The organism is Luteimonas sp. 9C (genome assembly GCF_902506295.1).
Classification (GTDB): Bacteria; Pseudomonadota; Gammaproteobacteria; order Xanthomonadales; family Xanthomonadaceae; genus Luteimonas.
The window spans coordinates 2109807-2337323 of record NZ_LR733312.1 but is presented as its reverse complement, the minus strand read 5'-3'; the positions used below and the strand labels follow the sequence as shown (position 1 = coordinate 2337323).

200 protein-coding genes, 4 pseudogenes and 1 riboswitch (2 of these 205 running past the window's edge) are annotated in these 227517 nt (G+C 69.5%); of the genes and pseudogenes, 107 read left to right on the top strand and 97 right to left on the bottom strand.

The annotated features are described in order from the left end of the window. Together recC and CURTO8I2_RS10655 are read right to left on the bottom strand one after the other, a co-directional pair. Positions 1 to 1400: the 5' end (the start) of an exodeoxyribonuclease V subunit gamma gene (recC, locus tag CURTO8I2_RS10660; protein WP_159681051.1), read on the bottom strand. 1981 nt of this gene lie to the left of the window's left edge; 1400 of the gene's 3381 nt are visible here — the first part of the coding sequence; its start codon is at positions 1398 to 1400; the stop codon falls past the left edge of the window. A gap of 98 nt (positions 1401 to 1498) precedes the next feature. Beyond that, a complete protein-coding gene (locus CURTO8I2_RS10655; RefSeq protein ID WP_159681050.1) occupies positions 1499 to 4036 on the bottom strand; it encodes a hypothetical protein in 2538 nt (845 codons plus the stop codon). An 86-nt stretch (positions 4037 to 4122) separates the two neighbouring features. Here CURTO8I2_RS10655 and CURTO8I2_RS10650 point away from each other — a divergent pair, with 86 nt between their 5' ends. The 4 genes from CURTO8I2_RS10650 (at position 4123) to CURTO8I2_RS10635 (ending at position 7942) form a co-directional block, all read left to right on the top strand. After that, the gene (locus tag CURTO8I2_RS10650; protein WP_159681049.1) at positions 4123 to 5208 is read left to right on the top strand and encodes an ATP-binding protein; all 1086 of its coding nucleotides are present in this window, start codon (positions 4123 to 4125) and stop codon (positions 5206 to 5208) included. Beyond that, entirely contained in the window at positions 5205 to 6620 is a 1416-nt protein-coding gene (gene ntrC, locus CURTO8I2_RS10645) for a nitrogen regulation protein NR(I) (RefSeq protein ID WP_159681048.1), read from the top strand. The genes CURTO8I2_RS10650 and ntrC overlap by 4 nt, the downstream gene beginning before the upstream one ends. Before the next feature lie 45 nt (positions 6621 to 6665). Then, a complete protein-coding gene (locus CURTO8I2_RS10640) occupies positions 6666 to 7217 on the top strand; it encodes a superoxide dismutase family protein (protein ID WP_236551078.1) in 552 nt (183 codons plus the stop codon). Positions 7218 to 7318: 101 nt separating this feature from the next. Further along, complete coding sequence (locus CURTO8I2_RS10635; RefSeq protein ID WP_236551077.1) at positions 7319 to 7942, top strand: superoxide dismutase family protein; 624 nt, start codon at positions 7319 to 7321, stop codon at positions 7940 to 7942. A gap of 362 nt (positions 7943 to 8304) precedes the next feature. Here the strand turns inward: CURTO8I2_RS10635 and CURTO8I2_RS10630 are convergent, their stop codons facing one another. Continuing rightward, entirely contained in the window at positions 8305 to 9204 is a 900-nt protein-coding gene (locus tag CURTO8I2_RS10630) for a hypothetical protein (RefSeq protein ID WP_159681047.1), read from the bottom strand. Positions 9205 to 9296: 92 nt separating this feature from the next. Here CURTO8I2_RS10630 and CURTO8I2_RS10625 point away from each other — a divergent pair, with 92 nt between their 5' ends. Beyond that, complete coding sequence (locus CURTO8I2_RS10625; protein ID WP_159681046.1) at positions 9297 to 10574, top strand: acetyl-CoA C-acetyltransferase; 1278 nt, start codon at positions 9297 to 9299, stop codon at positions 10572 to 10574. 17 nt (positions 10575 to 10591) lie between these two features. Then, complete coding sequence (locus CURTO8I2_RS10620) at positions 10592 to 11167, top strand: hypothetical protein (protein WP_159681045.1); 576 nt, start codon at positions 10592 to 10594, stop codon at positions 11165 to 11167. A gap of 266 nt (positions 11168 to 11433) precedes the next feature. Here the strand turns inward: CURTO8I2_RS10620 and CURTO8I2_RS10615 are convergent, their stop codons facing one another. Both CURTO8I2_RS10615 and CURTO8I2_RS10610 read right to left on the bottom strand, forming a co-directional pair. Next, the gene (locus CURTO8I2_RS10615; protein WP_159681044.1) at positions 11434 to 12717 is read right to left on the bottom strand and encodes a heme biosynthesis HemY N-terminal domain-containing protein; all 1284 of its coding nucleotides are present in this window, start codon (positions 12715 to 12717) and stop codon (positions 11434 to 11436) included. Positions 12718 to 12802: 85 nt separating this feature from the next. Next, the gene (locus CURTO8I2_RS10610) at positions 12803 to 13579 is read right to left on the bottom strand and encodes a uroporphyrinogen-III synthase (RefSeq protein WP_159681043.1); all 777 of its coding nucleotides are present in this window, start codon (positions 13577 to 13579) and stop codon (positions 12803 to 12805) included. Positions 13580 to 13645: 66 nt separating this feature from the next. Here CURTO8I2_RS10610 and CURTO8I2_RS10605 point away from each other — a divergent pair, with 66 nt between their 5' ends. Beyond that, the gene (locus tag CURTO8I2_RS10605) at positions 13646 to 14116 is read left to right on the top strand and encodes a YiiD C-terminal domain-containing protein (protein WP_159681042.1); all 471 of its coding nucleotides are present in this window, start codon (positions 13646 to 13648) and stop codon (positions 14114 to 14116) included. 266 nt (positions 14117 to 14382) lie between these two features. Beyond that, a complete protein-coding gene (locus tag CURTO8I2_RS10600) occupies positions 14383 to 14796 on the top strand; it encodes a YkgJ family cysteine cluster protein (protein ID WP_159681040.1) in 414 nt (137 codons plus the stop codon). Positions 14797 to 14826: 30 nt separating this feature from the next. Here CURTO8I2_RS10600 and CURTO8I2_RS10595 read toward each other — a convergent pair whose 3' ends face one another. After that, positions 14827 to 15729, bottom strand: a complete 903-nt coding sequence (locus tag CURTO8I2_RS10595) for an alpha/beta fold hydrolase (RefSeq protein WP_159681038.1) — start codon at positions 15727 to 15729, stop codon at positions 14827 to 14829. Between the two features lie 159 nt (positions 15730 to 15888). On the opposite strand from CURTO8I2_RS10595, the gene CURTO8I2_RS10590 reads away from it, so the two are divergent. Together CURTO8I2_RS10590 and CURTO8I2_RS10585 are read left to right on the top strand one after the other, a co-directional pair. After that, a complete protein-coding gene (locus CURTO8I2_RS10590; protein ID WP_159681036.1) occupies positions 15889 to 16476 on the top strand; it encodes a biliverdin-producing heme oxygenase in 588 nt (195 codons plus the stop codon). Beyond that, the gene (locus CURTO8I2_RS10585; RefSeq protein WP_159681035.1) at positions 16473 to 18197 is read left to right on the top strand and encodes a GAF domain-containing protein; all 1725 of its coding nucleotides are present in this window, start codon (positions 16473 to 16475) and stop codon (positions 18195 to 18197) included. The genes CURTO8I2_RS10590 and CURTO8I2_RS10585 overlap by 4 nt, the downstream gene beginning before the upstream one ends. 118 nt (positions 18198 to 18315) lie before the next feature. On the opposite strand, the gene CURTO8I2_RS10580 is transcribed toward CURTO8I2_RS10585, so the two are convergent. Continuing rightward, positions 18316 to 19332: a 3-oxoacyl-ACP synthase III gene (locus CURTO8I2_RS10580; protein ID WP_159681033.1), complete on the bottom strand. Its 1017-nt coding sequence runs from the start codon at positions 19330 to 19332 to the stop codon at positions 18316 to 18318. Positions 19333 to 19614: 282 nt separating this feature from the next. On the opposite strand from CURTO8I2_RS10580, the gene CURTO8I2_RS10575 reads away from it, so the two are divergent. The 12 genes from CURTO8I2_RS10575 (at position 19615) to CURTO8I2_RS10520 (ending at position 36327) form a co-directional block, all read left to right on the top strand. Continuing rightward, entirely contained in the window at positions 19615 to 20496 is an 882-nt protein-coding gene (locus tag CURTO8I2_RS10575; RefSeq protein WP_159681031.1) for a CoA ester lyase, read from the top strand. Between the two features lie 62 nt (positions 20497 to 20558). Next, the gene (locus CURTO8I2_RS10570; protein ID WP_159681029.1) at positions 20559 to 22970 is read left to right on the top strand and encodes a sodium:solute symporter; all 2412 of its coding nucleotides are present in this window, start codon (positions 20559 to 20561) and stop codon (positions 22968 to 22970) included. A gap of 145 nt (positions 22971 to 23115) precedes the next feature. After that, entirely contained in the window at positions 23116 to 24015 is a 900-nt protein-coding gene (locus tag CURTO8I2_RS10565) for a LysR family transcriptional regulator (RefSeq protein WP_159681027.1), read from the top strand. A gap of 258 nt (positions 24016 to 24273) precedes the next feature. Then, the gene (locus tag CURTO8I2_RS10560) at positions 24274 to 26499 is read left to right on the top strand and encodes a TonB-dependent receptor (protein ID WP_159681025.1); all 2226 of its coding nucleotides are present in this window, start codon (positions 24274 to 24276) and stop codon (positions 26497 to 26499) included. Between the two features lie 147 nt (positions 26500 to 26646). Continuing rightward, entirely contained in the window at positions 26647 to 27867 is a 1221-nt protein-coding gene (locus tag CURTO8I2_RS10555; RefSeq protein WP_159681024.1) for a serine hydrolase domain-containing protein, read from the top strand. Continuing rightward, complete coding sequence (locus CURTO8I2_RS10550) at positions 27864 to 28808, top strand: ribokinase (protein ID WP_159681022.1); 945 nt, start codon at positions 27864 to 27866, stop codon at positions 28806 to 28808. Before CURTO8I2_RS10555 ends, CURTO8I2_RS10550 begins: the two co-directional genes overlap by 4 nt. A gap of 25 nt (positions 28809 to 28833) precedes the next feature. After that, a complete protein-coding gene (locus CURTO8I2_RS10545) occupies positions 28834 to 31056 on the top strand; it encodes an SUMF1/EgtB/PvdO family nonheme iron enzyme (protein WP_159681021.1) in 2223 nt (740 codons plus the stop codon). Beyond that, positions 31053 to 32960 (top strand): beta-L-arabinofuranosidase domain-containing protein, encoded by a 1908-nt coding sequence (locus CURTO8I2_RS10540; RefSeq protein WP_236551076.1) that lies wholly within the window; start codon positions 31053 to 31055, stop codon positions 32958 to 32960. The genes CURTO8I2_RS10545 and CURTO8I2_RS10540 overlap by 4 nt, the downstream gene beginning before the upstream one ends. Before the next feature lie 126 nt (positions 32961 to 33086). Then, entirely contained in the window at positions 33087 to 34277 is a 1191-nt protein-coding gene (locus CURTO8I2_RS10535) for a CoA transferase (RefSeq protein ID WP_159681019.1), read from the top strand. A 31-nt stretch (positions 34278 to 34308) separates the two neighbouring features. After that, on the top strand, positions 34309 to 35289 hold the full coding sequence (locus tag CURTO8I2_RS10530) for a transaldolase (RefSeq protein ID WP_159681018.1): 981 nt from the start codon (positions 34309 to 34311) through the stop codon (positions 35287 to 35289). Position 35290: 1 nt separating this feature from the next. Continuing rightward, a complete protein-coding gene (locus CURTO8I2_RS10525; RefSeq protein WP_159681016.1) occupies positions 35291 to 36151 on the top strand; it encodes a phosphatase PAP2 family protein in 861 nt (286 codons plus the stop codon). Next, positions 36148 to 36327: an oxidoreductase-like domain-containing protein gene (locus CURTO8I2_RS10520; protein ID WP_201295549.1), complete on the top strand. Its 180-nt coding sequence runs from the start codon at positions 36148 to 36150 to the stop codon at positions 36325 to 36327. Before CURTO8I2_RS10525 ends, CURTO8I2_RS10520 begins: the two co-directional genes overlap by 4 nt. A gap of 166 nt (positions 36328 to 36493) precedes the next feature. On the opposite strand, the gene CURTO8I2_RS10515 is transcribed toward CURTO8I2_RS10520, so the two are convergent. The 7 genes from CURTO8I2_RS10515 to CURTO8I2_RS10485 all read right to left on the bottom strand — a co-directional run bounded on the left by CURTO8I2_RS10515 (position 36494) and on the right by CURTO8I2_RS10485 (position 44465). After that, complete coding sequence (locus CURTO8I2_RS10515; protein ID WP_159681013.1) at positions 36494 to 37210, bottom strand: superoxide dismutase; 717 nt, start codon at positions 37208 to 37210, stop codon at positions 36494 to 36496. Positions 37211 to 37372: 162 nt separating this feature from the next. Beyond that, positions 37373 to 38791: a PepSY domain-containing protein gene (locus tag CURTO8I2_RS10510; RefSeq protein ID WP_159681011.1), complete on the bottom strand. Its 1419-nt coding sequence runs from the start codon at positions 38789 to 38791 to the stop codon at positions 37373 to 37375. Positions 38792 to 38793: 2 nt separating this feature from the next. Next, positions 38794 to 41025, bottom strand: a complete 2232-nt coding sequence (locus CURTO8I2_RS10505; protein WP_236551075.1) for a TonB-dependent siderophore receptor — start codon at positions 41023 to 41025, stop codon at positions 38794 to 38796. A 118-nt stretch (positions 41026 to 41143) separates the two neighbouring features. Continuing rightward, positions 41144 to 41548 (bottom strand): DUF2946 family protein, encoded by a 405-nt coding sequence (locus CURTO8I2_RS10500; RefSeq protein WP_159681010.1) that lies wholly within the window; start codon positions 41546 to 41548, stop codon positions 41144 to 41146. Positions 41549 to 41722: 174 nt separating this feature from the next. Then, the gene (locus tag CURTO8I2_RS10495) at positions 41723 to 42526 is read right to left on the bottom strand and encodes a MetQ/NlpA family ABC transporter substrate-binding protein (protein WP_159681008.1); all 804 of its coding nucleotides are present in this window, start codon (positions 42524 to 42526) and stop codon (positions 41723 to 41725) included. Between the two features lie 260 nt (positions 42527 to 42786). Further along, positions 42787 to 43464: a methionine ABC transporter permease gene (locus tag CURTO8I2_RS10490; RefSeq protein WP_159681007.1), complete on the bottom strand. Its 678-nt coding sequence runs from the start codon at positions 43462 to 43464 to the stop codon at positions 42787 to 42789. Beyond that, complete coding sequence (locus tag CURTO8I2_RS10485; RefSeq protein ID WP_159681005.1) at positions 43461 to 44465, bottom strand: methionine ABC transporter ATP-binding protein; 1005 nt, start codon at positions 44463 to 44465, stop codon at positions 43461 to 43463. The genes CURTO8I2_RS10490 and CURTO8I2_RS10485 overlap by 4 nt, the downstream gene beginning before the upstream one ends. Before the next feature lie 181 nt (positions 44466 to 44646). Here CURTO8I2_RS10485 and CURTO8I2_RS10480 point away from each other — a divergent pair, with 181 nt between their 5' ends. From CURTO8I2_RS10480 to CURTO8I2_RS10470, 3 genes are all read left to right on the top strand, one after another. Further along, positions 44647 to 45534: a fructose bisphosphate aldolase gene (locus tag CURTO8I2_RS10480; protein WP_236551138.1), complete on the top strand. Its 888-nt coding sequence runs from the start codon at positions 44647 to 44649 to the stop codon at positions 45532 to 45534. A gap of 645 nt (positions 45535 to 46179) precedes the next feature. Beyond that, positions 46180 to 46971 (top strand): MipA/OmpV family protein, encoded by a 792-nt coding sequence (locus tag CURTO8I2_RS10475; RefSeq protein WP_159681001.1) that lies wholly within the window; start codon positions 46180 to 46182, stop codon positions 46969 to 46971. Between the two features lie 189 nt (positions 46972 to 47160). After that, complete coding sequence (locus tag CURTO8I2_RS10470; RefSeq protein ID WP_159680999.1) at positions 47161 to 47307, top strand: hypothetical protein; 147 nt, start codon at positions 47161 to 47163, stop codon at positions 47305 to 47307. A gap of 95 nt (positions 47308 to 47402) precedes the next feature. Here CURTO8I2_RS10470 and mntR read toward each other — a convergent pair whose 3' ends face one another. The 16 genes and pseudogenes from mntR to CURTO8I2_RS10400 all read right to left on the bottom strand — a co-directional run bounded on the left by mntR (position 47403) and on the right by CURTO8I2_RS10400 (position 62045). Continuing rightward, positions 47403 to 47870 (bottom strand): manganese-binding transcriptional regulator MntR, encoded by a 468-nt coding sequence (mntR, locus tag CURTO8I2_RS10465; protein ID WP_159680997.1) that lies wholly within the window; start codon positions 47868 to 47870, stop codon positions 47403 to 47405. A gap of 50 nt (positions 47871 to 47920) precedes the next feature. Continuing rightward, entirely contained in the window at positions 47921 to 48016 is a 96-nt protein-coding gene (locus CURTO8I2_RS15455; RefSeq protein WP_236551074.1) for an MICOS complex subunit MIC10, read from the bottom strand. Further along, positions 48013 to 48426 (bottom strand): acyl-CoA thioesterase, encoded by a 414-nt coding sequence (locus CURTO8I2_RS10460; RefSeq protein ID WP_201295500.1) that lies wholly within the window; start codon positions 48424 to 48426, stop codon positions 48013 to 48015. The genes CURTO8I2_RS15455 and CURTO8I2_RS10460 overlap by 4 nt, the downstream gene beginning before the upstream one ends. Next, positions 48426 to 48770 carry a thioredoxin family protein gene (locus tag CURTO8I2_RS10455; RefSeq protein WP_159680995.1) on the bottom strand — a complete coding sequence of 115 codons (345 nt, stop codon included), beginning with the start codon at positions 48768 to 48770 and terminating at the stop codon, positions 48426 to 48428. The genes CURTO8I2_RS10460 and CURTO8I2_RS10455 overlap by 1 nt, the downstream gene beginning before the upstream one ends. Next, a complete protein-coding gene (locus CURTO8I2_RS10450; protein WP_159680993.1) occupies positions 48742 to 49236 on the bottom strand; it encodes a flavodoxin in 495 nt (164 codons plus the stop codon). Before CURTO8I2_RS10450 ends, CURTO8I2_RS10455 begins: the two co-directional genes overlap by 29 nt. A gap of 13 nt (positions 49237 to 49249) precedes the next feature. After that, a complete protein-coding gene (locus CURTO8I2_RS10445; RefSeq protein WP_159680991.1) occupies positions 49250 to 50086 on the bottom strand; it encodes an ImmA/IrrE family metallo-endopeptidase in 837 nt (278 codons plus the stop codon). Between the two features lie 54 nt (positions 50087 to 50140). Then, a complete protein-coding gene (locus tag CURTO8I2_RS10440; protein ID WP_159680989.1) occupies positions 50141 to 51190 on the bottom strand; it encodes a ribonucleotide-diphosphate reductase subunit beta in 1050 nt (349 codons plus the stop codon). Between the two features lie 332 nt (positions 51191 to 51522). Next, positions 51523 to 54012, bottom strand: coding sequence for a ribonucleoside-diphosphate reductase subunit alpha (locus CURTO8I2_RS10435; RefSeq protein ID WP_159680987.1), 2490 nt, complete (start codon positions 54010 to 54012; stop codon positions 51523 to 51525). A gap of 185 nt (positions 54013 to 54197) precedes the next feature. Beyond that, a riboswitch (cobalamin riboswitch) is annotated at positions 54198 to 54413 on the bottom strand. 268 nt (positions 54414 to 54681) lie between these two features. After that, positions 54682 to 55521 (bottom strand): annotated as a pseudogene (gene zapE, locus CURTO8I2_RS10430) (cell division protein ZapE); the annotation flags it as partial. A gap of 159 nt (positions 55522 to 55680) precedes the next feature. Further along, a pseudogene (gene zapE / locus CURTO8I2_RS15560) lies at positions 55681 to 55950 on the bottom strand (AFG1/ZapE family ATPase); the annotation flags it as partial. 46 nt (positions 55951 to 55996) lie between these two features. Then, positions 55997 to 56665, bottom strand: coding sequence for an alpha/beta fold hydrolase (locus tag CURTO8I2_RS10425; protein WP_159680985.1), 669 nt, complete (start codon positions 56663 to 56665; stop codon positions 55997 to 55999). Between the two features lie 120 nt (positions 56666 to 56785). Beyond that, a complete protein-coding gene (locus CURTO8I2_RS10420) occupies positions 56786 to 58504 on the bottom strand; it encodes an ExeM/NucH family extracellular endonuclease (protein WP_159680983.1) in 1719 nt (572 codons plus the stop codon). An 88-nt stretch (positions 58505 to 58592) separates the two neighbouring features. After that, positions 58593 to 59108: a c-type cytochrome gene (locus tag CURTO8I2_RS10415; protein WP_159680981.1), complete on the bottom strand. Its 516-nt coding sequence runs from the start codon at positions 59106 to 59108 to the stop codon at positions 58593 to 58595. A 104-nt stretch (positions 59109 to 59212) separates the two neighbouring features. Continuing rightward, complete coding sequence (locus CURTO8I2_RS10410; protein ID WP_159680979.1) at positions 59213 to 60898, bottom strand: electron transfer flavoprotein-ubiquinone oxidoreductase; 1686 nt, start codon at positions 60896 to 60898, stop codon at positions 59213 to 59215. A gap of 97 nt (positions 60899 to 60995) precedes the next feature. Beyond that, a complete protein-coding gene (locus CURTO8I2_RS10405; RefSeq protein ID WP_159680977.1) occupies positions 60996 to 61319 on the bottom strand; it encodes a DUF1820 family protein in 324 nt (107 codons plus the stop codon). 27 nt (positions 61320 to 61346) lie between these two features. Continuing rightward, positions 61347 to 62045, bottom strand: a complete 699-nt coding sequence (locus CURTO8I2_RS10400; RefSeq protein WP_159680975.1) for a rhomboid family intramembrane serine protease — start codon at positions 62043 to 62045, stop codon at positions 61347 to 61349. Between the two features lie 224 nt (positions 62046 to 62269). Here CURTO8I2_RS10400 and CURTO8I2_RS10395 point away from each other — a divergent pair, with 224 nt between their 5' ends. Continuing rightward, positions 62270 to 63616, top strand: coding sequence for an outer membrane protein transport protein (locus CURTO8I2_RS10395; protein WP_159680973.1), 1347 nt, complete (start codon positions 62270 to 62272; stop codon positions 63614 to 63616). A 164-nt stretch (positions 63617 to 63780) separates the two neighbouring features. Here the strand turns inward: CURTO8I2_RS10395 and CURTO8I2_RS10390 are convergent, their stop codons facing one another. Then, complete coding sequence (locus CURTO8I2_RS10390; protein WP_159680971.1) at positions 63781 to 64695, bottom strand: AEC family transporter; 915 nt, start codon at positions 64693 to 64695, stop codon at positions 63781 to 63783. A 119-nt stretch (positions 64696 to 64814) separates the two neighbouring features. After that, positions 64815 to 67994, bottom strand: a complete 3180-nt coding sequence (gene putA / locus CURTO8I2_RS10385; protein WP_236551072.1) for a bifunctional proline dehydrogenase/L-glutamate gamma-semialdehyde dehydrogenase PutA — start codon at positions 67992 to 67994, stop codon at positions 64815 to 64817. A gap of 452 nt (positions 67995 to 68446) precedes the next feature. On the opposite strand from putA, the gene coxB reads away from it, so the two are divergent. Genes coxB through CURTO8I2_RS10365 form a run of 5 tightly spaced genes read left to right on the top strand, consistent with a single transcriptional unit; the run spans position 68447 to position 72720 of the window. Continuing rightward, positions 68447 to 69376: a cytochrome c oxidase subunit II gene (gene coxB / locus CURTO8I2_RS10380; protein WP_159680967.1), complete on the top strand. Its 930-nt coding sequence runs from the start codon at positions 68447 to 68449 to the stop codon at positions 69374 to 69376. A gap of 20 nt (positions 69377 to 69396) precedes the next feature. Beyond that, on the top strand, positions 69397 to 71022 hold the full coding sequence (ctaD, locus tag CURTO8I2_RS10375; RefSeq protein ID WP_159680965.1) for a cytochrome c oxidase subunit I: 1626 nt from the start codon (positions 69397 to 69399) through the stop codon (positions 71020 to 71022). Further along, positions 71022 to 71165, top strand: coding sequence for a hypothetical protein (locus tag CURTO8I2_RS15450; RefSeq protein ID WP_236551150.1), 144 nt, complete (start codon positions 71022 to 71024; stop codon positions 71163 to 71165). The genes ctaD and CURTO8I2_RS15450 overlap by 1 nt, the downstream gene beginning before the upstream one ends. Before the next feature lie 8 nt (positions 71166 to 71173). Further along, positions 71174 to 71788 (top strand): cytochrome c oxidase assembly protein, encoded by a 615-nt coding sequence (locus CURTO8I2_RS10370; protein WP_159681652.1) that lies wholly within the window; start codon positions 71174 to 71176, stop codon positions 71786 to 71788. Between the two features lie 50 nt (positions 71789 to 71838). After that, positions 71839 to 72720 carry a cytochrome c oxidase subunit 3 gene (locus tag CURTO8I2_RS10365; RefSeq protein WP_159680963.1) on the top strand — a complete coding sequence of 294 codons (882 nt, stop codon included), beginning with the start codon at positions 71839 to 71841 and terminating at the stop codon, positions 72718 to 72720. 54 nt (positions 72721 to 72774) lie between these two features. Here CURTO8I2_RS10365 and CURTO8I2_RS10360 read toward each other — a convergent pair whose 3' ends face one another. Next, positions 72775 to 72993 (bottom strand): twin transmembrane helix small protein, encoded by a 219-nt coding sequence (locus CURTO8I2_RS10360; RefSeq protein ID WP_159681651.1) that lies wholly within the window; start codon positions 72991 to 72993, stop codon positions 72775 to 72777. Positions 72994 to 73058: 65 nt separating this feature from the next. On the opposite strand from CURTO8I2_RS10360, the gene CURTO8I2_RS10355 reads away from it, so the two are divergent. Genes CURTO8I2_RS10355 through cyoE form a run of 4 tightly spaced genes read left to right on the top strand, consistent with a single transcriptional unit; the run spans position 73059 to position 76519 of the window. Then, the gene (locus tag CURTO8I2_RS10355) at positions 73059 to 73793 is read left to right on the top strand and encodes an SURF1 family protein (protein ID WP_159680961.1); all 735 of its coding nucleotides are present in this window, start codon (positions 73059 to 73061) and stop codon (positions 73791 to 73793) included. Then, positions 73790 to 74386: a hypothetical protein gene (locus CURTO8I2_RS10350; protein WP_159680959.1), complete on the top strand. Its 597-nt coding sequence runs from the start codon at positions 73790 to 73792 to the stop codon at positions 74384 to 74386. The genes CURTO8I2_RS10355 and CURTO8I2_RS10350 overlap by 4 nt, the downstream gene beginning before the upstream one ends. After that, the gene (locus CURTO8I2_RS10345) at positions 74386 to 75585 is read left to right on the top strand and encodes a COX15/CtaA family protein (RefSeq protein ID WP_159680957.1); all 1200 of its coding nucleotides are present in this window, start codon (positions 74386 to 74388) and stop codon (positions 75583 to 75585) included. The genes CURTO8I2_RS10350 and CURTO8I2_RS10345 overlap by 1 nt, the downstream gene beginning before the upstream one ends. Before the next feature lie 7 nt (positions 75586 to 75592). Continuing rightward, positions 75593 to 76519 carry a heme o synthase gene (gene cyoE / locus CURTO8I2_RS10340; RefSeq protein ID WP_159680956.1) on the top strand — a complete coding sequence of 309 codons (927 nt, stop codon included), beginning with the start codon at positions 75593 to 75595 and terminating at the stop codon, positions 76517 to 76519. Positions 76520 to 76873: 354 nt separating this feature from the next. On the opposite strand, the gene CURTO8I2_RS10335 is transcribed toward cyoE, so the two are convergent. The 6 genes and pseudogenes from CURTO8I2_RS10335 to rpsU all read right to left on the bottom strand — a co-directional run bounded on the left by CURTO8I2_RS10335 (position 76874) and on the right by rpsU (position 81971). Continuing rightward, on the bottom strand, positions 76874 to 77506 hold the full coding sequence (locus CURTO8I2_RS10335) for a hypothetical protein (protein ID WP_159680954.1): 633 nt from the start codon (positions 77504 to 77506) through the stop codon (positions 76874 to 76876). A gap of 218 nt (positions 77507 to 77724) precedes the next feature. After that, a complete protein-coding gene (dnaG, locus tag CURTO8I2_RS10330; protein ID WP_159680952.1) occupies positions 77725 to 79452 on the bottom strand; it encodes a DNA primase in 1728 nt (575 codons plus the stop codon). A gap of 216 nt (positions 79453 to 79668) precedes the next feature. Beyond that, positions 79669 to 80526, bottom strand: a pseudogene (locus CURTO8I2_RS10325) (YihY/virulence factor BrkB family protein); the annotation flags it as partial. A gap of 146 nt (positions 80527 to 80672) precedes the next feature. Further along, entirely contained in the window at positions 80673 to 81170 is a 498-nt protein-coding gene (locus tag CURTO8I2_RS10320; protein WP_159680947.1) for a GNAT family N-acetyltransferase, read from the bottom strand. Then, the gene (locus CURTO8I2_RS10315) at positions 81170 to 81613 is read right to left on the bottom strand and encodes a GatB/YqeY domain-containing protein (RefSeq protein ID WP_159680945.1); all 444 of its coding nucleotides are present in this window, start codon (positions 81611 to 81613) and stop codon (positions 81170 to 81172) included. The genes CURTO8I2_RS10320 and CURTO8I2_RS10315 overlap by 1 nt, the downstream gene beginning before the upstream one ends. 142 nt (positions 81614 to 81755) lie before the next feature. Then, complete coding sequence (rpsU, locus tag CURTO8I2_RS10310) at positions 81756 to 81971, bottom strand: 30S ribosomal protein S21 (protein ID WP_101926061.1); 216 nt, start codon at positions 81969 to 81971, stop codon at positions 81756 to 81758. Positions 81972 to 82153: 182 nt separating this feature from the next. Between rpsU and tsaD the strand changes: the two genes are divergently transcribed. The 11 genes from tsaD (at position 82154) to CURTO8I2_RS10255 (ending at position 92276) form a co-directional block, all read left to right on the top strand. Then, positions 82154 to 83188, top strand: a complete 1035-nt coding sequence (gene tsaD, locus CURTO8I2_RS10305) for a tRNA (adenosine(37)-N6)-threonylcarbamoyltransferase complex transferase subunit TsaD (protein ID WP_159680943.1) — start codon at positions 82154 to 82156, stop codon at positions 83186 to 83188. Between the two features lie 68 nt (positions 83189 to 83256). Further along, positions 83257 to 83613: a dihydroneopterin aldolase gene (gene folB / locus CURTO8I2_RS10300; protein ID WP_159680941.1), complete on the top strand. Its 357-nt coding sequence runs from the start codon at positions 83257 to 83259 to the stop codon at positions 83611 to 83613. A 56-nt stretch (positions 83614 to 83669) separates the two neighbouring features. Continuing rightward, complete coding sequence (locus CURTO8I2_RS10295; protein ID WP_159680939.1) at positions 83670 to 84992, top strand: mechanosensitive ion channel domain-containing protein; 1323 nt, start codon at positions 83670 to 83672, stop codon at positions 84990 to 84992. A 67-nt stretch (positions 84993 to 85059) separates the two neighbouring features. After that, a complete protein-coding gene (folK, locus tag CURTO8I2_RS10290) occupies positions 85060 to 85551 on the top strand; it encodes a 2-amino-4-hydroxy-6-hydroxymethyldihydropteridine diphosphokinase (protein ID WP_159680937.1) in 492 nt (163 codons plus the stop codon). Further along, on the top strand, positions 85551 to 86555 hold the full coding sequence (locus CURTO8I2_RS10285) for a 3-oxoacyl-[acyl-carrier-protein] synthase III C-terminal domain-containing protein (protein WP_159680935.1): 1005 nt from the start codon (positions 85551 to 85553) through the stop codon (positions 86553 to 86555). The genes folK and CURTO8I2_RS10285 overlap by 1 nt, the downstream gene beginning before the upstream one ends. A gap of 1 nt (position 86556) precedes the next feature. After that, positions 86557 to 87423, top strand: a complete 867-nt coding sequence (locus CURTO8I2_RS10280; RefSeq protein ID WP_159680933.1) for an MBL fold metallo-hydrolase — start codon at positions 86557 to 86559, stop codon at positions 87421 to 87423. Then, complete coding sequence (locus tag CURTO8I2_RS10275) at positions 87408 to 88364, top strand: NAD(P)-dependent oxidoreductase (RefSeq protein ID WP_159680931.1); 957 nt, start codon at positions 87408 to 87410, stop codon at positions 88362 to 88364. The genes CURTO8I2_RS10280 and CURTO8I2_RS10275 overlap by 16 nt, the downstream gene beginning before the upstream one ends. A gap of 116 nt (positions 88365 to 88480) precedes the next feature. Beyond that, on the top strand, positions 88481 to 89515 hold the full coding sequence (locus CURTO8I2_RS10270; RefSeq protein WP_236551071.1) for a glycosyltransferase: 1035 nt from the start codon (positions 88481 to 88483) through the stop codon (positions 89513 to 89515). Beyond that, positions 89493 to 90086, top strand: coding sequence for a hypothetical protein (locus CURTO8I2_RS10265; RefSeq protein WP_159680927.1), 594 nt, complete (start codon positions 89493 to 89495; stop codon positions 90084 to 90086). Before CURTO8I2_RS10270 ends, CURTO8I2_RS10265 begins: the two co-directional genes overlap by 23 nt. After that, a complete protein-coding gene (locus CURTO8I2_RS10260; protein WP_159680926.1) occupies positions 90071 to 91333 on the top strand; it encodes a glycosyltransferase in 1263 nt (420 codons plus the stop codon). The genes CURTO8I2_RS10265 and CURTO8I2_RS10260 overlap by 16 nt, the downstream gene beginning before the upstream one ends. A gap of 109 nt (positions 91334 to 91442) precedes the next feature. Next, positions 91443 to 92276: a DUF6159 family protein gene (locus CURTO8I2_RS10255; protein ID WP_159680924.1), complete on the top strand. Its 834-nt coding sequence runs from the start codon at positions 91443 to 91445 to the stop codon at positions 92274 to 92276. Positions 92277 to 92321: 45 nt separating this feature from the next. Here the strand turns inward: CURTO8I2_RS10255 and CURTO8I2_RS10250 are convergent, their stop codons facing one another. Then, on the bottom strand, positions 92322 to 93053 hold the full coding sequence (locus CURTO8I2_RS10250) for a pteridine reductase (RefSeq protein WP_159680923.1): 732 nt from the start codon (positions 93051 to 93053) through the stop codon (positions 92322 to 92324). Positions 93054 to 93272: 219 nt separating this feature from the next. On the opposite strand from CURTO8I2_RS10250, the gene CURTO8I2_RS10245 reads away from it, so the two are divergent. The 5 genes from CURTO8I2_RS10245 to CURTO8I2_RS10225 are packed head-to-tail and all read left to right on the top strand — an operon-like array spanning position 93273 to position 97209. Then, the gene (locus CURTO8I2_RS10245; RefSeq protein WP_159680921.1) at positions 93273 to 94457 is read left to right on the top strand and encodes an SAM-dependent methyltransferase; all 1185 of its coding nucleotides are present in this window, start codon (positions 93273 to 93275) and stop codon (positions 94455 to 94457) included. Positions 94458 to 94467: 10 nt separating this feature from the next. Further along, positions 94468 to 94893 (top strand): VanZ family protein, encoded by a 426-nt coding sequence (locus CURTO8I2_RS10240; RefSeq protein WP_236551070.1) that lies wholly within the window; start codon positions 94468 to 94470, stop codon positions 94891 to 94893. Positions 94894 to 94944: 51 nt separating this feature from the next. Continuing rightward, a complete protein-coding gene (locus tag CURTO8I2_RS10235; RefSeq protein ID WP_159680920.1) occupies positions 94945 to 95970 on the top strand; it encodes a phosphotransferase in 1026 nt (341 codons plus the stop codon). Between the two features lie 46 nt (positions 95971 to 96016). After that, positions 96017 to 96343: a glyoxalase superfamily protein gene (locus CURTO8I2_RS10230; RefSeq protein WP_236551137.1), complete on the top strand. Its 327-nt coding sequence runs from the start codon at positions 96017 to 96019 to the stop codon at positions 96341 to 96343. A gap of 26 nt (positions 96344 to 96369) precedes the next feature. Beyond that, on the top strand, positions 96370 to 97209 hold the full coding sequence (locus tag CURTO8I2_RS10225) for a DUF72 domain-containing protein (protein ID WP_159680916.1): 840 nt from the start codon (positions 96370 to 96372) through the stop codon (positions 97207 to 97209). Positions 97210 to 97226: 17 nt separating this feature from the next. Here the strand turns inward: CURTO8I2_RS10225 and bla are convergent, their stop codons facing one another. Together bla and CURTO8I2_RS10215 are read right to left on the bottom strand one after the other, a co-directional pair. Then, positions 97227 to 98111, bottom strand: a complete 885-nt coding sequence (gene bla / locus CURTO8I2_RS10220) for a class A beta-lactamase (RefSeq protein WP_159680914.1) — start codon at positions 98109 to 98111, stop codon at positions 97227 to 97229. Positions 98112 to 98201: 90 nt separating this feature from the next. Further along, positions 98202 to 99425 carry a multifunctional CCA addition/repair protein gene (locus tag CURTO8I2_RS10215; protein WP_159680912.1) on the bottom strand — a complete coding sequence of 408 codons (1224 nt, stop codon included), beginning with the start codon at positions 99423 to 99425 and terminating at the stop codon, positions 98202 to 98204. A 72-nt stretch (positions 99426 to 99497) separates the two neighbouring features. Here CURTO8I2_RS10215 and CURTO8I2_RS10210 point away from each other — a divergent pair, with 72 nt between their 5' ends. Further along, positions 99498 to 100703: a hemolysin family protein gene (locus CURTO8I2_RS10210; RefSeq protein WP_201295499.1), complete on the top strand. Its 1206-nt coding sequence runs from the start codon at positions 99498 to 99500 to the stop codon at positions 100701 to 100703. Between the two features lie 7 nt (positions 100704 to 100710). Here the strand turns inward: CURTO8I2_RS10210 and CURTO8I2_RS10205 are convergent, their stop codons facing one another. Then, complete coding sequence (locus CURTO8I2_RS10205; RefSeq protein ID WP_236551069.1) at positions 100711 to 102690, bottom strand: lytic transglycosylase domain-containing protein; 1980 nt, start codon at positions 102688 to 102690, stop codon at positions 100711 to 100713. Between the two features lie 131 nt (positions 102691 to 102821). On the opposite strand from CURTO8I2_RS10205, the gene purT reads away from it, so the two are divergent. From purT to CURTO8I2_RS10180, 5 genes are all read left to right on the top strand, one after another. Further along, a complete protein-coding gene (gene purT, locus CURTO8I2_RS10200; RefSeq protein WP_159680910.1) occupies positions 102822 to 104015 on the top strand; it encodes a formate-dependent phosphoribosylglycinamide formyltransferase in 1194 nt (397 codons plus the stop codon). A gap of 328 nt (positions 104016 to 104343) precedes the next feature. Beyond that, complete coding sequence (locus CURTO8I2_RS10195) at positions 104344 to 105141, top strand: sulfite exporter TauE/SafE family protein (protein ID WP_159680908.1); 798 nt, start codon at positions 104344 to 104346, stop codon at positions 105139 to 105141. A gap of 28 nt (positions 105142 to 105169) precedes the next feature. Beyond that, a complete protein-coding gene (locus tag CURTO8I2_RS10190; RefSeq protein WP_159680906.1) occupies positions 105170 to 106336 on the top strand; it encodes an amidohydrolase in 1167 nt (388 codons plus the stop codon). A gap of 99 nt (positions 106337 to 106435) precedes the next feature. Then, positions 106436 to 107551 (top strand): PLP-dependent cysteine synthase family protein, encoded by a 1116-nt coding sequence (locus tag CURTO8I2_RS10185; protein WP_159680904.1) that lies wholly within the window; start codon positions 106436 to 106438, stop codon positions 107549 to 107551. Positions 107552 to 107667: 116 nt separating this feature from the next. Further along, positions 107668 to 110544 carry a TonB-dependent receptor gene (locus tag CURTO8I2_RS10180; protein WP_159680902.1) on the top strand — a complete coding sequence of 959 codons (2877 nt, stop codon included), beginning with the start codon at positions 107668 to 107670 and terminating at the stop codon, positions 110542 to 110544. Between the two features lie 334 nt (positions 110545 to 110878). Here the strand turns inward: CURTO8I2_RS10180 and CURTO8I2_RS10175 are convergent, their stop codons facing one another. From CURTO8I2_RS10175 to CURTO8I2_RS10160, 4 genes and pseudogenes are all read right to left on the bottom strand, one after another. Beyond that, the gene (locus CURTO8I2_RS10175) at positions 110879 to 111664 is read right to left on the bottom strand and encodes an endonuclease/exonuclease/phosphatase family protein (RefSeq protein WP_236551068.1); all 786 of its coding nucleotides are present in this window, start codon (positions 111662 to 111664) and stop codon (positions 110879 to 110881) included. A 12-nt stretch (positions 111665 to 111676) separates the two neighbouring features. Beyond that, positions 111677 to 112471 carry a thiol:disulfide interchange protein DsbA/DsbL gene (locus CURTO8I2_RS10170; RefSeq protein ID WP_159680900.1) on the bottom strand — a complete coding sequence of 265 codons (795 nt, stop codon included), beginning with the start codon at positions 112469 to 112471 and terminating at the stop codon, positions 111677 to 111679. 40 nt (positions 112472 to 112511) lie between these two features. Beyond that, on the bottom strand, positions 112512 to 113165 hold the full coding sequence (locus tag CURTO8I2_RS10165; protein WP_159680898.1) for a thiol:disulfide interchange protein DsbA/DsbL: 654 nt from the start codon (positions 113163 to 113165) through the stop codon (positions 112512 to 112514). A 308-nt stretch (positions 113166 to 113473) separates the two neighbouring features. Then, a pseudogene (locus CURTO8I2_RS10160) lies at positions 113474 to 114238 on the bottom strand (c-type cytochrome); the annotation flags it as partial. Between the two features lie 130 nt (positions 114239 to 114368). On the opposite strand from CURTO8I2_RS10160, the gene yihA reads away from it, so the two are divergent. Continuing rightward, on the top strand, positions 114369 to 115001 hold the full coding sequence (gene yihA / locus CURTO8I2_RS10155) for a ribosome biogenesis GTP-binding protein YihA/YsxC (protein ID WP_159680895.1): 633 nt from the start codon (positions 114369 to 114371) through the stop codon (positions 114999 to 115001). A gap of 14 nt (positions 115002 to 115015) precedes the next feature. Here the strand turns inward: yihA and CURTO8I2_RS10150 are convergent, their stop codons facing one another. Beyond that, positions 115016 to 115732, bottom strand: coding sequence for a VIT family protein (locus CURTO8I2_RS10150; protein WP_159680893.1), 717 nt, complete (start codon positions 115730 to 115732; stop codon positions 115016 to 115018). Positions 115733 to 115849: 117 nt separating this feature from the next. Between CURTO8I2_RS10150 and CURTO8I2_RS10145 the strand changes: the two genes are divergently transcribed. The 9 genes from CURTO8I2_RS10145 to CURTO8I2_RS10105 all read left to right on the top strand — a co-directional run bounded on the left by CURTO8I2_RS10145 (position 115850) and on the right by CURTO8I2_RS10105 (position 125085). Continuing rightward, positions 115850 to 117214 carry a glutamate--cysteine ligase gene (locus tag CURTO8I2_RS10145; protein ID WP_159680892.1) on the top strand — a complete coding sequence of 455 codons (1365 nt, stop codon included), beginning with the start codon at positions 115850 to 115852 and terminating at the stop codon, positions 117212 to 117214. 47 nt (positions 117215 to 117261) lie between these two features. Beyond that, positions 117262 to 119985 (top strand): phosphoenolpyruvate carboxylase, encoded by a 2724-nt coding sequence (gene ppc, locus CURTO8I2_RS10140; protein ID WP_159680890.1) that lies wholly within the window; start codon positions 117262 to 117264, stop codon positions 119983 to 119985. A 55-nt stretch (positions 119986 to 120040) separates the two neighbouring features. Beyond that, complete coding sequence (locus CURTO8I2_RS10135; protein ID WP_159680888.1) at positions 120041 to 120592, top strand: NUDIX domain-containing protein; 552 nt, start codon at positions 120041 to 120043, stop codon at positions 120590 to 120592. A 61-nt stretch (positions 120593 to 120653) separates the two neighbouring features. Then, positions 120654 to 121286: a glutathione S-transferase family protein gene (locus CURTO8I2_RS10130; RefSeq protein ID WP_159680886.1), complete on the top strand. Its 633-nt coding sequence runs from the start codon at positions 120654 to 120656 to the stop codon at positions 121284 to 121286. 81 nt (positions 121287 to 121367) lie between these two features. Further along, positions 121368 to 121643: a formaldehyde-responsive transcriptional repressor FrmR gene (gene frmR, locus CURTO8I2_RS10125; protein WP_159680884.1), complete on the top strand. Its 276-nt coding sequence runs from the start codon at positions 121368 to 121370 to the stop codon at positions 121641 to 121643. Positions 121644 to 121665: 22 nt separating this feature from the next. Next, the gene (locus CURTO8I2_RS10120) at positions 121666 to 122775 is read left to right on the top strand and encodes an S-(hydroxymethyl)glutathione dehydrogenase/class III alcohol dehydrogenase (RefSeq protein WP_159680883.1); all 1110 of its coding nucleotides are present in this window, start codon (positions 121666 to 121668) and stop codon (positions 122773 to 122775) included. Beyond that, complete coding sequence (locus CURTO8I2_RS10115) at positions 122775 to 123113, top strand: DUF3658 domain-containing protein (RefSeq protein WP_159680881.1); 339 nt, start codon at positions 122775 to 122777, stop codon at positions 123111 to 123113. Before CURTO8I2_RS10120 ends, CURTO8I2_RS10115 begins: the two co-directional genes overlap by 1 nt. A 7-nt stretch (positions 123114 to 123120) precedes the next feature. Next, positions 123121 to 123951 carry an S-formylglutathione hydrolase gene (gene fghA, locus CURTO8I2_RS10110; RefSeq protein ID WP_159681646.1) on the top strand — a complete coding sequence of 277 codons (831 nt, stop codon included), beginning with the start codon at positions 123121 to 123123 and terminating at the stop codon, positions 123949 to 123951. Positions 123952 to 124041: 90 nt separating this feature from the next. Continuing rightward, positions 124042 to 125085 (top strand): L,D-transpeptidase, encoded by a 1044-nt coding sequence (locus tag CURTO8I2_RS10105; protein WP_159680880.1) that lies wholly within the window; start codon positions 124042 to 124044, stop codon positions 125083 to 125085. 11 nt (positions 125086 to 125096) lie between these two features. Here the strand turns inward: CURTO8I2_RS10105 and CURTO8I2_RS10100 are convergent, their stop codons facing one another. The 6 genes from CURTO8I2_RS10100 to grxD form a co-directional block, all read right to left on the bottom strand. Further along, entirely contained in the window at positions 125097 to 125783 is a 687-nt protein-coding gene (locus tag CURTO8I2_RS10100; RefSeq protein WP_159680878.1) for an ATP-binding protein, read from the bottom strand. A 1-nt stretch (position 125784) separates the two neighbouring features. Next, on the bottom strand, positions 125785 to 126126 hold the full coding sequence (locus CURTO8I2_RS10095) for a hypothetical protein (RefSeq protein WP_159680876.1): 342 nt from the start codon (positions 126124 to 126126) through the stop codon (positions 125785 to 125787). 174 nt (positions 126127 to 126300) lie between these two features. Next, positions 126301 to 127239: a DegV family protein gene (locus tag CURTO8I2_RS10090; RefSeq protein WP_159680875.1), complete on the bottom strand. Its 939-nt coding sequence runs from the start codon at positions 127237 to 127239 to the stop codon at positions 126301 to 126303. A gap of 251 nt (positions 127240 to 127490) precedes the next feature. After that, entirely contained in the window at positions 127491 to 127631 is a 141-nt protein-coding gene (locus tag CURTO8I2_RS10085) for a hypothetical protein (RefSeq protein ID WP_159680873.1), read from the bottom strand. A gap of 115 nt (positions 127632 to 127746) precedes the next feature. Continuing rightward, the gene (locus tag CURTO8I2_RS10080; protein WP_159680872.1) at positions 127747 to 131199 is read right to left on the bottom strand and encodes a PAS domain-containing hybrid sensor histidine kinase/response regulator; all 3453 of its coding nucleotides are present in this window, start codon (positions 131197 to 131199) and stop codon (positions 127747 to 127749) included. A 955-nt stretch (positions 131200 to 132154) separates the two neighbouring features. Beyond that, positions 132155 to 133084 carry a Grx4 family monothiol glutaredoxin gene (grxD, locus tag CURTO8I2_RS10075; protein WP_159680870.1) on the bottom strand — a complete coding sequence of 310 codons (930 nt, stop codon included), beginning with the start codon at positions 133082 to 133084 and terminating at the stop codon, positions 132155 to 132157. 117 nt (positions 133085 to 133201) lie between these two features. On the opposite strand from grxD, the gene CURTO8I2_RS10070 reads away from it, so the two are divergent. Then, positions 133202 to 133978 (top strand): polysaccharide deacetylase family protein, encoded by a 777-nt coding sequence (locus CURTO8I2_RS10070; protein WP_159680868.1) that lies wholly within the window; start codon positions 133202 to 133204, stop codon positions 133976 to 133978. A gap of 58 nt (positions 133979 to 134036) precedes the next feature. Here the strand turns inward: CURTO8I2_RS10070 and CURTO8I2_RS10065 are convergent, their stop codons facing one another. The 4 genes from CURTO8I2_RS10065 to CURTO8I2_RS10050 are packed head-to-tail and all read right to left on the bottom strand — an operon-like array spanning position 134037 to position 137180. After that, on the bottom strand, positions 134037 to 134573 hold the full coding sequence (locus tag CURTO8I2_RS10065) for a hypothetical protein (RefSeq protein ID WP_159680867.1): 537 nt from the start codon (positions 134571 to 134573) through the stop codon (positions 134037 to 134039). Beyond that, positions 134570 to 135286 (bottom strand): class I SAM-dependent methyltransferase, encoded by a 717-nt coding sequence (locus CURTO8I2_RS10060; protein ID WP_159680865.1) that lies wholly within the window; start codon positions 135284 to 135286, stop codon positions 134570 to 134572. Before CURTO8I2_RS10060 ends, CURTO8I2_RS10065 begins: the two co-directional genes overlap by 4 nt. Further along, positions 135283 to 135903, bottom strand: a complete 621-nt coding sequence (locus CURTO8I2_RS10055) for a GDSL-type esterase/lipase family protein (RefSeq protein WP_159680863.1) — start codon at positions 135901 to 135903, stop codon at positions 135283 to 135285. Before CURTO8I2_RS10055 ends, CURTO8I2_RS10060 begins: the two co-directional genes overlap by 4 nt. Then, positions 135900 to 137180, bottom strand: a complete 1281-nt coding sequence (locus CURTO8I2_RS10050) for an aminotransferase class I/II-fold pyridoxal phosphate-dependent enzyme (RefSeq protein WP_159680861.1) — start codon at positions 137178 to 137180, stop codon at positions 135900 to 135902. The genes CURTO8I2_RS10055 and CURTO8I2_RS10050 overlap by 4 nt, the downstream gene beginning before the upstream one ends. A 149-nt stretch (positions 137181 to 137329) precedes the next feature. Here CURTO8I2_RS10050 and rsgA point away from each other — a divergent pair, with 149 nt between their 5' ends. Then, positions 137330 to 138487, top strand: coding sequence for a ribosome small subunit-dependent GTPase A (rsgA, locus tag CURTO8I2_RS10045; protein WP_236551067.1), 1158 nt, complete (start codon positions 137330 to 137332; stop codon positions 138485 to 138487). Positions 138488 to 138858: 371 nt separating this feature from the next. After that, positions 138859 to 140085: a flavohemoglobin expression-modulating QEGLA motif protein gene (locus CURTO8I2_RS10040; protein ID WP_159680859.1), complete on the top strand. Its 1227-nt coding sequence runs from the start codon at positions 138859 to 138861 to the stop codon at positions 140083 to 140085. A 134-nt stretch (positions 140086 to 140219) separates the two neighbouring features. On the opposite strand, the gene CURTO8I2_RS10035 is transcribed toward CURTO8I2_RS10040, so the two are convergent. Further along, positions 140220 to 143330 carry a diguanylate cyclase gene (locus CURTO8I2_RS10035; protein ID WP_159680857.1) on the bottom strand — a complete coding sequence of 1037 codons (3111 nt, stop codon included), beginning with the start codon at positions 143328 to 143330 and terminating at the stop codon, positions 140220 to 140222. Between the two features lie 161 nt (positions 143331 to 143491). On the opposite strand from CURTO8I2_RS10035, the gene CURTO8I2_RS10030 reads away from it, so the two are divergent. Next, positions 143492 to 144133, top strand: a complete 642-nt coding sequence (locus CURTO8I2_RS10030; protein ID WP_159680854.1) for a response regulator transcription factor — start codon at positions 143492 to 143494, stop codon at positions 144131 to 144133. Positions 144134 to 144177: 44 nt separating this feature from the next. Here CURTO8I2_RS10030 and CURTO8I2_RS10025 read toward each other — a convergent pair whose 3' ends face one another. Both CURTO8I2_RS10025 and CURTO8I2_RS10020 read right to left on the bottom strand, forming a co-directional pair. Then, positions 144178 to 146823: a PAS-domain containing protein gene (locus CURTO8I2_RS10025; protein ID WP_159680852.1), complete on the bottom strand. Its 2646-nt coding sequence runs from the start codon at positions 146821 to 146823 to the stop codon at positions 144178 to 144180. Between the two features lie 58 nt (positions 146824 to 146881). Then, a complete protein-coding gene (locus CURTO8I2_RS10020) occupies positions 146882 to 148057 on the bottom strand; it encodes a porin (protein ID WP_159680850.1) in 1176 nt (391 codons plus the stop codon). Positions 148058 to 148297: 240 nt separating this feature from the next. Here CURTO8I2_RS10020 and CURTO8I2_RS10015 point away from each other — a divergent pair, with 240 nt between their 5' ends. The 4 genes from CURTO8I2_RS10015 (at position 148298) to CURTO8I2_RS10000 (ending at position 154682) form a co-directional block, all read left to right on the top strand. After that, positions 148298 to 149653, top strand: coding sequence for a dicarboxylate/amino acid:cation symporter (locus CURTO8I2_RS10015; protein WP_159680848.1), 1356 nt, complete (start codon positions 148298 to 148300; stop codon positions 149651 to 149653). Positions 149654 to 149704: 51 nt separating this feature from the next. Next, entirely contained in the window at positions 149705 to 150724 is a 1020-nt protein-coding gene (locus tag CURTO8I2_RS10010; RefSeq protein ID WP_159680846.1) for an alpha/beta hydrolase, read from the top strand. 42 nt (positions 150725 to 150766) lie between these two features. Beyond that, entirely contained in the window at positions 150767 to 152248 is a 1482-nt protein-coding gene (locus CURTO8I2_RS10005; protein ID WP_159680844.1) for a porin, read from the top strand. Positions 152249 to 152390: 142 nt separating this feature from the next. After that, on the top strand, positions 152391 to 154682 hold the full coding sequence (locus tag CURTO8I2_RS10000) for an NADP-dependent malic enzyme (protein ID WP_159680842.1): 2292 nt from the start codon (positions 152391 to 152393) through the stop codon (positions 154680 to 154682). A 344-nt stretch (positions 154683 to 155026) separates the two neighbouring features. Here CURTO8I2_RS10000 and CURTO8I2_RS09995 read toward each other — a convergent pair whose 3' ends face one another. The 3 genes from CURTO8I2_RS09995 to CURTO8I2_RS09985 are packed head-to-tail and all read right to left on the bottom strand — an operon-like array spanning position 155027 to position 157628. Further along, the gene (locus tag CURTO8I2_RS09995) at positions 155027 to 155398 is read right to left on the bottom strand and encodes a response regulator (protein ID WP_159680840.1); all 372 of its coding nucleotides are present in this window, start codon (positions 155396 to 155398) and stop codon (positions 155027 to 155029) included. Further along, complete coding sequence (locus tag CURTO8I2_RS09990) at positions 155398 to 155838, bottom strand: response regulator (protein ID WP_159680838.1); 441 nt, start codon at positions 155836 to 155838, stop codon at positions 155398 to 155400. The genes CURTO8I2_RS09995 and CURTO8I2_RS09990 overlap by 1 nt, the downstream gene beginning before the upstream one ends. Then, positions 155835 to 157628, bottom strand: a complete 1794-nt coding sequence (locus CURTO8I2_RS09985; RefSeq protein WP_236551066.1) for an ATP-binding protein — start codon at positions 157626 to 157628, stop codon at positions 155835 to 155837. Before CURTO8I2_RS09985 ends, CURTO8I2_RS09990 begins: the two co-directional genes overlap by 4 nt. A 232-nt stretch (positions 157629 to 157860) precedes the next feature. Here CURTO8I2_RS09985 and aceE point away from each other — a divergent pair, with 232 nt between their 5' ends. Next, a complete protein-coding gene (gene aceE / locus CURTO8I2_RS09980) occupies positions 157861 to 160551 on the top strand; it encodes a pyruvate dehydrogenase (acetyl-transferring), homodimeric type (RefSeq protein WP_159680834.1) in 2691 nt (896 codons plus the stop codon). 123 nt (positions 160552 to 160674) lie between these two features. Here the strand turns inward: aceE and CURTO8I2_RS09975 are convergent, their stop codons facing one another. After that, entirely contained in the window at positions 160675 to 161199 is a 525-nt protein-coding gene (locus CURTO8I2_RS09975; RefSeq protein WP_159680832.1) for a DUF4411 family protein, read from the bottom strand. After that, positions 161192 to 162304, bottom strand: coding sequence for an ImmA/IrrE family metallo-endopeptidase (locus CURTO8I2_RS09970; RefSeq protein WP_159680830.1), 1113 nt, complete (start codon positions 162302 to 162304; stop codon positions 161192 to 161194). The genes CURTO8I2_RS09975 and CURTO8I2_RS09970 overlap by 8 nt, the downstream gene beginning before the upstream one ends. 489 nt (positions 162305 to 162793) lie before the next feature. Here CURTO8I2_RS09970 and CURTO8I2_RS09965 point away from each other — a divergent pair, with 489 nt between their 5' ends. The 3 genes from CURTO8I2_RS09965 (at position 162794) to CURTO8I2_RS09955 (ending at position 165406) form a co-directional block, all read left to right on the top strand. Next, on the top strand, positions 162794 to 163111 hold the full coding sequence (locus CURTO8I2_RS09965) for a hypothetical protein (RefSeq protein ID WP_159680828.1): 318 nt from the start codon (positions 162794 to 162796) through the stop codon (positions 163109 to 163111). A 509-nt stretch (positions 163112 to 163620) separates the two neighbouring features. Next, entirely contained in the window at positions 163621 to 164985 is a 1365-nt protein-coding gene (locus tag CURTO8I2_RS09960; RefSeq protein WP_159680826.1) for a serine hydrolase domain-containing protein, read from the top strand. Between the two features lie 115 nt (positions 164986 to 165100). Next, the gene (locus tag CURTO8I2_RS09955) at positions 165101 to 165406 is read left to right on the top strand and encodes a hypothetical protein (RefSeq protein ID WP_159680824.1); all 306 of its coding nucleotides are present in this window, start codon (positions 165101 to 165103) and stop codon (positions 165404 to 165406) included. Between the two features lie 138 nt (positions 165407 to 165544). On the opposite strand, the gene CURTO8I2_RS09950 is transcribed toward CURTO8I2_RS09955, so the two are convergent. Beyond that, entirely contained in the window at positions 165545 to 165805 is a 261-nt protein-coding gene (locus CURTO8I2_RS09950) for a hypothetical protein (RefSeq protein ID WP_159680822.1), read from the bottom strand. Between the two features lie 505 nt (positions 165806 to 166310). Between CURTO8I2_RS09950 and CURTO8I2_RS09945 the strand changes: the two genes are divergently transcribed. The 4 genes from CURTO8I2_RS09945 to CURTO8I2_RS09930 all read left to right on the top strand — a co-directional run bounded on the left by CURTO8I2_RS09945 (position 166311) and on the right by CURTO8I2_RS09930 (position 168831). Then, positions 166311 to 166475, top strand: coding sequence for a hypothetical protein (locus CURTO8I2_RS09945; protein WP_236551065.1), 165 nt, complete (start codon positions 166311 to 166313; stop codon positions 166473 to 166475). A 179-nt stretch (positions 166476 to 166654) separates the two neighbouring features. Further along, on the top strand, positions 166655 to 167002 hold the full coding sequence (locus CURTO8I2_RS09940) for a hypothetical protein (protein WP_159680818.1): 348 nt from the start codon (positions 166655 to 166657) through the stop codon (positions 167000 to 167002). 339 nt (positions 167003 to 167341) lie between these two features. Next, a complete protein-coding gene (locus CURTO8I2_RS09935) occupies positions 167342 to 168322 on the top strand; it encodes an NAD(P)H-quinone oxidoreductase (RefSeq protein WP_159680816.1) in 981 nt (326 codons plus the stop codon). Beyond that, a complete protein-coding gene (locus CURTO8I2_RS09930) occupies positions 168319 to 168831 on the top strand; it encodes a CIA30 family protein (RefSeq protein WP_159680814.1) in 513 nt (170 codons plus the stop codon). Before CURTO8I2_RS09935 ends, CURTO8I2_RS09930 begins: the two co-directional genes overlap by 4 nt. Before the next feature lie 207 nt (positions 168832 to 169038). Here the strand turns inward: CURTO8I2_RS09930 and CURTO8I2_RS09925 are convergent, their stop codons facing one another. Further along, positions 169039 to 169356, bottom strand: coding sequence for a hypothetical protein (locus CURTO8I2_RS09925; protein ID WP_159680812.1), 318 nt, complete (start codon positions 169354 to 169356; stop codon positions 169039 to 169041). 221 nt (positions 169357 to 169577) lie between these two features. Between CURTO8I2_RS09925 and CURTO8I2_RS09920 the strand changes: the two genes are divergently transcribed. Beyond that, a complete protein-coding gene (locus CURTO8I2_RS09920) occupies positions 169578 to 170114 on the top strand; it encodes a hypothetical protein (RefSeq protein WP_236551064.1) in 537 nt (178 codons plus the stop codon). Positions 170115 to 170181: 67 nt separating this feature from the next. Here the strand turns inward: CURTO8I2_RS09920 and CURTO8I2_RS09915 are convergent, their stop codons facing one another. The 3 genes from CURTO8I2_RS09915 to CURTO8I2_RS09905 form a co-directional block, all read right to left on the bottom strand. Further along, positions 170182 to 171342, bottom strand: coding sequence for a PHB depolymerase family esterase (locus tag CURTO8I2_RS09915; RefSeq protein WP_159680808.1), 1161 nt, complete (start codon positions 171340 to 171342; stop codon positions 170182 to 170184). A gap of 185 nt (positions 171343 to 171527) precedes the next feature. Then, positions 171528 to 172067, bottom strand: coding sequence for a pyridoxamine 5'-phosphate oxidase family protein (locus tag CURTO8I2_RS09910; protein WP_159680806.1), 540 nt, complete (start codon positions 172065 to 172067; stop codon positions 171528 to 171530). Between the two features lie 73 nt (positions 172068 to 172140). Beyond that, on the bottom strand, positions 172141 to 172341 hold the full coding sequence (locus CURTO8I2_RS09905) for a hypothetical protein (RefSeq protein ID WP_159680805.1): 201 nt from the start codon (positions 172339 to 172341) through the stop codon (positions 172141 to 172143). Positions 172342 to 172695: 354 nt separating this feature from the next. Here CURTO8I2_RS09905 and CURTO8I2_RS09900 point away from each other — a divergent pair, with 354 nt between their 5' ends. Next, positions 172696 to 173196 (top strand): hypothetical protein, encoded by a 501-nt coding sequence (locus CURTO8I2_RS09900; RefSeq protein WP_159680803.1) that lies wholly within the window; start codon positions 172696 to 172698, stop codon positions 173194 to 173196. Between the two features lie 25 nt (positions 173197 to 173221). Here the strand turns inward: CURTO8I2_RS09900 and CURTO8I2_RS09895 are convergent, their stop codons facing one another. Further along, complete coding sequence (locus CURTO8I2_RS09895; RefSeq protein ID WP_236551063.1) at positions 173222 to 173509, bottom strand: hypothetical protein; 288 nt, start codon at positions 173507 to 173509, stop codon at positions 173222 to 173224. A gap of 158 nt (positions 173510 to 173667) precedes the next feature. On the opposite strand from CURTO8I2_RS09895, the gene CURTO8I2_RS09890 reads away from it, so the two are divergent. Next, positions 173668 to 173988, top strand: a complete 321-nt coding sequence (locus CURTO8I2_RS09890) for a DUF3817 domain-containing protein (protein ID WP_159680801.1) — start codon at positions 173668 to 173670, stop codon at positions 173986 to 173988. Positions 173989 to 174001: 13 nt separating this feature from the next. On the opposite strand, the gene CURTO8I2_RS09885 is transcribed toward CURTO8I2_RS09890, so the two are convergent. Continuing rightward, positions 174002 to 174844 (bottom strand): SAM-dependent methyltransferase, encoded by an 843-nt coding sequence (locus CURTO8I2_RS09885; protein ID WP_159680799.1) that lies wholly within the window; start codon positions 174842 to 174844, stop codon positions 174002 to 174004. Between the two features lie 123 nt (positions 174845 to 174967). On the opposite strand from CURTO8I2_RS09885, the gene CURTO8I2_RS09880 reads away from it, so the two are divergent. From CURTO8I2_RS09880 to CURTO8I2_RS09860, 5 genes are all read left to right on the top strand, one after another. After that, positions 174968 to 176062 carry an ABC transporter substrate-binding protein gene (locus CURTO8I2_RS09880; RefSeq protein ID WP_159680797.1) on the top strand — a complete coding sequence of 365 codons (1095 nt, stop codon included), beginning with the start codon at positions 174968 to 174970 and terminating at the stop codon, positions 176060 to 176062. A 264-nt stretch (positions 176063 to 176326) separates the two neighbouring features. Then, on the top strand, positions 176327 to 177037 hold the full coding sequence (locus tag CURTO8I2_RS09875) for an outer membrane beta-barrel protein (protein WP_159680795.1): 711 nt from the start codon (positions 176327 to 176329) through the stop codon (positions 177035 to 177037). A 214-nt stretch (positions 177038 to 177251) separates the two neighbouring features. Further along, on the top strand, positions 177252 to 178076 hold the full coding sequence (locus CURTO8I2_RS09870) for an alpha/beta hydrolase (RefSeq protein ID WP_159680793.1): 825 nt from the start codon (positions 177252 to 177254) through the stop codon (positions 178074 to 178076). Between the two features lie 168 nt (positions 178077 to 178244). After that, positions 178245 to 179354 (top strand): catalase family protein, encoded by a 1110-nt coding sequence (locus CURTO8I2_RS09865; RefSeq protein ID WP_159680791.1) that lies wholly within the window; start codon positions 178245 to 178247, stop codon positions 179352 to 179354. A 50-nt stretch (positions 179355 to 179404) separates the two neighbouring features. Beyond that, a complete protein-coding gene (locus CURTO8I2_RS09860; protein ID WP_236551062.1) occupies positions 179405 to 180535 on the top strand; it encodes a crosslink repair DNA glycosylase YcaQ family protein in 1131 nt (376 codons plus the stop codon). Between the two features lie 46 nt (positions 180536 to 180581). On the opposite strand, the gene CURTO8I2_RS09855 is transcribed toward CURTO8I2_RS09860, so the two are convergent. After that, complete coding sequence (locus CURTO8I2_RS09855; RefSeq protein ID WP_159680789.1) at positions 180582 to 181301, bottom strand: alpha/beta fold hydrolase; 720 nt, start codon at positions 181299 to 181301, stop codon at positions 180582 to 180584. Between the two features lie 166 nt (positions 181302 to 181467). Further along, the gene (locus tag CURTO8I2_RS09850) at positions 181468 to 182250 is read right to left on the bottom strand and encodes a transglutaminase family protein (protein WP_159680787.1); all 783 of its coding nucleotides are present in this window, start codon (positions 182248 to 182250) and stop codon (positions 181468 to 181470) included. 118 nt (positions 182251 to 182368) lie between these two features. On the opposite strand from CURTO8I2_RS09850, the gene CURTO8I2_RS09845 reads away from it, so the two are divergent. From CURTO8I2_RS09845 to CURTO8I2_RS09835, 3 genes are all read left to right on the top strand, one after another. After that, complete coding sequence (locus CURTO8I2_RS09845; protein WP_159680785.1) at positions 182369 to 183595, top strand: GAF domain-containing protein; 1227 nt, start codon at positions 182369 to 182371, stop codon at positions 183593 to 183595. Positions 183596 to 183743: 148 nt separating this feature from the next. Continuing rightward, a complete protein-coding gene (locus CURTO8I2_RS09840) occupies positions 183744 to 184583 on the top strand; it encodes an SDR family oxidoreductase (RefSeq protein WP_159680783.1) in 840 nt (279 codons plus the stop codon). A gap of 116 nt (positions 184584 to 184699) precedes the next feature. Further along, complete coding sequence (locus CURTO8I2_RS09835; RefSeq protein WP_159680781.1) at positions 184700 to 184876, top strand: CsbD family protein; 177 nt, start codon at positions 184700 to 184702, stop codon at positions 184874 to 184876. 176 nt (positions 184877 to 185052) lie between these two features. Here the strand turns inward: CURTO8I2_RS09835 and CURTO8I2_RS15445 are convergent, their stop codons facing one another. The 3 genes from CURTO8I2_RS15445 to aroE are packed head-to-tail and all read right to left on the bottom strand — an operon-like array spanning position 185053 to position 186503. Continuing rightward, complete coding sequence (locus tag CURTO8I2_RS15445; RefSeq protein ID WP_236551061.1) at positions 185053 to 185307, bottom strand: YkgJ family cysteine cluster protein; 255 nt, start codon at positions 185305 to 185307, stop codon at positions 185053 to 185055. Between the two features lie 5 nt (positions 185308 to 185312). Then, positions 185313 to 185648, bottom strand: coding sequence for a hypothetical protein (locus CURTO8I2_RS09830; RefSeq protein WP_159680779.1), 336 nt, complete (start codon positions 185646 to 185648; stop codon positions 185313 to 185315). 9 nt (positions 185649 to 185657) lie between these two features. Next, on the bottom strand, positions 185658 to 186503 hold the full coding sequence (gene aroE / locus CURTO8I2_RS09825; protein WP_159680777.1) for a shikimate dehydrogenase: 846 nt from the start codon (positions 186501 to 186503) through the stop codon (positions 185658 to 185660). A 287-nt stretch (positions 186504 to 186790) separates the two neighbouring features. On the opposite strand from aroE, the gene CURTO8I2_RS09820 reads away from it, so the two are divergent. Continuing rightward, a complete protein-coding gene (locus CURTO8I2_RS09820; protein ID WP_159680775.1) occupies positions 186791 to 190162 on the top strand; it encodes a S8 family serine peptidase in 3372 nt (1123 codons plus the stop codon). Positions 190163 to 190343: 181 nt separating this feature from the next. On the opposite strand, the gene hemB is transcribed toward CURTO8I2_RS09820, so the two are convergent. From hemB to CURTO8I2_RS09805, 3 genes are all read right to left on the bottom strand, one after another. Further along, positions 190344 to 191333, bottom strand: a complete 990-nt coding sequence (gene hemB / locus CURTO8I2_RS09815; RefSeq protein WP_159680773.1) for a porphobilinogen synthase — start codon at positions 191331 to 191333, stop codon at positions 190344 to 190346. Positions 191334 to 191397: 64 nt separating this feature from the next. Next, a complete protein-coding gene (locus CURTO8I2_RS09810; protein WP_159680771.1) occupies positions 191398 to 192429 on the bottom strand; it encodes a pteridine-dependent deoxygenase in 1032 nt (343 codons plus the stop codon). Beyond that, positions 192426 to 193808 (bottom strand): NAD(P)/FAD-dependent oxidoreductase, encoded by a 1383-nt coding sequence (locus tag CURTO8I2_RS09805; protein WP_159680769.1) that lies wholly within the window; start codon positions 193806 to 193808, stop codon positions 192426 to 192428. The genes CURTO8I2_RS09810 and CURTO8I2_RS09805 overlap by 4 nt, the downstream gene beginning before the upstream one ends. Before the next feature lie 124 nt (positions 193809 to 193932). Here CURTO8I2_RS09805 and CURTO8I2_RS09800 point away from each other — a divergent pair, with 124 nt between their 5' ends. The 10 genes from CURTO8I2_RS09800 (at position 193933) to CURTO8I2_RS09755 (ending at position 201929) form a co-directional block, all read left to right on the top strand. Beyond that, entirely contained in the window at positions 193933 to 194202 is a 270-nt protein-coding gene (locus CURTO8I2_RS09800; protein ID WP_159680767.1) for a phosphopantetheine-binding protein, read from the top strand. Continuing rightward, complete coding sequence (locus tag CURTO8I2_RS09795) at positions 194202 to 194885, top strand: ketosynthase (protein ID WP_159681642.1); 684 nt, start codon at positions 194202 to 194204, stop codon at positions 194883 to 194885. Before CURTO8I2_RS09800 ends, CURTO8I2_RS09795 begins: the two co-directional genes overlap by 1 nt. Positions 194886 to 194950: 65 nt before the next feature. Continuing rightward, the gene (locus CURTO8I2_RS09790; RefSeq protein WP_159680764.1) at positions 194951 to 195721 is read left to right on the top strand and encodes a lysophospholipid acyltransferase family protein; all 771 of its coding nucleotides are present in this window, start codon (positions 194951 to 194953) and stop codon (positions 195719 to 195721) included. A gap of 3 nt (positions 195722 to 195724) precedes the next feature. Continuing rightward, the gene (locus CURTO8I2_RS09785; protein ID WP_159680763.1) at positions 195725 to 196039 is read left to right on the top strand and encodes a hypothetical protein; all 315 of its coding nucleotides are present in this window, start codon (positions 195725 to 195727) and stop codon (positions 196037 to 196039) included. Further along, complete coding sequence (locus CURTO8I2_RS09780; protein ID WP_159680761.1) at positions 196036 to 197031, top strand: acyltransferase; 996 nt, start codon at positions 196036 to 196038, stop codon at positions 197029 to 197031. Before CURTO8I2_RS09785 ends, CURTO8I2_RS09780 begins: the two co-directional genes overlap by 4 nt. Continuing rightward, a complete protein-coding gene (locus CURTO8I2_RS09775; protein WP_236551059.1) occupies positions 196934 to 197665 on the top strand; it encodes a LolA-related protein in 732 nt (243 codons plus the stop codon). The genes CURTO8I2_RS09780 and CURTO8I2_RS09775 overlap by 98 nt, the downstream gene beginning before the upstream one ends. Beyond that, positions 197662 to 200067, top strand: coding sequence for an MMPL family transporter (locus CURTO8I2_RS09770; protein WP_236551058.1), 2406 nt, complete (start codon positions 197662 to 197664; stop codon positions 200065 to 200067). Before CURTO8I2_RS09775 ends, CURTO8I2_RS09770 begins: the two co-directional genes overlap by 4 nt. Next, complete coding sequence (locus CURTO8I2_RS09765) at positions 200064 to 200513, top strand: phosphotransferase (RefSeq protein ID WP_159680759.1); 450 nt, start codon at positions 200064 to 200066, stop codon at positions 200511 to 200513. Before CURTO8I2_RS09770 ends, CURTO8I2_RS09765 begins: the two co-directional genes overlap by 4 nt. A gap of 89 nt (positions 200514 to 200602) precedes the next feature. After that, entirely contained in the window at positions 200603 to 201349 is a 747-nt protein-coding gene (gene fabG / locus CURTO8I2_RS09760) for a 3-oxoacyl-ACP reductase FabG (protein WP_159680757.1), read from the top strand. 97 nt (positions 201350 to 201446) lie between these two features. Further along, entirely contained in the window at positions 201447 to 201929 is a 483-nt protein-coding gene (locus CURTO8I2_RS09755) for a hypothetical protein (RefSeq protein ID WP_159680755.1), read from the top strand. A 74-nt stretch (positions 201930 to 202003) separates the two neighbouring features. Here CURTO8I2_RS09755 and CURTO8I2_RS09750 read toward each other — a convergent pair whose 3' ends face one another. The 4 genes from CURTO8I2_RS09750 to CURTO8I2_RS09735 are packed head-to-tail and all read right to left on the bottom strand — an operon-like array spanning position 202004 to position 206493. Next, positions 202004 to 203659: an FAD-dependent monooxygenase gene (locus tag CURTO8I2_RS09750; RefSeq protein ID WP_159680753.1), complete on the bottom strand. Its 1656-nt coding sequence runs from the start codon at positions 203657 to 203659 to the stop codon at positions 202004 to 202006. Continuing rightward, positions 203659 to 204486, bottom strand: coding sequence for a glycosyltransferase family 2 protein (locus tag CURTO8I2_RS09745; RefSeq protein WP_159680751.1), 828 nt, complete (start codon positions 204484 to 204486; stop codon positions 203659 to 203661). The genes CURTO8I2_RS09750 and CURTO8I2_RS09745 overlap by 1 nt, the downstream gene beginning before the upstream one ends. Further along, entirely contained in the window at positions 204479 to 205297 is an 819-nt protein-coding gene (locus CURTO8I2_RS09740; RefSeq protein ID WP_159680749.1) for a beta-ketoacyl synthase chain length factor, read from the bottom strand. The genes CURTO8I2_RS09745 and CURTO8I2_RS09740 overlap by 8 nt, the downstream gene beginning before the upstream one ends. Then, entirely contained in the window at positions 205294 to 206493 is a 1200-nt protein-coding gene (locus tag CURTO8I2_RS09735) for a beta-ketoacyl-[acyl-carrier-protein] synthase family protein (protein WP_159681639.1), read from the bottom strand. Before CURTO8I2_RS09735 ends, CURTO8I2_RS09740 begins: the two co-directional genes overlap by 4 nt. 131 nt (positions 206494 to 206624) lie before the next feature. Between CURTO8I2_RS09735 and CURTO8I2_RS09730 the strand changes: the two genes are divergently transcribed. Then, a complete protein-coding gene (locus CURTO8I2_RS09730) occupies positions 206625 to 207329 on the top strand; it encodes a YdcF family protein (protein WP_159680747.1) in 705 nt (234 codons plus the stop codon). Between the two features lie 58 nt (positions 207330 to 207387). Here CURTO8I2_RS09730 and CURTO8I2_RS09725 read toward each other — a convergent pair whose 3' ends face one another. From CURTO8I2_RS09725 to CURTO8I2_RS09705, 5 genes are all read right to left on the bottom strand, one after another. Further along, positions 207388 to 209184, bottom strand: a complete 1797-nt coding sequence (locus CURTO8I2_RS09725) for a DUF885 domain-containing protein (protein ID WP_159680745.1) — start codon at positions 209182 to 209184, stop codon at positions 207388 to 207390. Between the two features lie 68 nt (positions 209185 to 209252). Next, entirely contained in the window at positions 209253 to 209756 is a 504-nt protein-coding gene (locus CURTO8I2_RS09720; protein ID WP_159680744.1) for a cytochrome c oxidase assembly factor Coa1 family protein, read from the bottom strand. A 23-nt stretch (positions 209757 to 209779) separates the two neighbouring features. Then, a complete protein-coding gene (locus CURTO8I2_RS09715; protein ID WP_159680742.1) occupies positions 209780 to 212050 on the bottom strand; it encodes a S9 family peptidase in 2271 nt (756 codons plus the stop codon). Positions 212051 to 212542: 492 nt separating this feature from the next. Then, the gene (locus tag CURTO8I2_RS09710) at positions 212543 to 213238 is read right to left on the bottom strand and encodes a glutathione binding-like protein (RefSeq protein ID WP_159680740.1); all 696 of its coding nucleotides are present in this window, start codon (positions 213236 to 213238) and stop codon (positions 212543 to 212545) included. Positions 213239 to 213452: 214 nt separating this feature from the next. Continuing rightward, positions 213453 to 216056, bottom strand: a complete 2604-nt coding sequence (locus tag CURTO8I2_RS09705; RefSeq protein ID WP_159680738.1) for a glycoside hydrolase family 3 protein — start codon at positions 216054 to 216056, stop codon at positions 213453 to 213455. A gap of 226 nt (positions 216057 to 216282) precedes the next feature. Here CURTO8I2_RS09705 and CURTO8I2_RS09700 point away from each other — a divergent pair, with 226 nt between their 5' ends. Then, positions 216283 to 217290 carry a LacI family DNA-binding transcriptional regulator gene (locus CURTO8I2_RS09700; protein ID WP_159680736.1) on the top strand — a complete coding sequence of 336 codons (1008 nt, stop codon included), beginning with the start codon at positions 216283 to 216285 and terminating at the stop codon, positions 217288 to 217290. A gap of 49 nt (positions 217291 to 217339) precedes the next feature. On the opposite strand, the gene CURTO8I2_RS09695 is transcribed toward CURTO8I2_RS09700, so the two are convergent. From CURTO8I2_RS09695 to CURTO8I2_RS09665, 7 genes are all read right to left on the bottom strand, one after another. Beyond that, the gene (locus CURTO8I2_RS09695) at positions 217340 to 218845 is read right to left on the bottom strand and encodes a tryptophan halogenase family protein (RefSeq protein ID WP_159680734.1); all 1506 of its coding nucleotides are present in this window, start codon (positions 218843 to 218845) and stop codon (positions 217340 to 217342) included. Between the two features lie 10 nt (positions 218846 to 218855). After that, positions 218856 to 219875, bottom strand: a complete 1020-nt coding sequence (locus tag CURTO8I2_RS09690) for a cupin-like domain-containing protein (RefSeq protein WP_159681638.1) — start codon at positions 219873 to 219875, stop codon at positions 218856 to 218858. Next, entirely contained in the window at positions 219862 to 220569 is a 708-nt protein-coding gene (locus CURTO8I2_RS09685; protein ID WP_159680732.1) for a SapC family protein, read from the bottom strand. Before CURTO8I2_RS09685 ends, CURTO8I2_RS09690 begins: the two co-directional genes overlap by 14 nt. Before the next feature lie 9 nt (positions 220570 to 220578). Continuing rightward, complete coding sequence (locus CURTO8I2_RS09680) at positions 220579 to 222132, bottom strand: tryptophan halogenase family protein (protein WP_159680730.1); 1554 nt, start codon at positions 222130 to 222132, stop codon at positions 220579 to 220581. Positions 222133 to 222229: 97 nt separating this feature from the next. Next, on the bottom strand, positions 222230 to 225250 hold the full coding sequence (locus CURTO8I2_RS09675) for a TonB-dependent receptor (RefSeq protein ID WP_159680728.1): 3021 nt from the start codon (positions 225248 to 225250) through the stop codon (positions 222230 to 222232). 183 nt (positions 225251 to 225433) lie between these two features. Further along, on the bottom strand, positions 225434 to 226900 hold the full coding sequence (locus tag CURTO8I2_RS09670; protein WP_236551057.1) for a glycoside hydrolase family 47 protein: 1467 nt from the start codon (positions 226898 to 226900) through the stop codon (positions 225434 to 225436). Continuing rightward, a protein-coding gene (locus CURTO8I2_RS09665) for an AGE family epimerase/isomerase (RefSeq protein WP_236551056.1) crosses the window boundary here: on the bottom strand, positions 226897 to 227517 show its final stretch. Its footprint extends 678 nt past the window's final position; 621 of the gene's 1299 nt are visible here — the last part of the coding sequence; the start codon falls outside the window, past its right edge — the gene reads right to left on this strand; its stop codon occupies positions 226897 to 226899. Before CURTO8I2_RS09665 ends, CURTO8I2_RS09670 begins: the two co-directional genes overlap by 4 nt.

The following is a 227517-nucleotide window of genomic DNA, read 5'->3' as shown; positions in this document are numbered from 1 at the left end:
TGCAACCGCGCGAACGCACCGGCATCGAGCCCGGCGGATTCGGCCAGCGGCGGACTCGCCAGCAGGTCCAGCGTTTCCTCCAGTCCGAAACGTGCGACCGGCAGCGCCAGCAGGCGCAGGAAGACATCGGCCAGCGGTTCGCCGGCGAGCGGGCTGGCATCGGCCAACGCATACGGAATCGAGTCTTCTCTACCGCGACCGCCGAACACCGCATCCAGATACGGGATGTAGGGATCGATGTCGGGCGCCAGCACCGCGATGTCGCGCGGCTGCAGCGGCGGATCGAAACGCGGATCCTCGAACAAGGCGCGCAGCTGGTCGTGCAGCACCTGCAGTTCGCGCAGGCGCGTGTGGCAGGCGTGGACCTGCAGGCTGGGATCGTCGCGTCGCAAGGCGGGCAAACGCGTGCGCGGATCGTCGGCGGCCGGCGTCAGCGGCGGTGACGGCAGCCGCTGGAACAGATCCGACTGCAGGCGCCGCAGCAGGCTGCCGTGCAGTTCGCCGCCGCCTTCACCGGGATCGGCATCGCTGCGCAGTTCGACATCCGGATGTACGACTTCGTAGCTGCCGAGCACGGCCATGAAATCGCGACCGGCGTGGCCCCAGGCCTGCAGCAATGGATTCTCGGTACGCGCGGCCTCGGCGCCACCGGCGCGCACGCGCTGCAGATCGCCCCAGTAATCGCGACTCGGCGAGGGCACATAGAAATGCAGCGTGCCGACGCGCGCCTGCGTGGCCAGCACGCGCAGCACGTCGGGCGAAACGTTGAGCGTGGCGAACGCGAACAGCCGTGGCGGCAGGCCGACGGGCAGCGGGGCGTCGGCGCTTTCGAAGCGGTCGAGATATTGCTGGATGCGCCGCGCGCGATGCTGGCGACCGCGCGCGATGCGCCGCCACAGGATCGCCTGCGGATCGTCGGCATCCGCGCCCGCTTCCCAACGCAGCAGCCAGTCGCGGCGCCAGGCCTGATACTTCTCGAACACCGAGGCGAGCTCGCCGGCCAGCGCCCATGGCCGCAGCGGATCGACGCTGTCGACATGCGCGCGCAACGCGGCCAGCGCGGGCTGGGCGAGGAAGGCCGGATCGATCAGCGCGGCATACAGATGCCAGCGCAGCGCGGCGGCGTCGGGTTCGTCGGTCGGTGGACCGAGATTCGCCGACAGCGCCTTGCCGACGAATTCGCCGGGCGTCACGAACTCCAGATTCGCGGCGACGCCGTGTTCCGCGGCGAGCGCGGCCTGCAGCCAGCGCCGCATCGCGACCTGCGGAATCAGCACCACGTCCGGCGCCAGCAACGACTGCCCCGGCGCCGGCGTGCGCAGCGCATGCGCCATCAGGCCCGCCAGCACTTCCAGTGCATTGGAATGGTAGAGACGGAAGTCGGGTGCGGCGTCGGGCATCGCACCATGATGCAGGAGCGCGCTCTCGCTGCGTGAGATCGCGCGCGGGTCGACGTCCCTCGACGTCGCCCGCGTCTACGCGCGCCGGCGCGTCGGAATCAGAAGTAGCCCAGCACCAGGTCGGCCTGCGACTGGGACAGCGTGCCGGCTTCGACCGCATCGGCGACCGAATCGCGCACCGCGCCGGACCAGGTGTCGCCGTAACCGCCGGTCATCTGCGCGAACATCTCCAGTCGCTGGTCGCCGTCCGCGGCAAGCAGGCGCAGCACCTCGGCGCGATAGGCCGGATCGTCGTTGTTCTTCAGCAGGTTGCCGAGGTCCATTTCCCAGGTGGACGAACTGCCGCTGCGGTTGTAATCGGCCAGCGCCAGTTCGCGCGCCTGCGCGGCATCGCCGAACAGATCCGGCGACAGCGATTCCGCCAGCGTGGTCGCTTGCGGATAGCTGCTTTCGAGGTAGTCGCGATAGAACGTCGCGGCCTCGCCCGGATGGCTGGGTGCGTAGGAGGCAATGCCCATCAGGTCCCAGGCGAAGTTCGGATTGTCGGCGGCGAGCGCGGCGGCGAAGTCCTGCACATCGCTGCCGCTGATGCCGGCGGCCGCGGCCACGTCGGTGAACTTGCCGGCCAGACCCGGCGCGCCGCCGATATCGGGATGCGCCACCAGCAGCGATTGCACCTGCTCGGGGGTGAGATCGAGTGTCTCGGCCATGTCGAACAGCTGCGACGAGGCGCTGATCATCTCGTCGATGATCTCCGGATCCACGCCCGCGGCGGTCAGGTACTTCTCCAGCGTCTCGCGGCGCTCGTGGCCGTTGATGATCTCGCCGGCGAACGAACCCGCGGCCGAGATCACCGCACCGATGCCCGACAGCAGGAAGCCGGCAGGCGCGGCCGGGGTGAATTCCAGCGCGCTGCCCAGCACCCCGATCACATCGCCGACCATCGCGATCGCATAGCCGGCATTGCCATCGGCGGCATGGCTGAAGCTGTTGGCCAGCGACGCGGAATTGGCGATCAGGCCCAGGCCCGGCGCGAGCTTGGCGGCGAAGCCGGCCGCGCCCGCGAAGCGTCCGGCGGCCTGCGCGGCCTCGCCGACCGCGGCCATGCCGCCCATGGTGCCGGCGACCAGACGGGCCGCGTTCTCGCCCGACTGGGCGAAGCCGGCGACCATGTTGACGTAGTCCTCGTGGGTACCGGCATTGACCGCGCCGACGGCGCCCAGCACCACGCCCGCACCGGCGACGGCGCGCATGATCGGCGAGACGGTCTGGTACTGGTTGAGATAGCCCTGCATCGCGCTGACATCGCCGCCGGCGGCGGCGTTGAGCAGCTGCGAGCCGATGCGGAAATCGTCGACGCCGGCCTTCGCCGGCCACGCCTGCACGAGGCTCTGGAATGCGGTCTGGAACTGCGCCGAAGCCGCCGACACGTCGCCGTTGTTGCGCTCGAGCAGTTGTGCCATCGCCGAGGACGCCGCGTCCTCGAGCACCGGGCCCGAGAGTTCCTCGAAACCGGCGAAGGCTTCCGCCAGCGCCGAGGTCGGCCCGCCGGCGTTGATTTGGGTCAGCAGGGCGATGACTTCCTCGCCGCGGCCGTCCTGCGCCAGCCCGGTCATCGCCTCGACGACCTGCTGGGCGACGGCGGGATCGCGCACGGCGGCGTCGAGCACGGCGTCGGTGTTCTGCGAGACGTGGTCGGCCAGCGCGGCCGTGGCCTCGGTCAGACGCGTATAGGTGCCGACGTTCTCCGGATCGGTGCGGAAGGCGGTGACGAAGGCCGCCTGCTGCTCGGGCGTCATCGGGCCAGCCTGGGCCAGCAGTCCGCCGAGCTGCTCGTCGAGCTTGGCGACGTCGTCGGCCGCGTCGGTATAGGTGTCGAGTACGTTGCCCAGATCGCTCGCCGTGGCGCGGGTCGCGTCGGTGGCGCCGACCTGGCCGATGCCGGCGCGGCCGGCCACGTCGGTCCAGCCGGCCTGCTGGTTGCCGAGCGCGCGCACGTCGGTCTCCGACAGTACGCCGCGGTCGACCGCCGCGCCGATCGCCAGCGCGAATCCCTCGCGGCGCGCATCGGCATCGAAGGAGGCGTTGGCGTTGGTCACGACGTAGCCGCTGTCGTCGCGTTCGAACAGCCCGCCGTACATCGGGCTGACCACCTGTGCGAGCACGCCGTCGTCCTTGGCCAGGCGCACCAGTTCGGCGAGATAGGCCGGGTCGCCGGCGTTGGCGGCCATCAGATCGCCCAGCGCGTGCTGCGCCATGATGCCCTGGCCTTCGACACGCCCGGCGTAGTCGTTGGCGGCGTCGGCCACCTGCTGGGTCGATGTGCGGCCCGACGGCTCGGCGGTCGTGACGGCGGGGCCGGCGCCGGCCTGTTGCTCGTAGGTCTCGCGCACCGCGGCCGGACTGCGGGTCTGCACCGCGGACAGCACCGCATCGGCGCCGAACACCGGCTCCAGCCGCTGCATCTGGCCGGCGTCGAGCTGCGACGCGAGTCCGTTCAACAGATCGGTGCGGTCGGTGACGCTCAGGCCCGCCACGTCCTCGGTCAACGCGGCCTGCTGCTCGGGCGTCATCGCATCGAGCGCACGGCCGGTCGTCGTCGGATCGACCTGCCGCAGCACCTCGAGGGTGGGCACCCAACCCTCCCCCGTGAACGGGGGAGGGCCCGAAAGCAGGCGCCGTGCATCTGTCGGCGCCGGTGTCCGATGCACTACATTGGTGCATGGCCGACGAAACCCCACCGCCGCAGCCCTTCGATGCACTGACCACGCCGCTGCTCTGGGCCGGCGCGGACGGGCGCATCCGCACCTGCAACGTGGCGTTCGCGCGCTGGCTGGGGGTGGGGCGCAAGCGCCTGATCGACCAGCCGCTGGCAGCGCTGGAAGTGGACGGCGACGTCCTGCGCCTCGCCCTGCGTACGCCCGGCGATCCCGCCGATGGCCCGATGCGCGTGCGCCGGCTGGTGCTGGCCTTCCTCGGCGGCGAGCCGCGTTTCGCCGATGCCTGGCTGTCGCGCGAGGCCGACGGCGGGTTGCTGCTCGAAGCGCATCCGGTCGACGAATTCCCCGGCGCCGATCCGACACTCGCGATGCCGCTCGCGCTGTCGGCGGCGCTGCGCGGGCTGGCGCACGAACTGCGCAATCCGCTGGCCGGCCTCAAGGGCGCGGCGCAGCTGCTGGCGCGCCGGGTCAGCGACGGCGAATCGCGCGAGCTGGTGGCCCTGGTCGATACCGAAGTCGCGCGTCTGGGTGCGCTGGTCGACCAGCTGCTCTCGCCGCGCGCGCCCACGCCGCATCGCGCGCTCAACATCCATGGCGTGCTGGAACAGGTGCTGCGTCTGGCCGAGGCCGATGCCGGCTGGGCGGTGCGCATGATCCGCGATTACGACCCCAGTCTGCCGGAACTCTCGGGCGATCCCGACCGCCTCACCCAGACCGTCTGGAACCTCGTCCGCAACGCGATCCAGGCCGGCGCCGCCAACATCACCCTGCGCACCCGTGCCGCGCTCGGCGTGCGGATCGGCGACGAGGTGCACGCGATGGTGCTGCGGCTGGAGGTCATCGACGACGGCCGCGGCGTGCCCGAGGACATGGTCGAGCAGATCTTCCTGCCGCTGGTGTCGGGACGTCCCGACGGCAGCGGTCTTGGACTGGCGATGGCGCAGCAGGTCGCCCGCGAACACCGTGGCGCGCTGGTCTACCGCTCGCGCCCCGGGCACACCGTGTTCACCCTGCAGCTGCCGTTTCCCGTCGAGGAGACGCCGACCGCCCCCGTCACTGCCGATGCGCCGGAGGCGCCTGCCGCATGAGTTCGCCCGCCCCGCGCGTCTGGGTCGTCGATGACGACCGCTCCGTCCGCTTCGTGCTCGCCACGGCGCTCAGCGAGGCCGGCTACGACGTGTCCGGCTTCGACAGCGCCCAGGCCGTGCGTGATGCACTGGCCCAGCGACCGCCGCCGGACATGCTGTTCACCGATGTGCGCATGCCCGGCGATTCGGGCCTGCAACTGCTTGATGGCCTGAAACAGCAGCATCCGCAGCTGCCGGTCGTGGTGATGTCGGCCTATACCGATGTCGCCAGCACCGCCGGTGCGTTCCGCGGCGGCGCGCACGAATTCCTGTCCAAGCCCTTCGATCTCGACGAGGCGGTCGCGCTTGCCGCGCGTGTGCTCGGCGACCACGACACCGCGCCCGACGACGCCCCGCAGCCGACCGGCGACAGCGACGCGCTGGTCGGCGACGCGCCCGAAATGCGTCAGCTGTTCCGCGCGATCGGCCGCCTGGCGCAGGCGCCGGTCTCGGTGCTGGTCACCGGCGAGACCGGGACCGGCAAGGAGCTCGTCGCGCGCGCGCTGCACCGCGAATCGCCGCGCGCGCGCAAGCCCTTCGTCGCGCTCAACACCGCGGCCATTCCGGCCGAACTGCTGGAGAGCGAGCTGTTCGGCCACGAAGCAGGCGCGTTCACCGGCGCGTCGCGGCGCTACATCGGCCGCTTCGAGCAGGCCGACGGCGGCACGCTGTTCCTCGACGAGATCGGCGACATGCCGGCCTCGCTGCAGACGCGCCTGTTGCGCGTGCTGGCCGAGGACGAATTCTTCCGCGTCGGTGGCCGTGAACTCATCCGCGTCGACGTGCGCGTGATCGCCGCGACCCACCAGGACCTCGAGCGGCTGGTGGCCGAAGGCCGGTTCCGCGCCGACCTGCTGCATCGCCTGGATGTCGTGCGCCTGCGGCTGCCGCCGCTGCGTGACCGCCGCGACGATGTCGGCCAGCTCGCCGAGCGTTTCCTGCAGGCCGCTGCCGAGAAACTCGACGCGCCGCCCAAGCGCCTGGGCCGCGCCGCGCTGCAGCGGCTGCGCGACCACGCCTGGCCGGGCAACGTGCGCGAACTGCAGAACCTGTGCTGGCGCCTGGCGGCGCTGGCGCCGGCCGATCTGGTCACGCCGCAGGATCTCGACGGCCTGCTGGGCGCGGGCGCGCCGGCCGCCGACCACACCGACGCCGCGGTCGACTGGGACGACGTCCTGCGCACCTGGGCCGATGGGCGGCTGCGCGCCGGCGACGACGACATCCATGCGCAGGCGCGCGAACGGCTGGATCGCGCGCTGCTGGAAACCGCGCTGGTGCATACCGGGGGGCGCCGCGCCGAGGCCGCCCTGCGTCTGGGCGTCGGCCGCAACACGCTGACCCGCAAACTCGGCGCGCGACGGCGTCGCAGTTGAATCCCCTTCATCGACGCGCCGCGTGCGCGCACTAGAGTGGCCGCCATGAATCGCATGACCCGACTCCCGATCCTCGCGGCCGCGGCCGCGTCCCTGCTCGCCGGCTGCGCCAGCGCGCCCCGTCCCACCGCGCAGACCGCGCCGCCTGCCGTGACGGCGATTGCCAGCACCGGCACCGCGCAAGGCGCGATCGCCAATCTCGCGTCCGCGTCCGGGTCGCTGGTCAGCGGCCGGCTGGTGCTGTCGCCCGATGTCGGCGGCGTGCGCGTGCGCGGCGAAGTCGGCGGCCTGGTCCGCAACGGCACCCACAACCTGCGCCTGCACACGCGCGGCGATTGCAGCGCGGTCGACGCCACCAGCGCCGGCCCCGAATTCGACGCCCAGCACGGCATGCCCTACCGGCAGCCGGACACCGGCGAGCGCGGCCGCATCGTCGCCGATGGCGGCGGCGTCGCGACGCTCGATCTGCTGTTGCCCGGTGCGGTGCTGGGCGGCGGCGCGGCCAACGACATCGTCGGTCGCGCGCTGCTGATCCTGGGCGCGACGCCCGGCGCGATCGGTGCCCGCGTGGCCTGCGGCACCGTCCAGATCCCGTAGGTTCCGCGCGCCACTCACGCGACCGAGACCCGGCCGCGGGGATGCTGATGGGCGAAACACCGCGCGCCAGACGCGCCCCATTCGATTCCGAGGAGAGCCCCATGCGCACCCGTACCTTCCTGATGCCGATCCCCGCCGCGCTTGCGCTGGCACTGGCTGCCTGTGGCGGTGCGACCGACACCGGCGACAACGCCGCCGCCGAAGCCGACCGTGCCGCCCAGACCGGTACCGCGACGTCGCCCGCGATGACCCAGGCACCCGCGACGGCTGCCGCCGCGACCGCCATGGCCACCCTGGCGCCGACCGAAGGCAACGAGACCGCGGGCGAACTGCGCTTCGCCATGGTCGACGGCCGCATCGAGGTCAGCGGCACCGTGACCGGACTGCCGGCCGGCGGCGCGCACGGCTTCCATGTGCACGAGACCGGCGACTGCAGCGCCCCGGACGGCACCAGCGCGGGCGGTCATTTCAACCCGGGCAGCACCGATCACGGCCGCGTCGGCCAGGGCGCGCACCACGCGGGCGACAGCGACAACATCACCGCCGGCGCCGACGGCACCGCCCAGGTCAGTGGCTGGCTCGACGGCGCGACGATCGGCGACGGCGCTGCGACCGACATCGTGGGCAAGGGCGTGATCGTCCACCAGGACGCGGATGACTATGCGACGCAGCCCACCGGCAATGCCGGCGACCGTCTGGCCTGCGGCGTGATCCAGGCGGGCTGAGCGCCCGCCGCGCTCGCGCAGCAACTCGGTATCCGGCGCCCGTCTCCTGATGCAGGAGGCGGGCGTTTTTCATGGGCGATCTGCAGATGCATGCGCAAGTGATCGCACGAGACAACTCGCTTCAATCCTGCAGCGTCGGCAGCGGACGGCCAGACGCCCTCCCCCGCACGCGGGGGAGGGTTGGGTGGGGGCAATTCGTCAGGTGTCGTGAGCGCGTATCCCGTGCGATATCCCTGTGTTCGGGACCCTTCGCAGTCGGATGATTCGCCCCCATCCCAGCCTTCCCCCACGCGCGGGGGAAGGGGCGGCGATTCGAGCACCGGAAATTGCCCAGAACGTTCGTGGCGACGGCCGGCCGTGTCTCAGCGCAAAGCCGCAGTCGGTTCCTGCCCCGGCGCCACATGCACGAGCACCACCGGCACGCCGTGCGCCTGCAGCACCGCCGACAGCTGACGCTGCCGCGCTTCGTACATCGCGAAGCCCTGCGCCAGTCGGCCGTCGTCCGATTCGCCCGGCGCGCAGCGCAAGCGCCAGTCGTCGGGCGACAGCATTGCGATGCGCACCTCGCCGTCCACGTGCCGCAGCAGCGGTTCCGGCGGCGCGTCCAGCCAGGCCTCCGCCTCGGGCGCGAGCAGCGCGGTTTCCAGCACATCCCACAACGGGTCGAGGCCCTGGTTGCGGTACTGCAGCGCGGTCATCGCCAGCAGGTCGTGCAGGGTGAGATAGCGCGCGTGTTCGATCCGCGCACCGAAGGCATCCTGCGCGCACAGCGCGGTATCGGCTTGGGCCATGCCCAGATCGAGCAGCGCCGACTCCATCTGCGCCGCGACCGTCTCGGTGGCCTCGGCGGCGCCGGTGAACAGATACGGCAGCACGCGCAGGCGACCGCCGGCGAGTTGCGGATCGGACTGGAACGGCAGCGGCACCGCGCCGCTGGCATCGGCGCCGAAGGCGATGATGCGTGGCCCCTGTCCGCCTTGCGGTGCGCGGGCGCGCAGTTCGTCGAGGCGGCGATGCACCGGCCAGCCGGGGCGCAGCAGTTCGGCGGGGTCGAAATGCGCCGCGGCGAGGGTCAGGTCGAGCGCGCGTGCGCCGGGCACCAGGGCACCGAGGTCGCGGCCCAGCAGACGGGCGAGTTCACCGGCGGTCTGCGGGTCGAGCGCGTCGCGCGCAGGCGTGGAATCGTCACTGAGTTCCAGCGCGAAGACGCCGAGCACCTGGGGGGCGGGAATTTGTCGGGAAATGTCGGGATCTGCGGTCATTGGCCGTGCACATGGTCAGCGATAGACTCATTCACATTATGCCCGTCCCGTATCCGGGACATTGCCACGCCCCCCATTTCGAGGTCATTCCGATGCTGCTAGGTCGTCCCGTCGCCGTGCTCGGTGGTGTGCGCATTCCGTTCTGCCGCCAGAACACCGCCTACGCGGACGTCGGCAATCTCGGGATGTCGGTGCGCACGCTCGGTGCACTGGTCGAGAAGTTCGGCCTGCATGGCCAGCAGCTCGGCGAAGTCGCGATGGGCGCGGTGATCAAGCATTCCAGCGACTGGAACCTCGGCCGCGAGGCTGCGCTGTCGTCGGGCCTGTCGGCGTTGACGCCGGGCATCACCCTGCAGCGCGCCTGTGGGACGTCGCTGGATTCGATCATCACCATCGGCAACAAGATCGCCGCCGGCCAGATCGAATCGGGCATCGGCGGCGGCTCGGACACCACGTCCGACGTGCCGATCGTCTACGGTCGCGCGCTGCGCCGTCGCCTGCTGGCGGCGAATGCCGCCAAGACGCCGAAGGACAAGCTGGCCGCGTTCAAGGGCTTCCGACTGCGCGAGCTCAAGCCGGACTTCCCGGGCGTGGCCGAGCCGCGCACCGGCAAGTCGATGGGCGAGCACTGCGAGGACATGGCGAAGGAATGGAACATCGCCCGCGATTCGCAGGACGAACTCGCCGTCGCCTCGCACCACAAGCTGGCCGCCGCCTACGAGCGCGGCTTCTTCGACGATCTGGTGGTGAGTTTCCGCGGCGTCTCGCGCGACAACATCCTGCGCCCCGACACCTCGCTGGCGAAGCTGGCGACGCTCAAGCCGGCGTTCGACAAGGTGTCGGGCCGCGGCACCCTGACCGCGGCCAATTCCACGCCGCTGACCGACGGCGCCTCCGCGTGCCTGCTGGCCAGCGACGAATGGGCCGCGGCGCACGGGCACGAGGTGCTGTGCCACATCCGCGATGCGCACGTGTCGGCGGTCGATTTCGTGCACGGCGAAGGCCTGCTGATGGCGCCGACCGTCGCCGTGGCCGAAATGCTCGCGCGCAACAATCTCACGCTGCAGGACTTCGACCTCTACGAGATCCACGAAGCCTTCGCCGCGCAGGTGCTGTGCACGCTGCGGGCGTGGGAGAGCGAGGACTACTGCCGCACGCGCCTCGGTCTGGACGCGCCGCTCGGCCGCATCGATGCGGCGAAGCTCAATCCGGTCGGCTCCTCGCTGGCCGCGGGTCATCCGTTCGCGGCGACCGGTGCGCGCGTCGTCGCCACCGCGGCCAAGCAGCTCCAGGAACGCGGCGGTGGCCGCGCGCTGATCTCGATCTGCACCGCCGGCGGCATGGGCGTCGTCGCGATTCTCGAACGCTGATCGCAGGGCGTACCCTCATGTCCAGCCTCCCTATTCCGGGCCGTCTCGGCCTGCTCGCCGTCGCCGTGTGCGCGTTCGCCGCATGCGGCAAGGACGACGCGGCCGCGACGCCGCAGCCGACGGCGTCCGGTCCGCAACTGGTTTCGGCACCACCGCCGCGCGATGCGCTGCCGGATTGCCCGCGCCTGGCGTCGGCACTTGGCGACCTGGTCGAGGGGCTCGATGTCGTCGATGCCGCCGGTACCCGGCAGGACAGCCCCGAGAGCTACGGCATCAGCTGCGCCTGGCGTGCGCAGGAAGACGGCGCTGCAGTCGGGGCGATCGTCATCGTCGACACCGCACCGCTGACCGCAGCCGAGATGCAGCGCGCGGGCATGTATGTCGAGGATCCGCGGGTCGCCGCGCTGGGCGGCTTCGTCGCGATCCCGGATGCAGTGCTCGACGGCAATGCGCCGCTCGGTCCGGTCGGCCCGCAGGTCATCGTCGGGCCGGTCACGGTCACGCTGGCGGGCAATGGGCGCGGGCGCGCGGCGGAGATCACGCTGGACCAGGCCGTCGATGGCGCGGTGTCGGTGCACCGGTCGATGCGTTGAAGGTGGGCGGCGCTTCCCGGAGCGCGGTCAGTGCCGTGCGCAGCGTCCATTTTCAAGGTCAGCTTGCCGACCTGTGCGAACGCACCCGAATTGACTAGCGTCGCCTCGGGCACCCGAGGTGGCGCGTCACGCTCAGCGGCTGACGATCGCGTCCTTGCTTGATGCGCCGCGCGCATCCGTCCCGGATCAGGTCCGGGGCAGGCTTGCTTTCCAGGTGAGAGCCGTGATCCGCGCTCGCTGCTGCAGCGAGCGCCGGACACTGCAGATCAGAACCGGTCGGTCGGATGCGACGGTGCCTCGCCGTGCACGTACGGCAGGCCGTGCGCGTCCCGTGTGTCGGGCTCGATCAGGTCGTCGCGCTGCGCCACCGGCGACGGTGCGAGCGCGACGACCGGTTCGTTGCGTGCCGCGCGCAGGGCATTCGCGTAACACAGGCGTGCATTGCGATCATCGCCATCGGCCGCGTAGCCGTCGCCCAGCTGCACCCACGCCTCGCTGCCCGCCCCCTGGTCGATCGCGCGCTGCAGGTAATCGCGGGCGTTCGGCCAGTCACGCTGCATCAGGTGCAGACGCGCCAGACCGAGCATGACGCCCGGGCTCGACGGATGCGCATTGAGCCAACGCTCCATGCGCGACTGGCGGTGCGCCGGATCGCCGACTTCCAGCGATGCGTAACGCGCCGCGACACGCTCGTCCCAACGCGCATCGAGCGCGGTTTCCAGACTCTTCAGCGCGGCGTCGTGCCAGCCCAGCGCGACCGCACGGTCGGCGTAGGCCAGCACCACCGGGGTCTCGGTGCGGATGTGCTTGGGCAGCGCTTCCCAGCGCTCGGCGAGCACGTTGGCATCGGCCGCCTCGTGCAGCGACGCGGCGGCCCAGCGGATCTCGCGCAGTTCGAGCTGCGCCTCGGGTAATGCGTTCTGGCGACGCAGGGCGCCCAGCAGTCCATAGGCTTCGGCGGCATGACCGGTCATCGCCCAGGCATCGGCGCGCAGCGCGAGCCCGCGCGGCGGCAGCGGCTGCGCGGCGGGTGCGTCGAGCGCGGTCAACGCGTCGATCGGGCGCTCGTCGAGCAGGGCGAGTTCCGCGAGCGCGATCGCACGCGTGGCCGGATGGCGCTCGCCGAACTTGTCGAGATGCGTCCGGGCACCAGCACCGTCGCCCCGTCCGATCGCGGCCTGGGTTGCGGCAATGCGCGCGGCAGGCTCGTAATGCGGGTTCTCGTCGGCGGACTGCGCCAGCAGCTTCTCGGCGCGGGCGTAGTGGCCCTGGTGCAGGGCGTCGAGGCCCTCGCCGATGCGGCTCTGCGCCTTGGTCTCGCGATAGCGGCCCCAGCTGCGGAACGGCAGCAGGAGCAGCGTGATCACCAGCCACACCACCACCATCGCGCCGAGCAGCATCGCGATCGCATTGATGACCGTCGTCGTGTAATCCACGCCACCGCGACGCACCAGGACATAGCCGGGGTCGCCCGACATCAGGAGTTGCGCGGCCAGCGCGCCCAGGAGGGCGATGACGGTCCAGACCAGCAGGGCACGGAGCAGGGACATGGCGGATTTTCCGGATGGCGCGGGAGAAGAGCGTTACGGTGCCAGAGGCCGTCGTGACGGTTCCGTCGCGGGTCCGGGCATCCATTCAGCTGACAGCGGACGCCTCCAGCGCGGCCGCCAGCAACGATGCGGGACGCGCATCCGCGGCCTGCGCGATCTGCGCGAACCCCAGCGTCCGGGCGACTCCGGCGAGTCGCGCGCTGGCGGCGGAGACCTGCGCCTCGCGCAGACGTGCCGCTGCCTCGGGCGGCAGTGCATCCACGGTGCGCTGCAGGGCGTCGCCACTGCTCAGCGGCAGCACCCAGGGCGCCGGCAAGGCCATCAGCCGGGCGATACGTCCCGGCGCTGGTGGCGTCGGCAGCCTGTCGTAGACGTCGGCGCGGCGGAGTCCAGCGCCTGCATCGGTGAGCGCCTGCGCGATCACGCCGCGCCCGCCCGGCGCGGTCACCAGGCCGACACTGCGACCGTGGACCGTATCCAGTTCCGGCAGCGCCAGCATGCCTTCACTGTCCATGCGCGTGGGCGCGCGCACCCCGACGATCCCGGCCCGCCCGAGCGCGCGGGCGGTGCCCGCGCCGACCGCGAGCCATGCCTGTGCGTCGCGTGCGACGAGGGGCGTCAGCGCAGAGGCGGCGGCGACCGCCGATGGACTGGTGAAGAGCACGATGTCGGCGGCCAGTGCGTGGCGCAGCGCCGCGCGGGCGGCGTCGTCGTCGCGGCAGGCGATGCGCCAGGGCGAGAGCGCGAACGTGCGTGCGCCGAGGCGCGCGGCTTCGCGGCGCAGGCCCCCATGTGCACCGGCCGGCCGTAGCGAGATGACGTAGTATCCCGCCAGATGCGGGAAAGCCGGCGCGGCATGCATGCGCCAAGCTTGGTGGCTGCGGTGGTGCGGCGCAAGCCGGACGACCGCACCCCCACAGGATCCCGCATGACGCTCGATGATTCGCTCCGCGCCCTCGAGGCGTATTACGGCTCGATGCCGCCGGTCGCCGCGATGGACGTCTCCGTTGCCGGTTACGACGGCGACTCCCTGCGCCTGCACGCGCCGCTGTCCTCGCACGTCAACGACAAGGGCTCCGCATTCGGCGGCAGTCTGGTCTCGGTGATGACGCTCGCCGCCTGGGGTCTGGTGACCCTGCGCGTGGAGCAGGCCGGTCTGGACGCCGAGGTCTACGTCGCCGACTCGACGGTCCGCTATCGCGCGCCGTTGCTCGGCGATCTGGAAGCCGAGGCCACGCTCGACGACGCCGGTGACTGGTCGACGTTCGCGCGCACGCTGCGCGAGCGCGGCCGCGCGCGTGTCGCGCTCACCGCGCGGATCGCCTTGCCCGACGGCAGCACCGCCACCGAGATGCAGGCGCGATACGTGGCCATCCGGCGCTCGGCGGCCGACGCCTAGGCGATCGCCCGGGCGCGGCCATGCGCCGCGCGCCGTTTCCTGGGTGCCCGGGGTTTTGCGCAGAACGTCCGCATCCTGTCCTTCGGGCCCGTGCCGGCACACCTGCGCTCGCCGCGTGTCGGCGCTGCGCGTCCCACGCGTTCGCCCGGGGAAGCGCCGGCCGTCGGCCGGAACCGGACCGTGGCGCGCCAGGCACTTGCGCGCGACACCGTCGATGCCAAGAATCCGCGCTCCTCTCCCACCGCCGCGATCCCCGGGGTCGTCCCATGCGCCATCCGTGTATGACCTGTGGGGCCTGCTGCAGCCAGTACCGGGTGTCCATGCACTGGATGGACACCGATGCGTCGGGCGGTGTCGTGCCGCAGACGCTGACCGAGGCCTTCGGGCCGCATCAGGTGGTGATGCGCGGGACCTGGGAATCGCGGCCGCGCTGCATCGCGCTCGATGCCGAGATCGGCACGTTCTCCCGATGCACGATCCATGCGGTCCGGCCGCAGGCCTGCCGTGATGTGCAGGCGTCCTGGGAGTCGGGCGAGGCGAGCCCGCAGTGCGACCGGGCGCGCGCCGCACACGGGCTGCCGGCCTTGCGTGCATCGGACTGGATACCGGCGATCGCGATGGTGCTGGTCGATGCGCACGCCGCCGCGTTGCCGGCCGGCGACGCCGCGCCGGTGCCCTGAGCCCGGCCGCGGCGGGCCGGCGCCCGACGCTCAGAGTGGATGCGCGTCCAGGAACCTGCGGATGGCCGGCACCAGCACGGCGTGCTTGTCCTCGAGCACGTAATGCCCCGCATCCTCGAACGCCATGACCTCGGCCTGCGGCAGCGCCGCGCGGAAGCCGGCGAGGAAGTGGTGGTCGAACACGAAGTCCCGGAGACCCCAGCCGATGAACGCCGGACGATCGGCGTAGTCGGGCAGACGCTGTCCAGCGGCTTCGAGCAAGGGCCATGCGCGGTCCTTCGGACCGAGCGGAATGTCCTGCATGAACCGCACGGTGCTGATGCGGTTGGCCCAGGTGTCGTAGGGCGCGACGTAGGCACGGCGCACCGCGGCGGGCATGCGCGTCTCGACGCCCAGCCACGACGCGCCACCGGAAAACGCGTTGAAGCCGCGGATGATCCACTCGCCGACGGTGTAGTCGCGACCGAGCGCGATCTGCCACGGCATCGGCTTGTCGGTGGGCAGCGGGAACGCGGCGGTGTTGGTGATCACCAGGCGCTGGACCTGCGGCATGTGCGCGAGCGCCCAGCCGAAGCCGATCATGCCGCCCCAGTCGTGCACCGCCAGCGTCACCGGCCCGTCGATCTGCAGGTGCGCGAGCAGCGCGCCGATGTCCGCCACACGCGAGGACAGGGTGTAGTCGTAGCGCGGAGACGCGCCGGGCGCGTCGTCGGGCTTGTCGGAGAATCCCATGCCGACGTGGTCGGGCACGATGCAGCGATACCGGTCGCGCAGGCCGAGCACGAGGTGCCGCCAGTAGTAGCTCCACGAGGGATTCCCGTGCAGCATGAGTACGACCTCGCCGTCGCGCGGACCCTCGTCGAGATAATGCATCCGCACGCCGGGTCGCGCTTCGAACTGGTGGCCGCTGAATGGATAGTCAGGAAGCTGCACGGCTGGGCATACCGAAGGTTGCGATGAATGCGTCACATTGTAAGCGGCGCACCGGCAGCCGCCTGAAATCGTGAATTCCCGTCTTCACAGTGCTGAAGCGCGTACGCCTATGTGCGGCGAAAGACGGTGGTCGAAAAGGCATCGGCGTATGCTGGAAATATGAATACGCAACTGCGCAACCGGGTGCCAGACACCCAGGATCTGCGTCACTTCCTGCGTGCCGGGACCTCGGACCTGCATGCGCGCGTCGACGCCTGTTTCCTCGAAGGACTGGGCACGCCGCTCGCCTATGGGCGTTACGTCGTCGGCATGCACCGGTTCGCTTCCGATTTCGAGATCGTGATCGGTGCGGTGCCGCGTGCGTCCTATTGGCTGGCCGGCGATCTGCACGATCTGGCGTTGGCGCCGTTGCCGCCCAGCGGTGTGCGTGGATTCGCCGACGACGCGGATGAGCGTCTGGGCTGGGAATACGTGATGGCGGGCAGCAGTCTGGGCGCGCGGCACCTGTTGCGGGGCGTGCAGACGCTGGGCCACGACGCGCAGACCGGTGCACGGTTCCTCGCCCGACATGCCGGCGGCGAAACCTGGCGCAATGTGCTCGAACGCCTCACGGCGCGCGCAGCGCAGGTCGATCGGCCGCGTACACATCTGTTGCAGGGCGCACGCGATGCGTTCCTGCTGGTCGAGTCCTGTTTCCAGCGGAGCTTCGATGCGATGCCCGCCCCCCGAAAGGAGCCCGTTGCATGAATCCAGCGCTTGATCGCGCATTGCAGGACTGCGCCAACGAACCCATCCATCTGTCGGGCGCGATCCAGCCCCACGGGTATCTCATCAGCTGTCAGTTGCCCGACTGGACGATCCGTCACGTCTCGGCGAATGTCGAAACGCTGACCGGCGCCGCCCCGGAACACATGTTGCGGCACTCGCTGCGCGAGTTCCTGACCGACGATCTGATCCAGGCGATCGCCGAGACGATCGGGTTCGGTGAACCCGGCGCCCCGCCGCAGCGCGCCGCCGTTGGCAACATCGGACCGATGGCCGATCTTTGCGACATCAGCGTGCACGTCGCCGATGGCCTGGTGCACATCGAAGTCGAGCCGCAGCCGCGCAGCACCGGCGAGCGCTCGCCCACCGTGGTCGCGCAGACGATGATCGCGCGCGTCGCCGGCAGCGACGACATCGACGATTTCAACCAGCGCGTCGCCGAGCAGGTCCGCCTGTTGACCGGCTACGACCGCGTGATGGTCTACCGTTTCCGTCCGGACGACTCGGGCGAGGTGGTGGCCGAATCCCGCGACGCGGCGTTGCCGGCGTATCTGGGCCTGCGCTATCCGCAGTCCGACATTCCGGTGCAGGCCCGCATGCTGTATCTGCGCAACCGCATCCGCGTGATTCCCGACGCGACCTACGTGCCGGTGCCGATCCTGCCCGATCGCGACAGCCACGGCGGCCCGCTCGATCTCGCCCAGATGGCCCTGCGCAGCGTGTCGCCGGTGCATCTGGAATATCTCGCCAACATGGGCGTGGTCGCATCGATGTCGATCTCGATCGTGTCGGGCGGACGGCTGTGGGGCCTGATCGCCTGTCACCACCGCACGCCGCGTCGCGTGCCGCCGGGCGTGCGCGCTGCGGCCGACATGTTCGGCCTGTTCGTGTCGATGCGCATCGCCTCGCGCGAGCAGCAGGACGCCGTGCTGCTCGAAGATCGCGCGCGCAGCGCCCGCGACACCCTTGCGCTGCGCCTCGACAACGCCTCCGATCCCCGCCTCGCGTTGCAGGGCGAACTGGACCTGCTGCACCGCGCGGTCGAAAGCGACGGTGTGGGTCTGGTGCAGGCCGGCCACTGGTACAGCGCCGGCCGCGCACCCGACGCCGCAAGCCTGCCGCTGCTGATCGACTGGCTGCGGCGTGCCAATACGGGCGCCGGCGCGGTCAGCACGAATCGCACCGCCGACTGGAATACCCGCGACCCGGAACATGCCGACGGGATCGCCGGCGTGCTCGCGCTTCCGCTGGATCTGGCGCGCGACGAGTGGCTGTTCTTCTTCCGCTGCGAACAGGTGGAGGAAGTGCGCTGGGCGGGACGTCCGGACGAGCCGTTCCTGATCGACCATGACGGCAGCAAGATTGGCCCGCGCGCGAGCTTCTCCGCCTGGCATGAGACCGTGCGGGGCAGTGGCTCGCCCTGGAGCGATGCCGACCACCGCGTCGCCGGGCGCCTGCACGTCATGCTGCGTGAGCGCTATCGTCGCGGCGCGCTGCACGCCGAGCTCGGCGACCTGCGGGCCAGGCGCGTCCGCCTGGATGTCCGCGAGCAGAAGACGCGATTGCTGCAGCTGTCGGAACTGCTCGAAGGGCTGGTGCACGTCAGCCCGCAGGAAGCCACGCAGCTGTCGGATCGGATCAACAAGCTCGAACGTGACCTGCAGTCGATGATCGGCATCTCGAACGTGGCGAACGCCGACTAGCCGGGGCGGAGTGCGCACCAACAAAAAAAAAGCGCCCTCGGGCGCTTTTTTCTTGCGGTACACCAGCACGCCCAGGCGGGCGGCAGGCCGTCGGCGACGGCTCAGCGAAACAGGCCGCTTACCACTCCACCTCGGCCATCGTGCAGTTCAGGCCGGAACCGATGCCCAGCAGCGCGATGCGGTCGCCCTTCTTCAGGCGGCCGAGTTCCTTGAGCTTGCTCAGCACGATCGGCACCGACGCCGGGCCGATGTTGCCGTGCTCGCCGAAGATCGTGTGGACCTTGCTCGGATCGATGCCGAACGACTGCACGAACGCGCCGGTGTGCACCTTGCTGACCTGGTGGATCACGAACTGGTCCAGCTCGTCGACCACCCAGCCCATCGCCTCGCGCGCTGCGCCGAAGGTCTTCTGCGCCAGCTTCATGCCTTCCATCAGCAGCATGCGCGTGTCGGTGACCATGCGGTCGAGGTTGCCGCGGCACAGGGTGTTCCATTCGGTCGCCGAACGCGTCACGCCGCCCTTGTAGCGCGGGGCGTCGGGCAGCAGGTCGGCGCGTGCGAGCACCATCGCTGCCGAGCCGCAGCCGAGCGTCAGCGTGGCCAGCTCGTTGCGGAAATCCTCTTCCGTCGTTTCGGGGCGCAGCAGACGCTCGATGGTCTTCTCGTAGGCGAGGTTCGCGGTCTCGCCGTCGACGATCAGCGCGTAGTCGATCTCGCCCAGCTCGATCATGCGGCTGGCGACATCCATGCCGTTGACGAACGCGAGGCAGGCATTGGCCAGATCGTAGTTCTGGCAGGTGTCCGGAATGCCGAGGTTGCCGCCGACGATGCTGGCGGTGGACGGTTCGAGGAAATCACGGCTCACCGAGGTGTTGACCAGCAAGCCGAGCCTGCCGACGTCGATGCCGGCATCGTCGAGCGCCTTGCGGCCGGCCATCGTCGCCGCGTCCGAGGCCTGGACCTCATCGTCCCACAGGCGCCGGGCGTGGATGCCGGCGATGTCCTTGAGCACGTCGGTCTTGATGCCGAGGCGGTCGATGGTGGGCTTCAGCCTTGCGTTGATGTCGTCGCTGGTCACGCGGTTCGGCGCATCGACATGGGCGAGGCCGGCGATGGCGACGTTCTTGAAGAGCATGGGCTGGGCGCCGGATCTGGCAAAGGAGCCGCATAGATTACCCGCTTCGCCGGGGGGGCGCATGACGGGGGACTCACCGAAAAGCCGTTGCCGCCGGGATGGGGCCGTGTCGCAGCGGGTGCTCGACCACCGCGCCGCGCAGGGGCCGGTAGCAGTCCGTGCGCCGGATGCGCGGCGGGAAGCCGTTTCGGACCGCAGGAAAACTATCGTCTGAAACCCGAGGCGGCGACTTTTTCCGCAGGGTCCATCCCGCACACTGCTTCCCGCCACTCGGGAGGGCCGATGCGCAGCAAACTGTTCGTGCCGGGCGTGCGCCCGGACCTGTTCGACAAGGCCTGGAACGGCCAGGCCGACGCGGTCTCGTTCGATCTCGAGGACGCCGTCGCCGACGCGCGCAAGGCCGAAGCGCGCGTCAATGTCGCCGCCTTCCTGCAGGCGCAGACGCGCGGCGCGGGGGCGCCATTGGCGATCGTGCGGACCAATGCACCGGACTCGCCCGAATACGAAGCCGACCTCGTGGCGGTGTTGCCGGCTGCGCCTGACCTGATCAACCTGCCCAAGACCGACAGCGCCGATGTCGTACGCGCCGCGATCGCGCGGATCGAAGCGCAGGAAGCCGCGCTCGGCCTCGCACCATCGGCCGGACTGCTGCTCAACATCGAGACCCCGCGTGCGCTGCGCAATGCAGCCGACATCGCAGCCGCGCATCCACGTGTCGCAGGGCTGCAGCTGGGACTCGGCGACCTGTTCGAACCCTGCGGCATCCGCCGCGATGTGCCGGCGCACGTGCAGGCGGTGATGCTGCAGGTCGCGCTGGCCGCGGCCGAAGCCGGTGTGTTCGCCTGCGATGGCGCGTGGGCCCATCTCGGCGACGACGCCGGCTTCGAGCGCGAAGCGCGCCTCGCACGGCAGCTCGGCTTCGTCGGCAAGAGCTGCATCCATCCGCGACAGGTGCCCCTGGCGCACGCCGTGTTCGCCGTCGATTCCGAAGAGCTGGCCCGCGCCCAGCGCATCGTCGATGGCGCAGCCCAGGCGCGTGGCGACGGGCGCGCGGTCTGCGTCGTCGATGGCCGGATGATCGATGCCCCCTATCTGCGTCGCGCCGAACGCCTGCTGGACCACGCAAGCCGTGATGCGTCTGCCCGTGGTGCACCGCAGTCATGAATCTGCGCCCACAGATCCCAAGCCCGGGTGCAACGCGTATATGCGCGGCCAGCGAGGCGCGGATGCGCAGTCGGTGGTTGCGCCGCCTGCTGCATGCCGCGGCCCTGCTGTGCCTGGCGCTGTTCGCGCCAGTGGCGGCGCAGGCCGATGGTCTCACCACCGTCGACACCCGCGCGCTGCCTGCCCTGCCAACGGCGGCGAACGTGCGGACGCTGCTCGTACTGGACGATCGGCCGCTGGTGCTCGCCACGGATCGTGCCTGGGTTCTCGCGGACGACGAGCGCGCTTGGCGCATGGTCGCGCTGCCCGACGCGCTCGCAGGTGCTTCGATCGTGTCGAGCACCAACGGCGCGGGCCGGGCATTCCTGATGGTCGCGGCAGATGGACGCATCGCGCGTCCATTCGCGCTGGCGTGGCGCGGGGACATGCTCGTCGCGCAGCCTCTCGCCGAGATGCCCGAAACGTTGCGACAACCGCAGGCTGCGGTCCTGGGCGACACGCTCTATGTTGCCGGTCTTGTCGCCGACGGCAGTGCGCGCATCGTGTCCCTGGCGCAGGCCGGGGCTTCGGACACCACGCGTTGGCAGGCGATGGACGTGTGGCCGGGCGGCGCGGCGCCGCTGAGCCTCACTGCGCAGCGGGCAGGTCTCTATCTCGCCAGCGCGGACGGACATATGCGCCGCTGGCTGGCCGACGGGGGCTGGAGCGATCGCGGCCGGACGCCGGGCGCCGTCCAGGCAGGCGTGAGTCGATCCATCGGCCAGGCGCACATCCTCTATCTCGTGCGCGGCGCGCCGGGCGCGGCGGCAGACCTGCGGCTGTTCCATACCATCACCGATTCGTGGGCCTCGCTGCCAACCACGCTCGCAGGCAATCCACGCGTGGCCGCGGGCTGGCGGAATGGCCTCGTGTGGGCGGACGGCGATGGCGCGGCATTGCGCCTGCACAGCGAGACGCTGCGATCGGGCCAGCATCTTCTGCACTGGCTCGACTGGCTGGTGATCGTGGTGTACCTGGCCGCGATGCTCGGCATCGGCGGCTATTTCTATCTGCGCGACCAGAAAGGGTCGGAGGCCGAGTTCTTCATGGGTGGGCGCAGCATCCCGTTCTGGGCCGCCGGCGTCAGCCTGTATGCCACCAACACCAGTTCGATCAGCTTCATCGCCATTCCCGCGAAGGCGTACGAGACCAACTGGCAATATCTGACCAACAACCTGGTCGCGGTGCTGGGCCTGATGTTCGTCGCGGTGTGGATCGTACCGCTGTTGCGCAGGCTCGACCTGATGTCGGTGTTCTCGTATCTGGAAACCCGGTTCCACCCGGCAATCCGCATGCTCGCCAGTGCACTCGCCATCCTGATGCAGATCGGCAGCCGGCTCAGCGTCATCCTGTTCTTGCCGGCGCTCGCGATTGCGACGATTACCGGCATCGATGTGGTGTGGAGCATCCTCATCATGGGCGTGTTCACCATCATCTACACGGTGATGGGCGGCATGCGCGCAGTGGTGTGGACCGATTTCGTGCAGGTCTTCGTCAAGATGGGTGGCGCGATCTTTGCGATCGGTTTCATCTTCTATTCGCTGGGCAGCGATTTCGACGCCGTGCGTGAAGCGGTCGTGCTGGACGAGAAGACCAAGCTGCTCGATTTCAGCTTCGACCTGACCAAAGCCACCGTCTGGGGTTTCATCTTCCTCGTGGTCTTCGACGTGGTGCTGACCTTCCCCAAGGACCAGGTGCTCATGCAGCGCACGCTGGCCACCAAATCCGACAAGGAAGCCGGCCGTTCGATCTGGGTGTTCGCCGCCATCATGATCCCCGGTGGCTTCGTGTTCTATTCCATCGGTACCGCGTTGTGGATGTACTACCGGCAGAATCCCGAACGACTCGATCCGCTGTTGCCTATCGATGCGACGTTCCCGCTCTTCATCGCCGCCGAGCTGCCGGTGGGCGTGACCGGCCTCATCATCGCCGGCATTTTCGCCGCCGCCATGTCGACGCTGTCGAGCATCATCAACAGCGTGGCGACGCTGCTGTCGGTCGATTTCTACGACCGTCTCGCGAAAGCGCCGACCGAGCGCGGCAGCGTGCGCTTCGCGGAATGGATGACGGTGGTGGTCGGCCTGGTCGGCATCGGTCTGGCACTGCTGCTGTCGCGCTTCGACATCCATTCGCTGTTCGACGTGTCGATCGAACTGGCCGGGCTGCTTGGTGGCGGCTTCGCCGGTGCCTATACGCTGGGCATGTTCACCCGGCGGGCAAACTCGCCGGGGGTGGCGATCGGCGTGGCGTCCGCCATCGTGCTGACCACGCTCGCGTGGTGGTTCGATCTGGTGCATCCCTACTTCTATCTGGGCATCTCGATCATGTTGTGCATCGTGATCGGCTATTGCGCCAGCCTGCTGTTCCCGGCCACGCAGCGTTCGCTCGAGGGCCTGACGATCCACGACCGCAAGGCGCCGCAGGACGCCGCATAGCCGGTGCCCCTGCCGTCCGGCAGGGGCGCGGCGTCACCGCCCGGGCTACTGTGCGTCACGCCCGGTCGGGGTCGTCCACGGACGGCCCGCCGCGCACCGCCATTTGCTGCGAGGGCGCGCGGCCTGCCCCGCACGGAGACGCTCTTTGGACACCCAGTTCCTCTACACCTTCGTCAACGTCGTCGACCGGGGCTCGATGGCCGCCGCGGCACGCTTTCTCAACATCACCCCGGCAGCGGTGGCCCAGCAGATCCGCACCCTGGAGCGCGAACTCGGCGTCGCGTTGATCGCGCGCGCCGGGCGCACCGTCTGCGTGACCGAAGAGGGCGCCCGCATCCTGCAGCGCACCCGCGATCTGCTGCGCGACGTCTCGGACCTGCGCAGCGTCGCCAACGATCGCGCGGTCGCCGGCGAACTGCGGCTCGGCGCGTGTCCGACGGCGCTGGCGGGCATGCTGCCCGATGTGCTCGCGCGCATGGTCACCACGCTGCCGCAGATCAACGTCTTCATCAAACCCGGTTATTCGGCCGAGCTCTACACCGAAGTGGAGCAGGGCAATCTCGATGCGGCGATCGTGCTGCAGGCGCCGTTCGCCCTGCCCAAGACCTGCAACTGGGAGGTGCTGCGCGAAGAGCCGCTGGTGGTCCTGGCACCGCAGCACATGGCGCATCGCGATCCGCACGAACTGCTCGCCAGCGAACCGCTGATCCGCTACGACCGTCACCAGTGGGGCGGCCGCCAGGCCGACGACTACCTGCGCCGCGTCGGCATCGCGCCGCGCGAGCGCTTCGAGCTCAACGCGCTCAACGCGATCGCGGTCATGGTCGATCGCGGGCTCGGCGTGTCACTGGTACCCGACTGGGCGCAGCCCTGGCCGGCAGGCGTGCGGCTTGCACGCATCCCGTTGCCCGAGCCGGCAGAGCCGCGCCGCATCGGCATCGTCTGGTCGAATGCCAGCGTGCGCAGTCGACTCGTGGCGGCTCTGCGCGAGGAGTGCCGCGCCACCGCGCGCCGGCATGTCGACGAGGCCGCGATGCGCGAGTGACCGATGCTGCATCGCAGCAAACATTTTGTGTGATCGCAGGCAATAAAAACTGTCGTTTGAACATAGGTGCAGGCGGTTCATCCGCACTCCGCGCGCACCTAATCTTCGGCGCAACGTACCGGACACGCGCGTGGGGAGGCGCCGTTCCATGCGAACCCGTCCTGCCGCTCACCAGCGCGATCACATCGCCACGCCTGCCGGCCGTCCGCACCCCGTCACCGGGGGCCCACGCATCGCACCGCCCGAAGAGAACACACCATGATCAAGCCGCTTTCCGCCGCGATCGGTTGCATCCTGCTGGCCGCCGCCGGCGCCGGACACGCGCAGCAGGCCGACAGCGAGACCGACGCCGCCGCGCGCCGCGATGCCAAGACCCTCGACCGCATGGTCGTCACCGGCACGCGCGTGGCGACGTCGATCGACAAGATTCCCGGCGCCATCAGTCTCGTGTCGCAGGAGCAGGTCGCGCACACGCTGGCGTTGACCGAGGACGCGACCGCCGTGCTGGCGCGTACCGTGCCCGGCTATGCGGAGTCCTCGCAGGCGATGAGCAACACCGGTGAGACCTTGCGTGGTCGCATCGCGCTCCGCCTGTTCGACGGCATCCCGCAGGGCTCGCCGCTGCGCGAGGGTGGGCGCAACGGCACGTTCACCGACATGGGTCTGGTCGGCCGCATCGAGGTGATCAACGGACCGTCGGCATCGGAGGGCATCGGTGCCGCCGGCGGCATCATCAACTACATCTCCAAGGTGCCGACGGTCGAAGGCCACGAAACCCAGCTGACCACGCGCTACTCGACGCAATTCGGCACCGACAGCAGCGGCTGGAAGGTCGGCGTGAACCATGCCTACAAGGGCGACACCTTCGACATGCTGGCCAGCGCGTCCTACATCGACCGCGGCATCTCCTACGACGGCAACGGGCGACGGGTCGGCATGAACACCAGCGGTTCGGTGTCCGACTCCGAAGCGCGGAATCTGTACTTCAAGGGCGGCATGAACTTCGGCGAGAGTCTGGAGCAACGCCTGCAGTTCAGTTACAGCGACTTCAAGATCGAAGGCAAGGCGAACTACATCCAGGTGGAAGGCTGCCGTTTCGATCCGGTCGAATGTCCGGTGCCGAGCACGAACACGTCCGAGCGTGGTTCGATCGCCGGCGCATTGGCCGAGATCAACGATTTCCGCCAGGCCGCATTGAACTACAGCCACGGCGACCTGTTCGGAGGCACCTTCACCGCCGACATCTACTGGGCGGACCAGGCGATGCGCTACCTGCCCGAGGACGGCGACGACCGCCAGCTGGTCAAGGTGGACGACGACTTCGACGAGGCCGACCGTATCTTCGACCAGTCCGAGATCGTGTCCAAGAAGCGCGGCCTGCGTACCTCGTGGACGCGTGGTGACCTGTTCGCGGTCGAAGGGCTGCAGTTGCGCACGGGTATCGACCTGGTGGAGGACGAAGCCGCGCAGCGGCTCGCGATCACCAACCGCCTGTGGGTGCCGCCGATGCAGTACTCGAGCGTCGCACCGTACGCGCAGTTGAGCTGGGATGTGGGACCGGTCACCGTCAGCGGCGGTGTGCGTCACGAGGACGGCAAGCTCGACGTCGACAGCTACACCACTACGCCGTTCCGCAACAGCGTGTTCGTGCAGGGCGGCGGCCTCGAATACTCGGAGACGATGAAGAACATCGGCGCGATCTGGCGCATCACCGACGGGTTCTCCACCTTCGTCAGCTACGGCGAAGGTTTCGGCCTCGCGAACATCGGCATTCCACTGCGCAACATCAGCGTGCCGAACCAGTCGGTCGATCGCATCGCCGATCTCGACCCGATCATCGTCACCAACCGTGAAGTGGGCTTCAACTGGGCCGGCGCCGATGCGTCCTTCGGCGCGTCGTACTACGACTCGCGCTCCCCGTTCGGTACCTCGCTGTCGATCGACCCGGTGACCAACGACTTCGTGCTGGCGCGCGCGCCGGTACGCATCAAGGGCTTCGAGGCCAACGGCGAGTTCCGTTTCAACGAGCAGTGGAAGGTGTCGGGCATCTACTCGCGGATCCGCGGCAAGACCGCGTTCTGGTCGTCGGCGCCGAACGGCGACTACGAGGCCGGCGAACTGAACAAGCCGCTGGGCGTGCTCGACGTCAATCCGGACAAGATCGCCGTGTCGGTCACCTGGAATTTCATGCCGACCGCCAACGTCACGCTCGGTGCGACGACGCTCCTCGATCGTGACCTCTCGGGCAGCGACGTGCGCGAATTCGACGACCGCAGCTTCAGCTACGTCGAGAATACCGAGGGCTACACGCTGTTCGATCTGGGCGTGAACTATGACACCGGCCGCTACGGCAAGCTGACGGTCGGCATCGAGAACCTGCTCGACAAGCAGTACATCCTCAGCTGGTCGCAGGTGCCCGGTTTCCAGAATTACTGGGCCGGCCGCGGGCGGATGGTGTCGTTGACGCACACGATCACGTTCTGATCGATGCGATCGGATGAGATGGCCCCGCATGGTGCGGGGCCTGCGTGCGGGGTGCGGGAGATGCAGGTGCAGGCAGCAGACAGGACGCGACCGCGTCGCGCGAACGGTGACGGGCGACGGCTGCGCGCGTCTCTGCCACTTGTCGCGTTGTTCGCCTGCGCCTGGCTGGCGCCGGCGATCCCTGCGCACGCCATCGAATCCACAGCAACGGCTGTACCGGCAGCGCGCTGGCAGGCACTCGACGCGTTCGTCGACGGCGCGGTGGGTCCCGGCGGCTACACCGGCGCCGTGGCGTCGGTCTGGCAGGACGGTCAGGCGCCGCACATGCACGTCGCCGGCACGCGCGACCTCGCCGGCACCGCGCCGATGACCGACGACGCGATCTTCCGCGTCTACTCGATGACGAAACCGATCGTGTCAGTCGCGGTGCTCATGCTGGTCGAGCGCGGTCGCATCGGACTCGACGACGACATCGCGACGCACCTGCCGGCGTTCGCGCAGTTGCGTGTCCTCGACGAGGACGGGCGGCTGCGCGCACCGGCGCGTGCGCTGACGGTCCGCCATCTGCTCACCCACACCTCCGGCATCGCCAACGGCGCGGGCGCGGCCCTGCAACTGCGCGAGGCCGCGGGTCTCGACGCGGCGTCCGATCTGGACGTCTACGTGCGACGCCTCGCCACGGTGCCGCTGCAGCACGATCCCGGCACGGTGTTCGCCTACGACGGCGCGGCGACCAACGTGCTCTCGCGGCTCGTCGAGGTGGCATCCGGCGAATCGCTGTACGCGTTCCTGCGCGCGCGCCTGTTCGAGCCGCTGGGCATGGTCGATACCGGGTTCTCGGTGCCGCCGGCGCAGCGGGGACGCGTGGTCGACATCACCACGACCGGCGACGACGGCCGCCTGCGCATCGCCGACGGTCCCAGCGCGACGACGCCGGGCACGGCGCTCAATCCCTACGCGAGCGGCGCGGGTGGGCTGTACTCGACCGCGGCGGACTATCTGCGGTTCGCGCGCATGTTGCTCGGGCGCGGCACGCTCGACGGCGCGCGGTACCTGCGCGAGGACACCGTTGCGATGATGCTGCGCAACCAGCTCGATTTTCTGGACGCGCCGCATACGAGTTTCAGTCCGTTCGAGGGCTTCGGTCTGGGAGTGTCGGTGCAGCTCGATCCCGCCGCACGCGGACGTCTCGGCGCGCCGGGGCAGGTGGGCTGGTCGGGCGCGGCGTCGACGTATTTCACGATCGATCCGGCGCGCGGCCTCGTCGCGATCCTGCTCGCCCAGCATCTGCCGCGCGACGTGGCCGGCGATCCATCGCGGCTGGCGACGCCGTTCTACAACCTCGTCCAGCAAGGCGCTGCGCCATGAGGGCCGGTCGCGTGCTCGTCGCCGGTTCGGCGAATCTGGATTTCGTCGTGCGCGCGGCGCACATCCCCGCGCCCGGCGAAACCGTGCTGGGCCGCGAGTTCCAGACGTTCCCGGGCGGCAAGGGTGCCAACCAGGCCGTTGCCGCCGCGCGCGCGGGCGGCGCAGACACCCGGATGCTGCTCGCCCTTGGCGATGACGCATACGCCGTACCGGTCGAAGCCTCGCTGCGCGAGGCGGGCGTGGCGCTCGACATCCGCCGGCAGCCCACGCATGCGACGGGTGTCGCCTTCATCTGCCTGGCCGATGGCGCGGAGAACGCCATCACCGTCGCGCCGGGCGCCAACGCCGGCCTGGTCGTGGACGACCTGCCCGATCTCGCCGGTATCGATACCCTGCTGCTGCAGCTGGAAACCCCGATCGACGCGGTCACCGCCTGGGCCACGCGTGCGCGCGAGACCGGCGTGCGCGTCGTGCTCAATGCCGCGCCGGCGCGCGTACTGCCCGATGCGTTGCTGCGCCAGGTCGACGTGCTGATCGTCAACGAGGGCGAGCTGGCGACGCTCATCCGCAAAGCCGACGATCTGATCAATGCCCTGAAACGCGTGCCGGTGCCAACCGTCGTCGTCACCCTCGGTGCGGCGGGCTGCATCGCCCGCGAGGGCACGGCGCTGCATCTGCAGCCCGCATTCCCGGTCGTGGCGTTGGACACCACCGCCGCGGGCGATACTTTCTGCGGCGTGCTGGTGGCCGCGCTCGCCCGCGGCGAGACGCTGGTGGCCGGGCTACGCGCTGCCGCGGCGGCTTCGGCGCTCGCGTGCACCGCGCTCGGTGCACAGTCGAGCGTGCCTGCGCGCGCCGACGTCGACGCGCTGCTGCGTGGCGATACCGACCGCGCAGGCCTCGATGCACTCGCTGCGCGGTGTGCCTCGTCGGCCGCCTGATCCGTTCTTCTTCGAGAGTCCCCCCATGAGTCCGTCCCCCTACCGCACGCTCGATGAGGACCAGCCCGGCGACGGCGCGTCCGTCGACGCCGACTACGGCCCGGCGCCGCGCCGCACCGAATACAAGTTCTCCCACGTCACGACCGGGCGGTATCTGCCGACGCCGGGCAAGGCGCCCGGCTGGCCGTTCGCCGACATCGGCGACTGGATGATCGATGCCAACGACAGCGCGCAGGACTGGCTGGCCGAACTGCGCGACTGGCGCCGCGAGCATCTCGTGCGCATCGGCTACGACGATACGAACTACCGGCACCCGGACCTGCAGTGGGCGCAGCGCAACTTCGTGCACGCGCAGATGATGGTCGAGGACCGCTATTTCTTCGATCCCGACACCGGCAGCTACACCGTCGACCGCTATCTCGACGATCTGGTCGCGCGCTTCGGCGGGGTCGATTCGGTGCTGATCTGGTACGTGTATCCGAACATCGGCGTCGACGACCGCAACCAGTTCGATCTCGCCCACGACATGCCCGGCGGTCTCGACGGCCTGCGCGCGGCCGTGCAGGCCTTCCAGGCGCGCGGCGTGCGCGTGTTCCTGCCGGCCAAGCCGTGGGACCACGGCACGCGCGATCCGGGCGTCAGCCACTGGGAAGGCCTCGCGGAGATCGTCGCCGCGGTCGGCGCGGACGGCATCAACGGCGACACCTTCAACGGCGTGCCACGCGCGTTCTTCGATGCCTGCCAGCGTCTGGGCCGCACCGTGGTGCTGCAGCCCGAGTCGACGATCAGTTCGGAAGAACAGCTGATCTGGAACGTGCAGAGCTGGGGCAAGAAGGCGCCCGACGGGCCGGTGCCGCCGGTGTCGAAGTGGAAGTGGCTCGAACCGCGGCACATGGTGAACTACGAGAACCGCTGGGGCCGCGACCGCACGCACGACCTGCAGTACTGCTTCTTCAACGGTATCGGCTACAACGCCTGGGAAAACATCTGGGGGATCTGGAACCAGTTCACGCCGCGCGATGCCGAAGTGCTGCGCCGCATCGCGACGATCTATCGCCAGCTCCCCGATCTCGTCGTATCGATGGACTGGGCGCCGTACCAGACAAGCCTGCAGCGCGGCGTTTTCATCAGCCGCTTCCCCGGTGCCGGCCGCACGCTGTGGACGCTGGTCAACCGCAATGCGTATGCGGTCGATGGCGAGCAGCTTGCGCAGCCGCACGTCGAGGGCACGCGCTATTACGACGCCTGGAATGGCTGCGCGCTGTCGCCGCGCATCGTCGATGGCCAGGCGCTGTTCGAGCTGTCGCTGGAAGCGCGCGGGTTCGGCGCGGTGCTCGCGGTCGACGCAGGCACGCACGTCGAGGGCTTCGACGATTTCCTGGCAACGGTGGCCGCGCAGGCCGCGAAGCCCCTCGGTGCGCATTCGGCAGCGTGGCGTGCGCTGCCGCAGACGCTGGACGATGTGGCGCCAACCACGCCGCAGGCCGACGCGCCGGAAGGCATGGTCACCGTGCAGGCCGGCAGCTTCCTGTTCCAGGTCGGCGGTATCGAGATCGAAGGCTTCAACTGGTCCGGCGTCGACGTGCAGTACCCGTGGGAAGACAGCCCGCGTCGCCACCACCGGCGGCGCATGGATCTGGCGGCGTTCCACATCGATCGGCATCCGGTCACCAACGCGCAGTTCAAGCGGTTCATCGATGCGAGCGGTTACGCGCCGCGTGATGCACACAACTTCCTGCGGCACTGGGTCGACGGCGCGCCGCGCGCCGGCTGGGACCGCAAGCCGGTGACCTGGGTGTCACTCGAAGATGCCCGTGCCTACGCCGCGTGGGCCGGCAAGCGCCTGCCGCGCGAATGGGAGTGGCAATACGCCGCGCAGGGCCACGACGGCCGCCGCTATCCCTGGGGCGACGACTGGCACGACAGCTGTGCGCCGCGGGTCAACCGCGGACGCCGCCTGCAGCCGCCAGCCGATGTCGACGCGCATCCGCAGGGTGCATCGCCGTTCGGCGTCGAAGATCTGGTCGGCAACGTCTGGCAGTGGACCGACGCGTTCGCCGACGACCACACGCGCGCGGCGATCCTGCGCGGCGGCAGCAGCTACCAGCCGCAGACCTCGCACTGGTATTTCCCGCAGGCCTATCGCCTCGACCAGCACGGCAAATACCTGCTGATGGCGCCGTGCAAGGACCGTTCGGGCACGATCGGTTTCCGCTGCGTGGTGGATGCCGGAGGGGACGCGCGATGAGCGATCCGATGCCGACGACCGCACGCGACGTACAACGCGCGCCGGCGCCCGCGCAGGTGCGTTTGCGAGGTCTGCTCGGCGATGCGCTCGAGGCCAACCGTCGCGGCCGGCTGTCGACCTTCGTCACCGGGCCGGACAGTCCGGCGATCGCGATCTTCGATCCCGCGCATCGCGCGCACAACGACGAAGGCGACTGGTACGGCGAACACGCCGGCAAGTGGCTCTCGGCGGCGGCGAAGGCGGCGGCACGCAGCGGCGATCCGGCACTGGAAGCCCATCTGCGCGCAGTGGTGTCGTATCTCCACGCGGTGCAGGACACCGACGGCTATCTCGGGACCTATGCACCGCAACGGCGTTTCATGGTGCCGCAGCCGCCGAAGCCCGAAAGCTGGAACGGCGAGCCGGCATTGCGGACCTGGGACGTGTGGACGCACGCCTATCTGCTGCTCGGCCTGCTCGACGTGCACCGCGCGTTTCCGGATTCGGGCGCGCTCGATGCCGCGCGGCGGATCGGCGCGCTGTGCTGGCGTACGTTCTGCGTCGACGGCATCGACATCACCAGTGTCGGCAACCACCACGGCATGTCGGCGACGGTGCTGCTCGATCCGGTCATGGATCTGCATGCGCTGACCGGCGATGTGGACCTGCTGGCGCTGGCGCACCGCATCGTCGAGCAGATGGACGCCAATCCGCGTCTGGCGCTGATCGAACGCGCGCTCGACGGCGCCGATCCGTCGGAGATCGCGACCGGCAAGGCCTACCAGCTGTGCTGGAATCTGGTCGGCCTGGCCAAGCTCGCGCGCGTCAGCGGCGATCCGCGTCATCGTGCGGTGCTCGACGCGCAGTGGCAGGCGATCGCCGACCATCACCTGAGTCTCGGCGGCGGGCCGTTCGGCGGCATCGGGCACCGCTCGCGCGAAGTGTTCAATCCGGCCTTCGTGTTCGACCCGCAGGCGTACGTGGAGACCTGCTCGATCCTGGCGTGGCTGCAGCTCAATCGCGAACTGTTGGCGATCACCGGCGACGCGCGCCACGCCGAGGCGATCGAATGCACCGCTTACAACGATCTGCTCGGCGCGCAGGCGCCCAACGGCGAGGACTGGTGCTACTACTCCTACGCCAACGGTCAGCGCATCCACACGAACTACTGGCGTTGCTGCAAATCCAGCGGCGCGATGGCGATCGAGGAACTGCAGGGCATCGCCTACGCCGAGCGCGACGATGGCCCGGTGGTGAACCTGCTCGGACCGGGCGAGGCGACTTTCGATCGCATCGACGCCGGGCGCGTGCGCATCGTGCAGGACACGGGTTATCCATTCGATGGCGCCGTGCAATTCACGCTGGATGTGGAACGCGAAGCGGACTTCGCGCTGCGCATCCGGATTCCGGCCTGGGCTCAGGGCGCAACGCTGATGATCAACGGTGCGCCGTTCGAGGGAGCGCTCGTGCCGGGCGATTACGTCAGCCTCGCGCGCATCTGGCGCGATGGCGACGAGGTGACGCTCGATCTGCCGATGCCGCCGCGCGTGCATCGCCGGAGCTACCGCAACGTCCAGATCTCGCGTGCCCCCGACGGCAGCCCGGTGCGCCAGCAGGTGCTGCATTACGCCTGGATCGCGTTCGGTCGTGGCCCGCTGGCGTATGCGACTGGACTGATCGACGGCTACAAGACCTCGGAAATCGTGCGTCTGCCGGACGACGATGCGCAGATCCGGTTGGAGGCGCTGCCGCTGCGGGGCGATGAACCGGCCGTCGGCCTGCGCCTGCATCTCGACGATCGTGCGCCGATCGACTTCGCGCCGTACTACGGGCTTGGCGCGCGTGCCGACCGCATCTGGCGGCTGACCTGGCTGGGCCTGGCGCCGCAGGGCGGCGTGGACAGCGGAGATTGCGGAGCGCTTTGAGATGATGCCCGTGCGCAAGCAAGTTTCTGTGGCGCGAGAACATAGACAGGACGGATGGGTTGCGGTGCCGGGCTTGCGCAGACTGCGCGCGGGCACCGCCGCAGCCACGAAAGGATGTCGGACGACATGACGGGTTCCATTTTCGACAACGGTCGCAGCGGGCCGCCGGGGCCACTGAGCGGCGTACGCGTGCTCGATCTGAGCGCGTACATCGCCGGACCCTACGGCTGCGCGCTGCTTGCCGACCAGGGCGCCGACGTGATCAAGGTCGAGCCGCCGGACGGCGACAACCTGCGCAACTACCCGTCCACGCTGGCCGACGAGAGTCGCGCGTTCCTCGGTGTGAACCGCAGCAAGCGCGGCGTCACCCTGAACCTGAAGGACGACGACGACCGCGCCGTGCTCTATCGTCTGGTGCGCGAGGCCGACGTGCTGGTGCACAACTTCCGGCCGGGTGTGCCGGAACGCCTGGCCATCGATTTCCCCACGCTGTCGGCGCTGAATCCCCGGCTGATCTATTGCGCGGTCACCGGTTACGGCGAGACCGGCCCGCTGAAGGACAAGGCCGGCTACGACCAGGTGCTGCAGACCATGACCGGCATGTGCACGCTGCAGGGCAAGCGGGGCGGCGCGCCGGAAATCATCTACGGCTCGGTGGTCGACTACTACGCCGCCGCATTGCTCGCCGCCGGCGTGTCGTCCGCGCTGTTCGAGCGCGAGCGCAGCGGCGAGGGCCAGTTCGTCGGCGTGTCGCTGCTGCGCAGCGCATTGACGATGCAGTCGGCCCGAATGGTGTGGTCCGATGGCGAGGCGCTCGACATCGGCCGTGACATGCGCTCGGGTGGCGTGACCGGCCTGCATCCCACGCGGGACGGCTGGCTGTACGTGTCGGCGAACACGCCCAGGTTCTGGCAGGCGCTGTGCGCACTGACGGGTCTCGATGCGCTGGCCGCCGATCCGCGTTACGACAGCGTGCGCAAGCGCGCCGAACATGCCGACGAGATCCTGCCGCAGCTGCATGCGGCGCTGGCCACGCGCGACGCGCTGGACTGGGAAGCACGGTTCGGTGACGCGGTGCCGTGCGCGGCCGCGCGCGCGGTCGAGGACATGTTCGAACACCCGCAGGTGCTTGCCGAGGAGATCGTCGCGACCATCGCGCACCCGCAGCTGGGGAGCTACCGGGGTATCTCGCGGCCGATCCGCTTCGGCCGCACGCCGGGGCCGGCGCCGTTCGCCGCGCCGGGGCTCGGTGAGCATTCCAATGCGGTCAGGGTGGCTCTCGACGACGCCGGGCGCGACAATGACGGGCCCGCCTAGTGCGGCGCGCGTCCCGAACCCAGAGGTGTCCATGTCCGCTGCAACATCCGCGTCCAAACTCCAGCAGCTGCGCGAGCTTTCCGTGGTCGTCGCCGATACCGGCGATGCCGAGGCCATCGCGCGCCTGAAGCCGGTCGACTGCACCACCAATCCGACGCTGGTGCGCAAGGCGCTGGATCTGCCGGTCTATGCCGATCTCGTCGAGCGCGAGCTCGAGCGCGCCCGGGATCTCGACGGCGACATCGACGCCCGCGCGCGCCATGTCGTGGATCGCCTGACGATCGGCGTCGGCCGCAAGCTCGCCGGCCTGGTGCCGGGCCGCGTGTCGACCGAGGTCGATGCCGACCTGTCGTTCGACACCGAGGCCACGATCGCCAAGGCGCGCCAGTTCATCGACATGTACCAGGACGCGGGCGTGTCGCGCGAGCGCGTGCTGATCAAGATCGCTGCGACCTGGGAAGGCATCCGCGCGGCGTGCGAACTGCAGCGCGAGGACATCGACTGCAACCTGACGCTGATCTTCAACCGCACTCAGGCGATCGCCTGCGCCGAAGCCGGCGTGTTCCTGATCTCGCCGTTCGTCGGCCGCATCCTCGACTGGCACGTCGCCCGCGGCGACACGCCGGCGACCATCGACGACGATCCGGGCGTGCGCTTCGTGCGCGACGTCTATGCCGAGTTCAAGCGCCGCGGCTCGCCGACCGTGGTCATGGGCGCCTCGTTCCGCTCGACCGCGCAGATCGAAGCGCTGGCCGGCTGCGACCGCCTGACGATCGCGCCGGACCTGCTGGAAAAACTCGACGCCGAGCACGGCACGCTGCCGCGCAAGCTCGCGGCCGGCAGCGGTGATGGCGACGGCGGCATCGCGCCACCGGTCGACGCCGCACGCTACGCCGCCGATCTCGCCGCCGATCCGATGGCGACCGAAAAGCTGCAGGGCGGCATCGCCGCGTTCGCCCAGGATCTGGACGCATTGCGGGCGACCATCGCCCAGCGCCTGCAGGCCGGCTGACATGCGACCGCGTGGGGCCGGCGGCGCGCGCGTCACCGCGTGCATCGCACTGGCGTCGATATTGGCCGGCTGCACGCTGCCGGCGCGCGACGCGTCCACGCCGGCAGCGCCCGTGCCGGAGAGCCGCCCCGGCGTGACGATCGGCTATCTCGACGCGCCCGCGTTCGACAGCCGCGCGCTGCTGCCGGCGCCGCCCGCGCCGGGCTCGGCCGCCCAGGCACACGACGATGCGATCGCCGCACGCAGCCTCGCCCTGCACGACACCGCGCGCTGGCGCCAGGCCGCGGTGGATGCGGATCTGACGTTCCCCGCCGCCGAGCCGCTGTTCGCCTGCGCGCTCGGCGTCGAGATCAGCGCCGCGTCCACGCCGCATCTCGTCCGCCTGCTGCGCCGCAGCCTGGCGGATGCGTCGAATGCCGGTCGCGCGGCCAAGGACCACTGGCAGCGCGGGCGTCCGTTCGTGCGCAATGCCGCGCCGGTGTGTACGCCCGAGGACGTCCCGCGACTGATGACCAGCGCCTCGTATCCGTCCGGCCATGCGGCGATCGGCTGGGCCTGGACGCTGGCCCTGGTCGAACTGGCGCCCGAGCGCAGCGATGCGCTGCTCCAGCGCGGTCGTGACTTCGGCGAGAGCCGGCTGGTCTGCAACCTGCACTGGTACAGCGACATCGGCGAAGGCGAGCGCGTCGGCGCGGCGACCTACGCACGCCTGCAGACGTCGGCGGCGTTCCGCGCCGATCTTGCGGCCGCACGCGACGAGATCGCCGCGCAGCGCGCCGCCGGCGCCACGCCCACGCACTGCGATGCGGAGGCGATCGGTCTGCGCCAGTCGCCGTTGCCGGCCGCGGACGACCGCGACTGAACGTGTCGCGCGTGGCCGACCCCGATCCGCGTCCGCAGCCGCCCGAGGCGCCGCTGCCCAGCGACTGCTGCGACAGCGGCTGTGCGGTCTGTGTGCACGACAGCTACGCCGAGGCGCTGCAGTACTACCGCGAACAGCTGGCGGCCTGGCGCGCGCGGCATCCGGATGCCGACTGAGCCACGCGCCTGACCTGCGGCATGCGCGGGGCGGGCAGGGGATCGTCGGCCTGCTTTGCAGCGGACCGGCACACGTCGCCGACGCCACAATTCCCCAACGAAAAACGCACGGTGCGAAGCCCGCACCGTGCGCCTGTTGCGCGATCCGCCAGTGGACCGCGCGCGGTCAGTCGGCCTTGGCCTGCATCGCCGCTTCGTAGCGCGTGTTCACCGCCTTCCAGTCGACGACATCCCACCAGGCCTTGGCGTAGTCGGCGCGCTTGTTCTGGTACTGCAGGTAGTAGGCGTGCTCCCAGACGTCGATGCCGAGCAGCGGCGTGCCGCGGGTCTCGACGACGTCCATCAGCGGGTTGTCCTGGTTCGGCGTCGAGGTGACCGCGAGGCTGCCATCAGGCCTGGCGATCAGCCACGCCCAACCCGAGCCGAACTGCTTGGCCGCCGCGTCGGCGAAGGCCTTGCGGAAGTCGGCGTCGGAGCCGAAGTCCTGGGTGATGCGCGCGGCCAGTGCGGCCGACGGTGCCCCGCCCTGGCCCGGCGCGGCCATGACGCTCCAGAACAGGCTGTGGTTGTAATGGCCGCCGCCGTTGTTGCGCACAGCGGTGTCGTAGTCGGAGATGTTCGCCATGACGTCTTCGATCGACGCATCCGCCAGCGCGGGAAACTCGGCGACCTTCGCATTGAGATTGTCGACGTAGGCCTTGTGGTGGCGACCGTGATGGATCTCCATCGTGCGCGCGTCGATCACCGGCGCCAGCGCATCGACCGCATACGGCAGGGCGGGCAGGGTGAACGGCGTGGCGGCGGGTTCGGCGGCGCGTGCTCCCGAAGGCGCGACGGCGACGAGGGCGGCACAGGCGAGGGACAGCAGCGAAGCACGGAGCATGTTCGAACCTCCAGCAGATGCCGCGGGGATGCGGCAGGTGTCGTGGGCATACGTCGAGCCCGGCTCGAGCGGATGCAGGCGGAATGCGACCGGGGCCGCAGCGTTCGAGCCTAGCCGGGCCCGTGTCACGGCGGCATGCGGACGCGGCGACGCACCGGGCGGCTACGCCAGCCAGCGCAGCGCGGGGATGCGCGGGCGCACGCAGCGGTCGAAGACCAGGACGCACAGCAGCGAGACGGCGAGCATCGGCAGCAGCAGCGCGGTGACCGCCAGCAGGGCGACCAGGGCACGCGCCGGCGCAGGGCGTGCGGTGCGGGGCGCACCGATGCGTCCGGACGGACGCCGTCGCCACCACATCACCGTGCCCGACACGCACAGCAGCACCACGCCGAGACATGCGGCCAGCATCACCAGCTGGTTCGCGCGCCCGAAGTAGCGGCCCATGTGCAGCTGCACGCCCAGTTCGATGCCCTGGGCCAGTGCGCCGTAGTCCTCGAAGCCCACCCGCAGCAACGGCCTGCCGGCGGCATCGAAATGCCAGGTGATCTGGCCCTGCGGCTGCGCCGGATAGGTGTAGGCGGTGACCGGCGCGCCGGCCTGTTTGGGCAAGAACACGCGCAGATCGTCCGCGACGCCCTGCCCACGCACGTGGGCGAGCGCGGCGTGCAGTCCCTCGTCGGTCCAGTGCCGCCCGGCGGGCGCCGTCCCCGAATCGCCGTGATGGCCCGCGTGCGCGGTGTCGGCCGGCGCGGCCGCCGGCAGCGGTGCACCCTGCAGCGTCCAGGGCACGTCGATGTGCCCCGCGCCGAGCACGCCCGCGTCGTCGGCCACGTAGCGCCGGTACGCGGCCGGATAGCCCGCGCCGATCGCGTCCGCGCCGCTGCGGACCCATTGGCCCCAGAACACCGACCACGGCAGTCCGGTCAGGATCAGGAACAGCACCAGCAGCGCCACCCACAGCCCGGCGGCGCCGTGCAGCCCGCGCCAGAACACGCGTCCGCGCGCGCGCAGATTCGGCCGCAGCGCCGCCGCCCACGCACGCAGGCCGCCACGCGGCCACGCCAGATACAGCCCCGTGACGATCAGCAGCACCGCCCAGGACGCCGCGAGTTCGATCAGGTAGCTGCCGGCGTCGCCGACCATCAGCGTGCCGTGCAGACGCTCGGCGATGCCGGTGAGCGTGCGCGTGGGCACCAGCGTGCCTTGCACCGCGCCGGTGCCGGGATCGACGTAGGCGATCTGCGGCGGTGCGCCGTCGATCGCCAGGTAGACGCGCGCGGCGCGCGCCGTATCCTCCATCACGTCGATCCGCGTCGCCGCCGCGCCGGGCACCGCGGCCTCGGCCGCGGCGAGCATCGTGCCCGGCGACACGGATGCTGGCGCCGGTGCCGATGCGGCGAAGCGCAGCTCGGGATAGATCGCGTCGTTGAGTGCGTCGTTGAACAGGTAGATCGCGCCGGTCACCGCCAGCATCAGCAGGAACGGCGCGACGAACAGGCCGGCGTAGAGATGCCAGCGCCAGAACAGGCGATGGCGCTCGCCGGCGGCGGCCTGCGCCGGACGTGTCGGAGCATGTGTCATGGTCAGAACCGCGTGCGCAGGGTCAGCTCGACGCTGCGCGGCGCACCGAGATAGACGTGGGTGGCGGGATAGCCCGAGTACTCGCCGTAGAGCGCGTCGGTGAGATTGCGCACGCGCAGAGCCACCGACGCGCGGCTGAAGTCGTAGCTCGCCCAGGCGTCGAACGTCGTGCGGCCGCGCACGTAATAGGTGTTGGCGGTGTCGGTGTAGAAACCGCCGACGTGTCGCCCACTCGCACCGATGCTGACGGGCGGGCCGTCGAAGCGGTAGCTGGCGCCGAGCGTCGCGGTCCCGTTGGGCACATTGCCGGGCCGGTTGCCGCGCCGGTCCACGCCGCCCGCCTCCAGCAGCCGGTCGTAGCGGGCGCGGCCCCAGGTCGCCGAGGCGTCGACGCGCAGGCCGCGCGTGGCCTGCAGATCGGCGGTCAGTTCCACGCCCTCCGACGACTGCACGCCGCCCTGCACGGTCAGCAGCGGGTTGGCCGGATCGCGGGTGAGGATGTTGTCGCGTTCGATCCTGTAGACCGCCGCCGTGGTGGCCAGACGCCCCTGCAGCGCCTCGGCCTTGAGTCCGATCTCGGCGGCCCGCGCATCGCTCAGGTCGAAACCGCCCGACGCGGTCTGGATCGTCAGCAGGCTCGAGACCGGCGAGACCGCGGTCGAGACCTGACCGTAGAGCTGCAGGTCCTCGCGCAGATCGAACACGCTGCCCAGGCGCCACGAGAACGGCGTGTAGCGCGGCGCGAACGTGGTGCGTGCGCCGGTGATGCGGTTGTCGATCGAACGGTCCACGTCGATCCGCTCATAACGCAGCCCGCCGACCAGCAACCAGCGCGGCGTGAGATTCAGCGCGTCCTCGACGAACAACGCGCGCGTGCGGATGCCGGTCTCGAAGCGCTGATTGCTGGTGAACGCCGGCGAGTCGCCATCGGGAAACGTGCCGACATCGGGATCGCGTGGCGTCACCGGTGTCGTGCTGCCGCTCTGGCGCGGATTGCGGAAATCGGTGTCGTTGCGTTCCACGCCCACCGTGAACCGGTTGCGGCGCGCGCCCCACGGGCCGTCGTAGGACAGCGCCAGCCGCTCGTTCCAGAACCGGTGGTCGTGGAACACGCGCTGCACGCCACGCGCGTACAGACCCGTGTCGCGGCTGTAGACCCAGTCGTCGGAGTAGACGAAGTCGCGATCGGCCTGGTACCAGGCCAGGTCGTTTTGCAGCGTCCAGTTGCGACCGAGCGAGAGCGTGGTGTTCCATCTGAGCAGATCGCTGCGCGCGCCGGTGAAGCTGCCATCAGGGTTGTAATTGACGTGGCGCGTCGCCGCATCGATCACCAACCCGTTCGCACTACGCACCACGCGCGAAGGCGCGAGTGCATCCTCGGCCGCGATCATCGGCGCGCCCTGGTAGGTGCCGCGGCTCTCGTCCTCGGCGTGCTGCCACGCGAACAGCATCGAGAGCGTGTCGCTGGGCGTATACGCCAGGGTGGCCGACAGCGTCGAGGTGTCGACACGGTTGTCCTCGATGTCGTAGAGGCTGTCCGAGCGCAGGCCGCTCGCGTCCAGGCGCACTGCGACCGTGTCCGACAGCGGCTGGTTGACGCCGATGCCCGCGCGGCGGGTGTTGGAGCTGCCGACGCCCAGCATTGCATCGACCACACGTGCGTCGGTGCTCGGCCGGCGCGTGACCAGATTGATCGCACCGCCCAGCGCGCCTTCGCCGTAGAGCAGCGACGCCGGACCGCGCAGCACCTCCACGCGTTCCAGCGACCAGGTGTCGACATCGCGGGTGACGAACGTCGACGCACCGAGGCGCACGCCGTCGTGCAGCACCGAGATCGTGTTGCCGCTGAACCCGCGCAGCGTGACCACGGCCGGATTGCCCGGCACGTTGCCGACCATCGCGCCGGTCGCCAGGTCGAAGACCTCGCGCGTGGTGCGCGCGCCTTGGCGCGCGATCGCATCGCGGTCGATGACCTGCAGCGATGCGGGAGTCTCGCGTTGCGACAGGCCGAGACGGCTGCCGGTGGTCTGCGGCGCGTCGAGCGTGCGCAGGCGCTGGCCCTGCACCTGCAGCGTGTCGAGCGTGGTGGCCTGGCGGGCCGCGTCCGGCGCGGACTGGGCGACGGCCGGTGCGGCGAGTGCGACGGCGATCAAACCGGCCAGCAGCGCGGTGGCCGGCGGGGTGTGGACAACGGGTCGGGTCGGCGCGGGCCGGGACATTGCGGAACGGAACATGTGGGCATCCAATGCAAGTGCGGCGCGGGGTGGACACGCGCGCACGGACGACACCGCGCACGGGCGCGGGCATCGCGGAAAAAAGGGGTGCGACCCGACGGGGTCGCGGCGGCGCAACTCAGGCCGCGAGCGGTGGGCCGCGCGAGCCGAGTCCGCAGGGATGACGTTCCGCAAGACGGCACACGCGCGCGACGGGCGCCTGGTGCCGGGCATGCAGCAGGCGCGCGATCGCGCACCAGATCACCGCGAGCAGCGCGGTGGCGAGCAGCGGGCAGTAGCCGCAGTCCTGCATGTCGAGATGTTTCGACGGCGCCGGGCGCGGCGCATCGTCAAGCAGGCTGTGGGGGTCGACGATGCTGACGAGCGTGTCGCTGCCCATCGTGCACATCTCCATCAGAATCATCCGCGGCGACGCGTCCTGCGCGTGCGCAAGCCGGCCGATCGACGGCAGCAACGCGAGCAGCAGCACGGCCGTCAGCGACAGCCAGGCGAATGCGTTGTGATAGTTGATGCCCCGGTGCACGGCGGGAGTGTACCCGCGCCGCGCGCGCAGCTGCAGCGTGGCAGGCGGCATGCGACAACGTGTCGCATGCGTGCGCGGTGCGCCCGGCCGATCAGGTTCCGCGGGGCGCTGCCCGTCAGTCGCATGCCGCCGCGCGTCCGACCTCGGGCTTGTCGCATCAATCGGCCGCGGACCTCAGAACGCCGGAATCACCGCATCCCGGTAGGTGCTCTGGATGAAGCTGCGGACCTCGTCGCGGGTCAGCGCGGCAATCAGCTTCTGTACGCGCGGGTCGTCGCGCGTGTCGGGGCGGCCGACGAGGAAGTTCACGTAGGGCGAGTCCTGGCCTTCGATGGCCAGTGCGTCCTTGCCGGGATCGAGGCCGGCGTCGAGTGCGTAATTGGTGTTGATCAGCGCCAGGTCCACCTGGTCGAGCACGCGCGGCAGCATCGCCGAATCGAGCTCGCGGAACTTGAGGTTCTTCGGATTCGCGGTGATGTCGCGCAGCGTCGCCATCGCGTCGGTCGGATCACGCAGCGTGATCACCCCACTCTTGTGCAGCAGGATCAACGCGCGGCTGTTGTTGCTCGGGTCGTTCGGAATCACCACGTCGGCGCCTTCGGGCACCGCGTCGAGCGAATCGAAGCGGCGCGAGTACGCGCCGAAGGGTTCGATGTGCACGCCGACGAGGGTGGTCAGGTCGGTGCCGCGGTCGCGGTTGTAGGCGTCGAGGTAGGGCTCGGTCTGGAAGTAGTTGACGTCGATCTGGCCCTGCGCGACCTGGTCGTTGGGCTGCACGTAATCGTTGAAGATGCGCACCTGCAGGTCGACGCCCTGCGCGGCGAGCAGCGGCTTCACCACTTCGAGGATTTCCGCATGCGGCACCGCGGTCGCAGCGACGGTCAGGCGTTCGCCGTCCGCGCCGGACCCGGAACCGCCGCAACCGGCGAGGGCGGACAGCAGCAGGGCGGCAGTGGCGAGTCGGGGCAGCAGGGCCATGTCGGATCCGGTCAAGCGAGGGGCCGACCAGTATCGGGCTCCGCGTGCGCGGATCGAGTGCGGATGTGGAAATCAGTGTGTGGTGGGGCGGCAACCCGCTCCTTCCCACGCGCGCGGGGGAAGGCCGAGATAGGGGCAAACCCTGCGGTCTCGAAGACGTCGTCCCGCGCAATAAAGCTTGCGTGGATCGAATGCCACGAAGGTCTGGCCGTTCGCCCCCACCCAACCCGCCCCGCATCGCGGGGGCGGGCTTCAGCGCCCTACCGCCGCGAGAACCGCGCCACCAGCCGGTCGCCGACCATCTGCAGCACCTGCACCATCACCAGCAGCGCGACGACGGTGACCACGGCCACGTCCGTACGCGAGCGCAGGTAGCCGTCGCGGTACGCCAGATCGCCCAGGCCGCCGGAGCCGATCGCGCCGCCCATCGCGGTGAAGCCGATCAGCGCGATCGTCGTCACCGTGGCACCGGCGATCAGGCCGGGCAGCGCTTCGGGCAGCAGCACGCGCGTGACCAGCTGGCGCGTGGTCGCGCCCATCGCGAGGCTCGCCTCGACGACGCCGCGATCGATCTCGCGCAGCGCGGTTTCGACCAGTCGCGCGTAGAACGGCGCCGCGCCGACGACCAGCGGCAGGATCGCGCCGCGCACGCCCAGCGAGGTGCCCATGGCTTTGAGCGTGACCGGAATCAGCACGATCATCAGGATGATGAAGGGCACCGAGCGCAGCAGGTTCACCACCAGCGACAGGCCGCCGTACAACGCCGGGCGCGCGTGCAGCTGGCGCGGCGCGGTGAGGTAGAGCAGCACGCCGAGCGGCAGGCCGATCAGCAGCGTCAGCGGCAGCGAACCGGCCAGCATCAGCAGCGTGTCGACCGTGGCCTGGCCGATCTCGAGCCACTTGCCGGCATCCACGTTGGGCAGCAATGGCGTGCTCATCGCGGCAGCGCCTGCACGTGCACGCCGGCGGCGGCGAAGCTGCGCGCGGCCTCGTCGACGCGGTCGCCGGTCACCGCCAGCGTCAGCTGGCCGTAGGGCAGGCGCTTGATGCGGTCGATGCGGCCCGAGAGGATGGTGTAGTCGATGCCGGTCTCGCGCGCGACGCGGCCGAGCAGCGGCTGCCAGGTCGCGTCGCCGGTGAAGGTTAGCCGCAGCAGGCGACCTTCGACATGGGCGATGTCGTCGTGCTGCGCGCCGTCGTCGTCTTCGGATTCGGCGACGAACCGCCGCGTCGTCGGATGCTGCGGATGCAGGAACACGTCGGTCACCGGGCCGCTTTCGACCAGGTGCCCGGCATCGAGCACCGCGACGCGGTCGCAGACGCGGCGCACGACATCCATCTCGTGGGTGATCAGCACGATGGTCAGGCCCAGCTCGCGGTTGATGCCGTCGAGCAGCTGCAGCACCGACGCCGTGGTCTGCGGGTCGAGCGCGCTGGTGGCCTCGTCGCACAGCAGGATCTTGGGTTCCGTCGCGAGCGCACGCGCCACACCCACGCGTTGCTTCTGGCCGCCCGAGAGCTGCGCGGGATACTTGTCGCGATGCGCCTCCAGGCCCACGCGCACCAGCAATTCCTGCGCGCGCGCATGGGCCTGGCTCTTCGATACGCCGGCCAGGCGCAGCGGAAATGCGATGTTGTCGAGGACGGTCTTGGCCGACAGCAGATTGAAGTGCTGGAAGATCATGCCCACGCGCCGGCGCAGGGTGCGCAGGCCGGCGCCGTCGAGCGTGTCGAGGCGTTGGCCATCGACGGTCAGGCGGCCGCCGCTCGGCGTTTCCAGCCCGTTGATCAGCCGCAGCAGCGTGGATTTGCCCGCGCCGGAATGGCCGACGATGCCGAACACCTCGCCGGCCTCGATCGTGAGATCGAGCAGATGCAGCGCGACGGTCTCGCGCCCGGCGGCGGAATACGACTTGTGGATGCCTTCGAAATGGATCACGGCGACGGGCGTTCAGGCGGCCGGGCAGCCTAGCAGGGCGCCGTGGCGGCAGCGTTGCGTCCGCATGGACGCAGCGTCCCGGAACCGGGCGGGCACCCGTGCGGGCGGCCCCGCACGGCGCGTGGCGGTATCATCGCGGGCCCGGGTCTCCACCGATCGCATAGGACGTACGCACGTGGCCGTGAATCAGGAACAGCTGGACAGGATCAAGTCGGGTCAGGGCTTCATCGCCGCACTCGACCAGAGCGGCGGCAGTACGCCCAAGGCGCTCAAGCTCTACGGCATCGAGGAAACCGAGTACGCGAACGACGCGGAAATGTTCGGCCTCGTCCACGCGATGCGCACGCGCATCGTCACCAGCCCCGCCTTCAGCGGCGAGCGCGTGTTCGGCGCGATCCTGTTCGAGCGCACGCTCGACGACGCGTTCGAAGGCCAGGGCGCCGCCGAATACCTGTGGCAGACCAAGGGCGTCGTGCCGTTCCTGAAGATCGACAAGGGTCTGGAAGACGAAGCCAACGGCGTGCAGATGCTGAAGCCGATTCCGGGCCTGTCGGATCTGCTCGCGCGCGCCAAGGCCAAGGGCGTGTTCGGCACCAAGGAACGCTCGGTCATCAAGCAGAACAATGCCGCCGGCATCGCCGCGGTGCTCGACCAGCAGTTCGAACTCGGCCAGCAGGTGCTCGACGCCGGCCTGGTGCCGATCATCGAACCGGAAGTCGACATCAATGCCGCCGACAAGGCCGACATCGAGACCACGCTGAAGCAGGGCCTGCTCGAGCGCCTCGACAAGGTGGCCCCGTCGACGCCGGTGATCCTCAAGCTCACCCTGCCCGAGGTCGATGGTTTCTTCCGCGAACTGGTCGAACACCCGAGCGTGCTGAAGGTGGTCGCCCTGTCGGGTGGCTACGCACGCGACGACGCGAACGCCCGCCTGGCGAAGAACCCGGGCGTGGTCGCGAGCTTCAGCCGCGCGCTGACCGAAGGCCTGAGCGCGAAGCAGAGCGACGACGATTTCAACGCGTCGCTCGACACGGCGATCGAGTCGATCTATCGCGCGTCGGTCGCCTGACACCCAGCGGACCCGCATCGAAGGCCGGCGCATCTGCGCCGGTCTTTTTTTTGTCGCGCGGCGTGCGCAGGCGGTGCGATCAGCGCTGCGTGAAGCCCGCGGCGCGATCGCGTGAACATATCTGTCGCGATTGTTAGGAACTGGTGTGTTCGCGCGTCGCTGTTCGCGACAACGCCGACGCGCGGATAAACGCCGGCGGCGTCGGACTGTGGATTACACCGCGGGTTGCGCGACACGGTCCTAGGGTTCGATCCATCGAGGCACAGGCCTGGAGGATCTGCAGATGTCACAGCCGACATTCGTCACCCATTACATGGTCCGCCGCCCGAAGGCGGGCAATCAGGGCGATTCGCGTCCGTTCGAAGATCGTGTCCGCCACGGCGCGAATGCCGCTGTCGATACGCGGTCATCGTCGCCATCCCGGCTCCGCTATCCGTCTACGGTGCGTCGGGCGAGCTGACGGCTCGCGGTATGCGGGACAGCGTCTGGCGTCCCGCTCGCCACATGTGTTGAATCGGGCGTCTCCCGATCCGGCGCACGGCGCGTCGGATCGGATCGCGCGTCGCAGATCGCCACGCAGCGCACAGGCGATGGCATCGGCGCTTGCTATCGTGCGGGCATCTTCGCTGCCGCACGGACCGTTCGATGAAAACCGCGCTCGCTCTGTTCGCCCTGGTTCCCGGACTCGCATTCGCACAGACGCGCGACGAACGCCCCGGCCCGCCCGCGCAACCGCCCGGCTGGTCGCTCGGTGTCGCCGTCGCCGCCTCCGACAGCCCCTATGTCGGCGAAGGCGCGCGCATTCTGCCGTTCCCGACTTTTTCGTATGAAGGTGAGCGCCTGTTCCTGCGCGGCATTGCCGGTGGCATCCATCTGGTCGACACCGGCGCGTTCCAGCTCGATGGTCTCGTATCCGCACGTCTCGACGGTTTCGACATCGACGATCTCAGCGCGTCGGGCCTTGCCGACAACGGACTCGATGCGCGTCTGCTCGACGATCGCGACCATGGTCTGGACGCCGGCATCGGCGCGTCGTGGTCGGGCACGCTCGGCCGCGTGCGCGTGCATGCACTCGCCGACGTCACCGACACCAGCGGCGGTCACGAGTTCGGCGTCGAATACACCTACATGCTGCGCTCCGGCGCGTGGACCATCCTGCCCAGCGCCGGCGTGCGCTGGATGTCGGACGACCTGACCCGTTACTACTTCGGCACGCTGGATTCCGAAGTCGCGCGCGGCGTGACGCGCTACACGCCGGGTGCGGCGGTGGTGCCATCGATCAGCGTCGCCGCGACGCGTCCCCTCGGCGAGCGCTGGAGTTTCATCGGCGGATTCACCTATCGCGTCCTGCCGGACGAACTGTCCGACAGCCCGTTGCTCGAACGCGATGCCGACGGCATTCCCTCGCTGTTCGGTGGCGTCAGCTACCGCTTCTGAGCCAGCGCCGGCGCCGGCGCCGGCACGGCGCTGTGTTCGAACGACCCGTGGGCGCGTTACTCACCTGACTGCGCGGTCGGCATGCTGTCTTCGACCGCTGCGCACCCTGAATGCCCGGACCACGCGCCGACTTCACGTCGGGGCGATTACGGTCGCGCGCACTGGCCGCAACGCGCACAGGAGGCCGTCATGACCGAGTACACATTGTCGACGGAGACCTCCGCTCTTCGCGACGAATTCCAGACCGTGCCGCCGCCCGAGCCCATGCATGTCTGGCAGCCGCGAGAGATGCAGGACGAATGCTTTCCTGCGCCGGGCCAGCACCTCGTCGGCTGAGCGGATGCCGCGGATCGGGTGGCCGATACCGGCGGATGTGGATTGCGTATCGCGGGCGCGCATCGTGCGACGCGCAGCATTCGCGCGGCCGATCCTCAGTCGCGCGTCTTCAGCACGAAGGCCTCGAACACCGCCAGCGTTTCCGGGCTGACGTGATGCTCGATGCCCTCCGCATCGCGGCGTGCGATGTCGGGCGGTACGCCCAATGCGACGAGAAAGGATTCGACCGTCTGGTGCCGCGCGCGGCTGGCATGCGCCAGCGTTTCGCCGGCCTCGGTGAGAAATGCGCCGCGGTAGGGCTTCTGCAGCACCAGTCCGTCGCGCACCAGGCGTTGCAGCGTGCGGGCGACCGTGGGCTGGGCGACACCGAGGCGTTCGGCGATGTCGACCTGGCGCGCGCGGCCGGTGGTGGCGAGCAGGTCGGAGATCAGTTCGACATAGTCCTCGACCAGCTCGGCGCGGCGCGCCTCGCGCACCTGGCGGAAATTCTCCACGTGCACCTGCGCATCCGGCAGTCCCGCATCGCGCGCGGCCTGAGCGGCGATCTGCTTGCGTTTCGACATGGGCGCGGTTCCGGCGGCAACCTGCGTAGTGTCGCCGATCATGCGGCGCGTCAGTCCTTGCGCCGGAACACCGCACGGATCGCCGCGTAGGCGATGCCGATGCCGAGTCCCAGGCCGATCCACTGCAGCAGCGTGATGTCGCTCATGCCGGATCGCCGGCCTGGCCCGGCAGCGCGGCGACCGGTGCCGGCCGGCCGCGCGCATCGAGCGCGATCATCACGAACCGGCCGCGCGTGCACAGCTCGCGGTCGCCGCTGAGCAGATCCTCGGCGATCAGTTCCACTTCCACCTGCATCGACGTGCGTCCCACTTCCACCACGCGCGCGATCGTCTCGACCAGCTGGCCCTGCCGGATCGGCAGCTTGAAGTCGACCTGCTCCGAACGCGCGGTCACCACCGTGCGGCGCGAGTAGCGCGATGCGGCGATGAAGGCGGCCTTGTCCATCCACGCCAGCGCGGTGCCGCCGAACAGCGTGCCCAGATGGTTGGTGTGATCGGGGAACACGATCTCCAGCATCCGGGCTTCGGTCTTGGGCGTGTCGGCCAGCGGCGCCATCAAGACGCGTCCGCCGTGGCGAGATGCAGGCCCACGGCCTGCGCAATCTGACCGGGTGCCTGGAAGCCCGGCAGGCGCGCCGCCTCTGCGCCGTCCTTGAACAGCGCCAGCGTCGGCGTCTGGCGCAGGCCGAGATCGCGGAAGAAGTCCTCGCCGATCACTTCCATCTTCACCTTCAGCAGTGCGACGCCGGCGGCATCTTCGCTCGCGGCGAACTTCGCCAGCGACATGTCGAGCATCTTGCAGCCCGGACAATCGTCCTTGTAGTAATCCACAAGCAGGCGCGGATGCGCGGCAAGGGCGGCGGCGTAGTCGTCAGGCGTGGTGGCGTGGAGCGTCTGCATGGGGGGTGTTCTCGAACGGTGTTTCGGTGATGGCAAGAATGGTGTCGGTCCAGCGTTGGATCTTGTTGGCGTCGTGTTCGCCGTGGGGCATCTGTTCGATCTCCAGCCGCGGATACCGCGTGCCGAAGAACGCGGCCATGCGCCGGGCCGCACCGCAGTAGTGCTCCTCGCCCCACTGCGTCTCGCCGGTGCCGAACACCGCGAGGCGTTCCGGCTTGCCGACCGCGGCGACGAGCTCTTCGATGAAACGCTTCATCTCCGGCGGCGTGCGCCCGGCGTTGATGCTCCAGCTGCCGAGCACGTAGAGATCGTGTTCGGCGCTGTCGGGGCAGACCTTGGCGAGTGTCTGGATGTCCGCATCGATCCAGGTGACAGCGTGGCCCAGTTCCTCGCACCGCGCGCAGATCGCACGCGCGACATCGCGTGTGTTGCCGCTCAGCGAGGTGTGGGCGAGGAGGATGCGCATGTCAGAGAAGAAATCATTCAATAACGAGTTTCAGTTCTTCAAGGCGAATGGCCATTGCTTCGATGCTGACTCCAAAAGACTCGGACAACGATACGAAATGGCGGCCGTTGTAATAAGTCGCGCCAGCGAGCTTCCTCGCGACGTGGCGACGAGTCGGAAGAGCTTCGATCACTTCGTAAATGGGCTTGCTGAGCAGAGCAAATGCGGTCTGCTCATTGAGAGCAAAAGGCCCCAAGAAGCGAGACCTGAATTCTTCGGCGAGAAGTTTTTCTGGCAGCAGGAAATATGTCGCGAACTTGTCCGCTTCGAGTTCAGTGCGATTACGCGACTGTCGAACACCGTCGAGCGGCTGATCTCGATGTAGCCCTGTCTGATCTGGATGAAGAATTGCGTGTCCGATCTCATGAGCCGCAGTGAAACGCATTACCCTCGGATCAGCATCGGTTGCAATCTGAATCGATCGATTGGTTTGATCAATCAACCCTGCAACGGAAACTCGACGACGGCCATTAACCATCCATCCAAGGCTGGGATGCAAGGTGAACTCGAAGCCGAGCAGTTCCGCGGCAAGCTGCGGATCCAGGACATTAATCGGGTGGACGTTCTGGCTCAGCCCGAGATCTGTCCTTTTCTTCCAGATCGCGCGTTGCAACTCTTTGGCCTGTGCCTCGATCGACTCGAAGCTATGGTTCTTTTTTGCAGAGACTGATTTCTCGTCCGAAGTCACAAAGCGATACGGATTCTGATAATCAGCCGCCTCCCAGCACTCCGCAATCTCTTCCATGTGGGCGTACGGGTTCTCCAGTCGCATGCGACTAGACGAGATGCGCGGATCCAATCGCTTGCTCATGGTGCCCCCGTACTTGAAGAGTGGAATGACAGAGAAGCTCTGGTAGTTCCCGAATCAGAGATCGTCGAACCCGTTATCCGAATTCGTTTTCTTGTACGACGCGTTCCGCATCTCGAAGAAGTCGGTCTTGGTCTCGGTGAAGTTGTCGGCGTAGGCCTTGATCCACGGCATCACGTTGTCGGTGGTGTCGGAATACAGCTTCTCGATACCCAGCATGCCGGCCATCTTGTTGGCGCGGTACTTCACGTAGCGGACCATCTCGTCGACGTCGATGCCGTCGATGCCGTCGAGCACCTCACTCGTCCAGCGGGTTTCGAGTTCGATGGCGTGTTCGAAGGCGTCGTGCACGTACTGGGTGAGCTGGTCGCCCTGCAGCGACTGGTTTTCGCCGACGATGGCGCGGATCAGTTCGCTGATGAACTTGCTGTGCGCCAGTTCATCGCGGTTGATGAAGCTGATGATCTTGCCGGTGCCGGTCATCCGGTTCTGGCGGACCAGGTTGTAGAAGTACGCGAAGCCGGAATAGAAGTTGATGCCTTCGAGGATCGACGACTGCACCAGCGAGCGGATCAGCGTTTCGGCCGAGCGCTCGCGCATGAAGTCGTTGTACGAATCCATGATCGGCTGGTTGCGCGCGATGATCGTGGGATGCGTGCGCGCGAGTTCGAACACGCGGTTCTGGTCGGCCAGGCCCGCGATCGAGGCCAGCACGTAGCTGTAGCTCTCGTTGTGGATCACTTCCTGCTGGCCGATGATCGCGGCGTTGGCGTGCGCGGCCGGGTCGGTGATGTATTCGGCGACGTTGTAGATGAAGCGCGTCTGCGGCGAATCCAGTGTGGCCAGCAGGCCGATGATCGAATCGTAGGCGTTCTTCTCACGCGCCGAGAGCTCGCCGTACTGCTTGGCGTCGCCCTTCATGTCGACCTCGTCCGGAATCCAGAAGTTGGTCGAGAGTTCCTTGTAGGCGCGGTAGAACGACGGATACGGAATGTCGTTCCAGTTGAGGATGCCGCTGGTCTGGCCGTTGATGATGCCGGTCGAGCGGTTGGGATGACGCGGCTCGAGGATCTTGATGCGGTCGAGCGGTGTGGACGTAACGGCCATGTGCGGTTTCTCGTGTCTGAAGTCTCGCGCGACGTCGAATCGCGCGACGGAAAAGTCTCGCGCGGTGAGGGATCGCGCGACGGTGTCGGAGTCACTTTCCGGCTCGTGGACGTTCCGTCAGCCGATGCGGCGCGTCCGGAAAGTGACTCTGACACCTTGCTGTTTCTTGAAGCTCGCGCGATGCGGGGATCGCGCGAGTGCAGGCTTTCAAAGCGTCGCGCGGTGGGGCACCGCGCGAACGGGGTCGGAGTCGTGTTTTCGGGGGTCGACCGCGCGCGTACTCAACGCGATCGGCCGAAAAACGACTCCGAGCCCTGTCGGGTGGCGCTACCTCAGCTGGAACACCACTCGCACTCGGCGATGTCGATGTCGTTCGAACGCACGTAGTACGTGGTCTTCATGCCGAGGTTCCACGCGGTCATGTGCAGGTCGAGCAGGGTGCGCGCGGGGATGGTGCTGGGCACGTAGAAGTTGAAGCTGATTGCCTGGTCGACGTGACGCTGGCGACGCGCGTTCTGGCGCACCGAGGCGAACTGGTCGACCTTGTAGGCGCCCTTCTCGTAGTAGGGCCAGGTCTCGAGCGACAGGCCGGGCGCGGCCACCGGGCGACGGTAGTCCTTCTTCTCTTCGTAATAGAACGCGGAGTAGATCGGGTCGATCGACGCCGTGCTGCCTGCGATCTGCGCGGTGGACATGTTCGGGGCGACCGCCATCAGCCAGCCGTTGCGCATGCCGTTGACGCCGACCTGCGCGGCGAGGTCCATCCACTCGGGCGAGTTGTAGCTGCGGTCACTGAAGTACGCGCCGGTGTGCCAGTCGCTGCCGGCGAACACCGGGTAGGCGCCCTTTTCCTTGGCGAGTTCCATGCTGGCCTGCACGGTGAGGAAGTTGATGCGCTCGTAGAGCGAATCACTGAAGTCCTCGGCCTGCGCGTCGTTCCACTGGATACCCTTCTGCGCCAGCAGGTGATGCCAGCCGAAGGTGCCCAGACCGATCGCCCGGTACTTCTGGTTGGTGATCGTGGCCTGCGGCACGGGCAGCATGTTGAGATCGATCACGTTGTCGAGCATGCGCACCTGGATCGGGATCAGACGCTCGAGCACGTCGGTGATCAGATCGCTCTGGCCGGCCTGCGGCACGACCGCGCGGCCCAGGTTCACCGACGACAGGTTGCAGACGACGAAGTCGCCGGCCTGCTTGGTGGTGACGATCTGGTTGCCGGAGATGATCTCCTGCATCATTTTCGTCGGGCTCATGTTCTGCAGAATCTCGGTGCAGAGATTCGACGAGTACACACGGCCGACGTGCTTGTTCGGGTTCTTCCGGTTCACTTCGTCGCGGTAGAACATGAAGGGGTTGCCGGTCTCGAGCTGGCTCACCATTACGCGCTTGAAGATGTCGATCGCCTTGACGGTCTTGCGCGAGATGCGCTCGTCGGCGACGACTTCTTCGTAACGACGGCGGAAGCTGCCATTCGGATCACCCTTCTTCTCGTCGAAGAAGTCCTGCAGGTGCCAGCCCTTGATCTTGTGGACCTCGTGCGGGTCGAACAGGTACCAGTCGCCGCGACGGTCGACGGCTTCCATGAAGATGTCGGGGATGCAGATCGAGGTGAACACGTCGTGCGCGCGCAGGCGCTGGTCGCCGTTGTTGAGCCGCAGGTCGAGGAAGTTCTCGATGTCGCGGTGCCAGATGTCGAGGTAGACCGCGACCGCGCCCTTGCGCTGGCCCAGCTGGTCCACCGACACGGCGGTGTTGTTGAGCTGCTTGATCCACGGCACCACGCCGCCGGAGGAATTCGGCACGCCGCGGATCGCCGAACCGGACGAGCGCACGTAACCCATGTACGCGCCCACGCCGCCGCCGCCCTTGGAGACGCGGGCGATGTCGGTGTTGGAGTCGTAGATGCCCTGCAGCGAATCGTCGACGGTGTCGATGAAGCACGACGATAGCTGGCCGCCGACCTTGCCGGCGTTCTGCAGCGTGGGCGTGGCGACGGTCATGTACAGGTTCGACAGCGCCCAGTAGGCCTCGCCGACGAGCTGCATGCGGCGCTCGCGGCCGCCCTTGGTCTCGTTCTGCATCAGGTACAGGGCGATGGTCAGCCAGCGCTCCTGCGGCAGCTCGAACACGGCGCGCGAGGTGTCGGTGGCGAGGTAGCGCGTGGCCAGCAGGTACAGGCCGTTGTAGGCGAACAACTTGTCGCGCTCGGCCTCGATCATGCGGCCGGCTTCCTGCAGCTCTTCCTTGGAGTAGGCGCGCAGGATGTCGTTCGAGTAGATGTTGCGATCGGCCAGCGACTCCTGCAGGCCGACGTAGGAGCCGTACTTCTGCTCGGCATCGTAGAAGCGGTTGCGGCTGGCGCGCTTGTACAGGCGGTGCAGGTACAGGCGGGCGGCGAAGAACTCCCACTCCGGCGCGGTGACATCGACGCGGGCCTCGGCCTCGCGGATCAGATGGTCGGTGAGGTCGTCGGCGTTGACGGCGTCCTTGCGCTCGACGAAGCCGAACACGCTGCGCTTGTAGTCGGCGATGTCGAGCTGCGGGAACTCGGCATGGGTACGGTCGATGCTGCGCTCCAGGCGCGCACGGTCGTAGGGAATGCGGCGGTTGCCGGCTTCCTTGGTGATCCAGTTGGACACGCCGGCATCGGGGTCGGCGACTTCTGCAATTGCGGTGTTCATGGCGGCACTCGGGGGAGGCGGCACCGCGTCGTCGGGTTCGACGGCGGGCGGCGCAGCGGCAATGGGGGTGGCGGCGGTGTCGGGTGTGGCGTCTGCGGCGTCCGGGGTGCCGGTCGCGACGGTCTCGTGGCTGGTCATGCGTCCTCTCTCTTCCAGTGCATTCGCGCACACGACCGGCCCGCCCACGTCGGGTCCGGCGGCTGTGGCGTGATCCAAGGGTCGGTGGGCGGCGTCGCAGGACTCGCGATTCGGGCGCACGGCGCCATCGCTCCCACTCCGCAAACCCGCCCCCCACGGGACGTCCGCAGCCGGCACCGCGTGGTGTGCGCCACGCGGCTGTCGGCAGGTCTTCGGACTCATGGGCACGAAGGCAGCGCCTTCTCCTCTCCCGCCGCTTCCCGGATCGCTCCAGTGCTGGTGGCGGGTTCGTTCCCAATTACCGCTGCGGGGCAGTGCCGGAGTGGCGCGAGGCGTCACCGGCTTCCCGTTTTAATCCACAGCCCCTTGGGGTCCGCGGAACCGACGGGACCCAAGATAGTGGGGTGCCCCGACAGCGTCAACGCTAAATGTAGTGAACAGGCGCCAAGCCGCATCGGGACGGGCATCGGCGTTCGTCAAGCCCCGCCGGCGGGGCCGGCGATGCAGATCGGGGTGCGAAGGGCAAGCCCGGCCGCGACTTTTTTTCACCGATTCCGGACCCCGGCGCGGCGGGCGGCGGCCGGGATGCCGGCCCAGCGCGAGGCCTGCGCGGGGCAGGGCGCGGGGCAGGGCGCAGGGCAGGGCGGTAGGCCGCGGGCGGCCGGGACCTCAGCCGCGGTGTTCGCGCTGCAGGTACTCGGCGCTGCGCATCTCGATCAGACGCGAGGCGGTGCGCTCGAACGCGCCGGTCAGGCGCTCGCCGTCGTAGAGCGCCGGCGGCTCGGCGGCGGCGGTGCAGACCAGGTTGACGTTGCGGTCGTAGAGCTCGTCGATCAGCGTCACGAAGCGGCGCGCGGCATCGTCGCGGGTGGCGTCCATCCGCGGGATGCTGCCCAGCAGTACGGTGTGGAACTCGGTGGCGACCTGGATGTAGTCGCTGGCGCCGCGCGGGCCTTCGCACAGCGCGTCGAAATCGAACCAGGCCATGCCCGGCGTGCGGGCGCGGACGCAGATGCGGCGGCCGTCGATCTCGACGCCGGCGTCGCGGTGGTCGTCGTCGCCGCCCAGCTCGTGCCAGCGCGTGTCGAGCCAGACGTCGGCGTCGGCATCGAGCGGCGTGCGGTACACCGGCGAACGGGTCAGGGCGCGCATGCGGTAGTCGGTGTCGCTGCGCAGGTGCACGACCCGGCAATGCTGCTGCAAAAGCGCGATGGCGGGCAGGAAGCGCGCGCGCTGCAGGCCGTCGCGGTAGAGATCCTGCGGATCGACGTTGGAGCTGGTGACCAGCACGATGCCGTCGGCGAACATGCGGTCGAGCAGGCGCGCGAGCAGCATCGCATCGCCGATGTCGCTGACGAAGAATTCGTCGAGCACCAGCACGCGCAGGCCGGCATCGCGCCAGCCGCGCACGATCGCCGCGAGCGGGTCGCGCTCGCCGGCGTGCACGCGCAGCGCCGCATGGACCTCCCGCATGAAGCGGTGGAAATGCGTGCGGCGCTTGCGGCCGAGTTTCGGATCGGGGGCGGCCTGGGGTCTGCGTTTGCCAGGCGGCGCTGCGTCGGCCGGGGCGACTGGCGCGTCGCCCTCGCCACGCCCATCGCTCTGCGAACGGTCCGCCCCGCTCCCGGTGGGGCGAGGGGCGTCAGTCGGACTTTCGCTCCGAAGGACTTCCAGGGGCAGGCCGTCGTGGAACAGGTCGATCATGAAGGTCTTGCCGCGCCCCACGCCGCCCCACAGGTACAGGCCGGCCGGCACGTCGGGCGCGTCGTCCCGGCCGAACAGGCGGCCGAGCATGCCGCGTCGCGCCGGCGGCTGGATCAGCGCGGCATGCAGGCGGTCGAGTTCGACCAGCGCGGGCTGCTGCGCGGGGTCGGCCTGCCAGTCGCCGCGCGCGACGCCGGCGGCGTAGCGTTCGGTCGGGGTCGGCAGGGCGCTCATGCGCAAGGCGTCCGGGGCGCGTGCGCCCGGATCGGCACCGCGCGCATCAACCCGCGGCCTGCGGCAGGTGCGGTTCGGCCCAGTGCCGGACCACGCCGCGCAGATCGATCATGCGGCGATGGAAGAAGTGGCTGGTCTCGGGCATGCGGACCAGTTCGGCCTGCGCCTCGCTGTCCTCGAGCCAGTCGTAGACGGCCTGCGGATCGACGATCTCGTCGGCCTCACCCTGGATCACCAGCCACGGACAGGTCGGCAGCACGATCGACTCGAAATCCCAGCGGCCGGCCGGCGGCGCCACCGAGATCAGCGCGTCGGGTTGCAGCGCATCGCTCGCGCGCAGGGAGACGTAGGCGCCGAAGCTGAAACCGGCGAGCCACAGCGCGTGGCCGGGCCGCTCGCGGCGCACCCACTCGACCACGGCGGCCAGGTCATCGGTCTCGCCGGTGCCGTTGTCGTAGGTGCCGCCGGACGCGCCGGTGCCGCGGAAGTTGAAGCGCACCGCGGCCGCGCCGAGTTCGCGCAGCGTGCGCGCGACCATCGTGACGACCTTGTTGTGCATCGTGCCGCCCTCGGTGGGCAGCGGATGGCAGACCACGACGAGGAGCGGCAGGGCCGCCACGTCCGCGTCGGGCAGGTCGATGGCGGCTTCGAGGTCGCCGGCGGGACCGGGCAGCACCAGCGGGCCGGATTGCGTGGGGAACGTGGGGGACGTCATGCCCGCATGATACCGGGGCGCCTGCGACGGGACTGTCGCCGTCTCACGACCCGCCCGCAGCACCCGCCGCGCCGCGCCGCGCCGTCGGGCGGGCGCATGGCACGCGCCGGCCCGCGTCGCTCAGCGGGCGCGCAGGCGCAGTCCCACCACCAGCGGGTCGTGGTCCGAACTGCGCCAGGGACCGGCGGCCTCGCGTTCGCGCATGTCCGCCGGTTCGTCGGCATTGGTGTGCCACTTCGCCGCGCCGGCCACGCGCGCGGCCAGTGCGGGGCTCAGCAGTGCATGGTCCAGGCGCCCGGCCTGCCCGTCGAACACGAAGCTGTGCGGCGGCGCCTTCGACGCGTCGGCGAAGGGATCGCGCCAGCCCGCGTCGTAGAACAGGCGCAGCGGATCTTCGCGCGCATAGGCGTTGAAGTCGCCGACCACCGCGACGCGTTCGCTGCGCCCGGTGGGCATGCGCGCCAGCCAGTCGAGCACGCGGCGCGCCGATTCGGTACGCGTCGCATTCCAGCAGGCCTGGCCGTCGCCGCGGTCCGCGTCGGCGCCATCGGCGCTGCCGCAGCCCTTGGACTTGAAGTGCACGGCGACCACGCTGAAATCCGCACCGTCGGGCCGGCCGCCGCGCACCGGCATGAAAGTCTGGGCCAGCGGCACCCGGCTCGACCGTTCGAACGGGCCGCCGCCGAGCGTGGCCGGCGCGCCCTGCGGACGCACGCGCGTGTCCCGGTAGATCAGGCCGACACGGATCGAGTCGCTGCCCGGCCCCTCGCCAGCGCCGACGAAGCGCCAGTCGCGCGCCGGACCGGCGGCGTTGAGCGCGTCGACCAGCTGGGCGATGCTCGAATCCGGGCCGTAGCCGTCGTTCTCCAGTTCCATCAACGCGGCCACGTCGACGTCGAGCGCGGTGATGGTCGCCACCAGGCCTTCGAGCTGGCGCGCGTAGGCCGCCGGCGTCTCGGCGCCCCGCGCGGTCGGAAATCCGCCGCCACGGCCGTCGCCGTTGAACAGGTTTTCCAGATTGAACGCGGCGATGCGCACGTCGCCGTCCACCTGCGGCGGTGCAGGCCGCGGCGCCGGCGCCACCGCGACCGGCGCGGTCAGCTGCAGGCGCCAGTCGCCGTGGCGGTGATCGACGATGCCTTCGACGCCGGTCAGCACACTGCCGCTGCGCAACGCGCGCGCGGTCTCGGGCAGGTACCAGGGCGCACCGTCAGCGGGCGCGTCGTCGCGGCCGTCGTCGAGCAGGATGCGTCGGTCGGCATTGGCGGCCTCGACCATCGCGGCCTGCGCGCCCGGCCAGCCGATTTCGCTCGGCACGTAGAGGCGGCCGTCGAAGCTGGCGACCAGGGTGCCGCGACGCGCGCGGTCGTGCTGGCCGCTGACGGTCAGCGGCGCGTCGATCCGCACCCACTGGCCGGCCAGCCTGGACCAGTCGTCGGGCGCGCCGGCCAGCCGCAGCGGCGTCAGCGCCGGCGTGGCGAGTGTGTCGACACGGGCTGGCTGCAGGGTCGGCAGGCCGTCGAGGCTGCGCAGCGTGCCGCGCACCCGGACGTGGGCGCCGGCCGCAGGGACGGCCATGCCGTCGAGCGCCTCGACGAAGACCGCGGCCGGCCCGTCGCGCGCCGGCGTGGCGGCCTGCAGGAACCAGCCGCCCAGGCCCTCGGCGAACGCGCCGGTCACGCGGCCGTCGACGACCACGTCGCGCACCGTGACCGCAGCCCCGGGCGCATCGACGACCGGCGAGGTCGCCGGGGCAGGCGCCGTCGCGCGACAGGCGGCGAGCAGGGCGCAGGCCAGCAGGCCTGGCAACAGGCGGGCGGGTCGGTTCGGCAGCGGCATCGGGAACATCTCCATCGGCCTCGGCGGCCTGACACGACGACGCCGCCCGGAAGGCGGCGTCTGGGGCGGGCACTGCACCCGGCGAACGTTACTTAAGGTTGTCGACCATCCAGTCGACCGCGGCGTGCATCTGCTCGTCGCTGAGCGCCGGGTTGCCGCCGCGCGCGGGCATCACGCCGGCCGCGCCGGTGAAGCCCTCGATCGAGTGGCGGTACAGCGTTTCGGTGCCTTGGGCGACGCGGGCGTCCCAGTGCTGGTGGTCGAGCGTCGGCGCGCCACCGGCGCCCGAGGTGTGGCAGCCCGCGCACAGGTTCTGGTAGATCACCGAACCGTCGAGCGTGCCGCCGTAGGCGACCTGCGCGGCGGCGGCCGCCGCGGCTGCGGCCGTGGCCGCTGCCTGCGAAGCCGCACCGGTCGCACCGGCATAGACCGCGCCGACCGGCGCGATCCGCGCTTCGGTGCGCTTGGCGACGTTCGGCGGCACATCCGTCGGCAGCGACTTGTGCAGATACCACGCGCCGAGCATCAGTCCGAGCGTCACGATGGTCAGGAAACCCAACACCATCGAGAAACGCTTGAGGAATTCGAGATCGTAATTACGCACGAAACACCCTTGGCGACATGGCATGCAGCCACAGCTGCGCCCGAGTATACGGGCAGGTTTTCAAGAATGCTGCTGCGGCGGCCGGCCGGAAAGCCGACGGCCGCTCACATCCCGGCGTAGTTCGGTCCGCCGCCGCCCTGCGGCGCGACCCAGACGATGTTCTGGGTCGGATCCTTGATGTCGCAGGTCTTGCAGTGCACGCAGTTCTGCGCGTTGATCCGCAGGAACGGGCCGTCGGGACCGTCGAGGTATTCGTAGACCGCGGCCGGACAGTAGCGCGCCTCGGGACCGGCGTATGTCGCCAGGTTCACGTCGACAGGCACCGAGGCATCCTTGAGCGTCAGGTGCGCGGGCTGGTCCTCATCGTGGTTGGTGCTCGACAGGTACACCGAACTCAGACGGTCGAAGGTCAGCGCGCCGTCGGGCTTCGGGTAGGCGATCTTCGTGTGCTGCGCGGCGGGTTCCAGGCAGGCGTGGTCGGGCTTGTCGCGATGGATCGTCCACGGCGGCACGCGCATGCCGAGCTTCGGCAGCAGCCACTGTTCGATGCCGGTCATCAGCGTGGCGGTGGTGCGGCCCTTCTTGAACCACTGCTTGAAGTTCTTCGACTGCGACAGCTCGGCGTGCAGCCAGCTGGCCTCGAACGCGACCGGATACGCGGCCAGCTCGTCGCCGCTGCGGTCCTCGCCGAGCGCGGCGAACGCGGCCTCGGCGGCGAGCATGCCGGTCTTGATCGCCGCGTGGCTGCCCTTGATGCGGCTGGCGTTGAGCGTGCCGGCCTCGCAGCCGACGAACGCGCCGCCCGGGAACACCAGCTTCGGGATCGACAGCAGGCCGCCGGCGGTGATCGAGCGCGCGCCGTAGCCGATGCGCTTGCCGCCTTCGAAGTACTTGCGGATCGCCGGATGCGTCTTGAAACGCTGGAACTCCTCGAACGGGCTCAGCCACGGATTCCTGTAGTCGAGCCCGACCACCAGGCCGATCGCGACCTTGCCGTCTTCGGCGTGATACAGGAACGAGCCGCCGTAGGTGTCGTCGGTCAGCGGCCAGCCGGCGGTGTGCACCACCAGGCCCGGCTCGTGCTTCGCCGGATCGACCTGCCACAGCTCCTTGATGCCGAGGCCGTAGCTCTGCGGATCGCGGCCCGCGTCCAGCGCGAACTTCGTGATCAGTTCGCGGCCGAGCTGGCCGCGCGAACCTTCGGCGAAGATCGTGTACTTCGCGAGCAGCTCCATGCCGAGCTGGAACTCGGCCGTCGGCTGTCCGTCCTTGCCGATGCCGAGGTTGCCGGTCGCGACGCCGCGCACGTGGCCGTCGTCGGCGTAGAGCACCTCGGCGGCGGCGAAGCCGGGGAAGATCTCCACGCCCAGCGATTCGGCCTGCGTGGCCAGCCAGCGCACCAGGGCGCCGAGGCTGATGATGTAGTTGCCGTGGTTCTTGAAGCAGTCGGGCAGGAAAAAGTCCGGCGTGGACTTGGCGCCGGTCTCGTCGAGGAACAGGAATTCGTCGCGGGTGACCGCCTGCTTCAGCGGCGCGCCTTTCTCTTTCCAGTCCGGGATCAGTTCGGTCAGCGCACGCGGATCGATGATCGCGCCCGACAGGATGTGTGCGCCCGGCTCGGACCCCTTCTCCAGCACGCACACCGACACCTCGCGGCCCGCTTCGGCGGCCAGCTGCTTGAGCCGGATCGCGGTCGCCAGTCCGCCGGGGCCTGCGCCCACGACGACGACGTCGTACTCCATCGATTCGCGTGGGCCGTGGGTGTCGAGCAGTGCCTGGGGAGTGGTCATCGTTGCCTTGGGCCGTGGGCCCGGGTGACGGAAAGTGGGGCCAGCATCGCAGTCCGCGCGCGATGGCCGCGTGGGCCGACGAGTGTAACGCGGCGTCTCAGCGCGGCCGGGCGGGCACCGGGAACGGCGTGACCACGGCCTCGCCGGTGGTCGCGTCGCGGATCGCCGACGGTCCCTTCTTCTCGACCTCTTCCACCCGCAACACGCTCTGCATCGGCAGGTGCAGGGTGCGGGTACCGGCGAACTCGTCGCGCAGGCGTTCTTCGGTGGGATCGACGACCAGGCCGTCGTGGATGTCGAACACCAGGTCCGAGACTTCGACGAAGCCCCACAGCCGTCCGCTCTCGACCTGGCGCGCGTACAGCGCGTAGACCTTGCCGTGGCTGAGGAAGGTGACCCGGTAGAGCGTCTTGCCTGTCATGCGTCGATTATGATTATAGAGCGCGGCTCAATAGCCCTTGAGCCGGCGCAACCGCTGGCCGATCGCATGACGCGAGACCAGCGCGAACACCACGCCGAACAGGAAGCCGGCCAGATGCGCGGTCCACGCGACCGCACCGTAGGCCGGGCCGATGTAGGCGAAGAACACCTGCAGCACCGCCCAGATGCCGATCAGCAGCGAGGCCGGCGCGCGGACGAATTCGAGGAACAGGCCCAGCGGCACCACCACGCCGAGCCGCGCCCGCGGAAACAACGCCAGGTACGCGCCGATCAGCGCCGACACCGCGCCGCTCGCGCCGATGATCAGCCGGTCGGGCGCACCGATCGCCAGCACCGCCGACAGGTTGGCCAGCGCGCCGCCCACGACGAAGAGCACCAGCAGCCGCCACGCCCCCATCAGCCGCTCGGCCGGCAGGCCGAAGATCAGCAGGAACACCAGGTTGCCGAGCAGGTGCGCCCAGTCGGCATGCAGGAACAGCGCGGTCACCAGGCGCAGCCAGGGACCGGCATCCACCCAGTTCGCGTGCGTGCCGTCGGTGCCGACCGGCCCGCCGTAGAGCGCGCCCCAGTCGAGCAGCAGCGTGTAGTGCTCGTTCGCCGAGCGCGTACTGGCCCACAGGAACGTCAGCCAGAGCAACGCGCACAGCATCGGCACCGCCCAGCGGAACGGGGTGCGGGCATGGCGGTTGGGGATGGAGACGAACATCGGGCGGCCATTGTCGAGGGCCGTCGCAGGGCCGGTAAAGCGCGTGGGATGCGGTGCCGCGAATGCCGCATCGCAGCAAGTTTTCCACACGCAATCGTACGGTATAGTGCGCCCCGCTACGCGCGTTCGGGAGGGGAATTCCGACAGGTGGTGGCGGACGGAGGGGACCCGTCCACGCCAGGCGCAGCATCACAACAACACCTGTTTGGGAGAGAACGCGACACATGGCTACCACCCCCCGCTACATGCAGAGCACCGTTCTGGCCGTCGGCATCGCCGCCGCGCTGGCATTCGCAGGCCAGGCCCAGGCGGCCGGCTTCCAGCTCAAGGAAAACAGCGTCAAGTCGATGGGCAGCGCCTTCGCCGGCACCGCCGCGAAGACCGGCGACAGCTCGGTCGTGACCAACAACCCGGCCGTGATGACCCAGTTCGAAGGCACCACGGTGCAGGCCGACCTGACCGTCATCGACCTCAACTATGAATTCCAGGGCAGCGGCACCGACGCCCTCGGCCGTCCGCTCACCGGCAGCAACGGCGGCAACGCCGGCGACGTGACCCCGATCCCCGCGTTCTCGGTCGTGCACAAGTTCGACAACGGCACCGCGGTCGGCGCCATGGTCAGCGCGCCGTTCGGTCTGAAGACTGAATACGACGCCGGCTGGGTCGGCCGCTACGCCGCGCAGACGTCGGACGTGAAGGTCATCGATCTGACCCTGTCCGGCGCGATCGACATCACCGACCGCTTCTCGGTGGGCCTGGGCGTGATCGCCTCGCGCGCCGACGTCACCCTGTCGAAGGCCGTCGACTTCGGTTCGCTGCTGTTCGCGAACCCGGCGACCCGTCCGCTGCCGTTCGCGCGTCCGCAGGCCGCCGACGGTCTGGCGGTCGTGCAGGGCGACGACAACGGCTTCGGCTACGTCCTCGGCGCGAACCTGCGTCCGACCGACAACGTGTCGATCGGCGTCAGCTACCGCTCCGAGATCGATTACGAGCTGACCGGCACCGCCGACTGGACCGTGCCGGGCAACGTCGAAGCCGTGTTCGGCTCGAGCGCCGCCACCTCGGCGCTGTTCAAGGACGGCACCGTGTTCGCCGAACTGACCACGCCGTCGATCCTCAACATCGGTGGCGCCTGGCAGGTCACCGACGCGCTGCAGCTGTCGGCCACCTACGCCCGGACCGACTGGTCCTCGCTGCGCGAAGTCCGTATCCAGTTCGACAACCCGGATCCGGATTCGGTCGAGCCCTTCGAGTGGAAGGACACGTACTTCGCCGCCGTCGGCGCCGAGTTCAAGCTCAACGACAGCTGGAAGCTGCGTGGCGGCGCCGCGTACGACGAAACCCCGACCAGCCTCGAGCACCGCACCCCGCGCCTGCCCGACGCGAACCGCATCTTCTACTCGGTCGGCGCGACCTGGATGCTCAGCGATGCGTTCGACGTGAACTTCGCGTACACGCACATCGCACCGCGCGATCCGAAGATCGACACCACCAGCGGCGGCAGCCGCGTGGCCGGCAACTTCGACGGCGACGCCAACCTGTTCGGCGTGTCGGCGCAGTATCGCTTCTGATCCACGCGACATCGCGACACGAAAAAGCCCCGCTCCGGCGGGGCTTTTTTGTGGGCGTTCCGGCGTCTTCGTCGAAGCGCATCCAGCGACGTGTCGAACGCGCAGGCTCTCGTAGGATGGGTAGGGCACAGCGAACCCATCCCCGCGGATCGGCGTCGTCGCCGTTACACGAACCGCCCCAGCACCCACGCCCATGCCGGCAGGGTCACCAGCGACAGCAGGATCCCGTAGCCGACCAGGGCCGCCGCCAGCCGCGGCGCGAGACCCGCGGCGATCGCCAGCGCAGCGGCGGTGATCATGCTCGGCATCGCCGACTCCAGCACGTTCGCCTGCAGCATCGTCCCCGACATGCCGAACAGCAGCGACAGCGGCAGCGCGATCGCCGGCATCACCAGCAGCTTCAGCACCAGGCCCGTCGCCAGCGGGCGGAGTTCGTCGCGGGGCATGCGCAGCTGGATCGACAGCCCGACCGCCAGCATCACCAGCGGCAGCAGCGCGCCGGCGAGATTCTCCAGCGCAGAGGCGATCCACGCCGGCGGCGCGGCCGGCATCAGCGTCAGGCCCAGCAGCAGTGCCCACACCGGTGGAAACCGCACGATGCGCCGCGCGATGTCGCGCCAGCCCGGCGGCGTGTCGCCGCTGTAGCGCGCGAGAATCGTCAGGCCGAACGTCGACAGCAGGACGAACGTGCCGAACTGGTCGTAGACCACGGCGTAGGCGACCGCGTCCGCGCCGAGCAGCGCCGCGATCATCGGATAGCCGATGAAGCTGCTGTTGCACAGCGCCACGCACAGCAGCAACACCGCGGTTTCGTCGCGCCGGAACCGCAGCCAGCGCGCCAGCGGCAGCACCAGTGCGAGCGTCGCGACCGCGAGCAGCCAGGGCGTCGCGGCGACGCCCAGCAAGGTCGCGTCGAACGTGAGCTTCGGCACGTGCACCAGCACCGCGGCCGGCAGGCAGACGTAGAGCACGACGAGGTTGAGCACCTCGGCGGCATTGGCGGGCATCACCCGCAGCCGGGCGAACAGCATGCCCAGCGCGAGCATCGCCAGGATCAGGGCAAAGGCGTCGAAGGCCATCGGGGCCGGCGGCTACGAAGGAAGCGGACGATGCTAGCGGACGCACGCGCAGATCGCGGCGCCACGGGAAGAACACTGCGTCGGATGCGGCCGGCGCATGCCGGCCACATCGCGGGCGCTTACTCGCCGAGCGTCAGCAGCGACGCGTTGCCGCCGGCCGCCGTGGTGTTGATGGTCACGGTCTTCTCGGTGGTGAAACGCGGCAGGTAATGCGAGCCGCCGGCCTTGGGGCCGGTGCCCGACAGGCGCTGGCCGCCGAAGGGCTGCACGCCGACGACGGCGCCGATCTGGTTGCGGTTGACGTAGACGTTGCCGACGCGCGCGCGCGACGTAATCGTCTCGACCGTCTCGTCGATGCGCGAGTGGATGCCCAGCGTGAGGCCGTAGCCGGTGTTGTTGATCGCGTCGATCACCGCGTCGAGCTCGCTGGCCTTCCAGCGGATCACGTGCAGCGCCGGGCCGAAGTTCTCGCGCTGCAGCTGCGACAGCGACTGCAGTTCCCACGCACGCGGCGCGAAGAACGTGCCGTGCGCGGAGGCCTCGCCGACCGGCGTGGTCGCGATCAGGCGCGCTTCGCTGGCCATGCGCTCGGCGTGCGCGTCGAGCATGCGCAGCGCGTCGGCGTCGATCACCGGGCCGACGTCGGTCGACAGCAGCGCCGGGTCGCCGACGCTGAGCTCCTGCATCGCGCCGGCCAGCATCTCCAGCACCTTGTCGGCGATGTCGTCCTGCACGAACAGCACGCGCGCGGCCGAGCAGCGCTGCCCGGCCGAGGTGAACGCCGAACCCAGCGCGTCCTTGACCAGCTGCTCGGGCAGCGCGGAGGAGTCGGCGATCAGCGCGTTCTGGCCGCCGGTCTCGGCGATCAGCGTGCCGATCGCGCCGTCGCGCGCGGCGAGCGCGCGGTTGATCGCCAGCGCGGTCGCGTTCGAGCCGGTGAACACCACGCCGGCCACGCGCGCATCCGAGGTCAGCGCGGCGCCGACGCTCGCGCCATCGCCCGGCACGTACTGCAGCACGGCTTCCGGCACGCCGGCTTCGTGCAGCAGCTTGACCGCGGCGTGGCCGACCAGCGTGGTCTGCTCGGCGGCCTTGGCGATGACGGTGTTGCCCGCGGCGAGCGCGGCGGCGATCTGGCCGGCGAAGATCGCCAGCGGGAAGTTCCACGGGCTGATGCACACGAACACGCCGCGGCCCGAAAGCTGCAGGCTGTTGGACTCGCCCGTCGGGCCGGGCAGCGCCTCGACGATGAACAGACGACGCGCCTCGCCGGCGTAGTAGCGCAGGAAATCCACGGCCTCGCGCACTTCGGCCACGCCGTCGGGGATGGTCTTGCCGGCTTCGCGCGTGCACATCGCGATGTATTCGGGCGTGCGCGCTTCCAGCAGGTCGGCGGCGTGCTCGAGGATCGCCGCGCGCGAAGCGGCGGGCATCGCGTTCCAGTCGGCATGTGCGTCGGTCGCGTTGCGCAGCGCCTGCTCGACGGTGGCGGTGTCGGCGGCCTGCCACTGGCCCACGCGCACGCGGCGGTCGGCGGGGCTGGCAACGTCGATGGTGTCGCCACCCGTGCTCGCCCCCGGCACCAGCGGGCCGGCGGTCCATGGGCCGGCATGGGCCTGGATCTGCTCGGCGAGTGCGGCGAGCTGCGCGTCGTTGGCGAGATTGACGCCCATGGAATTGCTCCTGTCGTGCGACTGGCTGCGGTAGAGATCGACCGGCAGCGGAATGCGGGGGTGGGGGATCGATTCGAAACCGGACACGACCTCGACCGGATCGCGGATCAGGTCGTCGATCGCGACGTCCTCGTCGCTGATGCGGTTGACGAAGCTGGAGTTGGCGCCGTTCTCGAGCAGGCGCCGCACCAGGTACGGCAGCAGGTCCTCGTGCGAGCCGACCGGTGCGTAGACGCGGCAGGCCACGTCGAGGCGATTGGCCGGGATGACCTCGGCGTAGAGGTCGTCGCCCATGCCGTGCAGCTTCTGGAACTCGTAGGGCTTGGCGCCGCCGGCAGCCGGCAGCAGCGTCGTCGCCATGCGGTGCACGGCGGCGATGGTGTGCGCGTTGTGGGTCGCGAACATCGGATAGATCGCATCGGTCGCCGACAGCAGGCGGCGCGCATTGGCGAGATAGCTGACGTCGGTGTTGGGCTTGCGGGTGAACACCGGATAGCCCGGGTGGCCTTCCACCTGGGCGCGCTTGACCTCGCTGTCCCAGTACGCGCCCTTGACCAGGCGCACCGGGATGCGGCGGCCATGCGCGCGGGCGAGGGCGGCGATCCAGTCGATCACGAACGGCGCACGCTTCTGGTAGGCCTGCACGACGATGCCGAAGCCGTCCCAGCCGGCCAGCGAGGCATCGGACCAGGCGGCCTCGATGACGTCGAGCGAGAGTTCTAGGCGATCGGCTTCCTCGGCATCGACGGTCAGGCCGATGCGGTAGCCCTTCGCGCGCTGGGCCAGGTCGCGCAGGCGCGGCGCGAGTTCGGCCAGCACGCGGTCGCGCTTGGCGTGTTCGTAGCGCGGGTGCAGCGCCGAGAGCTTGACCGAGATCGACGGCGCGGTGATCGCGTCCTCGAACGGCCCCGTGCGGCCGATCGCATCGATCGCATCGCGGTAGGCCTTCAGATAGCGGTCGGCGTCGGCCTGGGTCAGCGCGGCCTCGCCGAGCATGTCGAACGAATAGCGGTAGGCGGCATTGGCGCCCTTGCGCGAGCGCGTCAGCGCTTCGCCGATCGTGCGACCCATGACGAACTGGTGGCCCATGATCCGCATCGCCTGGCGCACCGCGAGCCGGATCACCGGCTCGCCGACGCGGCCGATCAGGCGCTGGAACGCGTTGTGGACGTTGCGCTTGGTGTCGTCGGCCAGATCGACCAGATGCCCGGTCAGCATCAGGCCCCAGGTGGACGCATTGACCAGGACCGAATCCGACTGGCCCATGTGCTTGCGCCAGTTGGCCTCGCCGAGCTTGTCGCGGATCAGCGCATCGGCCGTGTCCTGGTCCGGAATGCGCAGCAGCGCCTCGGCCACGCACATCAGCAGCACGCCTTCCTCGCTGCCGAGGTCGTACTGCTGCATGAAGGCCTCGATCGCACCCTGGTCCTGCGCGCGGGCGCGGACCCGGCGCACCAGGTCGGCGGCGGTGGCCTGGATGGCGGCGCGGTCGGCGTCGGGCTGGCGCGCCTGCGCCAGCAACGCGTGGACGCGCTCGGTTTCATCGGCGGTCCAGGCGGCGGTGATCGCCTCGCGCTGCGGCTGGAGGGAGGTCGCGGGAGCGGCGGGCGACGGACTGGCGTTCAAGGCGGGGACGACCGGCTGGGGCAGAAGCGGAATTCTAGCCTGCCGCCCCCGTTGCCCACTGTGCGCAACCCGCCTGAAGGCGCGTGCGGCGATGGCGCCTCGCGCGAATGCGGGCGGCACCGATGCGACCGGCACGGGTGGAAACGGGAGAACCGCGACACATGCGGGTATCCTCGACGGCGTCCGACGGGCTTTTGTCCGCTGCAGCGCCCTCCGATGCCGGTTCGAGACCGGCGGATCACCGGGGTGCGGCAGCGCGGCTTGCTCCTGTCGAACGCCGACAGCTACCATTCATGCGTTATTCGCAGTACGCCGCCGCTCCTGCATGTGTCGCCCGGTCGTCATCGCCGGGCGAGGACGGACGCGTTCCCGCCAGCACCAAGGCCAGCTCAGGTATGGGGTCCGATGTGAAGCAAGGCGCTTGTTCCAAGAGGTACGCGTCCAGACTGTGGATGGGGGGCGCTGCGGCGCTTCTGGCATCGACGCAGGTCATGGCGCAGTCCGCGGATCCCAAGCCGTGGCAGCTCAACATGGGCCGCGGTGTCACCACCTCCGCCCAGCACGCCTACGACGCGCACATGCTCGCGCTGTGGGTGTGCGTGGTGATCGGCGTGCTGGTGTTCGGCGCGATGGCGGTGGCGATGTTCCGCTTCCGCAAGTCGCGCGGTGTCACCGCGGCGCAGTTCAGCCACAACACCACGGCCGAGATCATCTGGACCGTCGTCCCGATCGTCATCCTGGTGCTGATGGCGGTGCCGGCCACGCAGAAGCTGATCGCGATGTACGACACCCGCGACTCCGAGATGACCGTCAAGGTCACCGGCGTGCAGTGGATGTGGAAGTACGAGTACCTCGGCGAGAACGTGGTGCTGACCAGCCGCCTGGACCGCGAGAGCGACCGCCTGCGCCAGAGCCGCGACACCACGCGCGCCGAGCTCGACGCCCACGGCCATTACCTGCTCGACGTCGACAACCAGCTGGTGCTGCCCACCAACACCAAGATCCGCTTCGTCGTGACCGCCGACGACGTGATCCATTCCTGGTGGGTGCCGGCCTTCGGCTGGAAGCAGGATGCGATTCCCGGCCTGGTCAACGAGGCCTGGACCGAGATCCTCGAGCCCGGCGTCTACCGGGGCCAGTGCGCGGAACTGTGCGGCAAGGACCACGGCTTCATGCCGATCGTCGTGCGCGCCGTCCCGCCGGCCGAATTCCAGACCTGGCTCGCCGCCGAAAAGGCGAAGAGCGCGCCGGCCATCCCCGCGCCGGGCGAGCCCGGACCTGCCGACGCCGCACCTGCACCGTCGCCTGACGCCGCGCCTGCCGAGGCGGCCGCCTCGGCCACGCAGACCCCGTCCGCCCCTGCCGCATCCGCGGCCGGCTGATCGATCGAGGCACATCGCACATGTCGACGACGCACCCCGCCACCGCTGACGCGCACCACGACGATCACCATGCCCACACGCAGGGGTTCGTCCAGCGCTGGTTCTTTTCCACGAACCACAAGGACATCGGCACGCTCTACCTGCTGTTCTCCTTCATGATGTTCGTCGTCGGCGCGGCGATGAGCGTGGTCATCCGCACCGAGCTCGCCGTGCCGGGCCTGCAGCACGTCAGCCCGCAGTTCTTCAACCAGATGACCACCATGCACGCGCTGGTGATGATCTTCGGTGGCGTGATGCCGGCCTTCGTGGGCCTCGCCAACTGGATGATCCCGCTGCAGATCGGCGCACCGGACATGGCGCTGCCGCGCATGAACAACTGGTCGTTCTGGATCCTGCCGTTCGCGTTCACGCTGCTGCTGATGACGCTGCTGCTGCCGGGCGGTGGCCCGGCCGGTGGCTGGACGCTGTACCCGCCGCTGTCGCTGCAGGGTGGCAGCAGCGTGTCGCTGACGATCTTCGCCATCCACATGATGGGCATCAGCTCGATCATGGGCGCGATCAACGTCATCGCGACGATCCTCAACATGCGCGCCCCGGGCGTGGACCTGCTGAAGATGCCGATCTTCTGCTGGACCTGGCTGATCACCGCATTCCTGCTGATCGCGGTGATGCCGGTGCTCGCCGGCGCGGTCACGATGCTGCTGACCGACAAGTTCTTCATGACGTCGTTCTTCAACGCGGCCGGCGGCGGCGACCCGGTGATGTACCAGCACATCTTCTGGTTCTTCGGGCATCCCGAGGTCTACATCATGATCCTGCCGGCGTTCGGCGTGGTCTCGGAGATCCTGCCGACGTTCTCGCGCAAGCCGCTGTTCGGCTACCAGGCCATGGTCTACGCGACCGCGTCGATCGCCTTCCTGTCGTTCATCGTGTGGGCCCACCACATGTTCACCGTCGGCATGCCGCTCGGTGGCGAAATCTACTTCATGTTCGCGACGATGCTGATCGCGATTCCGACCGGCGTGAAGGTGTTCAACTGGGTGTCGACGATGTGGCGCGGTGCGATGACGTTCGAGTCGCCGATGCTGTGGTCGATCGCGTTCGTGATCCTGTTCACCATCGGCGGGTTCTCCGGCCTGATGCTCGCGATCGTGCCGGCCGACTTCCAGTACCACGACACCTATTTCGTCGTCGCCCACTTTCACTACGTCCTGGTGACCGGCGCGCTGTTCTCGATCATCGCGGCCACCTACTACTGGTGGCCGAAGTGGACGGGCCGGATGTACAGCGAGTTCTGGGCGAAGGTGCATTTCTGGTGGACGATCGTCTTCGTCAACCTGCTGTTCTTCCCGCAGCACTTCCTCGGCCTGGCCGGCATGCCGCGCCGCATTCCCGACTACAACGTCGTGTTCGCGGACTGGAACCTGATCAGCTCGATCGGCGCGTTCGGCATGTTCGTCACGCCCTTCATGATGTTCGCGATCCTGCTGCACTCGAAGCTGCGCGGTGCGCCCGCCGCGGCGCGTGCATGGGAAGGCGCCCGCGGTCTGGAGTGGACGGTCCCGTCGCCGGCGCCGCACCACACCTTCGCCAAGCCGCCGGTGATCCGGCCGGGCGATCTGGCCCACGACGACATCAGTCACTGATGCCGAGCGCGATGACCACGCCCGATCCCGGTACCGACCTTGCTGCCCGCCGCCGACGCGCGCGGCGCACGGCAGTGGTGGTCGCGGCGATCGCAGCGCTGGTGTACATCGGCTTCATCGCACGCGGGGTGCTGCTGTCGTGAGTGACGCGGTGCGCCCGCCCGAAGCGCGGACCGACACCCGACCGGCATCCAAGACGGTCGGGATCGGCAAGCTCGTCGGCGTGTCGATCGTCGCGTTCGCCTTCACCTTCTCGCTGGTGCCGCTCTACCGCATCGCCTGCGAGAAGGTGTTCGGGATCCGCCTGGAGAACAGCGCGGTCGCGGCGCCGGCAACCGCCGCCACCCCGGCCGAGCGCTGGGTCACGGTGGAGTTCGACGCGACGGTGAATTCGCGTCTGCCCTGGTCGTTCCATCCCAACGAAACCCGCATGCGCGTGCGCGTGGGCGAGCAGTACGAGACCACGTACTACGCGCACAACGACAGCACCGCGCCGGTCGTCGGCAGCGCCACGCCATCGGTGGCGCCCGCGCGCGCGTCGGGCTTCTTCCAGAAGACCGAATGTTTCTGCTTCACCGCGCAGACGCTGGAGGCGGGCGAGACCCGCGACATGCCGGTGCGTTTCATCATCGATCCGTCGTTGCCGAAGGACGTCAACACGGTCACGCTGAGCTATACCTTCTTCAAGAACGACGTACTGACCTCGCGTCTGGCCGCCCACGTGGCGCCGGCACGCGGTATTCCGGGCGTGGTCGCGGCGCCCTGAGCCCGCACCGCGCCTTTCCGCCCCACGCATCGACGATCCCGGACACCGCCATGGCCCACGCCAAGCTCGAGCAGGACCCCGACCTCTACTTCGTGCCGCACGACAGCAAGTGGCCGGTGTTCGCATCCGTCGCGCTGTTCGTCACGATGCTGGGCCTGGCCAGCTGGTTCAACGAGGCCAGCTGGGGGCGCCCGACGTTCTTCGTCGGCATCGCGGTGCTGGCGCTGATCCTGTTCAAGTGGTTCGCCGACGTGGTGCTCGAGTCGGTGTCGGGCTACTACAACAAGCAGGTCGACCTGTCGTTCCGCATGGGGATGGTGTGGTTCATCTTCTCGGAGATCATGTTCTTCGCCGCGTTCTTCGGCGCGCTGTTCTACGCCCGCACGCTGTCGCTGCCGTGGCTGGGCGGCGAAGGCTCGGGCGCGATGACCAATGCGGTGCTGTGGGACGGCTACAGCGCGGCGTGGCCGTCGGCCGGCCCTGGTGATATCGGCGGCGCGTTCCAGACGATTCCGGCCTGGGGTCTGCCGCTGCTCAATACGCTGATCCTGCTGGCGTCGGGCATCACCATCACCATCGCGCACCACGCGCTGCGCGCCGCGCACCGCACCCAGCTGCTGGTGTTCCTCGGCGCGACGATCCTGCTCGGCTGCGTGTTCCTGTTCTTCCAGATCGAGGAATACGTCCACGCCTACCGCGATCTCAATCTCACGATGGGATCGGGCATCTACGGCTCGACGTTCTTCATGCTCACCGGCTTCCACGGCGCGCACGTGACGCTGGGCACGATCATGCTGATCGTGATCTGGCTGCGCTGCTACCGCGGCCACTTCACCAAGGAAAACCACTTCGCGTTCGAGGCGGTCGCCTGGTACTGGCACTTCGTGGACGTGGTGTGGCTGATCCTGTTCCTGTTCGTCTACGTCGTCTGACGACGCGTCGACGCCGGGCGGCGCATCGTCGCCGCCCGCATCCCACTTCCGGCCTCAGCCGTAGACGCCATGCGGCTTGATCCAGCCCATCCAGATCGCCAGCAGCACCAGCAGGATCAGTCCGACCGACAGGCCGATGCGGCGCGTGAGCGCTTTCACCGTGCGGTCGGTCGTGCCCTTGTCGGTCATCATGTAGTAGAGCGCGCTGCCCAGATTCCACAGGATCAGCAGCACGAAGGCGATGATCAGCAGCAACTTCAGCGAATCGTTCATCACCATCGCGGGCTCCGGAACACAGGGTGTGTGGGCCGATTATTGCAGTCCGCGGAGGGTCGCGCGTGAGTCTGCGCCGGACCCGCATCATCGGCTGGACACTGGCCGTGCTGGCGATTGCGGCCTTCGTGTCGCTGGGCCAGTGGCAGCTGTCGCGGATGAGCCAGAAGCAGACGATGCTCGACGCGGTCGCGGCCACGCTCGCCGCCCGTACGCCGGTGCCGCTGGCCGCGGCCGGCGATGCCGGACGGGCGCGTGACTACGACTGGAGCGCGGGTCGCGGCCGTTTCGTCGACCGTCCGGCCTTCGTGCTCGACAACCAGATCCAGGCCGGGATGCCCGGTCTGCGCGTCTACCGGCTGTTCGCGCCCGACGACGCGCCGCCGCTGCTGGTCGATCTGGGCTGGACCCCGCTCGTCGACCGGGTCACGCGTCTGCCCGATGCCGCCATCGTGCGCGGCGACGGGCTGCTCGGACGCGAGCTCGCGCTGCGCGGCCTGCTTGCGCCGCCGCCGTCGCCCGGCCTCGCGCTCGGACCGGCGCTCGCGCCCGGCGATGCGGTGCTGATGACCCGCATCGATCTCGCCGCGCTCGCCGCCGACACCGGTCTGCCAGCGCTGCCGCCACGCGTGCTGCGGCTCGATCCGGCGCTCGACATCGGCTACCTGCGCGATCTCGACGTGCTCCCCAACACGCTCACGCCCGACAAGCACCTCGGTTACGCGGTGCAATGGTTCGGGCTCGCCCTCGCGGTGCTCGTCATCGCCCTCGTGCTCACGTTCCGGACCCGCCGCCGATGAATCCATCTCCCGCGTCGACGCTGCCGCCCGCGCAGCGCAACCGCAATCGAATGCTGCTGGTGCTGATCCTGGTGCTGTTCCTCGGCAGCGCGCTGGTCGCCGGTGCATTGCGGTTCTCGGGCTGGCGTCCGTCGGGCATGCAGAACAAGGGCGAGCTGCTCGATCCGCCCGGCGACCTGCGCACGCATCCGCTGCATCTGATCGAAGGCGGCACCTACGACTGGCGCCCGGCCGAGCGGCGCTGGCGCATCCTCGTCGCGCCGCCGCGCGATTGCGCGCAGGCCTGCGTCGAAGTGTCGCGGCAGCTCGATCTGGTGTGGCAGCTGTTCGGCCGCAATGCCGACCACGTCGACATCCTCTGGGCGGGCGCGGTGCCCGAGGGCGCGGTCCGCAATCCGGCATGGCGTGTGGTCGAAGCTGACCCGGCGCTGCGTGCGACATTACCGCGCATCGACGGCGGCCCCGGCGAAGCGGACAATGGCGTCCCGGCCTACGTCGTAGATCCGAACGGGTTCGTGATCCTGCGCTACGCCCCGGGGTTCGATCCGGGCGACCTGCGCAGCGACATGGCCAAGCTGCTGAAGCTCAAGTGATGACCCAGACGCCCCCCGCGCGCGCCACGCCGTTCCGTCCGGCGACCCACAAGCATTTCCACCGCATCGCCTGGCTCGCCGCCGCGCTCACGCTGTGCGTGATCGTGTTCGGCGCGTTCGTGCGTCTTTCCGACGCCGGGCTGAGCTGTCCCGACTGGCCCACCTGCTACGGCCGTGCGGCGTGGCCGCAGGCCGCGTCCGAGGTCGTCGACCACGCCGCGAGCGCGATCCGCGAGTTCGAGTGGCACAAGGCCTGGCGCGAACAGGTGCACCGCCATCTGGCGGCGACGCTGGGTGTGCTGGTGCTGGGCCTGGCGCTGCTGGCGGCACGTCGACGCCGCTTCGGGGTGCTGCAGATCCTGGGCGCCTCGGCGCTGGTGGCGCTCGCGATCCCGCTCTACATGCAGGGCCACGTCATGGCCGCACTCGGCATCGCCGCGCTCGGCGAGGCCTTGCTGCTGATCGCCGCGCTGCGCTGGTCGAACGTCGATCTGGCGCGCGCAGCGGCGCTGACGCTGGCGGTGGTGGTCTTCCAGGCGCTGCTCGGCAAGTGGACGGTGACGATGCTGCTCAAGCCGGTCATCGTCATGGGCCATCTGCTCGGCGGCATGCTGACGTTCTCGCTGCTGCTGTGGATGGCGTGGCGGGCAACGGTGCAGCCGATCGTGCTGGTCGATGCACCGGCGCTGCGACGCTGGACGCTCGGCGCACTGGCGCTGGTCGGCGTGCAGATCGCGCTCGGCGGCTGGGTCAGCGCGAACTACGCCGCGCTCGCGTGCGGCGCCGGCGGCTGGGTCACCGACGCGCACCACTACGTCGACTTCCCGAAGTGCGTCGGGCAATGGTGGCCGCAGGCCGATTTCCGCGAAGGCTTCGTGCTGTGGCGCGGCGTCGGCGTGGATTACGAAGGCGGCGTGCTCGACGGCGCGGCGCGTGTGGCGATCCAGCTCGCGCACCGGGTCATGGCGATCGCGGTGTTCGCCTATCTGATCGCATTCGCAGTGCGCCTGCTGCGCACGCCCGGCCTGCGGGGCTGGGCGGTCGCGCTCGCGTTGCTGACTTGCGCGCAGGTTGCGCTCGGCATTCTCAACGTCAAGCTCGCCTTGCCGCTGTCCGTGGCGGTCATGCACAACGGCGGTGCCGCGCTACTGCTGTTCGTGCTGGTCTCGCTGCTCGCGCGCCTGAAGCGGCCGGACTGAGGTGGCGATGCAGGCACGCGACTACTGGACGCTGACCAAGCCGCGCGTGGTGGCGCTGATCGTGTTCACCGCGCTGGTCGGCATGTTCCTCGCCGTGCCGGGCCTGCCGCCGTGGAAGGAGACCGTGTTCGGTCTGCTGGGCATCTGGCTGGCGGCGGCCTCGGCGGCAGCGATCAACCATCTGATCGACCAGCGCATCGACAAGGTCATGGCACGCACCGCGCACCGGCCGCTGGCGACCGGTGCGCTGCGTCCGGTGCAGGTGCTGGTGTTCGCGCTGGCACTGGGCGCGGCGTCGATGGCGATCCTGGTGCTGCTGGTCAACGTGCTGACCGCCGCGCTGACGTTCGCCTCGCTGATCGGCTACGCGGTGATCTACACCGGCTGGCTGAAGCGCGCGACGCCGCAGAACATCGTCATCGGCGGCGTGGCGGGCGCGGCGCCGCCGCTTCTGGGCTGGGCCGCGGTGACCAACATGCAGGGCCAGTGGGACTGGGCCCATGCGCTGCTGCTGGTGCTGATCATCTTCGTGTGGACGCCGCCGCATTTCTGGGCGCTGGCGATCTTCCGCCGCGAGGACTACGCGCGCGCGCTGGTGCCGATGCTGCCGGTGACCCACGGCGTGGCGTATACGCGCTGGCAGATCCTGATCTACACGGTGCTGCTGGTGGTGATCACCCTGCTGCCGGTCGCGATCGGCATGAGTGGCGTGTTCTATCTCGGCGGCGCGGTGGTGCTGGGCCTGGTGTTCCTCTGGTACGCGTGGCGCCTGCTCGATCCGCCGGACGAGTTCTTCGCGATGCGGATGTTCAATTATTCGGTCGTGTATCTGATGGCGCTGTTCGCGTTCCTGCTCATCGACCACTGGCTGCTGCCGTGGTTGCCGGGCGCGGGCGCGGCGGCCGGTGGACTGGAGTTCCAGCGCCTCGGCTGATGCGGGACGCGTCCGCTCCGGCGGGCGCGGGGCCCGCCGGCGCAGTCCGGGTCAGGACTTCTTCGCGGCCTTGTCGGCCCGCTTTTCCTTCAGGGTCTTGACCGGCTTCTTCTTGGTCTCTTTCTTCTTGTCGAGGCTCTTGGCCATCGTCGCGCTCCGCTGGGTCTGACGGGCGGCGGCGGAGCGCAGGCTCCGCGCCGGATCTGATCGGGCGTCCAAGCGCCGGATCACGACGCATCCTACGCTGACTCGCGCGCAGCGCCCACGGCGGACGCCGCAATCGCGTGTCCCGCGTGGCGCCGGTGCCTCGCCGCCGTCCGTGCGGACGCGCGGCGCTGCGTCCCGGGTGCTCGATCAGCCGCCCGCGACCACGGTCGAGGTCGGCGTCGCCTGCAGGCAGGCGTCCGGATCGCCGTCCAGGCCGGCCGGCATCTCGCAGGTGCGCGGCTCGAAATCGAGCGTGGCCTGCCAGCCCGTCCGGGTGTCGGGGGTCAGTGCCACCTGGACGTCCACATCGCGGATCGTCACGCGCGCGGTCTGCTGCGTGGCATCGCGCGCGTTCCAGCCGGCGAGCGTGTGGGCGAGCGCCGGGTCGAGCAGGCGGTTCGATTCGAGCAGCTGACGGGTCTGCGCCAGCGCATCGGGATGATCGAGTGCGCCGCCGACCGGCTGGATGTGGACGCCGACCAGCAGGCCACCCTGTTGCGTGAACGCGATCCGGTCGGCGGGCACGACGACCTGCTGGCCATCGGGCAGGCGCAGGGTGACGTCGCGCGATTCGGTGATCGTGTGCTCGGCCGCGAGCGCGCGCCCCTGTCGCGGCCAGGCCAGGTCGACCTGCTCGGCAACCGGCGCGGCGAGATCGATGTGCAGCGGCTTGGCCAGCGGTGGCGGGGTGTCGATCTTGGCGCAGGCGCCCAGGAAGACTGCGGCGCAGACGAGACCGGCGCCGAGGCGCGCGGACGGGAAGGGGATGGATCGGATCATGTGGCGACCTGTCGGGGAAAGGAAAAAGGGCGGGGGCACCGCGCCGGACCCGTCTACGCGGACTCGGCGGACACGTGGTGCTGGACGGACAGGTCGACCTGACGCTGCTGCGCCACCCCGTACCGGTCGATCCCCCGCGGGGATCAAACCAGCGCGAAGGTTAAGGAATCGTCAGCAGAACGTAAGCGCCAAGTGGTTGAAAGCGCTTACATTTCGGATCAGCGGGCGCGCTGGATCAGCAGTTCCCGCAGGGCCTGCTTGCCGTCGGCGTCCAGCGTGCCCTCGCGCTGCTGTCCCAGCAGGTCGTCGATGCGTTGCTGCAGCACCTGGCGGTCGAGCTGCGCGATGGCGTCCTGCAGCTCCTGGGCCCACGACGCCTCGTCGCCGGCGAACGCCTGGACCGCGAGCTTGCGCAGCGCCGGCGCTTCCTCGCGTTCTTCGAACTGTGACAGCAGTCCACCGGTGGTGATGTCCGGACGTACGCTGCCGATGGCGATCAGCTCGGTCAGCAGTTCGATGCCGGGCTGACGGAGGGCGACGAAGGGATACGGGGGCGGCAGCTGCGCCGCGAGTCCCGGCTTCTGCAGCAGCAGGGCGATGGCGTGCCGCACGACACTGCGCTTGGGCGGCGGTGCGCCGCGACCGCCGCGCAGCATGCGACCGGGGGCGGCCTGGGGCGCTGGCGTGACGCCGCCCAGGCCGGTGAGCTCCGCCAGGCGCTGGCGCATCAGGTCGGCGAAGGCGCCGTCAGGAATCTGCCCCAGCATCGGCTTGGCGCGTTCGGCCAGCCGCGCCTTGCCGTCCAGCGTCGACAGGTTGATGCCCTCGCCCAGGGTGTCGAAGAAGAACGTCGACAGCGGCGTGGCCTGGGCCAGGCGGGCCTCGAAGCCGGGCGCGCCTTCGGTGCGCACGATGGTGTCGGGGTCCTCGCCGTCGGGCAGGAACAGGAAGAAGGCCTGGCGTCCGTCGCGCATGCGCGGCAGCACCGATTCCATCGCCCGCGTCGCCGCGCGTCGGCCGGCGGCGTCGCCGTCGAAGCAGAAGAACACGTCGGGCGCATTGCGGAACAGCAGCTCGGCGTGGTCGGGCGTGGTCGCCGTGCCCAGGGTGGCCACCGCCTGCGGTACGCCGAACTGGAACAGCGAGACCACGTCCATGTAGCCCTCGACCACGACCAGCCGCTCGATCTTCTGGTTCGCCTGCCGGACCTGCCACAGACCGTAGAGCTCGCGGCCCTTGTGGAACAGCGGCGTCTCGGGCGAGTTGAGGTACTTGGGCGAATCCTCGGGCTTGAGCACGCGGCCGCCGAACGCGATCACGCGGCCGCGGCGGTCGTGGATCGGAAAGATCACCCGGTCGCGGAATTTGTCGTAGCTGTGGCCGCGGTCGTTCTTCGACAGCAGGCCGACCTTCTCCAGCACCGCGATGCGGCGCGCATCGTCCTTGCCCAGCGCATCCTTGAGCGCGGAAAAGCCATCGGGCGCATAGCCGATCGCGAACTGCTCGCGGATGCCGGCATCGACGCCGCGGCCGTCGAGATAGGCGCGCGCCGTCTCGTTGCCGGCGAGTTCGCGGACGAAGAAGCGCGACGCGGCCTCGAGCGCGTCGTACATCGGTGCACTGTCGGGCCGCGCCTCGCGCTGCTGGGTGTCGCGCGGGATCTCCATGCCGGCGCGCTTGGCCAGCTCGTCGACCGCATCGAGGAATTCGAGGCGGTCGTAATTCATCAGGAAGCTGATCGCGGTGCCATGCGCCCCGCAGCCGAAGCAGTGATAGAACTGCTTGGTCGGCGACACGGTGAAGCTCGCCGAACGCTCGTCGTGGAACGGACAGCGCGATGCGTATTCCTTGCCCTGCCGCTTCAGCGGCACGCGCGCGTTGATGACCTCGACGATGTCGGTGCGCGCCAGCAGGTCGTCGATGAAGGCGTCGGGGATGCGTGCCATCAGCGTGCTCCGCGCAGGCGCGCAGCAGCGACCGGGCGACGGACGCGGGGCAGGCAGGGCAGGGTGGGGACGGCGCGGATCATGCGGACGCTAGGATGCCACGCGCCGCGCGTATTGCCGCGCCCGGATGCCTCAGGCCGCCGGCGGTGGCGCGTTCGCGATCGCGGCCGCCTGGCGTTCGGCGCGCTTGCGCAGCGCACGTTCGACCGATGCGCGGCGCAGGCGTTCGTCGATGACCGCGGTGATCAATGCGCCGACGAAGAAGATCGTCGCGGCGTAGTACATCCAGATCAGCAGGATCACCAGCGTGCCGAACGAGCCATAGGCGCTGCCGGGCGCGGCGTGGGTGATGTAGATGCCGATCGCCCAGCGACCGAACACGAACAGCACCGACGTGATCAGGCCGCCGAAGAAGGCCTGGCGCCAGCGCACGCGACGGTCGGGCAGGTAGTGGTAGAGCAGGGCGAAGGCCAGCGAATACAGCACCAGCATCAGCGCGTTGCCGACCAGCGGCAGGATCGAAGGCACGTTGGCGAAGATCACTTCCACGGCGGTGGTCATCAGCGTCGACACCAGCACCAGGAAGCCGAGCGCGAACACCACGCCCGCCGAGAAGACACGCTTGCGCAGGAACGCCATCAGGCCGCCGGGCAGACGGTCGCCGTCGGTCCGGAAGATCAGGTTCAGCGTGCCCTGCAGCTGCGCGAACACGACCGTCGCGCCGACGAACAGCAGCAGCGTGCTCCACAGGCCGGCGAGCGAGCCGACATCGGGCTGTTCGTTCGCGTTCTGGATGACGGTGGTGGCGACCGTCTGCGCCCCTTCGCCGGCAAACGCGCCGATCTGCGCGAGCAGCGCTTCCTGCGCGGAGGGATACAGCGATGCGGTGATCCACAGCACCAGGATCAGCAGCGGCGCCAGCGAGATCAGCGTGTAGAACGACAGCGAAGCGGCCTGGGTCAGCAGGTCCGCATCGACGAAACGCTTGACCAGCGCCGCGGGCAGGCTGTCCTCGAGCCGGGTGACGCCCTTGTCCACGCGCGTGCGCAGGCGGCCCCAGCGCGTGTGGCGCACGGGTGCATCGGATTCGAAGGTGTCCTGCGGCGAGCTGCTCATGCGGTGCGGTTCGAAAAAGCCGATGTGCGGCGCGCGTGCGGCCCCTGCGGCGTTGCCGTCACCTTATGCACCGTGTCGTAGCAGCGCGTGAAGCGCAGGGCCTGTCAGCGCGTGGCGGCGGCGAGTGCGTGCAGGGCGTCGCCTTCGACGCGCTGCACGGTCCAGCCGTCCTGCGGCGCGGCGCCGAGTGCGCGATAGAAGCCGATTGCCGGCGCGTTCCAGTCGAGCACCGTCCACTCGAAACGGCCGCAGCCGCGCGCAAGGGCGAGTGCCGCCAGATGGCGCATCAGCTGCGTGCCGATCCCGCGCCCGCGATGCGCGGGGCGCACGAACAGGTCTTCCAGATACAGGCCGCGACGGCCGAGGAAGGTCGAGAACGTATGGAAGAACAGCGCGAAGCCGGCGGGCGCGCCGTCGACTTCGGCAATCACGACCTCGGCGGCGGGCGCATCGCCGAACAACGCATCGGCGAGCAGGGCCTCGGTGGCGACGACGGCGCCGGACAGGCGCTCGTAATCGGCCAGCTCGCGGATCAGGGCGAGCACCTGCGGCACGTCCTCGGGACGCGCCGCGCGCAGTACGACGTCCGCGACGGCCGGCATCAGCCCAGCGACTGCTTCACCAGGCGCGAGACCACGCCCATGTCGGCCTTGCCGGCGAGCTGCGGCTTGAGCACCGCCATCAGCTTGCCGATGTCGGCCGGGCCTGCGGCGCCGGTCTCGGCCTTGGCGCTGGCGATCGCAGCCAGGATCGCATCCTCGCCGAGCTTCTCGGGCAGATAGCGCTCGATGACGACGATCTCGTCGCGCTCCACCTGGGCCAGGTCTTCGCGGTTGGCGGCCTCGTACTGGCTCACCGAATCGCGGCGCTGCTTGACCATCTTCTCGAGCACGGCCAGCACCGCGGCGTCATCGAGTTCGATGCGCTCGTCGACTTCGCGCTGCTTGATCGCGGCCAGCATGAGGCGGATCACGCCGAGCGCGTGCTTGTCGCCGCCCTTCATCGCGGCCTTCATGTCTTCGGTGAGTTGCGGCTTCAGGGGCATGGCGGGCTCCGGGGCGGACAGATGCGGGGGCGCCGGAACCGGACATGGTCCACGGCGGAGACGACAAAAAGCCGGCGGCGCAGGGCGCTGCCGGCTTTCGCGTCATCGATGGATCGAACCGGGAACTCCCGGTCCGGGCCGATCAATACAGGCGCTGGCGCTTGGTGACGTCGCGCGAAACGCGGCGCGACTGGCGCTTCACGGCAGCAGCGGCCTTGCGCTTGCGCTCCTGGGTCGGCTTCTCGTAAAACTCGCGCTTGCGGGTTTCGGCGAGCACACCGGCCTTCTCGCAGGTGCGCTTGAAACGACGCAGCGCAAACTCGAAGGGCTCGTTTTCGCGGACTTTGACGCTTGGCATGGAATCTCCGGGGATCTGATCGTCCGGTCCTGATGACCGGCTCGAATCGAATTTCGAATGCGATACCACCGGGCTCGGGCCCGGCGAGCCGCGTATCATAGCGGTCTCCCGCGGCGGTGTGCAAGCTGCGGGCTGCCGTGCCCCGCGCGGCGCTCCCGTTCCGCTTCGAAGGCAGTCCCGCGATGAAAGTCCTCGGCATCGAAACCTCCTGCGACGAAACCGGCGTGGCCGTCTACGACACGGCGCTCGGCGGCGCCGAAGGACTGCGCGCCCACGCGGTGTACAGCCAGATCGCGCTGCACGCCGAATACGGCGGCGTGGTGCCCGAACTCGCCAGCCGCGACCATGTGCGCAAGCTGCTGCCGCTGGTGCGGCAGACGCTGGCCGAGGCGGGCCTGTCGACCGCCGACATCGACGGCGTGGCCTATACCGCCGGCCCCGGTCTCGTCGGAGCGTTGCTGGTGGGCGCCGGTGTCGCCCGGTCGCTGGCCTGGGGGCTGGATGTGCCCGCGATCGGCGTGCATCACATGGAAGGCCATCTGCTGGCGCCCTTGATGGAGGACGACCCACCGGCCGCGCCGTTCGTCGCATTGCTGGTGTCGGGCGGACATACCCAGCTGGTCGCCGTCGATGCGATCGGCCGCTACCGCCTGCTCGGCGAGACGCTCGACGATGCCGCCGGCGAGGCCTTCGACAAGACCGCGAAGATGATGGGTCTGCCGTATCCCGGCGGACCGCAGCTGGCCGCGCTCGCCGCGCACGGCACGCCCGGCGTTTTCAGGTTCCCGAGGCCGATGACCACGCGGCCGGGCCTGGATTTCAGTTTCAGCGGGCTCAAGACCCAGGTGCTGCTGGCCTGGCAGGGCAGCGACCAGTCCGACACCACGAAAGCCGACATCGCGCGCGGCTTCGAGGATGCCGTGGTCGACACGCTGGCGATCAAATGCGCGCGTGCGCTCGATGCCACGGGTTTCGACACGCTGATCGTCGCCGGCGGCGTCGGCGCCAACACGCGCCTGCGCGAGACACTCCGGGCCGACGCGCAGCGACGCGGCGGTCGCGTGTGTTTCCCGCGCCCGGCGCTGTGCACCGACAACGGCGCGATGATCGCCTTCGCCGGTGCGCTGCGTCTCGAAGCCGGCCAGCACGGCGATGCCGCGGTGCATGTGGTGCCGCGCTGGGACATGGCGTCGCTGCCGCCGCTCACAGCCGCGTGACCCGTCGGGCGACGCCGTCGCATCGCTGCCGCTAAGCTGCGGACTTTCCGCCGCATGCAATCGCCGCCATGGACAAAGTCTTCATCGAAGGTCTCGAGATCGAGGCGCTGATCGGCATCTACGACTGGGAGCGGCGCATCCGCCAGCCGCTGGTGTTCGATGTCGAGATGGCGTTCGACAACCGCGTGCCCGCCGCCAGCGACGACATCGAGGACACGCTGAACTACAAGGCGGTCAGCAAGCGCCTGATCGACTACGTCGCGGCGTCGGACTTCGGTCTCGTCGAGACGCTGGCCGAGCGCTGCGCGGCGATCGTGATCGAGGAGTTCAAGGTCGATTGGGTACGATTGAAGCTCAGCAAGCCGGGTGCGGTGCGTGGTGCGCGCGCAGTCGGCGTCCAGATCGAACGTACGCGCCAGACCTGAGGGCCGCGGGCTGGCGTGGCGCCCCGCGTGGCGCATGACCAGGAGATTCCCGCACGATGCAGCTGCAACTCGAACGCCTCCGCGACGTCCTCGCGCCCTATCCCTGGGCCTATACCGTCACCGTGCTGTGCGCGGTGGTGCTGCTGGCGTGGATCGCGAACTTCATCACCAAGCGCGTCCTGCTGCGCGGACTGCGCAAGCTGATCATGAAGACGCCGCTCGGCGGCGCGGAGCACGACCACGAGGTGCGGCTGCAGGTGATTCCGCGGCTGGCCAACGTGGTGCCGGCGCTGGTGGTCGCGTGGGGCATCACGTTCGTGCCCGACCTGCCGCCGCGGCTGGTGATGCTGGTCGAGCGGTTCTGCCAGGTGTTCGTGGTGTTGACGATCGCACTGGCGGTGTCGAAGGCGCTCGATGCGATCAATCGCGGTTACGAACGCCGGCCGGAGGCGCAGAACAAGCCCATCAAGGGCTACTTCCAGGTCGTCAAGATCATCATGTTCGTGCTGGTCGGCATCTCGGTGGTGGCGACGCTGATCGGCGCGGAGTTCCTGCACATCGTCACCGGCCTGGGCGCGATGACCGCGGTGCTGATGCTGATCTTCCAGGACACCATCCTGTCCCTGGTCGCCAGCGTGCAGATCAGCAACGACGGCCGGGTACGCGTGGGCGACTGGATCGAGATGCCCAGCCAGAACGCCGACGGTGACGTCATCGACATCGCACTGCATACCGTCACGGTGCAGAACTTCGACCGCACCGTGACCACGGTGCCGACCAAGAAGCTAGTCAGCGACGCGTTCAAGAACTGGCGCCAGATGTCGGAAGGCGGCGGCCGCCGGATCAAGCGCGCGCTGCACCTCGACCAGCACAGCGTGCGCTTCCTCGAGCCGGACGAGATCGCCAGATTCCGTCGCTTCACCGTGCTCGACGCCTATCTCGACCGCAAGGACCAGGAACTCGGCGCCTGGAACGCCCGGCTCGCCGAAACGGGCGCCGAGGCGGTGAACCGTCGCCGGGTCACGAATCTCGGGACGTTCCGCGCATACGTCGAGCACTACCTGCGGCACCATTCCGGCATCCACCAGGACTTCACCCTGCTGGTGCGCCAGCTCCAGCCCACCGAGTCGGGGCTGCCGCTGGAGATCTACGCGTTCACCAACGACACCGCGTGGGCCGTCTACGAAGGCATCCAGTCCGACATCTTCGACCACCTGCTGGCGATCCTGCCGGAGTTCGGGCTGCGGGTGTTCCAGGGCCACAGCGATGCACCGGTGGACGTCAATCTGCGGCGTCTCGACGCGGGCGGTCCTGCGCCGGCGCAGGGCGCATCGCCGGTGCGCGCCGCGCCGCCGCTGCCGGCGCCCGACGCGGTCTGAAGCGCACGCCGCGCCTCGCGCGGACCGCGGGCAATGGGCGATCATGGCGCCCCCACCGGAGCGCGCCATGTCCATCGCCCTGCTCAGCCTCGGCAGCAACGTCGATCCCGAGACCCATCTGCGCGCGGCGATCGCCGCGCTGCGGGCGCGCTTCGAGGACGTGGTGGTATCGGCGGTGTACCGCTTTCCGGCGGTCGGCTACACGGGCCCGGATTTCCTCAATGCCGCGGCGACGCTGCGCACGGACCTCGCGCCCGCGGCATTGAACGACTGGCTGCATGCGCTCGAGGACGCGCAGGGACGCGACCGCAGCGGTCCGCGCTACAGCGACCGCACGCTCGACATCGACATCGTGCTGTTCGACGACGCGGTGCTGACCGGCGACGGCAATCTCCGCATCCCGCGCGACGAACTGCGCCACGCTTTCGTGTTGCGACCGGCGGCGGAGATCGCACCGGACTGGCGGCACCCGGTCGACGGCACGCCGCTGGCGCAGCTGTGGGACGCGCATGCGGATCGCGAAACGCCGTTCGCGCGCGTGGACGGACTCGACGGCTGATGGACGCACCAGCGGCTCTGCGCGTGCTCGGCACCGGGTGTCATCATCCGGCGCGACGCGTGGCCTCGACGGTGTTCGACGCGCAGCTGGGGCTGGCCGCGGGCAGCAGCGAGGCCGCGACCGGTGTGGCGATGCGCGGGATCGCCGGCGAGGACGAGACCGCCTCGTGGATGGCGGCGCGCGCCGCGAAATCCGCGCTGCACGCGGCCGGCCTCGACGGCAGCGCGCTGGATGCGATCGTCTCGACCTGCGCGGTCATGGAGCAACCGATTCCCTGCCAGGCCGCGCTGGTGCAACGTGCACTGGGGCTCGGCACCTCCGGCATTCCGGCATTCGACATCAACGCGACCTGCCTGGGGTTCCTGGTCGCGCTGGATCTGATCGCGGCCTCGATCGCGGCGGGCCGGTATCGCCGCGTGCTGGTGGTCGCCAGCGAAGTGCCGTCGCGCGGGCTGCGCGCCGACGATCCGGTGACCGCGCCGCTGTTCGGCGACGGCGCCGCCGCGGTGGTGCTTGGCGCCGCGACGTCCGGTGAGGATTCGGCCTTGCTGGCCTGGCGCATGGAAACCTTCGCCGACGGCGCCGACGCCTGCCGCATCCGCGGTGGCGGCACGCGTATCGCGCCCGGCGATCCGCGCAACGACGACCGCGATGCCTACCGCTTCGAGATGGACGGCCCGGCGACGTTCCGCATGGCCGGCCGGCGCCTGCCGCGTCTGCTGACGCGCCTGCTCGACGCGGCCGGCCTGGCGCTCGACGACATCGATTGCGTCGTGCCGCACCAGGCCTCGGGCGGCGGCCTCGACCGCATCGTGCAGGCGCTGCGTCTGCCCGAGGCGCGCACGGTGCGCATCCTCGGCGACCACGGCAACCAGGTGGCCGCCTCGCTGCCGCACGCGCTGCACCACGCGATCGACACCGGTCGCCTGCAGCGCGGCCACGCCTGCCTGCTGCTCGGCACCGGCGCCGGCCTGTCGGTCGGCGGCGCGGTGCTGCGGTACTAACGTGCGCGTCGAACTGACCCTGTTCGACGTCGGCCAGTGTCGCCACTGCGAGCGCGTCACGCTGGCCGGAGGGCGCTGGGGCAACGTGACATTTCCGTCGATGGTCGCGTTGATCGTGCATCCGACCGAAGGCGCCATCCTCTACGACACCGGCTACGCGCCGCATTTCATGGACGCGACCGCGGGATTCCCCGAGCGCCTCTACCGCTGGGCGACGCCGGTCGACCTGCCGCAGGCGCAGCGGCTTGAGGTCCAGCTCGCCGCGCACGGCCTGCGACCGGCCGACATCCGCTGGTGCCTGGTCTCGCATTTCCACGCCGACCACATCGCCGGCCTGCGCGATCTGCCGAACGCGCGCTTCATCTGCATGCGCGAGGACCTGGAATCGATGCGTGCGATGTCGCGCGTGCGCGGCCTGCGCAACGGCTGGCTGCCTGCGCTGCTGCCGACCGATTTCGATGCGCGCGTGCGCTACGCCGGCGATGGCGTCGCGCGTGCACTGCCTGCGCCCTGGCAGAGCCTGGGCGAGGGCGTCGACCTGTTCGGCGACGGCCGCCTGTTCGCGGTGCCGATGCCGGGCCACGCGCCGCGGCAGCTGGGGCTATGCCTGCGCGACGCACAGGACCGCGCGGTGCTGCTGTGCGCCGACGCCTGCTGGTCGCATCTGACGTTCCGCGAGCGGCGCCTGCCGACCTGGCCGGCGCGGCTCGTGACCCACGACTGGGCGGCCTACGTGGGCACCGTCGAGCGGCTGCACACACTTGCGCACGCCGCGCCGGACGTCGCGATCCTGCCGTCGCATTGCCGGGCCAGTCTCGATGCGTATCGCGCCGCGACACACGGGGGGTCCGCATGCGCATCCTCGTGACCGGCGCATCCGGCTTCGTCGGCGGCGCCTTCCTGCGCCGCCATGCCGCGCGCGCCGATCTGCAGCTCGCCGGCACCGGTCGACGCGAAACCGGCCTGCCGGATTACATCCGCTGCGATCTCAGCCGGCCCTTCGATCTGCCGGTGCGGCCCGATGTCGTCATCCATGCCGCCGCGCGCTCGTCGCCCTGGGGCACGCGCGCCGAGTACCTCGCGCAGAACGTCGACGCGACCCGGCACGTCATCGACTTCTGCAGGCGCAACGGCCATCCGCGGCTGGTGTACCTGTCGTCGAGTTCGGTGTTCTATCGCGAGGCGCACCAGTACGACCTGCGCGAGAACAGTCCGGTCGGCCCGACGTTCGTCAACACCTATGCCGAAACCAAGTACGCCGGCGAACAGCTGGTGCGCGACTATCCCGGCGAACACGTCATCGTGCGGCCGCGCGCGGTATTCGGCGTCGGCGACACCGTGCTGTTTCCGCGCATCCTCGAGGCAGCGCGCCGCGGCGCCTTGCCGCTGTTCACCGGACAGGACCGGCCGGTGGTCGGCGATCTGATCCAGATCGACACGCTCTCGGATTACCTGCTGCGCGTCGCGACGATGGACCGCCCCGTCGACAGCTACAACCTGACCAACGCGCAGCCGGTCGACATCCAGGCGCTGCTGCTCGACGTGCTGGCGCGGCTGGATCTGCCGTCGCCGACGCGGCGTGTGCCCATCGGCACCGCATTGCGACTGGCGACCGTCGCCGAGTGGCTGTGGCGCGGGCTGCGGCTGCGCGGCGAACCGCCGCTGACGCGCTTCGGCGTCGGCGTGTTCGCGTATTCCAAGACCTTCGATCCTGCGCGGATGCTGGCCGATCTCGGTCCGCCGAGCGTGTCGATCGCCACCGGCATCGACGACTTCATCGCCTGGCAGCGGGCGCAGTGGGCGGCCTGAGCCTCGCGGCGATATTCGCCTGCGCGTACGGCGCCTTGCTGGCGGTGCGCGCGACCCGCGCATCCCGGGAGGTCCACCGGCAGGCCGCATTGCCGAGTGCGGATGCTGCTTTTGCGATGCACGAGGTCGCGGTGCTGCAACCGATCCTCGGTGGGGATCCGCGTCTGATCGATGTACTGGGCGGCACGCTCGACGCACTGCCCGGTGCGCGCTTCCACTGGCTCGTCGACGCCGGCGACACGCACGCACGGCAGGTCGTCGCAGCGCTGCAGGCGGCGCGGCCGCGCGCCGTCATCGCGGTGCACGTCAACCCGCCCGCGCCCGACGGCGTGAATCCCAAGAGCTTCAAGCTCGACCGCGTGCTGGCCACCGTCGACGCGCCGGTCTGCCTGGTGCTCGACGACGACGCGACGCTGACCGCCGATGCACTCGCGCGTCTGGTCACAGCGCTCGATGCCGCCGACATCGCAACCGCGCTGCCGGGCTACGTCGACGACGGCGAGCGTCTGCCGGGCCGGCTGCTGGCGCAGTTCGTCAACGACAACGCGGCGCTGACCTATCTCGCGCCGCTGGCGTGGGCGCCGCCGGTCTCGATCAACGGCATGTGCTACGCGCTGCGCACCGCACGCCTGCGTGCGTTCGGCGGGTTCGCGCCGCTGCTGTACGCGCTGGCCGACGACCTGGCGATGGCCGATCAGGTCCGTGCGCACGGCGGCCGCATCGCCCAGACCGTCGCGCCGGTGCAGGTGCGCACCAGCATCGACGGCCCGGCGCACTACCTGCGCCAGATGCATCGCTGGATGCTGTTCGCGACCCTGCTGCTGCGGCGCCAGCCGTTGCGCATGCGCGTACTGATCACGCTGCTGCATGGTCTACCGCCGCTGCTGCTGTGGGCGACGGGCATCGCGCTGGCGATGCAGCCCACGGTGACGGGCGCCCTCTGCGTGACCGGCGTGCTCGTGCTGCGTGCGGCCGTGCCCGCATGGCTGCAGCGCAGGCTGGGCGTGTCCGCGCCGCAGCGCCCGCTGCTGTCGCTGCTGGCCGAACTGCTGCAGCCGTTGCATCTGCTGCACGCGAGCGTCGTGCGCACGGTGCGCTGGCGCAGCCGGCGCTTTCGCGTGCATGCCGATGGCAGCTTCCGTGTCGCCTGAAGCCGCCACGCCGATCCGCATCGCGTTCCTGACCGGGCGCAGCGATCGCGCGCGCTGTGGTCTGAGTCCCGAGCAACTGGCGTTTCTCGATACGCTCCGCGCACCCGGACGCGAAGCGGTGGACTGCAACTTTCCGTATGCCGCACCCGACACCGGGCACGTCGCTGTCCCGTTGCCGCTGGCGGCGTTGCGCAATCTCGGCGACTACATCGGCGCGCGACGCCCTGCATTTGCAGCGCGTCACCGCGCATCGGTGGTGGCGATGCTCGAAGGCGCCGATCACATCGTGCTGCTCGCCGGCAGTTGCGGCCTCGAACTGCTGGCGAATCTGCAGTTGGACGCCGACCTGCACGCACGCCTGCATGTCTTCGCGTACGGCCCGGTCGCACGTCGGGCGCCGGACGTCGCCCGCCTGCTGTGCGTGCAGGGCCGCAGCGACTGGATCTCGCGCGTCGGCTGGCGCGGTCCGGTGCACCGCGTCGAAAGCGGTCACATGGACTACCTGCGCCAGCCCGAGGTGCGTCGGCTGTGCGAAGACTTCATCGCGGCGACGCCATGCGCATCGACCTGATCGCGCCGCCCTACAGCGGGCATCTGCACCCGGTGCTCGCGATGGCGCGCACACTCGCCGCGCATCACGTGGTGCGCGTGCTGTCGACGCCGTCGGCGATGGCGCAGATCGCACGCGCCGGTCTGGTCGGTGTGCCGCTGCTCGATGCCGATGCCGAGCGTGACCTCGATGCGATTTCCGATCCGCGGCATGCCGTGCGTAATCGTCCACTGCGCATGCACCGGCAACTGCGCGCCGCGCTCGCTGTGATGGCGCGCTTCGCGCAGGCCCTGCGCGATACCTATACGGATGCGGCCACGCGCCCCGCGCTGGTCATCGCCGACTTCACCGTGCCGGCGGCCGGTGCGGTCGCGCAGTCGCTCGGCATCCGCTGGTGGACCAGCCTGCCGTCGCCGTGCGTGCTGGAAGCACCGGACGGGCCGCCGGCCTACATGGGCGGTCTGGTGCCCGCCACACATGCCGGCGCGCGCCTGCAGCACGCACTGGCGCGATTGGCGGTACGCGGTTTCAAGCGCGGCGTGCATCGTGCGTATCGCCGACGCATGAGCGCGCTGGGCCTGCCGCGGCTGTACCGCGACGACGGCAGCGAGGCGGTCTACTCGCCGCAGCGCATCCTCGCGCTCGGTGTCGAGGCACTGGAATTTCCGCGCACCTGGCCGGCCGCGCTGCGGTTCATCGGCCCGCAGCTGCCCGCGCCCGGCCGCGATACGCCCTGGCTGGCGCCGCGTCCGGCGCCGCGCTTCGTCGCCGGACGCCGGCATGTGCTGGTCACGCTGGGCACGCATCTGCGCTGGGCCAAGGACGGCTTCGACGCAGCCCTGCGTGCGCTGGCGTCGGCGATGCCGGATGTGGAATTCCATTTCACCGATGGCGACGGCGCCGCCGGTCATCACGACCACGTGGCCAACTACCAGCGCCTGGCCTATGTCGACTACGCGCGCTGGATCCATCACTACGATCTCGTCGTGCACCACGGCGGCGCCGGCATCCTCTACCGGTGCCTTGCCGCGGGGCGTCCGGCGATCGTCTGCCCGCAGGACTACGACCAGTTCGACCATGCCGCGCGCCTGCAGCACGCGCGCGCCGCCCTGTGGCTGCGCAATCCCGCGGAGATCGAGGCCGCCGTGCGCCGTGCCTTCGCCGAGCCGGCGCTGTTCGACGGACTGCCCGACCTGCAGGCGGCGGTGCGCGCGACCAGCGATGCGCATCCGCTGGTCACATGGGTCGCCGACGACACGTCGTGGTAGTGCCCGACCGTCGAAGGTGACGTCTGTCACTGGGCAACGCGCCTGCCGGGCGCCACCATCGCATCGACGCCTGCGTGCCGGCGTCGCGGACACACAGGGGAGACCGATCATGTTCGACAAGCTGTCGCGGAGCTGGGATCTGGTGAAGGCGAGCGCGGCCGTGCTGCGCTCGGACAAGGAACTGATGCTGTTCCCGGTGCTGTCGGGACTGGCCACACTGGCGGTGCTGGCGACCTTCGTGCTGCCGCTGTTCGCGCTGCGCGTGTTCGAGCACGGGATCGGCCTGGCCGGGCTGCTGCTCGCGTTCGTCTTCTACTTCTGCCAGTACACGGTGATCGTGTTCTTCAACTGCGCGCTGGTCGGCGCGGCGATGATCCGCCTCGAAGGCGGGGACCCGACACTCTCCGACGGCCTCGCCGCGGCGCGGCGCCGACTCCCGGCGATCCTCGGCTATGCGGCGATCGCGGCGACCGTCGGCGTGGTGCTGCAGTCGCTCAAGCACAGCGAGAACAACGTGCTGGTGCGCCTGCTCGGCAGCGGACTCGGTGTGGCGTGGACGCTGGCGACCTTCCTGGTGGTGCCGGTGCTGGTCAGCCGCGACATCGGGCCGATCGATGCGCTCAAGCAGAGCGTGACCCTGCTCAAGCGCACCTGGGGCGAGAACGCGATCGGCAACGTCGGTATCGGCGCGGCCTTCGGCCTGCTGACCACGCTGGTCGCGATGATCGGCATCGGCCTGACCTTCATCGCGCTGCAGACGTCCGTCGCGCTGGGCATCACGGTGGGCATCGTCTGCGCGCTGGGCGTGCTGCTGCTGGGCGTCTACCAGGCGGCGCTGACCGGCATCTATTCGGCCGCGCTCTACCGCTACGCGGTGTCGCACGAAGTGCCGGACGGATTCTCGGGTGCGCAGCTGGCGCATGCCTTCGAGCCGAAGCGCTAGGCGCAGCGCCTGCAACAGATGCCCGTGACGCGGATCGGGCGGAGGCTACAGCGAACGCCCGCCGTCGAGCCGCAGCACTTCGCCGGTGGTGAAGCCGCCGCGCAGCAGCCAGGCCACGGCGTCGGCGATTTCTTCCGCGCTGCCGAGCCGGGCCAGCGGCGTCGCCTCGAGGATGCGTGACTGCTGGGCGGCGTTCGCGCCGTCCTCCGGCCACAGGATCGCCCCGGGCGAGACGGCGTTGACCCGCACCTCCGGCGCCAGTGCGACCGCGAGCCCGCGGGTCAGGCCGAGCAGCGCGGCCTTCGACGCCGCGTAGGCGACCAGGTCCGCACGCGGGCGTTCGGCGTAGAGGTCCCCGATGCTGACGATCGCGCCCCGTGCCGCGCGCAGATGCGGCGCCGCGGCCTGCGCCAGCAAGAACGGCGCCCGCGCATTCGTCGCCATCAGCGCATCGAACGCGGCGGCGTCCGTGTCCTGGAACGCCGTCGGCGCGAACGCGGCCGCGTTGTTCACCAGTGCATCGAGCCGGCCGAAGTGCGCGACGGTGCTCTCGACGAGCGTCGGCACCGCCGCGGCATCGGCCAGGTCGCCCTGCAGCACCCGCGTGCTGCCCGATCGCCGTGCGTCCAGCTCGGCAGCCAGCGCATCGGCGTCGTCGCGCGAGCGGTGGCAGTGCAGGGCGACCGCGTACCCGTCGGCATGCAGGCGACGTGCGATCGCCGCGCCGATGCGACGGGCGGCGCCGGTGACGAGAACGACGGGAGCGGATGCGGACATGCCGGCAGGGACGTGGCGACGGGCCGGTCACCTTACGCCACCCGCCGATCCCGGTCCCGGGCGCCGCGCACCGCCATCGTCCCGCGACCGTCGGCAGCGGGCCCGGGGTGCGAGCGCGATGCCAGCGCGCATCGAAGCGTGCGCGATGCAGGCGCGTGTGACGGCAGGCCCTCAGGTGCGCTCGCGTATCCTGATGCGCGCCTGTTCCGGAAGTCCTGCATGTCCAGCCAGCCCCCCGCGCCATCCGACGACGCCCTCGCGCACAGCGACCGCCTGCGCGCCCTGATCCACTCCCAGATCGCCGAGGCCGGCGGCGCGATTCCGTTCTGGAAATTCATGGAACTCGCGCTGTATGCGCCGGGCCTGGGCTACTACAGCGCGGGCGCGGCGAAGTTCGGCGCTGCAGGCGATTTCGTCACCGCGCCCGAACTGGGCGCGCTGTTCGCCGAGTGCATCGCCGAGGCCTTCGCGCCGGTGCTGCGGGAGATCGGCAGCGAAGCGCAGTTCCTCGAGATCGGCGGCGGCAGCGGCGCGTTCGCCGGCGATGCGCTGGCGCATCTGGCGGCGCTCGAGGCCACACCCGCGCGCTACGCGATCCTCGAGCCCAGCGCCGATCTGCGCGAACGCCAGCGCGACCATCTGCAGCGGCGTCTGCCGGCGGACCTGTTCGCGCGCGTCGAGTGGGTCGACGGTCCGATGCCCGGCGACTGGCAGGGCGTGCTGTTCGCCAACGAGGTCGTCGACGCTTTGCCGACGCCGCGCTTCGTCATCGGCGAGGGCGAAGTGTTCGAGGAATACGTGACCCGCGATGGCGACGGTTTCGGCCGCACCGTGCATCCGGCCGATGCGCTGCTCGGTTCGGCGGTGCGCCACGTGGAGCGCCAGCGCGGCGGGCCGCTGCCCGATGGCTACCGTTCCGAGCTGCTGCCGCAGCTGCCGTACTGGGTGCAGGCCGTCGCCGGTGGCCTGACCCGCGGCGCGATGCTGTTCGTCGATTACGGCTACGCGCGGCGCGAGTTCTATCGCGATGATCGCGACGCCGGCACCCTGCGCGCCTTCCATCGCCACCAGGTGACCGGCGACGTGTTCGCGCTGCCGGGCCTGCAGGATCTGACCGCCTCGGTCGATTTCACCGCACTGGCCGAGGCCGGCACGCATGCCGGCTTCGCGTTCGCCGGCTACTGCAACCAGACCTCGCTGCTGCTCGGCAACCGACTCGAACAACGCCTGGCCGCGCACGAGGCACTGGCGACGGACGAGGCCGGCCGATACGCACTGCGCCAGCAGGCCAAGCGGCTCACGCTGCCGGGCGAAATGGGCGAGGCCTTCCAGGCGATCGGCTTCGCGAAGGATGTCGACTTCGACCACGCCTTCCTGATCGGCGACATGAGCCACCGTCTGTGAGTCCGATCGCGTGAGCCGGCGCCTGCGCTTCGGCCGTTCGTTCAAGCCGCTGCGGCGTCCCGTGCTGTGGGGCGGGCTGTGGATCGCGGCGATCGCGGGCGTCGTGGTGCTGTCGCTGGCGCCGTCGGTGCCGATGCCGGACGTCCCCGATGGCGACAAGCTCGGCCATTTCCTGGCCTATTTCGCGCTGGCCGCGGCCGCGGTGCAGCTCTACGCGCGCTGGCCATCGTTGCTGGGCGCGGGCGTCGGACTGGTGCTGCTCGGCATCGGTCTCGAATACGCGCAGGGCGCGTTGACCGACACGCGGATGCAGGACGGCGCCGACGCTTTCGCCAATACGCTCGGCGTGATCGTCGGTCTGTCCACGCGGCTCACTCCGTTCCGCGACGTGCTGCTGCAGTTCGACACGCGCGGGCTCGACGGGGTCGGGCGCTGAGCGCCGCACCGATTCCCCGATAATCCCCCCACTTCCGACCTGGCCCACCGCATGTCCGCTGTCCTGCCTCCCAACGCGTCCGCGCCCGCCGACGATGCCGCACGCGCCGATGCCCGCCTCGCCTGGGCCCGCGAGGCCAGCGGTGACGCGACGCTGACGCTCGTGCGCGCGTCGATGGATGCGGGCTTCCGCAGCTACTGGCGCGGCGAGGCGAACGGGCTGTCGCGCATCGTCATGGATTCGCCACCGGCTCTGGAGGATGTGCGCCCGTGGCTGCGCATCCGCGATCTGCTGGAACTGCATGGCGTGCGCGTGCCGCACGTGCGGGCGCGCGAGGTCGAGGCGGGCTTCCTGCTGCTCGAGGATCTCGGCGGCGAGACCTGTCTGCAGGCGCTGGCCTCGCTGGATGCCGACGCGCTGATGGAGGCGGCTTTCGAACAGCTGCTGCGTCTGCAGGCGATCGCGCCACCGGACGATCTCCCGGCCTTCGACGCAGCGATGCTGCGCCGCGAACTCGCACTGTTCGAGGACTGGTTCCTTGGCCGGCATCTCGGCGTCACGCTCTCCGATGACGAGCGCGCCGGCTGGGAATCGGTGCAGACGCATCTGGTCGGCGCGATGCTCGCGCAGCCGCAGGTGCTTGTGCATCGCGACTACATGCTGCGCAATCTGATGCCGGTCGAAGGCGGTGTCGCCGTGCTGGATTTCCAGGACGCGGTCACCGGTCCGATCGCCTACGACGTGGCCTGCCTGCTGCGCGACGCCTTCCACAGCTGGCCGGAGGCGCAGGCCGATGCCTGGCTGGCGCGCTATCACGCACGCGCGCGGGACGCCGGGTTGCCGGTGCCGATGCAGGCGCAGTTCGTGCGCGATGTCGCGCTGACCGGCGCGCAGCGGCATCTCAAGGTCATGGGCATCTTCGCGCGCCTGCATCACCGCGACGGCAAGCCGAAATACCTCGCCGATGCACCGCGGTTCCTCGCGTATCTCGATGCGGTGGTGCCGACCGATCCGGCGCTCGCGCCGCTGGGCGTGCTGCTCGACCGCCACGTGCGTCCGCGGCTGGCGGCGGGCTGATCCGGACGACTGCTGCGCCGTGCAGACCGTGATCCCGCAGCTGCGCATGACCGACGCCGGGCGCAGTCTGGCGTTCTACGCCGCACTCGGTTTCAGCGTCGACTGGGAACACCGCTTCGATGCGGACCTGCCGCTGTTCGCGCAGCTCACCCGCGACGGACAGACGATCTTTCTCAGCGGGCATGCCGGCGATTGCGCCGTCGGCGGCGCGGTGTACTTCAAGGTGGCCGACGTCGACGCCTGTGCGCATGCATTTGCCGCGGCCGGCGTGCCGATCGTGACCGCGCCCTGGAACACGGACTGGGGCACGCGCGAAATGGTGCTCGTCGATCCCGACCACAATCGCCTGCGGTTCGCGCAGCACCCCGACTGATCGCGCCGCGGCGCGAGGAGATTCCGATGGACGACCTGTTCGCAGACGCCCCCAAGCCCGTCCACGGCATCCGCACCGGCATCGGCGGCTGGACGTATCCGGAGTGGCGCGACAACTTCTATCCCAAGGGGCTCGTGCAGAAGCGCGAGCTGGAATACGCCAGCCGCCGGCTGACTGCGATCGAGATCAACGGCACCTTCTACGGCGCGCAGAAACCGGCGACCTATGCGAAGTGGGGCAGTGAGACGCCGCCGGGCTTCGTGTTCTCGTTGAAGGCGCCGCGTCACATCGTCGGTGCCCGCGCGCTGGCCGGCACCGCGAAACAGATCGCGGACTTCGTCGAAGGCGGCATCGCCGAGCTCGGCGATCGCCTCGGCCCGTTGCTGTGGCAGTTCGCGCCGCAGCGCCGGTTCGATGCCGACGACGTCGAAGCCTTTCTCGATCTGCTGCCCGATGCCGTCGACGGCCTGCCGCTGCGCCATGCGGTCGAAGTGCGGCATCCCGCGTTCCAGAGCGCGGCCTGGCTGCGTCTGGCACGTGCGCGCGGCGTGGCGACGGTGTTCACCGATTCCAGCGAGTACCCGTCCTTCGCCGATATCACCGGCGACTTCGTCTACGCCCGGCTGATGGCCAGCCGGGCCTCCAGCGCGACCGGCTATCCCGGCCTGCAGCTCGACGCCTGGGCGCGCCGCGCGCTGGACTGGGCCCGGGGCGACGCGCCGTCGGATCTGCCCTATGCCGGCGCGCGCGACGCGGCGCCGGTCACCCCGCGCGACACCTTCGTGTTCTTCATCTCGGCGGCGAAGGCACGTAACCCCGCCGCGGCGATGGCGCTGCAGCAGCGGCTGGCCGCGGCGACGCGCTGACCGGCCGCCGCGCGCGCTCAGGCCTGTCCGGGCGCCGCGACGAGCAGGCGGGTCACATCCGCATGCAGGGCGTTGATCGCCGGCCCGTCCAGCTGCGCGCCGTGGACGTAGATCGCCAGCAGCAGCGGCGCGCGTCCCGGCGGATACAGCACGGCCACATCGGCCGCCGTGCCCGCGCCGCAGGTCCCGGTCTTGTCGCCGACGCGCCAGTCGCCCGGCACACCGGCGCGGATGCGCGCATCGCCCGTGCGGTTCTCGATCAGCCACGCGGCCAGCACCGCCTGCGACGGCGGGCGCAGGGCATCGCCGAACAGCAGCCGCTGCAGGCTGTCGATCATCGCGCGCGGGCTGGTGGTATCGCGCGGGTCACCCGCAGCGGCTTCGTTGAGTTCGGGTTCCCGGCGGTCCAGCCGCGTGACCGGATCGCCAAGTTCGCGCAGCAGCGCGGTCAGGCCCGGCGGTCCGCCGACCAGCGGCAGCAGCAGGTTGGCGGCCGCGTTGTCGCTCAGCGTGACCGTCGCGCGGCACAGATCATCGACGCGGGCATGGCCGTCGGCCACGCGCGTTTCCACGTAGGGCGAATACGTGACGAGATCGCCGGCGCCGATGTCGACGCGCTGGTCGAGGCGGACACGGCCACGATCGACCGCATGCAGCACGGCGCCTGCGAGCAGCGCCTTGAACGTGCTGCACATCGGAAAGCGGGCGTCGTCGCGCCGTCCGAACCGGCGGCCGGTGCCGGTATCGAGCAGGGCGATGCCGAGCCGGCCACCGGCGGCATGTTCCAGCGCAGCGAGCGCGTCGTCGAGTGATGCATCGCCGGTGGCGGCGCGCAGCGGGGATGCGGCGGCGGCCAGCAACAGGCTGCCGGTGCCGAGCAGAAGATCACGACGTGTGGGCATGGGCGTCGGTGTCCTGGGGATGTCGCAGTCTAAGCAATGCGCGCGATCGGCCCGGCCTGCGGTCTGCGTGCGCATTGCAGTGGACAACCCTCAGCGCGGCCCGCGCGCCTGCGCGATCGCCGCGATCCGCGCCTTGCGCAGCGCCGCGCCGACCGCCGGCCCGGTGATGCCATCGGCGAGGTCGCGCGCATGGACGGCACTGGCCGCGGCGTGTGCGCGGCGCAGCAGGTCGCCTTGCGGGTACGCGGCCTCGGCGCTGCCCAGGCGCCCGCGCTTGTCGCATTCGCAGACCAGCGCCAGCTGCGCGATGCGCTCGGGCTTGCGGAAGCCGTCGCAGCGCGCGATCAGATCGTGCAGGGTCTCGTCGCGCAGTTCGGCGATGCGGTGCACGTTGAGATGCTCGCGGCAGGCGACGACCGCGAGCTCGCGGCAGGCCGCGGGCACCTTCAGGCGCGTGCACAGCGCCTCCAGCGGTTTCAGCCCGGCGTGCTCGTGTCCGATGTGGCGCGGCCATGCGTCCTGCGGCGTCAGCGCCTTGCCCAGATCGTGGGTCAGCGCGGCGAAGCCGATCACCGCATCGCCGGGCGCCAGCCGCGCGGCCATGTCGCTGACCAGTTCCTGGTGCACGCCGGTGTCGACTTCGGGGTGGAACTCGGCACGCTGCGGCACGCCGTAGAGCGCGTCGACTTCCGGCAGCACCACGGCGAGCGCGCCGCAGTCGTGCAACGTGCGCAGGAACGCCGACGGCTGCTTCGAAGCCAAAGCACGCGACAGCTCCTGCCACACCCGCTCGGGTGTCAGCGTCTCGAGTTCGCCGGCCTCGACCATGCCGCGCATCAAGGCCATGGTTTCGTCGGCGATCGTGAAGCCGAGCGGCGCGAAGCGGGCCATGAAGCGCGCGGCGCGCAGCACGCGCAGCGGATCCTCGGAGAATGCGTCGCCGACATGACGCAGCACGCGCGCCTCGATGTCACGCGCGCCGCCGTAGGGATCGACGAGGCCGCCGTCGGGCGCTTCGGCGATCGCGTTGATGGTGAAGTCGCGGCGGCCGAGATCCTGTTCCAGCGTCACCGACGGATCGGCATCGACGACGAAGCCGCGATAGCCGCGGCCGGACTTGCGCTCGGTGCGGGCCAGCGCGTGCTCGGCCTGCGTCTGCGGATGCAGGAACACCGGAAAGTCGCGGCCGATGGCGCGGAAGCCGGCGGCTTCCATCGAGGCCTGGGTCTCGCCGACGACGACGTAATCGCGGTCGCCGGGCGTGATGCCGAGCAGGCGGTCGCGGACCGCGCCGCCGACGAGGTAGATCTTCATGCGGCGATGATGCCATGGGGCCTGCACACAGCCCGCCTATACTGGCCCGCCGCTGCTCAGGTCCCCGCCGTGATGGCCGCCCGCGTCCGCTGCACCTTCGCCATCCTCGTCATGGCGCTCGCGCCGTGGCCGCTGTTCGCCGCCGTGACCGGCACCGCGCCGTCCGGCGACGCGATGGACCTGATCCTGATGCTGGTCTATCTGGGCGCGGCGATCGTGCTGTCGTTCCTGTGTTCGGTCGCCGAATCGGTGCTGCTGAGCATCACGCCCTCCTTCATCGCCGGCCTCAAGGCCGAGCGCCCCGGACTGGCCGCGCGGCTGCAGCGGCTGCGCCACGACAACATCGACCAGTCGCTGGCCGGCATCCTGACGCTGAACACCATCGCCCACACCGCCGGCGCGGTCGGCGCGGGCGCGAAGGCGTCCGATGTGTTCGGCAGCGCCTGGGTCGGCGTGTTCTCGGCGGTGGCGACGCTGCTGATCCTGTTCCTGTCGGAGATCGTGCCCAAGACGCTCGGTGCCCAGTACTGGCGCCAGCTCGCCGCGCCGGTCGCGGTCTTCGTGCGCGTGCTGATCTTGGTGCTGTATCCCCTGATCCGGCTGTCGGAACTGCTGACCCGTCTGCTGTCGGGCGGGCGCCAGGCGCATGTGTTCAACCGCGAGGAGTTCATCGCGATGGCCGGCGTCGGCGAGCAGAGCGGGGACATCCTGCCGCGCGAATCGCACATCCTGCGCAACCTGTTCCGCATGGCCGAACTGCGCGCGCACGACGTCATGACGCCGCGCACCGTCGTGGCCGCGCTGCGCGACACCACGCCGGTCACCGAGGCCCTGCAGGACGCGCGCACGGCGCCGTTCTCGCGGGTGCCGGTCTACACCGACGACATTGACGATGCGACCACGTTCGTGCTGCGTTCGGAGATGCTGCAGGCCGAAGCACGCGGTGATGGCGCCGTGGCCCTGCGCACGCTGGGTCGCGCGATGCGCAGCGTGCCCGAAAGCATGCCGCTGACCGGACTGCTGGAGTTCCTGCTAGACCGCCGTCAGCAGATCGCGCTGGTGGTCGACGAGTACGGCGCCACCAGCGGCGTGGTGACGATGGAAGACGTCGTCGAGACCCTGCTGGGGCAGGAGATCATCGACGAGAGCGACCGCGTGTCCGACATGCAGCGCCTGGCGCGGCGCCGCTGGGAACAGCGCGCCGCCGCGCACGGGTTGTCCCATCACGACGCGGGCGCGAAGACGCCTGCGCCGGACGCGTCCGCGAGGCCGGACTGAAACCGGCTCAGGCGCCCGGGCAGGCGAACCGCTTGGTGCGCTGGGCCTCGGCGCCGCGCATCCGCGGTTCCAGCGGCGCGGCCTGGCCGTACATGCGCCAGTCGTAGAGCACGCTGAAGGCCAGCACGCGCGCGACGTATTCGCGCGTCTCGCGATAGCTGATCGTCTCGATCCAGATGTCCGGGTCCATGTCCGGGCGCTGCGCCAGCCAGCGGCCGGTCGGCGTCGGGCCGGCGTTGTATGCGGCGATCGCGACGTAGGGCAGCGTGTACATGTCCTTCTTCTCGCGCAGGTACGCGGTGCCGATGGCGACGTTGGTCGCCGGATCGAACAGGCTGTCCGCGCCGCCGTAGGCGATGCCCAGACGCCGCGCGACGGCGGCGCCGGTTGCCGGCATCACCTGCATCAGACCGCGCGCATCGGCCGGCGAGCGCGCATTCGGATTGAACGTGCTCTCGGCGCGGATCTCGGCCGCCACCCACGCCGGATCGAGCCCGTGGCGCTGCGATTCGCGTTCGATCAGCGCCTGCTGGGTCAGCGGGAAGCGCAGCGTGTACAGACGTGTCTCTTCCGGCTGGCGGCCGAGGCCGAACACGCCGCGGTCGTACCAGCCGTTCTCCTGCGCGACCTGCACCGCGATGCGGCGCTGGGTGTCGTCGAAATTGCGCAGCGCGGCGGTCCACTCGCGCGTGGCCCAGCCGGCGCGGTCGATGCGGTACAGCGCCAGTGCCCGCGTCAGGCCCGGATCGGCGGCGACCTTCGCGCGGGCATCGGTCGACGGCGAGAAATCGAGCGGGCACAGCGCATACGGTTGATCGACGCGGTCGGCGGCGAGGAAGCCGTGGAAATCGGGGCTCTTCGCCGCTGCGCGGAACAGCGGCGTCGCGCCGGCGCGGTCGCCGGTGAGTTCGGTCGTGCGTGCCTGGAACCAGGTCCAGCGCGACTGGCTGCGCTGGGTGGCGCCCATCCTGTTGATCGCGGCCAGCGCGGCGGTCCAGTCCTTGCGGGCGAGTGCTTCGCGCACGCGCCATTCGTGCAGGCGGTCGTCGTAGGCGCTTTCGGGCACGCGATTGAGCAGGCGCGCCGAATCGGGCAGATAGGACGCCACCGTCCACAGCGCGGCCTGGTACAGCACGCGGCCGTTCTCGGTTTCGCCGAAGCCGAGCGCATCGGCCAGCGCCGGCAGCTGGCGTTCGGCGGCCAGCGGATCGGCCTTGGCGAACTTCGCCAGGCCGTGCGAGGCGACGAGGCGGCTGCGCGCGGTCTTCGGCCACTGCAGCGCGCGCGCATGCGGCGCGGCCATGTAGGCGGCGTAGTCCTCGGCGAGTGCCTGCTGGCCGCTGGTCAGGCCGCGCGCGACGCTGCGCATGACGCCGACGTCCTGTTCGGCGACGGCCAGATCGAACCGTTCCCAGCGCAGGTCGTCGCCAAGACCGCCGCGTGCGGCGAGCGTCGCGAACGGTGCATCGCATTCGTTCGGCAGCGAACTGCCGCTGCTGCGCCACAGCGCCTGTGCGTCGCGGGTCCACTGCGCATCGGTGGCGCCGGTGCGGGCGCGCGCGTCGAGCTCGATGCAGCGCAGCGTCGCGTTGGTCGTGCCGGGCGCCCAGGCCTCGCGCACCGCGGCCCATTCCTGGCGCTTGGCCAGTGCGCGCAGCCAGCCTTCTCGGAACACCTCGGCGACCGGCTGGCCCTGGTGACGGGTCATGAAGTCCCGGCCCTGCGCGATCGGCAACGTGTCGAGATTGCGGCGCAACGCGGCCAGTTCCAGCCACGCGCCCGCGGGATGCGACTGCATCGCCGGGGCGACCGGCTGGCCACGTTCGGCGGCCTGCATCGCCACCCGGAACGCCGAATCGTCGAGCGCCTGGGCGAAGACCGCGGCGGGCAGTGCGAACGCGAGTGCGGGCAGCAGGACGCGCAGGGCGCGGGCGCGCAGCGGGCGGGCGGTGGACGGGGTGTCGCGGCGGATCTGCGGCATCGGCATGGGCATGTCGAGAGCGGCGGTCGACTATAGCGGAGGCGGGCTGAAGCGCCCTTCGCAGGCGCGCAGCGCCGGAGCCGCGGGCGCCGAGGCTTTAGAATCGTCGTCCCCAACCGCTTCCCCGGCCCGCGCACATGATCACTCTCGGCACGCCGCTGTCTCCCTCCGCCACCCGCGTGCTGCTGCTCGGCTCGGGCGAACTGGGCAAGGAAGTGGCGATCGAGCTGCAACGCTTCGGCGTCGAGGTGATCGCCGCCGACCGCTATGCCGACGCGCCGGCGATGCAGGTCGCGCATCGCAGCCACGTGCTCGACATGCTCGACCCGGCCGCGCTGCGCGCGCTGATCGCCCGGGAACAGCCGCATCTGGTCGTGCCCGAGATCGAGGCGATCCACACCGACACGCTGGTTGCGCTGGAACTTGAAGGCCTCAAGGTCGTGCCGACCGCACGCGCGACGCGCCTGACGATGGACCGCGAAGGCATCCGCCGGCTCGCCGCCGAGACGCTGGGGCTGCCGACGTCGCCGTACCGCTTCGTCGACACGCGCGAGGCATACCGCGAAGCGATCACGGCCGTCGGCCTGCCCTGCGTGGTCAAGCCGGTGATGTCGTCGTCGGGCAAGGGCCAGAGCACGGTGCGCTCGGATGCCGACATCGATGCCGCCTGGGACTACGCGCAGACCGGTGGCCGCGCCGGTGCGGGCCGCTGCATCGTCGAGGGTTTCATCGATTTCGATTACGAGATCACCCTGCTGACCGTGCGCCATGCCGGCGGCACCGCATTCTGCGCGCCGATCGGCCACGTGCAGATCGCCGGCGATTACCGCGAGAGCTGGCAGCCGCAGCCGATGTCGCCGGTCGCGCTGCAGCGCGCGCGCGACGTGGCGCGTGCGGTGACCGACGATCTCGGCGGCCGCGGCGTGTTCGGCGTCGAACTGTTCGTCAAGGGCGACGTGGTGTGGTTCTCGGAAGTCTCGCCGCGCCCGCACGACACCGGTCTGGTGACGCTGGCCTCGCAGGACCTGAGCGAGTTCGCCCTGCATGCGCGCGCGATCCTCGGCCTGCCGATTCCGGTCGACGCGGACGATGTCGTGCAGCACGGCGTCGCTGCGTCCTGCGCACTGCTGGCCCAGGGCACGGGCGTGCCGGTGTTCTCGAACATCGAGGCCGCGCTGCAATCGCCCGACAGCGCGCTGCGCCTGTTCGGCAAGCCGCGCGTCGAAGGCCAGCGACGTGTGGGCGTGACGCTGGCGCGCGGGGCCGACGTGACGTCGGCACGTGCGACGGCGCGCGAGGCGGCGGCTGCGATCACGATCGAGTGGACCTGATCGGGCGCGTGATTCGGTCAGAGATCCCTACGCTCGCGAATTCCTGCTCCTTCCCCCGCGTGCGGGGGGTGAGGGCGATCCGCCTGCGCGGCACTGCCGCGCGGATCGGACAAACGACCGGCGCGCTGCGCCGGGCCGGACTGGCTGGGATGGGGGCAAACGATCCGTTTGCTGTTTTGCGTGATCACAGCTCCGGCGTGTCGCTCGTCCCTGATTTCAGAGACGAGCTGATCGTTCGCCCCCACCCAACCCTCCCCCGCAAACGGGGGAGGGCTTCAGGCGCGCACGTCCATGCATCGCGCCACGGCGATCACGCGCCGAGCCACGCATGCTGACCTGGACCATGCTGCTGTTCCCGCTGCTCGGCGCCGTGGCCGGCGTGCTCGCCGGCCTGCTCGGTATCGGCGGCGGGCTGGTGCTGGTCACCGCACTGGTGTGGCTGCTGCCGCTCTACGGCGTGCCGCAGGACGCGGCGATGCACACCGCGCTCGCGACCGCGCTGGCGAGCATCATCCTGACCGGGCTGTCGTCGGCCCGCGCGCATCATCGGCGCGGCAGCGTGCTGTGGCGCACCGTCGCCTGGATGGTGCCCGGCGTGATGCTCGGCGGCTGGATCGGTAGCTGGCTGGCGGTGCTGCTCGACGGCGACGTGCTGCGCTATTGCGTCATCGCGTACTGCGGCGTTGTCGGTACGCAGTTGCTGCTGTCGCGCACGCCGCCGCCCGGTGGCGATGCGGTGGTGCCGACCGGCATCGGACTGTCGGGCGCGGGTGTCGGTATCGGCGCGCTGTCGTCGATCGTCGGCATCGGGGGTGGTGGCATGACCGTGCCGCTGCTGGTGTGGCGGGGCGTGTCGCCGGTACGCGCGGTCGGCACGTCGTCGGCCTGCGGCGTCTTCGTCGCGCTCGCCGCAGCCGCGGGCTATGCGCTGCAGGCCCCGGCCGACGTGCTGCCGGGCGTGTCCTGGGGCTATGTGTACCTGCCGGGCGCGATCGGCATCGCACTCGCCTCGGTGCTGGCGGCGCCGTACGGCACGCGGCTGGCGCATGCGATCAGCGGCGCCGCGCTCAAGCGCGTGTTCGCGGTGTTCCTGTACTGCATCGGCGCGAGCCTGCTGTTCCTGTGATTCCTTTCCCTTTTCCGTTGGACCGTCCATGACCACTCCCGCCCCCACCGTCCCCGACTCGATCGCCGCGCTGGCCCCGCAGATGACCGCCTGGCGCCGCGAGATCCACGCCTGGCCGGAACTCGGCTTCGAAGAGGAGAAGACCTCGGCGCTGGTCATCCGCGAACTGCGCGCGCTGGGCCTCGAGGTGCATACGGGCCTCGGCGGCACCGGTGTAGTCGCGGTGGTCGACAGCGGCCAGCCGGGTCCGTCGATCGGCCTGCGCGCCGACATGGACGCGCTGCCGATGGACGAACAGAGCGACCTGCCGTACCGCTCGCAGCGCCCGGGCGTGGCGCATACCTGCGGGCACGACGGCCACACGTCCGCACTGCTCGGCACCGCGCGGCACCTAGTCGCGCATCCGCCGGCCACTGGCCGCGTGGTGCTGATCTTCCAGCCGGCCGAAGAAGGCGGACGCGGCGCGATCCGGATGATCGAGGACGGCCTGTTCGCGCGCTGGCCTTGCGACGAGGTCTATGCCTTCCACAACATGCCGGCGCTCAAGACCGGCGAGGCCAGTGTGCGCAGCGGCGCCACGCTGCAGTCGCTGGCGGTGTTCGAGATCGCAATCGAGGGCGTCGGCGGCCACGCCGCCGCGCCGCATCGCGCGAACGATCCGCTGCAGGTCGCGGCGCGCCTGGCCGTGGACATCGGCGCGATCGTCGGCCGCCACATCGATCCGATGGAAGCGGCGCTGATCAACGTCGGCTCGCTGCAGGCCGGCACCACGCACAACATCATTCCCGCGACCGCCACGCTCAGCGGCACGCTCCGTTCGCTGTCGACGGACGTGCACGACGAACTGCTCAAGCGCCTGCGTGCGCTGTGCGAAGGCCACGCGCAGATCTCCGGTTGCAGCATCGCGCTCGAAATCCCGCATTCGTGCCCGCCCTGCGTCAACGCGCCCGAGCAGGCGGCGCTGGCGGCCGAGGCGATCGCCGACGTGCTCGGCGCGGACCACGTGAAGACCGATCTGCGCGCGTATCCGTTCTCCGACGATTTCTCGTACATGCTCCAGCAGTGGCCCGGCGCCTATCTGTTCCTCGGCATGGACAGCGCGATGTGCCACCACCCCACGTTCCGCTTCGACGACGGCCTGCTGCCGGTCGCCGCCGCGGTGTTCGACCGCATCGTGCGGCGCCGTCTGGGCTGACGGGCGCCTTCGAATCCGTGCGCCCGGTGCTCGCGCGCCGGCGCGCACGTCCATAAGCTATGCATGCGCTGCGGCGCCCGTGTCCTACGCGAGTGCCCCATGTCCCAGCGCGACTGGGTGGCCCAGGCCATCCGCAAGATCGAAGCCGATTTCAACCGCTCGGCCGACACCCATCTGATTCCGCTGGCGCTGCCGGGCTTCCCCGGCATCGACGTCTATCTCAAGGACGAATCCAGCCATCCGACCGGCAGCCTCAAGCACCGCCTCGCGCGTTCGCTGTTCCTCTATGCGCTGGCCAACGGCTGGCTGCATGCAGGCAGCACGGTGGTCGAGGCGTCGAGCGGTTCGACCGCGGTGTCGGAGGCGTACTTCGCGCGCCTGCTGGGCCTGCCGTTCGTCGCGGTGATGCCGGCCTCGACCTCGCCGGAGAAGATCGCCGCGATCGAATTCCACGGCGGCCGCTGCCATCTGGTGCCCAGCGCCTGCGGCATCGGCGAGGCGTCGGCGCGGCTGGCGCGCGAGGCCGGCGGCCACTTCATGGACCAGTTCACCTACGCCGAGCGGGCGACCGACTGGCGCGCGAACAACAACATCGCCGAATCGATCTTCAAGCAGATGGCGCAGGAAGCGCATCCCATCCCGCGCTGGATCGTCTGCAGCGCCGGTACCGGCGGCACCAGCGCGACGATCGGCCGCTACGCCAGCTACCGCGGCTACGACACGCGCGTGCTGTGCGCCGATCCCGAACACTCCGCGTTCTTCGCCCACTACGCGCGCTGCATCGACGGTGACACCTCCGGCGATGCCGACGCCGTCGCGCCGTCGTCGCGCATCGAAGGCATCGGTCGACCGCGCGCGGAAGCGAGCTTCATTCCCGGCTGCGTCGACGCGATGCTGAAGGTGCCGGATGCGCTGAGCCTGGCGGCGATGCGCTGGACCAACACGCGCCTGGGCCGGCGCGTCGGTGGCTCCACGGGCACAAACATCATCGGCGTCCTGCACGTCGCCCACGCGATGCGCGCCGCGGGTCGCAGCGGTTCGATCGTCAGCATCCTGTGCGATGGCGGCGAGCGCTACGCGCACAGCTACTACAACCCGGACTGGTACGTGGCGCACGGCTTCGACATGGACGCGGCGGATACGCTGGTCCGCGCGGTGGCCGAGCAGGCTGCGGCGCTGCCGCCTCTGGCGACTGCAGGGGACACGCCGGACTGAAAGTCCGCAGTCAATCTGGGGTTGACCCCAGGTGCGGCCAGGTTAACGATTCGTTACAAAGAATTGCCGGCGGCACAGGGGCACCGGCTGACCATCCGCACCACTGGAGTTCCGACATGACATCGATGCCCCGCCACCGGCTGGCCGCTGCCGTCCAGCTGTCCTTGCTGCTGCTCCTGCCTGCCGCCGTCGCCGCGCAGACGCCCGACCCGCAGCCCGAGGCACGCACGCTCGACACCGTCCAGGTCACCGGCTCGCGTATCCGCAAGGCCGAACTGGAAACCGCCGTGCCGGTGCAGGTGCTCACCCGCGAAGACATCGACCGCAGCGGCTTCACCTCGGTCGCCGACATCGTGCAGAACCTCACCGCCAGCGGCGCGGCGCTCAACACCAAGTTCAATTCCAGCGGCAACTTCGGCTTCCCGCCCGATGGCGGCGGCGTAGGCGCGGGTGCGGCGACGGTCGACCTGCGGCATCTGGGCGCCAAGCGCGTACTGGTACTGGTCGACGGCATCCGCTGGGTCAACGAGTCCTCGGCCTCCGGTGTCGGCTCGGCGGTCGATCTCAATACGATTCCGCTCGCGCTGATCGACCGCATCGAAGTGCTGGAGGACGGCGCCTCGTCGATCTACGGCTCCGACGCGATCGCCGGCGTGGTCAACATCATCACCAAGCGCGATGCCGAAGGCGGCACGCTCGACCTGCACTATGGCGAATATGACGATCTCGGCGGCGCGACCTGGGGCGCGGACCTCGGCTGGGGCGGCAGCAGCGAACGCGCGCAGTGGTTCCTCGGTGCCTCGTACTACAAGCAGCGCGAGATCGCCTCGTCCAAGTTCGCCAATGCCAGCGTGCCGGTGCCGGGCACCGGGCTGTCGAACGGCAGCTCGGCGACGCCGCAGGGCCGCTTCATTTTCCAGGATCCGAACACCGGCGAGACCGTCGACCTGACCCCCAACGACGGCGCCACGTCGCCGGTCTACGATCCGACCCTGGTCGACTGCGCGCGCACCGACGATTTCCACTGCTTCGGCACCGCGGACCGCTACAACTTCGCGCCGAACAACCTGCTGCTGACGCCGTCGGAGCGCAAGTCGGTCTTCGGCCAGGTGCGCTTCGAATTCACACCGCAGGTCTCGGCCTATGCGCGCGTGCTCTACAACGAGCGCACCTCGGCCAACCAGGCCGCGCCCGAGCCGATCTTCCTCGGCACCGATGCCGGCGTGTACAACCCGTTCGCCGAAAGCACGCTCACCATCTCCGCACTCAACCCGTTCAATCCGTTCGGCTTCGACCTCACCACCGAGGGCGACAACCCGAACCTGTTCCTGCTCGCGCGCCGGCCGGTCGAAGGCGGCCCGCGCCGCTACCGCCAGGACGTCGAGACCTGGTACGCGGCCGGCGGTTTCGAAGGCACCTTCGGTGTCGGCGTGCGCACCTGGAACTGGGACGTGAACCTGGTGCGCAGCCAGAGCCGCGCCGAACAGACCAATACCGGCAGCTACAACATCCGCCGCATCAACGAGGCGCTGGGCGATCCGGCCGCGTGCGCGGCGATCGCCGGCTGCACGCCGCTCGATCTGTTCGGTGGCCCGGGCACGATCACGCCGCAGATGCTCGCCTTCATCCAGCCCGTGGTCCGCGACGAGAGCAGCAACACGCTGACCCTGGCCTCGGCCAACGTCACCGGCGACCTGTTCGAGATGTGGGCCGGTCCGCTGGCCTTCGCGGCCGGCGTCGAATACCGCAAGTACGAAGGCAGCTACACGCCCGATCCGATCACCGTCGCCGGCGAATACAACGGCGTGCCGTCGGGCATCACCCGCGGCGACTACGACGTCAACGAGGCCTATGCCGAGTTCAGCGTGCCGCTGATGCGCGACACCGTGTTCGGCGAGACGCTGGATCTCAGCATCGCCGGTCGCTATTCCGACTATTCGACCTTCGGTGGCGAGACCACCGGCAAGGTCGGCCTGCGCTGGCAGCCGGTCGACGAACTGCTGTTCCGCATGAGTTACGCCGAAGGCTTCCGCGCGCCGTCGATCGGCGAGCTCTACGGCACGCTGAGCCGCTTCGACGCGACCCTGGTCGATCCCTGTTCCGGCGCCGCGGTGCTGTCGCCGGCATGCGCCGCAGACGGCGTGCCGGCCGGCTACGAGCAGACCAATTCGCAGATCTCGGTCGTGACCTCGGGCAATGCGGCGCTCGAACCCGAGCGCAGCCGCAGCCTGATGGTCGGCTCGGTGTGGAGCCCGTCGTTCGCGGATGAAGTGTGGTGGTCGGACCGCGTCGATCTGGGCGTGACCTTCTACCGTCACCACATCGACGATGCGATCCAGGCGCCGGACGCGCAGGCGATCCTCGAGCGCTGCATCGCCACGCGCGATCCGTTCTCCTGCGATTCCTACGACCGCAGCGACCGCGGCCAGATCATCCGCTTCGACGACATCCTCGCCAATCTCGGCACCATCAAGACCGACGGCTGGGATTTCACCGCGGCCTGGACGCTGCCCGAACGCGATTGGGGCCGTCTGCGCTTCGATGCCAAGACCACCTGGGTCACGCGCTACGAACTGGCGAACGAGACCGGCGAACTCGAGCCGCGCCGTCCGGGCGTCGAGGTCAACAACAGCGCGATTCCCGAGTGGAGCGGCACCCTGGTCACCGACTGGACCCGCGGCCCATGGTCGCTGGCGTGGACGGTGCGCTATGTCGACAGCCTCGTGGAATCCTGCGGCGGCGCCAACGGCTTCCCGATCTGCGACGACAGCGACAACGACGTCAACGGCCTGGGTTCGACCACGTACCACGACCTGCAGCTGTCCTGGCGCAACACCGCCTGGCTCAAGGGCACGCGTCTGGCGCTGGGCGTCAACAACGTCACCGGCAAGGAACCGCCGGTGTGCCTGAGCTGCAGCCTCAACGGCTACGACGCCTCGACCTACGACCTGCCGGGCCGCTTCATCTACGCGCGGCTGGGTATCGATTTCTGATCGGGTTCGAACGTCGCTGAAGCCGGCAGATCTGCGCGAAGCGCTCTGGCGGAGTGCGCCATCAAGCCCTCTTCCGGTCATCGGGGGAGGGTGTTCTGCGTTTGTAGGATGGGTCGAGCGCAGCGACACCCATCATCGCCACGCCACTGCCGTCGCGCTCTGGTCGCGCGCTACAAATCCAGAAGCCCCTCTCCCGGTGGGAGGGGGGTGAGGGCAGCAGATCGCGAGGTTTTCGATCAGGGCGTGCTCGATTCCGCTTTCTGTCATCCAGAGCGGAACGATGGCAATGATGGGTTTCGCTGCGCTCTACCCATCCTACGGAACGCGACGAACCCTAACGGCGAAGCGCGCTCTCGGGCACGTGCAGCTCGGTCGACAGCGCCAGATGGTCCGAGAACGCGGCCGGCAGCGCCTTCATGTCGGCGCACCTGAGATTGCCGGTGACCAGGATGTGGTCAATCGCGCGCTGCGGGCGCCAGCTGGGGAAGGTGTGCACCGCGCAGGCCGGCGGCTGCAGGCCGGTCTGGCGGTAGAGGACCGACATTTCCGGCCGGTCGGACGTGCAGTTGAAATCGCCCATCAGCACCGCATGCGGGTGATCGGCCAGCACTTCGGCGATGAACGACAGTTGCGACAGCCGCGACTGCGCGCCCAGCGACAGGTGCGCCACCGCGACCACCAGCCCGTCGTCGCCTTCGCCGAACCGGCTCAGCAGCACGCCGCGGCCGGAGATCCGGCCGGGCAGGGCGTGATTGACGACTTCGATCGGCTCCAGACGACTCAGCAGGCCGTTCGCGCTCGAGGCGACCGCCCCCACGCGCCGGTTCGGCTGGTGGGTCCAGTACTCGAAGCCGCCGCGCTCGGCGAGGTAATGCGTCTGGTTGGTGAACCCGGAGCGCCAGCTGCCCGGGTCGGCTTCCTGCAGGCCCACGATGTCGTGCGTGCCGGCCAGCGTGGCGATGGCGTCGAGCGCCGTGCGCTTGCCGGCCGGCAGCACGTGGGACCAGCTGCGCGTCGCGTAGTCGCTGTAGCGGCGCGTGCTGGAGCCCGCCTGGATGTTCGCGCTCAGCAGCTTGAGTCTGCGCGATCCGTCGGCGGCCTGGATGTCGGGGCTTTCCACAACGTCGGACGCTTACTGCGCCGCACGCTCCATCGCGACCAGGTGGTCGGTGATGCGCAGGATGTCTTCCAGCGACTTGCCGCCGATCACGCGGTACTTGCCGTTGACGATGATCGTCGGCGTCGCGTTGACGCCGCTGCGCACCGCGAACTGGCGGGCGCGGCCGAGGTTGGCGTTGACCGCGAAGCTCTGCATCGTGCTGGTGAAGCGGGCCTGGTCGATGCCCAGCGTGCCGTAGAACGCGGCGATCGCCGCGGCATCGGCGTTCGGACGCAGCTTCTTTTCGATGTGGATCGCATTGAACGTGGCGTCGTGGGTGCGTGCCAGCGTGCCCATCGTCTCGGACGCGAAGAACGCACGCGGGAAGCTGTCGCTCTCGTCGAACACGGCCGGCAGCGCGACGAAGTTCACGTCGCCCGGCAGGCGCGCCTTCCACGCGTTGACCAGCGGCTCGAACGCGGCGCAATGGCCGCACCAGTAGGCGAACACCTCGGCGACTTCGATCTGGCCCGATGCATTGGCGAACGGCTGGCCGCCCTGGATCTCGACGAAGTCGGTGCCGGCGACCGGGGCCGGACCCTGCGGCGCGACGACCGGATTGCTGTTCGCGGCCGGGGACTCGGCCTGCGGGTCGGTCGGCGCGGCGGCATCGCCAACGGGCGCGGCATCGGCGGCGGGCGCTGCGGGCGCGGTCTGCGCCGGGGTCGCGGCCGTGGCATCCGGCGCGGCCGCGGGATCGGGCTGCTGGCTGCAGGCCATGAGCAGGACGGGCGCGAGCATCAGAAGCAGGGTGTGGCGGATCTTCATGGGTACTCTCTCGAAGGAAATCGGTCGATGGCGGCGCGCGTCAGCGCTGGGCGCGTTCGCGTGCGATCAGCTGGTCGGCAATCACGAGGATGTCCTCCAGCCGCCGGCCCATCACCCGGTAACGGCCGTTGATGATGAGCGTGGGCGTGCCTTCCACGCCACTGCGCACCGCGAAGGCCCGTGCGGCGTTCAGCTTTTCGTCGGTCGCCGGGCTCGCCATCGCCTCAGCGAAACGCGCCTGCGACCGTGCGCCCTGGGTGGCGTAGAAGGCCGCGATGGCGTCGATGCCCGCCCCGCTGCGCGGCAGCACGGCGCTTTCGTGCACGGCCGAGAACACCGCGTGGTGGCTGCGTGCGTCGAGGCGCTGGGCCTGGGCGACGAAGAAGCCGCGGGCGAAGTTGTCGCCGGCCGAGAAGGCCGCCGGCAGATAGGTGAACCGCACGTCGCGCGGTACCTTCGCACGCCAGGTGTCGACCAGCCTCTGGAAGTGGAAGCAATGCACGCAGCCGTAGGAGAAGACTTCGACGACTTCGATCTTGCCGTCGAGCGGCTGCCAGGGCTGGCCGTCGGGGATCACCGCGTAGTCGACGCCCTCGACGGGCGCCGGCGTCTGCGCGGCCGCGGGCACCCAGACGGATGCAGCGAGCAGGGCAGCGGCGAACAGGTGGCGCCAGGCGCGGGGCAGGGTCGACATCGTCGGGTCACTCCGGAATGCGGACGCCGCGCGTGCGGACCCCCGCCCGGACAGGCGCGGGCGCCGTCATCGGCACGGCGAGGAAGGGGATGTGCGGGGTCACGTCGACAAGGTGCCGCAAGCCGGCACCGGGCAGGGCATCACGGCGTTTCGGGCGCCGGGGCCGGTGCGGGCTCGGCAGCAGGCGCGGGCGCCGCTTCGTCGAGGGCTTCGTCGGCAGTCGCGTCGGTTGCGGGCACGGCCTGCTCGGCGGCCGGCACCGCCGGCGCGGGCATCGACGCGGCCTGGGCCTCGATCGCAGCGAGCATGGCCGGGTCGGGGCGCGCATGCAGGCCCTGCATGTAGCTCGAGACCGCCTCGATCTCTTCGTCGGTCAGCGACTTGGCGACCGCGGCCATGACGTTGAACAGGTGCTTGTCGGCTTCGGTGGTCTGGCCTTCGCGGTAGGCGTAGAGCCGGCTCGAGCTGTACCAGGCCTGCTGGCCGCCGACATGCGGATACGCCGGGCCCGGATTGCCGCTGCCCGCCGGACCGTGGCAGGCCATGCAGGCCGGGATGCCGCGCTCGGTGTCGCCGCTGCGGAACAGCTTCTGGCCGACTTCGAAGAACTTCATGCCCTTGTAGGGACCGGCCTCGACCACCGCGTCGTCGGCGATGCCGGCGCCGCTGGTCTGCTGGGCGAAGTGCGCGCCGAGATCGCGCATGTCCTGCGCGCTGAGCGGCATCGCGAAGGGCTGCATGATCGCGTTGACGCGCTCGCCGCTCTTGAACAGCGCCAGCTGGCGGGCCAGGTAGCGCTCGCTCTGGCCGGCGATGCGCGGATACAGGCTGGGGTCGGCTTCGGCGTTGCCGTCGAGGCCGTGGCAGGCGGCGCAGGCGCCGGCGAGCTGGGCGCCCTTCTGCGGATCCCCGTGCGTCGTCTTGGTGAGTTCGGCGACGGCGTTGTCGTCGATGTTCCGTGTCTCCACCGCCGGCGCATCCGGCAACGGCTGCACGGTGGACTGCGCGAACGCGACGGCGCCCACGGCGATGACAACAAGACCGGCGATACCAATGACGCGAGCGTGGCGCATTGCTGGGCTCCGAGATCCTTGAAAGCCGGTCCGACAGGTGTCGGCCGCAAGTCCGTCGGATTATGTTGGCCCGCACCGGGTGGGTCAAACCGCGCGGGCAGTCGGGCGCCGGTCGTGCCAAGCTATTGCGATGTCCAATCCCTTCGCACGCGCCAAATATCTGTTGGCCGCCCACACCCCGCAGCAGCTTCCGGCCGATGGCGGGTACGAGGTCGCGTTCGCCGGCCGATCCAATGCCGGCAAGTCCAGTGCGCTCAATGCGCTGTGCCAGCAGAACGCGCTCGCCCGCGTGTCCAAGACACCCGGACGCACCCAGCAGCTGGTGTTCTTCGACTTCCCGCCGCACGACAACCGCTTCCTCGTCGATCTGCCCGGCTACGGCTACGCCAAGGTGCCGCGCGACCTGAAGGCGCACTGGCAGGCGTTCCTGGCGCAGTACTTCCGGGAACGCCAGGCGCTGAAGGGCCTGGTCGTGGTGATGGACATCCGCCACCCGCTCAAGGACTACGACCGCCAGATGATCGCGTTCGCGGTCGAGCACGGCATGCCGGCGCACGCGCTGCTGACCAAGGCCGACAAGCTGGGGCGCGGCGCGGCGGGCAATACGCTGCAGGCGGTCCGCAAGGAACTGCTGGCGCTGCACGGCGACAAGGTCAGCGTGCAGACGTTCTCGGGCGAGACCAACATCGGCATCGACGAGGCGCGCGGCGTGATCGCACGCTGGATGGAGATCGGCCCGCGCGCGCCCGTGCGCGCGTCCTGAGCAACCGGTTCCGCTCAGATCGCGACATTGAAGAGCCGGCCGATCAGGCTGGCGGCGGCCATCGCCAGTGCGCCCCAGAACGCGACGCGGATCGCGCCCCGCATGACCGGCGCGCCGCCGGCCCAAGCGGCCAGCGCGCCCGAGACCAGTAGAGCAGCCAGAGTGGTTGCGATGATCACCGGTTCGGCACGGCCCGCCGGGGTCAACACCGCGGCCAGCATCGGCAGCGCGGCGCCGACGCAGAAGGCTGCGGCCGATGCGCCCGCGGCCTGCAGCGGACGCGCCGTCAGCGTGTGGCTGAAGCCCAGTTCGTCGCGCGCGTGGGCGCCGAGCGCGTCGTGCGCGGTCAGCTGCACCGCGACCTCCCGGGCGAGCGCCGCGTCGAGACCGCGGGCGCGGTAGATCCCGGCGAGTTCCTCGAGCTCCTCGTCGGGCGTGTCGCGCAGCTCGACGCGCTCGGCCGCCAGGTCGGCGCGTTCGGTGTCGAGCTGGGAGCGGACGGACACGTATTCGCCGGCCGCCATCGACATCGCGCCTGCCACCGTGCCGGCCACGCCGGTCAGCAGGACGGTCGCATGCGGGCTGCCGGCGGCGGCCACACCGACGATCAGGCCCGAGATCGACACGATGCCGTCGTTGGCGCCGAGCACCGCCGCGCGCAGCCAGCCGACCCGCTCGCCCCGATGACGCTCGGGGCGCGGGTGACGCTGCGTGGACGGGACGTCGAGCATCGCCCGAGCATACGCCGCGGCTGCGGGACACTGCGGCACCACCGGCGAGGCCGACAGCGCGGCACCGGACGCTTATAGTGCCGGCCTGCGGGCATCGCCCGATCGCGAGTTGCAGCCTTGTCCAGTCCCAGTCACGTCGCCGACACCCCGATCACCGACCGCGCGCAGCTGGTCGAGGTGCTCGCCTCCGGCGAGAAACCGATCCAGGACTGGCGCATCGGGACCGAGCACGAGAAGTTCGGCTTCCGCCTCGACGACCTGCGCGCGCCCACGTTCGACGGCGATCGTGGCATCGAAGCCCTGCTGCGCGGTCTGACGCGGTTCGGCTGGGACGCCGTCGACGAGGGCGGCCGCACGATCGCCCTGCTCAAGGACGGCGCGTCGGTGACGCTGGAACCGGCCGGCCAGCTGGAGCTTTCCGGCGCGCCGCTGCAGACGATCCACGACACCTGCAGCGAAGTCGGTTCGCATCTGTTCGAGGTCAAGAGCGTCGCCGACGAGCTGCGCCTGGGCTTTCTCGGCATGGGCTTCCAGCCCAAGTGGCGCCGCGACGAGATGCCCTGGATGCCCAAGGGCCGCTACAAGATCATGCGTGACTACATGCCCAAGGTCGGCGATCTGGGCCTGGACATGATGACGCGGACCTGCACGGTGCAGGTCAACCTCGATTACGCGTCCGAAGCCGACATGGTGAAGAAGTTCCGCGTGTCGCTGGCGCTGCAGCCGATCGCGACCGCGCTGTTCGCCGATTCGCCGTTCACCGAAGGCAAGCCCAACGGATATCTGAGCTACCGCTCGCACATCTGGACCGATACCGATGCCGACCGCACCGGCATGCTCGACTTCGTGTTCGAGGACGGCTTCGGCTACGAGCGCTACGTCGACTACCTGCTCGACGTGCCGATGTACTTCTCCTACCGCGACGGCCGCTATCACGACGCCAGCGGCCAGAGCTTCCGCGATTTCATGCGCGGCGCACTGCCGGTGCTGCCGGGCCAGCTGCCGACACTGCGCGACTGGAACGACCACATGACCACCGCCTTCCCCGAAGTGCGGCTGAAGAAATACCTGGAAATGCGCGGCGCCGACGGCGGCCCGTGGAACCGGTTGTGCGCGCTGCCCGCGTTCTGGACCGGGCTGCTGTACGACGACGCCGCGCTGGACGCGGCCTGGGATCTGGTCCGCGACTTCACGATGGCCGAGCGCAATGCCTTGCGCGACGATGTACCGCGGCACGCGCTCAAGACGCCGTTCCGCGACGGCACCCTGCGCGACCTGGCGGTCGAGGCGTTGAAGATCGCCGCGGCCGGCCTGCAGCGCCGCGCCTGCCTCAATCCGCGCGGCCAGGACGAGCGCGTGTTCCTCGATACGCTGATCGAGATCGCGGAGTCCGGCGAGACGCCCGCCGAGCGCAAGCTCGCGCTGTATCACGGACCCTGGCAGGGGGACATCGACCGCGTGTTCCGCGAGTTCGCGTACTGACCCGGGCGTTGCACGACAGTCACACGGGGCTTGTGTAACGTGTTCGGATGAACGCTCACGACGATCTGCCCCTGCCCCTGCGCGAAGTCGGTTTCGTGAAAACCGACGCCCTGCTCCGCGACGACGTCCGACGCCTCGGCGCGATGGTCGGCGACATGCTGTCCGAGCAGGTCTCGCCTGCGCTGCTCGACCAGGTGGAGGCGGTGCGGCGTGCGGCGATCGCACGTCGCGAGACCGGCGCTCCGGTCGACGCGCTCGCCGACGGGCTGGCGCGGGTGTCGCTCGACGATGCGGACGCCCTGGTCCGTGCATTCGCCGCGTATTTCGGGGCGATCAACCTCGCCGAGCGCGTGCACCGCATCCGGCGTCGCCGCGATTACCAGCGCACCGGTGATGCGCCGCAGCCCGGCGGGCTGGAATCGACGCTGCACGAACTGAAGGCTGCCGGCGTCGACCTGCCGCAGCTCGAATCGACGCTGGCGCGGCTGCACATCGAGCCGGTGTTCACCGCGCATCCGACCGAGGCCGTGCGCCGCGTGCTGCTGGAGAAGGAACGCACGATCGTCGAACGCCTGATCGCCGACATCGACCGCGAACGCACGCCCACCGAGCGCCGCGCCGACGACGCGCGCATCGTGCTGGCGCTGACCTCGGGCTGGCAGACGGCCGAAGCCGCGGCGCACAAGCCGACCGTCGCCGACGAGGTGGAGCACGTCGGCTATTACCTGTCGAACGTGCTCTATCGCGTGCTGCCGGTGTTCTACGAGGCGCTCGGCGACGCGATCGAGTCGGTCTACGGCGCGCGCCCGTCGCTGCCGCAGGTGCTGCGTTTCGGCACCTGGGTCGGCGGCGACATGGACGGCAACCCGAACGTCAACGCCGACACCATGCGCGCCGCCCTCGGCGCCCAGCGCAGCCAGGCGCTGGCGCAGTACCGGCGCGATCTGCGCGCGCTGGGCAACGTGCTGACCCAGACGCTGGGACGGGCGACGCTCGACGAAGCCGTCACCGCGCGCGTCGACGACTACCGGCGCCGCCTGCCCGACGCGGAGGCCGCGCTCAACCCGCGCCACGCCGACATGCCTTACCGGCGCCTGCTCGACCTGATGCAGCTGCGCCTGCGCCTGACCGACGCCGATCACCGGGCCGGCTACGCGGACGCCGATGCCTTCCTCGCCGACATCGAATTGATGGATGCGAGCCTGCGTCGGCATCGCGGCGCGCATGCCGGCCTGTTCGCACTCGAACGCCTGCTGTGGCGCGCGCGCACCTTCGGTTTCCATCTCGCCGCGCTGGACCTGCGCCAGGATTCGGCGGTGCACGACGAGGTGCTCGGCCGGATCGACGACAGCGACTGGGCCGCCCTCGAGGTCGAGGCGCGCGTCGAGCGACTGCACGCGATGCTCGATGCACCGCCCAGGGCCAACGGCGCGATGGCGCACGACGCCGTCGCCTCGACGCTGGGCGTGTTCGACGCGGTGACCGACCTGCGTCGCAGCCACGGCGCGTCCGCGACCGGGCTATACATCATCTCGATGGCGCGCAGCGCCGCCGACGCGCTGGCGGTGCTGGCGCTCGCGCGCATCGCCGGCTGCATCGAGGACGGCCAGGTGCCGCTCGACGTGTCCCCGCTGTTCGAGACGGTCGACGACCTGCAGGCCGCGCCGGCGGTGATGCGCGCGTTGTTCGACGACCCGCGCTACCGCGCGCACCTCGCCTCGCGCGGGGAACGCCAGACGGTGATGCTCGGTTACTCCGACAGCGCGAAGGATGGCGGCCTGCTGGCCTCGCGTTGGGCGCTGCAGCGCACCCAGGTCGAACTCACCGCGCTCGCCCGGGATGCCGGCGTACGCATCGTGTTCTTCCACGGCCGCGGCGGGTCGGTGAGCCGCGGCGGCGGCAAGACCGGTCGCGCGATCATGGCCGCGCCGCGCGGCTCGGTCGACGGCAGCCTGCGCGTGACCGAGCAGGGCGAAGTGATCCATCGCAAGTACGGCATCCGCGCGCTGGCCCTGCGCAACCTCGAGCAGTCGACCGCCGCCGTGCTGCAGGCGACGCTGCGCCCGCGCGCGCCCGATCCCCGCGAGGACACCTGGCGTGCGATGGCGACCGATCTGGCCGACGTCTCGCGTGCGCACTATCGCGCGCTGGTGCACGAGCGCGCCGATTTCCCCGACTACTTCCGCGCCGCGACGCCGATCGACGTCATCGAGCGCCTGCAGATCGGCTCGCGGCCATCGCGGCGTCGCGATGGCGGCATCTCCAACCTGCGCGCGATTCCCTGGGTGTTCGCCTGGGCGCAGAACCGCTCCGGCCTCACCGGCTGGTATGGGCTGGGCACCGCCCTGCAGCACGGTATCCGCACCTATGGCCAGCAGGCGATGACGGAGATGGCGCGCGACTGGCCCTTCTTCAGCGCCGCACTCGACGACGTCGAAATGCTGCTGGCCAAGACCGACATCGCGATCTTCGAGCGCTATTCGCGCCTCGCCGGTAACGCGCACGATGCCTTCTTCCCCGGCATCCTCGACGAGTGCCTGCGCACGCGCGATGCGATCCTGCTGCTGAAGGAGCAGGACGTGTTGCTCGCCGACGACTACCGCCTGCAGCTGTCGATCCGTCTGCGCAATCCCTACGTCGATCCGATCAGCCTGCTGCAGGTCGAACTGCTGCGCCGCTGGCGCGACAGCGGTCGCGAGGACGAAGCGCTGCTCAGCGCCCTCGTGTCGACCGTCAACGGCATCGCGGCGGGCATCCAGAACACCGGATGAGTGTGCGGCGTCTGCCCGCGCGGGGGCGCCCCCGTCGTTGCCGGACCGCGCGCCGATGCGTCTGATCGCGGAACTCATCCACCCCGCGCTCGCCACGCGCGAGGGGCGCGTGCTGCGTCGCCACGCCGCGCGCGCCATCGTCCGGCGCGGCCCGTCGATCCTGCTGCTCTACACCGAGCGTTACGACGATTTCAGCTTCCCCGGCGGTGGCGTGGCCGATGGCGAGACGCCGATCGCGGCGCTGCACCGGGAGCTGGCGGAAGAAACCGGTGCCGCGCGCATCCGCGTCCTGCGCGCATACGGCGTGGTGGAGGAATACCGGCCCGACCGCTCGCCGGACCACGATCTCATGCACATGACCTCGTACTTCTACGTCTGCGCCATCGACCCCGCGTTGGGCGATGCCCGGATGGAGCCCTACGAACGCGCCAACGGCATGCGCCCGGTGTGGGTCGACCCCCAGGTCGCGCTCGCGCACAACCGGGCGGTCGTGCAGCGCGGCGATCCGCGAATGGGGCTGTCGATCCACCGCGAGACCTGCGTGCTCGCGCATGTCGCCGCCGCAGACGACGATGCGACGCCGCCGGCCGGACCCGGCCTCGCGTGAGTGCTGCCAGGGCAGGCGGGAGAGGCGCACACTCGGCCCACGTTCCCCGCCCGAGTACGCCATGACCACCGACGCGCCCGTCCTGTACACCAACCCGATGTCGCGTGGCCGGATCGCGCGCTGGATGCTCGAAGAAACGGGCTGTCGCTACCGCGTGGAACTGCTGGCGTACGGCGCGGGCATGAAGGCGCCCGCGTTCCTGGCGCTCAATCCGATGGGCAAGGTCCCGACCCTGGTGCACGGTGATGCGGTGGTGACCGAGACCGCGGCGATCTGCGCCTATCTGGCCCAGGCCTTTCCCGACGCCGGCCTGCTGCCCGAGGACGCCGCATCGGCGCGTGCGGCCTATTTCCGCTGGCTGTTCTTCGCCGCGGGGCCGGTCGAAGCGGCCGTCACCGCGAAATCGCTGGGCCTGCTGGCGCCCGCCGAGCGGGCGCAGATGGCCGGCTACGGCAGCTTCGAGCAGATGGTCGACACGCTCGAGCGCGCGGTCTCCGATGCCGCGCCGTGGATCACCGGCGCGCGTTTCACCGCCGCCGACGTCTACGTCGGCAGCCAGGTCGCCTGGGGCCAGATGTTCAAATCGTTGCCGGCCCGCCCGGCGTTCGCGGCCTATGTCGAGCGCCTGCAGGCGCGACCCGCATGGCAACGGGCCAACGCGGCCGACGATGCGGCGATGCCGTCGCCGGCCTGACGCCGCCTGCGACCGCGCCGCGCACACATCGCGCAGACGTCGGGGCGTTATACTCCCCCAGAGTATCCAGACGACAGCGCCATGCCGCATTCGCCCGAAGAAAAGAAGCGTGTCCTGCTGCGCGTGCGCCGCATGCGCGGGCAGCTCGACGCGTTGGAACGGGCGCTCGAAGCCGGCGCCGACTGCGGCCCCGTGCTGCAGCAGCTCGCCGCCCTGCGCGGCGCGGTCAACGGCCTGATGTCCGGCGTGCTCGAAAGCCATCTGCGCGAGGAACTCGGCCAGCCGAGCGACTCGCCCGAACACCGCCGCGCCAGCGTCGACGATGCCGTCGCGCTCGTGCGCACCTATCTCAAATGACCATCGTTTCCGGGAGTTTCCTATGAAGTCACGTGCCGCAGTCGCGTTCGCCGCTGGCGAACCGCTGAAGATCGTCGAGATCGACGTCGCGCCGCCGCAGGCCGGCGAAGTGCTGGTGAAGATCACCCACACCGGCGTCTGTCACACCGATGCGTTCACGCTGTCGGGCGACGATCCCGAAGGCATCTTCCCCAGCGTGCTGGGCCACGAAGGCGCGGGCGTCGTCGTCGAAGTGGGCGAGGGCGTGACCTCGCTCGCGCCCGGCGACCACGTCATCCCGCTGTACACGGCGGAATGCCGCGAGTGCAAGTTCTGCCTGTCGGGCAAGACCAACCTGTGCCAGAAGGTGCGCGCCACCCAAGGCAAGGGCCTGATGCCCGATGGCACCACGCGTTTCTCCTACAACGGCGAGCCGATCTACCACTACATGGGCTGCAGCACCTTCAGCGAATACACGGTGGTCAACGAGATCTCGCTGGCGAAGATCAATCCGGAATCGAATCCCGAGCAGGTCTGCCTGCTCGGCTGCGGCGTCACCACCGGCATCGGCGCGGTGCACAACACCGCCAAGGTCAAGGCGGGCGACACGGTGGCGGTGTTCGGGCTCGGCGGCATCGGCCTCGCGGTGATCCAGGGCGCGGTGCAGGCCGGCGCGAGTCGCATCCTCGCGATCGACACCAACGCCGGCAAGTTCGAACTCGCGACCTCGATGGGCGCGACCGACTGCATCAACCCGAAGGATCACGACAAGTCGATCCAGAACGTCATCGTCGAACTCACCGACGGCGGCGTCGATTTCTCGTTCGAGTGCATCGGCAACGTCAACGTGATGCGCGCCGCGCTCGAGTGCTGCCACAAGGGCTGGGGCGAGAGCGTCATCATCGGCGTCGCCGGCGCCGGCCAGGAGATCAGCACGCGGCCGTTCCAGCTGGTGACCGGGCGCGTGTGGCGCGGCTCGGCCTTCGGCGGGGTCAAGGGCCGCACGCAGTTGCCGGGCATGGTGGAGGACGCGATGGCGGGCCGCATCGACCTGGAGCCCTTCGTCACCCACACGATGGGGCTGGAGCAGATCAACGACGCCTTCGACCTGATGCACGCCGGCAAGTCGATCCGCACCGTGGTGCACTTCTGATGGCCGCCTTCATGGGCAAGACCGCGCTCGAAGCCGCACTCGCCGATCTCGACCTCGAACAGGAACAGCGCGACGCGGTGGCGACGCTGGATGACCGCGACCTGATGCAGATCGACCAGGCGATCCTCTCCGCACTCGACCGCAGCTGGCAGAAGGCCGGTTTCATCGCGTCCGGCGTGATGATCGCGGCGCCCGACGCCTACGAGGAACTGCCGGAAGTGGTCTACGAGCTGCGCATCCGCGCGCTTGCGCAGGCCGGACGCATCGAGGGCAAGGGCGATCCGCAGGTGCTCAAGACCTACGAGATCCGCCTCGCCGACGATCCGCGGGTGCACTGACGTGGCCCTGACGCGCGTTGAACGCCGCGCCTGCTTCGGCGGCTGGCAGGACGTCTACGAACACGCTTCGACCACGCTCGGCTGCACGATGCGCGTCGCGGTGTACCTGCCGCCGCAGGCCGAGCACGCGAAGCTGCCGGTGCTGTACTGGCTGTCGGGCCTGACCTGCAACGAGCAGAACTTCATCACCAAGGCCGGTGCGCAGCGCTACGCGGCCGAGCACGCGGTGATCCTGGTCGCGCCCGACACCAGCCCACGCGGCGACGATGTCCCCGATGCCGACGGCTATGACCTCGGCAAGGGCGCGGGCTTCTATGTCGACGCGACGCAGGCGCCGTGGTCCACGCACTACCGCATGTACGACTACGTGGTGCACGAACTGCCGGCGCTGGTCGAGGCCCAACTGCCGGCGAATGGCGCGCGCGCGATCAGTGGTCATTCGATGGGTGGCCACGGCGCGCTGGTGATCGCGCTGAAGAATCCGGGCCGCTACCGCAGCGTGTCGGCGTTCTCGCCGATCGTCGCACCGAGCCAGGTGCCGTGGGGCGAGAAGGCCTTCGGCGCGTATCTCGGCGACGACCGCGATGCATGGCGTGCCTACGACGCGACGGCGCTGGTGCAAGATGCGAGCGAGCGCCTGCCGCTGCTGATCGACCAGGGCGATGCCGACGAGTTTCTCGACGGACAGCTCAGGCCGCAGCTGCTCGAGGCGGCGTGCGAGGCGGCCGGTCACCCGATCGAACTGCGCCTGCGGCCCGGCTACGACCACAGCTACTACTTCATCGCCAGCTTCATCGGTGCGCACATCGCGCATCACGCGAAAGCACTGCACGACTGACGGCCCGTCCGGACATGCGGTGCGGGGTGCGTGTATCGGCCCCGCACGGCGTGCGTGCTAGCGTCGCCCGACCTGCCCGGGAGATCGACCATGACGCTGCAAAGGATGCTGCTGACGTGTTGTCTGGCCCTGTCGGCGCTGCCCGGACTGGCGGCAACACCGCACTGGGGCGCGGACGCGTCCAGCGCGGTCGACACGGCACCCGGCCAGCTGAAGCCCGGCGACTGGATCTGGGCGGGCGACGATCCCGCACTGGGGCCGATGGTGATGGTCGTCAGCCTCGACGAGCAGCGCGGTTACGTCTATCGCAACGGCCTGCGGATCGCGGTGACCACGGTCAGCACCGGCAAACCCGGGCACGCGACGCCGACCGGTGTGTTCACCATCCTGCAGAAGGATCGGAACCACCACTCGAGCACGTACAACAACGCCCCGATGCCCTACCAGGAGCGGCTGACCTGGGACGGCGTCGCCCTGCATGCGGGCGGACTGCCGGGCTATCCGGAATCGCACGGCTGCGTCCACCTGCCGACCGAGTTCGCGCGGCGCCTGTTCGCCGCGACGACGCTGGGCATGACCGTGGTCATCGCCGAGGACGGTCATGCGTCTGCCGACGCCGTGCATCCGGGCCTGCTCGCGCCTGTCGATCCGGCCAGCGGTGCTGCGATCGCAGCACTGCCGCTCGACGACGGCCAGCCCTGGCGCTGGACCGGCGACGACGCGGCGACCGGCGCACTGTCGCTGGTGCTCAGCCGCAGCGACCAGCGGCTGATCGCACTCGCCGACGGACGCGAAGTCGGACGCGCGCGTGTCGTCGTGCCGACGCGGGACGCCGCGCGCGGCACCCACGTCTACGTGATGGGGACCGGCACACTGCCGGTGCACGTGGACGGCGTGCCGGACGGGCGGCTGCCACAGTGGCAGGCGATCGCCGTGCCCGGACGCGAGGCCGACGCCGGCCAGGCGCTCGATCCGGCGCTGCTCGCCGGCGTGCAGGTGCCGCCCGGGTTCGTCGAACGCGTGCTGCCCCGGTTGCGCGCAGGGACCGTGCTGGTGGCCACCGATGCGCATGTGCTGCCCGAGACCACCGGGCGCGGCCAGCGTGTGCTCGACGCACTGCCGCCCGAACGCTGACCGGACGCCACTCAGACGCGCAGACGGAAGTCCGTGTAGGCGAATCGCGCGTCGCGCAGCACGGTCTCGCCCTGCGCGAGGTGTAGCGGCGCGGCGAACATCGGTCCGTCGTAGACGCAGGTATGGAATTCGCCGTGTTCGCCGCAGGGATCGATCTGCGGCGGCAGCGCGTCGAGCAGCGCCGCGTCGAAGACGCGACCGGCGAAGCGGGCATCGAGTTGCGTGGTGTCGACGCAGCACAGCGCCGCGCACAACCCCTCGACCTGCATCTCGCGCGCGAGCGTGGCGGTGTCGCGTCCGAACAGCGGGAACAGCGCATCCCAGTCCAGCGCTGCGCACTGCGCCTCACGCCAGGCGCGGATGTCGTCGAGGAACAGGTCGCCGAAGGCCACCGTGCGCAGCATGGGCCAGCGGCCGCGCGCCGTCGCCAGGGCGTCGGCGAACGCAGCGACATAACGCGCGTTGTCGGCGGATTGCGGTATCCGCGCTTCGATCACCGGCAGGCCGGCTGCCTGCGCCTGGGCGTGCAGGATCTCGACGCGGATGCCCTGCATCGAGATGCGCTCGACACCCGACGTGATCGTCGTGACCAGCCCGACCACTTCGATGTCCGGGCGTTGACGCAGGACGTGCAGCGCCCAGGCCGCGTCCTTGCCGCCGCTCCAGGACAGCAGCACCGGCAGGGCCGGTGCGGTCACGTCAGCCGGCGCGGACGTCGCGCAGCTCCCAGGCGCTGCCCGCGAGCAGCCGCAGACGGTGCTTGAGCACGGTGCTGGAGATCGAGGTGTTCACCACCAGGTCCACGCCGAGATCGCGATCCTCACCGCTGACCTGCGCGCCGGGATCGGTGATGCCCAGCGCCGGATCGACCTCGTCGGGATCCGGTTGTCCGTCGCGCCAGCGTGCGAACAGCGCGTCGCCGCGCAGGGCCTCCTGCACTTCGGCCGCGATGCCGGCCGCGCCCTGTGCGCGAATCGCGTGTTCGCCGGAGACGCGGGCCTGCTCGGGTTCGGGCAGTCGGATCAGGTAACGGGTACTCATGCGGCGTCCATTCGGTGATGCGAAGGCCGCCAGCCTAGCAACCGGGCGCGTTAGAAATCCGTCACGCGGCTGCGCGGGTCAGCCTCCAGTCCGGCCGCACCCCGGACGCCGCACGGTCCGTCGGGACGTGCGGGCCGCGTGGCGTCAGGCCTTGCGCAGCGTGCGGGGGGCCGCTCAGGCGAATGCGTGCGGCGGCGCCGCGAAGCCGAGGGTCAGCGAGCCGGCGCCCACGTTGATCATGCCGGTCAGGCTCATCACCGTCTCGAACCGCTCGACATGGTGCTCGGTACACGCGGCCACCAGCGCGGCGTAGCCGGGCAGGGCGCGCAGCTGTTCGAGCTCGCCGCCATAACTCAGGCACAGCGTCGGCGTCAGCAGGCCGGCGCGCACGCGCTCGACCGCGAACGCGAACAGTTTTTCCGCCGCCGGCTCGAAGCCGCGGATCTTGCCCACCGGGCCGGTGTCGCCGCGGTGGCAATGCAGGACCGGCTTGATGTCGAGCGCGCCGCCGATCAATGCCGAGAGCAGGCTCACGCTCTTGTCGCCGCGATGCTTGATGCGGGCGCGCAGATAGGCGAGATCGCGCGGCACCATGTAGGCGTAGCTGCGCTCGGCGAGGAATTCGAGCCGGCTGCGGATCTCCGGCGCCGTCGCGCCCGCGTCGCGCAGGCGCACCGCTTCGACCGGCAGGATGCCCTGGCCGGCGAACACCTGTTGCGAATCCACGATGCGCAGTGCGAACGGCGTGGTGTGGCCGGCCTGCAGGCGGATCGGCTTGTACTCGTTGAGGATGGCGAAGCTGGCGTGCGTGGCGTTGTCGTGGATCTGGCTGCGGTGCCGCGTCAGCGTCAGGCAGAACACGTAGTCGTAGTCGATGACCAGCTGCTCGAGGAACAGCGCCTTGATCTTCTCGGCCGGAAACGCGGCGGTCTCGGCGGTGTGGCGGCCGGTGACGTGGCTTTCGATGAAGTCCAGTGTCGCGCGTTCGTCGCGCAGGTCCACGAATTGCGACTGGCCGATCTTCACCGTCACCGGCAGCAGATGGATGCCGTGGGCGGCCAACCACTCGGGCGGCAGATCACAGGCCGAGTCGACGACGATTCCGATGCGCATGCGTCCTCCCCTTGGTGCGTGGCCGGCGCCCCTCTGTGCCGAGGGGTCGCAGGTGCGGCGCGCGTCGCGCCCGCTGGCACTCTACGCGATCGGCGCCGTGGCCCGCATCCCGGCCCCGTGGGGTGGCGACGGGCAGCTGCGCGGGACGCTGCGGCGATGGAACATCGAGCGGCTCGGGATCGGCGGTGCAGGTTCCCGTCCGGGCGTGCGCCCCGACCTCGAGGCACCCGGTGTCGCCGGTCTACGGGTGCCTACTCCACGCCGCCGCCGATCCCGATCGCCACCATGTAGATGACGAGCGGCAGCACCACGATCGCAACCACGGCGCCGAACAGGAACACGCGGCGGCGCCTGGTCATGGGCGGCTTGGAGGTCTTGTCGTCGGCAGGCATGGCGGTATCCGGGCAGGCAGGAGCGGCCGATCCTAGGCTGCGCCATGTGACGCGGATGGGGTGCCGGTCCGCGCCGCGCGGCGTGCCGCCGTGCGCAGCCATCACGGCCGGGCCGTCAGGCGCCTGCGCGCCTGTTCGCCGCCATCCGCTGGGCACCGAGGAAGGCGCGCATCGAAGCCGGCTTCACCGGTTTGGTCAGCACGCGATAACCGCGGATGCGCGCGGTCTGCTTGAGCGTGTCGCTGCCATCGGCGGTGAGCAGCGCACCCGGCACGTCGGGTGCGATGCCGCGCAGCGCATCCAGCGTGTCGAGCCCGTCGAGGCGATCGTGCAGGTGGTAGTCGACCAGCAGCACGTCGGGCGATTCGTCCATGCACGCGATCGCCTCGTCGATGGTCTTCGCGCACAGCGGCTCCACGCCCCAGCGCCGCAACAGGGCGCGCATGCCGGCGAGGATGTCGTCGTCGTTGTCCACGCACAGCACGCGCAGGCCCTGCAGCGATTCGTCGTGCAGCGGCGCGGGTGTCGCGGTGGGCGGCAGCGTGGCCACGATGCTGCGCGGCACGGTGATGGAGAACATGCTGCCGCGGCCGACGCTGGAACGCGCATCGAGGGTGTGGCCGAGCAGGCGCGAGATGCGCTGGCAGATCGACAGCCCCAGGCCCAGGCCGCGGCCGTCCCAGTCGAAGTTCTGTTCGTAGCGGTGGAACTCGTCGTAGATCTGGCTCATGTGGTGCTCGGGGATGCCCGGGCCGGAATCCCACACCTGCAGCGCGACCTGGTCGCCGCGTCGCCGCGCCGCCAGCACGATGCGTCCGCTGCGGGTGTAGCGCAGCGCATTGGCGAGGAAGTTCTGCAGCACGCGGCGCAGCAGCCGGCGGTCGCTGCGCACCGCGATCGGCAGCGCGTGCAGGCGGATGTCGAGCTTGCGCGCCTTGGCCATCGGCGCGTACTGGCCGGCGAGCTGGCGCAGCAGTTCGGACACGTCGAGATCGACGATCTGCGGCTTGAGTGCGCCGGCATCGAGGCGTGAGACGTCCAGCAGGCCGTCGAGCAGTTCCTCGGCCGCGCGCAGCGAGGTGTCGACGCGCTCGGCGAGATGCTTCTGTTCCGCGCCGTCCTGCGTTTCGCGCAGCGCGGAGGTGAACAGCCGCGCGGCGTTGAGCGGTTGCAGCACGTCGTGGCTGACCGCGGTGAGGAAGCGCGAGCGCGATTCCTGCGCGGCCTCCGCCTCGCGCGTGCGGTCGGCGACGCGCTGTTCCAGGGTCTCGTTGATGTCGCGCAGCTCGCGTTCCACGCGCTTGTAGTCGGTGACGTCGCTGTAGCTGGTCGCATAGCCCCCGCCGGGCAGCGGCTGGCCGCGCAGCTCGATGACCTGGCCGTTGCCCAGCACGCGTTCGGAGACGTGCGGCGAGCCGGCGCGCATGTAGGCGATGCGCTTGTCGATCTCGGTGTCGATGTCGATGGCATCGCGCGGGCCGAGTTCGCCGCGCTCGGCGTTGTAGCGGATCAGATCGGCGACCGGGCGACCGACGTAGAGCATGTTGTCGGGATAGCCGAACAGCCGCTGGTAGCTGCGGTTCCACGCGACCAGGCGCATCGTGCGGTCGACCACGCTCACCCCGTGGTCGATGTTCTCCAGCGTCGACGACAGCACCTCGCGGTTGAAGCGCAGCTCCTGGCCGGCCTCGTCGAGCATCGCGACGACCTCGTCGACCTCCATGCCCGACCCCTTCAGCGCGCTGGTCATCAGCAGGCGCGCCGACGAGGCGCCGACCGCGGCCGCGAGCTGGCGTTCGGTAAACTGCAGCCACGTGCGGTCGGCCGGCGCGTTGGGCGCGAGCGGCTTGCCCTGCACCTGCGCGTATTCGTCGAACGCCGCGCGCGCGGTGCGTTCGCCGACCACGCGACCGGTCAGCGTCAGCAGTTCGGGAATGCGGACATTGCCGTTCCAGTCTTCCGACGCGAACGTGCGGCGCTCGGCATAGGGATCGAGGAACGGCGCCGCCCGCAGCCGCTCGTCGAGCGTGGGCCGCCAGCGCGCCGACACCAGCAGCAGCGCGCCGACGTTGAGCAGCAGCGACCAGAACGTGCCGTGGGTCAGCGGGTCCCAGCCGGCGAGGCCGAACAGCGCATGCGGGCGCAACCAGACGATGCCGAACGGCCCGTCCGCCAGCCACTGCGGATCGAACCAGCCCGACTGGGTCAGCGTCGGCAGCAGCAGCGTGTAGCTCCAGACGCCGAAGCCGATCAGCAGCCCCACTTCGACCCCGCGCCGGCTCGCGCCGCGCCAGTACAGGCCGCCGATCAATGCGGGCGCGAACTGCGCGACCGCGACGAAGGCCATCAGCCCGAACGACGCGAGCGTCGTGTCGGTCCCGCTGACGCGGTAGTAACCGTAGGCGAGCGCGGCCAGCCCGACGATCGCGATCCGGCGGATCCACAGCACCGTGCGCGCGACGTTGCCGCCATGCCGCTCCGCGTAGCCGCGGCGCAGCAGCAGCGGCATGACCAGGTCGTTGCTGACCATCGTCGCCAGCGCCACCGAGGACACGATGACCATGCCGGTCGCGGCCGAGAACCCGCCGATGTAGGCGAACAGCGCCAGCGAATCGGCATTCATCGCCAACGGCAACGCGAGCACGAAACTGTCGGGCGCCACCGGGCCGTCGCGGCCGAACAGCGCCACGCCGGCGCTCGCGATCGGCAGCACCATCAGGCAGATGATCACCAGGTACCCGCCGAACAGCCAGCGCGCGCGGCGGATGTCGCGCACGTCGCCGCATTCGACGATCGCCACGTGGAACTGGCGCGGCAGGCAGAGCAGCGCCGCGAATGCGAGCAGGCACTGGGCGACGAAGCTGCTCGACGGTGCGTCGCGGACCAGTGCGCGGGTCGCGTCGACCAGCTGCAGGTCGCTGCCGTCGAACCATGCGATGGCGAACACGCCGACCGCCACCAGCGCGACCAGCTTGACCAGCGACTCCAGGGCGACCGCCAGCATCATGCCCGGACGATGCTCGGTGGCATCGACCTGGCGGGTGCCGAACAGGATCGCGAACAACGCCATCAGCGCGGCAACGTAGAACGCCGGATCGCCGAACAGGGTCACCGGATCGTCCGGGCCCCCGAGCACGCCGAGACTGATCGCCACCGCCTTGTACTGCAGCGCCAGATACGGCACCGCCGCCATCAGCGCGATCAGCGCGACCATGGCCGCCAGGCGCTGCGAACGACCGTAGCGCGACGCGATGAAGTCGGCGATCGACACCGTGTTCTGCGACTGTGCGATCAGCGCCAGCCGTTCGAGGATCCGCCAGCCGAACAGCAGCAACAGCAGCGGCCCGAGATAGATCGGCAGATAGCCGAGCCCCTGCCGCGCCGCACTGCCGACCGCGCCGTAGAACGTCCACGACGAGCAGTACACCGCCATGCCGAGGCTGTAGACGGCCGTGCGCAACCAGGGCCGCTCGGGCGACAGCGGACGCCGGTCGCCGTACCAGGCCACTGCGAACAGCAACGCGGCATAGCCCAGCGACACCAGCAGCAGTACCCAGCCCGGCAGCATGCCCGCTCCTTCGTTCCGAAGCGGCCGAGTGTACGGGGCGGGGGCTGGGCGTGGGCGGGATGCGCGGCCGGTGCTGGCGTTGGTGGCGCTACGGCCGCGCTTGCGGTGCGGTGCGGTGCGTTCGCTCGAGTGCCGTCATTCCTGCGGCGCCGGACGGTCGCATGTCCGGCAACCACACGGCCTTCTTGATCTCTCGCTTTGTTCGGCTCTCGCCTCGGCTTCGGCTTTGGATTTGGATTTGGATTTGGCTTGGCTCTTGATCTCAATCGAGCCGTAAAGCGAGCCGAGCATCGCATGGCGGCGGGGTCGAAGAGCAGCCCATGTCTGAGCGCAGCGAGTTTGGGCTGCGGAACCGTGAAGGTCCCAATGTGCCCCGTCGCCCGAGAAGCGCAGGGGACCGCCGCGGCTGTATCGCGGCGGATCGCGTCCGGCGAAAGGACCTTTTGGTTCCTTTTGGGTCCATCCAAAAGGGACTCGCACGCGCAGCGGGCGAAAGCTCTGTACTTGCCTGCGCTTCTCAGCTCGTCTCTCTGCGACTTCGATGTTCCCATCAAAGAATCAACCGCAGGAGCGAAGATCAAGGACAGGGCTTCCGCGCTGTCGCGCGGCTTACTTTTGTCTTGGCAAAAGTAAGCAAAACCGTCTTCGCCGGACGCGAGCCGACGCATGAAGCCGCGTCGGTCCCCTCCGCTCCTCGCCTGACGCGGCACGCAGCCCAAACTCGCTGCGCTCAGACATGGGCTGCTCTTCGGCCACGTCAGGCTCTGGTGCTCGGCTCGCTTTACGGCTCGATTCAGATCAAACGCTGGAAGCCAAAGCCAAAGCCAAAGCCAAAGCCAAAGCCAAAGCCAAAGCCAAAGCCAAAGCGCCGAATCGCGACAACGAGCGGGCATAACCGGCCCACAAAAAAGGCGGCCCGCAGGCCGCCTTCCGATGCATCGCGCGAGTGCGCGACTCAGTACTTCGGCACGCCGCCATCCACGCTGTCGCTCCAGGCATCGATGCCGCCGGCGACGTTGTAGACGTGGGTGAACCCCTGGTTGCGGAAGTGCTCGGCCGCCTGCTGGCTGCGGCCGCCGTGGTGGCACAGGAACGCCAGCGGCGTGTCCTTGGGCAGCTGCTGCAGGCGCGTGATCGCATCGCCGTCGAGGACTTCGAACGCACGCGCGACGCTGGCGGTGGCGCGCTCGTCCGGCGGACGCACGTCGACCAGCGTCAGCGTGCCGGCGGCGAGGCGGTCGTTCGCATCGGCGGGGCTGATGTCCTGCACCGGCTTGGGCGCGTTCGGGTTGTCGATGACCAGGCCGCGGCCGCGGATGTCGTCGGCGAAGTCGATCGTCATGCCCTCAGCGCGGCGTGCGCCGGCAAGATCGAACTGCACGTCGATACCGTCGGCCTGGGCGATGATGCCCGACGCGCTGCGCGGGGCGAGCTGCAGGCGGGTGCGGAAGTTGCCGTCGATGTCGACCTGCAGCACGTAGTCACCGCCGGCATCGCCGACCGCCTTGGCGATCATCTCGCGCGCGGCCGGGGTGATCGAGATCGACGGCGGGGTGCGGTCCGGCGGGGCCACGCCGAACAGGCCGTGCAGCTCACCGCTGCCGACCATCTGCTCGATGATGTCGCTGCCGCCGACGAGTTCGCCGTCGACGTAGAGCTGCGGAATCGTCGGCCAGTCGCCGTAGGCCTTGATGCCTTCGCGGATCTCGCCGTCCTCGAGCACGTTGACGGTGGCGTACTCGATGCCCACGGCTTCGAGCGCGGACACGGCCTTGGCCGAGAAGCCGCACTGCGGGGTCATCGGCGAGCCCTTCATGAACAGAACGGCCCGATTGCCCTGCAACAGGGTGTCGATGCGGGTGCGGAGGGCGGGGTCGAGGGACATGGCGGCAATCCGGTGTGCGGGAACGACCCACATGGTACCGCGCACCCCGCGATGCAAGCCCGCCGCGGCCATGGGCGGCGCCGGAACGGCGCGTTGCGCGGCGGTGCCGATGGCATCATGCGCGCCATGTCCGTGCACCGCCCGCCCCGTCGTCCGCAGCTGTGGCTGCCGTTGCTGATCGCCTCGCAGCTGCTGATCGTGCTGGTCGGGTGGCGCTTCGGCTGGGCGATCGGCCTGCCGCTGTTGCTGGCCAGCCACGCGCTGTGCCTGTGGGGCGTGCTGGCGCCGGCTTCGCGGCTCTACGGCCCGGTGCTGACCCAATTGCCGGGCGAGGGCGTGTGGCTGACGATCGACGACGGTCCGTCCGACGACACCCGCGCGCTGCTCGATCTGCTCGATGCGCACGATGCGAAGGCGACGTTCTTCCTGGTCGGCGAGCGCGCGGCCGCGCGGCCGGCGCTCGTGCGCGAGATCGCCGCGCGCGGCCACGGCATCGGCAACCACAGCCAGACCCATCCGCAGGCGATGTTCTGGGCGCTCGGACCGGCGCGGATGCGGTGCGAGATTCTCGACGGCCAGCGCACGCTGGCCGGGATCACCGGCCGTGCACCGGTGTGGTTCCGCTCGGTCGTCGGTCATACGAATCCGTTCGTGCATGCGCCGCTGCGCGAGGCGGGGCTGGCACGCGTCGGCTGGAACGCGCGTGGATTCGATGCGGTGAAAGCGGATGTCGACGACGTGGTCGCGCGGATCGATGCCGACCTCGCGCCCGGCGCGATCGTGTTGCTGCACGAAGGGGCGACGCACGGCGGCAATCCCGCGATGGTCGCAGGCGTGCTCGCGCGGCTGCGGGCGAAGGGATTGCGCACGGTGCTGCCGGACCCCGCGGGCTGATGTAACGGGCGCGGCGCCGGCGCCGGCGTGCAGCGGTGAGACGGCCGCCCGCGCCGCGTCATCCGGCGCGCAACCACGCCAGCACGGCGCCGATGTCGTCGGCCTCGAGCAGCAATGCCGCCACCGCGTGCTGGCCGGTGGCCGCGGCAGTCGCGGCCAGGGCGGCGCTGCACATCGGTTCGTTCCAGTCCGGCGTCGCGACGAGACCGGCGAGCAGCGGCAGCCGCGCGAGCGCGGTGACGTAGCCGTCGATCAGATGATCGGGAATCGCCGCGTCGTGCGCGGCGCGCGCCAGCTCGATGCTGGCCGGCAGCAGGAAGTGGCTCAGCGTCGCGCGTTCGGGCGCCTGCGCCAGCAGGGCCACGACATGCGGCACGGCGGCGAACGAAGCGTCGTAGACCGCGCCGCGGTGGCACAGCGCCGACCACAGCGACTGCCAGGGCTCGCAGTCCCAGCTGTCTTCGGCGGCGCCGTCGAGCTGTGCGAGCAGGGCGGGAATGCCGCGCGCATCCCCGGATGCGCAGTGCAGGGTGGTCCACGACGGATCATCGAGCGCCAGCATCGGCGCGTGCGGCAGGCCGTCGCGGGCGGTCACGTGCGGATGCCGACGATCAACCAGTTGTTGAAGGGCGTGTCGCCGTAGAGCGGGCGCAACGTCGTCTGCAGGCCGGCACCTTCGAGCTGGCCGCGCAGGCCGTCGGCGGTCGGATAGCTCTTCGCCCGCTCCTGCATCCAGCCGGCAAAATTCGCGAGGCGATCGGTGATGCGCGTGGTGCGGCTGCGCGGGGTGTCGTCGGCGAGGCCACTGCGGATCACCAGCCGCGCGCCCGGCACCAGCATCGCGATCACGTTGTCCAGCAGCTCACGCTGGCGCTCGGGCGAGAGGTACTGCAGCACGTCGAGGATCGCCACGCTGCCCTGGTGCGCGGGCAGGCCGACGCCGAGATCGAGCACGTCGAGGCGCACGTCGCCAAGCCCCTTGCGCGCGGCGACCTCGCGGCCGCGGCGGATCTTGGCCGCGTCGATGTCGACGCCGGTGAACGGCAACGTCTGGCCATCGGCGCGCAGCGCGTGCGCGAGCAGGCCGAGGCCGCAGCCCAGATCGAGCACCGGCGCGGACGTCGGACGCAGCGCCTGCAGCACGCCCGGATACAGCGGGTCGGTGCGCAGCTTGGTCAACGTGTAGTAGTAGTCGTAGCGGTTGCCCAGCACGTGTTTGGGCAGGAACGCGCGCGCGATGTCGCGGGCAGCCGCGTGCGGATACGGCGCGGTGGACAGGGGCGCGGTGTCGGAAGAGGTCGCAGTCATGGCCGCGACAATACGCGGCGCGCGACCGGCAACGCCAGCCGCATCCACGCGGTATGCAGCGCGGCCGAAGGATGCAGGCCGTCGTCGGCGAGCATCTCCGCCTCGCCGCCGTGGGCGCGACTGACCGGCGCGATGTCGACGAAGGCGACGCCGCGCGCAGCGCAGATCGCGGCAGCCGCCGCGTTGTAGGCATCGAGTTCGTGCGCGATCGCAATCACGTCGCGCCCCGAATGCGCCCCGAACGGGGTGACACCCCAGTCGGGAATCGCGAGCACGCAGACGCGCGCCGCATCGCCTCCCGCGAACCCGGTCGCGCGCGCCAGCAGCGCGGAAAACGCGGGGCTGTACAGCGCCACGTCGCGGCCGCGGTACTGGTCGTTGACGCCGATCAGCAGGCTCACCAGATCGAAGGGGCCGGCCGGCGCCGCGGCATCGATCGCCGCGTCGAGTTCGTCCGTCGTCCAGCCGGTGGTCGCGATGATCTCAGGTGCATCGAGCGCGATGCCTTCACCGCGCAGGGCGTCGGCCAGCTGCACCGGCCAGCGGTCTTCGGCGGCGATGCCTTCGCCGATCGTGTAGCTGTCGCCGAGCGCGAGATAGCGGCGCGGCGCGGTCATCCCGTCACGCGCGCCGGGCGCTTGGCCAGCGGCACGACCTTGCGCGCGTCGGTGATCTGCCGCTCCAGCACCCGGTGGATGCGCGCGAAGACCTCGCGCAGCTGCGCGGGTTCGGGCAGCAGGGTCACGCGGAAATGGTTGCGGTAGGGCACGTTGAAGCTGTTGCCCGGCACTACCAGCACGCCTTCGGCTTCCATCAGTTCCAGCGCGAACGCGTGGTCGTCGAAGCCCTGGCTGAATTCCTCGGCGATGCCGGGAAACGCGTACAGCGCACCGGCCGGCGCGACCAGCTGCAGGTAGGGACTCGCGTCGCAGGCCTCGATCACCGCGCGGCGCGCCTCGTGCAGCCGGCCACCGGGCGCGCACAGCGCGCTGATCGTATCGATGCCGGTGAGCGCGGCTTCGATCGCGAACTGCCCGGGCACGTTCGCGCACAGGCGCAGCGCACCCAGCAGGTCCATCGCGTTGCGGAAGTCGCGGCTGCGCGCCTCATCGCCCGACAGCACCGCCCAGCCCACGCGCCAGCCGCAGGCGCGATGCACCTTCGACAGACCGCCGAAGGACACGCAGGGCACGTCGCCGGCGAGCGGCGCGATGGGTTCGAACGGCGCGTCGTCGTAGGTGATGCCGTCGTAGATCTCGTCGCACAGCAGCAGCAGCTCGTGCTTGGCGGCGATCGCGACGATGCGCTCGAGCAGCGCGCGCGGATACACCGCGCCGGTCGGATTGTTCGGGTTGATCAGCACGATCGCACGCGTGCGCGGCGAAACCAGCGCTTCGAGTGCGTCGGGATCGGGCAGGAAGCCGTCGCCTGCCTTGCACTGGTAAAACACCGGGCGACCGTCGTTGAGGATCGTCGCCGCCGACCACAGCGGGTAATCGGGCGAGGGCACCAGCACTTCGTCGCCGGGATTGAGCAGCGCCCGCAGGGCGATGTCGATCAGTTCGCTGACCCCGTTGCCCACGAACACGCGCTCGGCCGACACGCCCTGCGCACCGCGCGCGGCGTGGTGTGCGGCGATGGTCTCGCGCGCGATCGGCAGACCCTGCTGGTGCGTGTAGGGATCGGTGTCGTGGATGCGTTCGGCGATCGCGCGCTGCAGATGATCCGGCGCCCGGAACCCGAACGCGCCGGGATTGCCGATGTTGAGCTTGATCAGCGTGCGGCCCTGGCCTTCGAGTTCCCGCGCGCGCCGGGCGAGCTCGCCGCGGATTTCGTAACGGACTTCGGTCAGGCGCTCGCGCGTCTTCAGGGGAGCGGGCAGGGGGGCGGACATCGACTGGGTTCGGCGCGGAATGTCGCCCGATGCTAGCGGAAACACCGCGTGAATGCGGCTTGCCCCGACGAGTGGCGCCGGCTGCCGGTTCGCGTGCGCGGGCCGCGCGCCCGTAGAATCCCGCGGATGACGACCGCCCCGCGCCGCGCTTGAACCCCGCCGATCCGACGCCCACCGATCCCGCGTTGCGCGCGATCGGCTGGCCCTTCGACGGTGCGCCCTCGGGACCGTGGGCCGAGGTCATGGCCACGCATCCCCAGGCCCGGCCGATGCGCGTGGTCGAGCAGCATCGCTCCGGCTATCTGGTGGCCGGCGCGCCGGGCGAGGCGACGGCGGTCGAATCGCTGCCCGATTGGCTGCGCCGCAGCGGCTACCGCAAGGGCACGATCGCGCCCGAGGACCGCGCCGCGGTCGGCGACTGGGTGCTGGTCGAGGACGGCAAGCGTATCGTCGCGATGCTGCCCCGGCGCAGCGCGATCAAGCGCGCGGCCGCCGGTGAGCACTACAAGCAACAGCTGATCGCGGCGAACATCGACACCGTGCTGGTGGTCTGCGGTCTCGATGCCGACTTCAATCCGCGCCGCATCGAGCGCTATCTGCTGCTGGTGCAGGGCGGCGGCACGCCGGTGATCGTGCTGACCAAGGCCGACAAGCCCGAGGCCGACATCGCCGCCGCCGTGGCCGCGCTGACCGAGATCGCCGGACTCGGCGTCGCCGTGGTGCCGGTCAATGCACGCGACCCCGGCAGCGCCGCGGTGCTGCACCGCTGGCTCGGCCCGGGCATGACCGCCGTGCTGGTCGGCAGCTCGGGCGCGGGCAAGTCCACGCTGACCAACAGCCTGCTCGGCACCGAGCGCATGAAGACCGCCGCGGTACGCGAGACCGACGACCGCGGCCGCCACACCACGACGCATCGCGCGCTGGTGCCGCTGCCGGCGGGCGCCTGCCTGATCGACACGCCCGGCATGCGCGAACTCAAGCCGACCGGCGAGGAGGATCTGTCGGAAGGCGGATTCGCCGATGTCGAAGCAATCGCCGCGCAGTGCCGGTTCCGCGACTGCACGCACGGCAACGAGCCGGGCTGCGCGGTGTGGGACGCGGTCGAGGCGGGCACGCTCGATCCGGGGCGGCTGGGCAGCTATCTGAAACTGCGCGACGAACTCGCCGGCGCGGCGGGACAGCTGGCGACGCGCATGGCGCAGAAGGTGGAGAGCCGGCCGTCCGGGAAGAAACCAGGGGCGAAGACGGGCGGGCGTCCGGGGGTGAAGCCGGCGAAGCGCGGGTCGGACTGGACCAAAGAGGAGTAGGGCGTTTCGTCGCTTTGATCGCTTCGGTTCTGAAGCGTCGCGATGGCGTCGGTCCTCACCCCAACCCCCGCTTCGCGCCCCGGCCCTCGCGATGTCGCGAGGGCGTTCATCGGCATGCGAGCCAATGGCTCGCGAACATGCCTCTTCACCCCGGAGGGAAAGGGGCTCAGAGAAGCAGTCGCTTGCGTGGCCCTAGTCCCTCTCCCGTTGGGAGAGGGGTTGGGGTGAGGGCAAACGGTCGCATTCACCGTCCCGACGTGCGCGCTTTTGAACCGTCACGTCGTGTGGCGCTTTCCGAAAATAGATGTCGCCCGCTTTGAGTCCCCCGCACCAATCCGCTAGCGTGACCACACCGCCCGCCGGAGTCCCCGATGCCCGACGCCATCGCCCATCACGCCGCGCTCGATGCGCGCATGGTCGCCGCGGCGCGCGGGATCCGGGTGCTGAGTCTGGCAAGCTGGCCGCCCGAGGCGCAGCAGCGGTTCCTGTCCGCCTTCGCGGCGGGGCGCCGCGAGATGCCGGAGATCACCTACCCGGACCTCGACTTCAGCGACACCCGGCGCGCACTCGCATCGATCGCCGCCGACGCCGATCCCGACCATCCGCTCGGCGCCTACCTCGTCGAATCGACGCGTGCCTGGGACGACGCGGCGCGATTGCTCGAAGCGCTGGGCACCGCAGCCGCCGGCGATCACGCCATCGCGCTCTACGGGCGTCCGGATGCGCCGCTGCCCGGTGGCGCGCTGACGACCTGCGACGCCGCCCGGCATTTCATCCACATCGCCGATGAACTCGATCCCGGCCTGCTTGCCGATGTCGAACATCCGACGATCGATGCACCCACGCTGCAGGCGCAGCTGCAGACGGATCTCGACGCGTACTTCGGTGCGCGCGTGGTCGCCGTGGAACTCGATGCCGGCATGATCGCCAAGGCCGCGGCGGGTGCCTACCGGTTGCGCCTGCGCAGTGACGCGCGGTATTCGATCCACGACCGCGGCCAGTTGCTGCAGCACGAGGCCTTCGTGCATTCGCTGACCGCGCTCAACGGGCGCGAGCAGCCGGTGCTGCCCAGCCTGGCGATGTCCTCGCCGCGCACCACCTGCACGCAGGAAGGGCTGGCGGTGTTCGCCGAACAGATCACCGGCAGCATCGACATCGGCCGGATGAAGCGCGTGAGCCTGCGCATCGAAGCGATCGCGCATGCGCAGGGCGGCGCCGATTTCCTGCAGGTCTTCGACTACTTCCACGACGCCGGGCAACCGGCCGCGGAAAGCTTCGCCTCCGCGCAGCGCGTGTTCCGCGGCGTGCCCCTGGGCGGCGGCCACGCGTTCACCAAGGACGCGGTGTACCTGCGCGGGCTGATCGACGTGCACACCTTCTTCCGCCAGTCCTTGGCCGCGCAGCAGTTGCCGCTGTGCCGGCAGCTGTTCGCCGGCAAGATGACGCTGGACGATGTGCGACGCCTGGCGCCGCTGTTCGACGACGGCACGCTCGCACCGCCGCGCTGGTTGCCGCCGTGGCTCGAGCGCGCGGGCGGGCTGGCCGGCATGCTCGCGTTCTCGCTGTTCGCGAACCGGATCCGGCTCGATCGGCTGTAGATGATCGGACGCAGTGATGGGTTTCGCTGCGCTCTACCCATCCTACGAAGCGCTACGGATTCGGTGAACCGTTGCAGGTGCGCACGGAACCGTAGGATGGGTAGAGCACCGCGAAACCCATCGAAGCTTTCGCATCAGCGCTCGAAACGCGGCGGCGTGATCGTGGAATGCAGCAGGCGCACCGCGTCGCCCAGCGATTCGGGATCGGCACCCGCCAGCAGCGCCTGCAGCCGCGGCCGGTCGGCGTCGAGGCCGGGCACCAGGCCCACCCAGGCATCGCGGCCGGCGTCCTTGGCGGCGTAGAGGCAGCGGTCGGCGATCGCGGTGGTCTGCTGCCAGTCGCCGAGCGTCGGCCACGCGGACGAGAACGGCCAGGGCGCGAAGCCGATCGAGCAGGTCATGCGCAGCGAGGCACCGTGCGCGAGTGCGATCGGCGTGTCGGCGACGGTGCTGCGGATGCGCTCGGCCAGGCCGGCTGCGGCATCGGCGTTGTCGAGTCGCGCGACCAGCATGAATTCCTCGCCGCCCCAGCGCAGCAGCAGGTCGCCGTCGCGGCTCAGCGCACGCAGGCGCGCGGCGAACTGCACCAGCGCCTCGTCGCCGGCCTGGTGGCCGTGGCCGTCGTTGATGCGCTTGAACGCATCGATGTCGAGCATGAAGAAGTACAGCGCATCCGATTCCCGCCGGCCCGGGGCCTGCACCGACGCGCGCGCGAGCCAGGCCTGCAGCTCGCGGCGGTTGGGCACCTGGGTCAGCGGGTCCAGGCGCGTGGCCGCGTCGAGCTGGGCGTTGCTCTGCTGCAACTGCTGGTTGGCCTGCTCCAGCTGCGCGGTGCGCTCGGCGACCGTGCGATTGAGCAGGTCCACGCGCTCGCGCTCGCGCTGCACCGCGCGCCGGTTGCGGCGCACGAACAGGGCGATCACCAGCACGAGCAGCAGCCCGTAGGCCACGTACGCCAGGGGATGCCGCCAGGGCGGCGGCGGCATGTCGATGGTCAGCACGCGCGAGTCGCCGAACTGGCCGTCGCGGCCCGCGGCCTGCACTTCCAGCCGGTAGCGGCCGGACGGCAGATGGTTGAGCGAGAACTCGGTGTGCGCCTGGTGCGGGTAGATCCAGCCGGTGTGCAGGCCGTCCACGCGATACCGCAGCTGCGCGGCGGCAGGCGCGAGGAAATCGATGGCCGTCATGCCGATCGTGAACACGCTGTCCTCGTCGTGCAGCGCGATCTCCGGCGTGTAGACGATGTCGGTCGCGGTGCTGCGCCGCGCATCGGTGTCCGACTGGCGGCTCAGCAACTGCAGGCTGGTCAGCACCGGATGCGCGGTGGCGCTGCGCCGCGGCAGCTGCATCGGTGCGATCACGTCCACGCCCATCGTGCCGCCGAAATACAGCAGTCCGTCGTCGCCGTGGAACGCCGACCCGCTGTTGTATTCCTGGTTGCGCAGGCCGTCGCGCCGGCCGAGGTTCTGCACGATGCCGGTGTCCGGGTCGTAGACGCTCAGGCCCAGATTCGTGCTCAGCCACAGGCGCCCGCCGGTATCGGGCAGGATCCGGTAGACCACGTTGTTGGTCAGGCCGTCGCGTTCGGTCAGCACCGACGATGCGCCGGTCCGGCGGTCGATGCGGTAGAGGCCGGCGGCGAAGGCGCCGACCCAGATCGCCTCCGCATCGCCGTGGATCGCCCAGGCCGAGCGGTGCATGCCCGCACCCGTCGGCTCGACCGGTGCGAGCACATCGCCGCGCAGGCGCCACAGGCCGCGCGTATTGGTGCCGATCCACAGGCTGCCGTCACGGTCGCGGTAGAGCACCGTGATCATCTCGCCGGCCAGCGGGGCGAAGCGCGGATCGGGCGCGAGGCGGCCGTCCACCAGCCGCTGCATGCCGCTGCGCGTGCCGACCCACAGGGTGTCGTCCTCGACCAGCAGCGCATCGATGCGCGCATCGCGCAGGCCGTCGATCGTGTCGACGCGGCCGTCGGCATGCAGCCGGTGCAGCCCGACCTGGGTGCCGATCCACCAGCCACCCGTTTGGGCCGGTTCGATCGCGCGCACCGACAGGTCCGCCAGGCCCGCCACGGCACGCCAGGCGCCGCGCGGACCGTCGCGCATGCGCAGGCCGCTGTCGGTGCCGATCAGCATCCGCGCGCCGTCGCGGCGGATCGCGCGGACACTGTGGCTCTCCCAGTCCTCCATCGTGCCGACGCCCGCGCCGTCGTGGCGGATCACCGAGGCCAGCGGCCGCACGCGGTACAGACCCGAGGTGTAGGTGCCGATCCACCACGCGCCCGATGCGCCCTGGTGGAAGCCGGTGATCGCGCTGCGCGGCGGGTTGTCGAACCGCAGGCGACGCGGCCGGTCGCTGCCGGGCGCCAGCTGCACCACCGCGCCGTTGCCGAAACCCGACAGCACGCGGCCGTCCCCGAGCCGGATCATCGCGGTCGCATCGCCGGTGGGCACGCCGAGCGCCGCAGGTGCCCAGTGCCGCTGCAGGCGCCCGGCGGTGTCGAGCCGGAACAGACCGCCATTGGCGGCGAGGACCCACAGCCCTTCGCGGCCGGCCTGCAGCGACACGCAGCGGCGCGCCCCCGCCACGGCGCCCAGGGACACCAGGCCGTCGGCCTCCACCGCCCACAGCCCGCAGGCGATGTCGAGTGCGACCGGCCGGCCGCGTGCGGCCGACCATTCCAGGCCGACGATCTCGCCGGTCGTGCCCAGCGTGCGCACGGTGCGGATCTCCGCATCCACATGGTCCACGCCGGCCTCGGTGCCCAGCCACGCGCCGCCGGACGGATCGAGCAGGATGCGCACCACGCGTGCGTGCGACAGCCCGTCGGCGACGCCGATGCGGCGCTGCGTCCACGTCGGCAGGTGCACGACCTCCAGACCGGCATCGTTGGTGCCCAGCCACATGCGCGTGCGCCGCGGCTCGAAGCCCAGGCTGTCGATACTGCTGCTGACCAGGTTGGCGCCGCCTTCCGGCTGGTCGGACGCGTTGCGGTAGGCGCGGAACCGGTGGCCGTCGAAGCGGTTGAGGCCGTCCTGGGTGGCGACCCACAGGAATCCCTGGTCGTCGCCGGTCATCGCCGAGACCGTCAGCTGCGACAGGCCTTCGTCGAGCCCGTACATCTCCAGGCTCAGCGGCGGATCGTCGACGGGGTCGGCCGGTTGCGCGATCGCGGCGAACGACGCGCAGGCCAGCCACATCGCCGCCAGCAGGCGTGCCGCCACGCGCACGCTGCGCGCCACGCCGGCAGTGCCGCCGGCGTCGTGCGCTGTCTCGCACGCGTCATGCGCGCTGGCGACCGCTCCTCTACGCAATGTGTGTGCCCCCCCTTTGTACAGTGTGCCTGCGAATTCCGTGCCAGCGTGCCGCGGGCACGCGTCGCCGTCCGTGCCAGACTGCACACATGGACGCCGCGCCCACCATCCTCGTCGCCGACGATCACCCGCTGCTGCGGGCCGCCGTGCTGCATGCGCTGCGCGACAGCCTCGGCCAGATCCGCGTGATCGAAGCCGCGACGGCGTCCGCGCTCGCGCCTGCGCTCGACGCGCATCCGGAGATCGAACTGGTGCTGCTCGACCTGACGATGCCCGGCGCGCGCGGCCTGTCGTCGCTGGTCTGGCTGCGCGGCGAGCGGCCGGAACTGCCGGTCGTGGTGATCTCGTCCAACGACCATCCACGCACCGTGCGCCGCGTGCAGCAGTTCGGCGCCGCGGGCTTCATCTCGAAATCGGCGCCGGCCGATTCGATCGGCCAGGCGGTGGCGAACGTGCTCGACGGCGGCAGCTGGTTTCCGCCGCTGACCGCCGAGCGTTCGGAAGAGGACGCGCAGCTCGCCGCGCGCCTGGCGCAGCTCACACCGCAACAGTTCCGCGTGCTGCTGGGCATCGCCGACGGCCTGCTCAACAAGCAGATCGCGCACCAGCTGGGCCTGGCGGAGAACACCGTCAAGGTGCACGTCACCGCCATCCTCAAGAAGCTCGAATGCCACAGCCGCACGCAGGCCGCGGTGCTGGTGAAGGCGCTGGAGCGCGAGGACGAGGCCTAGGTTTGAAGCCCTCCCCCGCACGCGGGGGAGGGAGCTGATCTGCCTCAATACCCCCGCAGCCGCATCTGCATCATCAGCGCGCGCAGCGCCGGCGGGCGTACCGGCCTGGACAGAAAACCCTGGCCCGCGTCACGCGCCTGCGCGCGCAGCGCGGGGTCGGGGTCGCCGCTGACCAGGATCGCCAGCGGCACCGCGCTCCAGCGGTCGCACAGCGTGTCGAACAGGCCGGCGCCGTAGGCGTCGCCCACGCGCACGTCGAGCAGCACGATGTCCGGCGCCTCGCCGCGTACCGCCGCGGCGAGCGCGGCATGCGGAGCGTCGGCGAGCAGCACCTCGCACTCCCAGCGCTGCAGCAGCTGACGGGTCGCGGCGCAGGCCTGCGGGTCGTCGTCGACCACCCAGACGCGGCAGCCGCGCAGCGGGGCATCGTCTTCGGCAGGCGCGCCCGGGGTGACGTCTTCGATGGCCGTCTGCGCCGGCGCATCGGTCAGCGGCACCGACACCCGGAACACGCTGCCGGTGCCGGGCCGCGAGCGCAGGTCGATGCGATGGCCGAGCAGGCGTGCGATGCGATCGACGATGGCGAGCCCGAGTCCCGCACCGCGGTCGCCGGCATTGCCGTCGTCGAGGCGCCGGAATTCCTCGAAGATCTCGCGCTGGCGGTTCGGCGGAATGCCGGCACCGGTGTCGTGCACCTCGATCCACAGGCGATCGCCATCGCGTCGCACGCCGAGCACGATGCGGCCGCGCGCGGTGTAGCGCACCGCGTTCGACAGGAAGTTCTGCACCAGCCGGCGCAGCAGCGTGGCATCGCTGCGCACCCACGCGCGCGTGGGCACGTGGTCGAAGCGCAGGCCGCGCGCCTGGGCGAGCACGCCGGTCTCGCGTGCCAGGCCTTCGAGCAGCGGCCCCAGCGCGACTGCGCGCACGTCGGTGCGCAGCGTGCCGGTCTCCAGCCGCGAGATGTCGAGCAGGCTGGCGAGGATGCCGTCCTGCGCCGACAGCGCGCCGTCGATGTTGTCGGCGATGCGTCGCGTCTCCGCGTCGCGCAGGCGTGCGCGCAGGCCGGCGGTGAACATGCGCGCGGCATTGAGCGGCTGCAGCAGGTCGTGCACCGCGGCGGCGGCGAACCGGCCCTTGTAGCGGTTCGCGGCCTCGGCCTCGGCGCGCGCCTGTTCGAGATCGGCGGTGCGCTCGGCGATGCGCTGTTCCAGCGCGTCGGCCAGCGTGCGCAGCTCGCGCGCGGTGGTCTTGTAGGTGGTGATGTCGGCGTAGCTGGTGACGAAGCCGCCGTCGGGCAGCGGATTGCCGCGGATCTCCAGCACGGTGCCGTCGGTCTTCTCGCTCTCGCGCATGTGCGGCTTGCCGCTGCGCAGGTGTTCGAGCCGGCGCTCGATCGCCTCTTCCACCGGCCCCGGGCCGAGCAGGCCGCGCCGCGCGTTGTAGCGGAAGATCTCCTCGATCGGCGTGCCCACGCGCACTAGGTCCGACGGAAACCGGAACAGGTCGATGTAGCGCGCATTCCACGCCACGATGCGCAGGTCCGCGTCGATGATCACCACGCCCTGCGGCAGATGCGCCAGGCGCCGGCTCAGGCCGGTGTCGGCTTCCTGCGCCGCGGCGACCAGGCCGTCGCGCGCGCTGCGCAGTTCCTCGGCGTGGTGGCGCACCAGGGTCTCGAGTTCGTCGCGGCTGCGCCGGCGCAGCGCGCCCAGGCGCATGCGCTGCTGCAGGAACAGCACCAGGAACACCAGCGCGGCCCAGGACGCGCCGGCGATCGTGGCCCATTCGCGACTGGCGGCCGCGACCGGTGCGGCGTCCTGCAGCAGATGCAGGGTCCAGTCGGTGTCGGCGACCGGCGCGCGTTGCCACAGCCACTGGCCGGGCATCGCCGGCAGGTCGATCCGCACCACCGCGCCCTGCGTGCCGGCGCTGCGCAGCACGTCGCCGGTGTAGGCGCGCAGGCGTTCACCCTCGTACTGGCGGGTGGCGACCAGTTCCCGGCGCGCCCGGGCATCGAGCGGTGCGAGCACGCGATAGCGCCACGCGGCGCGGCTGGCGAGGAACACCACGTCGTGCGCATCGCTGGCCAGCACCAGGTCGCCGTCCTCGGGCCAGGTGCGTTCGATCGCGGCCAGTTCGATCTTGATCACGATCACGCCGACCGCGCGCCCGGCCTCGTCGCGCAGCGCTTCGGACAGGAAATAGCCGGGCACGGCGGTGGTCACGCCGATACCGTAGAAGCGGCCGCGTCCTTCGCGCAGCGCCTGCTGCACGTAGGGGCGGAACGCGTAGTCCTCGCCGACGTTGCTGCCGGCGTCGCGCCAGTTGCTCGCGGCGATCGCGATGCCGCGCGCGTCGATCAGGGTCAGCGTGGAGGCGCGCGTGGTGCGGTTGGCGTCCTCGAGACGCTGGTTGAGCCGCGCCCGGGTGGCGGCATCGACCGGCGCGGCGACGGCGGCGCGCAGGTCGGGATCCAGCGCCAGCACCTGCGGCAGGGCGCGATAGCGTTCGATGCGCTGGTCGAGGGCCTGCGCCTGCAGGTCGAGCTGTTGCGCGGCCTGCGCCGACTGCGCGTCCAGCGCGCGTCGTCCGCCTTCGCGGTAGCCCAGCCACGCGACCAGCACCAGACCACCGCAGGCGATCAGCACGGTCAGCAGCAGGCGTCGCAGGCGCGGTCGGGTGCGCATCACGCCAGTGTAGGGGTGGCGTGCGGCGGACGCCGCGTCGGGCGGCGTCCGTGCGCGATCAGAAGTGCACCTGCGCGCGCACTTCCACCGCGTCCGGGCGCGTGGTCACGCCGTTGCGGGTGGCGTTGAGGCGCACGTAGTTGGCCTGCAGCTTCACGTACGGCGTCAGGTACCAGTTCGCACCGAAGGTCCAGTCGTGCTGGCGGCCGCCGCCGACCGCGCCGTCGTCGAGGTCGAGCGTGCTGTAGCGCGCGGCGAGTTCGACCGCGCCGTAGCCGTTCGCCGGCTTCGGGTTGGCGACGTTGCCGGCCGAATACACGCGGCTCTCGCCGGTCAGCAGCCAGCTCGCCGACAGATAGCCGCCATCGGCGCGGTAGTCGGCCAGGCCGTCGTCGCGGGCGATGTCGGCGCGCAGCAGTTCGCTCTGCAGCGAGACCGGCCCGTGGATCCAGATGCCTTCCAGGCCCGTGCGGCGGATGTGGCCGACCGGTGCGAGATTGCCCGAATCGACCAGCCGCACGTCGGTCAGGCCCGCGCCCGGTCGCGCACGCAGGCGCGCGTTCGCGTCGAACTGCACGCCGCGGCCGTCGGTCCAGCCCTGCGGGTTCTCGCGCGAGGCGGCGATGCCCAGATGCAGCACGTCGCCGGCGGCCTTGCGCGGCGTCCACGCGGCACGCGCGACGTAGGTCTGGCCGGGGTTGTCGCCCTGCAGATCCTGGCCGCCGTAACCGCCGAGCTGGAACAGCGCCCGGTCCTGTTCGAGCGTCCATTCCACGCCGGTGCGGCGGCCCTGGTAGATCGCCTGGACCGGCGCGGCCAGTTCCATGAACGTGCCCGCCCGCGAGCTGGTCACGCCTTCCAGACCCACCGGCACCTTCATGTAGCCGACGCGCAGCTTGCCCAGGTCGCGACCGAAGAAATGCTGGCTGTCGAGCCGCACGTAGACGTCCAGCCAGGCCCTGGATTCGAAATCGAAATTGACCGCGGCGTCCCAGACGCCCGCCCGCTTGAGCGCCGCGCCGAACTCGCGGCGGCGCATGCCGTTGTCGCTGCCGAGACGGGCATCGCCGCTGAAATCGCTGTGGTCCCAGGCGAAGTTGCCGGTCAGCGCGAGCGTGGTCTCGTCGGCGAAGGTGAATTTCGGCGGCCAGGCCTGCGCGCCGTCGGCGGCCAGGACCGGCGCGGCCGCCGTGCAGGCGCACAGCAGCGCCAGCGGGGGGAGGAGAGAGCGCATGGAATCCTTGGGGGAGGCTGCACCCGGCCGCGGGGGCGACCGGCTGCGGGTGGGGGAGTGCCGCCGCGCGCGTGCGACCCGCGGATTCTAGGACGGGGCCGTCGGGCGAACGCGTGAGTAATGCCAAAGGACTAGGAATAGGGCGGCTAACACCAATGCGCTATCGGCAGCGTGGACGCGGCGGCGTACAACGCATCGCCTGCATCCAATTCCATGGATGCACCTGACCGGTACGCACCCATGCACGCCATCCCCGCCCAAGTCCCGGCCGCGCCACGGCTGCCCTGGTACCGCCAGCTCTACGTGCAGGTGCTGATCGCGATCGCGCTCGGCGCGGTGCTGGGCCACTTCCAGCCCGCATTCGCCGAACAGCTCAAGCCGCTCGGCGATGCCTTCATCAAGCTGGTGAAGATGATCATCGCGCCGGTGATCTTCCTGACCATCGTCACCGGCATCGCCGGCATGACCCAGCTGCGCACGGTCGGCCGGGTGTTCGCCAAGTCGATGGCCTACTTCCTGTTCTTCTCCACGCTGGCGCTGGTGATCGGCATGGTCGTGGCGCACGTCGTGCAGCCGGGCGTGGGCATGAACATCGATCCGGCCTCGCTCGACACCGCGGCGGTCGAGGGCTACGTGCAGAAGTCGCACGAGATGACGCTCACCGGCTTCCTGCTCGACATCATTCCCGGCACGCTGGTCGGCGCGTTCGTCGACGGCAACATCCTGCAGGTGCTCTTCATCGCCGTGCTGTTCGGCATCGCGCTGGCGCTGGTGGGCGAGAAGGGCAAGCCGATCCTCACGTTCCTCGAAACCCTGACCGTGCCGGTGTTCAAGCTGGTGCACATCCTGATGAAGGCCGCACCGATCGGCGCGTTCGGCGCGATCGCCTTCACCATCGGCAAGTACGGCCTGTCGTCACTGGCGAACCTGGCGTGGCTGGTGGGCACGTTCTACGTCAGCGCGGCGCTGTTCGTACTCGTGATCCTGGGCGCGGTATCGCGCGCCTGCGGCTTCTCGATCTTCAAGCTGATCCGCTATCTGAAGGCCGAACTGCTGCTGGTGCTGGGCACGTCGTCGTCCGAATCCGCACTGCCGTCGCTGATGGAAAAGATGGAAAAAGCCGGCTGCCAGAAGTCGGTCGTCGGCCTGGTCGTGCCGACCGGCTACTCGTTCAATCTCGACGGCACCAACCTATACATGACCCTGGCCGCGCTGTTCATCGCCCAGGCCACCAACACCGAACTCACGCTGTGGCAGCAGATCACCCTGCTGCTGGTCGCCATGCTCAGCTCCAAGGGCGCAGCGGGCGTGACCGGCGCGGGCTTCATCACGCTGGCCGCCACGCTGTCGGTGGTGCCGACGGTGCCGGTCGCGGGCATGGCGCTGATCCTGGGCATCGACCGCTTCATGAGCGAATGCCGCTCGATCACCAACTTCATCGGCAATGCCGTCGCCACTGTGGTCGTCGCGCGCTGGGAAGGCGCGCTCGACCGCGACCAACTGGCCGCCGCGCTCGACGGCAGGCCGTTGCCGGTGGTCGCCGCGCCCGATCCGGCGGCAGGCCCGGGCGACCGCAACGTGCTCGCCCTGGACTGAGGGCGCGCGCCGCTTCGAACGATCCACACGCACCACCCTGGGAGGGGACCCATGACGACACGACACCGCTGGGCCGGCCTGATCGCCGGCCTCCTGCTCACCTGCACCGGTCTGGCCAATGCCCAGGCCGATGTGCAGACCCTGCCGCTGTGGCCGGAGGGTCATCTGCCGCAGACCGTCAGTGGCCCGGAACTGGTCGGCAACGAAGGCAGTTCGATGGGCGCGGTCACCCGCGTCTCGCAGCCGCGACTGGAGATCCATCGCCCGGCGAATCCGAACGGCACCGCGGTGCTGATCCTCGGCGGCGGTGGCTATTTCCGCATCCAGGTCGGCACCGCCGCGCGTCCGATGGCGCAATGGCTGACGTCGATCGGCGTGACCACCGCGGTGCTGTACTACCGCCTGCCGGTCGACGGCTGGCCGGCGTCGGCGCCGTTCGCCGACGGCCAGCGGGCGATGCGTCTGCTGCGCGCGAATGCGGCGTCGCTGGGCATCGATCCGGCGAAGATCGGCGTCATGGGCGCATCGGCCGGCGCCAACCTCGCCGGCATCCTGTCCACGCGCTTCGACCACGATTTCTATCCCGCGCTCGACGCCAGCGACCGGCTTTCGTCGCGCCCGGATTTCCTCGCGATGCTGTACCCGGTGGTCACGCTGAAGCCGCCGGACGACACCACGCGCAGCCGCCGCGAACTCGCCACGCAGTCCGATGCCGTCGAGGCCTATTCGGTCGAAGGCCACGTGCGCAGCGACATGCCGCCGGTGTTTCTCGCCCACGCCGCCGACGACCGCATTGCCGATGTCCAGCACAGCCTGCTGATGTTCCAGGCCGCGCGCGCGCAGAACGTGCCGGCGGAACTGCACGTGTTCGATCGCGGCGGCCACAGCTGGGGGCTGGGCAAGCCCGGCACCCAGGTCGCGCAATGGCCGCGCCTGTTCACCACCTGGGCGCGCGCGCACGGCTTCATGGCCGCGCCGCCGGTCAGCCTGCAGCCGCTCACCGGTCAGGCGGCGCCGCCGCCACCGCCGGCCGAAGACGCCGACGCCGACCTCGAAGAAGACGGCGACTGAGCCGTCCACGCCTTTGCATCCGTTCCACGGGAGAGACATCGAATGAATCGCACACACACCCGCGCGCTGGCTGCCGGCGCGCTGCTGGGCCTGGCCGCGTTGCCGGCGCTGGCTGCCGACACCGCCACCGAAACCGAACTGCGTGAACTGATCCGCCTGCAGGCCGAGCAGATCCAGCAGCAATCCGCGCAGCTGCAGGCGCTCCACCAGCGCCTCGACGCGATGGGCGCGCCCGCCGTCGCCGCCGCGCCCGCAGCCGCGCCCGTCGACGGCGGCGTCGATCTGTGCCTGCACGCCGTCGCCGACACCCGCCAGGACGACATGGCGATCCTGCAGGCCCAGGTCGCCCAGCTCGCCGCGAGCGGCGGCGGTGGGGGCGGCGGTGGCAGCGTCAGCTGGCGCCGTGGCGGCCCCGAGTTCCGCAGCAGCGACCGCGGCTTCACCTTCAATCCGCGCGGCCGCGTGCTGGTGGACTTCTCGTCCACCCACGGCTCGGATTTCGACGCGCGCAACATCACCGGCACCAACCTGCGCCAGGCACGCCTGGGCGCGCAGGGCACCATGGGGCCGCTGGGCTACAAGATCGACGCCGAGCTGTCCGACAACACGGTCAGCCTGTCGGATGCCTACCTGAGCTGGGACACGATGCTCGGCGGCATTCCCACCGAGTTCTACGTCGGCAACAAGCTGAAGGACCGCGCCATCGATTCCAGCACCACGCTCACCCGCACGCCCTTCATGGAGCGCAACGCGGTCGCCAGCGTCGGCATGCCCGCCAGCGGCTATTTCGGCCTCGGCGTGCAGATGAAGATGATCGGCCAGAACTGGCACACCACCTTCGGCATCACCGGCGACGACGTGGGCAACACCGGCACCGAAACCGATTCGTTGACCTATTCCTTCCGCGGCCACGTCAATCCGATCAAGCGCCCGGCGGGCTTCCTGCATGTCGGTGGCTGGTACGTGCACGAGGACTACGGCGTGGACACCAACCGCATCAACCGCACGCCGCGCATCGCCTCGCGCTTCAACGACAACGTGCGCGTGTCGGCCAGCGCCATCAACGACGTCACCGGCGAGCAGGTCTGGGGCGCCGAGCTTGGCGGCACGTTCCGCAATTTCTGGGCCTTCGCCGAAACCAGCGAGACCACGCTGCGGTCCGATTCGGTCGGCGATGTCGACCAGAAGGCGCACTCGGCCTATGCCGGCTGGCTGATCACCGGCGAGAAGCCCGGCTTCAGCGCCCGCTCCGGTGTCTGGGGCACCACCCGCGTCGCGCGCCCGGTCACCGACGGCGGCATCGGCGCTTGGGAACTCGCCACGCGCTACGACAAGTACGACTTCACCGACGCCGCGCGCGGCGGCGAGGGCGATTCGTGGACGCTCGGCCTGAACTGGTACCTCAACAACTGGTCGCGCGTGATGTTCAACGTCGTGCGCTGGAACACCGAGAACCAGGTCGGCGCCTACGCCGGCACGGATTCGGGCCACACCTTCAACATCCGCACCCAGGTGGTGTTCTGACCGGCAGGCCCGGTCGGATGCCCTGGCCGGGCCGTCGGCAGCGGTCCTGAAGCGGACCACACGCCCCCGTCCAGGGGTTCGCGCGGGGCGGGGTTAGAATCCTGTTCCGCGCCATTTTTTTTCCAGAGCAGACTCCCCGACGATGTCCAACGACGAATTCCGCCAGGCCGCCCTCGACTATCACCGCGCGTCGCCGCCGGGCAAGATCACCGTCAGCGCGACCAAGCCGATGCTGACCCAGCGCGATCTGGCCCTGGCCTATTCGCCGGGCGTGGCCTACGCCTGCGAGGAGATCGTCAAGGATCCCAATGCCGCCAGCGAGCTCACCGCGCGCGGCAACCTGGTCGCGGTGATCTCCAACGGCACCGCGGTGCTGGGCCTGGGCGACATCGGCGCGCTGGCCGGCAAGCCGGTCATGGAAGGCAAGGGCGTGCTGTTCAAGAAGTTCGCCGGCATCGACGTGTTCGACATCGAGGTCGACGAGCGCGATCCCGACAAGCTGGTCGACATCATCGCCAGCCTCGAGCCGACCTTCGGTGGCATCAATCTCGAGGACATCAAGGCGCCGGAGTGCTTCATCGTCGAGCGCAAGCTGCGCGAGCGGCTGAAGATTCCGGTGTTCCACGACGACCAGCACGGCACCGCGATCATCGTCGGCGCGGCGATCGTCAACGCGCTCGAGATCGCCGGCAAGCGCATCGAGGACGTCAGGTTCGCCACCACCGGCGCGGGCGCCGCGGGCATCGCGTGTCTGGACATGCTGGTCGCGCTGGGCCTCAAGCCCGAGAACATCCTCGCCTTCGACCGCGACGGGGTGATCCACACCGGCCGCGACAATCTCGACCCGGACAAGGCGCGTTACGCGCGCGACACGCCCGCGCGGACGCTGGCCGAGATCGTCAATGGGGCCGACGTGTTCCTCGGCCTGTCGGCCGGCGGCATCCTCAAGCCGGACATGGTCGCCACCATGGCGCCGAACCCGGTGATCCTGGCGCTGGCCAATCCGTATCCGGAAATCATGCCGGAGGAAGCGCGGCGCGTGCGTCCGGACGCGATCATCGCCACCGGTCGTTCCGACTTCCCCAACCAGGTCAACAACGCGGTCTGCTTCCCCTACATCTTCCGCGGCGCGCTCGACGTCGGCGCGACCGGCATCAACGAGGCGATGAAGCTCGCCTGCGTGCACGCCATTGCGCAGCTGGCGAAGGAAGAAGCGAGCGATCTGGGCAGCGCCTACGGCGAGGAAATCCCGAGCTTCGGCCGCGAGTACATCATTCCGCGTCCGTTCGACCCGCGCCTGCTGACCATCGTCGCCCCGGCCGTCGCCCAGGCCGCGATGGATTCCGGCGTCGCGCTGCGTCCGATGGAGGACATGCGCGCCTACCGCGAGAAGCTCGGCCAGTTCATCCACCGCACCGGCCTGGCGATGAAGCCCGCCTACGACCGCGCACGCGCCGACCGCCAGCGCATCGTCTACGCCGAGGGCGAAGAGGAAGTGGTGCTGCGCGCGGTGCAGACCGTGGTCGACGAAGGTCTCGCGTTCCCGGTCCTGATCGGCCGTCCCGACGTCATCGACATGCGCATCAAGCGCCTGGGCCTGCGCCTGGTCGCCGGTCGCGATTTCGAACTGACCAACATCAATGACGATCCCCGCTTCAACGAGTACTGGCAGCACTACCACGCGCTGACCGCGCGACGCGGCGTGACCCCGGATTCGGCGAAGAACCTGCTGCGTTCGCGGCCCACGCTGATCGCCGCGATCATGGTCGACCGCGGCGAAGCCGACGCGATGATCACCGGCATCGTCGGCCGCTTCCACAAGAAGCTCGGCTACCTGCGCAGCGTGCTGGGTCTCGACCCGGGCCTGCAGAGCACCTCGGCGATGACCGGCGTGGTCAACGACCAGGGCCTGTGGTTCTTCGTCGACACCCACGTGCAGCCCGACCCGACCGCCGAGCAGATCGCCGAGAGCACCATCCAGGGCGCCTACCGCCTGAAGCTGTTCGGCATCGAGCCGAAGATCGCGCTGCTGTCGCATTCCAACTTCGGCAGCCACGACGATCCCAGCGCCCGCAAGATGCGCGAGGTGCGCGAGATCCTCGTGCGCCGCGCGCCCAAGCTGGAGTTCGACGGCGAGATGATGGGCGACACCGCGTGGGACGAATCCCTGCGCCGTCGCATGCTGCCCGACACCACGCTCAGCGGCCGCGCGAACCTGTTCGTGTTCCCGAACATCGACGCCGCCAACATCACCTACAACATGATCCGCGTGATGACCGGCGGCGCCGCGCTCGGCCCGATCCTGATGGGCGTCAACAAGCCCGCGCACATCCTCACCCCGTCCGCCACGCCGCGCCGCGTGATCAACATGACCGCGATCGCCGCGGTGGATGCGCAGATCCGCAAGGCGCAGCTGGCGGAAGCGGAAGGCTGAGTTTTTCAGCGTTTTCCTTCGCGGCTTCGAGATCCCGTTAAACAACCCCTTCCCCCGCGAGCGGGGAAGGTTGGGATGGGGGCAAACAGTCCGCCGTGGATATTGGAATTCGTGCGGTGAGTCCGCGCGTTCGCGAGTAATCGAGCCCCTCTCCCCCCGGGAGAGGGGTTGGGGTGAGGGCAGACGCTCGCCGCCATTCAACCGCGGCACACACCGCAGTCGCGCGTCAGCGTCCGTCGAATGGATAGAGCGAAGCGACACCCATCGCCTCGACAGCGTCGCGAACACCCAGCGACGCCACACGCTGCGGGCGCGCGGAACGCCGCCCACGCCGCCTACGCCCCTCAGGGCGCCAGCAGTCCCCGCACCACGTCGGGCAGCCCGTCCAGCGCGTCCTTGAAGACCAGGCCGTCGCCCACCGGCAATTCCTCGCCCGGCACGCCGAGCTCCGAGCCCGTCAGGAACACCACCGGCACGCCCGGCAGCATCGCGCGCGACAGGCCCATGGCCTCCGCGCCCGAAAAGCCGGGCAGGTTCACATCCGAGAGCACCATCTGCGGCCTGAAGTCGCGCAGCAGGTCGGTCAGCCCCGCCTCGTCATAGGCGCGGCGGCAGTCGACCGCGATGCCCGCATCGCGCAGCGCGAGTTCGGTCAGCTCGGCATCGTCGCGCGAGTCGTCGACGATCAGCACCCGCAGCGGCGCGGCCTCGACCATCACTCGTCGTCGGGCGTTTCGTTGAGCACGGCCCAGAACTTGCCGAGCGTGCGCACCGCTTCGAAGAACTGGTCCACGTCCACCGGCTTGACCACGTAGGCGTTGACGCCCAGGTCCCAGCTGCGGGCCAGATCGCTTTCCTCGCGCGACGACGACAGGATCACCACCGGCATGCGCTTGAGCGTCTCGTGCTCGCGCAGCTGCTTGAGCACTTCCAGGCCGTCCATGCGCGGCATCTTGATGTCGAGCAGCAGCACCGCCGGATCACCCGGTGCGCGGTCGGCGTACTTGCCACGCTGCAGCAGGTAGTCCAGCGCCTCGACGCCGTCTTCCACGTGCACGATGGGATTGGCGAGGTGGGCCTCGCGCAGCGCATCGATCGCCATCTCGGCATCGTGCGGGCTGTCCTCGGCGAGAAGGATCGTGCGGATTTCGCTCATGTCAGGGAGTGTCCTGGAGAAGAAGACGGACCCGCATCGGACATCGACGCAGGCAGGGTGAAGTGGAAGGTGGCGCCCTTGCCGGGTGCGGCGTCGGCCCAGATGCGGCCGCCGTGGCGGCCCAGCACGCGGCGCACGCTGGCCAGGCCAACGCCGGTGCCCGGGAACTCGCTGGCCGAGTGCAGGCGCTGGAACACGCCGAACAGCTTGCCGGCGTACTGCATGTCGAAGCCGGCGCCGTTGTCGCGCACGCTGAACTGGTAGCCGCCGTCGTCGCCGCGGCGGCAGTCCACCTCGATCTGCGCCGGCTCGCTGCCGCTGCTGTACTTGACCGCGTTGCCCAGCAGGTTGAGCCACACCTGGCGCAGCATGTTCTCGTCGCCGACCACGATCGGCAGCGGCGTCACCGTCCACTCGATGCGGTGGCCGGGGTGTTCGGCCGAGGAGTTCGAATCGAGCATCGCGCGGGTGTCGGCCACCAGCGACTGCAGGTCCACGCTCTGCAGGCGCAGCGCACTCCGGCCGAGGCGCGAGTACACCAGCAGATCGTCGATCAGCGCCGACATGCGCCGCGCCGAACTGCCGATCACGCCGAGGTAATGCGTCGTTTTTTCGTCGACGTCGCCGCCCAGGTGGCGGCCCAGCTTGTCGGCGAAGCCGGCAATGTGGCGCAGCGGCGCGCGCAGGTCGTGGGACACCGAATAACTGAAGGCTTCCAGCTCGCGGTTGACGTCGGAGACCTGTTCGACCTTGCCTTCGAGCTGCTGGTTGAGCTCGCGGATGTGGCGCTCGCTGATGGTCTGCGCGGTCACGTCGGACGCCGTCACCAGCACCACCGCATCCTCGCGGTCGGGCAGCGGCATGCGCCGCGCGTTGACCAGCATGGTGCGTTCGATGCCGTCCACCGTGCTCTGGTTGAGGCGGTGGTCCCACAGCTCACGGTCGCGGGCCAGCACGTCGTGCAAGCGGCGCAGCGTCTCTGCGTGGTTCCAGGCGCCGTCGCCCACGTCGGCCAGGCGCGCACCACGGATCTCGTCGCCGCTCACGTCGTAGAGTTCGGCGAACGCGGCGTTGTGCATCACCACGCGCTGTTCGCGGTCGATCAGCACGATCGGTTCGCGCACGCTGTCGAGCACCAGCGCCGAACGGTTGCTCGCCCGCGCGGCCAGGCCCTCGGCCGCCAGGCGTCCGCTCTGCTGGCGCACCGCGAAATAGGTGGCGCCCAGCAACAGGGCCAGCTGCACCAGCATCGCCGTCCAGCTGGCGAGGTCCGCATTGCGGTCCGCGCGCTGGGCGCGCGCCGAGCGATCAGCCAGCAGCGACTGCTCCTCGTTGACGATGCCGTCGATCAGGCGCTGCAGCGGGTACAGCACCAGCATCTCGTCGATTTCGCGGGCGGTGGCGCGTTCGCCGCTGGCGTACACCGCGTCCACGCGCTGCAGTTTCTGTTCGATGTTGCCGCGCAGCGCGCCCAGCCGGGCCAGCTGTTCGGGATTGTCGCGGGTCAGCTGCAGCACCGCGTCCACGCTGGGCAGCACGCGCGCACGCGCCTCGTCGAACCGCTGCTGCAGCGCCGGCGTGTCGATGCCGCGGGCCCGGATGACCGCCGCGCCTTCCAGGCTGCGGGTGTCGGCCGCGACCGTCTGCATCAGCAATTCCACCTCGCGGGTGTGCAGCACCTTCTCGTTGGCGATGTCGGATTCACCGATCGCCGCGCGCATGATCAGGAACGGTCCCACCACGATGGCCGCGATCGCCAGGCCCAGCACGGGCAGGCGCCAGCGGCTCAATAAAGAGGGTGGAGGAGCGGTGTGCGGCATGGGACGGTGTATCTCGCGCGGGCGGAGCGGTCGCGCATGATGCCGCATCCTCCCCTGAACGCGGGATCATGGCCGAGGGCGGCGTTCGTGGCAACGCGGGACCGTCCGCTGGCGTCCGATGTCAGCCGGCGCCCCCTGTTAGAATTCAGGGTCCGAACGACCCCCACGAGACGCGGGCACATGCGCCGCGCTGGAGCAGAGAATGAACTGGCTGAACGACGTCCTGCAGAACGACCCCGACCCGACCGAAACCCGCGAATGGGTCGAGTCGCTCAAAGCGGTCATCGACGTCGGCGGCCCGGACCGTGCCCACCAGCTGCTCGAGAACATGGTCGAACTGACGCGCCGCGCCGGCGCCCATCTGCCGTTCGCGCCGACCACCGAATACGTCAACACCATCCCCACGCATCTCGAGCCGAAGATGCCGGGCAATTCCGAGCTGGAATGGCGCATCCGCTCCATCATCCGCTGGAACGCGATGGCGATGGTGGTGCGCGCCAACCGCAAGCCGGGTGACCTGGGCGGCCACATCGCCAGCTTCGCCTCGTCGGCCACGCTGTACGACGTGGGCTTCAACCACTTCTTCCGCGCGCCGTCGGCCGACCACCCGGGCGACGTCATCGCCACGCAGGGCCACAGCTCGCCGGGCATCTACGCCCGCTCGTTCCTCGAAGGCCGCTTCACCGAAAGCCAGCTCGACCATTTCCGCATGGAAGTCGACGGCCAGGGCATCTCGTCCTATCCGCATCCCTGGCTGATGCCCGATTACTGGCAGGTGCCCACGGTCTCGATGGGCCTCGGGCCCATCGCCGCCATCTACCAGGCGCGCTACTGGAAGTACCTCGAAGCCCGCGGCCTGATGCCCAAGTCCGACCGCAAGGTGTGGTGCTTCATGGGCGACGGCGAGACGGACGAGCCGGAAAGCCTCGGCGCGATCTCGGTCGCCGGCCGCGAAGGCCTCGACAACCTGGTCTTCGTCATCAACTGCAACCTGCAGCGCCTCGACGGCCCCGTGCGCGGCAACGGCAAGATCATCCAGGAACTGGAAGGCGGCTTCCGCGGCGCCGGCTGGAACGTGGTCAAGACCATCTGGGGCAGCTACTGGGATCCGCTTCTTGCCAAGGACAAGGACGGCATGCTCAAGAAGCTGATGATGGAGACCGTCGACGGCGAGTACCAGAACTGCAAGGCGTTCGGCGGCGCGTACACGCGCGAGAACTTCTTCGGCAAGTACCCGGAAACCGCGAACCTCGTCGCCAACCTCAGCGACGACGACATCTGGCGCCTCAACCGCGGTGGCCACGATCCGCACAAGGTCTTCGCCGCCTACCAGAACGCGATGGACACCAAGGGCCAGCCCACGGTCATCCTCGCCAAGACGGTCAAGGGCTATGGCCTGGGCAGCGCCGGCGAGGCGCTAAACCCCACCCACAACACCAAGAAGCTCGACGACGAGGCCGTGCGCACCTTCCGCGACCGCTTCAAGATTCCGGTATCCGATGCCGCGCTCAAGGACGGCGAAATCCCGTTCTATCACCCGGGCAAGGACTCGGAGGAAGTGCAGTACATGCTCGAGCGCCGCCAGGCGCTGGGCGGCTTCCTGCCGCAGCGTCGCCGCAAGAGCACCGAGACCCTCAAGGCGCCCGAGCTCAAGGTGTTCGACCGCCTGATGCAGGACACCGGCGAGCGTTCGATCAGCACCACCATGGCGTTCGTGCAGTCCCTGTCCATCATCCTGCGCGACAAGCAGGTGGGCCCGCGTGTCGTGCCGATCGTTGCCGACGAAGCCCGCACCTTCGGCATGGAAGGCCTGTTCCGCCAGCTGGGCATCTACGCCCCGCAGGGCCAGAAGTACAAGCCGGTCGACCGTGACCAGCTCTCGTACTACCGCGAAGACGCGGCCGGCCAGGTGCTGGAAGAAGGCATCACCGAAGCCGGCGCGTTCTCCAGCTGGATGGCCGCGGCGACGAGCTACAGCACCAACGACGTGCCGATGCTGCCGTTCTACATCTACTACTCGATGTTCGGCTTCCAGCGCATCGGCGACTCCGCCTGGCAGGCCGCCGACATGCGCGCCCGCGGCTTCCTGCTCGGCGCCACCGCCGGCCGCACCACGCTCAACGGCGAAGGCCTGCAGCACGAAGACGGCCACAGCCACCTGCTGGCCGGCGCCATCCCGAACTGCCGCGCCTACGACCCCACGTTCGCCGGCGAAGTGGCGGTGATCCTGCACTACGGCATGCAGCGCATGCTCGACCAGCAGGAAGACGAGTTCTTCTATCTCACCCTGATGAACGAGAACTACAGCCACCCGGCGCTGCCCGAAGGCGCGGCCGAGGGCGTCATCAAGGGCATGTACCTGCTCAAGGATGCCGGCAAGGCCAAGAAGGGCGAGTTGCGCGTGCAGCTGCTGGGCTCGGGCACCATCCTGCGCGAAGCCATCGCCGCCGCCGAGCTGCTGGACAAGGACTTCGGCGTCACCGCCGACATCTGGTCCTGCCCCAGCTTCACCGAGCTGCGTCGTGACGGTTGGGATGTCGAGCGCTGGAACCGCTTCAACCCCGAAGCCAAGACCCCGCGCAAGGCCTACGTCACCCAGCTGCTCGAAGGCCGCCAGGGCCCGGTCATCGCCGCGACGGACTACGTCCGCGCGTTCGCTGACCAGATCCGCGCGTTCGTCCCGTCCACGTACACCGTGCTCGGCACCGACGGCTTCGGCCGCTCGGATACGCGTGCGAACCTGCGTCGTCACTTCGAGGTGGACCGTTACTACATCGCCCAGGCGGCCATCGAGGGGTTGATGAAGGACGGAAAGATGACCGGCAAGGACGTGGCCCGAGCGATCAAGCTGTACAAGATCGATCCGGAGAAGGCGAATCCGGTTGGGGTTTGATTCCAGGCGCGGTGCAGAAAAAAGGGCGGCCAAGTGGCCGCCCTTTTCGTTTGGCAATAAGTGAGTCTGGCACCTTTCTCAGCGCGGTGCGGCCTGCTCTGCAGCTGACTGTGGACGAGCGCGCTAAGGCTTAAAGAGGAACGTCGGCTTCGCGTGGGTCGTAAGAAGCTGGTAGATCGTCAGGGTTTGAATTCCCCCCAGCTTAATGGCTGCGTCGGGAATGGGGATTTCCTTCCTCTTTGCAGGGTTCGAATGCTCCTGCGTAACGATCTGGTGGCCGTAGGTCTTCGCATACGCGAGGAGGAATGCATCTGCTTTGTCCACGTCCGCGAATTTCGCACGCGCGGCGGGCAAATAATGCACATCCCTGGCAGCCCACACCATCGCTTCCGCGTAGCTTTTCATCACTGCTGCGTCCCCGGCGTCGTCCAGGAAAAAGTCCATCGGCATCTTCATCGCCCAATCGCGTCCGAGATCCCCTTTCTTGCCCTTGAGTAATTCGTCCCTGACTTTGCGAACGCTGAAAATCACCCCAGCGTTATAGCCCGCCTCTATCCAGTCCCAAAATCCAACGCAGAATGCGAAGTCATAATGAAAATTCTTCCCCTGGATAAAAACGTTCGAATCTACAATGTATTTATTAGCCATTTTTGACGCGTCCCTTTGCCAAAGCCACAACTGTGTCTGGCCTAACATTCAGAAGGCTGGCGGCTTCACGTAAAAGCGTCTGCCCACTCATTGCTTCAGCCACAACAGTTCGCGTGAACCGCTTGCTGTTTCGAACAGGAATGGTCAGAAGCGCAGTTGGTTTGCCGGGCTTCTTGGGGGCTCGCGCGGCATTGGCTACTTCGTCATAGAAATCTTGATCGACGTATCCACTATCCAACGCTCGTCGTGCGATGACCAGTTTGCTGACCCTGTAGTAACTCGCTAGGCGCTGCAAATCTTCGGGACTGTTCCAACGTCCCGCAAAGTCCGCCGACGGAACGAGCAGCTCGCCAGCAACGGCATTGCATATCCTTTCAACGTTGCTTGCCGGCTTGGCGGTCAGGTCAGTTACACCTGTAATACCCAACCATATGTGGGCTAGCTCATGCATAAGCGTGAAAATCGCTGCCACCTCAGCATCGCGCCCATTCACGAACACTACTGGCGCCGTGGGATGGCTGAGCGCGAACCCTCTAAACTCCTTTTCAGATAGTGCGCGCTTCGTCGCCGCCTTAACAAAACTCGTCTTTATGACCAGAATACCCACGGCTTCTGCTTTCGCACTCAGCTTAGAAAAGTAGGCGGTGGCATCGGCGCTTGTGCGTCTGTCTTCATCACTTAGTTTCATGACTTGACGCATGTCCGCAACTATCGCGGGCACTTTCCTGCTAGCAACGGAAGCGAATCTACCCACGAATGGGAGCGCTCGCTCGCCGGACTCACTTAAATATTCCGCATACCACTGCTGTTTCGCCATGACGTCTTCTAGCACTTCATAAAAGTCGTCGCTGAGCGGCACAGCATTCTGCACTTGTCGAAGATCGGGTATGGTCGCCTGTTTAATTTCAGGTGGCTTCTCAAGAAACAGATAGCCAAAAGGAACCTTCGCCTTCTTGGCCAGTTTGGCCACTTGAGCAGATGTAAGCTGACCCGCAGCGATGCGCTGGCGATCGGCATCTCGCTTGGCTATGGAATCGGCAAAGGATTGCAGCGTGTAGCCAGCTTTATCCGCAGCCCAGTCCAACACTTCCCGGGAGAGTGTCACGGGTTCCACTGTAGTCGCTGCCGTCGCCAAGGTAGGTGCAGGCTCCATTTAATCACAGTCCGTCCCAAGCGGTGAGACACTTAGCGAGTCAACCCCGCATGGAGCCCGGGAGCTGCTTCCGGGCGACTCGGCCCGAGTACCGCCAGCTAAGGCGAGAACTAGGTCGTCATGCGCGCCTTCGGGAGCGTTAAGGGCGAGCTAGCGGTGTCAGATTAAATTGCTGTGATAACGGTGCCAGGTTCACTTTCTCTAGCTAACGGTGCCAGGTTCACTTAAGGCATGTTGTCGACTGCGTGGTGCTGTTCCGAGTCGGTGTTGATGCGGCTAACCCTGATTCGCCGACCCTTTCGGCGATCTTCAGCAGGAAGTCATCGGAGGATTTGGCATGAACCAATAGCATCGCTTGGCTATTCGTGAGGTCGTTCCCTTAACAGCATGCCGATTGGTAACATGGTATGAAATAGCGAGTCGAGAGCCGAATTTCATATGATGGACAAGGATTTTTGGAGCCGCATCTGTAATGGCGCGTCCTTGTTTTTTGCGGCGGGGGCTGTCGTGGTCTGGGCCGCGAGAATGGAATATGACCGTTTTTACCTCGCGACTGCCAATCGAATGGCGGACTTTGCTACCGGTGAAATTAATCCAGTGACCATCAAAGGAATTTCGGCTTTTCTGGATGACAGGAGTTATGCGCTCTATAGCTCCATACTGCCGGGCAGTCTTTGTTTGGGCGGGTTGTCAGTTGTTTCGTGGTTGATGCACAAAAAGCTCGCGAAGAACATTTACCCGATCAACAGCGGGCTTTGACGTCTTGAGGCTGAGCGCCCTTGTTTACGAATATAGGGAGCGACAGGACTGTCGAGATCTTTGCGACCTTGAGGGTCACGGTGACAGGTTCACTTACAGTAGCAATGGTGTGGGTGCTTCTGGAGATCTGACTGAGCTGCGCCGAAGGAGCAGAGATAAATGACGAAGGGCATCCTGCTAAAACAGCTTATTCTTTACATATTGATGGCACTGGTTTTCTCCTTAGCATCTTATGGAATCATTAATGTAATAGTTGGTGGATTTGCGTTGAGCATGGTTGAGTGGTTCGGAATTATGGGTCTGGCATTCGGAATTGGCTACATCCCATTCTTTCTGGAGTCTCGAAAGAGGATGCGAGGAGGCGGGTAGTTCTTGCGGGATAAAGGCGCGCTAACGGTGCCAAGTTTTGCCAGATAGCGGTGCCCGCAGAACTAACGGTGCCAGGTTCACTTATCCGCTCGATTAGGACCTCAGTCGCTGATCCGGTGACTGGCGAGGAGGAGGTGCTGATGCGGTTTTCGTTGACCTCGGTGGGTTTGCTGCTTTGCTTCGTGATGCCGGCGTCAGCCAAGCCGCCGGCAGAGACAGCCTTCGAAGAGTGGCTCGACGCATTCAACCGCAACAACCGCGCCGCGCTGACCGAGTTCAATGCGAGGCGATTCGGCGACCCCGAGCACAACATCGAGTACCTGCTCGACAGCCGCGAAGAGACCGGCGGCCTGGATGTGGTTGCGGTCGAACGCAACGAGCCCTTGGAGCTCGTCGCGCTGACGCAGGAGCGCAGCTTCCCTGTCCAGCGACGCATCACTGTGAAGGTGGAGGACGCAGGGTCGGGGCGTCTCGAATACATCACGCAGGCACCTTTGCAGATCCCGCAGGCGAAAGCGCTGGACGCGTTCGATGCCTTTGCCACGCAGCTGGCGGAAGCTGATCGCTTCTCGGGTGTTCTGGTCATCGAGCAGAACGGTCAGCGTCTCTACGCCAGGCCCTTCGGCCTCGCCAGTCGTGAGGACGACACGCCGGTGCAGTTGGACACGCCGTTCCTGTTCGCCTCGCAAGGCAAGATGTTCACCGCCGTCGCGGTGTTGCAGCTGGTCGCGGCCGGCAAGCTCGGCTTGGATGATCCCCTTGGCAAGCACCTGACCGACTATCCCAACCAGGCGATGGCGGCCGTCACGATCCGGCAGCTGATGTCGCATCAGGGCGGCACCGGTGACATAGGCGTGCTGCAGCCGGACGAAAGCGCGAACCGCGCCCGGGTGCGCTCCATTGCCGATCTGATCAAGCTCAACGGCGACCGCGCACCGGCGTTCCCGCCGGGATCGGACTTCGAGTATTCGAACTACGGCTTCCTGCTGCTCGGCGCCGTGGTCGAGGCGGTCAGCGGTCAGAGCTACTACGACTACGTGGCCGAACACATCTTTGCGCCCGCCGGCATGACGTCCACGCGCTACCCGACGCTGGACGAAATGGGCGACGTCGCACGCGGCTACACGCAGGCCGACGACGGCACGCTGGTGCCCAGCGCCCATCAACTCCCATGGCGCGGCACACCCGCAGGCGGCGGCGTCACGACGGCCGATGACGAAGTGCGGTTCGTCGAGGCGCTCAAGGCCGGCACGCTGATCCCACTGCCGCTGCTGGAAGAGGCCATCAAGCAGCAAACCGACTGGTACGGCTACGGCTTCATCTCGTCAGGCCCGCCCGAGTTCCCGCACTGGGGCCACGGCGGCGGCGCACCCGGCAACAGCGCCGCCTTGTCGATCTATCCGACCAACGACATGACCATGGTCTGCCTCAGCAACCGCGACCCGCCGGTCTGCGACCGCCTGCTGACGCGACTGCACTGGCATCTGTCGCCGCCGGTGGAGTAGACGGCGGCGCTAAACATGAGTTCCTCGGATCTCAGCAATCTGAGTCGATGCCCCAGAAGGCGTCTGCGATAGCATCGGGAGCGCTGCACTTTTCATCTCTTTAGAGCGAGACACGATGCGGTTGATCGGAACGAGCTTTGACGACATCTCGAATGCCGTGATGATTTTCGGCAGTGCAATGATTGCTCTGCGGCTTCTATCGATCCGCCTGCTGAAGCGCTCAGCTCTTTACGATGCACTTGGAAAGCCCAGACAGTTCTTCTTCTCTGACCTTCTGCCGTTCCGACTTCTTCGTCTGAAGGCGACAAGACTGCGTTATGTGGAGCGCTTGGTCTTCGCCCTGTACGCGGGTACGTATGTGGGCTTCCTTGGCGCCTCTTTGCTGATGATCGTCAGCCTGTCTTTGCGTACGGCGGGTTGATCGACAGGACCGCGAGGTAGCTGGGTCAGGTTCACGTATCGCGCGTGGTGGTGCGGCAATTCCGGTTGCTGAGGGGCAAGATGGCTTACCCAGCCTGATGGTGCCGGGTTTACTCAACCCCACCGAACCTGGCCGGCATCACCAGGTCAGCGTGAAGTGCGCGACGAATCCGTACTCGCGCTCCCAGGTGCCGACGCAATCGACGCGGGCCATCGCGGCCAGTGCATCGTCGAGCGTCTCGTCGCTGAGGCCGCCGACATTGACGCTCCAGGCGAGCTGTCGCGCCCCCAAGGCCTTCTGCCGGCGCACGTGGGCCTTCAGTTCGGCCACCACGGTGTGCAGCGTGCGGCGAGGTCGCATGGTGATGGCGAAATCGTGTGCCTGTGCGGGTCGTGCCATTGCAGCGCTCCGTAGGATCACCAGCCGGGACAGACAGGTACGGTCGGCATGCGGTGCGCGGATGCATAAGTGATCGGGTCTGGGGGCCGAAAGCGGGTGACGGTGCCACCCGGCCCTGCATCCAGCGATTCCGGCACGAAAGGCGATCACGGCGCGTGCTTGCGCGGCCTCGGCATGAATGGGTGCGGGCGCTGCGACGGTAGGTTCGAACCTGTACACGTGTCGGCGGTCGACGCCGCGAAGGGTCGCTGGCGACACGCGCGCAGACATGCACGGCGCGCGCGTCCGTGCTGTCCCGGACGCCGACGCCCGGATACCGGGCGCGCGGTGCGACAAACGGTCGCGCAGAGGGCATCGGCGACAGGTCTAGACTTGCATCCGACGGCATGCACGCATGGGCTGTTGACGCAGCGTGGCAGGGTCACGCCGCGCCTCGCGCACCGCACTGGCGAGTGCCTGCCTGGATGAGATCAGAATGTACGATTGGTTCCCCATAGTCTTCATCGTGTTCAAGGTCGTCGTGCTCGGTACGGGCATGTTCTTCGCCATCAAGTGGCATCATGACCAGGCGAAGAAAGACGCGCAGGACAAGCGGGACGCCGAAGCGAAGCCGGACCCGCAGGCGCCCCAGGACCGGAACGCGCAGCAGGACGATCAGCGCGAGGCGTAAGCGGCCTCGCGCAGACCATCATCGAACGGAAGGGGCCGCGGCGTCGGCGCGTCGGGCCGGGCCGAAGCGTTTGCGCCGGACATGCGCCCCCTCGCAGCATCGCGCGGGGCATCCGATCTGTGTGGCCGGGCCGCACCGGCGTCTCAGCCCGTGACCCGCTGGCCGGGCATCCTGCGGCCATGGACTGGCAGACCAACCCCTTGCTGCGGGAAGAGATCGGCGTGGCGCGTCGGTCGCTGCGCTCGATCCCGCTGCTCTACGAATGGCGCGCCTGCGCCGGCGTGATGATGCTGATGTGGCAGGGCAAGGCGGTGGGCGCGGTGTATCCCGGCGGCCGGTACTGGCTGAAGTGGCGGCGCAGGGAGTACGCCGGCACGGCCGCCTCGCCCGCGCAGGCCAGGCGGTTCATGGCGCGCTGGATCGGGGCGCGTCGTCATACCGCGCCGTTGCTGGACGAGGACCTGCCGCCGAAGGCGCTCGTGCCGCTGGAGGCGTTCCTGCGCGAGTACGAGGCGCAAGGGTATTGAGGGCTGCACTGGATCCAGGGTTGGCGCTACGGCAAGGCGATGCCCAACGCGGCGCTGTGCCGGGTGCTGGAAACGCCGGCGGCATCGCGGGTCTTTCATCGTGACGCGGCGGCGGCTGACTGAAGCGCGGGCGTCATGCCCATCAGGCATCTGGAGACGCGTGCATGTGATCGGCCGGCTGCATGGCGCGGAGATGTGGGCCACGACCTGCTGCCCGGCACGCCACACGCACAGCGCAGTCGATCGACCGGAGCATGGGCGGGCACCACCCGGCCACAACGCACGGGTGGGTAGGGTGTGGACCACTGCGAGCCCCGCTCGCGATTGCAGGACCCTCCGATGACAGAGCCGACCATGACCGCCATCGCCATCCGCGGCGGCAAAGGCGACGCGGATGCGCTGCATCCGGTGCAGCTGCCGCGGCCGGTGCCGAAGGACGGCGAGGTGCTGATCCGCGTGCGCGCGGCGGGTGTCAACCGTCCCGACATCGTGCAGCGCGGCGGCGCCTATCCACCGCCGCCGGGTGCGCCGGACACACTGGGGCTGGAAGTGGCCGGCGAGATCGTGCACGGCGCCGGACGCTGGAAGGCGGGAGACCGCGTGTGCGCGCTGCTGGGCGGAGGCGGCTATGCGCAATACGCCGTCGCCGATGCGCGCCACGTGCTGCCGATTCCCGACGGGCTCGACTGGGTGCACGCGGCAGCGCTGCCGGAAACGCTGTTCACCGTCTACGCCAACGTGTTCGAACACGGCGCCCTGCAGCCGGGCGAATGGCTGCTGGTGCACGGCGCGACGTCCGGCATCGGCGTGGCCGCGGTCCAGATGGCCAAGGCCGCGGGCGCGCACGTGCTGGCCAGCAGCCGCGGCGCGGACAAGGCGGCACGCACGCACGCGCTCGGCGCGGACGTGTCGGTCGACACCTCGACGATGGAGTTCGGCAGCATCGCCAAGGAACACGGCGGCATCGACGTGGCGCTGGACATGGTGGGCGCGCCGACCTTCGACGCCACGCTGGACGCGCTGAATCCGAAAGGCCGCATCGTCTACATCGCCGCACTCGGCGGGCCGACGTTGGAGGTGCCGGTGATGCGCCTCATGCAGAAGCAGGCCGTGCTCACGGGTTCCACCCTGCGCCCGCGCAGCGCCGACGAGAAAGCGCGACTGGCGGTTGCGATCGAACGCGTGGTCTGGCCGTGGGTCGCGGAAGGAAAGGTCAACGCCATCATCGACCGCACCTTCCCGTTGACCGACGCCGCCGCTGCGCATGCGTATCTCGAAGGCGGCGAGCACTTCGGCAAAGTGGTGCTGGAGGTCGCATGAGCGAGTCGCCTGCACGCTTTCCCGTCGCCGAGATCGACGCGCGCTGGGTCACGCTCGACGACGACGTGATGGGTGGGCATTCCCGCAGCGGCGTCGTCGTGCGCGATGGCGTGCTGACGTTCTCCGGCATGACCTCGCTGGAAGACAACGGCGGTTTCGCGTCCATCCGCGCGCACGGCGCGTTCGATCTGCGCGATGCCACCGCAATGCGCCTGCGGGTGCGCGGCGACGGGCGGGCGTACCAGCTGCGTCTCGCCACCGACGCGCGGCACCGCGGCTCGAACGTCTCCTGGCGCGGCGATTTCGCCACCCGCGCCCAGGCGTGGATCGAAGTGACCGTCGCGTTCGCGGCAATGCAGCCGACGTATCGCGGCACCGTGCTCGACGGGCCGCAGCTCGATCTGTCGAAGGTCGAGGAGATCGGCCTGCTGATCGGCGACGGCCGCGCCGGCGACTTCGCGCTGGATGTCGAGTGGATCCGGCCGCTGCACGTGGCGCGCAACGCCTGAGGCTGTCGAAGCCTCCAGCGCTCGACGCGTGGTGCGAGACGGTAGTCGCCGCCGCAGGGCGTCGGGCCGTCAGCAAGATCGATCGGTCCGGGGCGTCGTTGCGAGACGCGCAGCGTTTGCCGGGAACAGGTGCGAAGCGTGGATGTGATCGTGGCGCTTTGACCACTGACGGGTGGCGCGCGGATCCGTCACGATGACGCGTGTGCCTCAGGGTTTCCGGCGCGCGTACCAGTCCGCATACGGCGAATTCTTGACCAGGTGCCGGTTGTATTCCGGCGCGCCGTCGGTCCACCACACGGGGCCACGTTCGCCGAGGGCGTGCTTGGCGGTGTCGACGTCGCGGCGTGCCTGCGTCATGGCGTCTGCGTCGTCCGATTGCTTTGCGTGTTTCACCGCGCGGCGCGCGTCCATCAGCGCGTCGACCAGGCGCTGGCGTTCCGGTTCGGGCAAGGCGGGATTGCTGGTGCGCCACAGACGTCCGCGCACGATGAGGTAGCGGCCGTCGGGTGTCGTGAGTTGTGGCATGCGGTGCAAGCGATGAAGCGGCGATGCGTCGAGTCTAGGCGGCGCGCCGTGCACGGACGTTGTCTGTCAATCGACGCGCGCTTCACGACACGCGAAGGTGCGCGACACGAGCATCGGGCGCCTAGGCCGCACACACCTCAGGCGCGGCCGTCATGCAGGAGCACTTCATGTCCCGGACATCGTCCATCCCACGCTGGTCTTCCGCCATCGCCAGAACGTGGGTGATCCCGCTCGCTGCGGGCGCGTGCCTCGCGGCGTGCACGCCGGCGGAGAATGCCGTCACGCCGGCCGCAGGCGATGCCGCAGCGCCTGCGCCGGCAACGACGCCGGTCGAGGCGACGCCCGCGCCGGTGGCGCCTGCGGGCGGCACGGTGGGCGGCGACGGTTCGGACATCGTGCTCGAGGTCCTGCGCGAGGACGATGTGTCCGGCGCGCGTCTGCAGGGTGAGTTGGCCTGCAGCTTTTCCGAGGACGGTCAGGCGCCGCTGCTCTACGCCATGGGCGTCGTCGGCGCGCAGACGCCGTCGCAGGGCGTCGTCAAGGTGGCGGGTTACGTGGAGCCGGTTCGCGCGCCGGGCGGCTTCGACGGCATGACCGCAAATCCGACGTTCACCGGGCAGGGCAAGACCATCCGGATCGAGACAACCGGTGCAGCGATCGGTGACGGCGAATCGCCGCCGCGGCCCGCGACGCTGACCTATCTGCGCGCAGACGGTGCCAGTCGTGCGTTCGAGGGGCGCTGGCAGTGCGGGCCCTGAGACACGCCTTCAGCGCGTCACAGAGCCCAACCGAGACCTTGGGGCAGCAACGGCCGCCCCGCCGGATTCATTGCGCGTGGCGCAGACAGAAGGCCAGGATCAACGCGGATGCGTCGGGGCCCTTCGCGTCGGTATGACTGCCTGACGGATCACCGCCACTCCACGCGTGGCCCGCGCCCTCGACCACGACATGCTCGACACGGACGCTGCCCGCCTCGTCGACGTAAGCGGTATGGGTACACGCACGGCCGTTGATCTTCGTGGTGCCGGCGGGCTGCGCGCGCAGCGGCGCGATCGAGGCGGTGCCGCCGGTCGCATTGGCCACGATCGCGTGGCCGTTGTCGGGCCGCACGGTGTGATCGGCAGTGCCGTGCACGACGATCGTCGGCACACGCTGCGCGTCGGTGCCGGACACGACGTCGGACCGCTGGCCGCGCCCCTGCATCGCCGCGAAGGCGCCGGGCACGTCGGTCGCCGCGCCGAACGGCAGGCCGGAATGCGCGCCGACGGCGGCGAACGTGTCCGGATAGGTGCGGCCGAGAATCACGGCCATGGCCGCGCCGGCGGACAGGCCCGCCACGTAGACGCGGCGCGTGTCGATGCGGTGCCGGCTGGCGACGTCCTCGACGATGCCGGCGAGGATCGCGGGTTCGCCCGCACCGCGCTGCTGATCCTCGCGGCGGAACCAGTTCCAGCATTTCTGGCCGTTGTCGCGGGCGGTCTGCGCCGGGTACACGACGATCACGCCGTGTGCATCGGCCAGGGCGTTCATGCGCGTGCCGGCCGCGAAGTCCGCAGGCGACTGCGTGCAGCCGTGGAGCATCATCATCAACGGCGCGGCGGGGGCATCCGCGGCATCGAGACCCGGCGGCACATACAGCGTGTAGCCGCGTGAGCCCGCCTGGGTGCTGTAGCGGTGTTCGGTGGTGACGCCCCGCGCGACCCGTCGGGTCGGCTCCGCGCCATGCAGGCGCGTGCCCGCGTCCTCGCGCGGTGCGGTCTGCGCGGCGCGCGCGTCCACGTCGGAGGTGGCATGCGCGGGTGACGCGTCATCGGTCGGCAGCAGGCCGGCCTGTTGCAGCGCGTCCTGGATGGTCTTCTGCACGCCGGTCGCGTTGCCGTCGGCGCGAATGCCTGCGGACGACAACGCGTCCTGGATGGTGGTCTGGATCTGCTGGGCGCCCGCGGCGCCGCGGCGCAGGACGGATGCCGGGAGTGCGGCGGTCATCGCCGGCGCATGCCGGCGGAGGAGTGAACGGATGGATTTCAAGTCGGATGCCAGGCGGAGCGGGGGAGTCCGCCGCTGCAGCCTACGGGCGCGCGTGTGAGTGCACGGGCGCTGGACCGCGACAGGCCTGAACCGCCGGTGCCGGGCGGGGAGGCGAAGCCGTGCGGCTCCGCCCCGCCAGGGCCTCAGGGCGACACGCGCCCTTCGATCGAGTCGTCCAGCGTCTTGCCCAGCGCGGCACCGACGACCATCTTCGAAGCGGCGACGAAATCGCCGTGCTTGTTGTCCCAGTAGTAACCGCCGGTCGGCGTCACCTGGATCACGGTGATGCGCGGGTCGTCCTTGCCCCCGGTGAACCAGGTTTTCATGATCGGATTCCATAGATCGTCGATGCGCTGGCGGTCGCGGCTGATCGTCGCGCGCCCGTCGAGGGCCAGGAAACCCGAATGCTTGGACGCCTGGAAATACAGGCGCACCGTGGGGTCGGCTTCGATCTCGGCGTTCTTGTGGCTGTCGGATGCGCTGAGGAACCACAGCGCGCCGGCGTCGTCGGCTTCCTCGATCGCCATCGGTCGCGTGCCGCCGGTCGCGCTGCCGGTCAGCGGGGTGGTGCAGAAGAAGCAGGACTCGGCGTCCTTGGTCATCTCGCGGATACGGGCGATGGCGCTGCCGCCGGCGAGATCCTCGCGGTTGTGTTCGGGCTGGTTGCGGTTGATCGAATCCATCGGTGTCTCCGGAATGGGGGTGCGATGCGGCGCACGTCGCCGTGGACGATGCGCGCGCAATGGATGGATGCCGTCAGTGCGCGCCGGCGCCCGGCGTGGTCGCCGCGTTGTCGTGGGACGCGCGATTGGCATCGTCGGAGACATTGGTGACCAGGGGGCGGTCGGTGCCCGGCGAGGCGTCGTCTTCGAGCTGCGGGGCGGACGTGCGGCGCTGCCAGGCCTGGTAGGCGAAGTAACCGAGCGCGCCGACGGTGGCGATTCTGAGAAGTCCCATGGGGGTGTCCTGTTGGCAAGGGTGGGTGGGTCGATGGGCCCGGGCGGCGGGCGCTGCGAGGGTGTTGCAGCTGTCCCGACGCGACGGGAGACGCGACGCTGCACGCGCGGGCGTGAATCCCGGGCGATGCCGTGGCATTCATGGAGGCACGGCGATGCAACGGACAGGCGCGCTTCACCTCGTCGATGCCGGCACGTCGCACAGCGCGGCGAACCGGTCTGGGCCGGCCAAGTGCGTCCATGGCGAAAACCGCGTGCGCCGATTACGATCCCGGACAGCCCGACATGGAGTGTCGTCGGCGCAAGGGGCGCGCCCGCACAGGCGCACATCTCGGATCAACGAAGGGACTCGAACATGGTCAGGATTCTGTTGGCAGGCATGGTGCTGCTCGTCGCGGGCGTGCTGGTGTACGAACACGCGCACCGCATCTCCGAATCGGATGTCCGCGCGCACTACCAGGCGCAGCTGGAGGCGACGCGCCGCTTCGACAGCGACGCGCTGTGCGCGACGATGGCGAAGGACTTCCGCCTGCAGGGCGTGTCCTATGTCGCGGGCACGCACACCCGTCAGGACACCCATCGTGATGAAGCCTGCAGCCAGCTGCGCGACGGGCTGGCGGCATTGCAGGCCGCTTCGGACCAGACCGGCGGACTGCTGGCGCTGGACATCGCCCACGAGATCACCCGGATCGAACTGGCGCCAGGCGGTCGGCGCGCCATGGTGGAAACGACGTCGACCGCCAAGATCGGCGGTCGACTGCTGTCACGGACGCGCTTCAAGGGTCACCTGTCGCGCGCGTTCTGGCAGGTGCGCGACCATGGCGGCGACGCGCAGAACTGGCTCTACGTGCCCTGACGCGCGCCCGGGCGCGCGGCCTGGTTCAGGGCGCGCCGAATCCGGGGCTGGCGTGCGCACCGCTGCGCGGCGTGGAGGTCTCGAGATGCGCGTCCGCAATCAAGGGATCGCCATGCGGCGCGGTGCGCGCGCCATCATCGGCGAGCGAACGCGGCGGCGTGACGGGCTCGGCGGTCTGGGCATCTCGGTTGCGCTTCCAGGCGCGGTAGGCGAAATAGCTCGCCGCGCCTGCGGCCATGATCCTGAGCATCTTCATCGGGGGACATTCCAGCAGTTGGGTGCCGCAGCGTGCTGCCCGCGCGGTGAGCCGCACGTGACCTCCCGCGTGGCGCTCGACGTCGCCGCATCACCGCCACGGACGGGCCCGATGGTGGGCCTCGGCGGCCCTGCGCAGGGGATGGCGCCGGTGCAGGGTCGCGCGCGGCTGCCAGTCGGCACGTAGACTGCGCGCCCACACTGCAGGCCCTCCGCATGTCGCTGCGTTCGAGTTCCACCACCGGTCGCGTATTCGCCGCCGCGGCGTTCTTCGAGGCGCTGACCTGGGCCGGTCTGCTGGTTGGCATGGTGCTCAAGTACGGCACGCAGACGACCGAACTGGGCGTGTGGTTCTTCGGTCGCCTGCACGGGGTGGCGTTCCTGCTCTATCTCGCGGTCGCCCTGTTCGCGTGGATCCGCCTGCGCTGGCCGTTGTGGGCGGTCCTGGTGGCGTTGCTCGCTGCGATTCCGCCGCTTGCGACGGTGCCGGTGGAGCTGTGGTTCCGTCGCCGCGGTCTGCTGTCGGCGTGCGGCTGAGCGCGCGCTGCGCTCAGCGCCTGACCGCCAGCACGCCGTCGAGCGCGAGCTCGGTCTTCAGTCCGGCCTTCTCCAGACGCCGCGCGACTTCGCGCGGGACATCACGGCCGCTGGTCAGGCGGTTGGGCGCGCCGGTGTAATGGAACAGGCGGCCGCCGCGCCGCAGCACGCGCGCCAGGTGGCCGTAGAACACCTGCGAATAGAGTTCGCCGGCGATGCCGAAGCGCGGCGGATCGTGCAGCACCGCGTCCACGCTGGCGTCGGCGATGCCCACGATCGCCTGCGCGACGTCGGCGTGCGCGAGCCGCAGGCGACCGCCGGTCTCCGGCGCATCGGGATCGGGTGACCACGGATTGAGCGTGCGCAGCCACAGCACGTCTTCGTTCTTCTCGAACGAGCGGATCTGCGCGACGCCCGATTCCAGGCAGCAGGCGGCGAAGTAGCCCAGGCCGCCGCAGGTGTCGAGCACGACCTTGCCGCGCGGTGCCACGAGCGCGACCTTCTGCCGCGCGTCCTCGATCGGCGAGATGCGCGCCGACACCAGCATCTTGATGCCGTCGATCTCGAACGTCGGCGGGCCCCAGTCGGTCGGCACCAGCTTGATCAGCGAACGGCCATAGCGCGAGACCGCCGTCCAGTCGTCGCCGTCGAAGGTGTAGACCGTGCGGTCCTTGAGCGTGTCCGGCCACGGATATGCATGGCCGCGCCACGACCAGTGGGCATCGGCAAGCCGCACCGTATCGACGCCGCGGCCCAGGTCGAGCGACCCCGTCCACTCGGCCAGGCCCGCGCGACGCGCGGCCAGCAGCGCTTCGGCGGTGTCGCGGGTCAGCAGGGGGCCGGTGGCGTGGGGCATCGCAGGGTGGATCCGGAGCGGGCGGGCATCGTAACCGGTCCACGCGCTGCCCCTGTCGGCGGTCGCGCGCTTCGACGAGAATCGCCACTCCGGACGTCGCCGTCCAAACCTGGAAACCGTCGCATGCGCATCGCCGCTCTGAGTGTGGCCATCACGGCCGGATTGTGTCTGTCGGGATGCGGATTCAACGTCTCGGGCGCCGCTAACGGCGGCGGCGCCGCGATGACTGCGGACACCGACGCCGACGCCACCGCGCTCGCGCTCGACGACGAGGTGTCGGGCGAGATCACTTCGTCGAGCGGCATCAACTACAGCGACGGCAGTCGCTACCAGCGTTTCTCGCTGTCGCTGACCGAAGGCCAGGCGGTCTCGCTGTCGCTCGAGGGTCCGCTCAGCGGCGCGCTGGCGGTGTTCGACGGCGATCAGCTGGTCGCGCGCGGCGACGGTCCGGCACTGGCGTTCCGCGCGGCGAAGGCCGGGGACTACCTGGTCGCGGTCAGCGGCCGCGGCGCGGAGGCCTTCGGCCCGTTCCGCCTCGGCGCCAAGGCCATCCAGGCCTATGACGGCAAGCCGCTGGCGGGCGAGGGCGAGGTCGTCGACTGGCTGATGGGCAGCGCGAAGGACTACACGCTGCAGGTCGAACGTCCGGGCCTGTACACGATCACCCTGGCCTCGAGCGCGTTCGATCCGGTGCTGCGCGTGCGCGGCCCGAACGTCGAGGCCGAAAACGACGACAGCGGCGGCGGCACCGATTCGATGCTGCGCCTGTTCCTCGAACCCGGCAGCTACACCTTGAACGCGGCGGCGCTCGCCGATGACGGCCGCGGCGATTTCAATCTCGCCGTCCGTTATGCGCCGTTGCCCGGCGGCATGGTGACGCGCGACGGCACCGCGCTGGTGTCGGGACAGACGGCTGTGGCCCGCGTGGAGGGCGGCGCCGGACGCAGCTTCGTGCTCGACGTCGCGCAGGACGCGCAGGTGACCATCGACGCGCGCGCCGAGGAGTTCGACACGGTGCTCCACGTCGAAGGCCCGGCCGGCACGTTCGAGGACGACGACGGCGGCTCGGGCACCAACTCGCGCCTGTCGAACCGTCTCACCGCGGGGCGCTACACGGTCCGCGTCGAAGGGCTGGGCGGCGGTTCGGGCATGTTCGAGATCGAGGCCCGTGTGGCGGGGGTCGAGCCGCCGGCGGCGGACGCGGTGACCGCGCCCTGAACCCGGCGGCAATGGCGACGGCGTCGTCCGGTCCGCAGCGGGTCCGGACCGCTTCCATGCGGGCGGGTTCCTCATGGCCGTAAACCGCACTTGAATGCACCGCCCTGAAATCCGTGCAGGGCGCGTGAAGGTTTGTGTGCGCTTCAGGCTCGGCGGTCTCTACTGCGGCCCGCGACGCCCCCTTGGTGTCGCGGTATGTCCCCCGCAGACGCGCGCCCGCTTGCATCTGGTTGCGTGTCCAAGACCAAGAAAAGGATGGCCCCGATGAAGAAGCTTCTGATTCCTGCCGCGATAGCGGCCGCGCTGTGCGCACCCACCGCCTTCGCCCAGAGCATGGGCGGCGACACCTACCGTCCCGACCTGCAGGTCGGTGAAGGCAACGCCTTCGTTGCCGGCAGCGTCGGCCGTACCGACGGCGGCACGGCCGGCCGTTTCGGTACCGGTGATTTCAACGTGTTCGAAAGCCGCGACGGCCGCAAGACCGGCTATGGCCTGGTCGGCGGTTACCGCTGGAAGGTCGCGCAGAACTTCGGTCTCGGTGTCGAAGGCGGTTACACCGATCTCGGCAACATCGAAGTGCGCAACATCAACAACGGCGACGACGTGAACCAGCGTGCGGATCGCAATGCGCTGCGTGGCTGGCAGGTCGGCGGCAACGCGCGCCTGAACATCACCCCGGCGTGGTACGTGGGCGCTCGCGGCGGTTTCTTCCGCGCGTCCGACAACAACTTCGACTACTACAACTCGGTTGGCGAGGATCTGGGACTCGAGAGCGGTGGTAGCGACGGTCGCAACAGCTGGTACGCCGGCGTCGGCACCGGCTGGAACGCCACCGAGAACTTCAGCATCGGCGTGCACTACGATTACTACCGGGCGAAGTCGGGCGACGTGCGTGATCCGGTGACCGGCTTCGAGTTCGAGGGTCCGAAGCGTTCGACCGCGCTGCTCGGTCTGACCGCCGAATACGCGTTCTGATCCAGCGCTGCATGTGTGCCGCGACGGGCGCCTTCGGGCGCCCGTTTTTTGGGCGGGATCCGGGTCAGCTGCCCGACCGTCGGTGCCTCGACATGACGCGGCCTGCATCTCGCAGCATGGCGGCTGACCGGGCGCCGTCGAACAAGACCCGCTTCACGCATGAGCGATGGTCCGGGTGGCCCCATGGTCGCCCCATCGATTGCCGGAACCGAACATGTCGCCCATCAACACTTCGCCCCGCGTCCGCCTGCACATCGACGACACCGGAGGCGACGGCCGCCCGGTCGTCCTGATCCACGGCTGGCCGCTGTCCGCCGAGTCCTGGAAGGCGCAGACCGGTCCGTTGCGCGACGCGGGCTACCGCGTGGTGGCCTACGACCGTCGCGGCTTCGGCCGGTCGGAGAAGCCCGCAGACGGCTACGACTACGACACGCTCGCCGCCGATCTGCACGGCGTGCTCGAAGACCTGGATCTGAGTGACGTCACGCTCGTCGGCTTCTCGATGGGCGGCGGCGAAGTGGCGCGCTACATCGCCAACCACGGCGAGGACCGCCTGCACAGCGTCGTGTTCGCCGCGGCCGTGCCGCCCTACATGCTCAAGACCGACGACAACCCGGATGGCCCGCTGACGGAAGAGAAGGCCAAGGAGATGGAGAACGGCCTGAAGGACGATCGCGACGCTTTCTTCGACAGCTTCACGCAGGATTTCTTCAGCGCCAACGGCGAACTGAAGGTCGACGAGAAAACCCGCCAGGAAGCGCTCGCGCTGTGCAAGCAGTCCGACCAGACGGCGGCGCTGGGATGCATGGAGGCGTTCGGCACCACCGACTTCCGCAAGGATCTCGAAAAGGTGACGGTGCCCACCCTGGTGCTGCATGGCGACAGCGACGGCACCGTGCCCTACGAGGGCTCGGGCAAGCGCACCCATGCCGCGATCGCCGGCAGCGAAACGGTGGTGGTGCCGGGTGCGCCGCACGGTTTCAATGCAAGCCATGCCGACGCCTTCAATCGCGCGCTGCTCGCGTTCCTGCAGAAGTAAGGCTTCGAACATAGAGACCGACTTCGGAGGCCGCGTCCCAACGCGGCCTTCGGCCGTCCAGCCCGCTGAATCGCCATTCGCCAGTCGGCGGATGGACGAGCCTGCATCGACGAGCGCGTCATGCAGGTTCACGCATCGTGCGCCCAGCCCCCGAACCGGAAGCCACCCATGTCCGTTCCGACGCCCGACACCTTCGCCCGTTACGACGAGCGCCTCGCCGCCCCCGGCCCCGACGAAGCGGAACTGGCGGCCGATCTTGTTGAAGTGTTGCAGTCGATCCAGCAGATCACCCTGGAGGACGAAGGCCACGGCCTGCGCGCCGTCCATGCCAAGAGCCACGGCCTTCTGCAAGCCACGTTGCACATCGACGACGGCCTCGCACCGGAACTCGCACAGGGCCTGTTCGCGCAGCCCGGGCGTTACGACACGGTGCTGCGTATGTCGACGACGCCGGGCGATCTTTTGTCGGATCGCGTGTCCACGCCGCGCGGGGTCGCGATGCGGATCTGCGGCGTCGAAGGCGCGCGTCTGGAAGGCAGCGAAGACATGGCCGTGCAGGAATTCATCCTGGTCAACGGGCCGACCTTCAACGCGCCCAACGGCAAGGCCTTCCTGCGCAATCTCAAGCTGCTGGCCAGGACCACCGATCGCATGGACCGCACCAAACGCGTGATCTCCGCGATCCTGCGCGGCACCGAGCGTGGCCTCGAAGCGATTGGTGGCGAGAGCACCAAGCTCAAGGCGATGGGGGGTGAGCCACCGAACCACATCCTCGGCGAGACCTTCTTCAGCCAGCTGCCGATCCGGCATGGTGACTACATCGCCAAGTACCAGCTGGTGCCGGTCTCCACGTCGCTGCGCGCGCTGACCGACGTGCGCCTCGACCTCAAGGACGACGATGCGATCCGTGATGCAGTGGTCGCGTTCTTCGGCGCCAATACCGCCGAGTGGGAACTGCGCGCGCAGCTGTCGACGTCGCTGGAAGACATGCCGGTCGAGGATGCGTCGGCGGAGTGGGACGAGGTGCGCAGCCCGTTCCGCACCGTGGCGCGTCTGGTGGCCGGACCGCAGGCGGCCTGGACGCAGGCCCTGAGCCGCGAGATCGACGATGGCGTGGGCTTCAGCCCGTGGCACGGTCTGGCGACGCATCGTCCGCTGGGCGAGATCATGCGTCTGCGCAAGCCGGCGTACGAGGCCTCGCACCGGTTCCGCGCGCAGCAGAACGGACAGCCGCTGCAGCGGGGGTGTCCGTTCGCGGGTGCGGGCGCGCGCGGTTAATGTGGTGCGACGGCGCCTAATCGACGCCTTGTCCTCTCCTACATGACGCGATGCCGATGCCGGCCGCGCGCTGGCATCATGCGGCGATGCCGCCGCTGACGCTCGATCATCTGCGCCGCCATGCGGTGGCGCGATCACTGTTCAAGCCAACCACGCTGATGCGCGCGGTCGGCAGCCTTGGTTTCGTGCAGGCCGATCCGATCCGCGCGCCGGCGCGCGCGCAGGATCTGACGCTGCGCCATCGCGTGACCGATTACCGCGCCGGCGATCTGGAGCGCCGCTATCCGCGACTGGCGCTGGAAGAGGATTTCTTCGTCAACTACGGCTTCCTGCCGCGTGCGGTACAGGCGCTGATGCATCCGCGCACCGCGCGCGAACACTGGACGCCCGCGCGCTGGCGACAGGCACAGGCCGTGCGCGCGTTCATTGCCGAACGTGGCGCGGTGCATCCGCGCGAGGTCGACGCGCACTTCGCCCATGGCAAGGTCACCAACTGGTTCGGGGGCTCGTCGAATGCCAGCACCCAGCTGCTCGATGGCATGCATTACCGCGGCCTGTTGCGCGTTGCACGACGCGATGGCGGCACGCGGGTCTATGCGCTGCGCGAGCCGGATGCGGCACCGCTGGATGCGGACGAGATCGACCGGCGCCTGGACCGGATGCTCGATCTGCTGGTGCACACATACGCGCCGTTGCCCATCGCCAGCCTGCGCCAGCTGATGTCGTATCTCGGACGCGGGGTGCCGCAGTGGCATGCCGCGCGCGCTGCGACGCTGGCGCGTTCGCGTGCACGCCTCGGTGGTGCGCGCATCGAGGGCATCGACTGGATCTGGCCCGCCGACGAATCACCGCAGAGCCGGCGCTGGCGGCCCGATGCCGGTGTGCGGCTGCTGACGCCATTCGATCCCGTCGTCTGGGACCGCCGTCGTTTCGAGCTGCTCTGGAACTGGCGTTATCGCTTCGAGGCGTACACGCCGGCGCCGAAGCGCACGCTCGGCTATTACGCGCTGCCGCTGCTGTGGGGCGATCGCGTGATCGGCTGGGGCAACGTGTCGGTCGTGGGCGGCGCCCTGGACGCGCGCTTCGGTTACGTCGCGGGCAAGGCGCCGCGCGATGCGGCGTTCCGCGATGGACTCGATGCCGAGCTCGCGCGCCTGCGGATGTTTCTCGGCCTGGCGTGAGGCAGGCGACGCGGCGGTGGCTGCCGCGCCGCATGCACGCCCAGCGTCACTGGATCAGGTTGGCCTGCAGCACCGCGGTGTCGGTCAGCAGACCGAAGTGTCCGGTCGCCAGGGTGTAGGTGGCGGTCTCGCCCGGCAGCGTCGAGCTGTGGACGCCGCCGACGGTGCAGACGCCGCCGTAGCAGACGATCTGGTCGATCCAGGATTTGATCGAGACCGTCTTCATGCCCAGCGGCCTGCCGGCCAGCGAGGCCAGCAGCGGGCTGTTGATCGACAGGCCCTGCGCACCGCAGGTCGAGGTCACCACGTTCCACGGATAGGTGCCGCAGCTCCACAGGCCGCGATACGCGCCGGCGATGCCGACGAACGTGGCGACGTCGTTGGCGAGGCCGTAATTGACGATCTGTTTCGCCGCCAGGGTGACGCCCATCGAGTGGCCGATGACGTCGATCTTGCCGGTGCACGAACGCGCGATCGCCTCGACCAGCGCATCGAGCACCGGCGTCTCCTCGCTGCCGCTGTGGTCGTTGCAGGCCGCGCAGGTCTTGCTGCCCCAGCTCGGCCGCAGGATCTCCGACGCGGCCCAGCCGCGGGCACGCAGTTCCACGTAGGTGTTGTCGAACTGCGCCGGCGTGCCGGCATTGCCGTGCACCAGCACCACGGCATCGCGGCACGCGGCCTGGGCGGCCGAGGCGCACGTGGCGGCCAGCAGGATCAACAGCAGTCGGAGCAGCCGCGCAGGGCGGCGATCGGTGCATCGGGTCATCGGACATCTCCCACGGCCCGCAGGCCGCACGCAAGTGGCGCGGCCGGCGGCGCCGGTCGCGATCCGGCCCCGTGGGGGAGATGGCCAGTGCGCGGATGTCAGCACGCGCGCGGCGGGCGCGGCATTGGACCTTCGGCCAGTCGTGACCGGCGACGCGTTCCGGAATTCAGGGCTTCTCGCCGACCCAGACCTGCATTTCGACCGTCTGCAGCAGGCCGTAATTGGTGAGGAACGCGACGTCGGCCGCGTCGCGGCCGTAGGCGACGACGATGCGGCCGCCGCGGGGCGCCGACTGGGTCGCGTCGAAGGTGTACCAGCGGCCGTCGAGATAGGCCTCGAACCAGGCGTGCAGGTCCATCGGCTCCAGGCCGTGCAGATAGCCGACCACCATGCGCGCGGGAATGCGCAGGCTGCGACACAGGGTGATGCCGACGTGGGCGTAATCGCGGCACACGCCAGCGCCGTGCGCCATCGTGTCGAAGGCGTCGGTGGTGGCGTCGCTGACGCCATAGCGGTAGGCGATGTGACGGCGGATCCAGGCAACGATCGCGCCGACCTGGCCGGCGCGCGGGCCGGCCTCGTCGACGATCTGCTGGGCGCGTTCGAACGCGCGATCGCTGGGACAGTAGCGGCTGGGCAGCAGGTACTGCAGGGCGTGATCGGGCAGGGTGGCCGGCGCCATCGGCGCGCTCCACGGGGCGATCGCGATGTCGCGCTCGGTCTCCACTTCGAGTTCGGTGCGGATCCGCATGCGCCCGCTGTGCACGACGAAGCGCTGGCACAGGTTGCCGAAGGAATCGACGAACTCCGTCGGCCGCACGTCGGGATCGAAGGCGTAGTGCTCGCTGACCAGCCACTGGGCATCGCCGCTGCGTGGACGCAGCATCGCGACGACGGCGCAGTCGACCTCCGCTTCGACCACGAGTTCGCAACCGGCTAGCAGGCGCATCGCGCGTCCTGGAAAGGGAAAGGCGCAGCGTGGGCGCCGGGGCGTGTAGCGGGCGTCGCGGTGGCGATGCCCGTGGCGCCGGCGTAGGCTGACGTCTTTCCGTCGTCCGCCAGTCCCAATGGAAGTATCGAACCAGGTGCAGCGCGACATCGATGCAGTCGGCCGCATCGCCGCGGTTCCCAGGATCCTCGAGGTCATCACCCGCACCACCGGGCTGCGCTTCGCTGCGGTCGCGCGGGTGACCGATACGCGCTGGGTGGCCTGCGCCGTGCGCGACGAGGTCGCGTTCGGCCTGCAGGCCGGGGGCGAACTGGAACTGCGCACCACGATCTGCGACGAGATCCGCCAGCACCGCCAGCCGGTCGTGTTCGGCCATGCCAGCACGCACCCGGAGTTCGCCGGCCACCAGACGCCGAAACTCTACGGCCTGGAGAGCTACATCTCGGTGCCGATCCATCGCGCCAGCGGCGAGTTCTTCGGCACGCTCTGCGCGATCGATCCGCTGCCGTCGCGGGTGGAAGCGCCCGAGACCCTGCAGATGATGGAGCTGTTCGCCGAACTGATCGGCGCCCAGCTCGAAAGCGACGAACGCTATGCGCTGAGCCAGGCCGCGCTGCACACCGCGCTCGACGTCGCCAAGCTGCGCGAGCGCTTCATCAACGAAGTGAGCGCCGACCTCAAGGCGCCGATCCAGGCGCTGGTGATGGACGCCTACATGATCCGGACCACCGACGGACTCGACGCCGACCTGCGCGCACGTGTCGTCGCCATGGAGTCCAACCTCTGGCGCATGGCCGCGCTGGTCGGCGGCATCGCCGATTTCGCACACGACCGCCTCGTACCCAGCGCCCCGTTGATCCCGACGTCGGCGACGACGCTGACGGTGGGGCTGCAGCGTGTGCTGTCGGAAGTGGTGAGCACCTATCCGCAGCGTGCGCTGGTGACGGACGTCCGGATCGAGGCCACCGTCGACTGCGATCCGGCGCGGCTCGGCCAGCTGCTGGTGAGCCTCGCGCTCAATGTGCTGCGGCATGTCGATGCGGCGGCCGCGGTGTCGATCGAGGCGCTCACCACCGATGCGCAGCTGGTGCTGACGGTCGCAGCGCCGGGCCTCGTGCTGGCGGGCGACGAACTCGACAGCGTGGCCGGGCCGCTGGCCGGCCGCGGCGGACTGGTGCCTGCGCAGCAGCGCTGGGATTTCTACATCGCCGGCGAGATCGCCCGCGCGCACGCAGGCGAGATCACGGTGGCGGAATCGGCCGGCGTCACGCGACTGGTGTTCGCGATGCCGCTGCGGGCAGTGCCCGCGGACACCGCAGCGCTCGGGACGACCGCCACCGCCTGACGCGCGGCGCTGGCAGGCGCGGTGCTCCCGACGCACGCACGCGCAGGTGCGGATGCGATGCAGAATGGCTGGGGACCGGGCCGTGAATTCACGGCCGGGCGACGATACGGGCGCGAGCGTGGCGGACCCGCCTCCAGGAGCCTCCACCATGAATCAGCCCGCGCAGCAGCAGGACGTGCCCGGCGTCGAGACGCAACTCGATCCGCCCGCCGATCACGGCGAAGACAGCTACCGCGGCAGCGGCCGCCTCGCAGGCAAGGTGGCGATCATCACCGGCGGCGACAGCGGCATCGGTCGTGCGGTGGCGCTCGCGTATGCACGCGAGGGCGCCGACGTGCTGGTGAGTTACCTCAACGAGGATGCCGACGCGCGCGAGACGCAGCGACTGGTCGAGGATGCCGGTCGTCGCTGCACGCTCGTGCCCGGCGACATCGCCGATCCCGCGCACTGCCGCGCGATCGTGCAGCAGGCCATCGACGTCTTCGGCCGCATCGACATCCTCGTCAACAACGCGGCCTACCAGATGAGCTACGACGCGATCGAGGACATCCCCGACGACAAATGGGACTACACCTTCCAGGTCAACGTCGGCGCGATGTTCCACCTGTGCAAGGCCGCGGTGCCGCACATGCAGCGCGGTGCGTCGATCATCAACACCAGCTCGATCAACTCCGACAAGCCCAAGGCCACGCTGCTGCCGTATGCGGCCACCAAGGGCGCGATCGCGAACTTCAGCGCCGGCCTGGCGCAGCTGCTGGCCGACCGGGGCATCCGCGTGAATTCGGTGGCGCCGGGTCCGATCTGGACGCCGCTGATTCCATCGACGATGCCGCCCGACGAGGTGGCGTCGTTCGGCTCGCAGGTGCCGATGCAACGCCCCGGTCAGCCTGCGGAATGCGCGCCGATCTACGTGCTGCTGGCCTCCGACGAGGCGAGCTACATGAGCGGCGGGCGCTATGCGGTCACCGGCGGCGCGCCGATCCTGTGATGCAGCTGAGCGGCACCGCGACGCGGCATCGAAACGTGCTGCTTCTTCACCCCGGCGTGGCGATTCGCGGTGCATATCGTGTCCACCCTGCAATCCAGCAGGCCGGAGACAGCGACGTGGACAAGAACCGCAGCGAAGGCATCAAGAACCAGGTCAAGGGCACCGCGAAGGAAGTGGCCGGCAAGGTCACGGGCAACACTTCGAAGGAAGTCGCGGGCAAGGCGCAGAAGACGGCCGGCAAGGTCCAGAGCGCGGTCGGCAAGGCCAACGACGACGCGCGCAAGGGCCGCTGAATCGGCGGCAGATGTCACGGACGGGCGGCTTCGGCCGCCCTTTTCGTAGGTGCCGGCGAAGCGTCGGACCGATCCGGAGGCAGGGCGATCGGAGTTGCTGTTCTCGGCTCGCCCATGGGTCGCGTCCTAGCGGACCGTTGCAGCGATGCAGATGCGATCGCCGTAAGGCACCGCGCTCAGGGCGCAGTCGCCCGCTCCAGCGCCTGGAGCATCACGAATGCAGCACCGCGCGAAGCGCCACACATGTCCAACGCAGGCCGCAGCGACCCGCAGAACGCAGGCCGTTCCGGACGTCTGAACAGACGGCATCGCAGATGTTCGTCGAGCTGCACGCACGCCACCCCCGCGGGCTTGCCGTCGGGCATGCCCGGAATCGGCGACGTGATCGAAGGCGCGATGCAGCAGGCCGCGCAGCCGTCCCGGCACTCCATGCCGGTCAGCGCGCGCCGCGCACGATGGCCAACGCCAGCAGCACCAGCCCCGCGGCATCGAGCAGTGCCAGCGGCACCGCCAGCAGCGCGAACGTCATCTGGATCTGCGCGGCCGACATGGCTGCATCGATGATGGACGCCTGCAGCAGCGGCCAGCCCAGCATGCCGAGCAGGTTGCCGAGCAGCAGCAGCGCGAAGCCGAGCAGTGCCGCCTTGCGTGATGTCGCCGGGAGCGTGCGGCGCTGCGCGACCAGCGCCAGTCCCACCACGAGCGCGATCAGGACCGGGAGCCGGCTCGGCAGCTGGCCGGCGATCAGCAGCAGGATGTCGCGGACGTCCATGTGCGCGCCTCAGTCCGCATTGACCAGCAGTGCGCTGCGAGCGTGCAGGGACGCGAACACCGCCGCGGTATCGGGTCGAACGCCATGCCAGAGCGCGAAGCTCTCCGCGGCCTGCTCCACCAGCATGCCGAGACCGTCGATCGCGTCGCGGCATCCGTGCGCACGGGCCCAGGCCAGGAACGGCACCGACGCTTCGCCATAGCTCAGATCGACGGCCGCCGTGCGCACGCCGACCAGGGCGCGCGGCAACGACAGCATCGCCCCGCCACGTCCGGCCGACGTCGCATTGATGATCAGCTCGAATTCGCCCAGTTCGTCGAGCCGGTCGAGATAGCGCGGATGCACCCGTCCCGGCTCTCCGAGCGCGTCGGCCAGCGCATCGGTGCGCGAGGCCGTGCGGTTGACCACGTAGAGTTCGCTGATGCCGGCATCCAGCAGCGCCGGGGCCACGCCGCGGGCCGCGCCGCCCGCGCCGACCAGCAGGGTGCGACGGCCACGCAGATCCAGTCCGTGGCGCTCGGTGAGATCGCGGACCAGGCCGGCGCCGTCGGTGTTGTCGCCGTGCCAGGCCTCGCCCTGCCGCACCAGCGTGTTGACCGCACCCGCGCGCTCGGCACGCTCGCTGCGCGTGGAGGCCAGTGCGTGCGCGTGTTCCTTCAGGGGCAGCGTCACGTTCGCGCCGATGCCGCCTGACGCGGCGAAGGCCGCCAGCGCACCGGCGAACGCGTCGGGCGCCGCATCGATGGCCTCGTAGGTGATCGCGATGCCGGTCTGCGCCGCGAACGCGGCGTGGATGCGGGGCGACAGTGAATGCGCGACCGGGTGGCCGAACACGGCAAGGCGGGCAGACGACATGGCTCTCTCGGCAGGCGGCACGCCGGGCTGGCGTCGGCGCAGTCTAGCCGCGCCATGCCGCGGCGGGGGTCATCGCGCGCCGCTCGGACCCGACGCCGCGGTATGGAAAAAAAGTGTCAGGTACATGCACCGGCAGGGCCAAAAAGTTGTATACAACGTCACAGAACCGGTGGCGTGGTACGGCAGGGGGCTCGCCTGTCACCGGAGGGAAGGATGTCGATGCGGTCGGCAGTCGGACGGCATCGTCGTTTGGTCTGGCAGGTTCCATCACTAGGGGATACGTCCGTATGTCACGCATTCGAAAGGTCGGGGTGGCTTCGGCCCTGCTCGGCCTCGCCGTCGTCGCGGTCGCGAGTACCGCGCTTCCGTCCCGTGTCCCGGCCATCGGGAACGCGGTCAATTCCGCCAAGGCCAGCGTCGGCTCGCTGTTCGGCGCCTCGTCTTCCGAAGCGGCCGTTGCGACCGCCGCCGGTGGACGCGTGCTCGCGCCTGTCGCGCCGCCGCAGGCGTCGGACACGCCCGAGCGCTACATCGTCGTCTTCCAGGAGCCTGCACTGGCCGGCTACAAGGGCGAGATCAGTGGGCTCGCCGCGCCGGCGCGCCGCGTCGACGCACGCGGCAAGTCGCGTCTCGACGTCAAGAGCGCGAGCGCGCGCAACTACGTCAACTACCTGCAGGGTCGCCAGTCCGATCTCGTCGGCGCGATGGCGCTGCGCGTGGGCCGTCCGATCGACGTCGAATACCGCATGCAGCACGCGCTCAATGGCGTGATGGTCGAACTGACCACCACCGAAGCGGCGCGCATCGAGCAGCTGCCCGACGTGCAGCTGGTCGAGGCCTACCGCGAGTACGCGCTCGACACCGACACCGGTCCACGCCTGATCGGTTCCGAAGCGGTCTGGAACGGCACCTGGTCCGGTGCGACCGGCCAGTACCAGGGCGAAGGCATCGTCTACGGCATCCTCGACTCGGGCATCAACTTCGGTGCGCCGTCGTTCACGGCGGTCGATCCGGTCGACGGCTACCAGCACGTCAATCCGCTGGGCGCCGGCAACTACCTGGGCACCTGCCGCACGGGTGAGGTCGACGCGGGTCGCTGCAACGACAAGCTGATCGGCGGCTACAACTTCGTCTGCGGCGCGCCGGGCAATGTCTGCGGCCAGCCGAACATCCGCGAAGAACCCGGCTTCGGCGACACCAACGGTCACGGCAGCCACGTCGCCTCGACCGTCGCTGGCAACCGTCGCGATGCGCTGTTCCGCGGCAACACGCGCCGCATTTCCGGCGTCGCACCGCGCGGCAACATCGTCGCCTACGACATCTGCTACACCAACACCGCGACGGGTCAGGGCCTGTGCCCGAACAACTCGGCGGTGGCCGCGGTCAACCAGGCGATCGCCGACGGCATCGTCGACGTGCTGAACTACTCGGTCGGCGGCGGTGCGCAGCCGTGGACCGAGGCCGTGTCGCTGGCGTTCCTCAACGCCACCGATGCCGGCATCTTCGTCGCGTCCTCGGCCGGCAACAGCGGTCCGGGCCCGAACACGATGGGTCACCTCGAGCCGTGGGTGTCGTCGACGGCCGCATCGCAGCACGGTCGCGGTTCGTTCGCGCTCGCCCTCGACGTGACCGGCCCGGGCAACGTGCCCGAACCGCTGCGTCCGGTGCTGGTGGAAGAAGGCACCGGCGGCGTCGCGTTCAACGCCACGATTCCCGGCACGACCCCGCTCCGGGTCAGCGCGCGGATCGACACGGGGGACGACGGCTGTGCGGCCTTCCCGGCCAACAGCTTCCAGGGCGCGATCGCCGTGGTCCGCCGCGGCACCTGCTCGTTCGCCATCAAGGCCGATGCCGCCAGGGCAGCCGGTGCGATCGCGGTGGTCATCGCCAACAACGCGGCGGGCGCCATCATCCCGTCGGTGCCCGGCGCCACGATCCCGGTGTTCGGCATGCCGCAGGCCGATGCCAACGCGCTGCGTGATTTCGTCGCGGCCAATCCCACCGCCACCGCCGGCGTGCAGTACCCGCCGCTGGTACTGCCGAATGTCGCCGATGCACTGGGCGCCTTCAGCTCGCGCGGTCCGGCGGGCACGTTCGATCTGGTCAAGCCCGACGTCACCGCACCCGGCGTGAGCATCCTCGCCGTCATCGCGGGCACCACGATCACCGGCTTCGAAAACGCGGTCGATCTGTACAACGGCACCTCGATGGCGTCCCCGCACCAGGCCGGTGCTGCAGGCCTGATCCGCCAGGCGCGTCCGACGTGGTCGGTGCCCGAGATCAAGTCGGCACTGGCGATGACCGCCAAGACCGAAGTGTTCAAGGAAGACCAGGTCACCGTCGGCACCCCGTTCGACAAGGGCAGTGGTCGCATCCAGGTCGACCGTGCGATCAATGCCGGTCTGGTGATGCACGAAACGAAGGCGAACTACCTGGCGGCCGATCCGGCGCTCGGCGGCAACGTCTCCGCGCTCAACCAGCCGAGCATGGCGAACCGCAACTGCTACAGCAGCTGCACCTTCGTCCGCACTTTCCGCAATCCGCACGGCAGTGCCTCCAGCTGGCGCATCAGCTTCAGCGGCGTCAGCGCGACCGCAACGCCGTCCACGCTGAAGGTGCCGGCCGGCGGCTCGGCTTCGGTCCGCATCACGGTCAACACGCGCGGCATGGCGCCCAACGGCACCTTCAGCTTCGGTGAAATGCGGCTGCAGTCGACCGGTCCGATCCTGGGCGTGCAGCGCGCGCCGCTGACGCTGCCGATTGCGATCGCGATCCAGGCGCCGGTGGTCAAGCTGCCCGATGCGATCTCGCTGGCACTCGCGGCAGGCCGCAGCGGCACCGCGGTCGGTTCGGTCGGCAACACGGGCGGGTCGCCGTTGATCTACTCGATCGACAACACCGGCAATGGTGCGGTGTCGCTGGTCGACAACTCCAGCCTGGGTGTGGCCAGCGGCTTCCGGAACACGAGCTACACCGATCCGGCCACCGCGGGCGCGCAGGCCCAGTACAGCGCCGACGATTTCGTCGTCGAGCGTCCGCTGCAGCTCACCTCGCTGTCGGCGCCGGGCTTCGTGGTCAGCGGCACCGCCCTGACCACGGCCGCGACGTCGCTGACGTGGTCGATCTACCCGGACGCCAACGGCGTGCCGGCAGGCAACCCGACCAGCGGCGTCGGCGCGGCGATCTGGAGCTACACCGCGGCGCCGACCGCGGCGGGCGTGAGTGTCGCCGGGACCGCACTGTCGTTGAACCTGCCGGCAGCCGGCCAGAGCCTCACGCTGCAGCCGGGCCGTTACTGGCTGGTCGCGTCCACGCGGGGCACCTTCGCCAACCGGTTCGCGCAGTACGGTTCGACCGCCGGCAACGGCAGCTTCGCCTCCATCACGGTGGCCGCCAACGGCACGGGTGCATGGGCGTCGAACACCGCCTTCCCGGGTCTGGCGATGACGGTCAAGGGCCTGGTGCCCTGCGGTGCACCGTGGATCGGTGCAGTGACGCCGGCATCGGGCACCGTGCTCAGCGGCGCGACGCAGGCGAACCGCGTGGCCTTGAATGCGGCGGGTCTGGGTGCGGGCCGCCAGCTCGGCTACCTCTGCGTGGCCAGCAACGATCCGGTCACCCCGAAGGCCGCAACGCCGGTGGTGCTGACGGTCAACTGATCGTCTGCTTCAAGGGGTACGAAAACGCCCGGGCTTGCCCGGGCGTTTTCTTTGCCGGGTGACCTCGGCATCGCGACGTGTGGCGGGCGTCGCGCCCGGCGACCGGCCTGTGCGCACAGCAGAACGCCCGGCAGTGCCGGGCGTTCGCGTTGCGCCGGTGCGCGGCGTCGAGCGGCGCGACTCAGCCCGCGCGCAACCACCGTGCGGCGTCGAGTGCGAAGTAGGTCAGCACGCCATCCGCGCCGGCGCGCTTGAAGCCGAGCAGGGCCTCGAGCGCGCACTTGCGCTCGTCGAGCCAGCCGTTGGCGGCGGCGGCCTTGAGCATCGCGTACTCCCCGCTGACCTGGTACGCGAACACCGGCACGCTGAACTCTTCCTTCGCGCGGCGCACGATGTCGAGGTAGGGCATGCCCGGCTTGACCATGACCATGTCGGCGCCTTCGTCGAGATCCTGCGCGATCTCGCGCATCGCCTCGTCCGAGTTGCCGGGGTCCATCTGGTAGGTCGACTTGTCGGCCTTGCCGAGCGCGCCGGACGAGCCCACCGCGTCGCGGAACGGGCCGTAGAACGCGCTGGCGTACTTGGCGGCGTAAGCGAGGATGCGCGTGTGCACATGGCCGTCGGCTTCGAGCGCATCGCGGATCGCGCCAATGCGCCCGTCCATCATGTCGCTGGGCGCGACCACGTCAGCGCCGGCGCGCGCGTGACTCAGCGCCTGCTGCACGAGGGCATCGACGGTGATGTCGTTGACCACGTAACCGGTGTCGTCGGTGATGCCGTCCTGGCCGTGCGAGGTGTAGGGATCGAGCGCGACGTCGGTGATCACGCCGAGGTCCGGGAAACGGGATTTGAGCGCACGGATCGCGCGCTGGCACAGGCCGTCGTCGTTCCACGCGGCCACCGCGTCGAGCGACTTGGCCTCGGGCGCGGTGACCGGGAACAGCGCGAGTGCCGGAATCCGCAGTTCACTCGCGGTCTCGGCGACGCGCAGCAGATCGTCGATCGACAGGCGTTCGACGCCCGGCATCGACGGAATCGCAACGCGGCCATCGGCCTCGTGCACGAACACCGGGTAGATCAGATCGTCGGCGGTCAGCGTGGATTCGCGCATCAGCCGGCGCGAGAAGTCGTCGCGGCGCATGCGTCGCATGCGGGTATCGGGTCGGGTCATGCCGCGGATTCTACGCGCGCGGCCGGTGCAGGGCCTGCGACGCCGGGTCGCAGGCGCGCCCCGCTCAACCGGCGTCGTGGACGCCGTCGATTTCCAGTGCCAGCTCGCGGCGGCAGATCGCCGCATGCAGCACCACACGCGGCAGTCGATCGCCGAAGCGCGCGTCGAAGGCCTCGGCGACGGCAGCGAGGTCGGTCGCATCGCGCACGTAGATCTTCAGCCGCGACCCGGGCCCGAACGCGGCCGGCAGGTCGGGGCGATGCACGCGCGCCGATGCGATCAGCGCATCGAAGTTCGCGAAGGTCTCGTCGAGCTGGGCCAGCAGTTCGCCCTCGTGCTGCGAGGCATGGCCGACGACGCTGGCCGTGCCCGAGAGCATCAGCGGGATCGCGCTGCCGGCCGGTGGCAGCATCGCGCGGGCGAAGCTCGGGGCCTGCGGCCCGTACTGGCGCGGGTACTGGTAGGCGCTGACCTGGCGCGGGTTCTCGACCGGGATGCCCGGCATGCGCGCGGCCAGCCAGTAGACCTGGATCGTGCGGGCGTCGTCGCAGCGGCCGATCGCGGTGGCGGCCGGCAGCTGCGATGTGTCGAACGCGCCGAGCCCGCGCGCGCGGCCCACGCAGAACTGGCGGTAGCGTTCGGTGTCGCCATCGCCGTGGGTGATCGCGTCGAGGTAGTTCCAGATCCGCAGCAGGTGCGGAAATTCGCTCTCGCCGACGAATTGGCTCAGTGCGCGGTAGGCGTGTTCGGCGGCGAGCAGGATGCCGCTGTGGTCGCCTGCGCCGGTGTGGCCTTCGGGTTCGTCGACCTCGATCGCGCCGAACATCAGATGGCCGTCGGTGGACCAGCCGATGTCGCCATCGCGGCCGTGGTGGACGGGCGCCTGGCCCCGCCAGACTTCCAGCGGCGCCGGGCCGTAGGGCTGCAGCGGCACGCGCAGCCAGCGCGGGTCGTCGAGCACCGGCGCGGCGTCGCCGAAGCCCAGCACGGCGAGCACGTCGACCTGCGCGAGGAGATCGGCCGGCGCGGCATCGTCGACGTAGTCGACGCGCAGGCGCGGCAGGGTGACGGGATGTTGCGGCGCCGGTCGGCTCATGGGTTGCCCTCGTGCAGGGTGTCGCCGCGGAAGGCGGTGGCGGCCTGACGGCGCCGGGTCAGCCAGCCGCGCAGTGCCTGCGGCGCGATCGCGACGGCGTTGATGGCGTAGATCAGGCGGAACACGTACAGCCGCCAGCGGACGGCGGCGTTGTCGAAGACGTCGCCGGCGAGCATCGAGATCACCGCCTGCTCGACCTGCAGGTCGTTGCGCGGCGCGGCGAAAAGCCGCTGCATGACCGGCGTGTTGAAGCGGTGGATGAACCAGGTGAAGTGGCGCAGGCCGCGATCGAGCCGCGCCTGCATCGCGCGCTGCAGCGTGGCCTCGCGCGCCGGCGCGCGCAGCGCCGCATCGACCACCGCCGCGCCGCGTTGCGCGCTGTCCATCGCGAGGAACACGCCGGAGGAGAAGATCGGATCGACGAAGGTATAGGCGTCGCCGACCAGCAGCCAGCCGGGGCCGGACATGCGCGTGGCGCCATAGGAATAGTTGCCGGTCGCGTGCACGGGCGCGATGCGCTCGGCACCGTCCATGCGCGCCCACACCGCGGCATTGCCCTGCAGCGTGCGCATCAGCAGCGCTTCATTGTCGAGGCGGCCACTGTCGGCATTGCGCTGTCGCAGGTATTCGGGGAAGCACACCGCGCCGACGCTCATCACGTCGTCGGGCAGCGGGATCAGCCAGAACCAGCCGTGGGAGAAGCGCGCGATGGTGATGTTGCCTGCGTCCACGCCCGGGTGCCGGCGTACGCCGCGGAAGTGGCTGAACAACGCGGCCGACTGGTGCCGGCGGCTCCTGCGCTTGGTGCCCAGCTTCGAGGACAGCACGGTGTCGCGTCCGCTGGCGTCGATGACGTAGCGCGGCCGGAAGTGCAGGCGCGCATCGTCCGGGCCGATCGCGTCCACGCGCGCGGGGCGCCCGTCGGCGCCGAACGCCACGTCGACCACGCGCGTGCGCTCGTGCGTCTCCACGCCGCTGGCCTGTGCATGCGCGAACAGCAGCTGGTCGAACTGGTCGCGGCGCACGTGCACTGCGTAATCGGCCTGCGGCGCGAGGGCGCGGGTGAAATGGAAGACGTGGCTGCGCGTCGCATCGTCGGGCAAGGGAAAATCGGCGCCGGCCTTGTGCACGCCGATTGCGCGGACCTGCTCGAGCACGCCCAGCTCGGCCAGGATCGGCATGTTCATCGGCAGCAGCGATTCGCCGATGTGGAACCGCGGATGCGCGTCCTTCTCCAGCAGTGCCACCGAATGGCCGGCGCGCGCCAGCAGCGTGGCGGCGGTGCTGCCGGCCGGGCCGCCGCCGATCACCACCACGTCGACGTCGCGGGCGAATGCATCGGAACTGTGGGGCACGGGCGCGTGCGGCGTAGGTGTCATCCGGCTGAAATGGGCGGCGGGCAGGCGCGCATCATAACGGCAAGCCCCCATCCCGGCCGGGAGTGCTTGCGCGCGCAGGTCCGATGCCGGATCGTGGCACCCCTGTCACTCCACGGAAGTCCCGATGTCCGCCCAAACCGAAGCCGAACGCGCGCTCGCCGACCTGCTGGTCGAGAGCCTGAACCTGGAGGACGTGCAGGCGGCCGACATCGATCCCGAGGCGCCGCTGTTCAACGCCGGCCTGGGTCTGGATTCGATCGATGCGCTCGAACTCGCGCTGGCCGTCAGCAAGCGCTACGGCTTCCAGCTGCGGTCCGACAACGACGAGAACCGGCAGATCTTCGCCTCGCTGCGCGCGCTGTCTGCGCACATCGAGCAGCACCGCACCACTTGATCCTGCTGCTGCAAATGCTGCTGGGGCTCGGTTACACGGCCCTGGCGCATCTCGCAAGCCGCTGGCACCACGACGGCCTCGCGCTGGGCGCCCTGGTGCTGCTGATCGCGATGGTGGTCATCGAACCGCTGCTGGCGCGTCGCCCGTGGGCGTACGTCGCCACGCCGCTGCTGGCATGGGGGGCGTGGGCGCTGTACGCCGCCGGGCACGCCGCGCTGCCGCTGCTGCTGGTGCCGGTGGTGTTCGTCGTCGCGATCGCGTGGCTGTTCGCACGCACCCTGCGCGCGGGCTCGGTGCCGCTGATCACCCGCATCGTGCTGGGGATCGAGGGCGGCGATGGCCCCGAGGCGCTCGAGCCTGACCTGCGCCGCTACACCCGCAATCTGACCGCGGCCTGGGCCGGCGTGCTGTTGCTGATGGCCGGCGCCAACCTCCTGCTCGCCCTGATCGCCAGCCCGGCCGGGCTGCTGGAAAGCGTGGGCGTGGCATCGCCGCTGCCGATCACCCAGGAACAGTGGTCGCTGTGGGCGAACCTGCTCAACTACAGCGTGATCGGCGGGTTCTTCGTCATCGAGTTCGCGTTTCGCAAGCGCCGCTTCCCGGGCCGCTACAGCGGATTTCTGGATTTCCTGCGCAAGCTGGCCGGGCTGGGCCCGGTGTTCTGGCGCGATCTGCTGCGCTGACGCGGTATTTGCTGAACGCATTCCGCGCGATGCGCAGCGGTCACACGGGATATCCTATCCGTCACATGGAATACCGACAGACCCGTGCCGCACCCGGGGCCGCGGCGTTCGCGGCCTTGTCCGCACGCGCGATCAACGTCCTGGAGTGCCTGTACACCCTGCTATGGACGGCGGGCTGGATCAGCGTGTCGCTGATCCGCCAGGCGGTGACGGGCCGGCGTGATCTCGCGCTGGAGATGGCGCGCACGCACTGGGCGCCGGGGCTGGTCGGGCCAGCCGGCGGGCTGACCGTCGAAGGCGCGGATGCGATCGACTGGAATCGCCCGTACCTGGTCGTGGCCAACCACGAATCCCTGCTCGACATCTGCGTGCTGTTCATGGCCGTGCCGGCGCCGCTGCGCTTCCTGCTGAAAGAGGAAATGCGCCGCGTGCCGTTCCTGTGCGGCTATGCGCGCGCCACCGGCATGCTCTTCATCAGCCGCGAGGACCGCCGCGCCGGGCCGCTGCTGCGGCGCCAGGTGGCGGGCCTGCTCGGTTCGGGCAGGACGCTGTGCCTGTTTCCAGAAGGCACGCGCTCGCGCGACGGCCGGCTGGGCGAATTCAAGTCGGGCTCGTTCCAGGCCGCGATCGATGCCGGCGTCGACGTGCTGCCGATCGCGCTGCACGGCACCGGCCGCGTGCTGCCGCCGACGGGATTCTTCCGGACCTGTCGCGGTCCGATGCGGGCGACGGTGGGCACGCCGATCCGCGTCGACGGCCGCATCGGCGCCGCCGGCCGCCAGGCGGTCGCGCGCGAAGCGCAGGACGCCGTGGCCGCGATGCTCGGCAGGCGCTGACCGATGGCGCCGCACACCTTCGTCATCGACCCCGCGCACCCCTGCCTGCCGGGGCATTTCCCGGGCCAGCCGCTGGTGCCGGGCGTGGTGATCCTGGATCGCGTGGTCGCCGCGGTGGAAGCCGCGCACGGCCCGCAGGGCGCGTTGCGCCTGCCGCAGGTGAAGTTCGTGCAGTCGCTGCTGCCCGGCGAACAGGCGTCGATCGCACTCGACGCAACCGCGCGCGACGGCGTGTCGCGCTGGCGTTTCCGGGTGGAACGCGACGGCGTGCTGCTCGCGAGCGGCGAGCTCGTCGCCGACGGTCCCGCGCTGGCATGAGCGCGGCGTGGAAGGCGCGCCGCGAGGGCGGCGGGCGGTTTGCATTGCGCGCATTGCGGGTGTTCGCATCGCATTGCGGCCGCACGCCGGCGCGCGCGCTGCTGTATCCGATCGCGCTGTATTTCATGATCCGCCGCGGCGCCGAGCGACGCGACTCGCGCCGGTACCTGGCGCGCATGTTCGGCCGGCCCGCCACGACCTTCGAGGTCGCGCGACATTTCCGCACGTTCGCCGCGACCATCCTCGACCGGCTGTTCCTGCTGAGCGAAAACACGCGCCGTTTCGACGTGCACCCGCAAGGCCTCGATGTGCTGCACCGGCATCTCGACACCGGTCGCGGCGTGCTGCTGTTCGGCTCGCACCTGGGCAGTTTCGAGGTGCTGCGCGTGCTGGCCACCCAGCGTCCCGAATTCAAGATCCGGGTCGTGCTCGACCGCGCGCACGGCCGGGCGATGACCGAACTGCTGGAAGCGCTGAATCCCGCGGTCGCCGCGACCGTGATCGACGCCGGCGACGGTGGCCCGGCGGTCGCGCTGGCGATCCAGGAAGGTCTGGCGCAGGGCGCCATGGTCGCGCTGCTGGTCGATCGCAGCCAGGAAGGCGGGGTGACGATGCCGGTGCCGTTCCTCGGCCGGCCGGCGCCGTTCCCGGTCGCGCCGTGGCTGCTGGCGTCGGTGCTGAAAGTGCCGGTGATGCTGGCGTTCGGCCTGTACCGTGGGGGCAACCGCTACGACCTGGTGTTCGAACCCTTCAGCGACGGCATCGACCTGCCGCGCCGCGATCGCCAGGCCGGCGTGGCCGCGCTCATCCACCGTTACGCCGCGCGTCTGGAACATCACGCACGCAGTGCCCCCTACAACTGGTTCAATTTCTATGACTTCTGGACAGGTGCCGATGACAAGCGCGACGTTCCTGCGCCGGTGGCCGGCGCCCTGCCTGCTGCTGGCGATGCTGCTCGCAGCGCCGACGTGGGCGGCGGCGCAGACCGCTGACAGCGCGCCACGCGCGAACCAGTCGCGCGACCGCGTGCCCGCGCCCGCCGCCGTCGCCCCCCGCAGCGTCGACGCCGACTGGATCCTGCAGCGCCTGACCCAGCACGGCGCGAGCGCGACGCCGTTCGTCGAACTGCGCGTCTCGTCGATGCTCAAGCGGCCGCTGCAGCTGTCGGGCGAGTATCGCCGTCCCGACGCCGACACGCTGGTGCGCGAGGTGCGCGCGCCGTATGCGGAAACGACGACCATCCGCGCCGGCGAGGCCACCATCGCCCGCGAAGGCCGCAGCCCGCGCACGTTCTCGCTGTCGCGCGTGCCCGAACTCGCCGCGTTGCAGGGCAGCTTCGGCGCGCTGCTGGCCGGTGACCGCAAGGCGCTGGAAGCGGTCTATGCGCTCGAAGCCGACGGCGTGCCGGCCGACTGGACGCTGACGCTGACGCCGCGCGATCCGCGCACCGCCACGCGTGTGGCCGGCATCGTGCTGCGCGGCCGTGACGCGGAACTGCGCTGCATCGAGACGCGACCGAAGCAGGGCGACGCGCAGCCGACCCTGCTCGGCAGCGCCGCCACCGCGGCGGCCACCGTGGATTCGCTCGAAGCCGCGCAGCGGCTGTGCCACGACGTTCCGCGTTGAGCGGGCGTCCCGGATTGCGCGACACGCTGCTGCAGCGCCCCGGCCTGCGGCTGACGCTGGCGGTCGCGTGGCTGCTGGCGTTGCTCGCGCTGGGCTGGATCGCGGCGGCGAAACTGGAATTCAGCGGCGACCTGCGCCGCTTCCTGCCGGACGCGCGCACGCCCGAGCAGCGTCTGCTGATGGAGGAACTCGGCGACGGCCCGGGGTCGCGCCTGCTGATGCTGGCGATCTCCGGCGACACACCCGAAGCGCTCGCCGAGCGCTCGCGTGGCCTCCACGATGCACTCGTCGGCGATCCGCGCTTCACCCTGGTCACCAACGGTGGCGAGGCCGGGCTCGATGCGTTTCCGCAGGACCTGCTGCCCTATCGGTACCTGCTGACGTCGACGTTCGACGATGCGCCGCTCGATGCCGACACCCTGCGCGATGCGCTCGACGCGCGCCTGCAGGATCTCGGCTCGCCGGCCGCCGGGCTCGTCGAGCCGCTGATTCCGTCCGATCCCACGCTCGAGGTGCTCGCGCTCGCAGAAGCCTGGCAGCCCGCCGGTGCGCCGCAACGGCTGCACGACGTGTGGTTCGACCAGTCCGGCACGCAGGCGCTGATGCTGGTCGAGACACGCGCCGCGGGCTTCGATCCGACCGGCCAGCTGGATGCGGTCGGCACCATCCGCGACACCTTCGCGCAGCAGGCGGGCGAGGGCGCTGCGACCCTGGAAGTCGTCGGTCCGGGCGCGTTCTCGGTCGACATCGGCGGGCGCACGCAGGCCGAGGCGCAGCGCATCGGCATGGTCGACACCATCGGCCTGATCCTGCTGCTGCTCGTCGCCTACCGCAGCTGGAAGATGCCGCTGCTCGGCGTGTTGCCGCTTGCGAGTGCCGGCATCGCCGGGCTCACGGCAGTCGCGTTGCTGTTTCCCGGCGGCGTGCACGGCATCACCATCGCGTTCGGCTTCACCTTGATCGGCGTGGTGCAGGACTATCCGATCCACTTCTTCAGCCACCAGCGCGCCGGCCTGTCGCCGTGGAAGAACGTGCGCGGCCTGTGGCCGGCGCTGTCGACCGGCGTCGTCGCGACCTGCATCGCCTACGCGACGTTCCTGTTCTCGGGCGTCGACGGGCTGCGCCAGCTCGCGGTGTTCACGATCGCAGCCTTGGGCGTCGCCGCGCTGACCACGCGCTATCTGTTGCCCGGTCTGGTCGATCCGTCGCCGCCGGATCTCGCCGATTCGGCACGCCTGCAGCGGTTGTGGCATCGGATCGAAGCGCTGCCGCGGCCGAAGTGGACGCTGGCGGTGCTGGCGCTCGCCGCCGTCGCCGCGATCGCATTCGCGCCCGGTGCGTTCTGGCAGAACGATCTGTCGAAGCTGACGCCGGTCGATCCCGAATCGATGCAGCGCGACACCGCGCTGCGCGTCGAGCTCGGCGCGCCCGACGTGCGCTACGTGCTGGTCGCGCAGTCGGCGGACAGCGATGCGGCGCTCGGTGCGACCGCCGCGCTGCGGCCGGCGCTCGATGCACTGGTGGCCGCCGGCCGGCTCGACGGCTACGACATGGCCGCGCGCTATCTGCCCGGCGCCGACACGCAACGCGCGCGTCAGGCCGCGCTGCCGGACAGCGACGCGTTGCGCGCGATGCTCGCCGATGCATTGACGGACTCCGCGTTCAACGACGACGCGTTCGAGCCGTTCGTCGAGGACGTCGCGCGCGCGAAGGCCGCCGCGCCGTTGACGCGTACCGATCTCGAAGGCTCGCCGCTGGCGACCGCGGTGTCCGGCCTGCTGCTCGAGGGCGAGGGCCGTTCGACCGCGCTGGTCTCGCTCAGCGGCCTCGACGATCCGGCCGACGTCGCCGCGCTCGCGACGCAGGGTCGCGCGCCGGGCGTGGACATGCGCCTGCTCGACATGAAGGACGCCTCGGAATCGCTGGTCGTCGAGTACCGCGGCCGCGTGCTCGCGGCAATGGCGGTCGCGCTGGTGCTGCTCGTCGGCACCGTGTGGATCGCGCTGCGCAGTCCGCGCCGGGTCTGGCGCGTGCTGCTGCCGACGCTGTTGACCTTGCTGGTCGTCGTCGCGGTGCTGCGACTGGTGGGCGTCGAACTGACCCTGTTCCATCTCGTTGCGCTCATCCTCGCCGCCGGTCTCGGTCTCGACTACGCGCTGTTCTTCGAACACGCCGGCGAGGACCGCCAGGACCAGATCCGCACCCTGCACGCGATCCTCGTCTGCAGCCTGATGACGCTGCTCGTCTTCAGCCTGCTCGCGCTGTCGTCGATTCCGGTGCTGCGCGCGATCGGCAGTACGGTCGCGCTGGGGGTGGTGTCCAACTTCGTGCTGTCGTTGCTCGTCGCGCGCCAACGCGCGGCGATCGAGGCGGCCCGCGCCGAACCGGAGCCTGTCGCATGAGCCACATCGATCGCCAGACGATCCTGTCGATGATTCCGCACCAGGGCGCGATGTGCCTGTGGGATGCGGTGACCGCATGGGACGCGGCGTCCGTGACGCTGCGCAGCGCGAGCCATCGCGACCCGGCCAATCCGTTGCGCAGCGACGGCCAGCTGCGCGCGCTGCATCTGTGCGAGTACGGCGCGCAGGCGATGGCGGTCCACGGCGGCCTGCGTGCGCAGGCCACCGGCGCCCCGGTGCGGCCGGGCATGCTGGTCGCGTTGCGCGGCATGCAGTTGCATGTGGGGCGTATCGACGACCTCGACGGCGATCTGGAGTGCGTTGCCGAGGTACTGGTCGAATCCGACGACAGCCAGCAGTACGCCTTCCGCATCACCTGCGACGGCGCACTGCTCGCCGACGGGCGCGCGGCGGTGATGCTGGGACCGGCGCGGAGCGCTGCCTGAGCTGACCTGACGGATCCCGTCCTGCGTGGATGCTTAGGCGCGTCCCGCATCCGGCGGGGGCGTCCGGCGACGCCCGCTACAATTCCCGCATGACCAGCTCAGCATCCAGCTCACCCGCGCGCCGCGCGCTCGTCACCGGCGGCAGCGGCGACATCGGCGGCGCGATCTGTCGCCGTCTCGCAGCCGACGGCCTGCACGTGATCGTCCACGCCAACGGCAATCTCGCGCGTGCCGAAGCCGTGGTCGCCGACATCGTCGGCGAGGGCGGCAGCGCCGAGGCGGTGGCGTTCGATGTTGCCGACGGTGCGGTCACGCGCCGCGCGCTCGATGCACTGCTCGAGGCGGGGCCGATCCAGGTCATCGTCAACAACGCCGGCGTCCACGACGACGCGCCGATGGCCGGCATGTCGGAGGCGCAGTGGAAGCGCGTCATCGACGTGTCGCTGCACGGCTTCTTCCACGTCACCCAGCCGCTGCTGCTGCCGATGGCGCGCAAGCGCTGGGGACGCATCGTCAGCGTGTCGTCGGTGGCCGCCGTCACCGGCAACCGGGGCCAGACCAACTATGCGGCGGCGAAAGCTGCACTGCATGGCGCGTCGAAATCACTGGCGCGCGAGATGGCCAGTCGCGGCATCAGCGTCAACGTGGTCGCCCCCGGCGTGATCGCCGGCAACATGGCGCAGGATGCGTTCCCCGATGAGATGATCAAGCAGATCGTGCCGGCGGCCCGGGCGGGCACGCCCGACGAGGTCGCAGCGCTCGTGGCCTTCCTGTGCTCGGACGCGGCCGGTTACGTCAACGGCCAGGTCATCGGCATCAACGGCGGCATGGGCTGACGGGGTGGCGGTAGGCGGACATGCGGCCTTCAGCGCCATGAACCCTGATTCACACCGCCCGTCGCATCATCCCTGCACCCGCCACGAGGATTCCCTGATGCGCGTTTCCCGTCTGCTTCCGTTGCTGCTCGGCGTCGGCCTGCTCGCCGGCTGCGCCAGCTCCCATGTCCTGACCGGTACGCCGCGGGCGCCGATCGATCCGTCGCAGGTGCGCATCTACCACGGGCCGCCGCCGGGCCAGTACGAGGAAATCGCGATCCTCAACACCAGCAGCGGCGCGCTGACCTATGGCGAACAGAACAAGGTGAACTCGGTGCTGCAGAAGCTGCGCAACCAGGCGGCCAAGCTCGGTGCCAACGGCGTGCTGTTCCAGGGCACCGCGGACGGCTACCGCAACGGCGGCGTCAGCGTGGGCGGCGGCGTGGGTCGTGGCGGCGGACGTTCGTTCTCGTCGGCCGGCGTCGGTGTCGACATCAGCCCGCAGCAGAAGTACGCCAGTGGCGTCGCGATCTGGGTGGCGAATCCGCCGCCCGCCGATGCGCCGCAGACACCGCCGGTCCTGCCCGGCACGTCCAACTAAGCGCGCGCTTCGCGCCACGGAACCGGCACACGGGCGGCGTGCCGCCGGTGCCGCCGGTGCCGCGTGGCCGCGCGTCATGCCGCGTCGGCGTACCAGGTACCCGACAGCGACGGAGCCGCGCCCGTGCTGACATCGGCCAGCAATGCATCCAGTCCCATGTCGTCGATATCGGGATGTGCCGCGCGCGCGTGCTGCAGGATCTCCGCGGCCAACCACTGCATCCGCGCGACGTTGTCGCCGATGCGCGCCACCAGGGCGTCGTCGTCGAGCACGTCGGTGAGCGCGCCGTTGAGGTCGCGGAACCACGCAATGCCGGACTGGTCGAGCATCCGCGAATCGTGCGCGGCGCCTTCGCGGTTGCGGCGTCCCCAGTCGCGCAGCAGCGTCTGGATCGAGCGATTCAGGCCGGCGGCGGTCGTGAACGCCGGACGCAGGCGGCCGAGCACCGTCATGCTGGTCAGGCGATCGGCGAAGAACAGCGGCGCCAGCAGCGACCAGTAGTAGGTGTAGTCCCAGATCACCTTGACCGGCATGACTTGGGCATCGCCGAACAGCGGGTACTGGTCCTGGTAGAGCGTGAGCGTGTTCTCGTAGAACGAGACGTACAGCTGCTGGTAGAGCGCGACGTAAGGCCGGTAGTCGATGCCCGCGCGATCCTTGCCGATCATGTCGCAGATGTAGGTGTTGGCGATCGCGATGAAGTCGGTACCCGGCGAATAGAACGGATCGAGGAACAGGCCGGCCTCGCCGGTCAGCGCCCAGCGTTCGCGCGAGAACACCTGCTTGCAGCCGTAGGAGAAGTGCCGCAGGAACAGGAAGTCCTGCAACGTGTGTTCGCTGCGGTCGAGCGTGGCCGCGACCTGCGGCTGGTGCGTGCGCAGCCAGTCCATCGCCTTGGCGTGGGTGTTCATCGTCTCGAGCGGATGCAGCTTCGCGTCGCAGACGATGCCCAGAGAGTGCGCGCCCGAGGCCAGCGGGATCAGCCAGAACCAGTAGCCGGGCCCGCACATGTGGTTGGTCGAGCGCCAGCGGTCCGGCGGATCGCAGCGCTGCAACCAGCCTGCGTCCTGCGACCAGGTGTTCGGATCGATGATGCCGTCGACCCGCCACCACACCGCATTGGCATCGTGGTCGTTGGGCTGGGCCAGATCGAGCTTGCGCTTGAGCAGGCCGGCGCGTCCGCTGGCGTCGACGAGCCACCGGCTGCGCAGCGTGTGCGTCGCGCCGTCGCGCTCGAACGCGACCGCGTGATCGCCGGCGCCGTCCCCGGCCATGGTGAGCTCGCGCACCACGGCCGCGTCTTCGAACTGCACGCCCAGGTCGCGGGCCCGCTCACCCAGGAAGTTCTCGAACCTGCCGCGATCGATCTGCCACGACGGGGCCGGCAGCAGTTGGCTGACGCCCAGTTCCGTGCACTGGTCGATGTCGGTACGGCGGTCGGAGAAGAAGAACCGGAAGCCGAACTTGCGGATCTGCTCGGCCTCCAGGTGCGCCTCCAGGCCCAGCACCTTGGCCAGGTAGTGCGCACCGATCTCGACCGTGGACTCACCGACCTTGTGGGCGGCCTCGCGCACCGGATGCGCGCGGCGTTCGATGACGGTGACCGCGCAATCGGGATCGCGCTGGCGCAGCTGCAGGGCGAGCGTGAGTCCGGCGAGTCCGCCGCCGAGAATGGCGACGTCGGTGCGCGACTGGCGGGCGTCTGCGTGGGGGCGGCTCGGCTCGGACATCATCGTGCGCCTTGCATGGGTTCATGGGCGAGCATCGCATCGGGCGCGGCGCCGGGATCGAAGATCACCGGCGGGCTAGCGCGCTTGGCGCGCCAGGTCTGCAGCAGGTCACCCCGCGCGAGCACCTGCCGCAGCACGTGCAGGGTGATCGATTTCAGGTCGCGATAGAGCCGGAAGTGGCTCTTGCGGAACTGCTCGTCCGAATCCGCGCAGCGGTAGCGTGTCTCCACCGGGACCGACACCACGCCGCAACCGAGCCGACGCGCCGCGCTGATCAGGATCTGCGCCTCGAACACGAAGCCCTCGCCGGGCACTTCGTCGAGCGCGAGCACCGCGGCGGGATAGAGCCGCTGGCCGCTCTGCGTGTCGACCATCCGGAAACCGCAGCCCCAGGCGATGCCCCAGTCGCCGAAATCGTTGCCGATCCGCCGGTACCAGGGCTGGGTGCCGCGCTTCTTCAAGCGTGCGCCGTTGACGATGCAGTGCGGATAGCGGTTGGCGGCTTCGATCATGCGCGGAATGTCGCTGGCGCGGTGCTGGCCGTCGCCGTCCATCGTCACCACCGCGGCGAACCCGCGCCGGCGGGCTTCCGCAAAGCCGTTCCGCAATGCCTGCCCCTTGCCCCTGCGCTGCGGATGGCGCAGCAGCGTGACCGGCAGCGCGGCGACGATGTCGGGCGTCGCATCGTCCGATCCGTCGTCGACGACGATCACGTGTTCGCAGTAGGCCAGCGCCTCGCCGACGACCTCGTCGATGCGGAGCGCCTCGTTGAGCGCCGGGATCACGACCGCGACGTTGCCGCGATGCAGGTGCGGATGCTCAGCCACGCGCGTGCTCCGGCTGTGCCTGCGTGGGGTGCGTGATCTCCAGCGCCAGCGAACGGTGCGGTCCCGCGCGCAGCACCGCGCGCGACCCGCCGGTGGCGAGCGCATCGAACAGCGGCAGCATCTGCACCATCGCGTTGTGTGCCGCGTGCGTGCTGAGCGGACCGGGCGCGTCGAGTTCGGCGCCGTCGCGCAGCGCGGCCTGCAGACGCGGACCGTTGCCGTCGCGCACCAGCACCAGCGCCGCGCCGAGCAGGCCTTCGCTGCGGGTCACGGTGCCGAGCAGTCCGGTGGACGCGGTGTCGTAGGCGACCAGCAGCACGGCGGGGCTGCCGGCGGCGAGTTGCATCATCGCCTCGAGCAGGCCCTGGGCGAAGGTGGCCTCATGGGCGCTGATCGCGGTCGTCGCCTCGGTGCAGCCGGCGCCGATGGTCCAGTAGCCGGCGGCGGCGTTGTGCACCGAGTTGTGGAACTTCGTCGGCGAGATCGCAGTGGGATCGGTCGCCAGCGTGTCGCACATGTAATCGGTGATGCCCAGGTCGCCATGGGTCGAGGCGAACACCGACGGCAGCGTCTCCGGTGCGACCCCGGCATCGCGGCACGCGGCAAGCGCGACCTCGAGCGCGACGGCGACCGAGCCCGGCGCGCGCCGGCGTTCGTTCGGTGCCAGCAGCTGCGGCGATGGACGCGAGGGTGCGGTGTCCGGGCGCGTGCCTTCACGCGCGAACGCACGCGCGGCGTTCCAGTCCGGCAGGCCATCGGTCCAGAAGCCGATGCCGGCGATCGTCGCGCCTAGGGCGTTCGACGCGCTCATGCCGCCACCTTGCCGAACACCAGCGAGCAGTTGTTGCCGCCGAAGCCGAAGGAATTGTTCATCGCGAACCGGATGTCGGCCTGCGCATTGTCGAAGCGGATCTGCGGACCGCAGGCGGGATCGCGCACGGCGCTGTCGAGGATCCCCGGCAGCAGGCCGTTCTCGAGCGCCAGCAGCGCGAACACCGATTCGACGATGCCGGCCGCGCCCAGCGTGTGACCGGTCCAGCCCTTGGTCGAACTGGCGTGCAGCGTGTCCGGGAACACGCCATCGACCGCGCGTGCCTCGACCGAATCGTTGGCCGGCGTCGAGGTGCCGTGCAGGTTGAGATAGCCGACTTCGGCCGCGTCGATGCCGGCGCGATCGAGCGCGCCGCGCATGGCCAGTGTCGCGCCGAGACCTTCGGGGTGCGGCGCCGACATGTGGTGCGCGTCGCTGGATTCACCGTAACCGCGCAACTGCAGGCCGGTATCGCCGGCCGCGGCTCGCTCGAGCACGGCGAAGCCGCCGGCCTCGCCCAGCGACAGGCCGTCGCGGGTGGCGTCGAAGGGGCGACAGCGCTCGGTCGACACCAGGCCCAATGCGTTGAACCCGAACAGCACGCTGCCGCACAGCGTGTCGACACCGCCGACCAGCGCCGCGTCGACGAGGCCGGCTTCGATCATCCGCGCCGCCTGGGCGAACACCTTCGCGCTCGACGAGCACGCGGTGGCAACCGTGATGCAGGGACCGCGCAGGCCGGTGGCGTGCTGCAGGAAGTCGCCCAGCGAATGCGGCGTGTGCACGATCGGGCGGGCGAGATCGTCCGGAAGGTGGCGCACGCCCTCGGCATCGGTGCCGGCGCGCGCATAGCCTTCCTCGCTGGCGCCGATGCTCGAGGTTGAGGTGCCCACGACCAGCGCGACGCGATCCACGCCGTAGCGCGCCACCATCGTGTCGAGCGTGGCCAGCACGCCATCCTGCTGCAGCGCCAGCCAGGCGAGCCGGTTGTTGCGGCATTCCCAGCGGGCGAGCGCGGACGGCAGCGGCGCGTCTTCCACGCCGTCCACGCGACCGATCCAGGTCGGCAGCGGGGTCGGGCCGAAATCGTTGCGGCGCAGCCCGCCGCGGCGTTCGCGCAGGGCCGCGGCCTGGGCGGCATTGCCGCGTCCGAGCGCAGTGGTCGCGGTGAACGCACGGATGGCGAGTGCCGGAATCGGCGACAGGGACAGCGGTTCAGTCACGCAGTGAATCCGGGACAATCAGGCGGTCGAGTATAGCGACAGCATGGTGAGGCTAGACTTCAGGGCCACCCCCAGTTCCGGACCGTTCGGGAAGCGGTTCCACGATGGCCCGTACCCGCCTGCTGTACCGCCTCAAACGGCTTGCCGACCGCGATGCCCTGCACACGCTGGCGGTCGCCGGGGCGGTCTGCGTGCTGAGTCTGGGTCTGGTGTACGTGGGCTATCTGGTGCACGTGCTGCGGGTCGCGCGCAATGCGCCCTGTGTGCCGGTCGGTGGCGAGTGCGTGCTGGTGTTCGGCAAGCACGCGCCGCAGGGGCGCCTGGACGCGGACTTCCAGGCCCGGCTCGCGCGCGCGGCCTCGCTGTGGACCTCGCATGCGCCCGGCAGCGTGCTGCTGCTCGGCGGCGGCCCGGCGGGCAGCCCGACCGAAGCCGCGCTGGCCCGCGATGCCCTCCATGCCCTGGGCGTGCCCGAGGACGCACCCCTGGTGCTCGAGGACGCCTCGCGCGACACCCTGCAGAACCTGCGCAACGCGCGCAGCCTGCTGACGGCCGCCGCCGTCGACCCCGACGCGCCGACACGCCGTGTCACCCTGCTCAGCAGCCGCTACCACCTCGCGCGCTGTGCTCTGTTCGCACGCGGACTCGGCCTGCACTGGGAACTGTGCGCGGCCGAACCGGCGCTGTCCTGGCGCCCCGGCTCGCTGTGGCGCATCGCCGGCGAGGCCGCCTACGTCTGCTGGCTCGATATCGGCATGCGCTGGGCGCGACTGATCGGGCATCGACGGTTGATGGACCGGATCAGCTGAGCATCGACCGCGGGCCGGGATGCGCCCCGCCCCGGCGGGGCAGGGCGCACCGGATCGATCAACGGCGCTGCTGCGCGGGGATGAACACCGTCTCCACCGCTTCGGCCAGCTGGTCCGGCGGCAACAGGCCCTGATCGAGCAGGAAGTTGTTGAACGCGCGGCGGTCGAACTTCGCGCCCAGTGCCAGTTCGGTGCGCATGCGCAATTCGAGGATGCGGGTGTAGCCGTAGAAGTAGCTCGTCGCCTGGCCCGGTGCGTTGAAGGTGTAGCGGTCGAGTTCCTGGCGCGCCATCGCGGGCGAGAGCATCACTTCTTCGGTCAGCACGCGGCCGGCCCGTTCGCGGTCGATCATGCCGAGATTGAGCATCGGGTCGAGCATCGCGCGCGCGGCGCGCAGCAAGCGGAACTGCAGGGCGATCAGCTGGCCGTCGAGCGGCTCATAGGGCACCAGCTCGGCTTCGGCATACAGCGCCCAGCCTTCGACGTTGACCGAGTTGAACGCGAACATTGAGCGGGCCAGCGAAACACCGCGCTCGACCATCGCGGTGAACTGCAGCTCGTGTCCGGGACGGCCTTCGTGCGCTGACAGCGTCCAGCGCACGGCGTCGAAGTTGAAGTCGTCGTATGCCGCGTCGTCGCCGGTGCCGCCGGGATTGCCCACCGGCAGCACGAACGTGCCCTGCTGGCCGGTGTTGCCGACCAGCGGCGCCGGGCGGAAATGCGGCGCGGGCTGCGCGGCCGATTCGGCGTCCGAACCCAGGCGCATCTGCATCTCGCGCTGCGGCACGTCGACGATGTCCTCGCGCTCGATGATCGGATCGATCGCGTCGATGACCTCGCGGTAGCTCGCCTCCAGACGCGCGTTCGGAATCGTGTCGCGCTTGAGCGCGGTGATGACACCGCGGTAGTCGGTCGCGTCGATGCCGTTCTCTTTCGCGACCAGCGGCGCAAGCTGCTGCATCTGCGCGCGGATTTCCATGAAGGCCAGCTGCGCGCGCTGCATCAGCAGTTGCGGGTCGACATCGGTGCCGTACTGCTTGAGCCCGAACGCATAGAGCTCCGGCGGCAGGCGCGTGTCTTCGCGCGCCTTCGGCAGCACGGTGGCGCGGGTCCAGTCGGCGTAGGCGGTGATCTCCTTCGCGATCGCTTCAAGTGCAGGTTCGGCGCCCTCGATCTCGTATTCCTCGAAGAGCTTGCGGATGCCGGCGATGTAGGTGTCGGCGCTGTCGAGCGCGCGCTGCACCTCAAGCTTGGTGGGCTGGAGCAGCTCGGGGTTCGATAGGCGCTCTTCATAGCGCTGGCGGGCGAGGGTGGTGATCGGTGTGCTGCCTTCGGTGAGGCCGGCATAACGCTGCAGACGGGCGAGCGCATGCACGCGCCGCTCCGACGGCGTCTGTGACGACAGCAGGCCGTTGATGCCGCCGAAGATCAATTGCGGCGCATCGGTCCAAGGCAGCAGATAGCGCTCGCCGAGCGTGCTGCCCTCGATGCTCTGATCGATGCTGGTCAGCAGGATCTGCAGGTCCTGGCGCACGTTGGCATCGCGCTCGAGTTCGAGCTGCGTCTGCAGCTTGGCGCGCGCCGCGGTCATCGCGTCGCGGTAGCGCCGGGCATTGTCGGGGCCGAAGTCCGCGACCTGGTCGTCGTAACCGGGCACGCCGAAGAAGCCTGCGGATTCAGGCTGGAATGGCGCCTGGGCGTCGATCAGGATCTGCGACAGTTCGTTGCTGCGCGTGACCCAGGCCGGCGATGCGGTCGGCGACGCAGCGACGACCGCCTTGGCGTCATCGGTGTGGGCGAGGGCCGTGAGTGGCGCGGCAAGGGACAGGGCGATCGCAAGGACAAGCGGTTTCATGGCAGCACCAGCGGCAAGGACGAACGCCGACCGTAGGCGCTCGCGTGCGTGCCGGCAATGGCCGGAGGTCACGGCACCGGCAAGGCGTGGTGTTCGACCGGCGTATCCGCTTCGGCGATCGTGATGATGTGCTCCAGATCGTTGTCGCCCGGCACGTACAGCAGCGACTCCCAGGTCCATGCACCCAGCCGACGATCGGCCGTGGCGATGAGGCGACCTTCACCGCGCGGGCCTTCGATGCCGATCACCAGGTCCGCGCGGCCCGAGCCGCCGCCGTCGGTCGAGGTGCTGACCGAGCCCATCGGCATGAAGCCGGGCGTGATCGGCGTGCCGATCGTCGCGACGAGTTCCGGATGCGCGCGGGCGCGTGCCATCGCGTCGGCGTAGACATCCGAGCGCATCATCGAGCCGCGGATCGCGAACAGCACGATCGCGACGAGCGCCGCCACCAGTGCGACGAACGTGACCACGACGACCGGCAACGCCCACTTCCAGTTGCGCTGCCACCAGCCACGCGGCGGTGGCGGCACAGGCGCGGGACGCGGCGGCAGTGGGGGCGGACTCGTGGACATGCGTGTGCCTTCGGCGTGTGCGGTCAGGGCGCCAGGCAACGCCCGAGAAACGCCTCGCTGGTGCGATAGCGATGCAACGCGTCGCGTCCACGCAGGCCGTGCTTGGCGCCCGGATACGTCATCAGTTCGAACGGCGTGCCGGCCTGCTGCAACTGGCTCATCAGCTGCGTGGCATTGGTGAACAGCACGTTGTCGTCGGCCATGCCGTGGATCAGCAGCAGCGCGTTCGGCTTGATGTTGTCGGCGTGGGTGAACACGCTGGCCTCGCGGTAGCCGTCGACGTTGGCCTTCGGCAAGTTCATGTAGCGCTCGGTGTAGTGCGTGTCGTAGAGCGCCCAGTCGGCGACCGGCGCGCCGGCGATGCCGCAGGCGTAGGCGTCAGGCGCCTTGGCCAACAGCATCAGCGTCATGTAACCGCCGTTCGACCAGCCGTTGACCGCGATGCGGTCGCCGTCGACCCACGACTGCGACTTCAACCATTCGACGCCGCGCAGCTGGTCTTCGACTTCGACCGTGCCCTGGCGCTCGTACAGCGCGCCGACGAAGTCACGGCCGCGACGCGGGGTGCCGCGGTTGTCCAGCGAAAACACCACGTAGCCCTGCTGCGCCAGGTACTGGTGGAAGCTCGCATCGGCGCGGCCGGGCCAGGTATCGAGCACGGTCTGCGCGGCCGGGCCGCCGTAGACGAACACGACGACCGGGTGCGGCTTGGTTTCGTCGAAATCCGCCGGCTTGATCAGCGAGTAGTGCAGCGGCGTGCGGCCGTCGGCGGCGGTCAGCGTGCCGAACTCGGTCGGGCGCTGCGCGGCGAGGAACGGCGCGTAGGGATGATCGGCGGCGGCGAGATCGTTCTCGACCAGCGTCGCCAGTTGCGTGCCGTCGGCGCGGTGCAGCGCGATCTGCGGCGGCGTGGTCGTGTTCGACCAGCTGTCGACGTAGACCGACGCATTGCGCGCGAAGCTCGCGCCATGCATGCCGGGCTCACGCGACAGTGCGGTGTAGGCACGCTTGCCGTCGAGGCCGACGCTGTAGAGCCGCGATTCCGTCGCACGCGGCAGCGCCTTGCCGTCCTCGAGTGCCATACCGGCGCGGAAGTAGGACAGGCCCGCCGTGGCATCGACCGCCAGCAGTTCGTCGACCGGCCAATCGCCCTGCGTGAGCTGGGTCATGCGGCGTCCGTCTTCGGACGCGAGATACAGATGCTGGAAGCCGTCGCGCTCGGACGACCACACGAAGCGGCCGTCATCGAGGAAGCGCAGGCTGTCGTGCAGCGGCACCCAGGTGCGGCCGCGCTCGGTCAACAGCGTGCGCTGCGCGCCGGTGGCGAGCGTGGTCTCGATGAGGTCGAGCGTCTGCTGGTCGCGCGACTGGCGCTGGAAGGTCAGGCGCTGCGCATCGCGCCACTGCACGCGGGCGAGATAGATGTCGGTGTTCCTGCCGAGATCGACGTCCGTCACCGCGCCGCCCTGCGGGGCGACGACGTGCAGGGTCACGCGCACGTTGTCGTCGCCGGCGGCGGGGTAGCGCTGCTCGACGACTTCGGTGCGATCGGGATACACCTCGTAACGCTTCTGCACCGGCACCGGCGATTCGTCGATGCGCGCGTACGCGATGCCGCTGTCGTCCGGCGCCCACCAGTAGCCGGTGTGGCGGTTCATTTCCTCGTCGGCGACGAACTCGGCAACGCCGTTGCCGATCACCTCGCTGCCGTCGGTCGTCAGCTGGCGCTCGGTGCCGCTGGCGAGATCGATCACCCACAGATTGCGTGCGCGCACGAAGCTGACGAAGCCGCCACGCGGCGACACCTTCGGGTCGGTCGCGAAGCCGCCGCCGTCGGTGAGCTGGCGCACCGCCTCGGAACCGGTCTTCGACAGGTCGTACAGATACAGCTCGCCGCCGAGCGGAAACAGCAGACGCTGTGCATCCGGCGCCCACTGGTAGTCGACGATGCCGGACTGGCCTGCGATGCGCTGGCGCTCACGCCGCGCCTTTTCCGCGTCGCTGAGCGTCTCCTCGCCCGGCAGCACCACCTTCGAATCGACCAGCATCCGCGTCTGCCCGCTGGCGATGTCGTATTCCCACAGGTCCAGCTGGTTGCGGTTGCCGTCCTTGCCGCGCAGGAAGGTCACGCGCGAGCCGTCCGGTGCGACCTGCGGCTTCATCAGCGTCGGCCCCGACAGCGGCGCATCGCCGGTGGTGGCTTCGAGCGTAAGGCCGCCGGCGACGGGCGGTGTGGCGGCAAGGGTGGATGTGGTGGCGATCATCAGGGCGGCGGCAGCGAGTAGGGAGCGCATGGCGGGTCCAGTGGAGCGATGCGGTGAGTGTATCGGGTCGCCGCACTGCGCCTGCCGCGACGCATCAGCCTGCCGCGCAGGATTCGCGGCGTACTGTGCTGTCCGACCAGCCCCACATGCGATGCACCTGCGGCTGGAAGGTGTGCAGCGCATGACCGCACGGCGCGCCTGGCTCGGGCGGCACGCAGGCGACGTGGGCGCCGTCGGCGGCAATGCACCACCGCGCCAGCGCAGGCGCGGTGGTGATGTGGGCGAGCGTCAGCAGCTCCGATGCGACCTCGGGCGGTTCGATGCGCTGCCAGTCGGGACCGGCGAGCGCGTCGCAGCGCGTGACGTCCGCACTCGCGCGTGATGCGGGGGCGACGCGCAGCCCGCGAGCAGGCAGGCCGCAGTCAACAAGGCGGTCGATCGCATCGGTGTCATCCCTGATCCGGTGTGGACCCCGATCATATGGACGCGTGCATGGCGATGCACTCCGCCACGCAGTGGGCCTCAGCGACGCCCCTGCCCGAACAGCAGTTTCTTTTCCTCGTCACTCATCGCCTTGCCCGCGTCGGGATTGACCTCTTTCGCTTTCGCGTACGCGCGACCCGTGGCGGGGCGTGCCTGGATGGCCGCGTGCCAGCGCTGGACTTCGGGATAGGGCGTCATGTCGATCGGCGCCTTGTCGTAGACGCCGATCCACGGATACGTGGCCATGTCGGCGATCGAATACGCGTCGCCGGCGATGAAGTCGCGACCCTTCAGATGCGTGTCGAGCACCTGCAGCAGACGGTTGGCTTCATTGGTGTAGCGGTCGATCGCGTAGGGAATTTTCTCCGGCGCGTAGACGTTGAAGTGGCCGTACTGGCCGGTCATGGGCCCCAGGCCGGCCATCTGCCAGAACAGCCACTCCAATGTCTCGATGCGCACGCGCGGATCGGTCGACAGGAACTGTCCGGACTTCTCCGCCAGATACATCAGGATCGCGCCGGACTCGAACACGGTCTGCGGATCGCCGCCGTCGGCCGGGGCGTGGTCGACGATCGCCGGCATCTTGTTGTTCGGCGAGAGCGCGAGGTACTCGGGCTTGAACTGGTCGCCCTTGCCGATGTTGACGGGGTGGAGCGTGTACTCGAGGCCGGCTTCTTCGAGAAACAGCGTGATCTTGTGGCCGTTCGGGGTGGGCCAGTAGTGCAGGTCGATCATGGGGGAGATGCTCCGCGGGACAGGTGCATCGAGTCTAGGCGCGCGCCTGTAGCGCGGCGTGGACGCGGCGCGCACGCTGCGTTGCGGTGGTGGGCGCGGGGTGCGGATAGCACGACGCCGCCTGGAGAGGCAGCGTCGATGGGTGTCTCGCAGGCGACTGTCCGCACCCGACCCCTCCCCAGCGGAGAGGGGCTCGGAGCGAAGCGTGCTGCGCTTACTGAGTCTTGCAGTCGAGCGTATGCGCGGCTTCCGTGCCGATGCGGACGTCGGCCAGACCCAGGGTCAGGCCGGCCGGCGCGCGGATCGCGAACGGCGTGCTGACGCGGGTGGCGTCGAGGCCTGCAACGGTGAGGCACTTCAGCGGCACGCCGGCCGTGATCCATTCGCCGCGCGGTAACGTGGCCAGCCACGGACCGATCGGCAGTTCGGCCTTGCAGCCGTCGCCGCAGTCCGCGTACAGCACGGTGTCGCCGGACGCCGGCACTGCGTCGATGCGCAGCGTCGCCAGCAGCAGAGAATCGCCGTTGGTTTCGCGGCTTAGGTCGGACGGCGAGTGCGACAGCAGTTCGGCGGTCGCATTGCCGGTCCAGGTCAGCAGGCGTGCGCCCTCCTGGGTCTGGTAATCGACCGCGGCGAGGCTCAGCGTGCCGTCCGGCGTGACCACGCGCGGGTGCAGCACGTCGGCGCCACGCCCGTCGGCGCCGGTGACCACCAGGCGGATGCCGGGGCCGGGCACGCCCTTCGCGAAATAGCCCGCGTCCTTGCCGTCTTCGGCGCTGACACCGGCGTCTTCCGGCAGCGCGGCGAGGTTGCCGTCGTCGGCGTAGGTCAGGCCGTGTCCGAACGCGAACAGCGGGTCGTAGCCCTCCATGCCGACGTTGTTGACGTACTGGTCGCCACGCTTCGGCCACGAGAAGCTGAGCTTGCCCTTGAAGTCGTGCTGCGGCTGGCCATCCGCGCCGCGCAGCAGCACATCGGCGATGCCTGCACCCTCCGAGCCCGGCAGCCATGCGGCGACGAAGGCGTTGGAGGCGTTGATCTCGCGGTTGACCCACAGCGGGCGACCGCTGAGGAAGACCGAGACCACCGGAATGCCCGCCGCACGCAGGCGCTTGACCAGTTCGAGATCGGCATCGTCGCCGGGCTTGTACAACAGGTTCGGCAGATCGCCGAGGAATTCCGCATACGGGTCTTCACCGAACACGACGATCGCGACGTCCGGCTTCTGCCGGTACGCACCGTCTACCGCCAGCTGCGCGGTGCCGCCGGCGGCGGTGACCTGGGTGCGGATGCCGTCCCAGATGCTGTCGGCGTTCGGATAGTCGGCGCGCTTGGTGCCGGTGCCCTGCCAGTTGAGTGTCCAGCCGCCGGACTGCTTGCCCAGATCGTCGGCGCCGTCGCCGGCCACCAGCACGCGCTGCTTGGCGGCGAGCGGCAGGATGCCGTCCTGGTTCTTCAGCAGCACCAGCGATTCGCGCACCGCGCGACGGGCGACCTCACGGTGTTCCGGCGCGCCGAGCAGTTCGAACTTGCCGCCGAGTGCACGTTCCGACGGCTTCGGCGCGTCGAACAGGCCCATGCGGAACTTGACCCGCAGGATGCGGCGCACCGCATCGTCGAGGCGTGCCATCGGCAGTTCGCCCGACTGCACGTGCTTGACGGTGCTCTCGTAGAGGCCGCGCCAGCTGTCGGGTGCCATCGCCATGTCGAGGCCGGCGTTGAACGTCGCCGCGCAATCGGTGGTGGTGCAGCCCGGCAGCTGGCCGTGGCCGTTCCAATCGCCGACGACGAAGCCACCGAAATTCATGCGGTCCTTGAGCACGTCGATCAGCAGGGCCTTGTGCCCGTGCATGCGCTGGCCGTGCACGCTGTTGAACGAGGCCATGACCGCCTGCGCGCCGGCGGCGATCGCCGGCGGATAGCCCGCGCCGTGGATGTCGCGCAGCTGCGCTTCGGTGACCGCGGTTTCGCCCTGGTCCTTGCCGCCGGCGGTGCCGCCGTCGCCGAGGTAGTGCTTCACCGACACCATGACGTGGTGATCGTCGAGGAAGTCCGGCGAGCCGGCCTTGCCCTGCATGCCTTCGACCACCGCCGGCGCGAACGCGGCGACGACGTCGGGCGATTCGGAGTAGCCCTCGTAGGTGCGGCCCCAGCGGTCGTCCTGCGGTACGGCGACGGTCGGCGCGAACGCCCATTCCATGCCGGTGGTGCGCGTTTCGATCGCGGTGACGCGGCCGATCTCGCGCATCAGTTCGGCGTTGCGCGTCGCGCCCAGGCCGATGTTGTGCGGGAACAGGGTCGCGCCGACGATGTTGCTCTGGCCGTGCACGGCGTCGATGCCGAAGATCACCGGGATCGCCTTGCCGCCGCCGGCGGTATCCATCGAGGCTTCCCAGAACGCGTCGGCGAGCTTCAGCCACTCGGCCGGCGCCGCGTCGTAGCGACCGCCCGGGTCGGAGTTGCCGCCGGCGAGGATCGAGCCCAGACGGTATTTGCGCACGTCCTCGGGCGTGACGTCGGCGATGTCGCCCTGCACGATCTGGCCGACCTTCTCCTCGACGGTCATCGTCGCCATCAGGTCGGTGATGCGCTGTTCCAGCGCCGCGTCCTCGGCCAGTGGCCACGCGGTGTCGGGCCAGTTGGCCGGATCGATCGCGCCGGCGTCGGCGGCGCTGGTGTCCGCAGGCGCGGCAGCGGCGGACGCGGCGGGTGCGTCGTCGCGGGCGCAGGCGCCGAGCGCGAGCGCGAGCGCGGCGAGCATCGCGGGCAGCAATGCGCGACGCAGGATCGGGTGTGCGGGGCGATGCGACTGGATCATCGAAGGGCTCCGGAGCAGGAGGTGGCGACGTGCGTCGCAGGGTGGGTGGGCCGCCAGGCTGCCGGGCAGCGATGACAGCGTTGTCAGCGAGTGGCCAGCATACCGGTGCGCATCCGCCGACGCTTGCTGCAGGGCGTCATCGACCCTGCTCACATCCCGCATGATGCACTGTGCGCTCTGGCAGAATGCGCCACCGGGACGACGGATGATGGCCGGATTGAACACCATGCGTGTGCGGATCGAGGATGTCGCGGAAGCGGCGGGCGTGTCGATGAAGACCGTGTCGCGCGTGCTCAACAACGAGCCGAACGTGTCGGAGCGCACCCGCGTGGCCGTGGAGGCGGCGGTCGAGAAGCTGCAGTACCGGCCGCTCGCGTCGGCCCGCCTGCTCGCCGGCCGCCGGTCGTATCTGGTCGCGATGCTCTACGACAACCCGTCGAGCAACTACCTCATGGAGGTCGAGCTCGGCGTGCTCGATGCGTGCCAGTCGCAGCACTACAACCTGATGCTCGCGCCGGTCGACTACACGGCCAAGGACATCGTGGCCAAGGTCGAGTCGATGATCATGCAGTCGCAGCTCGACGGCGTGGTGCTGACGCCGCCGATCACCGACGACGCGAAACTGCTCGCACGCCTCGACGAGATGGGCGTGCCCTACGCCAGCGTGTCGGCGCAGGAGCGCAACCGGCGCATCGGCACGGTGGTCGACGAGCGCAGCGCGGCGCGCGATGTCGTGCTGCACCTGGCCGGTCTGGGCCATCGCCGCATCGCGCACATCAAGGGCCACCCGGCGCATGGCGCCAGCGGCTGGCGCTTGGCCGGCTATCGCGACGGTCTCAAGCAGGCCGGCCTCGAGTACGACGCCTCGCTGGTGGCCGCCGGCAAGTTCTTCTACGAATCCGGCTTCGACGCGACCAATACCCTGCTCGACCTGCCGGATCCGCCGACCGCCGTGTTCGCCGCCAACGACGACATGGCCGCGGGCGCGATCTGCGCGATCTGCGAGCGGGGTCTGTCGGTGCCGAAGGACGTGTCGGTCTGCGGCTTCGACGACATGCCCATCGCGCGCCACATCTACCCCTCGCTGACCACCGTGCGCCAGCCCAGCCGGGAGATGGGGCGGCTGGCCGGCCTGGAACTGCTCAAGGCGATCCGCGACCGCAGCGCCGGCGAGACCCTGGAACTGCCCTATGCCCTGCAGGTCCGGCGCTCGACGGGGCCGGCGCCGCGCTGATCCGGGCGCTGGATCCCCGCGTCGGCATGCCGCGCGCATGCCGGCCGCCTCAGGCGCCTGCGGCAGGCGCGTAGCTGCGCACGTACTCCATGTGCGGCGGCAACTGGCGCAGCGTGCGGTCCACGTCCTGGCGGATGCCGTCGAGGAATCCCTTGAGTTCGGCGTCGCCCATCAGGTCCGCGGAGCGGTGGTACTCCCGGGGATAGATGCCCTGGCCCATCATCACCTGGATCCAGGAGTTCTCCGCGAACAGTTCGGTGGGAACGTGGAACACCCGCCCGGTTTCGCGGAACAGCTCGATGCGGTGGCGCAGCGAATCGGGGATCGGCATCGCGCTGCAGTCGCGCCAGTAGGGCGTGTCCTGGCGGTCGGTGACGTTGAAGTGCAGGATCACGAAGTCGCGCGCGTGCTGCAGCTCGTCGGCCATGCGCATGTTGTACTGGTCGATGTCGGGCCGGGACAGCGTGCGCGGGAAGGTCTGCATCAGGTGGATGATGCCGCGCTGGATCAGGTGGATCGTCGTGGATTCCAGCGGTTCGATGAAGCTGGCAGACAGGCCCAGCGCTACGCAGTTCTTCTCCCAGTAGCGCAGGCGCTGGCCGGGACGGAAGCGCACCGCGAACGGTTCGCGCAGCGGCGCGCCGTCGATGCTCGACAGCAGCGTGTCGCGGGCCTGGTCGTCGTCCATGTAGCGGCTCGAATAGACGATGCCGTTGCCGACGCGATGCTGCAGCGGAATACGCCACTGCCAGCCGGCCGGGCCGGCGATCGAACGGGTGTAGGGCACCGCGTCGCGGACCGTGGCCGTGGGTACCGCGAACGCGCGGTCGTTGAACAGCCAGTGCGACCAGTCCTCGAATCCGACGCCGAGCGTCTTCTCGATCAGCAGCGCGCGGAAACCGGTGCAGTCGATGAAGAAATCGCCTTCGACGCGCGTGCCGTTCTCGAGCTGCAGCGCGGTGATGCAGCCCGATGCGGGGTCGGTGGCGACGTCCGCGATCTTGCCCTCAATGCGGCGCGCGCCGTTGGCCTCGCTGAAACGCCGCAGGTAGCGCGCATACAACGTCGCATCGAGGTGGTAGGCGTAGTTGAGCTTGCGCTTGGGCAGGTGGGCGAAGCGCCCGTCAAGCGCCGCCTTCAGTTCCAGGCAGTAGTCGTCGTAGGCGCTGGCCAGGCCGCGCTCGCGGCCGCGCATCCAGAAGTGCTGGAAGCCGGCCGTCCAGTGGTCGGTGCCGGTGAGGCCGAAGGAATGGAAATAGTCCTGGCCGACGTCGCGCCAGCTCTCGAAGTTGATGCCGAGCTTGATCGTGGCCTGGGTCTGCGCCATGAATTCCTGCTCGCCGATGCCGAGCAGGCGATGGAACGTCATCAGGGTCGGGATCGTCGCCTCGCCCACGCCGATCGTGCCGATCTCGTCCGACTCCACCAGGGTGACATCGATCACCTTGCCCAGGGTGCGCGACAGGGCGGCCGCGGCCATCCAGCCGGCGGTGCCGCCGCCGGCGATGACGACACGGCGGATGGGCGATGGGGCCGGTTCGGCGGCTGCATGCATGGACGATCTCCTAGCGTTCGAAGCGCTTGCGCAGGCGGGCCCGGATCGCGCGTGCGCGCGTCTCGTCGAGCGGTGCCAGCGCACCGCGCGCCGGGGCCGGCACATGGCCGGCGACGATGTCTTCGTCGTAGTCGAAGACGTAATGACGGAACACGTCGCGCCAGATCGCGCGCTCGGCGTCGGGCAGGTCGCGGATGCTCGCGATCGCGTGCATCAAGGTATCCATAGGCGTGGTGGCCCAGGCGGGCGCCTGGCGCCACCAGTAGTTCACCAGCACGTTGAAGGTGGTCTGCGCTTCCATGTGGTGCCACCACATGCTGGGGATGAACAGCGCATCGCCCGGCTCGAGATCGGCGTACTGCGCCTGTGCCTGCGCCTGCGCGAAGCGCGGAAACCGCGCATGGTCGACGTCGGCGAAATCGACCAGGCTCACCGCCTGCCCGGCCGGGGTGACCTCGAGCGGACCGATGTAAAGATTCTCGAGCTGCTGCGGCGGAAACAGCGTCGCGCGCCGCGTGCCCGCGACCACGCAGGCGAGGTTGTCGGGCAGGTCCTGGTGCGCGGCGATGCGCGTGCGGTTGCCGATCCAGATGCTGGCGAGCGCGTCGCGCCCGCCGAGCGGCAGGTCGTTTTCGGTGCGGAAGCCCGGCAGCCAGGTGTCGAGGGTGGTCGAGCCGATGTAGATCGCCGGCGGCGCGGGATCGGGTGCGTACTTGAGCAGCGTCTTCAGCGCGACACCGAGCGGCACGTGTTCGCGGCGGAAGTTGAAGCCTTGCAGGGTGTCGTCGTAGAAGAAGCGGCCGTCGATCTCCGGCGGGCCGACCGTCGCGATGACCGGCGGGCCATCCACGCGTTCGAAACGCTGCAGATACTGCGCGGCCGCGTCGGACGACGTCCGCGCCGCCTGCACGACAGGCCACTCGGACAGCAGCCCGCGCAGCACCAGCGGCGTCTCCGAGCGCAGCACGGCGTCCGGAATCGCGCGGGGATCGATCCCCGTGCGCTCCGGGATGCGCTTATCGACCTGCAGCGCCGGCACGGTTCACCCGCTCGATCAGGTCGCGGAAGCGGACTACGGACGCCAGCATCATGTAGACCGCTTCCAGGTGACCGGCCCGGCCCAGCGCCGAGAAGGCGTCGCCGTCGAGCTGGCGCAGGCGGTCCTCGTTGACCGTGTAGTAGCCCGACAGGCGATTGTCGGAGCCGTCGTCAAGGCGGATGTCGAGCACGAAAGGCTCGAGCAGATCGTGCTGCAGCAACGCGGCCACGAACGGCGCCGTGGCCTGCACGCCCTGGTGGATGGTGTTGAGCACGGAGCTCGCGTGTTCGAGGAACGCGCTCGTGCCGCCGTGCGGCAGGAACAGGGCTTCGCCCCGCGTGCTGCCGACGCGCGGGTGGTCGAGATCGATGTGCATCAGCATCTCATCGGCGGCGCGTCCGATCAGGAACGGCTGGCGTTCGATCGTGAGCGGAATGTAGGTCGCATCCCAGCGGTCGCCGTCGAGAAACAGGTTCTGCCGGTCGGTGAAGCCGAACAGCGCCAGCGGCTGGAAGTCCCCTTCGGCCGATTTGCCGAACACGATCGGATAGTGCGCCTGCACGTTGCGGAATTCCGCCGGAAACGTGAGCGCCCACATCACGTCGTCGCCGAGCGTGGCGCCATGGCCGGTGTCGACGCGGAGGTCCCGGTGGTCGACGTTGTTGAGTTGCACGGTCCTGGACATCGGGCTCGCCTAGACGGGGGACAGGCCCCGGGTATGGATGTGGTGGATCAGTTCGCGGTGGCTGGGCAGCGCCGGAATCATCCTGCGCGCGAGATCCGAGGCTTCGCGGAACGCCGCCTCGGCACGATCCGCGGGCGCTGCGCGCCGCGAGGTGGCGCGCGTCCCGGGCTGGAATCCCATGCCGTAGAGAATGTACTGCCAGCTGGCGGAGGGAAACACCTCGTCCACGCGCGGCAGGTCATAGCGCGACGGCGACTGGTGCCGCCACAGTGCCAGGAGTTCGGCCAGGCGCGCGGGCATCGACGCGGCGTCGCGATGGTCGCGCCAGTAGGCACTGTCGTCGCGCTGCGACAGCACGTAGTGCAGCTTGAGGAACTCGATCACGCGTTCCCAGCGATAGGCGAACGTGTCGTTGAAGCGCGCGGCCACGACGTCCATCGTCTCGCGCGTGGCCGGCAGCTGGTCGCTGAGCATCGTCGCCGCCAGTTCCACCAGCACCAGCGAGGACGCCTCCAGTGGTTCGACGAACCCGCTCGACAGGCCGATCGCCACGCAGTTGCGGTGCCAGCTGCGCCGCCGGTAGCCGGGTTCGAACGACAGCGACTGTCGGGCGATGATCTCGCAGTCCGCGCCGCCGGTCTCGCGGATGTAGCGGTGCAGGGCGGCTTCGACCGCGTCGGCATCGGTATGCGCGCTGGAATAGACATGGCCTACGCCGCGCCGCGCCGACAGGCCGATATCCCAGATCCAGCCGTTGGCCTGCGCGGTCGACACGGTCTGGCAGGCGATCGGCGTGTCGGCATGCGGATAGCGCACCTGCAGCGCCAGTGCGCGATCGTTGAACAGCATGTCGCGGCAGTCCGTCCTGTCGATGCCGTAATGCTGGCCGATCAGCAACGCCCGCATGCCGGTGCAGTCGACGAACAGGTCGGCGTCGATCGCCCCGTGCGCGCGGGTGCGCAATGCGGCGATGTCGCCGGTGTCGTCGACGTCGATGCCGTCGACATGGTCCGACACCAGCCGGACGCCGAGCCGCTCCGTGCAGTGCGCCCGCAGGAAGATGCCCAGCTTGGCCGCATCGAGGTGGTAGGCGTAATTCGCGACCGCGGCGTACTCGGGCGTGCCGAACTGCTTGGGCGCGCGCCCGGCATCGCACAGTTGCGGCTGGAAGCTCACCAGCCGGTCGAACGGCACGTCGCCGCGGCGCATCCAGCCCGCGACGAGATCCGCATCGTGGTAGCCCTGTGGCAGCACGAACGGGTGGTGGTAGTGGTCGTCGGCCGTGTCCCGGGTCCAGCGCACGAACTTCGAACCCTGCTTGAAGGTCGCATCGCAGGCGCGCACGAAGTCGGTTTCCGACACGCCGATGCGGCGCAGCGTGTCGCGCATCGTCGGCCAGGTGCCTTCGCCCACGCCGATGGTCGGCACGTCCGGCGATTCGATCAGGGTCACGCGCAGGCCGCCGGGCGATGCGCCGTCGTGATCGGCGGCCAGCAGCGCCGCGGTCAGCCAGCCGGCGGAACCGCCGCCGAGGACGACGACATGACGGAGCGGACGACTCAACGCGACGGACTCGCAGCAGCGGCCCGCCTGTCAGCGCGGGCCCTGCGGAAACGCGGCGCCGCGGCATGGAGCCGCGGCGCCCGGGGGGTGGTGGAAATCAGAACGTGTACCTGACGCCGAACATGTAGCGCGGGCCGGTCTGGGTGCCGTACAGCAGCTGGCGTGCGTTGCGTCCGTGGGTGCGCTGGGTCTCGTCGGTCACGTTGATCGCCTCGGCCTGCACGGTGAGGTTGTCGGTCACCTTGTAGCCCACGCTGACGTCGAGCTGGCCGTACTCCTCGACGTACACCGGATTGGGCCGTTCGCTGTCGAAACCGCTGGACAGAAACTTGTCGCGCCAGTTGTAGGCCGCACGCGCCTGCCACGCACCCTTGTCGTAGAACGCCACCAGGTTGGCCGAATCGCTCAGGCCCACCAGCGCGAACTGGCCGCCAAGGTTGGCGTTGTCGTAGTTCAGGTCTGGACTGTCGACATAGGTGTAGTTCGCCGCCAGGCCGAAACCGCTGTCGCCGAACACGTGCTGGAGGTTGAGCTCCAGGCCGTCGAGCTTCGACGAGCCGGTGTTGGCGGGCGTGGTGATGCGGAAGTTCGCGATCGGATCGCCCGGCTGGCCGGTGATCGTGCCCGTCGCATTGCCGCCCGCGTCGTTCGGACCGCGCACCACGCCGGGCTGGCCGTCGAAGTTGGTGAAGATGTAGTTGCGGATGCAGGTCAGGTCGGTCGTCGGGCAGGCATTGGCCACGGCGGCGTTCCAGTACGCGCCCCCGATCGGCGTCGTCAGGTCGAACGGCGTCGCCTGGATGATCGTCGTGCCGATGTAGTTGTCGATGTTCTTCTGGAAATAGCCGAACGACAGGTAGCTGGCTTCGGCGTAGTACCACTCCAGCGACAGATCGAAGTTGTCGGCCTTGAGCGGCTCGAGCCCCGGATTGCCCTGCTGGCCGGTGCCGCCGTCGATGCGCACCGGTTCGTTGAGCGTCTGCCCGCCCTGGATGTCGCCCCAGCCGGGACGGCCGATCGTGCGACTGTAGCTGCTGCGCAGCACCAGGCTGTCGGTCAGCTCGGCGCTGAGGTCGATGCTGGGCAGCCAGTGCGCGTAGTCGCCGTAGAGCGTGGTGAAGTCGGAGCCTTCGCGCTGGATGCCGATCTCGTTGTTGGATTCCCACAGCAGCGCCGTGGCGACGGGCACGAGCGCTGACGAGGTGACGTCGGTCTTCTCGTAACGCACGCCGGCCGCCGCGTTCAACTGGATGCCGATGTCCCAGCTCGAGCTGATCTGGACGTAGGCGCTCTTCGACTTCTCGGTGACGCGCCGGTCGGTGTTGTAGGTCGCGGGCGCGAGATACAGCGACTCGTCACCGGCGAACTGCGCGGCGAGATCGCGCACGGTCTTGAAGTCGAACATGTAGAAGCCGTCGGTGAACGCCGGGTTGCCGCTGCCGGCGAACGCGTCGAAGTAGTCGGCCATGTTGCCCGGGATCCAGATGTTGTCCGGATAGTCCTCGGCGCTGCCTTCCGCGCCGCCCCAGGTGTTGTCGCGCTGCACGTTGCCGTAGGCGGTGCGGTTGTTGGCTTCCGTCGCCGCCACACCGAAATCCAGGCGCGAGTAGTCGCCGAACTTGAAGTGGCCGCGGGCCTGGACCTGCTCGATCTCCGACTTCATGTAGCTGCGGTGGAACACCGAGCCGGTGACCAGCATGTCGGAGGCGCGCGGACCGGTGTAGCCCGGCGGGTACTGCACGGTCAGGATCGGGAAATCGCCGCTGAAGTCGGCGGTGGTGTTGCCGCGGATGAACGCGGCCGTGCCCAGCGTGCCGCCCGAGCCGTAGGGGCTGTCGGGGCTGGTTTCGGCCGTCGACTTGTGCACGTCGAGCTCGAAACCGAGGTTGTCGGTCGCTTCCCACTCGACGTTGAAGCCGAGCGACTTGTTCTCGTTGCGGTTGGCGATGTCCGCGCCGCCCATCGCGAGATCCGCGCCGCGGCACACGCCGGCATCGCTGCAGGCGAAGGGCAGGAACTCGGTGTAGAGCAGCGGCGCCGCCACCGGGCCGTCGGTCCACGACGACGACGACGGGCCGTAGTTGAACCACACCGACATGTCGTTGCGCTGCTGCTGGATCTTGTTTTCGGAGTACGTGTAGTCGAGCGTCGTGGTGATGGCGTCGGTCGGCGCCCACTGCAGCACCACCTGGCCGTTGGTGCGCTGACGCTGCACGCCGGTGACGGCGTAGTTGAGGTTCTGCGGCACCGAATACACGTCGTCCGGGCCGGGCCGGTTGACGATGTTTTCCGAACCCGGCGCGCCGGGCTGCGGGATCGCGCCCCAGTTCTCCTCGTCGCCGCGGAAACCGCGCCAGCCACCCGGCACCGAAACCTGGTTGTAGCCCAGGTCGCGTTCCTGGTAGCTGCCCGTCACCGCGATGCCGAAACGGCCGTCGGCGCTGGTCGTGCTGAAGATGCCCGAGACTTCCGGCGTGACCGAGCTGCCCTTGAACTGGTCGGGCAGATTGTCGAGCGAGGTGTCGTAGACGCCCTTGAGGCCGACGTTCGCCCGGAAGCCCGGATTGTCGAGCGGACGCGCGGTCTTGATGTTGATCGTCGCGCCGATGCCGCCGGTCGGGGTTTCCGCGCGGCCGCTCTTGTAGACCTCGACCGCGGAGATCGCCTCGGAGGCGATGTTGGCGAAGTCGTAGGCGCGCGAGTTGGAGACGGTGCTGCCGTCGCCGTTGCTCGATGCGGGCATCTGGCGGCCGTTGAGCAGCACCAGGTTGAAGTCGGGGCCGACGCCGCGCACGGTCACCCGCGAGCCTTCGCCGATCGCGCTGCGGTCGATCGAGACACCGGAGATGCGCTGCAGCGACTCGGCCAGGTTGGTGTCGGGGAACTTGCCGATGTCCTCGGCGATGATGCCGTCGACGATGCCGCGGGCGTCGCGCTTGAGGTTCATCGACGACTCGAGGCTGCCGCGGATACCGGTCACGGTGACCGCATCGAGCGTGGTCGCATCGGGGCTGTCGGTCGCCGGTTCGGCCACCTGCGCGGCCAGCGGCGGCGCGAGCGCGAACAACAGCGCGGACGTGAGAAGCCGCTTCTTCGGCGCGGCGTGCAATCGCTTCATGGATCTCCCCTCCCAAGGATTCGCATGGAATCTCGTTGTGACCATGCATCCAGGCGGATGCCGGCGGTTTCGTCAGCGCGGATTGGAAGTCAGGTTGACAGCGTTGTCAACGGACAGGCGCGCCGGACGCGAAAACAGTTTCCTCACGCGGCAAAACCCCGGGTTCGTGTTGCGTTGCAGCAGTCATCTGCGACGGGGGGCGGGCGGCGGCACCGCGCGGAGCGGATGCGCTTCGGTGGTGAGCACCGTGTGCGCGGGGTCGAGCGTCGCCGGATCGGCATAGAGCAGGTAGAAATACTTGAAGGTCTCGGCCAGCACGAAGCTTTCCATCTCGTCCTTCCGGGTCTTGGTGACCACGTCGGCGAGCGCCGCGAAGCCGGACCTGGTGCGCGTGTGACGCACGAAGTCGTCAAGCAGCGTGCGCCCCATGTCGCGCCAGGCCGGGTCACCGGTCAGGCGATACAGGTACCAGGCCGATTCCACGATTTCCGGCCGCAGCGGGTAGCCGGGCGACACGACGGTGCGGGCGCGGTAATCCCAGACTTCCGGTTCGATGCCATGGGCCTGCCACATCGAAAACGCCGAGTGCTGCAGGCGGGCGGCGCGGTCCACATCGCCGGAGACGGCGAGCAGCCCGGGGAAGAAGGCGTCGAGGGCGCCGAACCGCGACGCGATGCGCGCCCCGGTGGCCATGTCGACGTGTCCGTACCACAGCGCGCCGTCGACCTCGTCGGCGACATGGGTATTGAGCGCGGCGATGTGCGTGTCCCACATGGTCTTGCAGCGCGGCTCGGCGAACAGCTGCCAGCACTTCCACAGGTACTCGTAATAGGAGTCGATGCGCGCGCCGACGTGGGTGCGGGTCTGCGTCCACTGGCCGGTCTCGACATCGAAGCGTTCGCCGACCAGGCCGATCGGCGAACGCATCGCGTAGGTCGCCTCGAGCGCGCGCCAGGCCTTGTCCCAGTAGATCTGCTTGCCGGTCAGGCGGGCCAGCGTGCCGTACTCGAGCAGCAGCGTGCCGGACTCGGCCGGATTGCTGTCGGTGCCGCTGGTCGCGCCGGTGCGCAGGTTGACGGTGACGTAGGGCAGGCCGGTCGGCGAATCGAACGTGGGCAGCAGGCGCGTGCCGAGATCGTCGGCCAGCGCGAGCAGGCGCGCGTCGCCGGTCATCTGGTAACCCGACAACAGTCCACCGAGCAGGCGGATCACGATCTCGAAATGCTTGACGTCGAGGTCCTTGTCGAAGGACAGCTGCGTGGCGATCAGCTCACGCGCCGCATCGGCCTCGTCGGTCAGGCCCATGACCAGCAAGGTGTCGAGTGCATCGACCGGCGTCATCAGCAGCGACTCGGCGTACCAGTCGCTGCCGGTGTTCGACAGCGGCTTGAGTGCATCGCGGCCCCAGGCGTAGGTCTTGTAGCCGTTCCAGCCGTGCAGGAATTCCGCCTTGACGCGGGCGGCCATCGCCGCGTCCGCGCCGTTGGCGTCGAGGCGGCGTTGCGCCCCTGGCGCGACGTACACGACGGTCCGCGGGATGGCGGTCTGCGCGGCCGGCGCCGTCGACGCACAACCGGCGAACAGCGCAGTGCAGGCGGCGAATGCGATGGCGACGGACCGTCGGCGGAAGCGCGAGCGCGCAAGACTCATGTGTCGATGCTCCGGGTGTGGACGCCGCGCATCACCGCGAGCGCGTCGTGGCAGGCGCCCATGGTGTGGTAGTCGGTCTTGCCCGCGGGGCTCTTGAGGTCGTCGAGCTTGCGGTTGTGACGGTCGAGGATGCGGAACCACGCGCCGTGGGTGTGGTCGACGAAGTGCCGCCATGCGTACGCCCACAGGCGCAGGTAGTCGTCGCGATAGCGCGCGTCGCCGGTCGCATCGAACAGGCGCCAGGCGGCCGCGATCGCTTCGGCCTGCACCCAGAAATACTTGTCGTCGTCGCACCAGAACATCGGTGCGCGGGCGAGATCCGGTGGCGGCGCACCGGGCGCGGGCGAGGCGTCGCGCAGCGACTCCGGCGCGAAGCCGTAGACGATGCCGCCGTGCTCGGCATCCCCGCCGTGGGCGAGTGCGGTGTCGTAGAGGTGGCGCGCGGTGGGCAGCAGCCAGTCCGGCGCGGCGGCACCTAGGTGCGCGCGCAGCGACAGCAGCAGCTTCGCCCATTCGATCTGGTGCCCGGGCTGGAAACCCCACGGCCGGAACAGGTGATTGGGATCGTCGCGGTGGTAGTCCCAGTCGACCGACCAGTCCGCGTGCCAGTGCTCCCA

Excerpts from the sequence above, each read along its gene's own strand:
- CURTO8I2_RS10650 (WP_159681049.1), top strand. The coding sequence starts at position 4,123 with ATGGCCGACGAAACCCCACCGCCGCAGCCCTTCGATGCACTGACCACG.
- ntrC (WP_159681048.1), top strand. The coding sequence starts at position 5,205 with ATGAGTTCGCCCGCCCCGCGCGTCTGGGTCGTCGATGACGACCGCTCC.
- CURTO8I2_RS10640 (WP_236551078.1), top strand. The coding sequence starts at position 6,666 with ATGAATCGCATGACCCGACTCCCGATCCTCGCGGCCGCGGCCGCGTCC.
- CURTO8I2_RS10635 (WP_236551077.1), top strand. The coding sequence starts at position 7,319 with ATGCGCACCCGTACCTTCCTGATGCCGATCCCCGCCGCGCTTGCGCTG.
- CURTO8I2_RS10630 (WP_159681047.1), bottom strand. The coding sequence starts at position 9,204 with ATGACCGCAGATCCCGACATTTCCCGACAAATTCCCGCCCCCCAGGTG.
- CURTO8I2_RS10625 (WP_159681046.1), top strand. The coding sequence starts at position 9,297 with ATGCTGCTAGGTCGTCCCGTCGCCGTGCTCGGTGGTGTGCGCATTCCG.
- CURTO8I2_RS10620 (WP_159681045.1), top strand. The coding sequence starts at position 10,592 with ATGTCCAGCCTCCCTATTCCGGGCCGTCTCGGCCTGCTCGCCGTCGCC.
- CURTO8I2_RS10615 (WP_159681044.1), bottom strand. The coding sequence starts at position 12,717 with ATGTCCCTGCTCCGTGCCCTGCTGGTCTGGACCGTCATCGCCCTCCTG.
- CURTO8I2_RS10610 (WP_159681043.1), bottom strand. The coding sequence starts at position 13,579 with ATGCATGCCGCGCCGGCTTTCCCGCATCTGGCGGGATACTACGTCATC.
- CURTO8I2_RS10605 (WP_159681042.1), top strand. The coding sequence starts at position 13,646 with ATGACGCTCGATGATTCGCTCCGCGCCCTCGAGGCGTATTACGGCTCG.
- CURTO8I2_RS10600 (WP_159681040.1), top strand. The coding sequence starts at position 14,383 with ATGCGCCATCCGTGTATGACCTGTGGGGCCTGCTGCAGCCAGTACCGG.
- CURTO8I2_RS10590 (WP_159681036.1), top strand. The coding sequence starts at position 15,889 with ATGAATACGCAACTGCGCAACCGGGTGCCAGACACCCAGGATCTGCGT.
- CURTO8I2_RS10585 (WP_159681035.1), top strand. The coding sequence starts at position 16,473 with ATGAATCCAGCGCTTGATCGCGCATTGCAGGACTGCGCCAACGAACCC.
- CURTO8I2_RS10580 (WP_159681033.1), bottom strand. The coding sequence starts at position 19,332 with ATGCTCTTCAAGAACGTCGCCATCGCCGGCCTCGCCCATGTCGATGCG.
- CURTO8I2_RS10575 (WP_159681031.1), top strand. The coding sequence starts at position 19,615 with ATGCGCAGCAAACTGTTCGTGCCGGGCGTGCGCCCGGACCTGTTCGAC.
- CURTO8I2_RS10570 (WP_159681029.1), top strand. The coding sequence starts at position 20,559 with ATGCGCAGTCGGTGGTTGCGCCGCCTGCTGCATGCCGCGGCCCTGCTG.
- CURTO8I2_RS10560 (WP_159681025.1), top strand. The coding sequence starts at position 24,274 with ATGATCAAGCCGCTTTCCGCCGCGATCGGTTGCATCCTGCTGGCCGCC.
- CURTO8I2_RS10550 (WP_159681022.1), top strand. The coding sequence starts at position 27,864 with ATGAGGGCCGGTCGCGTGCTCGTCGCCGGTTCGGCGAATCTGGATTTC.
- CURTO8I2_RS10545 (WP_159681021.1), top strand. The coding sequence starts at position 28,834 with ATGAGTCCGTCCCCCTACCGCACGCTCGATGAGGACCAGCCCGGCGAC.
- CURTO8I2_RS10540 (WP_236551076.1), top strand. The coding sequence starts at position 31,053 with ATGAGCGATCCGATGCCGACGACCGCACGCGACGTACAACGCGCGCCG.
- CURTO8I2_RS10535 (WP_159681019.1), top strand. The coding sequence starts at position 33,087 with ATGACGGGTTCCATTTTCGACAACGGTCGCAGCGGGCCGCCGGGGCCA.
- CURTO8I2_RS10530 (WP_159681018.1), top strand. The coding sequence starts at position 34,309 with ATGTCCGCTGCAACATCCGCGTCCAAACTCCAGCAGCTGCGCGAGCTT.
- CURTO8I2_RS10525 (WP_159681016.1), top strand. The coding sequence starts at position 35,291 with ATGCGACCGCGTGGGGCCGGCGGCGCGCGCGTCACCGCGTGCATCGCA.
- CURTO8I2_RS10515 (WP_159681013.1), bottom strand. The coding sequence starts at position 37,210 with ATGCTCCGTGCTTCGCTGCTGTCCCTCGCCTGTGCCGCCCTCGTCGCC.
- CURTO8I2_RS10510 (WP_159681011.1), bottom strand. The coding sequence starts at position 38,791 with ATGACACATGCTCCGACACGTCCGGCGCAGGCCGCCGCCGGCGAGCGC.
- CURTO8I2_RS10505 (WP_236551075.1), bottom strand. The coding sequence starts at position 41,025 with ATGTTCCGTTCCGCAATGTCCCGGCCCGCGCCGACCCGACCCGTTGTC.
- CURTO8I2_RS10495 (WP_159681008.1), bottom strand. The coding sequence starts at position 42,526 with ATGGCCCTGCTGCCCCGACTCGCCACTGCCGCCCTGCTGCTGTCCGCC.
- CURTO8I2_RS10490 (WP_159681007.1), bottom strand. The coding sequence starts at position 43,464 with ATGAGCACGCCATTGCTGCCCAACGTGGATGCCGGCAAGTGGCTCGAG.
- CURTO8I2_RS10475 (WP_159681001.1), top strand. The coding sequence starts at position 46,180 with ATGAAAACCGCGCTCGCTCTGTTCGCCCTGGTTCCCGGACTCGCATTC.
- CURTO8I2_RS10470 (WP_159680999.1), top strand. The coding sequence starts at position 47,161 with ATGACCGAGTACACATTGTCGACGGAGACCTCCGCTCTTCGCGACGAA.
- mntR (WP_159680997.1), bottom strand. The coding sequence starts at position 47,870 with ATGTCGAAACGCAAGCAGATCGCCGCTCAGGCCGCGCGCGATGCGGGA.
- CURTO8I2_RS15455 (WP_236551074.1), bottom strand. The coding sequence starts at position 48,016 with ATGAGCGACATCACGCTGCTGCAGTGGATCGGCCTGGGACTCGGCATC.
- CURTO8I2_RS10460 (WP_201295500.1), bottom strand. The coding sequence starts at position 48,426 with ATGGCGCCGCTGGCCGACACGCCCAAGACCGAAGCCCGGATGCTGGAG.
- CURTO8I2_RS10455 (WP_159680995.1), bottom strand. The coding sequence starts at position 48,770 with ATGCAGACGCTCCACGCCACCACGCCTGACGACTACGCCGCCGCCCTT.
- CURTO8I2_RS10450 (WP_159680993.1), bottom strand. The coding sequence starts at position 49,236 with ATGCGCATCCTCCTCGCCCACACCTCGCTGAGCGGCAACACACGCGAT.
- CURTO8I2_RS10445 (WP_159680991.1), bottom strand. The coding sequence starts at position 50,086 with ATGAGCAAGCGATTGGATCCGCGCATCTCGTCTAGTCGCATGCGACTG.
- CURTO8I2_RS10440 (WP_159680989.1), bottom strand. The coding sequence starts at position 51,190 with ATGGCCGTTACGTCCACACCGCTCGACCGCATCAAGATCCTCGAGCCG.
- CURTO8I2_RS10435 (WP_159680987.1), bottom strand. The coding sequence starts at position 54,012 with ATGACCAGCCACGAGACCGTCGCGACCGGCACCCCGGACGCCGCAGAC.
- CURTO8I2_RS10425 (WP_159680985.1), bottom strand. The coding sequence starts at position 56,665 with ATGACGTCCCCCACGTTCCCCACGCAATCCGGCCCGCTGGTGCTGCCC.
- CURTO8I2_RS10420 (WP_159680983.1), bottom strand. The coding sequence starts at position 58,504 with ATGCCGCTGCCGAACCGACCCGCCCGCCTGTTGCCAGGCCTGCTGGCC.
- CURTO8I2_RS10410 (WP_159680979.1), bottom strand. The coding sequence starts at position 60,898 with ATGACCACTCCCCAGGCACTGCTCGACACCCACGGCCCACGCGAATCG.
- CURTO8I2_RS10405 (WP_159680977.1), bottom strand. The coding sequence starts at position 61,319 with ATGACAGGCAAGACGCTCTACCGGGTCACCTTCCTCAGCCACGGCAAG.
- CURTO8I2_RS10400 (WP_159680975.1), bottom strand. The coding sequence starts at position 62,045 with ATGTTCGTCTCCATCCCCAACCGCCATGCCCGCACCCCGTTCCGCTGG.
- CURTO8I2_RS10395 (WP_159680973.1), top strand. The coding sequence starts at position 62,270 with ATGGCTACCACCCCCCGCTACATGCAGAGCACCGTTCTGGCCGTCGGC.
- CURTO8I2_RS10390 (WP_159680971.1), bottom strand. The coding sequence starts at position 64,695 with ATGGCCTTCGACGCCTTTGCCCTGATCCTGGCGATGCTCGCGCTGGGC.
- coxB (WP_159680967.1), top strand. The coding sequence starts at position 68,447 with ATGGGGGGCGCTGCGGCGCTTCTGGCATCGACGCAGGTCATGGCGCAG.
- ctaD (WP_159680965.1), top strand. The coding sequence starts at position 69,397 with ATGTCGACGACGCACCCCGCCACCGCTGACGCGCACCACGACGATCAC.
- CURTO8I2_RS15450 (WP_236551150.1), top strand. The coding sequence starts at position 71,022 with ATGCCGAGCGCGATGACCACGCCCGATCCCGGTACCGACCTTGCTGCC.
- CURTO8I2_RS10365 (WP_159680963.1), top strand. The coding sequence starts at position 71,839 with ATGGCCCACGCCAAGCTCGAGCAGGACCCCGACCTCTACTTCGTGCCG.
- CURTO8I2_RS10360 (WP_159681651.1), bottom strand. The coding sequence starts at position 72,993 with ATGAACGATTCGCTGAAGTTGCTGCTGATCATCGCCTTCGTGCTGCTG.
- CURTO8I2_RS10350 (WP_159680959.1), top strand. The coding sequence starts at position 73,790 with ATGAATCCATCTCCCGCGTCGACGCTGCCGCCCGCGCAGCGCAACCGC.
- CURTO8I2_RS10345 (WP_159680957.1), top strand. The coding sequence starts at position 74,386 with ATGACCCAGACGCCCCCCGCGCGCGCCACGCCGTTCCGTCCGGCGACC.
- cyoE (WP_159680956.1), top strand. The coding sequence starts at position 75,593 with ATGCAGGCACGCGACTACTGGACGCTGACCAAGCCGCGCGTGGTGGCG.
- CURTO8I2_RS10335 (WP_159680954.1), bottom strand. The coding sequence starts at position 77,506 with ATGATCCGATCCATCCCCTTCCCGTCCGCGCGCCTCGGCGCCGGTCTC.
- dnaG (WP_159680952.1), bottom strand. The coding sequence starts at position 79,452 with ATGGCACGCATCCCCGACGCCTTCATCGACGACCTGCTGGCGCGCACC.
- CURTO8I2_RS10320 (WP_159680947.1), bottom strand. The coding sequence starts at position 81,170 with ATGCCGGCCGTCGCGGACGTCGTACTGCGCGCGGCGCGTCCCGAGGAC.
- CURTO8I2_RS10315 (WP_159680945.1), bottom strand. The coding sequence starts at position 81,613 with ATGCCCCTGAAGCCGCAACTCACCGAAGACATGAAGGCCGCGATGAAG.
- rpsU (WP_101926061.1), bottom strand. The coding sequence starts at position 81,971 with ATGCCAAGCGTCAAAGTCCGCGAAAACGAGCCCTTCGAGTTTGCGCTG.
- tsaD (WP_159680943.1), top strand. The coding sequence starts at position 82,154 with ATGAAAGTCCTCGGCATCGAAACCTCCTGCGACGAAACCGGCGTGGCC.
- folB (WP_159680941.1), top strand. The coding sequence starts at position 83,257 with ATGGACAAAGTCTTCATCGAAGGTCTCGAGATCGAGGCGCTGATCGGC.
- CURTO8I2_RS10295 (WP_159680939.1), top strand. The coding sequence starts at position 83,670 with ATGCAGCTGCAACTCGAACGCCTCCGCGACGTCCTCGCGCCCTATCCC.
- folK (WP_159680937.1), top strand. The coding sequence starts at position 85,060 with ATGTCCATCGCCCTGCTCAGCCTCGGCAGCAACGTCGATCCCGAGACC.
- CURTO8I2_RS10285 (WP_159680935.1), top strand. The coding sequence starts at position 85,551 with ATGGACGCACCAGCGGCTCTGCGCGTGCTCGGCACCGGGTGTCATCAT.
- CURTO8I2_RS10275 (WP_159680931.1), top strand. The coding sequence starts at position 87,408 with ATGCGCATCCTCGTGACCGGCGCATCCGGCTTCGTCGGCGGCGCCTTC.
- CURTO8I2_RS10270 (WP_236551071.1), top strand. The coding sequence starts at position 88,481 with ATGCACGAGGTCGCGGTGCTGCAACCGATCCTCGGTGGGGATCCGCGT.
- CURTO8I2_RS10265 (WP_159680927.1), top strand. The coding sequence starts at position 89,493 with ATGGCAGCTTCCGTGTCGCCTGAAGCCGCCACGCCGATCCGCATCGCG.
- CURTO8I2_RS10260 (WP_159680926.1), top strand. The coding sequence starts at position 90,071 with ATGCGCATCGACCTGATCGCGCCGCCCTACAGCGGGCATCTGCACCCG.
- CURTO8I2_RS10255 (WP_159680924.1), top strand. The coding sequence starts at position 91,443 with ATGTTCGACAAGCTGTCGCGGAGCTGGGATCTGGTGAAGGCGAGCGCG.
- CURTO8I2_RS10250 (WP_159680923.1), bottom strand. The coding sequence starts at position 93,053 with ATGTCCGCATCCGCTCCCGTCGTTCTCGTCACCGGCGCCGCCCGTCGC.
- CURTO8I2_RS10245 (WP_159680921.1), top strand. The coding sequence starts at position 93,273 with ATGTCCAGCCAGCCCCCCGCGCCATCCGACGACGCCCTCGCGCACAGC.
- CURTO8I2_RS10235 (WP_159680920.1), top strand. The coding sequence starts at position 94,945 with ATGTCCGCTGTCCTGCCTCCCAACGCGTCCGCGCCCGCCGACGATGCC.
- CURTO8I2_RS10230 (WP_236551137.1), top strand. The coding sequence starts at position 96,017 with ATGACCGACGCCGGGCGCAGTCTGGCGTTCTACGCCGCACTCGGTTTC.
- CURTO8I2_RS10225 (WP_159680916.1), top strand. The coding sequence starts at position 96,370 with ATGGACGACCTGTTCGCAGACGCCCCCAAGCCCGTCCACGGCATCCGC.
- bla (WP_159680914.1), bottom strand. The coding sequence starts at position 98,111 with ATGCCCACACGTCGTGATCTTCTGCTCGGCACCGGCAGCCTGTTGCTG.
- CURTO8I2_RS10215 (WP_159680912.1), bottom strand. The coding sequence starts at position 99,425 with ATGAAGATCTACCTCGTCGGCGGCGCGGTCCGCGACCGCCTGCTCGGC.
- CURTO8I2_RS10210 (WP_201295499.1), top strand. The coding sequence starts at position 99,498 with ATGGCCGCCCGCGTCCGCTGCACCTTCGCCATCCTCGTCATGGCGCTC.
- CURTO8I2_RS10205 (WP_236551069.1), bottom strand. The coding sequence starts at position 102,690 with ATGCCGATGCCGCAGATCCGCCGCGACACCCCGTCCACCGCCCGCCCG.
- purT (WP_159680910.1), top strand. The coding sequence starts at position 102,822 with ATGATCACTCTCGGCACGCCGCTGTCTCCCTCCGCCACCCGCGTGCTG.
- CURTO8I2_RS10195 (WP_159680908.1), top strand. The coding sequence starts at position 104,344 with ATGCTGACCTGGACCATGCTGCTGTTCCCGCTGCTCGGCGCCGTGGCC.
- CURTO8I2_RS10190 (WP_159680906.1), top strand. The coding sequence starts at position 105,170 with ATGACCACTCCCGCCCCCACCGTCCCCGACTCGATCGCCGCGCTGGCC.
- CURTO8I2_RS10185 (WP_159680904.1), top strand. The coding sequence starts at position 106,436 with ATGTCCCAGCGCGACTGGGTGGCCCAGGCCATCCGCAAGATCGAAGCC.
- CURTO8I2_RS10180 (WP_159680902.1), top strand. The coding sequence starts at position 107,668 with ATGACATCGATGCCCCGCCACCGGCTGGCCGCTGCCGTCCAGCTGTCC.
- CURTO8I2_RS10170 (WP_159680900.1), bottom strand. The coding sequence starts at position 112,471 with ATGAAGATCCGCCACACCCTGCTTCTGATGCTCGCGCCCGTCCTGCTC.
- CURTO8I2_RS10165 (WP_159680898.1), bottom strand. The coding sequence starts at position 113,165 with ATGTCGACCCTGCCCCGCGCCTGGCGCCACCTGTTCGCCGCTGCCCTG.
- yihA (WP_159680895.1), top strand. The coding sequence starts at position 114,369 with ATGTCCAATCCCTTCGCACGCGCCAAATATCTGTTGGCCGCCCACACC.
- CURTO8I2_RS10150 (WP_159680893.1), bottom strand. The coding sequence starts at position 115,732 with ATGCTCGACGTCCCGTCCACGCAGCGTCACCCGCGCCCCGAGCGTCAT.
- ppc (WP_159680890.1), top strand. The coding sequence starts at position 117,262 with ATGAACGCTCACGACGATCTGCCCCTGCCCCTGCGCGAAGTCGGTTTC.
- CURTO8I2_RS10135 (WP_159680888.1), top strand. The coding sequence starts at position 120,041 with ATGCGTCTGATCGCGGAACTCATCCACCCCGCGCTCGCCACGCGCGAG.
- CURTO8I2_RS10130 (WP_159680886.1), top strand. The coding sequence starts at position 120,654 with ATGACCACCGACGCGCCCGTCCTGTACACCAACCCGATGTCGCGTGGC.
- frmR (WP_159680884.1), top strand. The coding sequence starts at position 121,368 with ATGCCGCATTCGCCCGAAGAAAAGAAGCGTGTCCTGCTGCGCGTGCGC.
- CURTO8I2_RS10120 (WP_159680883.1), top strand. The coding sequence starts at position 121,666 with ATGAAGTCACGTGCCGCAGTCGCGTTCGCCGCTGGCGAACCGCTGAAG.
- CURTO8I2_RS10115 (WP_159680881.1), top strand. The coding sequence starts at position 122,775 with ATGGCCGCCTTCATGGGCAAGACCGCGCTCGAAGCCGCACTCGCCGAT.
- CURTO8I2_RS10105 (WP_159680880.1), top strand. The coding sequence starts at position 124,042 with ATGACGCTGCAAAGGATGCTGCTGACGTGTTGTCTGGCCCTGTCGGCG.
- CURTO8I2_RS10095 (WP_159680876.1), bottom strand. The coding sequence starts at position 126,126 with ATGAGTACCCGTTACCTGATCCGACTGCCCGAACCCGAGCAGGCCCGC.
- CURTO8I2_RS10090 (WP_159680875.1), bottom strand. The coding sequence starts at position 127,239 with ATGCGCATCGGAATCGTCGTCGACTCGGCCTGTGATCTGCCGCCCGAG.
- CURTO8I2_RS10085 (WP_159680873.1), bottom strand. The coding sequence starts at position 127,631 with ATGCCTGCCGACGACAAGACCTCCAAGCCGCCCATGACCAGGCGCCGC.
- CURTO8I2_RS10080 (WP_159680872.1), bottom strand. The coding sequence starts at position 131,199 with ATGCTGCCGGGCTGGGTACTGCTGCTGGTGTCGCTGGGCTATGCCGCG.
- grxD (WP_159680870.1), bottom strand. The coding sequence starts at position 133,084 with ATGTCCCTCGACCCCGCCCTCCGCACCCGCATCGACACCCTGTTGCAG.
- CURTO8I2_RS10070 (WP_159680868.1), top strand. The coding sequence starts at position 133,202 with ATGCGCGCCATGTCCGTGCACCGCCCGCCCCGTCGTCCGCAGCTGTGG.
- CURTO8I2_RS10060 (WP_159680865.1), bottom strand. The coding sequence starts at position 135,286 with ATGACTGCGACCTCTTCCGACACCGCGCCCCTGTCCACCGCGCCGTAT.
- CURTO8I2_RS10055 (WP_159680863.1), bottom strand. The coding sequence starts at position 135,903 with ATGACCGCGCCGCGCCGCTATCTCGCGCTCGGCGACAGCTACACGATC.
- CURTO8I2_RS10050 (WP_159680861.1), bottom strand. The coding sequence starts at position 137,180 with ATGTCCGCCCCCCTGCCCGCTCCCCTGAAGACGCGCGAGCGCCTGACC.
- CURTO8I2_RS10040 (WP_159680859.1), top strand. The coding sequence starts at position 138,859 with ATGCCCGACGCCATCGCCCATCACGCCGCGCTCGATGCGCGCATGGTC.
- CURTO8I2_RS10030 (WP_159680854.1), top strand. The coding sequence starts at position 143,492 with ATGGACGCCGCGCCCACCATCCTCGTCGCCGACGATCACCCGCTGCTG.
- CURTO8I2_RS10025 (WP_159680852.1), bottom strand. The coding sequence starts at position 146,823 with ATGCGCACCCGACCGCGCCTGCGACGCCTGCTGCTGACCGTGCTGATC.
- CURTO8I2_RS10020 (WP_159680850.1), bottom strand. The coding sequence starts at position 148,057 with ATGCGCTCTCTCCTCCCCCCGCTGGCGCTGCTGTGCGCCTGCACGGCG.
- CURTO8I2_RS10015 (WP_159680848.1), top strand. The coding sequence starts at position 148,298 with ATGCACGCCATCCCCGCCCAAGTCCCGGCCGCGCCACGGCTGCCCTGG.
- CURTO8I2_RS10010 (WP_159680846.1), top strand. The coding sequence starts at position 149,705 with ATGACGACACGACACCGCTGGGCCGGCCTGATCGCCGGCCTCCTGCTC.
- CURTO8I2_RS10005 (WP_159680844.1), top strand. The coding sequence starts at position 150,767 with ATGAATCGCACACACACCCGCGCGCTGGCTGCCGGCGCGCTGCTGGGC.
- CURTO8I2_RS10000 (WP_159680842.1), top strand. The coding sequence starts at position 152,391 with ATGTCCAACGACGAATTCCGCCAGGCCGCCCTCGACTATCACCGCGCG.
- CURTO8I2_RS09995 (WP_159680840.1), bottom strand. The coding sequence starts at position 155,398 with ATGGTCGAGGCCGCGCCGCTGCGGGTGCTGATCGTCGACGACTCGCGC.
- CURTO8I2_RS09990 (WP_159680838.1), bottom strand. The coding sequence starts at position 155,838 with ATGAGCGAAATCCGCACGATCCTTCTCGCCGAGGACAGCCCGCACGAT.
- aceE (WP_159680834.1), top strand. The coding sequence starts at position 157,861 with ATGAACTGGCTGAACGACGTCCTGCAGAACGACCCCGACCCGACCGAA.
- CURTO8I2_RS09975 (WP_159680832.1), bottom strand. The coding sequence starts at position 161,199 with ATGGCTAATAAATACATTGTAGATTCGAACGTTTTTATCCAGGGGAAG.
- CURTO8I2_RS09965 (WP_159680828.1), top strand. The coding sequence starts at position 162,794 with ATGGACAAGGATTTTTGGAGCCGCATCTGTAATGGCGCGTCCTTGTTT.
- CURTO8I2_RS09960 (WP_159680826.1), top strand. The coding sequence starts at position 163,621 with ATGCGGTTTTCGTTGACCTCGGTGGGTTTGCTGCTTTGCTTCGTGATG.
- CURTO8I2_RS09955 (WP_159680824.1), top strand. The coding sequence starts at position 165,101 with ATGCGGTTGATCGGAACGAGCTTTGACGACATCTCGAATGCCGTGATG.
- CURTO8I2_RS09950 (WP_159680822.1), bottom strand. The coding sequence starts at position 165,805 with ATGGCACGACCCGCACAGGCACACGATTTCGCCATCACCATGCGACCT.
- CURTO8I2_RS09940 (WP_159680818.1), top strand. The coding sequence starts at position 166,655 with ATGGACTGGCAGACCAACCCCTTGCTGCGGGAAGAGATCGGCGTGGCG.
- CURTO8I2_RS09935 (WP_159680816.1), top strand. The coding sequence starts at position 167,342 with ATGACAGAGCCGACCATGACCGCCATCGCCATCCGCGGCGGCAAAGGC.
- CURTO8I2_RS09930 (WP_159680814.1), top strand. The coding sequence starts at position 168,319 with ATGAGCGAGTCGCCTGCACGCTTTCCCGTCGCCGAGATCGACGCGCGC.
- CURTO8I2_RS09925 (WP_159680812.1), bottom strand. The coding sequence starts at position 169,356 with ATGCCACAACTCACGACACCCGACGGCCGCTACCTCATCGTGCGCGGA.
- CURTO8I2_RS09915 (WP_159680808.1), bottom strand. The coding sequence starts at position 171,342 with ATGACCGCCGCACTCCCGGCATCCGTCCTGCGCCGCGGCGCCGCGGGC.
- CURTO8I2_RS09910 (WP_159680806.1), bottom strand. The coding sequence starts at position 172,067 with ATGGATTCGATCAACCGCAACCAGCCCGAACACAACCGCGAGGATCTC.
- CURTO8I2_RS09905 (WP_159680805.1), bottom strand. The coding sequence starts at position 172,341 with ATGGGACTTCTCAGAATCGCCACCGTCGGCGCGCTCGGTTACTTCGCC.
- CURTO8I2_RS09900 (WP_159680803.1), top strand. The coding sequence starts at position 172,696 with ATGGTCAGGATTCTGTTGGCAGGCATGGTGCTGCTCGTCGCGGGCGTG.
- CURTO8I2_RS09890 (WP_159680801.1), top strand. The coding sequence starts at position 173,668 with ATGTCGCTGCGTTCGAGTTCCACCACCGGTCGCGTATTCGCCGCCGCG.
- CURTO8I2_RS09885 (WP_159680799.1), bottom strand. The coding sequence starts at position 174,844 with ATGCCCCACGCCACCGGCCCCCTGCTGACCCGCGACACCGCCGAAGCG.
- CURTO8I2_RS09880 (WP_159680797.1), top strand. The coding sequence starts at position 174,968 with ATGCGCATCGCCGCTCTGAGTGTGGCCATCACGGCCGGATTGTGTCTG.
- CURTO8I2_RS09875 (WP_159680795.1), top strand. The coding sequence starts at position 176,327 with ATGAAGAAGCTTCTGATTCCTGCCGCGATAGCGGCCGCGCTGTGCGCA.
- CURTO8I2_RS09870 (WP_159680793.1), top strand. The coding sequence starts at position 177,252 with ATGTCGCCCATCAACACTTCGCCCCGCGTCCGCCTGCACATCGACGAC.
- CURTO8I2_RS09865 (WP_159680791.1), top strand. The coding sequence starts at position 178,245 with ATGTCCGTTCCGACGCCCGACACCTTCGCCCGTTACGACGAGCGCCTC.
- CURTO8I2_RS09860 (WP_236551062.1), top strand. The coding sequence starts at position 179,405 with ATGCCGATGCCGGCCGCGCGCTGGCATCATGCGGCGATGCCGCCGCTG.
- CURTO8I2_RS09855 (WP_159680789.1), bottom strand. The coding sequence starts at position 181,301 with ATGACCCGATGCACCGATCGCCGCCCTGCGCGGCTGCTCCGACTGCTG.
- CURTO8I2_RS09850 (WP_159680787.1), bottom strand. The coding sequence starts at position 182,250 with ATGCGCCTGCTAGCCGGTTGCGAACTCGTGGTCGAAGCGGAGGTCGAC.
- CURTO8I2_RS09845 (WP_159680785.1), top strand. The coding sequence starts at position 182,369 with ATGGAAGTATCGAACCAGGTGCAGCGCGACATCGATGCAGTCGGCCGC.
- CURTO8I2_RS09840 (WP_159680783.1), top strand. The coding sequence starts at position 183,744 with ATGAATCAGCCCGCGCAGCAGCAGGACGTGCCCGGCGTCGAGACGCAA.
- CURTO8I2_RS15445 (WP_236551061.1), bottom strand. The coding sequence starts at position 185,307 with ATGGAGTGCCGGGACGGCTGCGCGGCCTGCTGCATCGCGCCTTCGATC.
- CURTO8I2_RS09830 (WP_159680779.1), bottom strand. The coding sequence starts at position 185,648 with ATGGACGTCCGCGACATCCTGCTGCTGATCGCCGGCCAGCTGCCGAGC.
- aroE (WP_159680777.1), bottom strand. The coding sequence starts at position 186,503 with ATGTCGTCTGCCCGCCTTGCCGTGTTCGGCCACCCGGTCGCGCATTCA.
- CURTO8I2_RS09820 (WP_159680775.1), top strand. The coding sequence starts at position 186,791 with ATGTCACGCATTCGAAAGGTCGGGGTGGCTTCGGCCCTGCTCGGCCTC.
- hemB (WP_159680773.1), bottom strand. The coding sequence starts at position 191,333 with ATGACCCGACCCGATACCCGCATGCGACGCATGCGCCGCGACGACTTC.
- CURTO8I2_RS09810 (WP_159680771.1), bottom strand. The coding sequence starts at position 192,429 with ATGAGCCGACCGGCGCCGCAACATCCCGTCACCCTGCCGCGCCTGCGC.
- CURTO8I2_RS09805 (WP_159680769.1), bottom strand. The coding sequence starts at position 193,808 with ATGACACCTACGCCGCACGCGCCCGTGCCCCACAGTTCCGATGCATTC.
- CURTO8I2_RS09800 (WP_159680767.1), top strand. The coding sequence starts at position 193,933 with ATGTCCGCCCAAACCGAAGCCGAACGCGCGCTCGCCGACCTGCTGGTC.
- CURTO8I2_RS09790 (WP_159680764.1), top strand. The coding sequence starts at position 194,951 with ATGGAATACCGACAGACCCGTGCCGCACCCGGGGCCGCGGCGTTCGCG.
- CURTO8I2_RS09785 (WP_159680763.1), top strand. The coding sequence starts at position 195,725 with ATGGCGCCGCACACCTTCGTCATCGACCCCGCGCACCCCTGCCTGCCG.
- CURTO8I2_RS09780 (WP_159680761.1), top strand. The coding sequence starts at position 196,036 with ATGAGCGCGGCGTGGAAGGCGCGCCGCGAGGGCGGCGGGCGGTTTGCA.
- CURTO8I2_RS09775 (WP_236551059.1), top strand. The coding sequence starts at position 196,934 with ATGACAAGCGCGACGTTCCTGCGCCGGTGGCCGGCGCCCTGCCTGCTG.
- CURTO8I2_RS09765 (WP_159680759.1), top strand. The coding sequence starts at position 200,064 with ATGAGCCACATCGATCGCCAGACGATCCTGTCGATGATTCCGCACCAG.
- fabG (WP_159680757.1), top strand. The coding sequence starts at position 200,603 with ATGACCAGCTCAGCATCCAGCTCACCCGCGCGCCGCGCGCTCGTCACC.
- CURTO8I2_RS09755 (WP_159680755.1), top strand. The coding sequence starts at position 201,447 with ATGCGCGTTTCCCGTCTGCTTCCGTTGCTGCTCGGCGTCGGCCTGCTC.
- CURTO8I2_RS09750 (WP_159680753.1), bottom strand. The coding sequence starts at position 203,659 with ATGTCCGAGCCGAGCCGCCCCCACGCAGACGCCCGCCAGTCGCGCACC.
- CURTO8I2_RS09740 (WP_159680749.1), bottom strand. The coding sequence starts at position 205,297 with ATGAGCGCGTCGAACGCCCTAGGCGCGACGATCGCCGGCATCGGCTTC.
- CURTO8I2_RS09730 (WP_159680747.1), top strand. The coding sequence starts at position 206,625 with ATGGCCCGTACCCGCCTGCTGTACCGCCTCAAACGGCTTGCCGACCGC.
- CURTO8I2_RS09725 (WP_159680745.1), bottom strand. The coding sequence starts at position 209,184 with ATGAAACCGCTTGTCCTTGCGATCGCCCTGTCCCTTGCCGCGCCACTC.
- CURTO8I2_RS09720 (WP_159680744.1), bottom strand. The coding sequence starts at position 209,756 with ATGTCCACGAGTCCGCCCCCACTGCCGCCGCGTCCCGCGCCTGTGCCG.
- CURTO8I2_RS09715 (WP_159680742.1), bottom strand. The coding sequence starts at position 212,050 with ATGCGCTCCCTACTCGCTGCCGCCGCCCTGATGATCGCCACCACATCC.
- CURTO8I2_RS09710 (WP_159680740.1), bottom strand. The coding sequence starts at position 213,238 with ATGATCGACCTGCACTACTGGCCCACCCCGAACGGCCACAAGATCACG.
- CURTO8I2_RS09705 (WP_159680738.1), bottom strand. The coding sequence starts at position 216,056 with ATGATCCAGTCGCATCGCCCCGCACACCCGATCCTGCGTCGCGCATTG.
- CURTO8I2_RS09700 (WP_159680736.1), top strand. The coding sequence starts at position 216,283 with ATGCGTGTGCGGATCGAGGATGTCGCGGAAGCGGCGGGCGTGTCGATG.
- CURTO8I2_RS09695 (WP_159680734.1), bottom strand. The coding sequence starts at position 218,845 with ATGCATGCAGCCGCCGAACCGGCCCCATCGCCCATCCGCCGTGTCGTC.
- CURTO8I2_RS09685 (WP_159680732.1), bottom strand. The coding sequence starts at position 220,569 with ATGTCCAGGACCGTGCAACTCAACAACGTCGACCACCGGGACCTCCGC.
- CURTO8I2_RS09675 (WP_159680728.1), bottom strand. The coding sequence starts at position 225,250 with ATGAAGCGATTGCACGCCGCGCCGAAGAAGCGGCTTCTCACGTCCGCG.
- CURTO8I2_RS09670 (WP_236551057.1), bottom strand. The coding sequence starts at position 226,900 with ATGAGTCTTGCGCGCTCGCGCTTCCGCCGACGGTCCGTCGCCATCGCA.